The organism is Dyella sp. PARNA 12/25 (genome assembly GCF_055702865.1).
The window spans coordinates 1-230,686 of record NZ_JBVQCI010000001.1; the positions used below are offsets into that span (position 1 = coordinate 1).

The window sequence follows — 230,686 nt, forward strand, 5'->3', positions numbered from 1 at the left end:
GCCCTTCTCTTTGGTTACTTTCTCTTGGGCAAGCAAGAGAAAGTGACCCGGCCTCCGGCAGGAGGTCGGAAGCCCGCCGCGGGCGAGCCAGATCGCGGTATCGCTACATTGCGTCCGTCTTCAAACATCCCCATGCAACGCCTGTAGCGCCGCCAACGCCGCCAGCCCTGCCGTCTCGGTACGAAGAATCCGCGGCCCAAGACGCAACCCGATAAAGCCGGCATCCGTCAGCGCCGCCGTATCACGCAGCCCCAGTCCACCTTCCGGGCCGACTACCAGCACACCACCAGCAGCTGAGAAACGAAGCTCAGAAGGCCGCTGTGTACCCTCTGGCAGCAAAGCCAGACGCAGCGCGCCATCGCTCGACAAATCACGCAACCACTGCTCGAGCGGGATGGCCGGTGTCACCTCTGGCAGGCGGGCACGACCACTCTGCTCACACGCACTGGCCGCCACCGCACGCCAATGGGCCAGACGTTTTTCCGCCCGCGCAGCATCCAGCTTCACTTCCGAGCGCTCGGTAAGCAGCGGCACGATGCGGGTGACGCCTAGCTCGGTCGCCTTCTGCACGATCAGGTCCATCTTTTCGCCGCGCGCGACCCCCTGAGCGAGGGTCAGCGGCAAGGGCGATTCGTTGTCGACGGCCTGTGAAGACTGCACCTGCACCGTCACGTCACGCTTGCCGACGGCCTGGATCACGGCGGGGTAGTCGTAGCCGTCGCCGTTGAATAGGGTGATGCCGTCGCCCGCGACGAGCCTCAGTACGCGGGCCACATGTTCACCGGCCTGGGCGGGCAGGCCCAGTTCCTGGCCGGCGGCGAGTGGTTGGTCCACGTGTATGCGGATGGTGCGCATAAAGCGTTCTATACCTGTCGAAACGGAAAGCATAACGGACCCGCGCAGCGTCGTCCGGGCGCTTTGCGCGGCGATACCTGAACGAGTGATCGGCCTCGATTGCCTGTCGGCCGGCGTCGGCGCAGGATGTCTATGGTTCCCACTTATCCCCGGAGGTGGATCATGAACAAAACCACCAGCCTATCGCTCGCGCTGCTCATGGCATTCGGCGTGAGTTCGGTGGCGGCAGCTCAGAGTACGCAGGCACCGGCGGCCCCGGCTCCCGAGAGCCAGATGATGAAGGCCCTGCCGGATGGGCAGGTCAGTGCTAACGCGGCGACGCCCACTCAGCAGCAAAGGCCGCCGCGACCCGGTGACCGCGCGTGCCTGCAAAGCACGGGCAGCCTGATTCCGCCCAAGCCGGGTACGTGTCTGCCAAATCATGGCAATAGCTATAGCCGTCAGGACATCCTCAATACCGGACAGATCGATACAGGAAGGGCGCTACAGCAGCTCGACCCCAGCATCACCGTCAGCGGTCGCCATTAAGCGTCGTTGCGGCAACGCGGGTTCAGTACCTCATGCGGCCGTCGCCCGCTCGATGCCGGCGATGGCCGTGTCCACCAGATGGTCGATTTCCTGGGTGCTGATGACGTAGGGCGGCATGAAATAGATCACGTCGCCCAGCGGGCGCAGCAACGCGCCGTTGGCGAGTCCATGCAGGTAAACGCGTAGCCCGCGTCGTTCCCCAGCCGGGAACGGCGTGCGGCTGGTTTTGTCCGCGACCAGCTCAATCGCGGCGATCATGCCGGTCTGACGGACATCCGCCACGTGCGGATGATCCCGTAGCGGCGCAAGACGGCGAGACAAGTGCGCGGCCAGAACGCGGTTGCGCTCCAGCACAGGTTCGTCGTGGAAGATCCCCAGCGTCTCCAGCGCCACCCTGCATGCAAGGGGGTTGCCGGTATAGCTGTGCGAGTGCAGGAAAGCTTTGCCCGCGCTGTATTCGGCGTAGAACGCCTCGTAGACCTGGGTGGTGGTGAGCACGGCCGACAGCGGCAGGAAGCCGCCGGTAAGGCCCTTGGACAGACACATGAAATCAGGCGATACCTGCGCCTGCTCGCAAGCGAACAGCGTGCCGGTGCGGCCGAAGCCCACGGCAATTTCATCGGCGATGAAATGTACCTGGTATTCATCGCAAAGCACTCGCAAGCCCGCGAGGTAGTCGGGGTGATACATGCGCATGCCACCGGCGCATTGCACTAGCGGTTCCACGATCACGGCGCAAACTTCGTGTGCGTGCTGCTCCAGCACTTGCCGCAGTTGCGTCAGGCGACGCTGCGCCACCTCGGGGGGTGTTTCGCCTGGTAGCGCCTCATAGGTATCCGCGGATGGCGCAAGAATGGGTGTCAGCAGCAGCGGCGCATACGTCTTGCGGTAGAGCCCCACGTCGCTTACCGACAGCGCACCCAGCGTTTCACCGTGATAACTGCCGGTGAGCGCGATGAAGCGCGTCTTTTCACCGTGACCCTGGTTGAGCCAGTAGTGGAAGCTCATCTTGAGCGCTACTTCGATCGCCGCCGAGCCATTGTCCGCGTAAAACACCCGATCAAGGCCGGGCGGCGTGACGCGCACCAGTTCCTCGGCAAGAGCGACGGCGGGTTCGTGCGTGAAGCCGGCAAAAATCACGTGTTCCAGCGTGCGTGCCTGATCAGCGAGTGCAGCGGCGATGCGCGGATTGGCATGGCCGAACAGGTTGGTCCACCACGAGCTGATGCCATCGAGATAGCGCCGCCCATCGGTGCCAATCAGCCAGGCGCCCTCGCCACGGGCAATCGGCACCATCGGCACCGTCTGGTGGTCATGCATCTGCGTACAGGGATGCCACAGGCGGCTCAGGTCACGACGCACCAGCGCGTCGGCAGCAGGGAGAGTGTTCATCAGGCTATGATCGGGGTTTTAGGCGCTCCTGCTCAAGTTAAGGAATGCTGGTTTGAAGTATTGGCGTACTGCATGGTTCGGTCTGCTGGCTCTGGCGGCGATCGTCTTCGTACTGCTGTGGTATTTGCCCGCGAGCTGGGTGATGCCGCTGTTGGCGCCGCGCCTGAACGGCGTGCGCCTGGAGCAGGTGAGCGGCCAGCTGTGGGACGGCAGGGCGGGCCGGGTCATCTCTGCCAAGGGCACGGAGCTGGGGCAGGCCAGCTGGCAACTGTCGCGCCGCGCCTTGTTGGGCGACAACCGGCTGCACTTCGAACTGCATGGCCCCCGCATCGAATTCACCGGCAGCATGACCGGACCGAATGCTGCCGATGCACAGTGGACGGACGTCCATATGCGTTTTGATCTGGACATGCTGGCGGCCTCTCTCACGCTGCCGACGGGGCAGCCGGGCGGTACGCTCGACATGAGGGCAAGCAAGGTGCAGCTGCGCGGTGGTTGGCCGGTGACCCTCGATGCACGAGGGCAGTGGGAAGACGCTGTGGTACGTACACCCCGCCAGGGTGAGTTACCGTTAGGTGCGCTGCAGCTGTCGTTGCACGCCAGCAATGGCGTCATCGAAGGACATCTGAATGACAGTGGCCGAGGGCCATTGCGCATCGATGGACGTCTCCAACTCAGCCCGCTGGCGCGACGATTCACGGCAGTGGCCGCGCCGAGAGGTAACGTGCCCGCCTTGCAGCGCTGGTTGTCGGGCTTTGGCGCTACCGACGCCGATGGCGTCACGCATATCAACTACAGCGGTGGCCTCGCGGCCGCCTTGCCCGGGGGGAAGCGATGAGCGAACTGGATGTGCCCAAGGCCCTCGCGGCCGCCCGCGAAGCGGCGCAGGCGGCGGCCGACGTGCTGCTGCATTACTGGCGCCGTGGCGTGGATGTGGAGATCAAAAGCGACGATACGCCGGTTACCGTTGCAGATCGCGAGGCCGAGCTGGCCATCCGCAAGGTGCTGCAGCAGGCGTTGCCGCAGGCGTCCATCTATGGCGAGGAATTCGGTCGCGACGACAACAACCACGAACTGCTGTGGATGGTCGATCCACTCGACGGCACCAAAAGCTTCGTGCGGCGCACTCCCTTCTTCTCCACGCAGATTGCGCTTATGCATCGCGGCGAGCTGGTACTGGGCGTATCGAGTGCGCCCATCTATGGCGAAACCATGTGGGCCAGTGCCGGTGGCGGCACGTGGTTCGAGGGTGAGCGAGTTCATGTAGCCGCCACCATCGACATGGAGAAGGCATCCATCTCCACCGGCAACATCAAGACCCTGACGAAGGATGCCCGCTGGGACGCGCTGGGCGCGATGATTCGCGACAGCAACCGCATCCGTGGTTACGGCGATTTCTGCCACTACCACCTGCTTGCGCGGGGCGGCCTGGATCTTGTGATTGAATCGGACGTCAACATTCTCGACGTAGCCGCCCTTGCCGTCATCGTGCGGGAGGCGGGCGGTGTGTTCACCGACATTCACGGCAAGGCGCTCACCCTGGATACCGGTAGCGTGTTGGCCGGCACGCCGGCCATCCACGCACAGGCATTGGACCGGCTCTCGATCCACGGCTGAGGGACCCTCATGGAAGACCTGATTCCGATCTATTCGACTCTGCTTGGCAGTTCACCGTTGCTCACCGCAGCACTCGTCGGCGTGGTCATAGCGGCGCTGTACTGGTCCAGGGCTCGACGGTCTGCCGTGCTGGTGCTGGTGGCATGCGTGGTGGAAATGTTGCTGCTCTTCTCGTCCGCCCTGATGACAGGGTGGTATGTGCCGAACGCGATACGCGATGCCGGCATTTCCCGTGCCTCGCATGTTGCGGCGATCTGGGGAGCTGCGAACAGCCTGTTTCAGGCCATGGTGTTCGGACTGCTGGTCTGGGCCGCCTTTGCGCGCCGCGGGTACGCCCCGGCGGCACCCCGCTAAGCCGCGCTACAATCCACCGATGCGCAAACCACCGATCATCCATGCCACCCGCGATGTTCGCGACAGCAGTTTTCTGCGCGTCGAACAGCTTGATCTCGAGTTCTCCAACGGAGAGCGCCGTACTTATGAACGCTTGAAAGGCAGCGGCCTGGGTGCGGTCATCATGGTCCCCATGATCGATAACGAGACGGTACTGCTGGTGCGCGAGTACGGCGCGGGCGTGGGGCGCTATGAACTGAGCTTGCCCAAGGGCCGCCTGGATCGCGACGAAACGGTGGAGCAGGGCGCTGATCGCGAGCTCAAGGAAGAGATCGGTTATGGCGCGCGCAAGCTGAAGATATTGCACAACCTGTCGCTGTCGCCTTCCTACATGACCCATATGGCGCATGTGGTGCTGGCGCAGGACCTGTACCCCGAACGGCTGGAAGGCGATGAGCCCGAAGAGCTGGAAGTGGTTCCGTGGAAGATGGCTGACCTGCATACGTTGGTGGGCCGCGACGACGTCACCGAAGGCCGTTCCATCGCCGCCCTTTTCATGGCCCGCGAATATCTCGCCGGCCGGTTTTCTCCGACATGACCCATTCTTCTCTCCCTGCGCTGCTGCAACAGGTAGCAGCGATTGCCCGCGAAGCCGCCGAAGCCATCCTGGTGGTCTACGGCGATGAGTTCGAGGTGGAGCGCAAGCTCGATCATTCGCCAGTCACCGCCGCTGACCTTGCTGCGCAGCGTGTGATTACGGCCGGTTTGGTGTCACTTGAAGGCGACTTGCCGGTGATCTCGGAAGAGGCGCGTACCGCGCCCTGGTCGCAGCGTCGTGAGTGGCGCCGCTACTGGTTGGTGGATCCTCTCGACGGCACGCGCGAGTTCATCAAGCGCAACGGCGAGTTCACCGTCAACATCGCACTCATCGAAGATCATGAGCCGGTGCTTGGCGTGGTGTTGGCACCGGTAGCTGGCGTGTTGTATGCCGCCATGCGTGGTCACGGGGCGTGGATGCAGGCCGGCGCTGGCGAAGCCCTGACACGCATGGCCACACGCGCTTTGGGTGAGCCACCCATGGTCGCCGGCAGCCGCTCGCATGGTGGCTCCGGTACGGCACTGCTGCAGCAACTGATTGGTGACGGCTATGAGTCGAAGCCGCTGGGTTCGTCGCTGAAGTTCTGCCTGGTGGCCCAGGGTGCTGCGGACGTCTATTTGCGCCGAGGTGCTACCAGCGAGTGGGACACCGCCGCAGCGCAATGCGTGGTGGAAGAAGCCGGTGGCGCCGTGCTCAACCTGGCCGGTGAACCGCTTCGCTACAACTGCGGTGACTCGTTGATCAATCCCGAGTTCATCACGGTGGGCGATACCTCGGTGGACTGGAAATCGCGCTTGCTCGCCGCCGACCTGGACGTCGTATGAGTCACACTCAGCGGCACAGCCTCGACGATCTGCTCGCCATCATGGCGCGCTTGCGCGACCCGCAGAACGGTTGCCCGTGGGACGTGCAGCAAGATTTCTCTACCATTGCGCCCTACACCATCGAAGAAGCCTACGAGGTGGCTGACGCCATCGATCGTCAGGATTGGCACGATCTGCGCGACGAGCTGGGCGACCTGCTGCTGCAGGTGGTGTTCCACGCGCAGATGGCCAAGGAGTCCGGGCTGTTCGAGTTTGCCGATGTGGCGCATGCCATCAGCGACAAGATGGTGCGCCGACATCCTCACGTGTTCGGCGACGAGAGCGACGACAACCTCGATGCGCAAAAGCAGGGTTGGGAAGACATCAAGACTGCCGAGCGCGCAGCGAAGGGCGAACAACACGATGCCAGTGCGCTGGCCGGTGTATCGCGCGGACTGCCGGAATGGAAGCGCGCATTGAAGTTGCAGGAGCGTGCGGCCAAGGTGGGCTTTGACTGGCCCGACGAACAACCCGTGCTGGACAAGCTGTTGGAAGAGGTGGGCGAAGTACGCGCGGAATTTGCCAACGGTCGCGATCGCCAACGCCTGCAGGATGAGATTGGCGACGTGTTGTTTGTCGTGGTGAATCTGGCGCGACATGCCGGCGTGGATTTTTCACAGGCGCTACGCCACGCCAACGCCAAGTTCGAGCGACGCTTCCGTCACATGGAGCAGTTGGCGGCGGCTGAGGGCACGCCCTTGCCGGAACGCGATCTGGCGGGTCAGGAAGCGCTGTGGCAGCAGGCCAAGCGCACGGAAGACGCTGGCTGAGGCGTACGGCTGCGCAAAAAAGGAGGCACGGGCTCTGGGGTTCCCGTGCCTCAGGTCGGAGCGCTGCCCTGACAGCAGTGCCGTTTATTCTTGTTGTGATTATGGCTGGGCGGCAGCGGGCTTCGCCTGGCTCCGGCGTTGCTCCCGCTCGCTACGCATTTTTTCGAACTCGGCGCGCTGCCTGGCTTCGTTCGCCAAGTTCTCCTCGAGGCTCTTGCGCAGCGTCGCGATGGCCTGATCCGGGTTGGCAGGCAGGGCCTGGGCGCGGGCGAGGTGGTGATACACGTAAGTGCGCACACGCGGATCCTGCGATTTGGCCAGCACTTCGTTGTAAAGCGCCGGCAATTCCTTGGCGCGGCCGCTGATCAGGTACAACTTTTCAAGCGCATGCAGGTCCTCGATCACCGGTGACTGGCGGCCATCCATGCCCGGCCCACCGAAGTCGTGATGATCGAAGCCCAGCCCATCCATGGGGCCTGCCGCGTTACCCGGACCCATCATCGGTGGGGCTTTGCCTGCCGTTGGGGCCTTGGGCGCCGCTGGTGCGCTCGGAGCGCCGTCCTGGGCAAGGGTGAATGACGCCGCGCCGGCAAGCAGCAGGGCCAGGGCGGATACAAGCAGAGTCTTGCGTTGCATGGCGAGCGGCCTCCCAAATGGTATGGGATTTGAAACGCCGCTTGCCGGGCCGCGTTGACGGCAACGGCTGTAAACCTTTCGGCGACTTGCCGCATCTCATGCTGCATACGATCAACAAGGAGCCTGTTATGCGCCGTCTAGTCCTCGCTGCCCTGCTGTTTGCCCCGATGGCGTCGCACGCCGATGAGTGCAAGTACCAGGCACCTCGCAATCTCACCCTTGATCTCGCCGGGGTGCGTGAAGTGCAAGTGGATATCCGCAGCCACGACCTTCACCTCAACGGCGATGGTGCGGCCAAGGGAGGCACGGTCACCGGACGCGCCTGCGCATCGGATCCCAAGTTGCTAGACGACTTGGTGGTGACGCAACGGCGCGAAGGCGACCGGCTGATCGTGGAGGCCGGCTCGGATCACCATATGAGCATCAGCCTGTTCGGGCACAGCTATAGCAGCCTGAAGCTGGACATGCAGTTGCCGGCACAGATGCCGGTAGTACTCAACGTGGGCTCTGGCGATGCCTCGGTGAACGGAGTTCAGAGCCTGCGGACCAAGGTGGGTTCGGGCGATCTACACGTCAGCAAGATCCCGGGTCCGTTTGCGATGAGCGTGGGCTCGGGTGAGGTGGAAGCGAAGGATGTGGGCAGTGTCGATGCCGGCTCGGTGGGGTCGGGTGATCTGAAGATCAACGGTGTACGTGGTGATGTCCGCGTCGGCAGCATCGGTTCTGGCAGTGTCGCCATTCGTTCGGTGAGTGGTGGTGTCAGGGTTGATACGTTGGGTTCGGGGGATTTGCGCGTGTACGACGTGCGAGGGGATTTCTCGCTTGGCGCGAAGGGGAGTGGGGACGTTAGCCACTCTGGTGTGGTGGGGAAGGTGAGTGTGCCGCGTGATCGAGGGGATGATTGAGGGTTGCTTGTGTGATCCCGGTTTTTCTCAGTGTTTTGGCGAGTGCGTACCTACAGCCTTTGCTCCCTCTCCCCATCGGGGAGAGGGTTGGGGTGAGGGCCGGGTGCTTGCGATTGCCTGTGTTCCCCTCATCGCCATCCCCGCAAGGCGCTCTTCAACAGCCGAAGGCTGGTCAAGCAGGGATCCAGTGACTTTCGTTCCCGATCTAGCGTCTCCGCCAGCGTGCCGCCTACGCGGCGGGCGTTTCGATCGTCTGCCGACGCTCGAGTCACTTTTCTTTTGCTGGCCCAAAAGAAAAGTAACCCAAAGAAAATGGCCTCAAGAGCGGGGTTGTCGCAGCGTCGTGATTAATACGAGCCTTGTCGTCTGCGAAGCCCGGATCGTCACGATCGCACGACACGCGATACGGCTACACCGCAACGCGCCATAGCGGAGAGGACTTAAAGCGTCGGGTCGCCGCTTCTCGCGCCGCTAGGAAGGCCAGCGCCACACCAAATACACCAGTGGCGCACACACAAGCAGAAACGGAACCGACACCAGGTGCAGCAGCCGTGCCCCGCGAGGCTGCCCGGCCAAGCGCAGCGCTATGAGGTTGGCCATCGAACCAATGGCCAAGCCGAAACCGCCCACATTCACCGCCACCGCCAAGGTCATCGCATCCGGTGCGTGCCGAAGCAACAACACGGTGGCAGGCACATTGCTGATCGCTTGCGAGGTGACGATGCCGCTGATGTAGAGCGTGAGCGGGTTGTCGAGATTGAGGCTGTCCAGTGCGTGCTGCACCAGGCCTAGTTCCGCAAAGTGACCGAGTGCGAGAAAAATCGCGGCGAAGGTTGCCAGCAGAAACCAATCCACGCGGGCCAAGGTGCTTCGCTCCAACAGCGCGAACGGCACCAGCAGCAATATCGCACCGAGCAGTGCGTGGTTGTGTTCCATCATCAAAACCATGCTGGCCAGCGCTATCACAGAGAGGATGGCTTGCGAGGCGGAGATGGGATGGCCGTCTATATCCTCGGCGTGCAGCACCACGCGCCCGCGCGGCATCCATACCCATGTGAGCAGCAGCAACAGGGCGAACATGACGCCGAACACCGGCAGCATGGTGCGCACAAAGGCCAGGAATGGCAGGTGCGTGTACTGCCATAGCAGCAGGTTTTGTGGATTGCCGATGGGGCTAAGGGTCGATCCGGCATTGACGGCTAGCGCCTCCAGCACCACCACGCGCATCACCGGCAGGTTGGAGATGCGACCGATGGCGAGTGTCATCGGCACCACCAGGAACAGGCTGACGTCATTGGTCAGCACCATGGAAAGGACGGTGGCCATGCAGACCAACAACAACCCAAGTGCGCGCAGTGAGTGCGTACGCGCAACCAGCACTGCCGCTGCGTGTTGCACCAGTCCGCTGTCGCGGATGCCCTGGATGCAGATCAACAGGCCAAGCAGGCCCGCCAGGGTGGGGATCTGCAGCCAGCGTTGGTAATCCGCCAGTGGCCGGGGGTCGACGGCGGCCAGCAAGGCCGCCACCAAAGCGAAGCAGAGCAGCAGGTGCTCCTCTGCCAGGCGCGCCATCCATGAAGGCATGCGCAAGGCTCAGGCCTGCCGCAGCAGGCGCATCGGCGGTGTGCGGCTGACCCGTGACGTGCCTGCCAGCCCCAACATCATCACCACCACGGCGGCGGCAAGCGCAGCCAGCAACAACGAGCCCATGGGTGGCACGAAGTGCTCAATGTGGAAGATGGCATGCCCCAGCCACAGTCCGGTACCAGCCGCACCGAACGCCGACGTGAGGCCGGCCACCAGACCGAGCAAGGCGAATTCACACGCTGCAGCGGCGCGCAGTTGACTGCGGCGGGCACCCAGCGTGCGTAGCAGTGCGGCTTCGTGACGGCGCTCTTGTGCACTGGCTGCCAACGCAGCGGCGAGCACCAGTGCACCGGCCAACAGGCTGAAGCCCAGCACCCAGCGCACGGCGCCACTCACCTGCGCCACGATTTCGCGCACGCGATCGAGCATGGCGTCGACATCGATCAGGCTGAGGTTGCTGTAGTCGCGCGAGAGTTTCGCCAGGGCATCGGTGTGCCCTCGTGGCAGGTAGAAACTGGCGATCCAGGTGTGTGGCAGCGTGCTGGCGTGGGCGGGATCGAACAGCAAGAAGAAATTCACCCTGAACGAGGTCCAGTCGACCTTGCGGATGCTGCCCACGCGGGCATCGATACTGCCTTCGCCCACGTTGAAGCTCATGGTGTCGCCCACTTTCAATGCAAACAGGTCACGCCACATGGTGTCGATGGAGACCTCCGCTTGCGCCGGGTGGTCGCCAGGCCACTGGCCGGCGATGACTTCGTTGCTGGGCGGCAGATCGGTCGCCCACGACAGGCGCAGCTGGCGATCTACCCAGTCTTTCGCACGTGGGTCCTTGAAGGTGAGTTGGTCGATGGGGCGTCCGTTGATGGCGGTCAGCTTGCCGACCGCCAGCGGCAGCATGTTGAGCTTTTGGCCGCCGATGCTGGCAAGAGTTTGTTCGAAGCCGTCGCGTTGATCCGTTTGTAGGTTGAGCACGAACCAATTGGGCGTGTCGGCGGGCAGTTCGCTGCGCCAGCCTTCCAGCAGGGCTGGCGCGACGATGGCAAGCAGCAACAGCGCCACCAAGCCAAGGCTCAGCGCGGTGGCCTGCAGCAGGCTCATGCTGCGCCGGCGTGCGAGCGCAGCCAGGCCCAGGCGTAGCGCGGGGTGTGCGCCCGGCGCGACGCGTCGGGCGATCCACAGCAGCAGGGCAGAGAGCAGGGCGGCGACCACCGCAACACCCAGCAGGCTCGCCGCAAGCACACCCGCCAGCTTGGCCGAGCCGCTCTGACTCCAGATCAACAGCAATGCCACCAACGCAGGCACGAGATAGAGCGCATCGAAACGACGCACACGTCGCGCGGCGCTTTCGCGGAATACCGCCACCGGCGGCACCTCGGCAAGTCGAGCCAGCGGCGGCAAGGAGAAGCCGGCCAGCACGGCCAGCCCCATCACGGCGGCGGCGACGGCGGGGCCGAGCGGCATGGGGGTGGGTATGGTGGAGAACAACTGGCTGGCGAAGCCCCAGGTGATCTGCGCAAGGATCAGTGCCACCAGTGCGCCAAGCGTGACCGCCGGTACGGCGAGCAAGCCCAGCGTGCCAACCAGCAGGCCAAGCACCCGTCGGCGCGGCGTGCCCAGGGCACGCAGCAGGGCGACCTCGTTGGTCTTGCGGCGCGCGTAGCGCTGTGCGGCCATGGCGATGGCGACGCCGGCCAACAGGGCGGACAGCAGCGCCGTGAGCCGCAGGAAGGCGCTGGCGCGGTCGAAGGCGCTACGCATGCGCTCCTGTGTCTGTTCGGGCGTAATCAGCTCGGCGCCCTGCGGCAGCGTTTGCGCTTGTACCCAGTCGCGCCACTCCTGCACTGCTGCGGGCGAGCCCGCCACGAGCAGGCGGTGACGGGCACGGCTGCCGGTGCCCAGCAGGCCTGCTTGTTCGGCGTCGCTGATATTCATGAGCGCGCGTGGCGCCATCGCGACCAGCTCGCCGCCATCCGGTTGGCGGATCAGTTCGGCGGCGATGCGCAGGTCACGGCCACCCAGTTGTACGGTGTCACCGAGCTTCAAGTTCAGGGCCACCAGGGCGCGGTGGTCCAGGTAGACCGTGCCGGGCGCGGGGCCATGGCCGATCACGTTGCTGCCTTGCATCTGGCGCAACTCCATGGTGCCGCGCAGCGGATACGAGCCATCGGTGGCCAGGACATCCAGCAATTGACTCTGCTCGTGTGCAAAGGCCACGCTGGGGAAAACTGCACCGCGGGTCACCTGTATTCCGCCGTGCGCCGCCTTCTCGGCGAACGTGGCTGGCAGCGCTTGCGGCGCGCTGATGCCCACGTCGCCACCAATGAGCTCGGCGGCGCTGGCGAGCACACCACGTTCCATGCGGGTCGACAACGTGGCGACCACGCCCAGCGCCACCACGGCGAGCACCAGCGAGGCGCCGAGGGTGCGAAGTTCAGGCAGATGCCATTCACGGCGCAAGCTGCGCAGAGATAGCGCGAGCAGCTTCATGGCGCGACCGCCGCGGACGAACGGGACGGCACGAGCACATGCCCGTTATCGAGCGTGACCTGGCGGGCGCAGCGCGCGGCCAGCTTCTGATCGTGCGTCACCAGTACCAGGGTGGTGCGGTGATCGTGGTTGAGCGCAAACATCAGGTCGCTGACATGCTGACCGGTGCGCTGGTCCAGGTTGCCGGTGGGCTCATCGGCAAACAGCAGGCGAGGGCCGTGCACGAAGGCGCGGGCAATCGCGACGCGTTGCTGCTCGCCGCCGGACAGTTGCGCAGGGTAGTGGCGGCGGCGTGCGGTGAGCTCCACGGCTTCCAGCGCCTCGCGAGCGCGGGTTCGTGCGTCGTCGCGGCCCTCCAGCTCCAGCGGCAGCATCACGTTTTCTTCGGCCGTGAGCGCCGGCAGCAGATGGAACGATTGGAATACGAAGCCCACCAGACGCCGGCGCAGATCGGCTCGGGCTTCTTCGTCCATCTTCTCGAGGGGGTGGCCATCGAGCGCGATATGGCCGCTGCTGGGCACATCCAATCCAGCCAACAAACCCAGCAAGGTGGTTTTGCCCGAGCCAGAGGCGCCGACAATGGCGAAGCTCTCGCCCTCGCGCACCTGCAACGACACGCCGGAAAGGATGTCCAGCCGGCCTTCGGGGCCTTGAACCGACTTGCTAACATCGACCGCGTCCAAGAGGACGTTGTTGGTCAGAACAGAGGCACTGCCACTCATGCGTCGTTTCCTTTGCTTGCTGGTCTTGTTGGGCACCCTCGCGGGGGCTGCTAACGCGGCCACGCCCAAAACTGTGCTTGTGCTGGGCGACTCCTTGTCCGCCGCGCACAACATTCCGGTCGAGTCTGGCTGGGTGCATTTGCTGGGTGACCGTCTAGCCAAGATGGAGCCGGGCTGGACGGTGGTCAATGCCAGCATCAGCGGAGAAACGTCGCTCAGCGGCCGCAACCGGCTGCCCGCGCTGCTGGAGAAGTCGCACCCCTCGGTGCTGGTGATCGAACTGGGCGCCAACGACGGCCTGCGCGGCCTGCCCTTGGCGAAGCTGCGCGAAAACCTGGCGGCCATGGTCGAGGCCGGCCAACAGGCCAAGGCGCGCGTGGTGCTGGTGGGCATCGAGCTGCCGGTGAACTATGGGCCCCAGTACCGGGATGGCCTGCGGGCCGTGTACGCCGACCTGTCTCGCGAGAAAAAGACCGCGCTGGTACCGTTTCTGCTCGACGGCGTCGCACTTCAGCCCGAGTTGATGCAGGAGGATGGTCTGCACCCGGTGGCGTCGGCCCAGCCCCTGGTGTTGGACAACGTGTGGAAGGCGTTGCAACCGCTGTTGCGCTAACGTGAATACGATCACAACCTCATGTGAACCGGTAAGCCGAATTTCACATGCTCCTCACGATGCCAGTCGTTAGCTGTTCACCTTTGTGAAATCAGTTTCAGGAGGTAGGGATGAGCTCGCGCGACGAACAATCGGGACTGATTCTTCTGGTGGAAGACAACCGCCAGATTGCCGAGATGGTGGGCGAGTTTCTGGAGCGCCGTGGCTACTCGGTCGACTACGCCGCCGACGGTGTGAGCGGGCTGCATCTGGCTGTGTCCAACAGCTATGACGTGGTGGTGCTCGACCTGATGCTTCCGGGCATGGATGGTCTGGATGTATGCCGCAAGCTGCGGCGCGACGCCAAGAAATCCACGCCAGTACTGATGCTTACTGCCCGCGACACGCTGGAAGACAAGCTAGTGGGTCTGGAAGCGGGCGCGGACGACTACCTCGTCAAGCCATTCGAAGTCCGCGAGCTGGAAGCACGCTTGCGTGCACTGATTCGTCGCGACCGTCGCCAGGTGTCTACCGAAATACTCACCGTGGGCGACATGACCCTGGATACCGCCACGCTGCGTCTGGTGCGCGGTGGTCAGGAGCTCACCGTTTCGCCGATCGGCCTGAAGCTATTGGCCATTCTGATGCGCGAATCGCCTCGCGTGGTGAGTCGTCGCGACATCGAGCGCGAGATCTGGGGCGACACGCTGCCGGATTCGGATACGCTGCGTTCTCACCTCTACAACCTGCGCCGGGTCATCGATAAACCGTTCGAGCGACCACTGCTGCATACCATCCACTCCGCTGGTTACCGCCTCGCCGATCTTGAATCGGAGGTAGCGTCCGTTTCGCAGCCGGCATGATGACGTCCGCATGAATTGATTATGGGTAGCAGGCGCAACACGCAGTCCGCGCGGGTCTTCCGGCGCGGGCTGTTTCATCGGCGCATGTCGATCATTTTTGGCCTGCAAATGCTGGCTATCGTGATCGTGTGCCTGATGGGCTTTTATGACCTGGCGCCGGTGGGCGCTGTGTTGGCGTTGATCGTGATCATCAGCGTGCTGACCTGGCTCGCAGCACGCCGTGCATGGGTGCCGGTGAGTCGGCTTGCCAAAGCGGTCAGCCGCTGGGACGAACAGTCACTGGATCTGGATGGCTGGCGTCCTGACCAGTTACCACGCCGTACTGACGCCGACGTCGCCACCTTGGCCAGCAGCCTGTATGGATTCGCCAACCGCATCGTTGGCTACAACCAGCGTGAGCGCAACTTCACGCGTGATGCCAGCCATGAGCTGCGTAGCCCGCTTACGGTGATCAAGATGTCGGCCGATATGCTGGCGGATGACCCGTCGCTGGGTGAGTTCGGTCAGCGCTCCGTACAGCGCATCAAGCGTTCAACGCGAGAGATGGAAGCGCTGGTCGAAGCCTTGCTCATTCTTGCGCGCGAATCCGACAACGGGCTCACCGAAGAAGATTTCGTGGTGAATGATGTGATTCGCCACGAGTTGCCCGATGTGCTGGAAATGCTGGAGGGGCGGCCGATTACGCTGGAGCTGGAAGAGCCGGCCCGCTTCGCGCTGCATGGCTCGCCGCGCGTGTTCGCGGTGCTTTGCTGGCAACTGATACGCAACGCGTGTCAGCAGGCGGAGGGCGGCACGGTGGTGATCACTGTGATGCCGGGTGTGGTGACGGTGACGCATCGTGGCGATATGTCGTCGTCGATGGCGGCTGATCGGCACGGTTTTGAGTTGGCTATTGCCGAGCGCATCAGCGAGCGTTTTCACTGGCCGCTGGAACTGCAGACGCGCGAAGGGCGGCGTTACATTGCGCGTATACGTTTCCCGGAGCCGTTGCCGGTGGCGGGCTAACTTTGCGGCTGTCCTTCTCGCTCGTCTTCCCGGCGTACGCCGGGATCCAGTGACTTTGCTCTTGGCTCTGATTGAGCGATCTCGCCAGCGTGCCGCCTACGCGGCGGGCGTTTCGATCGTCTGCCGACGACGCAAAGCTAGTCCCCGTGGGACGCTCGAGTCACTTTTCTTTTGCTGGCCCAAAAGAAAAGTAACCCAAAGAAAACGGCCTCCAGAGCGGGGTCGTCGTAGCGTCGTGATTAATACAAGCCTTGACGGTCGCGAAGCCCGGAACGTCACGATCGCACGACACGCGGTACGGCTACACCGCAACGCGCCATCGCGAAGAGGACTTAAAGCGAAGCGACGCTGCGGTCCTTCGGCACTGCTCGGAAATTCGCGATGCACCGCACTTCTCCCTCTCCCCGTCGGGGAGAGGGTTGGGGTGAGGGGCCAATCTTGCCAAACCGCCTCATAAACAGCGTCATCCCGGCCTGCGCCGGGATGACGGGCGAAACAGACGCGTCTGCTTACGCCTTCAGCGAAGCACTCACCGCAAACGCGCAACCCGTCTTCGCCTTGACGTCGTCCACCGTCACGCCATCCTGCAACTCGATCAGCGTCAGGCCCTTGCCTTTTTCCACCGAGAACACGCACAGGTCGGTGATGATCAGGTCCACGCATTCCTTGCCGGTGATGGGCAGGTCGCACTGGTCCTTGATCTTCGGGGAGCCGTCCTTTGCGGTGTGCTCCATCAGCACCACCACGCGCTTCACGCCGCTGACCAAATCCATTGCGCCGCCCGGGCCCTTCACCATCTTGCCGGGCACCATCCAGTTGGCGAGGTCGCCGGTGCTGGACACTTCCAGGCCGCCGAGAATCGACAGATCGATATGGCCGCCGCGGATCATCGCGAACGATTCGGCGCTGGAGAAGAAGCTGGAGCCGGGCAGGGTGGTGATGGTCTGCTTGCCTGCGTTGATCAGGTCCGGATCGACATGCGCATCATCCGGGAACGGGCCGATGCCGAGCAGGCCATTTTCCGACTGCAAGGTGACGTCCATGCCCGGCGGAATGTAATTGGCTACCAGGGTCGGAATGCCAATCCCTAGGTTGACGTAGAAGCCGTCCTGCAGCTCCTTCGCGGCGCGCTGCGCCATGGCCGTGCGGATCGGGCTTTCCTTGCCTGTATTGGCGCCGGCGACGGTGCGGAACTCGATACGTTTCTCGTACGACGGGCCCTTGATGATGCGGTCGACGTAGATGCCAGGCACATGGATGCTGTCCGGCTCGAGCGTGCCGACCTCCACCAGTTCTTCCACCTCGGCAACGCAGACCTTGCCGCAGGTGGCAATCATCGGGTTGAAGTTGCGCGCGGTCTTGCGGAACACCAGGTTACCCAGGCGATCACCCTTCCATGCCTTGATGATCGAGACGTCGGCATGGATTGCTTCTTCCAGCACGTATTCCTTGCCGTCGAATACCTTGGTTTCCTTGCCCTCGGCCAGCTTGGTGCCGAACGCCGTGCGCGTGTAGAAACCGGGGATGCCAGCGCCACCGGCGCGCAGCTTTTCGGCCAGCGTGCCTTGCGGCACCAGATGCAGCTCCAGTTCGCCTGCCAGCACCTGACGTTCGAATTCCTTGTTCTCGCCCACATACGAGGCGTACACGCGCTTCACCTGGCGCGTCTTGAGCAGCGGACCCATGCCGAAATCGTCGACACCGGCGTTGTTGCCCACGATGGTGAGTCCCGTGGTGCCGGCGGCCAGCAGCGCCGCGATCAGGTTCTCGGGAATGCCACACAGGCCGAAGCCGCCGGCGGCGATGGTCATGTCGTCGAACAGCAGCCCGTCGAGGGCCTGCGTCGCGCTTGCATAAACCTTGTCCATTGCGATGCCTTCTTGCAGGGGAGAGCCAGCTGCCAAGGATACGACGGATTGATGACCAGGCATGCCTCGTCCGGGTCCACGACTTGTGAGGGGCACCATCCGGATGAGCATGGACGGGCGGCTGGCTATACTCGGCCCCAAGATCAAGGGAGTTAAGTCAGTGAAGTCCAGTCGTCTTGTCGCGGCCATCGCGGCACTGGGGATGGCGTCCGTGAGCCATGCTGCATCGCCTGTGCTGGTGATCCATGGTGGCGCAGGGGTCATCAAGCGCGAAATGAGTCCGGCTAAGGAAAAGGCGGTGCGAGCCGCGCTGACGCTGGCACTCAAGAACGGCTACGCCCAGCTGAAGGATGGCAAGACCGCCATTGACGTGGTGGCCGCTGCCATCACCGTGCTTGAGGACGACCCGAACTTCAACGCCGGCAAGGGCTCGGTGTTCACCCATGACGGCAAAAACGAGCTGGACGCGGCGATCATGGACGGCAACACCTTGGAGGCAGGTTCGATCGCCGGGGTTCACCGCGTGAAGAATCCGATCCTGCTGGCGCGCGCCGTGATGGAAAAATCCCAGCACGTGATGCTGGTGGGCGATGGTGCGGAGGAGTTTGCCAAGCAGGTGGGCATCGAACTGGTTGATCCTGCTTACTTCCGTACCGAAGAGCGCTGGCAGCAATTGCAGCGGGCACTGAAGGAAGATGCCGAGCACGCCAAGCACTCGGACGTCGAGACGGCCAAACATTTCGGTACCGTCGGTGCGGTGGCGCTGGATACACAGGGGCATCTCGCCGCGGGCACATCCACCGGCGGCATGAACGACAAGCGCTGGGGCAGGGTGGGCGACTCGGCGATTATCGGGGCGGGAACCTACGCCAATTCCGGATGCGCCGTATCAGGCACCGGCTGGGGCGAGTACTACATGCGCACGGTAGCGGCACACGAGATCTGCATGCGCGTCACACAGATGCGTGTGCCGCTGCGTCGCGCAGTCGCCGAGGTGATCAATCAGGAAATTCCGTCCATGGGCGGAAACGGTGGCGCCATCGCGGTGGACGCGAATGGCACCGTCGCCATGCCGTTCAACACCGACGGCATGTATCGCGGCTGGATAGGTGCCGACGGTGTGCCGCATGTTGCCCTGTATGGAGACGAGGATGACGGCACCGCTGAGCCGCTGCCCGCAGATGCAAACAGCAGCGGGCAATAAGTTTGTTGCTGCAGGCGGTGAGGGATATGCAAGGGCGTCGATCATTCATGACCTTGCTTATCGCCAATGACCGTCAGGTCATACACGCTCAGGCTTCCGGTTCGATAGCCGGATAAGCCTGAGCGTGCAGCGGCAGACGCCGCTCTCTTACTTGACGCCTTCCTGATACCAATACGTGCGCTTGCGGGTATGGAAGCTGGGTGGCGATATCTGCTGCGCGCCCAGGGCGGAGGAGCCGTCCTGCGTGCTCGAGGAGAGCTGGTTGCCGCCGCCGATCAGCACGCCCACGGTCTGCATCGACGAGCCACTGCCGATCTGCACAAAGCCGAATACAGGCGAGGGCGGCATGCCGCCGCCGGTAAAAGGCACAAAGCCGTACTGATTCAGGCCAAGTCCGGTGAGGAAGCTGACGGCATAACCGCGAGCGATACCCAGGTTGGCCTGACAGACCGGCGCCGAACTCGGCTGGGTGGGTGTGTTGGTGCCGAAATAGGTATACCCGGACACGATAAGCGGCGCGTTGACGCCCTTTTCGCTGGCCTGGTAGTTGATGAAGAAACCCTGGCTGGTGCCACCCGAGGTGGACTTGGTGGTCGAGCTGTACGCCACCGGCGTCTGTCCACTGGTGTACAGCAAGGCCAGGTTGGATTCGGTGATGGGCGTCCAGCTGGAAGGCACACTAGTGCCAATGTTGGGATCCTGGATCGAGAAGAACGCGTTCTGCACTTGGCTGGCCGTGCCCGCGGATGCCGTGTAAAGCGGATGCTCGCGGTCTCCCGACGAAGCGACGACCACGTCATAGCCCAGCGAAGTCGTCTCCACATCGGGCGGATAGAAGAATTTGCGCGCATTGTTGCCCGTGCCACCCAGGCTGGCCAATTGGCTCACCGACCATGCGCTCACACCACCGGTCAACGGCAGGTCGACGCGCCAGATGTTGCCGCCAACGTCAGTGGCGTACAGGCGATCCGTATAGCCATCGCCATTGCGATCGAGCAGGGTGATGGTGGAGGGAATCGCGCGTGTCATGCCGGTAACGGCCACACATGTTCCGGTTTTAGGAGCATTGGAGCAGCTCTGCTGCGCTGCCCACAGCGGCTTGCCGGTAACGGCGTCGAGCACATAAATGGCGCGCCCCATGCTGTCGCTAGCGGGGGGCGGGTCGCTGTCTTCTGCCGGGTCATAGCCACCACCCATGATCAGCACGGGGTTGGTCTGGCCGGGCACAGACACCTGGGTAATGATCGGTTGCGACCACGCTTGGCCCAGCTCCGGCAGGTCGGCCTTGGTTTTTTCCCAAAGGAACTTGGGGGCCAGCGGATTGGTGACGTCGAAGGCGTAGATGAAAGAACCGCCACGGCGGGGCGTGAGGTAGATGTATTTGGAGCCATAGGTGGTACTGGCCGGGCGGTTATCAATGAACACCGCGGACGACCCATCAAAAAAATAATCCTTCGGCGTGGACCCGCTGGGTGGATTGGCGCCGAACTTGGCCGAGGGGCTGTTGCTATACAGGCGAGCAAGTCGCGGGAAGAACTCGGGTGCCACGAAGGACCACAGTTCGCCACCTGCGGGCACCGTCACCGTGCCACTGGTGATGCTCGCCGTCTCGTTGCCGTTGATGGCGTGAAACATGCCGTCATTGGAACCGTAATAAACCACCACACCGGTGGTGCCGCCGTAGTTGATGACGGCGGGCTGGGAGTGCAGAACGTCGCCGTGGATGGAAGGGCGCGCCGTGGATGTGTAACTGTTGGGCAGGGTGGGAGAGAGCCCGTACGGGCCCGGTTCGGTTTCGTTACCGGCCAGATCTTCGCCACGCACCCAGTTGATCAGTGTGCTGGTGCTGGGCACCGTGCTGCTCGAGGTGCCGAAGGCCGTATTGGTGTTGGCCGTTAGCGTTGAGTTGCTGATGGCAAACTTGTCCAGGGCGGAAGTGCTGCAGGCGTTGGTGCTATTGCTGCACGTGTAGACCGTGCGAACGTCGCTTGCCAGATTCATTCCGCGAAGCACTTCCGCCACGGCACCTTTCTCTACCTTCTCGCCATCAGGTGAGTCGAAAGCACCGCCCGCACCAAAGCTCTGCGCATTGGCTTGCCATGTGTTGTACCAGTAGCCCGTGCTTGGCCACTGTGCCGTGCCTACGGCATTGGTCGTGGTAGTCCAGAAGCTCACCGCGCTCTGGGTAATAAAGCCCGTGTTGTTGTTGATCGCCAGATTGCCGGCAGAGTCCACCAGCGCTACACCGCCGTTGTAGAGGCCAGCCTGATACTGCTTGAGGTTGCCCCACCAGCGCGGCAAGAAACTGCTCTCCGGGCGGAACATGCCGTAGAAGAACTGGTTCTGGTAGGTGCCTTGGTTGTTCACGCTGAGCGGCAAGCTCACCGAGGAGAACACGCTGTTGACGGCTTCAACCTCGCCAAAGATCTGTAGCAACGCGTTGACCAGCTCCTGCAGGGGATTGGCATCCGTGACGTTGACGATGAAGGCCTTGCCGCCACCATTGGAGGCCATCGCCTGCATGTACGCGACCAGGTTGGGATTGCTGCCATCCGTCACGACGATGGTGTAAGTGACGATGTTTTCAATGCCACTGGGATCTTGCCCGCCCGACAGATCGTTCTGGAACATAAAGCGCGCCCACTCGGGGCCACCGCCTTGGCCTTGGTACTTGTTATTGGGTGCTGGAATGGCGACAACTGCTTGTTGAGCGGACGTGGCGCCTGCTGCCTGCAAAGGCGCCTGCCAGTTCACGTTGGCGCCTGCCTTGGTATTGGTGAATGCACCGGCGATGAAAACGTGGAAGTTCTTCCGGCAAACGTTGCTGTTGACCAGGCCGGTGTAACTCTCATTGGATTGGCCCACCTGGGCGGCGAAGTAAGCCCAGACTTCCTGCAAGGCCGTGCCCATGTTCTCGTTATTGGAGCCGTCCCCGGTACGGTCCAGCGCCTGAATGGTCGTCAGTAGTGAATTGAGGTTCGATACACCAGTGGAGGTGGGGCCACCGATCAGCGGAAGTGGCTGGGGCGCCGGCCCCGGCGAGCCCATTACCGAAGGCGATTTGAGCGTTGCGCCATTGCCGGAAAAGGTCTGGCCCGTGTTGGCTACACCATCCTTCTTGATGTTGTAGCGCATCAGACCGACATTGATGTTGCCTGACAGCGAAGTGCTTTGGCCGAGATCGTACACCGCCTGGTACAACGCACATTGTACAAAGCCGGCATCTTTGCCGGCATTGTTTGATGAGGTGGGCTGTACGCCGTTGACGGTTGGACAGGTGAACGAAACAGCACCGTTCCATGCGCTGGCGGTGTCCAGCAAAATCATCAGGTCAGGTGTGCCGCCCGGCTGCGCATTGATAGCCGGTGCGTAGATGTCGATATCTTCCGCGCAGGCAAGCGGTGACAGCACAGTGGCCATCGCTAGAAAAAGTGCTGCCGGTGCGACGCGAAGCAAGGTACGACGCTGCATGCTCATGGCACGATCCCAGGAAAAAGGTGGACGAGGGAATTCAATGGCATTCCGCCTGCGCGGCGGGTGAGAACATGCGCGCTGAAATGCCCTGGTGAACAACGACGGCCGAACCCGACACACTCGCGTCGGTCACCGAGGACTGCACATCCCATTGCGTGTCTGAACAAGGCGTATTGGTGTTCCCTCCGGAACTGATCATGCCGTAAGAGGATTGTTTGGAAGACATCTCGCACGCCACGTCCGTCGCGACGTTTGGATTCAGTGAGGAGCCGAGCACCGGCGTGATCGCATCGCACACTGGTGCCGCGACCTGCGCGGTATAGGTGGCGGCGGTAGCGCTATAGAGCTTTACCGGGACGCTGGTGGTGCTTGTAATCAAGGTCTGCGTGAACGGTTGGCTCACCACATACTCGATACCCTGCTGAGCTACCGACTGCGCCTCAAACTGAAACTGTTCGTTGTTGGCGACTTTGACGTCGGAAAGGCTGACGCCGACCATGGAGATCGCCGAGATCATGAAGATCATCAGGAAGATCAAGGTCGTGACCAGTGTGAAACCGCGCTGCAAGCGCCGGCTGGCATGCATGCTTTTCATCAGTGGATCTCCCTTATGCCGCCCGTGTTCCACACCCGCGCAAGCGAGGTGTAGTCGTGGCGCTTGTATTTGTCGTTGAAGGGGCCATCCGTGGTCTGTCCGCCATCGACCGCAGTGCGACCGAGGTTGTAGGTGCGGCTATCAGTCCATCCATTGGTGAAGTCGGTATTCCTCGACAGCACGCTGACGCGCACGGCGGTCACGTTGGACCAGTTGGTCACGGCGCTGGCCCAGCTGTAAGCGGGTATCGAGGTGCAGGTTGCCGAGTTGTCGATTGCCGGATCATCCACATAGCAATCCGGCGAGCCGTTGCCGTCCTGATCCACGCCGTAGCTGTAATGGATGTCCTGGATGCCCTCGACCAGGGACGATACCGATACGGCGCCAGCGCTCAGTTCGGCCACCTTGAGCGTTGGAATGTTGTCGCTCGGCGAGCAGTTGTCGCAGGTCGAGAGGAAGTATGTGCGCACTACATACTGACGGAGCTCGGCCGCTTTGCCGTTGCAGGTCAGCGTCTGAAGACTGAAGACAGTACTTGTTTTGCTGAATACCAAGGGCACTGGGTCAGTGGCGCATTGTGAAAGTTGCAGGAAGTAGTTGGTGCCATCCACCGCTGCGGAAACGTCGCCAGATACATAGCGGACCGTGAGCATTTCCGAGTTGGGAACCACGTTGTAGGTCGACAGGCAAGCAGGCGTCGCGGCATTGATGGCCCGCCCGACAATGCCGTTTGGCAAGGTCAATCCACCTGTCGTGCCAATGCCGAGGGTGGCTGGTGTCGTGGCACAAAGGTCCGGGTTTCCATACGTGGGTGAAGACGGCAACAGGCTGGCGCGACCAAAGAAGCCCGACATGGCGACGTCACGTTCAATGGATTGAGTGGCGAAGCGGCCGTTCTCCACCTGAGCGGACGTTTTGCTGAACTCGTTGTGGTTTTGGCTGTTGGCCACGTACAGCGTGCTCAGCGCCGCCAATAGCACCAAGCCAATGGCCATCGCGATCATCACCTCGATCAGCGAAACGCCCCGTTGAGGACGATGCGCGCTCGATGCCCGATGGCGATGCATGCAAGTGCTTGCAAGTAGGCGTGTCATGACAGGAGGTTGCCGATCTGGATTTTGACGCTAATGGCGCGGCGCAAAGCATCGTTGCCAAAGTTGCCTTTGCCGCAGGTAGGCGAGGGCGCAGCGGTGGGAGTCAGGCCTTGCCACGCCACGGTGATGCGGTAGACGTTATTGACGGGGTCGGTGAGTGCGATGCATCCGACTGCACCGATCATGGCGCCGACATTGGTGGTGCCATTGACCTCGCTTGCACCTTGCAGCTCGCTTTGCCACGCAGCCAGGTCGGCGTTGACCATCGCCTGTTGTGCTGCCGTGCTGGTCGCAACGATGCTGACCGTGCATGAAGGTAGCGCTGACGTGGTGACAGTGCCGGTGGAGCCATTGGAGTAACACGCGGCCACCTGGCGGTTGGCGTTCATGCGCGACACCATGTCTTGCACCAGCGTCAGTGCCTGCACGCGCTGGTACGACTCCATCTGGTTGTGTGACGACTTCATCGACAGACCGATGGTGCCGAGCAATGCGATCGCTGCGATGAGAATCGAGATCAGCACCTCGATCAGCAACATGCCTCGCTGATGCTTCATGAGCAGGCTCCCGTCAGGATCTGGGCACGCCCGGTGGCGCCGACTTTGACGCAGACGGGCTGCACGCTGGTGGTGGTCGTCGTGGGCTTGATGGTGAAGGCCACGTTGAGTGGCTGTTGCATGCGCCCGTTGCCACCGAACTGGAACTGGGTGTTGGCATTGGCTTCGGTGATGGTGATCCCGCTCAGCGCACTTTCACTGCGGATGGCGGCAGCAGTTCCCGGCGCAACTGACCAGCCGGCATTCCAACCCGACGCGTTCGCCGACACGTTGACCACGGTGTTTCGCTTGATGGCCTCGCTGCGGGCAAGGGAGACCGATGCGACGATATCCATCGAGGCATTCTTGATGCGCTGCTTGTTCAGCATCGGAGCAAAATTGGGCACGGCGAGCAGCGCCAAAATGACAATAATTGTCACAGTGACGATCAGCTCGATCAGTGTGAAACCACCTTCGGTGCGGGCGCGCATGGGTTCACTGCCAACATTGGGTAGGAGACCCGCTGGCCGACTGGACACCTTTGGTGCCGTCGCTGGCCAGGGTGAGAATGTTGCAGAGTGAATCGCTGGCCTGCGGGCCATTCGCCACGGGTGTGGCGGTGATGGTGTAACCCGGCGGCGGACCAGCCGTGGGCGCGACCACAATCGAGTAGTTGGCTCCGTTGTTATCCGGTAGCGAGGCATAGCCAAGCTGCGTCGCACTGGTGGCGTACGCGCGGTTGTCGATGAGGAACCGCTCTTGCGCTGCCGCCATGTCGAGCATCACGCCCTCGGCAGCATTACGGTTAGCGTGCATCACGTGGTTGTGATAGCTGGGCAGCGCGATGGCGGCCAGGATCGCAACGATGGCAACGGCGATGATGAGTTCGATCAGAGTGAAGCCGCGCGCCAGTACGGCACCGCTGCTTTGCACGCACTGCGAATCGAGTAATACCCGAGAGTCGTCTCTCTTCATTCGTCCCCCCCTAAAAGGACTCCTGAATGGATGAGTTGACGATCCTCCTTGATCCCCCTGTGGCGTTTAATGCGCGCCGCATTGGCATCCCTTTTCTAGAAGGGAGCCGATGCGGTGCAGTGTGTCACAGTTGATACACTTTTGGCACTTGACTAAAGCTTACGAGTGACTTGCGGATTCGACATTAGGCCGGTTGGCGTAGATCACCGCCGTGCCGAATGTCTTGCACTCAATGTGCCAATGAAGCGTCAATTTTTCGTCACCACGGCCTCGTTGTCTCAGGGGCGAGGCCGGGGTGATCGATGCGGTGGGCTTAGTCTTCGCTATCCGGCCGCTCGCGCACCGGGTGCTTGCTGAGCTTGCGCTGCAGCGTGCGGCGGTGCATGCCGAGACGGCGGGCGGTTTCGGAGATATTGCCGTCGCATTCGGTGAGCACGCGCTGGATGTGTTCCCACTCCAGGCGGCGGAGCGCGAGCGGTGCTTCCGGGGCGTCGATCAATTCGTCGTCGGGAGACTGGGTGTCGCCGTCGAGCAGGGCACGAACCACCGCATCGGCGTCTACCGGCTTGGCCAGGTAATCATGTGCGCCGCGCTTGATGGCTTCGACGGCAGTGGCAATCGACGCGTAGCCGGTGAGAAGCAGTACGCGAATCTCCGGTACCAGCGCCTGGAGTTCCGGAATCAGGCGCAGGCCGTTTTCATCGCCGAGCTTCAGGTCGAGCACGCAATAACGCGGCTGGTGGCGACGGGTAAGTGCGCGGGCCTCGTCGGCGTTGCTGGCGGTGATGACCTCAAAGCCGCGCGAGCTCATGGCACGTGCCAGAACTCGGGCGAAAGTGGCGTCGTCATCGATGATAAGAAGTTGCTGGTCACTCATGGTCGTCTCCGCGGCTCAGGGCCGGTCGCGCCTATTTTCGTCGCTGCGACAAAGCATTCACATGTGGCCATGTGCCACTGTGACTATCCGCCGCATTGATTATGACGCGGCGATCACTGACAGGGGCAGGCGCAGGTGCATCTGGGCGCCGCTGCCGGTATTGGTCGCGATCAGCTCGCCCTCGAGGCGCTCGGCGGTGGCCTCTGCCAATGCCAGGCCAATGCCCAGCCCGGTCTGTTTCTGCGACTGGCCGAGTACGGAAAGCTCATCGGTATCGGAGAAGCCGGGGCCATGGTCGGTCACGATGAGCTCCAGCCAGCCACTGTCACGCCTTACGGTCAGCGCGACGGCCTGGGATTGCCTGAGAGCCGAGGCATCTGCCGCGTTGTTCAGCAGGTTGAGCAGGGCGTGGCGCAGGCCGGGGGGCGTGCGAAGGACGGTGCGTCCGGCTTCCTGGTCCAGCGCGAGGGCCAGGTCGGCTTCGGGCCGCAGCAGTTGGAAGCGTTCCAGGCAGCCGTGAATGAAGTTGTCGACGGTGAGCTGCTCGGGTTCCTGGGACAGCTGTTGCTTACCGAAGGCGACCATCTCGCGAAGAATGGTACGGCATCGATCCACCTGGCCTTCGAGCAGGGTCAGGTCGTCTGACAGTGCGGTATCGGTGGCGTGTTCGCGGCGCAGCTCCGGCAAAAGCGTGCGCATGGTTGCCAAAGGGGTGTTCAGCTCGTGGGCCGCGCCGGCTGCCTGCGTGGCGATGGCGAGAATGCCTTCATCGCGTAGTGCGCGTTCGCGGACGCGCTGCACTTCCAGTTGCTGCAGGCGAACGGCGCGCGCGAGCCGGTTGATAAAGAAGCCCAGCAGCACGGCCATGATGACGAAGTTCACGCCCATGCCAAGCACGTGCAAGGAAACGCCGGCCGTGGAATGCATGGACACCGGTAGTGGCACATACCAGAACAACAGCACGGCATAGGCCACACCCACGAGGGCAGCAACGGCCAGCACAGCATTCACCGACAGTGCGGCGGCGCTCAGCGCAATGGGAACCAACAACAGCGTGATGAAGGGATTGCTGGCGCCGCCGGTGAAATGCAGCAAGGAGCCAAGCACCAGCGTGTCCACACCCACATGCAGAATCGTTTCCCATTGGCGAATCGGCCAGGGCTGAGCGAGGCGCCACGCGGCGAATACGGCAAAGACGGCCAGCCAGCCGATGCCGACCATCAAGGGCAGCAGCGGGATATCCAGCTTCATCCAAAAGGCGCACACCAGAACTGCGGTGCTTTGACCGGCGATGGCGCAGATGCGTAGCCAGGCGAGGCTACGGAAAAGGGTGCGGGGGCCGATGCGTTGCTGGGAGGTGGGGCGTTTCATGGCCGGGATACTAGCCGGTTTGTGCCGCTGCCCCCGAGCCCGCACAGGTTGGTGCGTCACTATGGACGCTGCAGGGCCCCAAAAGAACTCGCCCCGACGAGCGGGGCGAGTGGATAGCGATCAGACTTCTTCGCTGTGTACGGCCGGCAGCGGCGTATGTGCTTCTGCGTGGCTGCGTGACAGACGATTCATCAGGGGCAGCATGGCCACGGCGATCACCGTGCAAGCCACACCCACAAAGCCGAGCTTGTTGAACAGGCTGACGTAGATGTTCAAGGACTCGACCGGGCTGCTGATGTTTTCCGGCATGGCGGCAAGGTTGGCCACCACGCTGCCCAGGTACTGCGAAATGCCTACGGCCACGTAGTAAGCGCCCATCATGAAACCACCCATGCGAGCGGGCACATAACGGGCAATCATCGCCAGGCCCAGGCCGCTCACCAGCAGCTCACCCAGCGAATACAGGCCGTAGCCCCAGACCATTGTCCAGGAGGACACCTGGCCGTCGACCGCGTTCAGTGCGCCGAAGCCGTACATAAAGAAGCCCAGCGCCACGGCGGCAAAACCAAGCGCGAACTTGAACGCCACCGATGGGTCTTTGCCGACGCGGCCCAGCGTGTTGTACATGAACACCAGTACCGGGCTCAGGATCACGATCCAGATCGCGTTGAGGTTCTGGTACTGCTCCGGAATCCAGTTGAACAGGTGGACGCCAAACGCGTCGAAAGAGAGGTTCACGTTCTTCTGCGCAAACAGGTTCAGCGAGGTCGCCATCTGTGCGTAGAAGATGAAGAAGAAGATCGTTTGCACGGTGAGCACCAGTGCAGCGATCAGGCCCGCGCGCTCGCTCTTCTCGGCGCCGTTGATTAGTCGCGCGAAGATGCCAAGGATCACGATGCCGGCCAGGTACACGCAGATTTTCGCCGCGAGCAAGCTCTGCAGAATGAAGGCAGCAACGAACACCAGAGCGAGCGATGCGAAGAACAAGGCCAGGACGCGCTTGAACTGCACGGGTTGATCGTCTGCTGGCGAGCCGATGTGGGCCAGCGTGCGATGCATCAGCGAGTAGTTGACCAGGCCAAGCGCAAGGCCGACAGCGCACGCGCCGAAGGCGGTGTGCCAACCCATCGCATCGCCATAAAGCTCGCCGATGTAATTGCGGATCCAGGGCGTGGCCGTCATCGAGACCATCGAGCCGATGTTCACCGCCATGTAGTAGATGGTGAAGGCGCTGTCGATGCGCACGTCATCACCTTCGTAGATCTTGCGCACCAGGTTGCCGGCATTCGGTTTGAAGAAACCATTGCCGACGATGATCACACCCAGAGCGGTATACAGCAGGGTTGGATTGTTGGAGGGAATCCACAACATGGCGTAGCCAAGCGTCAGCACCACGGCACCGGTGAGCATGGTGCGACGCGTACCAATGAGCTTGTCGCCCACCCAGCCACCGATGGCAGGGGTCGCGTAGATCAATGCAGCGGCTGCACCCCAGACGAGGTTGGCTTTGGTGTCGACAAAGCCGAGTTTCTTCATCATGTAGGTGACCATGAGCACCTGCATGCCGTAGAAGCCGAAGCGCTCCCACATCTCGATCAGAAACACGGTGCTGAACGAGCGGGTCTGGGAGACCGGTGGATTCTGGATTGCCATTCAATTGTCCGTACTGCAGTTCATACAACGGCCGCAGGGCAGCCGGCTTGCGCGACCCGGAAAGGGGTCACAAAGTGGGCAAGAGTAACGCATCTGTCATTCAGGTGACGTTGCACTGCCGCACGCAGAAACCTGCGTTTCAGGCCCCTCTGAGAAGCGCGCTGTGGCATCATTGCCGGCTTGTGCCCGCCGCCAGTGGGCGCGGCCGTGCCGCATGCTTGAGAGGAAGAAACATCATGGCCGCCAGCGGCTTTCGCGGACCCCGGCAAATCTGGAACGCTTTCAAGTGGTCCATGAAAGGGCTACGCGCCGGCTGGCGCCACGAGGCCTCGTTTCGGCTGGAGGTGTGCCTGGCGGTGGTGCTGGTGCCGCTGGGCTTGTGGGTAGGTAACGGTCCCTTGGAAAAGATCGCCTTGGTGCTGCCGCCCATTCTGGTGCTATCGGCCGAGCTGCTGAATTCCGCGGTAGAGGCCGTGGTGGACAAGGTGAGCCCGGAGTTTCATGAGCTGGCTGGGCGCGCCAAGGACATGGGCTCGGCGGCCGTGTTCCTCCTGCTGATGCTGACGGCATTGAGCTGGGGGCTGATCCTCTGGCCCCGCTGGTTCTGACCATCCATTCCGCTTAGATAGACCGTCGCAAGATTGCGCCGGTCACAGCGGAATGCTGCAATGGTGGCTCCACCGGATTGGAGTACCCCCATGAAACTTCTTCGTGTCCTTGCTTTGCTTCTGGTCGTCGCCGGCCTTTCGGGCTGTGGCTACAACGCCATCCAGCGCCAGGACGAAGCGGTCAAGGCCGCATGGTCCGAGGTGCTCAACCAATACCAGCGCCGCGCCGACCTGGTGCCCAACCTGGTGAATACGGTGAAGGGCTATGCCCAGCATGAAGAAAAGGTGCTCACCGAGGTGACCAACGCGCGCGCCAGGGTGGGCAGCATGCAGTTGTCGACCGACGATCTGAATGATCCTCAGAAGCTCAAGCAGTTCCAGGCCGCCCAGGGCGAACTGTCCAGCGCGCTCTCGCGCCTGATGGTAGTCAGCGAGAACTACCCGCAGCTCAAGGCGGACGGTTTGTTCCAGAACCTGCAGGCACAGCTGGAGGGCACCGAGAACCGCATCACCGTGGCACGCAATCGCTACGTGAAGGCGGTGCAGGAATACAACTCGATGATCCGTACCTTCCCCAACAATCTCACGGCGAAGATGTTCGGTTATCAGGTCAAGCCGAATTTCTCGGTCGACAACGAGAAGGCCATCTCCACTGCGCCGACCGTCGATTTCGGCAACACGCCGGCGCCTGCTGCCACGGCACACTGACATGATGCGGCGCATGGCGCGCCTGCTGGCTCTATTGGCGATAGCGCTGCTATCGCCGGTGGTGCTGCATGCCGAAGACACTCCCAGCGTGCCCGCGTTGACCCGGCACGTCACCGACCTGACGGGCACGCTGACACCACAGCAGATCGATCAGCTCGACGCCAAGCTGGTATCGCTGGAGAAAACCAAGGGTGCGCAGCTGGTGGTGCTGATGGTGCCTTCCACGCAGCCGCAGGACATTGCCGAGTATTCCCTGGCCGTCGCCGAGGCTAACAAGATTGGTCGCAAGGGCACGGATGATGGTCTGCTGCTGTTGGTAGCCAAGAATGATCGCCGCGTACGCATGGAAGTGGGTTACGGCCTGGAAGGCGCCGTGCCCGATGCCGCAACGGCACGCATCATCCGTGAGTACATCGCGCCCAAATTCCGCATCAATGACTACTTTGGCGGCATCAGTGATGCGGTGGGCGCCTTGACTCAGTTGGTCAATGGTGAGGCTTTGCCGCCGCCAGTGGAGAGTGGCAATCGCGAACGTCATGGCTCCCATTTCGGCAACGTGCTCTTGATCGGCGTGTTCGCGGCGTTCTTCCTGCGAGGCATCTTCGGGCGCTCTGCTGTGTGGTTCCGCACGCCGCTGGGTGCGGCGATTACGGGTGGCCTGGTCTGGCTGCTCGCCTCGTCCATTGGCGCCGGCATCATGGGCGCGCTGATCGGTGGTGTGCTGATGTTGCTGCCAGCAGGATCCGGTCGGTCCATCGGCGGCGGTGGCTGGGGCGGTTTCGGTGGCGGCGGCTTCGGCGGCGGAAGCGGTGGCGGTTTCGGTGGCGGTGGATTCAGCGGTGGCGGCGGCAGTTTTGGCGGTGGCGGTTCGTCAGGGAGCTGGTGACATGGCACGCATGCAACGTCTGCTGATGAATCTGTTCGACGGCTGGTTCCAGCTACGCCAGCGCTTCCCCAAGAGTCTGCTGGATGACATGACGGCCGCCATTGCCGAAGGCGAGCGGGAGCATGGTGGTGAGATCTGCTTTGCCCTTGAATCGCGGCTCGCGCCGGTGGCGGTGCTTGAGGGCCTGGATGCCTATCAACGCGCGCAACAAGTGTTTGCGCAACTGCGTGTGTGGGATACCGAACACAACAGCGGCGTGTTGTTCTACGTGCTGATGGCCGAACACCGTGTTGTGATTGTGGCCGATCGCGGTGTCGCTGCGGCGGTTACTCAGGCTGAGTGGGACAGCATTCGCGATCACATGCTTGCGCGATTTGCCAAGGGCGCATGGCGTGAAGGATGCCTCGATGGCATCGACGAAGCGCACGCCTTGCTGAAGCGGCATTTTCCCGGGAATGATAAAGCGAAGCCGGATGAGCTGCCTGATCGACCGGTGTTGCTTTGATACTTTGAGTTAGCACGGTTTGAGCGTGACCCCTCATAAGAAAAAGGCGGGCCAATGGCCCGCCTTTTCTTTTGAAGATCTCGACTCTTTCGAGTTTAGAACTTCTGGTTGTACGACACATACCAGAAACGGTCGATGTCGAATGCCGGGTTGTACGGCGGGCTGCCGGTACCGGCCGTCGGCACGCTGTAGTAGTACGGTGCCTTCTTGTTGAAGATATTGTTCACGCCCACGGTGAACACACCCTTCCACGGAGCCGTGTAGCGGAACTGCGCGTCGTTGAACGCCACCGAACCCTTCTGGCTCATGCCTACCGTGCCCCACCAGGGATTGGTGTAGTTCGGCGAGCTGCACTCGACGTAGGCCCCGGGGGTGTTGTCGTAACACTGATCCTTCAGGCCCGAGTAGTAGCGGATCGTCCAGCTGGCACCGAACTCCTTGAAGTCCCAGTCCACCTGCAGGTTGGAGCGTAGGCGGTAAATCGCTTGTGCACCGTTGTCGGCAGCAAAGAAGCCGACCTGGTTCTTGGGCGTCGCCCCTGGGCTGCTGACCGTTTCGTACTTGGTCAGGTAGGTGCTGTCCGAAGCGATGCGGAAGCGGCCGATTGCGGTTTCCGGGAGCTTGTAGTGAATGCCGATGTCGTAGCCCTCGGTCTTCAGCGTGCCCAGATTGGACAGGCTCTCGTTGAGCGAGGCAACCGAGCCCACAACCAGGCCGGTGGTCGGATCGGCCACCGGTGAACGCGTAAAGCGGCCGCAATAGGTCGGGTCGTTCTGCACGTAGCAGAGGTTGAGAAGCTCGCTGGCGTTGACCGACGAGATAATGTTTTTCACGTAGATGTTGTAGTAATCGATCGTGAAGTCCAGCCCTTCGACCTGATGCGGGCTGTAGACCAGGCCCAGGGTGCGGGTGGTCGATTGTTCCGGCTTCAGATTCGGGTTGGAGCCTGACACGAACGGCACCGGGGTTTGCGTGCCCGTATTGTTCTTGATGGGTGTACCGGATGCGTCTGTTTGGCGATACGTGGCCGGCACTCCGGCAGCGGCGCAACGTGCACGCACGTCCGCGTTGCTGGCGGCAGCACCGAACTGGTTATCGCACGGATCCAGAAAGGTTTCGAAACTCTGCCCGGGGCCACCGTACAAGTCACTGATGGTCGGCGCACGGAAGCCCTTGGCGAAGGTGCCGCGAAGCAACAGATCTTCGATCGGACGCCAGCGGAAGCTGTACTTGTTGTTGGTGGTGCTGCCGAAGTTGCTGTAATGGGAGTAGCGGCTGGCGACGTTGATGCCCAGCTCCTGGGCGCCCGGCAGGTCGCGCAGCAGCGGCGCGTCGAGCTCGGCGTACGCTTCGTTGGTGAAGTACTTGCCGGAGGTCGCATTGGCGGCCAGATCGGTGGTGTTGCCTGCGGCAACGTAGGCATCGGGGCGGTAGCTACCCTTCACGCCGCGGTGCTCCACGCCCACGGCCAAGTTCACCGTGCCAGCGTTGAGTGGCATGTCGAACAGGCCGCCGGAGACGTTGGCGGTGTAGTCGTCGGTGGAACTGACCTGACGAGCCGACTCGTGGTAGTTCACGTAGTTCCACACAGCCGAAGGCGTGGCGCCAGGGCCCGCGAGGATGTTCCACGGCACGCAGCCCTGGGCGCGATCGGACGCGTTGGCACAAGCCGGCAGGCTGTCGATGAAAGTGGTTGGGCCAAGCGCAGCCTGGGCCCTGTTCAGATCCAAGTTGCCGGTGGTGCTCAGGTGGATCTTGTTTTGCGAGTAGCTGTAGTCCGCGTCCCAGCTCCAGTCATGACCGAGAAACTGGAAGTAGCCCTGCGCGCCAACATCGATGTTGTAGATCTTAGAGTGAGTATCGGTCACGCGCGGAAGCTCCACCGTGCGGCGATAAAACGACAGATCCTGACCGGGGAACGGGTTAAAGGCATTGTCGCCGCTGATGACCACACCATTATTGCCGGTCGAGAACGGATAACCGGCGAGCTGATTGGAGGAATCGCGCACGCTGGCAGCACCCATGCCGTGCAGCGTGATGTTGTCGGTGAGTTTGTACTTGTCCTGGATAAACAGGTTCTTGAGCTTGGTGCCGGCGCGGAACGTCATGTCCTGCGTGCTGTTGTAGCGGTCGGCGTTGCTGCTGCCGTCGAACAAGTGGTAGTTGGCGAGATTCGCCGAGTTCGTCGCACCGTGGTTTATGACGTACTGGTTCGGAGTCCACTTGCCGGTGCCTGGGGCGTACGCACCCGCACCCGGCGTGCCGGCTGCGCGCGGATCGATGATGCGGCCGTACGGGCCGGTAGCGCTCCAGCTGTCGTCGGGGTGGCGAGCTCCATTGGCGTAACGTGTTTCCGGACGCTCGTTATCCCACATGGTCTTGGTCTGTTCCCAGGCACCGCCGATCACGATGGCATTCTTTTCACCGCTATGACCCCAGGTGAAGCTGTAGTTCTGAGTCTGGCCATCGCCCTTGCCGTTCTGGCCGTAGTAGACGTTGGCTTCGGCGCCGTCGAACTTTTCCTTGGTGATGATGTTCACCACGCCACCGATGGCGTCGGAGCCGTAAATGGAAGAGGCACCATCCTTGAGAATGTCGATGCGCTCGATCATCGAGACCGGAATGGTCGACACGTCGGTTAGGCCGGTCAGGCTGGTGCTCCAGCGACGGCCATTGACCAACACCAGGGTGCGTTGCGAACCTAAGTTGCGCAGGTTTACATAACGACCACCGACGTCAGCGCCGGAGGACAGGGTGTCCTGCGGAGTGATGCTGGGGGTGCCCATGGACGGCATGCGGGAAAGGATGTCATTCACATTGGTCAAGCCCGTGGCCTGGATCGCCGCCTTGTCCATGGTGAAGACCGGCTGTGACGTTTCCACGTCCACGCTACGAATGCGCGAACCTGTCACCGTGATGGTGTCGAGGCTCTTGGCCTTGGATTGATCCGCTTGAGCGGGGGCAGCGTCCTGTGCAGTGACCGACCATGCCTGCAGTATTAGTGCAGCGGTAATGGCCGTAGCCAGCAGTGTTTTTTGCTTCATGCCTAACTCCGAACAAAAGTAACCAGCTGTCGGCGCATGGGCTCGACATTGGGTGCCTGGGGTTTGGCGTGTGTCCGTGGGGCGGGGCACAACGCCTCGACATCGCTTGTCCATGTTCGGCAGCGATGTGAATTCGAAGTTAAGCAGGCGCGGCCATGCTCACAAACCAGCGATTGCTGTCGGTGTGCGTGGGCGCAAGGCGCCCTTGCCTGGTGGTCTCGACCTACGTGTATTAGCGGACTCGGTTTGGGAACAAAAAAAAGCGGGCCCGAAGGCCCGCCCTTTTCGAAGATCTCGACTCTTTCGAGCTTAGAACTTCTGGTTGTACGACACGTACCAGTAACGGTCGATGTCGAACGCGGGGTTGTACGGCGGAGAGCCGGTACCCGAGGTCGGCACGCTGTAGTAGTACGGGCCCTTCTTGTTGAAGATGTTGTTCACGCCAACGGTGAACACACCCTTCCACGGCGCGGTGTAGCGGAACTGTGCGTCGTTGAACGCCACCGAGCCCTTCTGGCTCATACCCACCGTGCCCCACCAGGGGTTGGTGTAGTTCGGCGAGCTGCACTCGACGGTGGCGGTGTAGCACTGGTCCTTCAGGCCCGAGTAGTAACGGACCGTCCAGCTGGCGCCGAACTCCTTGAAGTCCCAATCCACCTGCAGGTTCGAACGCAGACGGTAGATCGCGTCCTGGCCGTTGGCGAAGAAGCCGACCTGATCCTGCGGCGTGGCGCCCGGGCCGCTGACCGTCTCGTACTTGGTCAGGTAGGTGCTGTCCGAAGCGATGCGGAAGCGGCCGAACGAGGTTTCCGGCAAACGGTAGTGGATACCGAGGTCGTAACCCGAGGTCTTCAGCGTACCGAGGTTGGCTTCGCTTTCGTTGAGCTGGTTGACCGAGCCCGGTACCAGACCGGTGGACGCATCAGCCGTGGTGCCACGGGTGAAGCGACCGCAGTACGACGGATCGTTCTGCACGTAGCACAGGTTCAGGATTTCGCTGGCGTTGACCGACGAGATCAGGTTCTTCACGTAGATGTTGTAGTAGTCAACCGTGAAGTCCAGGCCTTCCACGTAGTGCGGGCTGTAGACCAGGCCCAGCGTACGGGTGATCGACTGTTCCGGCTGCAGGTTCGGGTTGGAGCCCGAGACGAACGGCACCGGGGTCTGCGTACCCGTGTTGCTCTTGATCGGCGTGCCGGCGCCGTCTACCTGGCGGTAGCCGGCCGGGACGCCAGCGGCTGCGCAACGGGCCTGAACGGTCGAGCTGGTCGCTGCGGCACCGAAAGCGGTATCGCACGGATCGATGAAGGTCTCGAAGCTCTGGCCCGGGCCGCCGTACAGGTCGTTGATGGTCGGCGCACGGAAGCCATGGGCGAACGTGCCGCGAACCAGCAAGTCTTCGATCGGACGGTAGCGGAAGCTGTACTTGTTATTGGTGGTGCTGCCGAAGTTGCTGTAGTTCGAGTAGCGGCTGGCGATGTTGATGCCCAGTTCCTGGGCACCCGGCAGGTCACGCAGCAGCGGCACGTCGAGTTCGGCGTACGCTTCGTTGGTGAAGTACTTGCCGGAGGTCGCATTGGCGGCCAGGTCGGTGGTGTAGCCCTGGGCAACGTAGGCGTCCGGGCGGTAGCTGCCCTTCAGGCCACGATGCTCCACGCCCACGGCCAGGTTGACGGTGCCGGCGCTGAGCGGCATGTCGAACAGGCCGCCGGACACGTTGGCGGTGTAGTCATCGGTGGAGCTGACCTGGCGTGCGGATTCGTGATAGCCCACGTAGTCCCACACGGCCTGCGGCGTAGCGCCCGGGCCTGCCAGGATGTTCCACGGCACGCAGCCAGTTGCACGATCGGCAGCGTTGGCGCAAGCCAGCTGACCATTGACGACGGTGGTCGGGCCCAGTGCTGCCTGCGCCTTGGTCAGGTCCAGGTTGCCGGTGGTCGACAGATGGATTTTGTTCTGCGAGTAGCTGTAGTCCGCATCCCAGCTCCAGTCATGACCGAGGAACTGGAAGTAGCCCTGCGCACCCACGTTGATGTTGTAGATCTTGGAGTGCGTGTCGGTGACGCGCGGCATTTCCACCGTGCGACGGAAGAACGACACATTTTCGCCCGGGAACGGGTTGTAGGCGTTCTGGCCGCTGATCTGCACGCCGTGCGGGAACAGGTCACCCACCGTGTTACCGGTGGAGAACGGGTAGCCGGCCAACTGCGTGGACGAGTCACGCACGCTGGCATCGGCCATGCCGTGCAGCGTGATGTTGTCGGTCAGCTTGTAGTTGTCCTGCAGGAACAGGTTCTTCAGCTTGGTGCCGGCACGGAACGTCATGTCCTGCGAGCTGTTGTAGCGGTCGGCGTTGGTGCTGCCATCGAACGGATGGTAGTTGGCGAGGTTGGCGGAATCCGTGGCGCCGTGATTGATCGCGTACTGGTTCGGAACCCACTTGCCAGCCGAGTTGTAGGCGCCGGCGCCCGGCGTGCCCGCGGCGCTCGGATCGAGAATGCGGCCGTACGGACCAGTCGAGCTCCAGCCGTCGTTCGGGTGACGGCCACCGTCGGCGTAGCGGGTCTCATCGCGCTTGTTGTCCCACATCGGGTCGGTCTGCTGGTAGGCAGCGCCGATGATGATGGAGTTCTTTTCGCCGGAGTGACCCCAGGTGAAGGCGTAATTCTGGGTCTCGCCGTCGCCCTTGCCGTTCTGGCCGTAGTAGACGCTGGCTTCGGCGCCGTCGAACTTCTCCTTGGTGATGATGTTCACCACGCCGCCGATGGCGTCGGAGCCGTAGATGGAGGAGGCGCCATCCTTGAGGATGTCGATGCGCTCGATCATCGAGACCGGGATGGTCGACACGTCGGTCAGGCCATTGAGGCTGGTGCTCCAGCGACGGCCATTGACCAGCACCAGGGTACGAGCCGAACCCAGGTTGCGGAGATTCACATAACGACCGCCAACGTCAGCGCCGGAGGACAAGGTGTCCTGCGGGGTGATGTCGGGAGTGCCCATGGACGGCATGCGGGCGAGGATGTCGTTGACATTGGTCAGACCGGTGGCCTGGATGGCCGCCCTGTCCATGGTGAAGACCGGCTGTGAGGTTTCCACGTCCACGCTACGAATGCGCGAACCGGTCACCGTGACGGTTTCGAGGCTCTTGGCCGAACCCTGATCAGCCTTAGCGGGGGCAGCATCCTGTGCGGCCACCGACCACGTCTGCAGCACGAGCGCTGCGGCGATGGCAGTAGCCAGCAGTGTCTTTTGCTTCATTGTTGGAACTCCGAACAAAAAATAGCCGTCAGCCAGCGCACGAGGGCTGGTCATCAGGTCCTTGGGATGAGACGCGGAACCCTGGGGAGGGGTCGCCACGCCGTGGCATCGCCGGGCTTGGGGGACAGGCGATGTAATCCCGACGTTAAAACAAAGTGACGTGCAGGTGCAAGCCTACTGAAACAGTCAGCTGATAGATGGCTTTGTGTAAGGACTTAGCGTGTTTTTGTCGTAAGGGTGTACGAAATGCCCGCTTACCGTGGCATGTGTGGTGCCATCACGGTGGCGATGGCAACCCCCTGTCTTGTTGGGGTGAGATCGCTACACTTGCGCTTTGCCACCGCCCTGTTTGCACATGACGCAGCCTTTCACCGTAGCCTTCGACCCGGTTGCCTTTCACCTCGGGCCGCTACAGATTCACTGGTATGGCCTTATGTATCTGGGGGGCTTCGCGGGCGCATGGTTGCTGGCCGAATACCGCCGTCGCCAGGGCCGATTGCCGGTGACGCGCGATGCGCTGGGCGATCTGGTGTTCTACATGATGATGGGTGTCATCGCCGGTGGCCGCGTGTGGTACATGCTGTTCTACGCGGACATCGACTGGATCTGGAAAGACCCGCTGGCGCTGTTCCGCGTCTGGGATGGCGGCATGAGTTTTCATGGTGGCTTGTTGGGCGTGTTGACGGCCGGTTTGTGGTGGTCGCGCCGGCACGCCATGCATTTCCTCGACACCGTGGATTTCATCGCGCCGGTGGTGCCCATAGGTCTGGGGCTGGGGCGCCTGGGCAACTTCATCAACGGTGAACTGTGGGGTAAGCCCAGCGATGTGTCGTGGGCGATGCTCTTTCCCAATGCCCACAGCGCCGATGTCGATTGGGCCGCGTCACATCCGCAATGGCAGGCCGCCCTCGCGCAGTTCGGTGGATTGCCGCGACACCCTTCACAGCTCTATGAAATGCTGCTCGAAGGTGTGGTGATGTTCACCGTGCTGTTCCTGGTGTCGTTGAAGCCCAGGCCGCGTTATCTGGTGTCCGGCTTGTTTGCGCTGATGTATGGCTGCTTCCGCTTCGGTGTGGAGTTTGTGCGCGTGCCCGATCCGCAGCTTGGTTATCTGGCGTGGGGCTGGTTGACCATGGGTCAGATCCAGTCGTTGCCGCTGATCCTTATCGGTGTGGTGCTGCTGGTGATGGCGCGCAAGGCGCCGGTCTTGCGCCTCTACACCGTTTCCATGCCTGGCAAGGAGTAACCCATGCGCGCGTATCTGGATCTGTTGCAGCACGTACTGGATCACGGTACGGAAAAGGGTGATCGCACGGGCACCGGCACGCGTAGCGTGTTTGGTTGGCAGATGCGTTTCGACCTCGCGCAGGGGTTCCCGCTGGTCACCACCAAAAAGCTTCATTTGAAGTCGATCATCCATGAGCTGATCTGGTTCCTGCAGGGCGACACCAACATCGCCTACCTCAAGGAAAACGGCGTCAGCATCTGGGACGAATGGGCGGATGAGCACGGCGAGCTTGGCCCTGTCTATGGCCAGCAATGGCGGGCCTGGCCTACGGCGGATGGGGGCACGGTCGATCAAATCCGCTGGGTGGTGGACGAGATCAAGCGCAACCCCAATTCGCGTCGGCTGGTGGTCAGCGCGTGGAATGTGGGCGAGCTGCCGAAAATGGCGCTCATGCCGTGCCACGCGTTGTTCCAGTTCTACGTGGCGGACGGCAAGCTGAGTTGCCAGCTGTATCAGCGCTCGGCCGACATCTTCCTCGGCGTGCCCTTCAACATTGCCAGCTACGCGCTGCTGACCCACATGATCGCGCAAGTGTGCGGCCTGGGCGTGGGTGATTTCGTGCACACGCTGGGCGACGCGCACCTCTACAACAACCACGTGGAGCAGGCACGCCTGCAATTGTCGAGGGAGCCGCGACCGTTGCCGCAGCTCAAGCTCAACCCCGACGTGCCATCGTTGTTCGACTTCCGTTTCGAGGATGTCGCCATCGTCGGCTATGAGCCGCATGGGGCGATCAAGGCGCCGGTTGCGGTGTAACCGGGTCAGGGCCGCATCCTGTTAAGATCGGCCCCGCGCGGCACCACCGGCCGGTGCAGTGAGCTGTCTCTTCTGTCGATGACTCAAGGATTTCCATGGCTATTTCGCTGATTGCCGCGCTGGACGAGAATTTCGCCATTGGCCGTAAGGGGCAGCTCCCTTGGCACCTGCCGGACGATTTGCGCTGGTTCAAGCAGCTCACGCAAGGCAAGTACGTGCTGATGGGCTACAACACGGCCGTTGCCATTGGTCGCGCATTGCCTGATCGCCCGAACCTGGTGCTGAGCCGCAAGCATGAAGCGCCATTCCCGGGTCAGATCACGGTGCGTTCTCTGCCGGAAGGGCTGGCTCGGGCCGGTGGTACCGGCCTGATGGTGATCGGAGGCGGAGCGGTGTACGCCGAAGCGCTGCCGCAGGCCAAGCGCCTATATCTGACCTGGGTAAACGCCGCCGTGGACGGTGCAGACACCTTTTTCCCGGGTGTGCATTTCAGCGACTGGACCGAAGTCTCGCGCGTGCATCACAAGAAGGATGCCGAACACGCCTACGACTTCGATATGGTCGAGTACATCCGTAACGACTGATCGGATACCGCGCGTTGGCTTCCTCCGAAACCCGGGCCATGCATGTCATGGCGGGTGTGATGATCGACGCGCAAGGTCGCGTATTGCTGGCGCAGCGGCCGCAGGGAAAACACCTGGCGGGCATGTGGGAGTTCCCGGGCGGGAAGCTGGAAGACGGTGAATCGCCCGAAGCCGGCCTGATTCGAGAGTTGCGCGAAGAACTGGGTATTGATGCGTCTTTGACGACCCCCCTCATCCACATTCCCTGGCGTTATGGCGAGCGCTCATTGCTGCTCGATGCCTGGACCGTTCGTGCGTGGCAGGGCGAGCTCGAGTCACTCGAGCATCAGGCTTTGCAATGGTGTCAGCCGGCGCAGGTCGACCTGTCCATCCTGGCGCCCGCCGATCGACCGATTCTCAGGGCGCTGCAGTTACCCGCTCGCTATCCCATGACGCCCGCCGACGTGCCTCCCGAGGCGTTCAGCGACTGGCTGATGCGCATTGCTGGGGCGATCGAGCAGGGCGAGCGTCTGATCCTGCTGCGTCTCCCGTTCTGGACACCTGAGCGCGTGCGTGAGTTGGCGGCAGCGTTGCTACCCGTCGCTCGTGCCCGAGGGGCGCAACTCATTCTGAGTGGTGACGTGGAAGGTGCGCTGGCATTGGGCGAAGGTGTCGGTGTTCAGCTGAAGGCGCAGCAATTGGCAGATCTTGGCGAACGCCCACTACCACTTCGCCAGTGGGTGGGGGCAAGTTGCCATGCCGTCGAAGAGCTGACGCGCGCGCTGCTGCTGGCTGATTTCGCCACGCTGTCGCCAGTCGCTACCACCGCCTCACACCCGGGCACGGCACCCATGGGCTGGCCTGCGTTTGCGAGCATGGTTGAGCAGGCCGCCGTACCGGTTTACGCGCTGGGTGGCATGACCGAGGCTGACCTGGCGACAGCCAGGCAGTTGGGCGGGCAGGGTGTCGCTGGTATTCGTGGATTCTGGTGAGCTGCGCTCAGCGCGTCGCGTGAGCTAGTGTCAGATAGCGTTCATGCAGTTGTGACACCGCGTGATCCAGCGTGGCCTCGTCGCCGCTGTTTTCGATGACATCGTGCGCCAGCGTGAGGCGCTCGGTACGTGACGCCTGGCGTTCGATCATGCGGCGTGCCAGCGCTTCGTCGATGCCGTCGCGTTGAATCAGTCGATCGAGCTGCACCGCTTCGGGTGCATCGACGACCAGCACGCGATCGACCCAGCGATAGTGCTCCAGATTCTCAGCGAGCAAGGGGATGGCGAGCAGGCAGTAGGGGCCAAGATCCGCCAAGGCGTACTCGTGCATCCAGGCGCGCACGCGCGGATGAATGATGGCCTCCAGCGCGCGTCGCTCCGTATCGTTGCCGAAAACGCGTTGGCGCATGGCGGCGCGGTCAAGTTGTCCGCTGGCGTCCAATACGTCGCTGCCGAAATGCTCAACGACGGCACGCAGGCCATCCGTGCCGCGGGCGATCACTTCGCGCGAAGCGATGTCCGCATCGTAGACGTGGATACCGAGCGCTTCAAAACGATGAGAGACCGCGCTCTTGCCAGCGGCGATGCCACCGGTGAGTGCCACCACGTAGCTACGGGAGGGGGTGCTCATCGCATGCCGGTCAGCTGCATGTAGTGCTGCAGCAGCCAATCTCCCGCGACAAACCACACCCAACCTGCCGCGGCGATAAAGGGACCGAACGGCATGGGGATGTCACGGCCATGCTTGCGCAACGCAATCAGCGTGCCACCCACCAGGGCGCCGATCAGCGAGGACAGCAGCACCACGGGCAGCAGAGCGGTAGGACCCATCCACGCACCGAGCGCCGCCAGCAACTTGAAGTCGCCGTAGCCCATACCCTCCTTGCCGGTGAGCAGCTTGAACAACCAATAGACGCTCCACAGGCTGAGGTAACCAATGGCCGCTCCGAGGATGGCCGTGTGCGGCGCTACAAACACCGTGGCCAGACTCAGCAGCAATCCAAGCCACAACAGCGGATAGTTCAGCTGATCGGGAAGGTACTGCGTACGAAAGTCGATGCCGGCGAGCGCAATCAGCGTCCAGGTGAATACCAGACCGGCCAGGGCCGGCCATTGAGGGCCGAGCTTCCAGACGATGGCGGCGCTGAGTACGCCGCTCAGCAGCTCAACCAACGGGTACTGGATGGAAATGCGAGTCTTGCAGTACCTGCAACGTCCACCCAGCAGCAACCAGCCGAACACCGGGATATTGTCCCTCGCCGCCAACGCATGGTGGCAGTGTGGACAGTGCGATGGCTCGCGCACGATGCCCGGCGGCAAAGGCTTGCCATCGGGCTCCAATTCGAGTGCGTCAAACGCATCCAGCCGCCACTCGGCTTTCATCCGCTCCGGCAGGCGCAGGATCACAACGTTGAGAAAGCTGCCAACCAGGAGGCCGAGCACACCTGCGGCCAAGATCCAGGCCCAAAGGGGAAGGTCGAGCATGCGTTGTTCCTGAAACGATAAAAGCCCCTCTCCCGGCGGGAGAGGGGCTTGATGATCCAACCATTACATGGTGGCGCCAAGCTTGAAGATAGGCAGGTAGAGCGAAATCACCATGCCACCCACCAAGACGCCGAGAATCACCATGATCATGGGTTCGAGTAGCGTCGACAAGGTATCGACGGCGTTGCTGACTTCTTCCTCGTAGAACTCTGCCACCTTGAACAGCATGTGGTCGAGCGCGCCGGACTCCTCGCCGATGGCGGTCATCTGCACCACCATGTTGGGAAACAGAGCCGTCTGGCGCATGGCCAGCTGGAGCTGGTGACCCACCGCGACGTCGTCGCGCATTTGCTTCACCGCATCCCCGTAGACGATGCTGCCGGTAGCACCAGCGACGGCGTCCATGGCTTCTACCAGCGGCACGCCAGCCTTGAAGGTGACGCCCAGCGTGCGAGCAAAGCGTGCAATAGCCGACAAGCGCAGGATGTTACCGATCACGGGTAACTTCAGCATCATGCGGTCCAGGAAGTGCGCAAACTTGGCTGATCGCCTATTCGCCATCACCATTGCCACGACGCTACCGACAATGGTGCCGATTACTACCCACCAATAGGACTTCATGAACTCCGAGGCAGCGATTACGAACTGCGTCGGGGCAGGGAGTTCGGCACCAGCGTCCTTGAAGACCTGGGCGAACACCGGGACGACGAAGAGCAGCAGGATCATGCTGACCAGCAACGCCACCACAAGCACCATGACCGGATAGAACAAGGCCTTTTTGATCTTGGCCTTCAGGCTCTCCGTGCGTTCCTTGTACGTCGCGACCGTATCGAGCACGGTATCGAGCACACCCGCCGATTCACCCGCGTGTACGAGGTTGCGATAGAGCTCATCGAACTGGACCGGATATTTGCCCAGCGCTTCATGCAGAGCCGAGCCACCTTCGATGCTCTGCTTGACATCGACCAGCATGTTCTTGAAGCGAACATTTTTCTGGCCGTCGGCGATGATCTCGAAGGCCTGTACCATGGGTACGCCCGACGCCATCATGGTGGCGATCTGGCGGCTGAAGATCGCCACGTCGCGCGGTTTGACGGCGCTGCCCGACGCGCCAAACAAGGGCTTGCCCCGTTCGCGCACCGTCTGGGGGTTCATGCCCTGGCGTCGCAGCTCGGCTTTGACAAGCGTGGCATTCTTGGCCGACATCTCGCCCTTCATGCGCTTGCCGCGCTTGTCCAGGGCGATCCAGTCGTACATGGTCAACTTGCTGATCTCGGCGCGCTGGGCTCCGAGTGTGCGGGTGTTCTTGGCGGTGGCGGTGGCGGTGGCCATTGCTTTTTCCCCCTGCTGTACGGTCGATCGCCTCAGGATGGCGACCGCCTGATCTCTTGCAGCTTAAACGATTCCATCAAGCCAATTCGTGGCACTGGACGCAACTTCCATGTGACGAATCGCCCCTTATGGTCCAGTCGTGCCTCAATCCTTGGTGACTCGGTCGATTTCCGCCAGGCTGGTCACACCCTTCTTGGCCTTCAGCAGCGCCGAGGCGCGCAGGTCGTTCACGCCCGCCTTGCGGGCGACTTCAGCGATCTGAAGCGCATTGCCACCCTGCAAGATGATCTTTTGGATGTCCTCCAGCATGGGCATCACCTGGTAGATACCCACGCGCCCCTTGTAGCCTTCGTTGCAGCTTTCGCAACCGACGGCCTCATACAAAGTGAGGCCTGCGTCGATGTCTTCCTGGCTAAAGCCTGCATCCAGTAGCGCCTGAGGCGGCAACTCCATGGGTTTCTTGCACTCGTGGAGGCGACGCGCGAGGCGCTGGGCGATAATCAGGCTTACTGACGAGGTGATGTTGTAGGGCGCAATGCCCATGTTCATCAGACGGGAGATGGTTTGAGGGGCGTCGTTGGTGTGCAGCGTCGACAACACCATGTGGCCCGTCTGTGCGGCCTTGATGGCAATTTCGGCCGTTTCCAGGTCGCGGATCTCGCCCACCATGATCACGTCCGGGTCCTGGCGCAGGAATGAGCGCAAGGCGGCGGCGAAGGTCATGCCACGCTTGACGTTCTGCTGCACCTGGTTGATGCCCTCGACGCGGATTTCCACCGGGTCTTCAACCGTCGAGATATTGCGCTCGGCGGTGTTGAGGATATTCAGTGCCGTATAGAGCGATACCGTTTTACCCGAGCCGGTGGGGCCGGTAACCAGCACCATGCCGTAGGGCTTGTGGATCGCATCCAGATAAAGCGCCTTCTGCACGTCCTCGTAGCCCAGCGCGTCGATGCCCAGCTTGGCGGCAGAGCCGTCCAGAATACGCAGCACGATCTTCTCGCCAAACAGTGTTGGCAGCGTGCTGACGCGGAAGTCCACCGCGCGGCTCTTGGACAAGTTCAGCTTGATGCGGCCGTCCTGCGGTACGCGGCGCTCGGCAATGTCGAGGCCGGCCATCACTTTGATACGCGATGAAATGCGTGAGGCCAGCTTCATTGGCGGGCTGGCTACGGCGCGAAGCATGCCGTCCATGCGCAGGCGCACGCGGTACTGCGTCTCGAACGGCTCGAAATGGATATCCGAGGCGCCACGCCTGATCGCGTCCACGAGAATCTTGTTCACGAACTTGACCACCGGGGCGTCTTCGTTCGCATTGGCGTCGATGCCGGTGGACTCGGCCTCGTCGTCGTTGCCGCTGTCCAGCACCAGATCGTCGAGGTCGCCGCCACCCAAGTCCGGGACGGACGTGCTCATCGAATTGAGCGTACTTTCAATCGTACGCATCAACTGGCTACGCTCGACAAGGATCGGTTCCACCATGCAGTTCGAGTGGAACTTGATCTCGTCCAGCGCGTGCGACTGCATCGGATCGGCGATGCCCACGAACAAGCGCTTGCCGCGCTTGAAGAGCGGCAGTGCGTGGTGTTTGTTGATCAGCGCCTCGCTGATCAGATTCACGGGCATGCTGCCTGGAGCGAGAGCGCTCACATCCATCATCGGCATGCCGAATTCATCGGAGGCGATGCGGGTGAGGCGGCCGCTGTCTACCAGGTTGTGGTCGAGCAGCCACGGTATGAGGGTGGTCTTGTTCTGCAGCGAGTCCGCCACTGCTTTGCGCACATCGGCCTCGGGAAGAACATCTTCCGACACCAACCTGCGCGCCATGCCCGTCAGGCCCGCGAGCGAAGGTTGCATTAGCGTTGACATAGCGATACTGGCTCAGCCCCCTGATTGGACGGGAATTTACCCCAGTTGAACGGGTTGGTCACGCTGCGGCGGCAGGTGAGGTGCCCAGGGGTGACGAGGTGCACACATCTTGCCCTGCCGCCGACTGTGCAGAATGGCATGCAACAGCCGTGCCCTTGATGCCCTGAAGCATGGACGCCGTGTTCAGGTTGGGATAGAAAGGCCTGCCCTCATGGGAAATCCCGGTCTCGTGTCCCACTCCGAAACCCCAGCACCCTTTGTGGTCTTTGGCGCCCCTCGCATCGAAGAGGCCGAGATTGCGGAGGTCGAAGCCTGCCTGCGCTCCGGCTGGCTGGGTACTGGGCCGCGAGTGGCCCAGTTCGAGCGAGACTTTGCAGTATGGCGAGGCGTGACGCCCTCACAGGTCGCGGCGGTTAATTCCTGCACGGCGGCTTTGCATGTAAGCATGGTGGCGGCAGGCCTCGAGCCGAGTAGTGAGGTCATCACCAGCCCCCTGACCTTCTGTGCCACGGTCAACGCCATCATGCATGCCGGGCTGACGCCGGTGTTGGCTGACGTGGACCCGGTCACCCAGAACATCGACCCGGCGACTATCGAGGCGGCGATTACCCCTAGGACGCGGGCCATCCTGCCGGTGCACTTCGCCGGACGCCCCTGTGCCATGGACAAGATCATGGCCATGGCGCAACGGCATGGCCTGATGGTGATCGAAGATTGCGCCCATGCCATCGAGACTGACTTCCACGGCAAACCTGCCGGTACTTTCGGCGATTTTGGTTGCTACAGCTTTTATGTCACCAAGAATGTCGTGACGGGCGAGGGCGGCATGATCGTTGGACGCGACGAGGAACATATCGCGCGGGCCCGCATGCTGGCCCTGCACGGCATGAGCAAGGACGCCTGGCACCGCTTCAGCGATCAGGGCTACCGGCACTACCAGGTGGTCGAATGCGGCTTCAAATACAACATGATGGATCTGCAGGCAGCCATCGGCATTCACCAGCTGGCCCGCGTCGAACAGAACTGGCTGCGTCGCCGGGCGCTTTGGCGCCAGTATGATCAGGCGTTCGAGGCGCTGCCGTTGACCCTTCCGGCGCCCCCCGAAGCGAATACGCGTCACGGCCACCACCTCTATACGGTACTGGTTGACCCCTCGCGCTGCGGTATCGGTCGGGACGACTTCCTGGAGGCGATGACCGCTGCACGCATTGGGGTGGGCGTGCACTATCTGTCCGTTCCGGAACATCCTTTCTACCAGCAGCGTTTTGGCTGGCAGCCGGAGCACTGGCCCAACGCTATGAAGCTGGGTCGACAGACGGTCAGCCTTCCGCTATCGCCGGCCATGTCCGATGGCGATGCCGAGCGAGTGATCGAAGCTGTGCGGTCGATCATTCTTCGCTGATCGATCAGCTCGGATGAAGGCGCCCGGCAGGTTATGATGCCCCGTCATTTTATGGGGAACGCGCTTGAATCGCCTCAGTATTATCTTGCCTGCCAAGAATGAAGGGGCGGCTTTGAAGGACCTGCTGCCACGGCTGCGTGCGGCTCAGCCGGACGCGGAGATCATCGTCGTCGATGATGGTTCGACCGACGACACGCCTGGTATCTGCGCCAGCAATCACATCCACTGCCTGTCCTCGCCTTATTCCATGGGCAATGGCGCTGCCGTCAAACGCGGCGCACGTGCCGCCACTGGCGAATTTCTAGTCTTCATGGATGGCGATGGCCAGCATGATCCGGCGGATATCGCCCGCCTGCTCGAAAAGCTGGAGCAGGGTTACGACATGGTGGTCGGAGCACGTGACTGGGGCAGCCAGGCGGGTGTCGGTCGCGGGCTGGCCAACACCCTTTACAACTGGTTGGCCACACGCATGACTGGACATGTCGTGGAAGACCTCACCTCCGGCTTTCGAGCCGTCCGGGCTGAAAAGTTTTGCGAATTCCTGCATCTGCTACCGAATGGCTTTTCCTACCCCACGACGAGCACCATGGCATTCTTTCGAAGTGCGTATGCTGTCGCGTACGTGCCGATCAAAGCGTCGCAACGCGTCGGCAAGAGTCACATCAAGCCTCTTCGCGATGGCATTCGCTTTCTCCTCATCATCTTCAAGATCGCCACGCTCTATTCGCCGCTGAAGCTGTTTGTTCCGGCGAGCGCGTTTTTCTTTGCGTGCGGGTTGGCCAATTACCTATGGACCTTTATCCATGAGGGGCGTCTGACCAACATGAGCACGCTGCTTTGGAGCGCTTCGGTCATTGTGTTTCTGATCGGATTGATTTCCGAGCAGATCACGGGTCTGACCTATCGTCGGGACCGCTGACAGCAGCATTGCGGACCTTCGGTCGCGGGACGCTTATGCGTCGTTGAAACACATGCGCTGAGTCAGCAACCGGCTGATACGAAGCGCGCTTGATGCAAAGGCAAGGGGCAGTGCACAGCATGCGGGTGTTATTGATCAGCACGTCCTATCCGCGGGACCTGTCGGATTGGCGGGGAGTATTCATGCGCCATCTGGTCGGCGCGCTCGCTCGTGCATCGTCCGTCAGCCTCGCAGTCTGGGCGCCGCCTGGTCAGCTTCCAATGAAGGCCCGTGATGCGACCTCTGCCGCCGAGTCGCACTGGCTCGGCAAGCTGATGGCCGCGGGTGGCATTTCCCACCTGATGCGGCAAGGAGGCTGGAGGGCGTGGCTGGCCCCCGTGCAGTTGTTACGGATGCTCGGCGCAGCCTATCGGCGTCACACGGAAATCGATCTGTACCATATCAACTGGTTGCAGTGCGCGCTGCCGCTCCCGGCCAATGGGAAGCCGGCATTGATCACCGTGTTGGGCAACGACATGAAGTTGTTGCGACTCCCCATGGTGCAAAGCCTTCTGCGCCGGGTCATGAAACGGCGCAAAGTGGCCATTTGCCCGAACGCCGATTGGATGCATGCGCCCCTTCAGTCGGCGTTTGGCGATGTGGCGGAGATCTGCCCGGTTTCTTTCGGCATCGACCCCTGCTGGTACGCCATCGAGCGGAGCTTCGAAACCAGCCAGCCCAGGCGCTGGCTGGTCGTGACTCGCCTGACCGCCGACAAGTTGGGGCCACTGTTCGACTGGTCCGAGCAACTATTCAGCGAAAGCAAGCGCGAACTTCATCTTTTCGGCCCCATGCAGGAAGGGATCAGCGTGCCGCCATGGGTTCACTACCATGGCTCTGCATCGCCTGAACAGCTTGCCGGCGAGTGGTTTCCGAGCGCGTGTGGTCTGATCACCTTGAGCCGACACGCGGAAGGGCGGCCGCAGGTGATGCTTGAAGCCATGGCTGCGGGACTGCCTATCATCGCGTCGCGGATGCCTGCACACGCCAGCATTGTCTTTGACGGGGAAACCGGGGCACTCTGTGATTCCGTTGAAGACTATGCCGCGGCGCTGGCCGACATCGAAGATTCATCGACCAATGACCGGTTGGGGCGGGCGGCGAGATCTTGGGTTAACCATGAAGTGGGAACCTGGGACGATTGCGCCAATCGCTACGTAAAGGTTTACCGCCGATTGCTGGGGGATGAATGAGTGACGGCGTACTCGTTGTAGGCGCGGGTGGCTTCATTGGCCAACATGTCGTGCGCGCACTGACATTGCAGGGACGGCGCGTCATAGCGGCCGGCCGCCATGGCGGAGTTGGCGTGGCGGCAAACCTGGAATTTCGGGAAGGTGAGCTGGGTGAGCCTGATGAATTCTCGCGTCTGCTCTCCGGGTGCCGCTCCGTCGTCTATCTGGCGTCTGCCTCCACTCCAGGCAGCTCGGCTGCACGCCCCGTGCAGGAGGTGCTCTGCAATCTGCGACCATTGACGGCGCTGCTTGAGGCCCTGCAGGACCGACCTGAGGTGGAGCTGCTTTACATGTCCTCGGGCGGTTCGCTGTATGCGCCTAACAACGGCGCGCCTTCCGATGAAGCGGCACCGATCCGGCCCAAGTCATATCACGGCGCGGGCAAGGTGGCTGCCGAGTCCTTCATTGCGGCATGGTGTACACAGTTCGGCGGCAGGGCGACCATGCTTCGCCCATCCAATGTTTACGGGCCAGGACAGGGTGAGCGTGCGGGATTCGGCATCGTTCCGGCAGCGTTGTCAGCGATGTTGCGGAATGAAGTGCTGCATGTATGGGGCGATGGATCGGTGATCCGCGATTACCTGTACATCGATGATCTGATTGACCTCGTCGTGGCCATTCTCGACCGACCTTGGGTCCAGGCAAGCCGCCTGGTTAATGCATGCAGCGGTGTGGGTGTCAGCCTCAATGAGCTTTTTTCCGAGATGGAGCGTGTGACGGGTTTGCCTTTGCAACGCCGATACGAGGAGAACCGCGCGGTTGACGCTACCAAGGTGCTGATGGATGCAAGCTTGGCCCTGCGTGACTACGGTTGGGCCTCCAAGGTTTCTCTGCATGACGGTCTGGAGCGCACATGGGCCTGGTTGAACACCACGCGGTAAATCGCCCCGATCGTCCGATTTGCTCCATCTGCATCGCCAATTACAACGGCGTTGCGCTATTGGATGCCTGCCTGAGCTCCGTTCTTGATCAGCAGGGCAGTATCGAGCTTGAGATCATCGTCCACGATGATGCTTCCACGGATGGCTCCGTGTCTTTTCTTCTCGATCGGTACCCACAGGTCGAGTTGCTCGCCAGCGAAGAGAATGCTGGGTTCTGCGTTGCCAACAATCGCATGGTTGCGCGCGCCCGCGGCGAATTCGTGCTGCTGCTCAACAATGATGCAGCCCTGTATCCGGATGCCATCGCCAGCTTGCTGGAGGCCGCACGGAACAAGTCCGTCGATCGCATCCTGACGTTGCCACAGTACGACTGGGAAAGCGGAGAGCTGGTCGATCGTGGCTGTTTACTGGATATCTTTTATAACCCCGTACCAAATACCGACCCGGGCCGCTCTATCGTGGCCATGAGCATCGGAGCGTGTCTGTGGCTGCCGCGCGAACTCTGGGAAAAGCTGGGCGGGTTCCCGGAGTGGATGGAATCCATCGGGGAGGATCTTTATCTTTGTGGTTTGGCCCGCTTGCATGGCGCTGAGGTTGAGGCGCTTTCCGTCAGCGGCTATCGCCATCGCCAGGGGCAGAGCTTCGGTGGTAATCGGGCTGTAAGCGGCAAGTTGCAAACCAGTGTTCGTCGTCGCCGATTAAGCGAGCGCAACAAGACATATGCCATGATCCTGCTCACTCCGACTTACCTCATGTGGCCTCTGCTTTCGCTGCATCTGGGGTTACTGGTCTTCGAGGGCGCGCTGATGGCGCTGTTTCAATGGAATCTTGAAATGGCGTTTGAAATTTACGCCGGTGTTTTTGTTTCTGTCGGAAAAGAAATGAAACGCTTGCGTGAGGCTCGGCGAAAGGCTATGCAGGCCAGGGCAATCACCCTTCGAGAATATCTGTGTGTATTCACCATTTGGCCACGAAAGCTGAGCATGCTCATACGCTACGGCATACCATCAGTACGATCGTAATAAGAGCTTGCACTTTGTGCGTCCGCGTACAGCGCCTCATTGGACTCGCTGGTAAAGGAATAGCGGCTCTTTAGGGTTGACGCCATTTTTCGTGGGATCAATGTCGCCAAGGATGCTGGCGTGTTCCACTACGCGCGGCGCCAATCCAGTGGACGCGAATCTGTCGAAGATATCCCTGCCGTAAAGTCGGACATGATCTTCCTGTCCGTAGGCTTCAAGGCGGGACTTCTCGTCAGTGATGCCGACGTCTTGCCAAGTCTGATGCAGCTTTCCGCAAAAGGGTGTCTGCAGGATGGCGTGACCGCCAATGCGCAACACCCGGTGGATTTCAGCTATCGCCATCAGGTCGTCATCGACGTGCTCAAGTACGTGATTGGCGATAATCAAATCGAAGGATGCGTCCGGGAAGGGCATGGCAAGCATGTCAACGCGAACCATGTCCACCTCGCGCGGATGCAAATCGCACTTCACGTAATGTGCTGGAGCGGCATCGAGGATTTTTCCAGGTAGCCGCCCTTCTGGCGCGAAATGCAAAATGTCCTTTCCACGAAGGCCGGACAGCAGTCCGGTGGTCTGCAAGTAAAGCAACAAGTGCCTTTCACGGTCATGTGCGCCACAACTGGGACATTCGAAGTTCTGAACGTCGCTGCCGATGATGTCGAGCTCGCGCATCAATCTGGGCAGCTCGCCCCACCCACCTCGGTATGGCAAGAAGCGCGCGACGCGGGTGCCGCATAACACGCAATACCCGCGCTTGGGCCACGAGTGAGTGGCAGTCATTCTGTGCAGGCGCCTAACGATTCTCATGGTTTTTGTCATGGGTTGCGTGTGCCATCGCTTAGGCTCTCCGGGGCAAGAGGGCCCGCTCGCCCCTTCAACCCGTCTATCAGGCCGCGCCCGATATACCTCGAATTCTGTCTACGATTTGGCGAAAACAGGAGGTACGCGTAGGCATTGCCAAGCCAATACCATCCCGCGCGAATCTTCCAGAGTGTCGGCACATATTCGCTGCGAAGTAGCAGTACAAAATTTCGGAAGCGGTAATACAGCCTCTGCGGAGAGTAGCTGCTGAACTGACGCCAGCGCAGGTACCACACCTTGAACGTAGCATCACCCAGACGATGCGCCATCGTCGCCAGGGTTGTTCCGTAGAGCTTGTAGCCCTTGTGGCGGGCTCGGTGGAACCACTCCGTGTCCACGTAATCGATGAAGTAGTCCTCACGCATAAGGCCGACGTCCGCAAATGTGCTGCAGGGACTAAGGGAGCCCGACGTGATTCCGGTGATCACCTCGACGTAGGAGGGGGCTCGATCACTCGGCAAGGTGCTGTAGAACAGCTTGCCAGGCTCTTGAACTTGAAATCCGAACGCATCGCCTGTGACGCGGTCCACATAAGACGCGCCAACGTATCCGACGCGGATTCCCTGAGCCTGGAGCGATGTTGCGACAAAGAGCAATTGCGCAACCATGTCCTCGCTTGGAAGACTGTCTTGGTCGCTAAGCAGAACATAGTCGTAACCCTCAGCAATCGCAGCCTCGATTCCAATATTGAGGGCACTGGCAATGCCACGGTTCTCGCCCAGCCTAAACAGGCAGGGCAAGGGCTGCGGCAGGTGAGTATCGGATATGGCCTGCCAAACGCCATCGTCGTGAGCCGGAGTGTTGTCGACGATGAATACTTTCTCCACCTGTTTCTGCAATGAACGCAACAGGTCCTGGAGTGCAAGTTTTTCCGGCAAGTACGTGACGACAATGGCCATCACACGGCGATATTGATTGGTCATTGAGGTGGATTTTGGCCTGGTCTGGGGGCGCTTTCGTTTATTTGTAATCGCGAATGGATCGAATACGGTCGCGCATGACGTCTATGAAGGTGAGTGCATTGCGGGCCAAGGGCCATTTTGCCAAGTGAGGCAGCAATCGTCTTCGCCAAGGGCGCAGGTACTCTGAGTCGTGGGCGCCCAGCCATTCCCACGTCTCAACGAAGAGCAAAGAATCATTGGAGAAGATCGCATTGGAAAGTTGTGCCTGATAAATCCGTGAAAGTGCGCGCTGACGAACCGAATCAGGGGCGGCGAAGTGATCGCAGATGTCGCGAATCATTGGAATGTAGCGTGCCACGGTGCGTGCGCGGGCGACATAACCGGAATTCATGGCTGAGCCGGGCACCCTTCGGTATACGGCCGTGGCATGCGGTAAGTAGGCGATCTTGCTATGCCCGGCGACAAATAGGCACAAAGGCCAGTCGCCGACAGGGTAGGAGCCCACCGGCAAACCACTGGCCAGGTATTGCCGGTTGAGGCTTGTTCGCACGCACAGGGTACAGGTCTGAATGAAGTTGCCTTCCAGCAGCGCCGCAAGGACCTCCCCTGAGGGTGGCTGATCCAACTTGTGCTGCACAAATCTGGAGAGGGTTCGCCAGCGTCCAGAGCGGAGCAGAATATGGTCGAAGTCGGTGTGTACGGCACCCACACCGTGGTTTGCTCGAAGGTGGTCAACCTGTTCTTGAAGCTTTGTGAGGCTGGTCCAGTAGTCGTCTCCATCGCAGAAGGCGGTGAACTCGCCTCGGGCTAGCGCAAGCAGTCGCAAATGATTGCGTTGGAGGCCCACGTTCGAATCACTCGTGATGATGCGAATGATGCCGGGATGCGCTTTCTGGTAGCGAAGAGCGATGTCTCTGGTGTTGTCCGTGGAGCAATCCTCCCCGATGAGCAGCTCAAAGGGAAACTCCGTGCGCTGAGATAACACGCTTTCAATGGCTTCAGCGAGGTAGGGGGAGTGGTTGTAGGCAAGCATCAACACGCTCACCACCGGGGTGCCGGGAAGGCGTGACGGGTCGCTGATTTCGGTGGTGGACTCAACCACGTTGCGGTCCATGACCATGATCAGGAGGCATCCAGGGCATCTGTCGGCTTCGCTATGGAGTGTTTGATGAGGACGGCAATATCGTGCACGGCCTCCAGCCGAAACCCTGACGCCATCGCAAGAAACAGGATCGCCCCGGCCCCGCCATACGTCATAAGCGCGAGTAACGGTTTGGGCTGCCAATAGTGCGATGCAATCAGTATGCCAGCAGCAACGAGGACAGCGATGCCAAGTACGGGCATAAAATCGCGCAATTGCGCGAGGGCACCATAATTGAGCAGTCTCTTTGTGTAGTGAGTATTGAGGCCGAATGCCAGTACCGAAAAGGCGACCTGGCTCCAGGCAATGCCCGCGGTACCGAAGAACGCGCCAGCGCAGATCAGCAGGACGCCCACCAGCTTTTTGATAACCTCAAGCCGAAACATCAGTCTCGAATGCCCCTGCGCCATCAGTGCCTGCACATTGATGACGTGCATCGGCAGCAGCAACCCAGCCAGGCAAAGAATCCGAAGCAGCGGCACTGCGGGAAGCCACGCCCGCCCGAGCAGGACGCTGACCAATGGTTCAGCCAGTGTCGCCACGCCGAGCATGATCGGCACGTTGGCGAGCATCATTCCACGTATAGCCAACTGGATCCCTCGATGCAGCTTCTCCCGGTCGGTTGCCACCGTGGAGAGCATGGGAAAGGCGACGCGGGAGATGATGCTGGTCAGGAAGTTGGCGGGCATCTGTTGCACGGCATCGGCATTGTTGTAGAAGCCCAGCTCCTTGGCGCCGTAGAGTTTGCCGACCAGCAGGGTATACAGCCTGCTATAGGTGATTTCCAACAAGCTGGAGGCCAGATGGTAGCCGCCGAATCCAAACAGTTTATGGATGGATGGACGGCTCAATTGCCAGGCAGGCCGCCAAGGGTGGAACAGCCACAACAAAGCACTGGTGAGACCAGTCATGGTGACGGCCTGAGCGGCAAGAGCCCACACCCCCCATCCGTGCCATGCCAGCGAAATGGCAACGATGCCGGATGCCAGCGTGGCGAGCACGCCAGCCTTCATCTGCGTGCGAAAATCGAGGTGCTTGCTCAGCAGCGTGCTGTGTATGGCCCCCAACGCGCCGAAGAGTACCGTGAATGCCATGACGGACATCAGCGGCTTCAAGATGGGCAGTGCATAGAAATCAGCGACAGCTGGCGCGATGGCGCACAGGCCGAGGGTGGTCAGGGTGCCGATGGCAAGATTGAGCCAGAAAACCGTGGATTCGTCGGTATGGGTCACATCCTGACGTTGTACCAGGGCTGCCGAAAACCCACCGTCAGCAAAGACCGTGGCGATACCAATGAGTAGCGACAGCAACGCGATCGTGCCGAACTCGCTGGGGGTAAGCAGCCGTGCAAGCACCATGGTCACGACGAACCTGAGCGCCTGACGCAGAAAAATGTCGGCGCCGCTCCATAGCGTGGCTGCAAAGGCGTGCTTCTTATACATGGCTCAGCGCTTTCGCATGGCCGGTACGCCAGCCACCATGCTGCCTGCATCGACGCTGCGGGTGACGCAGGCACCTGCAGCCACGACGGCGTCGTCGCCAATAATCAGCGGGGCAGACGCGGATCCGTTGATGATGTTGGCGCCCGTGCCGATGAATGCGCGGCGGCCTATATGAACATAGCCGGAGACATGTACCCCTGGGGAGAGTGTAGCGAAATCGCCCAGCTCCACATCGTGACCGATGGTGCAGTCCAGGTTGACGTGCACGTGCTGTCCTATCCGAATGTTTGTTGTCAGGACCGATTCAGCGCAGACAACGCAACCAACGCCGAGATCAATCCATGGAGATAGTTCTACTCGCGGATGGATCAGCGTCACCGGATGCATGCCCATCGCCGAACATGCCATCGCCACCCGTTCGCGAACATGGGGGTTCCCAACGGCGACGATATAGGCGCTAGCTGGAAAGTGCTTTACATAATTGTGGATCAACATGATCTTGATGCCGTTGACATCAGGGCCCAAGTATTCGGGCTGATCGACAAGGAAGGTCAGGTTGACCGCGTTTCCCCAGATCTGTCTTGCCAGCCAGGCAAGCTCCCTTCCAAAGCCACCGGCTCCGACTATGGCTAGTCGGCCATCCATGGGAACCGCAGCAGGCTTCTGACTGAACATGGATCACACTCCCTGGGAAGCCAGTGCCGCAATGACAGCAGCGACCACTTGCGCCGCGGATTCGGGCAGATTCAGGCCGTTAGGGAGAATGATGACTCGCTCGGCCACTCGCACCGTGTTCGGCAAGAGCATCTGTGCATGGGGGAACAGATCCCTATAAGGCCGCATGTTGTGACAGCCTGGCCAGAAATACTTGCGGGCCAGGATGCCCTCCGCATGCAACGCGAGAACGACCTGATCGCGATCGACAGGGAAGTGCTCGCTGACTTCGACAACCACATAGTGATAGCTGTTGCGCTCATCCGGGTCATAGCCGAGCACGGAAATACCAGGTATCCCGGATAACGCTTTCACATAAGCGTCGTGGTTGCGCCGGTTCGCGGTGAAAACCTCATCCAGCATGTCGAGATTGACCAGTCCGAACGCTGCGCACACCTCGATCATTTTTCCGTTGGTACCGGGGTGGATGACATTGTCGTAGCCGGCGAAACCGAAGTTGCGCATCAACCGCATTTTCTCGGCAAGGGCATCGTCATTGGTGAGGACCGCGCCACCCTCCATGGTGCTGAATGCCTTCGTCGCATGGAAGCTCAGCACCTCGCAGGAGCCAAAACGCCCGATGGTCTCCCCCTGATGAGTGCAGCCGAACGCATGCGCGGCATCGAACAAGAGCTTCAGATCGTGCTCGTCGGCGATGGCTTGAAGTTCGGCGACGGGTGCCGCGCGTCCCCACACATGCACGCCGATGATGCCACTCGTGCGTGGCGTGATCATGCGCTTCACCGCCGCAGGGTCGAGGTTATGGGTGGCCGGATCGATATCTGCAAATACGGGAGTAATGCCTTGCCAGTACAAAGCATGTGCCGTGGCAATGAACGTCCACGACGGCACGATCACCTCACCCTCCAGGCCGAGCGCGCGTATGGCGATCTCCAGCGCGATGGTGCCATTGCACATGGCCACGCAGTGTTTGACGCCGAGCTCGCTGGCTACGCGCTGCTCAAACTCTTGCACCATGGGGCCATTGTTGGTGAGCCATTGATTGTCGAGGATCTGGCCAACCCTTTCGAGGAAATCCGCGCGATGACCGATATTGGGGCGGCCCACATGCAAGGGTTCGTCAAAAGCGGGCGATGCACCGTTGATGGCCAGGTCGGCTTTGCTACGGATGGTCTTGAGCTGCACTTGAAAGATTCCCGGACATCGGTGGGAGGAGATGGGTGGGCCTGGATGGGAGCTAGCCCCCGCACAGGCCTTCCAGGGCGCCATTGCGCCATTTCGGGTTGCGCGATTCAAGCCCGGCCACGGCGGGCTGTGGGGCGCTCCCTCCTTGCCTTAGTGATGCACGAGGCTGCGCAGCTCGATCAGGGTGGCATCGAGACGTCCCGCGAAGTTCAATGATTCCAGCTGCTGGAGCGCCTGGCTGGCTTGATCCATTTGCCCTTGCGCGATCAGCATGCGGATCTGCGTGATCCGATACGCAGATTCACCTGGCTGGGTTTCAATGGCCTGCTGGATCGCCTGCTCGGCCAGTGATCGGTCGCCCAGCACATTCCACGCATATTCCGAGTAGGTAGCCAGCAACCGCGCGCTGGGCCTGGGGTGAGACAGCGCCGCCTGGAATGCCTGTTTCATGCGGTCTTCTGGCAGGTCGCAGCGGTGGTCGTACGCGCATTGGGACAGGGCCGCCAGGGAGCTTTCATCCTGGACGCCCGGCTTCCGGGCCCTGAGTTTGGCGGTCATCGAGTCCCACCAGGCGTCCTCCAGAGGCAGGCCCATGCGTGCATTCATGAAGATCAGGGCCTGCTGAGGCAGAATCGAGGACGCCGGTAGCGCCGCCGCCCTTTCCAGGGGGGCATAAGCCAACTGCGTATACGGCGACGTGCGGTCGTACTTGGAATAGATGATGTAGCTGCGCCCGAGTTCGTATTGCGCGCGCGGTGATTCGGGGGCACGCTCCGCAAGCTCACTGGCCAACCTCAATGGACTGCTCCAGGCCAGTGCGGTCATGGCGGTCCCTGCCGTCCACCAGAGCAGCAGGCAGGCCAACACGCCGCGCCGAAGTGCCGTGTGGCGTCGAGTGCCTAGTCCACTCCCCAGTGCCGTGAGGTAGGGCACGATGGCCAGCAGCAGCCCGAAGCTGGCGAAATAGTTGCGGTGCTCGTAGATGAGCTCCAGGGGAAGCACGGTGCCTGTGAGCAAATGGCAGCTGAAATAGAGAGCGATGCCCAACGCCACCAGGGGCTGCGTTCGCCTGACCCGGATCATCACCGCGCCCAACAGCGCCAGTGCTACCAGACTGGCCAAGGTCGTCCATGGTGCGAGCAGTCCAGACGAAACCACGAAGTCATCGTGATAGAACGACAAGGTCCGGGGCGTTGGAAATACGGTCCAGACGATGTAATCAACGAGGATGCGGGCCTCGCTGAGCAACCGGGTGTACAGGGTGAAATCACGCGTCACCCAGGCTTCGGGGCTGAGCAGCCCAGGCATCAGATGCGCCAATCCTGCACTCATGGGCAACAGGAGTACCGCGATGAAGAGCAGCACGAGGCGCCCATCGCGACCGTCCTTGTCGCCTACAGTGGTCGATGCCGTTTCCCGCACTGCACGAAACTGGAACAAGGCCCATTCGGTTGCGACGGCGTACAGCGGCAGCATCACCGCTGTCTCCTTGGCCAGAACCCCAAGCGTTGTAGGCAAGCTCAGGCTGACGACGCAGAGCAGGAAATGGCGGTCCAGCAGCGAGCGCCAGCCGCGCTGGACGTGTTCGGGGGCGGTTCTGGCTGCCTGGGTGTCCAGCATGCGCAGGCGGCCGCTGACGTAACCGATGAGCCCCATCAGGACAAACAGGTTTGCCATGCTTTCCATGCGCTGCACGATGTAAAGCACGGCCGTGACATTGATCGGTAGCAGCATCCAGCTGGCAGCCAACACGATGGCAGTCAGATCGGCATGGCTTTCAGTGGAGGCGGGGGCAGCGGCCCTTATCAGCCTTCGCGAAAGCGCGTAGACCAACAAGCCATTCAGCAGATGGATGCACAGGTTGGTCAGCTTCATCCAGAACGGATCAAGCCCGGTTATGAGGTAATTCGCTGCAAAGCTCAGCGATGCCAGGGGGCGTTTGAACTCGCTGGCTGGCGACGACAGCGCAACATTCACCAGGGAGGGCAGGTTGACCGTTGCCGGCTGCACTCCCTTGTTGTCCACAATGTTGGGGTAGTCATCGAACAGCCAACCACCAGTGAGCCCCGGCCAGTAGCAGGCTGCGGTGATCAACAAGGCAAGCGCGAGCCACCATCGGTTTGGAATTTGCGAAAGACCGTGTTGGCTCATTGCGTGCTGGAGACCCCGCCTGGAAATCACACGCCAAGTGCGTGCGATCGTGGGTGGATTGTACGAGGCGGGCGGACGCGCCGCTCGGCCCGGTCATCCTGATGATGCCAAGGGGATGTTGGCGGCGATACGTTATGGCATCGCCGCCGGCCGAAAATCCATGAGGTGTGCCCAGCGCTCCGTGTGGCTGCTCCCATGGAGAGGCTTGCCGCTAACGATCAATCAATGCTTCAAGGCAGCCAATTGCTGGGTCAGGTCGGCTATCTCCTGATCGTACGCGCCGGCCTTATTGAGTCGCGCCGCCAGGGTCAGATGAGTGATCGCTTGCTGGGGTTCGCCCAGTGCCAATGCCAGCTTGGCCAAATTGATCTGAAAATAAGGATTCTGCGGATCCTGTGCAGCGGCAGCCAGGGTGAGGTTGATGGCGGCTTGCGAATCATGGGCCACGTTGAACAAGTAGGCCCCATAGTTGTTGAGAATCATCGCGCGGATCGGTGCGGTGAAACGAGGGTTCTCAAGCGCTGCGTCGACCAGATTCGAAAAATCCTGAGGTGTCAGCGACAGCTTTCGCTCACTGGCCGCGACCAGCATGTCGAGAAATGGGTTGGCTTGCACATACGTTGGGGTCCGCTGCAGCCGTTGCGCGAGGTCATCGAGCGTGGCGGCCGGCACGGGTCCCGTGCTTGCCAGGATGAGAATCAGGTTGGTGAGAGGGTAGACCTGATTGCGGTCAAGCTTGGCGGATCGTTCGAAATAGGGAATCGCCAATTGCTCGGCGGCGTCTCGAGCGCCTTTCGTAGCACCATCAATAATGATGGCGCGGCCGGCCTCAAACTGGGCACGGGAAGATGCGGGGTGGTTTGCTGCTTCTGCAAGAGCGAAGTTCAGCGGGCTGGCTCCCCAATGCACTGCGCGCAGCGCAGTGAGGCTGGCGAATAAAAGCACCGTTGCGCAGCCAGCAATGGCTAAAGGCTTTGCCCATTTCCCCCGAGCCAGTTGGGCCGCCGTGTAGACAACGCCGATCCACAGGCCGGCCATGGGCAGGTAATTGCGGTGTTCAAACACCAGCTCCAGCGGCAGGACGGTCGACTCCATCGCATGCCCTACCAGGAACCAGGCGATACCAAACGTTATTCCGGGGCTACGATGCCGCAGTTTCCACGCCACGCCGATCAGGGCTGCCAGAAAAGCAATGGCGAAGACGGTGGTGATCGGCTGGAGCAGGCTCGTAGACGTTGCGATATCGTCATGAAACAAGCCAAGCCACGACGGGGCTGGGACAAAGATCCACAGCAGGTAGTCGCACAGGATGCGTGCTTCGCTGAGTAGCCGCTGGGGGAGTGTGAAATCCCGTACGACATAGCTGCCCGTAAGCCATTGAGGGTGCATAAGCAGAAAGACAGCAAATGCAGCGATCGGCATCAACACGCTTAACCCAAAGAATGCCTTGAGCACATGTTGCTGGTTTCGTGATGGCGCCTGAAAGCGATAGCAGGTGGCTTCGATCACCAGGGCATAGGCAAAGGTGAGCGCGCCGTTCTCCTTGCTCAGTAGTGCCAGCAGGCTAAATCCGGCCAGTCCAACCAGTGCCAGGGGCAACCCTCGTTCTCCGCGCTGCATGCGCGCACGGCCTTCGGCGTACGCCTGCAGGCCGGCCAAAGAGAAGAGTGCCGAGAGCTCGTTCATGCGCTGCACGACATAACTGACACTGCTGACGTGCAATGGGTGCAGCAGCCATAGTGCGGTGGCGAAGAGCGCCAGCAGCTCCGGTTGGGTGGATGGCTGCCCACTTTCCGCGCCATCCAGTGATTTGACGATGCGCCGCGCCAGGGCAAATAACAGCACGCCGTTGATGAGATGGATCAACAGATTGGTGACTTTGAATGCCAATGGACTAAGGCCAAACCAGTCCGCATTCAGGCCGAGCGACAGCATGCTGAGGGGGCGTCGTAGTGCGCCCGAGCCGGACGACAGCGCAATGGCAAACCAATCCGGGTTGCCGTGTGCAGCGGCGTTGAGCCAGGGATTGCTGACGATATTAGGGTAGTCGTCGAACAGGAAGCCGCCGGCAAGCCCCGGAACGTAGATGGCGACACACAGCACAAGGATGGCTGCGCAACTCAACATGATGTGATCGGGGCGCTTCGACATGTAGTGAGATCTCTGCTCGATCGATAGCTAGTGCTAAATTGGCTCTCTGAAAAGGAAGACGCCGCCCGTAGGCGGCGTCTTTGGCTAGACACCAAGCTTTCGCTTAGCGGCAGATAGCCGGCAGGTACTTCTTGTCGATGCTCGAAGCATGGCAATCCCACTGCAGGGGCTGGTCCGAGGTGGCGCCCGCAGTCGGGGTCAGAACGAAATTCTGACCCGCGGCCGTGGACAGGCCCTTGTCGGCGGATGCAACCACGGTGATGACGCCTGAGACGACATTGAGGGACGCAACATACTGCGTCTTGTGGGTGGCGCAACCGGAGCTCGTGATGTTGGACGGCAGGTTGCCCTGCGACTGATAGAACTCAGCCACCGAGGTCTTGCACGCGTCGGCGGCGACGACGAGCTCGGACACCTTGGAGCGCACGGTGTAGTCCTGGTAGGCCGGCAGAGCGATGGCGGCGAGGATCGCGATGATCGCAATGACGATCATCAATTCGATCAGGGTAAAGCCCTTCTGGACAGTCTTCTTCATGATAGTTCCTCAGTTGATTAGCTAACCGGTAATGCCCCCTGAGCCCCGGTCCCGGTCCCCCTAGGCAGGAACGGTCCCCAATACTTCGGTCTGGAACGACCAGGAAGCTCATGACACGGCAGCATGTTGTATGCCACGACTGCCGTTGACAGGTACCCGCAGCCTTGCGGGTGCGAAGATTGTGCATAGGGTCACGAAGGGGGGCAAGCAACTCCGTCAGGCCAGTACTCGGTACTGTGGATCGCGTCGCGGGTTGCCTTGAAGTTATGCCGCGACAGGGCATGAAGTGACGTGGGTGGTCACTTTTTGTCATGTCACTCGGGCACTTTCATCGAGCCACTGGGCTGGTTGCCTGCCAGGGATCAGTCGCAAGGATGGCCACCGGCCGCTTGCTCTGCTTACTCAAGACCGCGGCGAAGTCGACTTTGCGCGATTGAAGTGGGACATAAAACAGCGTGTCACCGTCTGCTTCCGCGTTGGCTGTCAGTTGTCGCACGCGCGCCTGTTGTGCGGGTAGGGTTACCTTGAGTTCCGACAGTGGCCGAGCGCGCTGAAACAGGCCAGAGCTGGCCTCGTCATAGGAAACATAGAACTCGGGCTGCTGGTCGATATCCCTGCCTCCCAGCGCAGCCTGAAACATAAGGTCGGATGCGTTGGCATGCTTAGGGTCGGCGCCCACCAGCCTTGGGCCACGCCATGATCGCTGCTGGAATTCCGGTGACAAGCCTTTGGCGAGGTCAGCATCGGAAAGCTCGTCAGCCGCGATGATCTTCAGACGATCCACCACCGCGACCACAAACACAGGTCGCGCCTGGCAGATCACATATAGCCCATAGGCAAATGCCGCAGCCTGCAGCAGGGCGATGACGGAGAGATCCAGCCTGAGCAAGCGCTTCGGTTTGGTCGGATTGAATACCAGCAAGGTAAGCAGAGGGCCAATCGCCACATCCACGCCGATGATCAGCAGCATCAGACCCAGCGCGCCGGTGGCCACAAAGTATGGCGATGGGAACCACAGAAAATAAATCAGGGCAGAAATGCCCAGGGCCAAGGCGATGCTGAGGGCGAGGTGGACGCTGGCGGCTTTCCATCGGGACATGGTCACGTGACTCATCGGTGTCGTGTGGGTGGCAACTATTTGGACTGCGATTGAACCAGAATGTCCGGGCTCAAAGATGGGCTGGAAGTCGGAATTTGGGTGGTCAGCGCGCAGCACCACCAGGCGTGCCCTGCATCCACCGCTTCATGACCGGTGCCAGCAGCAGCGCTGCGGCACCCGCGGCCAACCCGAGCCAGATCATGTGCTGGAACAATACGCCGTACTTGGCTGTGGCCTGCGCCACGTCGATCTTGCCGTCGGCGGGGATATCCAGTGCCGCGAACTTGCCGAAGATGGCGGCAAGCTGTTCGGAGAAGGAGGTGCCCAGCCACCAGGCGCCCATCATCACGCCGGCGACTTGTGGCACCGAGAGCTGCGTGACGGCAGAGAGACCGATCGGTGCCAGCGCCACTTCGCCGATCTCGATCAGCAGATAAGCGAGCACGATCCACCACACGCTGCCCAGCGCATCCGCGGTCACCGTGCTGTTGGCGATCAGCAGTGGCAGGAAGGCGAGGCCGGCGAACGCGAGGCCGATCGCACTCTTTACCGGAGTGGAAGGGTTGAGACCGTAGCGGTCGAGGAACGGCCACAGCCAGGCCATCAGTGGCGACAGCAGCACGATGAAGAGTGCGCCCAGATAGGTGAGTGAGCTGGCAGTCTGCGGTAGCACGATGCAGTCGCGCACGATCAGCACCAGGCCCATCACGGTAAGTCCGCCCAGCAGCAAGGCGGGCAGGCGTTGGCCACGCAGGCGCAAAGCCAAGGCGATAACGAAAGGACACAGGATCAATGGAATGGTCGACCATGGCACCGGATGCCCCTCACGGATGACCAGTGAGGGAAAGAGATCCTTGGTCAGCATGCGATCGTTGAACAGCACCCACGAACCGTAGGTTTGTTCGTACAGCGAAAAGAACAGCAAACAGATGGCCGTGAAGAATACGCAAGCCAGCATCTGTTTGCGTTGCACCGGCGTGCATCGCACGGTGACATACCAGCCGAGCCAGCCCAGCCACGAAGCGAGGGCGAGCGTTTGCAGCCACAGCACGGCATCGCCCAGTTGCATCAAGGCCCAGAGTATCGGCAGCGTCAGTGCGGCGCCGAGGTAGATGGCCCATTCCACATTGATAGGGCCGAGCACGCGACGACGCAGTGCTTCCGGGCTCGGCGGTTCCGCATGCCCTTGCAGGTATTTCTGCCCTGTCAAAAAGACGGCCAAACCGGCGAGCATACCGATGCCTGCTGCACCAAACCCGTAACCCCAGCCATAGGTATCACCCAGATAACCGCAGATAAGCGCGGAGAACAGGGCGCCTACATTGATGCCGGCATAGAACAGGGTGAAGCCGGAATCGAGACGCGGATCGTTCTCCGGATAAAGCTTGCCAACTACGGTGGAAATGTTCGGCTTGAGAAAACCCACGCCGCTGATGATCAGCGCCAGCGAAAGATAGAACACGCTCAACGCGAACAGGTCGCGATGCACCACGCCATCGGCGCCGACCGTGGCCGTGTGCCCCTCTACCGCCATCCCCAGATGCCCCAGGCAAAGCAAGATGCCGCCCAGTGCGACCGCCTTGCGCATGCCCAGATAACGGTCGGCGAGCAGGCCGCCCAGCAGGGGCGTGGCGTAGACCAGTCCACCATAGGCGCCGAGCACGGAAAGGCTCTCAGCGTCAGAAAAACCGTGATGCTTGATCAGGTAAAGCGCCAGTAGCGCCTTCATGCCGTAGAAAGAGAAGCGTTCCCACATCTCAGTGAAAAAGCATACGTACAGGCCCTTGGGGTGGCCGAACAGCTCGTCGTGTTCTGCAGTAAAGGCTGGCGTAGCGGCCAGGGTGGTGGCGTCGGTCATGCGGGGCGGGCTTGCTGGCACAAAGGGGCCGAGTATAGCGAGCCCGTTTCAGCGCTTTTGGTGTGGTGCAGCATGGGTAATGCGCTGTGTCGCAAGCGTTCTGCGATATGTCGCCACGGCTTGCGCTAAGCCCCGAGGCCACTTACCGTCAGAGACTTTCGTGGCACCCTCAGGACCCTCTTTTGATGAAACCGTTGTTTGTCGCGCTGGCCCTCGCGCTGGCCACGACTTCCGCCGTGGCGGCCGAAGTCGAAAATCATGGCCCACACCCTTTCACTATTCGCGACCTGGTGATGATGGATCGCGTCAGCGATCCGCAGCTGTCACCGGATGGCCGCTACGCGCTCTATAGCGTGCGCGCCACCGATTACGCAGCCAACAAGGGCGTGACTGCCATCTACCTGCTCGACCTGGACAAGGGCGGTCAGCCGGTCAAGCTAGTCGACAAGGCGTCGTCGGCACGCTGGGCGCCGGACGGCAAGGCGTTCTATTACGTGGCAGACAAGGATGGGGTGTCGCAGTTGTGGCGTCGCCCGCTTGGCCCGTCCGCGCAGGCGGTGCAGGTAACTCATGCACCTCTCGATGTGGACGGCTACAAGCTTTCTCCCGATGGCAAGAAGGCGCTGCTGACCTTTGGCGTATTCACCGATTGCGCTGACCTGGCCTGCACCAAGGAGCGTTTGGATGGCCGCGCTGCCGACAAGGCATCGGGCACGGTCTACGACAAACTCTTCGTGCGTCACTGGGATACCTGGGCGGACGGTCGTCGCGCACAGCTGTTTATCACCGACCTGGACAACGCCAATGAACAGCCGCTGTTGCTGACGCGCGGCATCGACGGCGATGTGCCGAGCAAGCCGTTTGGTGACGATGGTGAATTCAGCTTCTCGCCGGATGGCAAGACGGTGTATTTCGACGTGCGCATCGCGGGCAAGACCGAGCCGTGGTCGACCAACTTCGACGTCTATAGCGTGCCAGCCGATGGCTCGGCAGCGCCGCGTAACCTCACGGCCGCGAATCTCGCGTGGGATGCGGCTCCGGTGCCGTCGCCGGATGGCAAGACGCTTTATTACCTCGCCATGAAGACGCCCGTATCGGAAGCGGATCGCTTCGGCATCATGGCGCTGGATCTGGCCTCCGGACAGAAGCGCGAAGTGGCGCCCGAGTGGGATCGCTCCGCCGGCAGCCTGCAGATTTCCGATGACGGCAAGACGCTCTACGCCGCTGCCGATGACAATGGTCAGCATCCGCTGTTTGCGATTGATGTCGCCACCGGCAAGGTCACGACGCTGGTGACGGATGGCGACGTGGGTGGCTACGCGCTGGGCAAGTCCAGGCTGCTGGTGCAGCGCGATGACCTCAAGCATTCGGCCGACCTGTATGTGGCCGACTTGCAGGGCAAAGGCCTCAAGCAGGTCACGCACTACAACGCCGCGCGTCTGAAGAACACGCAGATGGGCGATCCGGAGTTCTTCACCTTCAAGGGTTGGAACAACGAAACCGTGCAGGGCTACGTGGTGAAACCGGCCAACTACAAGGCCGGCAAGAAGTACCCGGTGGCCTTCATCATTCATGGTGGCCCGCAGGGCGCGATGAGCAATGGATGGAGCTATCGCTGGAACCCGCAGACCTACGCGGGTCAGGGTTTTGCAGTGGTCACCATCAACTTCCACGGCTCGACCGGTTACGGCAAGGCCTTCACCGATTCCATCTCGGGTGACTGGGGTGGCAAGCCGCTGGAAGACCTCAAGAAGGGCTGGAGCGCCGCGCTGTCCAAGTACAGCTTCCTCGATGCTGATCGCGCGTGTGCATTGGGTGCCAGCTACGGTGGCTACATGACCTACTGGATCGCCGGCGTGTGGAACGAGCCGTGGAAGTGTCTGGTGGATCATGACGGTGTGTTCGATACGCGCGCGATGTATTACGACACCGAAGAGCTGTGGTTCGAAGAGCGCGAGAACGGCGGTACGCAGTTCGAGCATCCGGAGAACTACGAGAAGTTCAACCCGCTCAACCACGTCAAGGATTGGCATGTGCCGATGCTGGTGATCCATTCGGCCAAGGATTACCGCATTCCGGATACGCAGGGCCTTGGCGCGTTCACCGCGCTGCAGCGTCGCGGCATTCCCAGCAAGCTGCTGCACTTCCCGGATGAGAACCATTGGGTGCTCAAGCCGCAGAACAGCGTGCAGTGGCATGAGGCGGTCAATGCCTGGTTGAAGCAGTGGACCTCCACGGACGCGACCAAGACGCCTGAGAAGTAAGCGATATGAAAATGGCGGCCTGCGGGCCGCCATTTTTTTGCGCGTCATTCCGGCGCAGGCCGGAATCCAGTAGCGAGAGCACTCGGTTTTCGCGGAACGCCAGAGCGCGAGTTCTCGCCGCAAAACTTGCGCGTCACCATTACCGGACTCCGGCCTGCGCCGGAATGACGAGCAATGAGCGGTCGCGAAGTGGCTATGCCTGCGACTCTTACAACCACTTCGACCGCTTGAGGAAGTAGTAAATGCTGCCGACCAGCGTGCCTACCGCACCAATGATCACCGGGTAAGCCCACGGCTGGTTGAGCTCCGGCATGTGCGTGAAGTTCATGCCGTACCAGCTGGTGATAAGCGTCGGCGCGGCCAGCATGGCTGCATAACCAGCCAGTCGTTTCATGACTTCGTTCTGCCCGAAGGTCACCAGCGACAAGTTCACGTTGATCGCGGCAGCCAGCATTTCGCGCATTGCGCTGATCGACTCGTTGACGCGGAATACGTGGTCGTAGACGTCGCGGAAATAGGCGCGCAGCTCATCGGGAATCAGCTGCGGATGCAGGCGCACCAGTTGGCTGATGATGTCCTGCAGCGGTGCTGCCGCCAGCCGCAAAGTCATCAGGTCACGCTGCATGTCGTAGAGGCGACGAACCGTGCTGCGTTTAAACGTGTCGGAGAAGATGTCCTTCTCCAGGTCCTGCAGCTCTTCACGGAAGTCGCGCACGATCGGCAACAGGTTGTCGACGATGAAGTCGAGAACACCGTAAAGCCCGTAGCTGGGACCGAGCGCAAGCAGCTCGGGCGAATGCTCGCAGGTGCGTCGTGCAGGAGCGTATGACAGCGAAGCGCCGTGGCGCACGGTGACCAGATAACGGGCGCCCAGAAAAATGTGCGTCTCACCAAAGGCGATATGTCCGCCTACCAGCTGGGCCGTCTGCACCACGATGAAGAGCGAATCGCCGTAGGTTTCGATCTTGGTGCGCTGGTGAGCGTGCTGCGCATCCTCGATGGCGAGATCGTGCAGGTCGAACTCTTCCTGGATCTTGTCGAGCAGAGGCGCATCCGGTTCATGCAACCCGACCCATACGAAGGTATCCGGCTGCTTCAGCACCTCGCTGATGTCGTCGAGGCTGATATCCCCTATGCGCTGCCCATCGAAACGGTAGGCAACGCAGTTGATCACCATGGGTGTAGCTGAAGCAGCGGCGGTGTGGGGCGAAGTGGTCATCTGCATGTTCAAATGATGCGCGCCGGCAAGTGGCAGGGCAACGACAGCACGCTAGTGAGTCGCGGCCCGCACGACCGGAGAGCGCCTCAATGTCCACGCCAGTGCCAGCCAGCACGGCAGTGCGAACAATAGCCAAGGCTGGTTCTGCTGTACGACGCCGGGCAGCAGGTGCAGCAGCATGGCGGCGAGCAGGGCCAGCAGTTGCACCACGATCAGTATGTCGACTCGGCGAGAGGCGGTTGCGCCTCGCCGGGCGCGCCACACGGCGCCGATCATCAGGAACGCCAGCGGGTTAAACAGCAGCAGGTTGGCGTTGGCCCAGGCGGAGTGATGGGTGGTCAGTACCCACAACACCAGCAAGGCGATACCGACGAAGCCTGCGAGCACGAGATAGAGCGAGCCGAGCAGCGCATAGAGGGTTCGCGCGTAACGGTGCGTCATTACCAGCAAAGCAGCGAAGATCCATCCAGCCAGCGCCAATGGCAGGCGAAGATCCGGTGCTTGCGAGGGAGGTGCGTCGAGGCGATTGGGCGAGGCCAGTTGCTCGTCCTGCACCAGCGGATGCGCGTTACCTTGCGCATCGGTCACGGTGACGTGGCTGATTTCCGACTGCAACACCATGGGCAGAAAACTCTCCTGCCAGGCATTGAGCGGCTGGTCTGCGTACGGACCGAGGCCCAGGTCGAGTATCAGCATCAGCCAGGCTTGCTGGCTCATCAGGCGCGCGGTCTGCTGGCGGAAGGTCATGCCACCTGGGCGACTTTCCAGCTGCTGCTTCAGGACGCCGCCCAAGGCCTTGTCCAGCGCGTCGCGAACGCGCGTGGCGCAGTTCTTTTCGTAGTAGTCGTAGTCGTAGCGGACATTCTCGGGCTGTAGGTTCCACAGCAGGAAGTCGCGCAAATCAGACGCCTGCGCCGGTGTGAACTCCAGGCGCTGGCGGGTCACGGAGCGGCCGACATCCATGTAGTACTTCTGGTCCACCTCGGTGGGTGCGGCATCCATCAGGTAATGCATGCGCCCTGCAGCGAAGTGCAGCAGAAAACCTTCTTCGTCGAAGTCGAACACGCCGTAGTTGAAGGTGATGGCTTCACCGCTGACCGCGTCGCGCAATTCGATGGCATCGTGCCCGAAGCGTTCCCAATAGGTGTCGCCGGGGCCGTAGGTGACCAGCGACACTTCCAAGTTGGCGCCCGGCGCATTGGCGACGCCGGCTTGCGCACGTGGCGACCAACCCAGCGCGCAGCACAGCAGGATCAGGGCGAAACCGGCCAGCGTCCGCCGGAACCATGAAGAAACAGCCGGCAACGGCTTCCTGCCCTGATAGTGCACGTTCAGTCTTCCTGCAAACGGGTGACGCGGAATGCCTGTACGCGGCGGTCGTCGGCTTCGGTGACATGGAACAGATAGTCACCGATGGCGATTTCTTCGCCCACTTCGGGCAGATGGCCAAACTCGGAGGTGCACATGCCGCCGACGGTGTCGAACTCTTCGTCGGAGAAATGCGCGCCGGCTTGCTCATTGAAATCGGCAATCGGGGTGAGGGCGCTGACCACCCAACCGCCGCCCGACTGTTCATGCATGAGCTGGGGTTCTTCCTCGTCGTCGTGCTCGTCGTCGATCTCGCCGACGATCTGCTCCAGCACGTCTTCGATGGTGATGAGGCCGGCCACGCCACCGTATTCGTCCACCACCAGCGCCATGTGATTGCGTGTGTGGCGGAACTCGGCCAGTAGCACGTTCAGGCGCATGGCTTCGGGAATGAGCACGGCTGGGCGCAGCACGGTGCTGATATCGAAATGGTTGCCGTCGCCGACGAACTTCAGCAGATCCTTGGCGAGCAGGATGCCGAGAATGTCGTCCTTGTCTTCGCCGTGTACGGGGAAGCGCGAATGGCCGGATTCGACCACGGTGTCCAGGATCTCGCGCAGTGGCGCGTCGGCGGAGAGCATCACGATCTGGGCGCGCGGCACCATCACATCGTCTACGCTCAGCTCGGTAACCTTGATCGCACCCTCCACCATGGTGAGGGTGTCATTGGACATCAGGCCATTGGCCTGGGCGGTGCGCAGCTCGTCGATGAGCTCCTTCCGGTTGCGCGGCTCGCCGGAAAACATGTGGCCCAGTCGATCCCACCATTTGCGATGGGCTGGGCCGCTGGTACTGCCAGGGTCCTCGTTCATTACTCGTGTGAATGCAGCCCGATACCGGGCGGAAAGGCCAGTCTAGCGGAAAATTCGTGACGATTCAGGAACAAGGGCGCAACGCACCCCCTTCCGGCCCTGCCGGGTCACCCCTGAGAAGGGTAGGGAGGGCTCAGGCTTCGTAGGGGTCGGAAATGCCCAGCCCAGCCAGAATCCGGGTCTCCAGGGCCTCCATGGCCTCGGCTTCCGCGTCCTCTATGTGGTCGTAACCGAGCAGGTGCAGCACGCCGTGCACGGTCATGTGCGCCCAGTGATCGCGCGGGTTCTTGCCTTGCTCCTTCGCCTCGCGGGCGACCACGGGCGCACAAATCGCCAGGTCGCCGATCAAGGGCAGTGCGATGCCTGGCGGCAATTCCACCGGAAACGACAACACGTTGGTGGCGTAGTCCTTGCCTCGGTAGTCGCGATTGAGCGCGCGTCCCTCATCCGTGTCGACGATGCGGATGGACAGCTCCGTCGCCTTGCGACGCCTGGCGCCGCGCAAGGCCGCCTCGGCCCATGCACGGAAGCTGGCCGCCGACGGCACGCCTTTGCGTGGCACGGCATAGCCGACAGATAGCGTCAGGGGTGTGCTCACTTGGACTGGTCCTCGGAGGCCTGTTCGAACGCTTCATACGCCCGCACGATCTTGGCCACCAGCGGATGGCGCACCACGTCGCGCGAGGTGAAGAACGTAAAACTGATGCCTTCCACGCCGCGCAACACCTCAATGGCATGGCGAAGACCCGAGCGCACATTGCGCGGCAGGTCGATCTGGCTGACATCGCCGGTGATCACCGCCACCGAGCCGAAGCCGATGCGCGTAAGGAACATCTTCATCTGCTCAACGGTGGTGTTCTGTGCTTCGTCGAGGATGACGTAGGAGTCGTTAAGCGTACGGCCGCGCATATACGCCAGCGGCGCAATCTCGATCACGTTACGCTCGATCAGCTTGGCAACCTTTTCAAAGCCGAGCATTTCATAGAGCGCGTCGTACAGCGGGCGCAGATAGGGGTCTACCTTCTGGCTCAGGTCACCCGGCAGAAAGCCCAGCTTCTCGCCGGCTTCGACCGCAGGGCGAACCAGCAGCAAGCGCTGCACACGGTTGGCCTCAAGCGCTTCGACGGCGCTGGCGACGGCCAGATAGGTTTTGCCGGTGCCTGCCGGACCGACACCGAAGCTGATGTCATGCGTGGTGATAGCGTGCAGGTAACGCGCCTGGTTCGGGCCGCGACCCTTGATCACGCCGCGCTTCACCTTGATGGCGACTTCCTGTGCGCTCTCGGCGGCATCGTTGACGATGGCGTCGATGCCCGAATCGGCCAGGTGCAGGTTGATCTTGGCGCCGTTGAGCGACTCGTTCGCAGTCACATTGTAGAGCGCGCGCAGCACCTTCTCCGCGACGTGCGATGCGCCTTCGTCGCCGATCACCTGGAACAAGCCGCCGCGGTGGTTGATCTCCACGCCCAGACGCAGCTCAATCTGGCGCAGGTGTTCGTCAAAGGGGCCGCAAAGGTTGGACAGCCGGGCGTTGTCTTCCGGCTCGAGGGAAAAGTCGCGTTGGTTCAGGCCGTTGGTCATGGGTCGTGTCAAAGATGCCGATGCATCACATAGACGTCGGTGGCGCCGTGTGCCGTATGGCGGAACGCGCCAGGCACCTTGCCGACAATGTGGAAACCGTGGCGCTCCCACAGGCGCACCGCGGTGGTATTGGTCGAGACAACAAAGTTGAACTGCATGGCGGTGAAGCCCGCGTTGCGAGCCTCCGCCATCGAGTGCTCGCACATCAGCGAGGCGACACCCTGGCCACGTGCGGTAGGCGACACCATGTAACCCGCGTTGGCGACATGGTCGCCCAACCCTGGCTGGTTGGGGCGAAGCATATAGCAGCCCAGCACCCGATTTTCCCGCTCAGCGACGAAACAGCGCGTGGGTGGCGCCGTCCACCAGTCACGGGCCTGCTCGAAACTCAGATCCGGCGGGTAGCTGTAGGTGTCGCCAGCGGCGACCACGCTACGGAACAGCGGCCACGCCAGTGCGAATTCATCCGCACCGATTTCCCTGATCGTGAGCAGTGCGATCACGAGGCCAGTGCGACGTCGTCTTCTGCCAGTTTCACGCGGCCGCGCAACGAGTTGCTCATGGCCTCCGTGATCACCACGTCGATGAACTGGCCGATCATGCGGGCGTCGCCGGGGAAGTTCACAAAGCGCATGTTCTCAGTGCGGCCGGTGAACTCGTGAGGGCTCTTCTTGCTGGGCTTTTCCACCAGCACACGCTGCACGGTGCCCACCATCGCCTCGTTGATGAGGCGCGCGTTCTCGTTGAGCTTGGCCTGCAGGCGGGCCAGGCGTGCGTGCTTCACATCCGACGACGTGTCATCGGCGAGGTTGGCCGCAGGCGTGCCCGGGCGTGCCGAGAAGATGAAGGAGAAGCTCTGGTCGAAGCCGACGTCTTCGATCAGCTTCATGGTCTTTTCGAAGTCCTCGTCCGTTTCGCCTGGGAAGCCAACGATGAAGTCCGACGAGAGGCAGATGTCAGGACGCACGGCGCGCAGCTTGCGAATCTTCTGCTTGAATTCCAAAGCGGTGTAGCCGCGCTTCATCGCGGTGAGGATGCGATCGGATCCGGCTTGCACCGGTAGATGCAGGAAGTTGCACAGCTGCGGCACGTTGGCGTACGCCTCGATCAGCGAGTCGGAGAACTCGAGCGGATGCGAGGTGGTGAAGCGGATGCGTCCAACGCCTTCAATCTGCGCGATGGCGTGGATCAGCACGGCGAGATCGGCAGTGCCACCATCGTGCGTGGGGCCGCGATACGCATTGACGTTCTGGCCCAGCAAAGTCACTTCACGCACGCCTTGTTCGGCCAGCTGTGCGATTTCGACGATTACGTCGTCGAACGGACGGCTGATTTCCTCGCCGCGGGTGTAGGGCACCACGCAGTAGGAGCAGTACTTGGAGCAGCCTTCCATGATCGACACAAAGGCGGTGGGGCCTTCGGCGCGCGGTTCGGGCAGGCGGTCGAACTTCTCGATCTCCGGGAAGCTGATGTCCACCTGTGGCTTGCCGGAGGCGCGCTGCGCCTCGATCAGCTCGGGCAGGCGGTGCAGCGTCTGCGGGCCGAACACCAGGTCCACGTACGGCGCGCGCTTGATGATGTCCTGGCCTTCCTGCGAGGCCACGCAGCCGCCCACGCCGATCAGTACCGGCTTGCCGCCCTGCTTGTGTTCCTTCCAGCGGCCGAGCTGGCTGAACACCTTCTCCTGGGCCTTCTCGCGGATCGAACAGGTGTTGATCAGGATGACGTCCGCTTCGGATTCGTCCTGGGTCAGTTCCAGCCCGTGCGAGGCCTTGAGCACGTCCGCCATCTTGGCCGAGTCGTACTCGTTCATCTGGCAGCCGTGGGTTTTGATGAAAAGCTTGCCGGTCATGGATTCAGACACCGTAGTTCAAGGGGCGGTGGGTCGGCCGCCGAACCGCACAGTTTACGCGCCCCAGGCCGTTGCTGCCACTCGAACGGCCGTGCTGGATCAATCACTTGCATGAAGATAGGGGTGAGCTGGCAACCCAAACCGGCACTGCCGCACGAAACAGCCTGGCGCCGCTTGGCGTGGGCCCTCACGCAGCGCACACTCCCGCCAGGCCGGGTGCCTTGCAATAAGGCGCCCGGGGAGTGAAGGAAGGGGGATGCATGTCGATGTTCGACCGCGCAATGGCTGCCGCCTTGGCGGGGTGGCCGAAGGGGAGCTCGTGATAGGGCTGCCCCGTACGCGGCTGGGCATGTCGGCCCTTTGGCGGCTGGCGGCTGGCGGTGTGTTGGCCGTTGGGCTGCTGGGAACACCTCTGCGTGCCCACGCTGGTGCGCTTTACCGTTGCGAAGGTGCATCGGGCGAAGTCGTGTTTAGCAGCAGCACAGCAGGTTACTCAGGGTGTAGCCGTGTTGCTGGCGCGCCGGAGCCGGTGCGACGCAAGCCTGCTGCCCCCAAGGTTCCGGCCGCTTCGCTGGGTGCCGTGCAGGGTTCGGCAGCGACGACGGCTGGCAAGGTTGCAGCCGTGCCGCCTCCGCAGCCGCCTTCACTTGCCTGGGTCACCGACTCGGTCAAGACGACTGCACGCGAGGTCCCGGCCCCCGCGCCAAGCCAGCCGGCTGGCAAGCCAGGGCAGTGGAGCTATAGCGAGGCAGGTCCGGCACGGGCGACGTCGGTGCCGGACAAGCCGGTGGCCAATGTGTCGACGGATGGCGACCGGGTGTTGCGCGGCGCGGTGTATCGGGTGGTGCGCAAGGACGGCAGTATCGAGTACACCAACCTGAAGCCGGCAGGGCAGCAGGGGCATGCGGTGACCATGCTGTTCAGCTATATCGCCACCTGCATGGCCTGCAATCTGCACTCCACCATCCGCTGGGACTCGGTGACGCTCAACCTCTCCGCGTACGCCGACGTCATTCAACTGGCCAGCCAGGAATCGGGCGTGAATGAGGCGTTCCTGCGCGCCATCATCCATGCAGAGAGCGCGTTCAATCCCCGCGCCATGTCGATCAAGGGTGCCCAGGGGCTGATGCAGCTGATGCCGGGTACAGCATTGGATATGGGGGTGAGGGACGCCTTCGACACTGCGCAGAACATTCGTGGCGGCGCCCGCTATCTCGGTTTGTTGCTGCGTACCTTCAATGGCAACGAGCGTCTGGCGGCTGCGGCGTACAACGCGGGCCCTGGGGCAGTGCAGCGCTACAACGGCGTGCCGCCTTATGCCGAAACGCAGGTTTACGTCGAGCGCGTAGGTACGTTGCGTCGACGCTATGGGCAGGCTATTGGACCGGTGGGCGGGCATGCACCGGTGGCCGCTGCGGGTATCTCAACTATCCAGTGAGGCCGTCGGTCTCGGCGGCGGGCGTTGCGCGAGGATCACTTCGGTGTGGAACGGCGTGCCGTTGCGCAGGCCCGACACTTCCACCTTGCTGCCCGGCTTGAGTGCTGCCTCGTGGCGGCGCAGGTCGGCCGGGTCGACGATGTCGTCCGAACCGATGCGCAACAGAATGTCATGTGGCTGGATGCCCGCCTGGGCTGCCGGTCCACCGGGGTAAATGTCGGTGACCTGGGCGCCGCGCGCCGCCGCGGGCAAACCACTATCTGCAGCCACTGGCACAAAAGTGTAGTCCGCGCCCATCCATCCGCGTACCACGTGGCCAGTGTCGATGATCTGGTCCAGCACGCGCTTGGCGCTGCTCACCGGAATGGCAAAGCTGATGCCCTCGGCATTGGCGGCCTTGCCGATCAGCAAGGTATTGATGCCCACCAACTCGCCATCAGTGTTGACCAGCGCGCCACCCGAGTTACCCAGGTTGATGGCGGCGTCGGTCTGGATGAAGTCTTCCGGGCTGGCGCCGTTGAGCTGTCGGCCAATGGCGCTGACGATGCCCATGGTGACCGTCTGGTTGAGGCCCAGCGGGTTGCCGATCGCGAGCACGACATCGCCGGTGCGCACCGGCGTGTGGTCGGCGATCTGGATCACCGGCAAATTGCTGGCATCGATCTTCAAAACCGCCAGATCGGTTTCCGAGTCCGCACCGACCACTTTCGCCTTGGCGACGCGACCGTCGTAGAGCAGGATCTGGATGTCGTCCGCGTTGGCGATCACGTGGTTATTGGTGAGCACGTAGCCCTGGCTGCTCACGATGACGCCCGAGCCGAGGCTCTGTTCACGCCGCTTGTAAGCCGGGCCTGCGGGGCGACCACCAAACAGGCGCTGCAGCACTGGATCGGTGTACATCTGCACGGCTTGCTCGGTGACCATCTTGTTTGCATAGATGTTCACCACCGACGGTGCCGCTTTGGCGACGGCATCGGCATAAGAGGTCGGACCACTGATGCGTCCGGTCTGCGTCGGTACGGTTGGCGCGACGCCCCCTGTCTGGGGGAAGCCAAATGATTGTCGCAGGTGGTTACCTACACCCGGCCACACGAGTCCGATGACGAAGGCAACCGCCAGCCCCAGGACGACGAAGCGGGCGATAAAAGCGAGCGTGCCTGCGGCATGTTTCATGTCGTTATGCGTTTCGTGGCAAGGCGTTAGGACAGATGGAACGTTAAAGCGGCAGACGCAGCGCGTTGATTGTACGGGCCATGCCCTGACGCTACACTAACAGTGTTTGCGGGAGCCAAATTCTGCTGGCGCTTGCGAAGCGGGTTGTCCCGGGAGATTCCCGGTACGCCAGGTACCGGGGGGAGTGATGCCATGCAGCACACGCTGCGTGATCATCGTGCTGGTGCTATGCGTGCCTGCTGTCGTTTCAGGGGAGTCTTTAGGGTTTTTCGGATTGCGAGTGGCGGTGTTTTGCCGCGCTACGCATCGACACGCTTGGCAAGTACCTGTGGAACTCATTAAGTTCCGCGTCTCAATGGCATGTCAGTTCCGGAGAGCCTGATGGCGAACGAAGTCGTCGATCATGGCCGCCGCCGCTTCCTCACAGCGACCACCGTAGTGGTCGGTGGTGTGGGAGTCGTCGCGGCAGCCGTGCCTTTCATCAAGTCGTGGGAGCCTAGCGCCCGAGCGAAATCTGCGGGTGCGCCGGTCACGGTCGACATCAGCAAGATCGAGTCGGGCCAGAAGGTGACCTTTCCCTGGCGCGGTCTTCCCGTCTTTGTCGTCTACCGCACGCAGGCCCAGCTGGATGCGCTGCCCAGCCAGGACAGCCGTCTGGTCGACGCGAAGTCCAATCAGGGCTCAGCCGAACAGCAGCCGAAGTACGCGCAGAACGAAGTGCGTTCCATCAAGCCGGAATGGCTGGTGCTGGTGGGCCTGTGCACCCACCTCGGTTGCGTGCCTGACTTCGTCCCGGTGATGAAGCCCGAGCCGTTCGATCCGGAGTGGAAGGGCGGCTTCTACTGCCCCTGCCACAAGTCGCGCTACGACATGGCCGGTCGCGTTTACGCGGGCGTGCCGGCACCGAAGAACCTGGAAGTTCCGCCGTATCACTTTGTCGACGATACGCACATCCAGATTGGCGTGGATCCGAAGGAGGCCGGCTAATGGCCAACGTAGTCACGCGTATCGGCGATTGGGTCAACGAGCGTGCGCCGGGCATGATGCCCGCGTACCGCAAGCACATGACCGAGTATTACGCGCCGAAGAACTTCAATCTTTGGTATTACTTCGGTTCGCTCGCTCTGCTGGTGCTGGTCAATCAGATCGTCACCGGCATCTTCCTCACCATGAACTACAAGACGAGTGCGGCGGAAGCCTTCAACTCGGTCGAGTACATCATGCGTGACGTGGAGTGGGGCTGGCTGATCCGCTACATGCACTCCACCGGCGCCTCGCTGTTCTTCGTGGTGGTGTTCCTGCACATGTTTCGCGGCCTGATGTACGGCTCGTACCACAAGCCGCGCGAGCTCGTGTGGCTGCTGGGCATGCTGATCTTCCTTGCGCTGATGGCCGAGGCCTTCATGGGCTACGTGCTGCCTTGGGGCAACATGTCGTTCTGGGGCGCCAAGGTGATCATCTCGCTGTTCGGCACCATCCCGGTGATTGGTGGTGGCCTGGTCGAGTGGATCATGGGTGACTACCTGCCGGCAGACGCAACGCTCAACCGCTTCTTCGCACTGCACGTGATCGCGTTGCCGATCGTGCTGTTGCTGCTGGTCGTGCTGCACCTGGCCGCGCTGCATGAAGTGGGCTCGAATAACCCGGACGGCGTGGACGTCAAGCACGGCCCGAAAGGCAACCGCTGGGATCCCAAGGCACCGACGGATGGCATTCCGTTCCACCCGTACTACACGCTGAAGGATCTGGTGGGCGTCGGCTTCTTCTTGCTCATCGCCGCGTTCATCATCTTCTTTGCGCCGACCTTCGGCGGTTGGTTCCTGGAGCACGACAACTTCTTGCCCGCGAACAACCTGGTGACGCCGACGCACATCAAGCCGTCGTGGTACTTCACCCCGTTCTACGCGATTCTGCGCATGATCCCGTCGTTCTTCGGCACAGCCTTCTGGGGTGTGCTGGGCATGTTCGGTGCCATTGCGCTGCTGTTCCTGCTGCCGTGGATCGATGCGGGCAAGGTGCGCTCCATTCGCTATCGTGGCACGGGCTTCAAGGTGGCGCTGATGACGTTCGCCGGCTCGTTCATCGGACTGGCCATGGTGGGCGCTGGCGTGATTGGTGAGCTGGCTCTCAGCTGGTTCCCCGATAGCGCGACGTTTGCAGAGAACGCTTTCGGCCGCGTGATGACTTTCATCTACTTCGGGTTCTTCGTGTTCCTGTGGTGTTACACGCACTTTGGTTGGGAAAAGACCAAGCCGGTGCCGGAGCGGGTGGTGTTTGACCATGACTAAGCGACAGACCCCGATGAAGAAAGCCATCTACTCGTTTGCGCTTGCCGTGGGCCTGCTGGTCGGCGTCACCTCGACGGCATCCGCCGAAGAGGGGCTGCCGTCCGCCGGTACCAACATCCGCGATCAGGCCTCGCTGCAGCGTGGCGCCAAGTTGTTCTTCAACTACTGCGTCGGCTGCCACTCGCTGAAGTATGTGCGTTACTCGCGTCTCGCCGAGGATCTGGGCCTGACTGAAGACGAGGTCATGAAGAACCTCAACTTCACCGGTGCCAAGTTCGGTGACCCGGTGATGTCGCACATGCCGGACGAGCTTGCCCAGCAGTACTTCGGCAAGGCGCCGCCGGATCTCTCGCTGGAAGTGCGTTCCAAGGAGCAGGGCCCCGACTGGGTGTTCGGCTACCTCAACTCCTTCTATCTGGACCCGTCCCGCCCGGTGGGTTGGAACAATGCGGTGTTCCCGAACGCCTCCATGCCCAACCCGCTGTGGGAGCTGCAGGGCCTGCAGACGGCCGTGAAGAAGGAAGGTTCCGAAGACGTGGAGAAGTTGGAGCTTTCGCAGCCGGGCAAGCTCACGCCGGCGCAGTTCCAGCAGGCCACCCGTGACCTGACGGCTTTCCTCGAATACGCCTCCGAGCCGGCCGCGCTGCAGCGTCAGCACTACGGCATCTGGGTGCTGCTGTTCCTGGCGGGCTTCACTTTCCTGGCATATCTGCTAAAGAAGGAGTACTGGAAGGACGTCCACTAAGGCGTCACTTTCCAGCGACTACGGTACGGCGGCAACAAGCCTTCGAAAGGCTGGGCCGCCGTACCGGTTTCAAGCCGATGGGGAGATCGCGCATGGTCCAAAGCGCTCGTTCGCGTACCGCACTCACCCTGTACACCACCGCAGATGGCATCCAGTGCCACCGCACGCGTCTGGTGCTCGCCGCCAAGGGCGTCAGCTACGAAAGGGTCATGGTGGACCCGGCCAAGCCCCCGGAAGACCTGCTCGATCTGAATCCCTACGGCACCACGCCGACCTTGGTCGATCGCGACCTGACGCTCTACAACACGGCGGTCGTTTGTGAGTATCTCGACGAGCGCTATCCCCACCCGCCTTTGATGCCCATCGATCCCCTGTCCAGGGCACGTTTGCGCCTGGCCACTGTGCGAATCGAGCTGGACTGGCTGCCTGAAATCGACACCATCCGGGCAGGCGGACGCCCAGCTGATGCGGCCCGCAAGCGCATGCGCGAACACCTTCTGTCCTCCCTGCCGCTATTCAAGGCGTCACGCTTCTTCCTGAACCCTGAGATGAGTCTTACCGACTGCCTGGTGGCACCGGTGATCTGGCGGTTGCCGTGGCTGGGGGTGGACCTGGGGCGCGAAGGCAAGCCGATCCTGGACTATGGCGAACGCCTGTTTGCCAGTCAGGGCTATGTGCGCAGCATGACCCCCGACGAAAAGGCCATGCGGCCATAGTTCGTCGCGCGCCTGATTTCAGGTGGAGAAAGAGGGAAGTAACCCCAAGTGAGCCCGGGTGGCAGCTCAGGGCGGCCGCATGACTACCATCGTGCGACAAGCCGCCTCGGCTGGCATTACACTTTGCGCATCTACCCGGCGTGACTCCTGACGACCCTCGCGGAGCCGGCCATCCACAGGCTTTTGAATGACCGACGACAAGCTCCCGCCGATGACCTCCAATCGTCCCTACTTGCTAAGGGCGATTTATGACTGGATCACCGACAACAATCTCACCCCCTATGTGCTGGTGGATGCCGGGCGCGAGGGGGTGCGGGTGCCGCCTCAGGTCGTCAAGAACGGACAGGTGGTGCTGAACCTGGCCATGCGGGCCGTGGCCAACCTGGATCTGGGCAACGATTGGATCAGTTTCCAGGCCCGCTTTTCCGGTGTCAGCCACAACATTCACATCCCGATGCAGGCCGTGCTCGCGCTTTATGCCCAGGAAAACGGGCAGGGCATGATGTTCCCGGTGGAAGAGGGTGGTGACCAGCCCCCGCCGTCGTCCCCCGACCCCGAGGACACACCGACCCCGCCCGAAGGCGACCAGGCTGGTGAGAAGCCCAAGCGCAGCGCGCCTTTCCTGCGCGTGGTGAAGTAATCGGGCTGTTCGCCCGACGCCTTGTCGGACCGGCGTGCATCGGCTCCCGATGGAGCTCGATGCCATGAAGTCCGACTTAGTGAAGCTTGTTGTCGTTGCGTACCCGGGGGCGCAACGGCACCACGTTATCCGATGCCGGTGCCGAGGCGTGATCGTCCTTCATACCCGGCAGGTGGCTCTGGATTGTGGGCAGGCTCAAGCCCGTGAGGGTGCGTCCGACCAGCCATAGCCGTCCAGGCTCGCGATCGTTGCCGTCAATGCTCACTTCGAAGGTGTAGCAGCGTTCCAGTAGCCAAGGGCCACGCTGCCGGACCAGGTGCAGAGCACGCAGTCCCACGGTCTCATCGAGCAATTGCAGGCCGTGCTGACGGCATTGCAGGCGGGCTTCTGCGATAGCCTGCTCGCGGCCGCGGCTAGCCTTCAGCCATAGGCCGATGATGGCCAGCAGCACCAATAGCACGATCAGGTCCGGGATTTCGCTCATGAGGCGAGAGTGTAGTCGCCTTGGACGGCTTGCAAGAGCGGACTCCCGAAGTAAATGGCGGGAGCCTGCCTCTTGCGTATCCGGTCTCAGTCGAGCTGCAGTCGCAGCGACAGATCCACCGCGCGAACGTGCTTGGTCAGCGCCCCGACCGAGATGAAATCGACCCCGGTCTGCGCGTAGTCGCCGATGGTGGAAAGGTCCACATTGCCGGAAATCTCCAGCTGCGCCCGCCCGTTGGTGATGGCTACGGCTTCGCGCATCAACGGCAGCGTGAAGTTATCCAGCATGATGCGGTCCGCTCCGGCGGCCAGTGCCTGCTGCAGCTCGTCGAGGCTTTCCACCTCGATCTCCAGCAGCAGGGACGGGTGCAGGCGTCGCGCCGCTTCGGCGGCCGCCGCGATGCCACCGGCGGCAATGATGTGGTTTTCCTTCACCAGGATGGCGTCGTACAGACCGACACGGTGATTGTGGCCACCGCCGCAACGCACAGCGTATTTCTGCGCAAGTCGCAGCCCGGGCACCGTCTTGCGGGTGTCGAGCACACGCACGCCAGTACCCGCCACCGCAGCCACATAGGCAGCGGTGATGGTGGCCGTGCCCGACAGCAACTGCAGGAAATTGAGCGCAGAGCGCTCGGCGGTCACCATGGCGCGCGCATTGCCTTGAATGCTGCAGATCACCGAGCCGGCTGCTGCGCGGTCACCATCACCCAGGGCCCAGTTGATCTGTACCTTTGGGTCGAGCTTTCGGAAGCAGGCGTTGAACCAGTCGATGCCCGACATCACCGCATCCTCGCGGCAGGTCAGCGTGGCGCTGGCCTTGGCATCGGCTAGCAAGAGGTCGGCAGTGGCGTCGCCGGTGCCGATGTCTTCGGCAAAAGCGCGCTCGACATCCGCCCGAATCAGCTCAGGCGAAAACGGGGCAAGGTTGTTTGAGGTCATTCGGAGGCTGATGGGTTCGCCGAGGCCGGTTGGCTGAGACGACCGACAATGGCATCCAATGCACGATCGAACAAGGCGGTGGATTCAAGCACGCGGGCCGTGCCGCTGGAGAGCGCGGTAGCCAGTTCGTGCGGTGAGTAGTCGGCCACCTTGAGGCCGCGGCGGTTCACGAACAGATAGCGTCCGCTCATCGGGCTGATCCACGAGAGCTTGGCACGCTCGAGGGTGTCCGGGCCCGACGCGAATTCGAGCCAGGTGCCCGCTTTGAGCTCCGCCACCAAACGCATTTCCGCCGTATCGAGTGGCGGTTCCTGCGCCGGTTCGGAGCGGGCCAGCTCTGCCTCGGACTCGGCAATGGGCTGGATGCTCTCGGGGATCGGTAGGGCGGTGGGTTCTTCCACGGCCTGCACATCCGCCTCCGGCAAGGATTCGCCGAGCTGGTGGCGGTAGTAGGTATGCAGCTGGGCCAGCAGACGATCGATGTCGCTTTCCTGGAAGGCGACATTGGCCAAGCCGCGGCGCAGCGCGCGCTCGATACCCGGCAGCATCTGGCGCAGGGCGCGACGCTCGTCGAGCGTACGTGCCGGCTTGGTGCTATCGATGAAGTCGTTGGCAAAGCGCAGGGCATCGCGGAATTCGCTGGATTCCTCGCCCTGACGCAAGATCGTCAGCACCAGATAGTTGGCCCAGGCGCGCGACAGGATGCCATGCACCAGCGGCGGCAGGTTGCGACCGTCTATACGGCTGAGGATCTCGCGGGCGGCGCGGCGACGCGCCTGCTCCAGCTTCTCGCGGCCCCGGGTAGATTCGGCCACACGCTGCTCCGCCAGTTCGGCGCGGCGGCGGCTGATGTCCTGGAACTCCTGCAGCTCGGTGCACAGGCGTTCGAATATGGTCAGGTCGTCATCGAAGTCCTGCAGCAGGCGGTCGACGATGGACTTGATCTTGTCGTGCAGGCGATGGTCGCGGTCTGACTCGGCCGACCAGCCCTTGGCCGAGTCCGCCAGGCTGTCCAGCAGGCGGCGCGCCGGGTGCTGGCGGTGGGCGAACAGCTTGCGGTCGAGAATGGCGACCTTGAGATACGGAATCTGCAGGCGTGCCAGCAGTACCTGCATTTCAGTCGGCAGGTTGCGGTCTTCGAGGATGAACTCGAACATCATGCCGACGAGGTCGATGGTGTCCTCGTCGATGGTCGATACCTGGCTCGGCTTCTCACCGCGCAGCGAACCGATCTGGGCCAGCAAGTGCTCTTTGAGCTGCTGCACTTCGCCGGTCAGCTCCAGGGCATTGCCCCCGTGTAAAGGCAGTTGCTGGCTGATCGCGGCCTGACTCTGCAGCACGCTCAGCGCACCGATAAGCTCATTGGCGCTGGGCAGCTGCAAGGCGCCGGCCGGGACACGCATGGCCGTTTCCGGTCCGCCACGTCGCGCGCTGAACAGGGTGCGCAGGGTCTGAAGCAGTTCGTTTGACGCGCCGCCGTCGTCCTCGCCGAGGAAGGGGCCGGCCTCAGCTTGTGCGGCTCCGCCCGCAGAAGCGCCCGCTGCGGCGCCGCCCGCACGCTGGCCGCCCGCGCGAGCCACTTCGTGGCGCAGCTGCGGCAGCACGCCTGCGCGCACCAGCTCGGCGTTGATTTCCTGGTAAAGCTCGTCCAGCGAGGACAACACGTAGCGATCGAACAGCTTGTAGATGATCAGCTTGACGCGCATTTCGGCGTTGAGCTCACGCATGGCCTGGCGAAATGCCTGGGACAGCGCAGCCGGGCCCACCGGGTTGGTCGCGTCTTCGATCTTGATGCCGCCATAAATGACGGACAGGCGCTGATTCACGGCGAACAGTTCGCGCGTCAGGCGCGTTTCGTTCTTGCCGATCATGCTGGTGATGGCCAGCGATTCTTCCAGCTCGTTGTCGGCCACCAGCGACAGCTCTGCCGAGCCGACGGGCAAGGAGACACCGTTGCTCGGAGTGTTGCGGTAGTTGGAGGCGAATTCACTCAGTCCGCGAGCGGTCTGCGCGAGAAAGGCTCGTTCGACCATCGGGCGAAGCTTGCGCACCTCGCGCATGCCGTCGAAGTAGTGCATCTGCGCGGCATTGTTCTCGGCCTTCTCCGCCAGGTCGAACAAGGCGTCGTCAACATGCTCGAACATGCCGTTGATCAGAACCTGCAGACGGCGGCCGGCGATATCCCGGACGGTGTTCAAAAGGGCGCCTCCGCGCTCGCTGGACGGGTCCAGGCGCTGGCTCAGGCTGACGATATTGGAAGGTTCACTGGCGTCTTTCATCGCCACACCCCTGAAGTGATGCCGACGTGCGTCAAGCCCTTTCCGACAATACGCATACCTACAATAAGGTAAACGCAGGCGTGCTGTCATTGGGCGCGTCGATATATGTCGACGCGATCACACAGCACGTGGGTTCTTGCGGTGTCGGGGCCGTTCCGAGGCTCAGGCTGCAGCCGGGAAATGGGTCAGCTGGAGGGTGCCGATACCCTCCTCCGGCAGCATCACGGGGATACCGTCGGCAACCCGGTAGATCACCTTGCGATCGGTCGTGATCAGGCCTTCCGACAGCGGGTCACTCACGGCGACGCCGCCGACGTTCTGGACCTGCCCAGCACCGATGGCGCTGTTGAGGGCGTCCAGCTCAGGCCGCTGAAGGAGGCGAACGGGGACTTTGCTGACCGGGCAGCAAAGGATATCGAGCAGGCGTTTGTCCATAGGAGCGGGATCGTGCCGAGACGCGGAAAGTCCGTACAATAACCCTTTTGGATGGCTTGGGTCATGACCTCGACTTCCCTCCCGCCGCGTGTGGGTGTTGTGATGGGCTCCCGTTCGGACTGGGAAACCATGGAGCATGCGTCCAGCGTGCTGACCGAGCTCGGCGTCGCGCACGAGGTGCGTGTGGTCTCCGCGCATCGCACCCCTGACCTGTTGTTCCAGTACGCTGAAGAAGCTGTCGGTCGCGGCATTCAAGTGATCGTGGCCGGTGCCGGTGGCGCGGCTCATTTGCCGGGCATGTTGGCGGCCAAGACACGCCTGCCGGTGTTTGGCGTGCCGGTGCAGTCCAAGGCCCTCAATGGGATGGATTCGCTGCTCTCCATTGCGCAGATGCCGGCCGGCATTCCGGTGGGTACGCTGGCCATTGGTCGTGCCGGTGCAGTGAACGCGGGGCTGCTGGCCGCTTCGGTGCTGGCGCTGCATGACCCGGCTCTGGCCACCGCTTTGGATGCGTACCGCACCCGGCAGACGCAGAGCGTGCTGGATCATCCGGACCCGCGCTCGTGACCGCCCGTCGTCAACCCGTACTTGGCATTCTGGGTGGTGGACAGCTCGCCCGTATGCTCGCATTGGCCGGTGCGCCGCTGGGCGTGAAGAGCCTGGTGGTCGACAGCGCCGCCGATGCCTGTGCCGGGCAAGTCGCCCCGCTGGTTGTGGCTGACTGGACTGACTACGACGCGTTGGACCATTTCGCGCGTCAGGTCGACGTGGTCACCTTCGACTTCGAGAACGTACCGGCCGAAACTGCGCATTGGCTTGCCAAGCGCGTGGCGGTGTTCCCGGCTCCGCGTGCGTTGGCGGTGGCGCAGGATCGCCTGGCCGAGAAAACCCTGTTCCGCGAATGCGGCCTGATGACGCCGGAATTCAAAGCAGTCGATACCCGCGAGGAACTGGACAAGGCGCTGGCTATCGTTGGTGCGCCAGCCATCCTCAAGACCCGTCGCCTGGGCTATGACGGCAAGGGTCAGTTCCGGATCAAGACCTTGGCCGACGCAGATGCTGCCTGGGCTGCGCTCGGTGCGCAGGCTACGGCACACGGGCTGATCCTTGAAGCCTTCGTGCCGTTCGATCGCGAGCTGTCAGTGGTGGCAGTGCGTGGGCGCCAGGGGGAATTTCGCACCTGGCCGCTTACCCAGAACTGGCATACCGACGGCGTGCTGTCGCTGAGCCTGGCACCCGCGCCGGACATCACGGCGCTGCAGGAACGCGCCACCGAACTGGCCCGCACGCTGGCCGAGCAGCTGGATTATGTGGGCGTGTTCGCGCTGGAGTTGTTCGTGAAGGACGGCGAGTTGCTCGGCAACGAGATGGCGCCGCGCGTGCACAACTCCGGTCACTGGACCATCGAAGGCGCGCTCACCAGTCAGTTCGAAAACCACGTGCGCGCCGTACTTGGATTGCCGTTGGGTGATACCTCGGCGCGAGGATTGTCGGCGATGTTCAACTGGATCGGCGAGCTACCCGATGCCGCGCCGGTATTGGAAGCCGTGGATGCGCATTGGCATGACTACGGCAAGCAGCCACGTGTCGGGCGCAAAGTGGGGCATGCCACCGTGTGTGCGCCCAATAGTGGCCAATTGGTAGAACGGCTTTCTGGTATCGCGCATGCGCTTGGTCGTGACCAGCAAGCGGGGCCGGCCGTCGGCAAGCTGATGGAGAGCAAATAAGCACCGTCACTGTAGGAGCGCACTTGTGCGCGACCGCAGCGCGTTGGTGTATCGCTTGGTAGGCTTGTCGCGCACAAGTGCGCTCCTACAGTAGAAGCAAAAGAAAACGGGGCCGCCGGCCCCGTTTTCTTTATTGGAATGACCAGAACAATCAGGCCAGATTCTTGGCTGCAAAGTCCCAGTTCACCAGGTTCCAGAACGCCTCGATGTACTTCGGACGGGCGTTGCGGTAGTCGATGTAGTACGCGTGTTCCCACACATCGCAGGTCAGCAGCGGCTTGTCGCTGCCGGTGATCGGCGTGGCGGCGTTGGAGGTGTTGACGATGCCGAGCGAACCGTCCGGACGCTGCACCAGCCAGGTCCAGCCCGAACCGAAGTTGCCGACGGCGGACTTGGTGAACTCTTCCTTGAACTTCTCGACCGAGCCGAACGCCTTGGTGATGGCGTCGGCCAGCTTGCCGGTCGGCTCCTTGCCGCCGTTCGGGCTGAGCGAGTGCCAGTAGAAGGTGTGGTTCCAGATCTGGGCGGCATTGTTGAACACGCCACCGGAGGACTTCTTGATGATGTCTTCCAGCGCGGCGTTCTCGAACTCGGTGCCCTTGATCAGGTTGTTGAGGTTGGTCACGTAGGCCTGGTGATGCTTGCCATAGTGATATTCCAGCGTCTCCGCGGAGATGTGCGGTTCGAGCGCGTTCTTTTCATACGGCAAGGGGGGGAGTTCGATCGCCATGGGTGGCTCCTGGGCGTTGGCTGAGGAAAGGAATCGGGCTTAAGGCAACACTGATCAAGTATCACCGTCGTCATGATGTCTGGAAGGCCCGCAGGCTATGCCGCGCGGCGCCGGGAAGACTGGCCGTCTTGCCAAACCGTGCGGTATAGCCTGCGGGCCTTCCAGGCATCACCCACCATCATCTCAAAATTTATAGGTTGGGCCAGCCCTGTCTGTCCGCATGCCTTCGGTCCCTTGGCTCGGCAGACGGCCAGTCTGCTTTCGCCAATGGCCCTGTGGCCTGCGAACAGACAGGGCTGGTGACGACGGTGATACTTGATCAGTGTTGCCTTAAACGGCCGCAGATGGGGCGACCACTGAGGTACGACTGATACACTATCGATCTAAGCGCATTATGAATGACAAACCTATGGACGTTAACGAGCGAATCAAGGCCGTCTTGGCCGAACACGCCATCGTGCTCTTCATGAAGGGCACGCCGCAGTTCCCCATGTGCGGGTTTTCCAGTCGCGCAGCGCAAGCGCTGAAGGAAGCGGGGGCCGAGTTCCATGCCGTCAACGTGCTGGCTGACCCCGAGGTACGGGCCGCATTGCCGCATTACGCCAACTGGCCGACGTTTCCGCAGCTCTTCATCCAGGGCGAGCTGATTGGCGGCTGCGACATCATCGAGGATCTGAAAGCCTCCGGTGAGCTGGCGCGCATGGCTGCGGACGTGGCAGGGACCGACTCCTGATGACGCTTCCGTTTGCACAATTGCCGAAGGATTGGGCACCGGCTGAGGGTTCGTTGGCCGGTCGCGTGGTGTTAGTGACTGGCGCCTACGGCGGACTCGGTGCGGCGGTTGCGCGCGCCGCTTCGCGTGCCGGCGCCACGGTGGTGATTACCGGCCGGCGCAAGCGCCAGCTGGAACAGCTCTACGACGCCATGGTGAGCGAAGGTTTGCCAGAGCCCGTGATCCATCCGCTGGATTTGGAAGCGGCCACACCGAAGGATTACGAAGCGTTGGCTGATGGACTCGAGCGCGATTTCGGTCGCCTGGACGGCATCGTGCACGCTGCTGCCAGTTTCAATGGGCTCACGCCGCTGGCGGTGCACAAGCCAGATGATTGGCTGCGCGCATTGCATGTGAATGTGTCGGCACCTTTTGCGCTCACTCAGGCCTGCACATCGTTGCTGGCTCAGGCGCAGGACAGCGCTGTGGTGTTCGTGCTGGACAACCCTGAGCTGATGCAGCGTGCACATTGGGGTGGCTATGGCGTGTCTAAGGCCGCGCTGGAGCGTTACGTCGAAATCCTGCATCAGGAAACCGAAAAGACGCCGCTGCGCGTACACGCATTGCTGCCGGGACCGATGCGCACCACGCTGCGTCGAGCCGCCTATTTCGGCGAGGACACCACCATTCAACCGCTTCCGTATGCCACCGCCGAAGCGGTGGTGTACTTGCTTGGCACGCAGGGCGCAGTAGCCCGTGGCGCAGCGCTCGATCTGCGAGCGCAAGCATGATCGCGCCACAGGGGCAGTACTGAGATGGAAGCGCAGATGACCACGCTCTCAGCGGCGATCCTGCTGTTTTTGATCATGGATCCGCTTGGCAATATCCCGATCTTCCTCAGCCTGCTGAAGGATGTGGCACCGAAGCGCCGTCGACGCGTGATGATTCGCGAGCTGCTGATCGCCCTCGGCGTGCTGCTCGGCTTTCTTATCGGTGGCCAACATATTCTCAAGCTGCTGCAGCTGAGGCAGGAGTCCATCAGCATCGCCGGTGGCATCGTGTTGTTTCTGATCGGTATCCGCATGGTGTTTCCGCCGGCGGATGGTGGTGGCATTTTCGGCAAGCCGGGTGAGGGCGAGCCCTTTATCGTGCCGATGGCGATTCCCGGTGTGGCGGGTCCTTCCGCGATGGCTGCTTTGTTGCTGTTGACCAACACGCAACCGGGGCGCACCGCTGACTGGGCTATCGCCTTGCTTGGCGCGTGGTTGGCTACAGCAGTCATTTTGTTGTTTTCCACCTATCTGTTCCGCTGGTTGGGTGAGAGCGTGCTCACGGCGCTCGAGCGTGTGATGGGCATGTTGCTGATCGCGTTGTCCGTTCAGATGTTCCTGGGTGGTGTGGCGGCGTATTTGCATTTGGCCGTTTGAAACGCGACCCAAAGTCGCTTACGTGATCTTTCGGTCCTTTCCGCATAACCTTGCTGTCATAATCCGGGGCCAGCATTTGGGGTAAATCCCAGGAGGCGGTCATGCTCAGCGTTGAACAGACCCTCACCGAACGTCTGCCATGGTTGGCGCAACATCCCATGATCCGTCGGCCTGTGGCCGGCATGCTGGGCCGGCTGGCCGATGAGGATGGCTTCAATCGGGTGCTGACGGCCCTTGGTGAGGCCGAAGGCTTCGATTTCGTCGAGCGCGCGCTCGATCTGCTTGGCGTTAGCTACTACGTCAATCCCCGCGAGCGCGAAAACATCCCTGTGGAAGGTGGCGTGTTGATCGTCGCCAATCATCCGCTGGGGATGATGGATGCCTTGACCCTGCTGCAGATGGTCGGCTCGGTGCGCAGCGATGTGCGCATCCTCGCCAATGATTGGCTGATGTCGATCGAGCAACTGCACAAGCTGTTGTTGCCGGTGGATGTGTTTGGCAAGGGTGCGGCCTCCAAGATGCGCGACATCTATCGCGCGCTGGACAACGGCGAAGCGCTGATCGTTTTCCCTGCTGGCGAAGTGTCGCGCGTCGGTGCGTCAGGCGTCAGCGATGGTCGTTGGTCCGATGGCTTTGTTCGTCTCGCACAGCGCAGTCGCGTGCCGGTGCTGCCGATCCATATTTCGGCGCGCAACTCGGCGATGTTCTATGGCTTGTCGATGTTGGCCAAGCCGCTCAGCACGGCCATGTTGCCGCGCGAGGCGATTTCACCGACGAGTCGTCGCGTCGGCTTCAGCGTGGGGCAGCTGGTTTCGGCGGACGAGCTTGAGCAGCGCAGCGGCGGTTCGACCAAGCGCGCCGCCAAACTCATGCGTCGGCATGTTTATCGCGTGGGTCGTCATCGCGGCCTGATCTTCGGTGGTCAGGCGCCGCTGGCGCATCCCGAACCGACAGAACGCGTGGTGGCCGAGCTTCAATCGCAGGCCGAGAAGTTTGCGGATCTCAACGATGGCAAGCAGATCTGGCTGTTCAAGGGCGCTTCCGATAGCGCGGTGCTGCGCGAGATCGGGCGCCTGCGCGAGCTTACGTTCCGCAAGGTAGGCGAGGGCACCGGTGCACGCCGTGACCTCGATGCCTACGATCCGCACTACGAGCATCTGGTGTTGTGGGATCCGAAGGCGCTGCGCATCGTCGGCTCCTATCGTTTCGGACACGGCGCCCGCTTGATTACCGAACGCGGCATGTCGGCGCTGTACACCTCCAGCTTGTTCAATTACTCACCCGCACTTGAGTCGCGTCTGGCGCAGGGCCTGGAGCTGGGACGTAGTTTTATTGCGCCGGCCTATTGGCGTTCGCGTGCGCTGGATCAGCTGTGGCAGGGCATTGGCCTTTACCTGCAGCGTCATCCGGAGCTGCGTTACTTGTTTGGCCCAGTCAGCATGTCGGTGAGCCTGCCGCGCGAAGCACGTGAATGGATTGCCGCGGCTCATCAGCACTACTTCGGCGCCCCTGGCATGGCGTCGGCGCGGCAGCCCTTTGTGGTATCCCCGGCCGTGATCGACATGGTGCGCGACACGCTCGCCGGGCTGGATCCGGCGGCGGGCCTGGGCAAGCTCAAGCATCATCTGGACGCCCTCGGCGTCAGCTTGCCGGTGCTGTATCGCCAGTATGTGGATCTGGTGGAGCCGGAAGGCGTGCAGTTCTTCGATTTCGGCGAGGATCCGGGTTTCTCCGGCTGCGTTGACGGCTTGGTCATGCTTGACCTGGCCAACCTCAAGCCTGCCAAGCGCGCCCGTTATCTCAGCAAGTAGGGCGATGCCGTGATGCTTGCGGGCTGCTCGCAAGCATCACGGCTCAGCGCGCCATTTATTTCGGGACCGACAACTTTTTTCGATCACCTTGTGATCGAACGGTAAATTCTTTGTAAAATACTTATGTGAACCTTAGCCTCGCTGGTTAAAGCCCAAGGGGGCAATGCTTGCATTAGCCAGCGGGGTTCAATGGATTTTGTGATTTCTGCCCGACCTTTCACGGTCGGGCTTTTTTACGCCCTGAGAAAACGTTTAAATTTACGTTAAGTGACATGATTTTACGTTTACGGACAAACGTTTGCGCTATTTCTTTCGATTATTCGAAAGAAACTGCACGCGCCATGTCAATTTCCTTTTCTCCTTGCTGCTAGCTGGCTCCCCTTTGCGCCGGCTGCTTCCCCCATCCCCGTAAATCTGGAATCGACGAATAATGAAACGTAACCACCTTTCCACGGCGATCGCTGTCGTGTTTTGTATGGCTGCAGGTTCTGCTGTGGCGCAGGACGCCAGTGGCCCGACCGATCAGCCGAGCGCCAGCAAAGAGGCGGCCAGCCAGCGCAATAACGCGTCGAGTACCTCCAACACCACCACGTCCAACGACACCAAGCGCGTTCAGCAGCTGAACACGGTGACGGTGCAGGCTGACAGCCTGTCGTTGGGCGGTGGCCTGATGTCGGTGCAGACCGCGCCGAAGTCGGTTTCGACGATTACCCGCGACGCCATCATGAAGGCTTCGCCGGGCTCCAACTTCACCCAGATGATCGCGACCATCCCGGGCGTCAATGCCGCCACGGACGACGTCACTGGTCTGGCCAACGGTCACTACAGCATCCGCGGCTTCGACTCCTCGGACATCGGCATGACGATCAATGGTGCGCCGATCACCGACACCGGTAGCTATTCGGTGTACGCCACGGAATACGGCGACTCCGAAAACATGGGTGATATCACCGTGCTGCAGGGCATTCCGGACGTGGACATGCCGGACTCCGGCGCTTCCGGCGGTCACATCGGCTGGGCCACCATCGATCCATCGCACCAGGCTGGCGTCGATTTCACGCAGACCTTCGGCAACAACGACTACCGCCGCACTTTCATCCGCCTCAACACGGGCGATACCGGTCCGGTGCGCTCCTGGCTGTCGTACTCCAACAACAGCGCCGACAAGTGGCGCGGCCCGGGCGACATGAACGTGACCAAGGTCGACGGCAAGTCGATCTGGACGATCGACAGTGACAACTCCGTCAGCGCCTCGCTGCAGTACAACCGCGAAAACAATATCAACTATCGCTCGCTCACCAAGGCGCAGGTGGCGCAGAACGGCTACAACTACGACTACTCGCCGACCTGGATGCCGGGTTCCTCGCCGGCCGCCATCAGCAACAACACGTACTACTACGGCCTGCGCACCAATCCATTCCGCAGCTACCTGTTCAGCCTGGATGGCGAATTCAAGCTGGCTGACAGCCTGCGCCTGTCGGTGGTGCCGTACTTCTGGTACGGCAACGGCGGTGGCGGCGCCGGTGCCACGGTGACCGAGAGCACGTCGCCTCTGGACCGCTTTGGCTACGCCGATCAGGACGTCAATGGCGACGGCAAGGTGATCAACAACACCAAGGGCGTGGTCTATTCGTACTCGGCGGCTACCACTTACCGCCCGGGCGTGATCGCCAAGTTCAATCAGGACTTCGGCCTCAACAACAGCCTCGAATACGGCGTGTGGTACGAGCGCTCGCGCAAGAGCCAGGAAAATGTCTACGGCGCGGTCGACAACGAAGGTAACCCGGGTGACCTGTGGGGCCGTTCCAACTTCATCACCTTCCCGACCAGCGGCCTGCCGCAGAAGGTGTACGACGAGTACACCACGACGGAAATCAAGAAGGGCTTCGTCACCGACAACTGGACCCCGAACGACCAGTGGACCTTCACCGCTGGCCTGAGCTACCTGTGGGAGAACCGCAGCGGCTACGTGTGGGAGTATCCGGGCTCAATCGCAGGGGCCGTCTCCAAGCAGCAGAACTACAGCAACCTGGACAAGGGCTGGAACAAGTTCCTGCCTGCAGCTGGCATCAAGTTCCAGCTGGATGAACGTAACCAGTTCTTCATCGGCAGCGGCAAGACCTTCCGCGCGCCCACCAACACGGTGGCCTTGCTCAACACGCTGGACAACAAGGAGCAGGCCAACGCGCCGGAAACCTCCTGGAACACGGATCTCGGCTACCGTTACTACGGTGATGTGCTGTCGGTCAACGCGGATATCTACCACAGCAACTACAACAACAAGCAGCAAAGCGCCTACGACCAGGCGACCGGCTACACCTTCTACACCTCCGTGCACCGCATGCACATGGACGGTTTCAACGGTGAGTTGAGCTACAAGTTGGCGCAGCAGTGGACGGCTTACACCTCCTACACCTACACCCGCGCCAAGATCGTCGGCAGCATCGACGGCGGCAGCGGCGACGGCGTGTATCCGACCGACGGCAAGATGATGCCGGACACCGCCCGCCACATCGGCAACGTCAGCATTGGCTATGACGACGGTAGCCATCTGTGGGCCACCTTGTCGGCGCGTGTCACCAGTTCGCTTTACGGCGACTACATGAACACGGAGCGGGTGGGTGGCTTCACCACCTTCAACCTGGGTGCTGGGTACCGCTTCGACAGCTGGGATTGGCTGAAGAACCCGTACATCAAGTTGAACGTGACCAACCTCACCGACCGCAAGGCGTTCTCGTACGTGAGCTCTGCACAGTTCCTGGCCGTGGCCAGCGGCTCGCTGTACACCAGCTCGCCGACCTACGGACTGCTGCAGCCGCGTGCGTACATGGTGACCTTCGGTACCTCGCTCTTCTAAGTAGCAGCACCGCTGGAAGAACAGGCCGGCCCCGTAAGGGGCCGGCTTTTTTTTGGCCGCGCGATGGCATCGCCAGCATGGTTGAAAGCCCTCTGGGCCGAGGAGGGCCGACTGCATCCAAGGTCCCCGTTGGTGCTGTCGGGCAGGCCGTTCCTGATCGCAAGAAGGCGCATTCCGGTGTCAGGGAAAAGCGTAAGAACTGTGAGATTTACGTCAAGAAGTTACGAATTTGTAATATAATGCGACTACATTCGTCGTGATGAGTCCTGGCCGGCTGCATGGCCGAGCACCCCAGGAGCATCAAAATATATCTAGGGAATCAGTCACTTAAGACGGTGGCGGAGAGACATGGGATCTCTCTGTGCTGGTCCCATGCTTTTTCTTGCGAATCTCTTAGGGGTCGAATCTCGATGAACAACGCTTTGCGCACCAAGCTTCTGCCGGTGACCATTGCGGCGCTGCTCGCGGCGTCGCCGGTTCTGGCACAGGACACCTCCTCGTCGATCAGCGGTCGCGTGCTGGACGCCAGCGGCCAGCCGGTTTCCGGCGCCACCGTGCAGATCCTGCACGAGCCGACCGGCACCACCAAGACCACCACCACCGACGCCAGCGGCCGTTACTCGGCTCAGGGTCTGCGTGTGGGCGGTCCGTTCGACGTGAAGGTTTCCAAGGACGGCACCCAGTCGGAACAGGACAACGTTTACCTGCAGCTCTCGCAGGACACCGCAGTCAACTTGACCATTGGCGCCTCCCAGGCTGCTGCGCAGAACCTCGGTGGCGTGACGGTGTCGGCGACTACGCTGTCGCAGACCTTCAACTCCGATAACAAGGGTCTGTCGACCAACGTGTCGCGTCGTGAGCTCGAAGCCACGCCGACCCCGAACCGCTCCATCCAGGACGTGGTTCGCCTCGATCCGCGCGTGACCATTTCCGATCGCGACCGCGGCCAGATCTCCGCGCTGGGCCAGAACTTCCGCTACAACAACGTCACCATCGACACGGTGAGCGCAGGCGACCCGTTTGGTCTGGAAGACAACGGCCTGGCCAGCGTCGGCACCCCGATCTCGCAGGACACGATCGAGGAATACAACATCTCGACCGCGAACTATGACGTTTCCGCCCGTCGTGGCGTGGGCGCCAACATCAACGCGGTGACCAAGAGCGGTACCAACAATTTCCACGGCTCGGTCTACTACACCTACCAGAACACCAACAAGATGGTGGGTGAGCTCAACAACGCCAACGGCCAGAGCTCCAAGTACACCGGTTTCGACCGCAACTGGACTTCCGGTTTCACCGCGGGCGGCCCCATCCTCAAGGACAAGCTGTTCTTCTTCGCTTCGTACGAGCAGTCGAAGAAGGAAGGTGTGGGCTCCAGCTATGGCCCGATGGATTCCAACTACACCAACACTGTGCAGGGTCTGACCCAGGCGCAGGTTGATCAGGTGATCAGCCAGGCCAAGGCGCTGGGTCTGAACCCGGGCAACTACACCGACAAGTTCGATCTGAGCGACAAGCGCTACCTGGTCAAGCTGGACTGGAACATCAGCGCCAACCATCGCGCCAGCTTCCGCTACAACCAGACCAAGGAAGTGCAGCCGATCGCCACGGCCAGCGCCGCCGGTTATCTCAACCTGAGCAGCAACTGGTACTCGAAGAACCGCGACAGCAAGAGCTACACGCTGAACCTGTTCGACGACTGGAACGACAAGTTCTCCACTGAGTCGGCCATCTCGTATGCCACCTACGACCAGAGCCGCGCGGCGCTGGTGGGCGGCGATCAGCCGTACCTCCAGATCTACCCGAACAACGACGTGGGCAACAACAGCGCAACCAACGTGGCGCTGGGCACCGAGCCGAACAGCCACGTCAATGCGCTGGGCGTGAAGTCGTGGAACGCTTATTTCGCCGGTACTTTGTACATGGGCGAGCACACCCTGAAGGGCGGTGTGGATTACGAGCGCGACCAGTACTACAACGCCTACCTGCCGCGTTACTTCGGTTCGTACCAGTTCAACCTGGCCGCCTGGCCGAAGGGTGCCTGGTACAACTACCAGATGAAGCGTCCGGTCAACGGCTACTCGCTGGATGACGTCGCCGCTCGCTACACGCTCAACCAGTACGGCATCTTCCTGCAGGACACCTGGCAGGCAACCGACCGTCTGTCCCTGCAGTACGGCGTGCGCGTGGATATTCCGATCACCCACGACCAGCCGCTGCTGAACCCCTGCTTCGCGGCCGCTCCGGGCAAGTCCTTCACTGCCTATCAGGCTGATGGCAAGACCCCGGCCTGCGTCGCGTCCAAGGGCGGCTTCGGTTATCCGAACAACACCCGCGTCAGTGGCAACCGCGTGGTGCAGCCGCGTATCTCCTTCAACTATCAATTCGACACCGATCGCATGACCCAGCTGCGCGGTGGTGCGGGCCTGTTCATCGCGAACAACCCGAGCGTGTGGCTCTCCAACGCTTACGCCAACACCGGTTACAACGTCGGCACCTGGAACATCACGGACGCCAAGAGCGGCCTGCCGGGCGTTGCGTTGCCCAATAACCTCGGCCCGAAACCGGCACCGTCGTACGATCCGAACAACCCGATCATCCCGGGCAATTCGACCACACTCGGTTCGTCGGCCGCCAAGATGGCGGTGGACACGGTCGATCCTGACTTCAAGCAGCCGACCGTTTGGAAGATGAACCTCGCCGTCGATCACGAGCTGCCCTGGATGGGCATTGTCGGATCGCTGGAGTGGGTGCACCTGCAGGTGCGTGACGGCATCTTCTATAAGAACATCAACATCGGTGCACCGACGGGCATTGCCCAGGACGGCCGCAACCTGTACTGGAACGCCAACGTCAAGGGCACGCCGGGCACCGCCAGCGCCAATGGCATCTCCTCGGGCAATGAGCGCGCCAACCAGAACCCGGCGTTCGATCGTGCGACCACACTGCTCACCAACACCCACAAGGGCAGCTCGGACAACATCACGCTGTCGTTCAAGAAGGGCTTTGCGGACGATTGGTACGGCATGGTGGGCTTCAGCTACAACCGTGCCACGGATGTGAATCCGGGCTCGTCGAGCGTGGCCAACTCCAACTACAACAACAACGTCTGGGTTAACCCGAACGAAGATCGCGCCACCACCTCGGCTTACTCGGTGCCATACCGCGTGATCGCCTCGCTGACCTGGCAGCATCGCTTCTTCGGCGACTACGCCACCACTGTGAGTGCGATGTATGACGGCCACTCCGGCTCGCCGTACAGCTGGACCTTCGGCAACGACATGAACGGCGACGGTTACGCCCGCGATCTGGTCTACATTCCGAAGTCAGTGGACGACGTGAAGTGGGCTTCGGCGGTGACTGCCCAGATGAAGCAGCAGTTCATGGACTACGTGAACAGCAACGACTACCTGAGCAAGCACAAGGGTGAGATTGCTGGTCGCAACGCCGACCGCGCACCGTGGATCAGCCAGCTTGACCTGTCGTTCCGCCAGGAAATCCCGGGTCTGTTCGACGGCAACAAGGGCATCATCTCGCTGGACATCTACAACTTCACCAACATGCTCAACAAGCGTTGGGGTGTGGAGCGTCGCGCCAGCTTCCCGGGCGTGCGCAACCTGGCTGACGTGAGCGGTGTCGACGCCAACGGCAACTACTACTACGACATCTCCGGCAAGAACTATAAGGACAAGAACGGCAACTACGCGCCGAATGCGTCCCCGCTGCCGGTGAACGAGTCGCTGAGCCCGTCTCAGCGCTGGTCCGCCATGCTGAGCCTGAAGTACACGTTCTAATCGGGTCGAAAGATCTGACGAGACGAGCCGGCGCCCGCAAGGGCGCCGGTTTTTTATGGGTGAAAGGGTGATGAAAAACCGCCTTAAACTTGACCCTGCCATGCCTGGCGCGGGAAGCTACGCGGTCCGCCGCGTTTTGCCCGGACGTACGAGCCGCGAGGGCGCGGCTAGGAGAATGCTTCAATGAACGACACCCAAGCCGGCAAGTCCGGCCGAGCCGCCACCGTCAGCGCGCGTATTTCCCCCGCTGGTGGCCTGGACATCCTTTCCCGAAACGAAGTGGCGCGCCTGCGCGACGCCAGCGGATCGGGCCTGCACGCCTTGCTGCGCCGTTGCGCGCTGGCGGTGCTGACCTCTGGCAACTTGAGTGACGACCCTCGTGGCATGCTCGAGCAGTACCCGGATTTCGATATTCAAGTGCTACAGCAAGATCGTGGCATCAAGATCGAGCTGACCCACGCACCGGCCCAGGCCTTCGTGGACGGCCAGATCATTCGCGGCATCAACGAGCTATTGGTCGCCGTGATGCGCGACATCGTCTACGTGTCGACGCAGTTGGAGCAAGGCAGTTTCGACCTTGACGACAGCGTGGGCCTCACCCATGCGGTATTCGAGATCCTGCGCAACGCGCGCATTCTCAAGCCGCAGGTCGACCCGAACCTGGTGGTGTGCTGGGGCGGTCACTCCATCTCGCGCGACGAGTACGAATACACCAAGCAGGTGGGTTATCAGCTTGGCCTGCGCGGCATGGATATCTGCACGGGTTGCGGCCCCGGTGCCATGAAGGGCCCGATGAAGGGCGCCACCATCGCGCATGCGAAGCAGCGTCATCGCAACAATCGTTACATCGGCATCACCGAGCCGGGCATCATTGCCGCCGAATCGCCGAATCCCATTGTGAATCACCTGGTGATCATGCCGGACATCGAGAAGCGTCTCGAAGCTTTCGTGCGCATGGGCCACGGCATCATCGTGTTTCCGGGCGGCGTAGGCACGGCAGAGGAAATCCTCTATCTGCTGGGCATTTTGATGCACCCGGATAATGCCGGCATGCCGTTCCCGCTCATCCTCACCGGTCCCAAAAAGTCGGCGGCTTACTTCGAGCAGATTGATCGCTTCCTGCGCCTCACCCTGGGTGACAGCGTGGCGCAGCACTACCAGATCATCGTGGACGACCCGGCCGCTGTGGCACGCGCGATGATTCGCGGCATCGAGAAGGTGCGCAACTATCGTCTGGACAACAAGGACGCGTTCTTCTTCAACTGGTCACTGAACATTCCGTACGCGTTCCAGCTGCCGTTCCGCCCCACCCATGAGGCGATGCGCAGTCTCGCCATCCACCGGGATCGCCCGCGCCACGAACTGGCAGCGGACCTTCGTCGCGCGTTCTCCGGCATCGTGGCCGGCAACGTGAAGGAAGAGGGCATGCGCGCCATCGAGAAGGAGGGCCCGTTCGCCATCGACGGCGACGCCGACATCATGCATTCGCTTGACGAATTGCTGCAGGCGTTCGTGGCCCAGGACCGCATGAAGCTCCCTGGCGGCACCGCCTATGTGCCGTGCTATCGGGTGCTGACGGGCAAGGCAGCCTGATGGTCAGTGGATTCTCAAGGCGATTTGATGGTTAAAACGTCTTGACAGTCCGGGGCTGGGTATTCAAACTACCGAGCTCACCCCGCCCGAATAGCTCAGCCGGTTAGAGCACTTGACTGTTAATCAGGGGGTCGTTGGTTCGAGTCCAACTTCGGGCGCCAAAATTCAAGGGCTTACCTTCGGGTAGGCCCTTTTTGTTTTCCAAAGAAATTTTCCAACGGCGGCCATCGTTCATGTCGCCCAGCTGCGCTTTAGCTGGATGGCGCTTGGGAAAGCTACGGGATGGTGGCCGCTGTTGGCGCAGACAACCGGTCCCGCGCCCCTTCACACGACAGGTATCGCAAGTTCGATGCGTGCATCGCCTATCGTCGGCGTTTGAGCGAAAAGCCACCCCAGTGGGGAGGCTTTTTAAACTTCTTTTCGGCCCCGCTTACCTTTTGCGTGACCAATGCCAGTGCGATGGCACGGAGACGGCTCCCGTCCTTGTGACGATGGCATTGGGCCGCTTGGTGCGCGCAAAGCCCAGGCGTTTAAGTAGACGCTGCATTCCCCGGGATTCCGGTGTGCACTCACACTCCACGCCACCCTCAGGGGCGTGTCGCTGTGCATACTCCACGAGGCTCTTGCCGAGGCCGTGTCGGCGCGCAGCGGGAGTCACTGCCAGGAATTCGATCAGCAGTACCTTTGCCCCATCTGCTCTGGTTATCTCGCGCAATAGCGCGCCAGCGGAAGCCTGTCCTGCAACGCGGGCCACGATGAATCGGGTGTTATCCGCACCCCTAGGTAATCCTAATCGCTGCCTGCAAACTGCTTTGGCGCAAGCGAAGCCCAGTTCGCGATACGCATACAGTAAAGAGCCAAACGCTTCATTGAAGTGTCTCTTGCCAGCGGCCGTTGATACCTCAGATACAAAAAAGAAGATATCCCAGGGCAGCCCTAGGCCGATGGTAATCGTGCGATTACGTTCCACTGCGAGACACCCGAGCCCCATGGACTTCCTCAGGAATGGCTAACGGAAACGCGTGGCTCCTTCACGACGCTGCGCTTCTAATGATTTGAGACGTGCAGTTCCTCGTGCACGGCTTAGTCATGCGACTGATGGCGGGTGAAGCATACGGAGTGCCGAACGTAATGAGTTACGCACTCGGCCCCCTTTTTCTTTCGGCCCGCTTTTTGCGGAAGTCGTCGCAGATTCGATCCCTGCGTTTAGCGCCATCGAATGCAAGTTCGATTGCCATATCCGACAGAGCTGCGCAGTCGTGTGCGGCGTTGTTTACTTATGTTCTTCATGGCGAAAAACAGCTGTCTAGCCACCGCTGGCGCATTGCTTTGCCTGATCTGCGGATGCCTTGGCGCCGTAAATCCTGCCGGCATTGGAGGCGACTACCGTCAAGGCGTCCTCAGCTTGGCCGCGTACGCAGACGGTGAAGGTCACGTTGCTGCCGCCGGCGGTGCCGTCGCTCTGGTAACGCACGCGTTTGCGGCCCATCGTGCTGACGATGGTCAGATGACTGTCGCCGGGAACGACCAAGCGCGGTTCGCCATCCACTTGATCGGCCTGGGTGCTGCGGTAGTGGCCAACCAGCCAGCCACCTTCCCAGTGCAGCCCATCGTCGCATCGTCGCCCCTCGCGGGAAGGGCAGAGCAGTGTGCGACGCCCGCTGGTCACGGCCAGTCCACGTGCGTGATTAAGTGATGAAATCAGCTCCATCTGAGCCGCCTGCAGTCGGCTGCGCCTCGCCAGGCGGCTCAGGGCGGGTGCAGCCACGCAGGCCAGCGTGATGACGACGACCAGGGTCACCATCTGCTCGATGAGCGTGAAGCCCATGGGTGGCCGTCGCAGTCCGTTTCCCTGGTTAGCTCCCATGCATCGCCTCCTGCGCTGCCTCAGGAGGCTCAAGCTACGGCGCCGGGTGAAGCGGTGGCAGTCGTCGGCCTGGCCTGCTGCGTGTCATTGCCTGCTGACAGGCTTTGTCAGCAGGGGCAATTTAGAATGGCTTCACGCGACCCCATATGGCTTGCCATGACTGACCGTTTCGAACTCGTCTCCCCCTATAAGCCCTCGGGTGACCAGCCTGGGGCGATCCGTGCGTTGACCGAAGGCTTCGAGGCCGGCCTTGCCGCGCAGACTTTGCTTGGCGTCACTGGGTCGGGCAAAACCTTCACCATCGCCAACGTGATCGAGAAGGTGCAGCGGCCCACCATTGTGCTCGCGCCCAACAAGACACTGGCGGCGCAGTTGTATGGCGAGTTCAAGGAGTTCTTTCCGCATAACGCGGTGGAGTACTTCGTCAGCTACTACGACTACTACCAGCCCGAAGCCTATGTGGCAGCGTCCGACACCTATATCGAGAAGGACGCGTCGATCAATGATCACATTGAGCAGATGCGTCTGGCGGCGACCAAGGCGCTGCTGTCGCGCAAGGATTCCTTGATCGTTGCGACCGTGTCGGCGATTTACGGTTTGGGTGATCCGGAAGATTATCTGTCGCTGCGCTTGATCCTCGCCAAGGGCGAACATATTGACCAGCGCCAGCTCATTCGCCAGCTCACCGAATTGCAATACACGCGCAACGAGATGGAGTTGAAGCGCGGTACGTATCGTGTGCGTGGTGAAGTGATCGACGTCTTTCCCGCCGAATCGGAAACCGAAGCGCTGCGCATCGAGCTGTTCGATGGCGAGATCGAGAACATGTCGCTGTTCGATCCGCTCACGGGCGAAACCCTTCGCAAGGTGCCGCGCTACACGGTGTACCCGCGTACGCACTACGCCAGTACACGCGAGAGCGTGCTCAATGCCATTGAGACCGTCAAGGTCGAGCTGAAGGAACGCCTGGAGCAGCTGTACAAAGACAATAAGCTGGTCGAGGCGCAGCGCCTGGATCAGCGTACGCGCTTCGACATCGAGATGATGGCCGAAGTGGGCTATTGCCAAGGCATCGAGAACTACTCGCGCCATCTCACGCGCCGCGGTGCTGGCGAGCCACCGCCGACGTTGTTCGATTATCTGCCGGCCGACGCTTTGCTGGTGGTCGACGAGTCGCACGTGACCATTCCGCAGCTGGGCGCCATGTACAAGGGTGACCGCTCGCGCAAGGAAACACTGGTGGAGTTCGGCTTCCGATTGCCTTCGGCGATGGATAATCGTCCGCTGCGCTTTGAGGAGTGGGAGCAGCGTGCGCCCCGTTCCATTTACGTATCGGCGACACCGCGCGACTACGAGCTGCAGAAATCCGGCGATGCCATTGTGGAACTGGTGGTGCGCCCCACCGGCCTGATCGATCCGGAAGTCGAAGTTCGTCCCGTGCGTACCCAGGTGGACGACCTGTTGGGTGAAGTGCACAAGCGCGTCGCCATGGGCGATCGCGTGCTGGTCACCACCTTGACCAAGCGCATGGCCGAGAACCTCACCGAATACCTGGGCGAGCATGGCGTCAAGGTGCGCTATCTGCACTCGGATATCGAGACGGTGGAGCGCGTGGAAATCATCCGCGACCTGCGCCTGGGCGAATTCGACGTGCTGGTGGGCATCAACCTGCTGCGCGAAGGCCTGGATATGCCCGAGGTGTCGCTGGTGGCGATTCTCGATGCGGACAAGGAGGGCTTCCTGCGTTCGACCGGATCCCTGATCCAGACCATTGGCCGCGCGGCGCGCAATGTGCGTGGCAAGGCGATTCTCTACGCCGACAAGGTCACTCGCTCCATGCAGGCTGCGATGGATGAAACGGCTCGTCGTCGCGAGAAACAGCAGGCCTACAACGCCGCGCATGGCATCACACCGCAATCGGTGGTCCGGCGGATTGCCGACATCATGGAAGGTGCCCGCAGCGAGGCGTCATCTCGTGGCCGTGGTCGACGTGGTGAGCGCCAGGGTGCGGCAGCCGTGGCGGACGAATACGCTGCGCTTAGCGCTGATCAGGCCTCGACCATGATCAAGAAGCTGGAGGCGCAGATGTACAAACACGCAGAAAACCTGGAATTCGAAGAGGCGGCCCGCATCCGTGATCAGATCCACCAATTGCGCGAACGGGCCGTGCGTTGACGCGGATTTACCGGGGCAGTTGTCGAGAGCGGCGGGACCCCGTATACTGCGCGGCTCGCACGGCATGCCGGGCGAGCTCCGGGCGGTTAGCTCAGCGGTAGAGCACTACCTTGACATGGTAGGGGTCACAAGTTCGATCCTTGTACCGCCCACCAATACCGACGAAACGGCGCGGCCCTTGGGTTCGCGCCGTTTCTTTTTGCGCGCGGGCCTTCCAGGCATCACCCATCATGCGATTTATGCGTTGGGCCGTCCCTGTCTGCCTGCATCTCTTCAGAGCGCCGACTCGACAGACGTCCAGTCTGCCTTCGCCGACGCTTCTGTGATCTGCAGGCAGACAGGGACGGTGACGGCGGCGATACTTAGTCACTGTTGCCCCAAGGAGCCAGTTGATGACGTATCTGTGGATCAAGAGCCTCCATCTGTTGTTCGTCATGGCCTGGATGGCCACCGTGTTTTACCTGCCACGCATCCTGGTGAATATCGCCGAGGCCGGCGACGAGCCTGCGGTGAAGGCGCGGCTGATTCTGATGGGGAGGCGGCTCTATCGCTTCGGCCACAACATGTTCGGCGTCGCGTTTCTGTTTGGCCTGACCTTGTGGCAGGGTTGGCGCTTGTTTCCGCAGACCCTGCCAAACGTCGTCGCGTCGCTGCACTGGATCGACGCCAAGCTCACTTTGATCGTGCTGCTGCTGGTGTATTTCAGCTGGACCGGTCGCCTGCTCAAGCGTAGCGAGCAGGGCGGTGCGCTACCGTCCGGCAAGGTGCTGCGCATCATGAATGAGCTGCCTGTGCTGGTGCTGCTCGGTGTGATTTTCCTGGTCATCGCCAAGCCATTCTGATGGCCGGAGTTCTTGTGCAGGAGCGCACTTGTGCGCGACCGGCGTTCGGCGACACCCATGTGCTCCCGCGTCGCCGGTCGCGCACAAGTGCGCTCCTACAGGAGGGCGATTATTCGCCGCGCTGGAAGTATTCCTTGTACCAGGCCACGAAGCGCTCAACGCCTGTTTCGATCGACGTATTCGGCGCATAGCCCACATCGCGACGCAACGCCGAAACATCAGCCCAGGTGTCGGGTACGTCTCCCGGCTGCATCGGCAGCAGGCGCTTTTCCACCGTGCGGCCGAGGTGCTGCTCCATTAATTCGATGAAGCGCAGCAGCTGCACGGGCTGATCGTTGCCGATGTTGTAGACGCGATAGGGCGCGCTGGATGTGCCAGGGCTGGGTTGCGAGGCGTCGTATGCCGGGTCGGGCAGGGCAACATGGTCGAGCGTGCGGATGACGCCCTCGACGATGTCGTCAACGAAGGTGAAATCGCGGCTGTGGTTACCGTAGTTGAATACATCAATGGGCTCGCCGCGGCTGATGCGGTCGGCGAACAGCATGGGCGACATGTCGGGACGGCCCCAAGGCCCGTACACCGTGAAAAAGCGCAGGCCTGTCGTCGGCAGGTTGTACAGATGGCTGTACGTGTGCGCCATCAACTCATTGGCCTTCTTGCTCGCGGCGTACAGGCTTACCGGGTGATCAACGGCGTCTTCGATGGCAAACGGCAGCTTTCGATTGGCGCCGTAGACGGAGCTGGATGACGCATAGACCAGGTGTTCGACCTTTCCGTGGCGGCAGGCCTCCAGCACATTCACGAAGCCCACCAGATTGCTCTGCACATAGGCCTGAGGGTTCTTCAGTGAATAGCGCACGCCAGCCTGTGCGGCCAGATTGACCACGCGTTGCGGCCGAAAGTCGCCGAAGGCCCGATTCACTGCATTCGCGTCGGCCAGATCGGCCCGCAGGTGCGTGTAGTTGGGGTGGCTGGAAAAGCGCGCCAGGCGTGCTTCCTTGAGCGACGGATCGTAATAGTCGTTGTGGTTGTCGATGCCGTAGACCTCGTCGCCGCGTGCCAACAGGCGCTCGGCCAGGGCGGAGCCGATAAATCCGGCTGTGCCGGTGACGAGAGTGCGCATCGAGAAACCTCCGGGGTAAGGGGGCGCATTCTATCGCTGTCAGTCCTGAGACTGAGGGTGCGATGGTGCTGAATTGACAGCCCGTAGTGGGCTAAACTAGCGTCTCGATGGCGTCCATCCGGAGACAAGGTGGCCCGCGCTTCCCGCGCCGGCCGAGTGTGTGACATGGCAACTACGACCTTCCAATGGTGAGCTGAGCCACGCCTTGTTTTACGAGAGGGCGCGTGGCGTCCTTTTTTTATGGTTTTTTTTTAGGAGTGCCGGGCATCTCGTTTTTCGCCCGTCATTCCCGCGAAAGCGGGAATCCAGTGCCTTCGCTTTGCAGGTTGAAAGTCGCTGGATTCCCGCTTTCGCGGGAATGACGAGCAAAGAGACCAGATGTCGGTGCTCCCCTAATGCAAGCGAGCACGCCTTGGTTGGCGGCTCGATTCAGGTGCGAACATGATTGAAATCACGCTACCCGACGGCAGCAAGCGCCCGTTTGATCATCCGGTGACGGTGCAGGATGTGGCTGCCTCCATTGGCGCCGGTCTTGCCAAGGCCACCCTGGCAGGCAAGGTGGACGGCAAGCTGGTGGATGCCAGCTTCCCCATCGATCGCAACGCCAGCCTCGAAATCGTCACGGAGAAAAGCCCGGAGGCGCTGGAGATCCTGCGTCACTCCACAGCGCATCTGCTGGCGCAGGCTGTGCAGCGGCTGTATCCCGGCGCGCAGGTCACCATCGGCCCGGTGATCGACAGCGGCTTCTACTACGACTTCGCCTATGAGCGCCCGTTTACGCCGGACGATCTCGTGAAGATCGAGGCGGAGATGGAAAAGATAGTCAAGGAAGGCCTGCCGGTAACGCGCACCGTGAAGTCACGCGACGATGCCGTGTCCTTCTTCCGCGGCCTTGGCGAGGAATACAAGGCCGAGATCATCGAGAGCATTCCGGCGAACGAAGACCTTTCGCTCTACTCGCAGGGTGAATTCACCGATCTGTGCCGTGGTCCGCACGTGCCCAACACGGGCAAGCTGCGCGCGTTCAAGTTGATGAAGGTGGCCGGCGCCTATTGGCGCGGCGATTCCAACAACGCGATGCTCACGCGCATCTACGGTACGGCCTGGCTCAACGACAAGGATCTCAAGGCTTACCTGCATCAGCTGGAAGAAGCCGAGAAGCGCGATCACCGCAAAATCGGCAAGGCGCTCGACCTGTTCCATCAGCAGGAAGAAGGCCCTGGCATGGTGTTCTGGCACCCGAAGGGCTGGGCCATCTGGCAGCAGGTGGAGCAGTACATGCGCCGGGTGTACCGCAACAGCGGCTACCAGGAAGTACGCTGCCCGCAGGTGTTGGATGTGTCGCTGTGGAAGAAGTCCGGCCACTGGGACAACTACCAGGAAAACATGTTCTTCACCGAGTCGGAGAAGCACACGTATGCCCTGAAGCCGATGAACTGCCCGGGTCATGTGCAGATCTTCAACACCGACCTGCACAGCTACCGCGAGCTGCCGATTCGCTACGGCGAGTTCGGTGCCTGCCATCGCAACGAGCCTTCGGGCGCGCTGCACGGCATCATGCGCGTGCGCGCCTTCACGCAGGACGATGGTCATATCTTCTGCACGGAAGAGCAGATCGAGTCCGAGGTAACAGCGTTCCACCAGCAGGCGATGAGGGTTTACGGCGACTTCGGTTTCGAAGATATCGCGCTGAAGATCGCATTGCGTCCGGACAAGCGTATCGGCAGCGATGACGTGTGGGATCGCGCCGAGAATGCGCTGCGTGCCGCGCTGGGCGCCGCCGGCGTAAAGTGGGAAGAGCTGCCGGGCGAGGGCGCCTTCTACGGCCCGAAGATCGAGTACCACATGAAGGATTCCATCGGCCGCGCCTGGCAGGTCGGCACGATGCAGGTGGACTTCATGATGCCCGAACGCCTGGGTGCCGAGTACGTGGACGAGAATTCACAGCGTCGTCACCCGGTGATGCTGCATCGTGCCATCGTGGGCTCGATGGAGCGTTTCATCGGTATCCTGATCGAGCATCACGCCGGTCTGCTGCCCACGTGGCTGGCGCCGCTGCAGGCTGCGGTGTTCAGCATTACCGACGCCCAGGCCGACTACGTCCGTGAAGTGACGCAAACCCTTGTCGACAAAGGTTTCCGCGTACATGCGGATTTGCGCAATGAGAAGGTCGGCTATAAAATCCGCGAACATACGTTGCAGAAAGTCCCCTACCTGCTGGTCGTTGGAGATCGCGAGAAGGAATCGGGGGCCGTTTCTGTGCGTACACGTTCCGGCGAAGACCTGGGCAGCATGCCGCTGGCCGCATTCGTCGAACGCCTGGAAGCCGAAACCCGCCGCTAAGCGGCTGGGTCGGCATATTTAAGAACTCTTCTGGAGGATAGTGGTATCGCTACCACCGACACTAAGGGCAATCGCCGTAACCTGGAAATCCGCGTACCGCGGGTCCGCGTGATTGGCGCTGATTCGGAACAGCTTGGCATCCTTACCCGTGACGAGGCGCTGTCTCTGGCGCAAGAGGCGGGCATGGATCTGGTCGAGATCCAGCCGAACGGCGATCCGCCGGTCTGCCGCATCATGGACTACGGCAAGTTCAAGTTCGAAGCCCAGAAGAAGGCCCAGGCGGCCAAGAAGAAGCAGAAGCAGGTCGAAATCAAGGAAGTTAAGTTCCGTCCGGTCACGGATGTGGGCGACTACCAGATCAAGCTGCGCAACATGCTTCGCTTCCTCGAGGAAGGCGACAAGGTCAAGGTCACCATCCGCTTCCGCGGTCGCGAAATGTCTCACCAGGATTTGGGCCAGAATCTGGCCAAGAAGATTCAGGAAGACGTTGGCGAGAACGGCGTGGTGGAGTCCTTTCCCCGCCTGGAAGGCCGCCAGATGGTCATGATGATCGGGCCGAAGAAGAAGTAAGTTTCGGTAAATCAAGGAGAAAGCGGCCCGGGGCCGCTTTTTCTTTTGAGCGCCTCAAGGCCCTGCTGCCTTCCCCTCCTCGACCCTCAGGGGAGAGGGTTGGAGTGAGCGGAGGGTGCTCGCTGAGACCTTTCCTGATCATCATTCCGGCCTGCGCCGGAATGACGGTGCGCCAGGTCGCCCCTTTCCCGCAAGGGGAGAGGAGCTTTGATGGCTCCGGCGCTAGCAAAACCCTGATTTGCTCCGTATAATCGCCGGTTCGACCCACCAGGACGGGTCGTGAACCGATGCTGGCAGGACGGAAAGAGTGCCTTTGGCGCCGCCAGATCAGTCAGAAACCGGGCTGCTCTCCTAAAGAGTGGGCCCCATCAAGGAGCATTTTCATGCCCAAGATCAAGACCAACCGGGCGGCTGCGAAGCGTTTTCGCAAAACCGCATCGGGTAAGTTCAAGGCAGGTCACGCCTTCAAGTCGCACATCCTGACCAAGAAGTCGACCAAGCGTAAGCGCGGTCTGCGTGCGACCAACCACGTCAAGGCATGCGACACCAAGGGTGTAGCACGCATGTTGCCGTATCTCTAAGGCGGAGGACTGAACCATGGCTCGTGTTAAGCGTGGCGTTACCGCCCGTCGTCGTCACAAGAAGATCATTGGCCGCGCGAAGGGTTACTACAACGCCCGTCGCAAAGTCTTCCGCGTAGCTAACCAGGCCGTCATCAAGGCCGGTCAGTACGCCTACATCGGCCGCAAGCAGCGCAAGCGTCAGTTCCGCGCTCTGTGGATCGTGCGTATCAACGCTGCTGCCCGTCAGTTCGGTCTGTCGTACAGCCGTCTGATCAATGGCCTCGCCAAGGCCGGCATCACCGTCGACCGCAAGGTGCTGGCTGACATCGCCGTGCACGACATCAAGGCGTTTGGCGCGATCGCAGAGAAGGCGAAGGCCAGTCTGGCAGCGTAATTTGTGCGCTCATCCTTGATCGCGAAGATCAAGAAGCGGCCATCCATGGCCGCACTCTTCAAAGGATGCGCGTAACGCTCGCGGGGAGGAGGCCTAAAGCCTCCTCCCCGTTTTTGTTTCTGACTTTCCCACCGGAATCGCATCGATGGACGATCTGGATAGCCGCGCCTCGCTGGCGCTGGCCGATATCGACAAAGCCGACACGCTCGAGTCGCTCGACGCCTTGCGCGTCAGTCTGCTGGGCAAAAGCGGCATCGTCACCGCCGCACTGAAAGCGCTGGGCGCGTTGTCGCCTGATGAGCGCAAGGCGCGTGGCGCGGAGGTCAACCGCATCAAGGACCGTCTTGCCGACGCGCTGGCCGCGCGTAAGCAGGTGCTTGAGCAGGCGGAGCTGAATCACCGCCTGGCTTCCGAAACCATCGATATCACGCTGCCGGGCCGCAACGGCGAACGCGGCGGTATCCACCCGATCACGCGTGCACTCGAACGCATCAGCGCGATTTTTGCGCGCTTGGGTTACCAGCGCGCTGACGGTCCGGAGATCGAGGACGACTGGCACAACTTCGAGGCGCTGAACTTCCCGCCGCACCATCCGGCGCGCGCCATGCACGACACCTTCTACTTCGGTGACGGTCGTCTGCTGCGCACGCATACCTCGCCGGTGCAGGTGCGCTCGATGCAGGGTCGTCAGCCGCCCATCCGCATCATTGCGCCGGGCAAGGTCTACCGCAGCGATTCGGATCAGACGCACTCGCCGATGTTCCACCAGATCGAAGGCCTGCTGGTCGACGAGACCTCGAGCTTCGCCGACCTGAAGGGCACATTGGCCGAGTTCATTCGCGCATTCTTCGAGCGCGATTTCGAAATGCGCTTCCGCCCCAGCTACTTTCCCTTCACCGAACCCTCGGCCGAAGTGGACATCCGCTGGGATGCCGAAGACGGCAGCACCCGTTGGCTCGAGGTGCTGGGCTGCGGCATGGTGCATCCCAACGTGCTGAAGAACTGTGGCATCGATCCGGAGCGATACACCGGCTTTGCGTTTGGCCTGGGCGTGGAGCGCTTTGCGATGCTTCGCTATGGCGTCTCCGATCTGCGCGCGTTCTTCGAGAACGATCTGCGCTTCCTTAAGCAGTTCGCGTAAACGCAGCAGGAACTCACACGCATGAAATTCTCCGAGAACTGGCTGCGCGAACTGGTCGAGATCCAGGCTGACCGCGCGGCGCTGGCCCACGCGCTGACCATGGCCGGCCTGGAAGTGGAAGAACTCACCCCGCTGGGCGAAGGCCTGGATGGTGTGGTGGTGGCCGAGATCATTGGCGCCGAAAAGCATCCCGAGGCGGATCGCCTGCAGGTGTGCAAGGTTGACGCGGGGCAGGGCGAGCCGCTGCAGATCGTCTGCGGTGCGCCGAATGCGCGCGTCGGCATCAAGGTGCCACTTGCCATGGTGGGTGCGAGCCTGCCGGGCGGCATCAACATCAAGGCTGCCAAGCTGCGCGGCGTGGAATCCTTCGGCATGCTGTGCTCGGCCAAGGAGCTGGGCGTCGACGCCGATGCTTCTGGTCTGCTCGAGCTATCGGCCGATGCACCGGTCGGCAAGCCGCTCGCTGCGTATCTCGGCCTGCCGGATGCGAGCTTCGAGTTGAAGCTGACCCCGAATCGCCCGGATTGCCTGGGCCTCTACGGCCTCGCGCACGACGTGGCAGCGCTGTTTGGTAGCCATGTGAAGACCGGCGAACAGGCACCTGCCGCTGTGACCGGCAGCGCACGCCGCGGTATCCGTCTGGAAGCGGGCGCCGATGCGCCGCGCTACCTCGGCCGCATCATTGAAGGCATCGACCCCAAGGCGCGTACGCCGCTATGGCTCGCGGAGCGCCTGCGTCGTGCCGGCCTGCGTCCGATCAGTGCCGTAGTCGACATCACCAACTACGTGATGCTTGAGCTCGGCCAACCGCTGCATGCGTTTGATAACGACAAATTGCAGGGCGATATCGTCGTGCGTCACGCACGTGATGGCGAAACGCTGAAGCTGCTTGACGCTTCCGAGGCGAAACTCGAGAAAAGTTTCGTGCTGATCGCCGATGAGCAGAACGCGCTCGCCGTGGCCGGTGTCATGGGCGGTTTCGATTCGCGCGTCACCGACGATACGCACAACGTGTTCCTTGAGTCGGCGCACTTCGCGCCGGCGGCCATCATGGGCCGTGCCCGCAAGCTGGGCATGCACACCGACGCGTCGCATCGTTTCGAGCGCGGCGTGGATCCTGCGTTGCCGCAGCGTGCGCTCGAGCGCGCCACCGAATTGCTGCTTTCGATTGCGGGCGGCAAGGCTGGCCCGGTGCTGGTGGCTGAAAATCTTGCCGATCTGCCGAAGGCGGCAACTGTGGTGCTGCGCCGTGCACGCCTCAAGCGTGTGCTTGGCATCGAAGTGGCCGACGCAGAAGTCGCTCGCATTTTCACCGCGCTGGGTATGAAGGTGGAAGCGCAGGCCGATGGCTGGAAGGTCATCGCGCCAAGTAGCCGTTTCGACATCGAGCGCGAAGAAGACCTGATCGAAGAGGTCGCGCGCATCCATGGTTACGACAACATCCCCACCAGCACACCGGCCGGCGCATTGACGCTGGCGGTGGAGCCGGAAGCTCGCCTCAATGAGCTGGCCGTGCGCGAGCAGCTGGCTGCGCGTGGCTACTACGAAGCTGTGAACCTCGCCTTCATCGGCAATGACGTGCTCCAGCGCTGGGGCATGACCGAGCAGCTGGTGGCCTTGGCCAACCCGCTGTCCGCCGACCTCGCCGTGATGCGCCCTTCGTTGTTGCCGGGCTTGATCGCGGCTCTGTCGCACAATCGCGCCCGTCAGCAGGAACGTGTGCGTCTGTTCGAGCTGGGCCGTACCTTCCGCATTGATGCCGAGGCGTCGGCCCGCAAGGATGCGCCGACCGAAACGCCGACGCTCGCGGTCGTGGCTTCCGGCGCGGCTCATGCCGAGCAGTGGGGCGAAGCCTCGCGCACGCTTGAGTTCCATGACCTCAAAGGCGACCTCGATGCCCTGATCGCCTGGGGCGGTGAGCCCCACCGTTGGGCAGTGCATGCCGACGGCCTGCCGGGCTGGCTGCACCCTGGCCGCGGTGCTCGCGTCACCCGTGACGACGTCACCGTGGGCTACCTGGGTGCGCTGCATCCCCAGCTAGCCAAAGCCTTGGACCTCGGTGCCGACGTGCACGTACTGGAGCTGGAGCTGGAGCCGGTGCTGGCCCGTCGCCTGCCCAAGGCGCATGCCGTGCCTCGCTTCCCGTCCGTCCGTCGTGACATTGCGGTTGACGTGCCGGAATCGGTGAGTTGGTCACAGATTGAGCAGGTGGTCCGGACGACTCTGGGCGCCCAGCTCAAGGAGCTGCGCCTGTTTGACCGTTACAGCGGCAAGGGGGTCGAAGCGGGCCGAAAGAGTCTCGCTATGGGCTTGATTTTACAGGACGCTTCACGCACCCTTACCGACGAAGACGCGGACCGTAACATACGTGAAGCGGTCGCGGCGTTGGAGTTGGCATGCAAGGCGAAGTTGCGAGGTTAAGATGGCGCTGACCAAAGCGGAAATGGCCGAGCGCCTCTTTCTTGAGGTGGGCCTCAACAAGCGTGAGGCGAAAGAGTTCGTAGACGCCTATTTCGAGGTCGTCCGAGAGGCGTTGGAAAAAGGCGAGCAGGTGAAGTTGTCCGGTTTCGGCAATTTCGACCTGCGTGAGAAGAACCAGCGACCGGGGCGTAACCCCAAGACGGGTGAGGAGATTCCCATCTCCGCACGTCGAGTGGTGACGTTCCGACCGGGTCAGAAACTCAAGGTGCGAGTCGAGGGCTATGCTGGACCAAGGGAATAACACCGAGCTCCCCGCCATTCCGGCGAAGCGCTACTTCACCATCGGTGAGGTCAGCGAACTGTGTGGCGTGAAGCCGCACGTGCTGCGGTATTGGGAGCAGGAATTTCCTGCGCTCAACCCTGTCAAACGTCGCGGCAACCGCCGCTACTACCAGCGTCACGACGTGCTGATGATTCGTCAGATTCGTGGCCTGCTGTACGACGAAGGCTTCACCATCACCGGCGCTCGCGCCCGGTTGGAAGGCCCGCAGGCGCGCATGGAGTCGAGCATTTCCCACCAGATCGTGCGCCAGGTGCGCATGGAGCTGGAAGAAGTGCTGGCGCTGCTGCGTCGCTGAGTTTTCATTCGAGGCTTCCGGTACTACCAGCCGAGCTGGTAGACTTGCCCACTTGCCGTATCGTCGGGGCGTAGCGCAGCCTGGTAGCGCATCTGCCTGGGGGGCAGAGGGTCGTGGGTTCGAATCCCGCCGTCCCGACCAATTCGGCAAAGCGGTTCAAGGGGTTAGTAAGCACCAACCCCGCACTTTTCGAGAGTGCTACATCGAACTGCTACATCGGGGTGCTACGTCAGCTACCTGATGCCCACAGGATCTCCACCCAGGAGATCTGTCTGTGTCTTACGAAACCCATCTATTCCTTCGCGGCCGTATCTTCTACGTGCGGCTGACGCGTCCTGCCGAACTTCAGCGACTGCGACGAGCTAAAGGGCTGCCCCTCAAGCGAGATACTTGGTCTTCGCTCTCTACAGGCGACCTGTGGGAGGCCCGGAGGCGCGCAGCTGAGGCAAAAGCGCGTTGGCTCAGCGACGTCGAGGCCGAATGGCAGGCACTGAACTCCGGAGTGCCGGTCGACACACGATCTTGCCCCACTGTCGCGATGTCACATCATCTCTTGCCGCGCGTTCTGAGTGGCTCGCCCGCATTGAGCACCGCGGTTGCGTCGACGAATGCGGAGCCGCTGAGAAGCGCGCTGGAGACGTCTGGTGTCGTGTTGACGAAGCCCCCGAGGCCCGCACGTGGGCATCGTCTGATCGATCACTTCGATCGCTATTTGGAGGAGCAGCACGGGGCCGCTGCGTTACGGAGTTGCTCCGACAAGCGCGCGACCGTCCGACGCTTTGTCGAGTCTGCGGGTGACTTGCCGGTGCAGGCCTATACTGCGGAGCACATCGCGGCCTTTAAGCGGTCTTTGCGCGGCTATCCGAAGAACGCCGAACACTTGTATCCGGGCATGGCCTTCGCCAAGGTTATTCAACAGGCTAAGGACGATCAGGCGGAGCTGATCTCGCCCAAAACCATCAACAACAAGCTCTCCACGCTGTCGGCCTTCGGTGCCTGGCTGGAGCTCAATACTGTGGGCATCAAGGCGGAAAGCTTCCGCACAACGCCGGTGAAAGATCATCGGCCGGACCAGCGGATGCCACCGTTCTCCGACGCGGAGGTGAAGGGAATTCTGCAGGCCCCGTGCTTTACGGGCTGCGAATCCGAACGCAATCAGACCAAGCCTGGCTCGTTCGTGATCCGCGACTGGCGCTACTGGATTCCACTGATCTGCGCTTATTCCGGGGCGCGTTTGGGGGAGGTGGCTCAGCTGCGGTGTGCGGACCTTCGGCAAGTTGAAGGGCGCTGGGTCTTCGACATCACGGATGAGGGTGACGGCCAGTCATTGAAGACACATACGTCTCGGCGCCTCGTGCCTATGCACAGGCAGTTGCAGGCCTTGGGATTGCTGGCTTACGTCGAGCAGGCACGGGCTCGGGGCCACGATTGGCTGTTCCAAGCGGTCGAGCCCGACGAGGATGGGCGACGGGCCCCGCAAGTTGGCAAGTGGTTTAGGAAGTTTCTGGCGCGTCGTGGCATCTCGCAGGACGTGCGCGGCGCCATGCACCGGTTTCGTCATACAGTCGTGACCAAGCTTCGCGCAGCGGGGTATCCGGATCACGAGATCGCGCCTCTGGTGGGGCACGGTCTCGATATCGCGCGAATGACAGCCGGGTATGGGGTTGGACAGAGTGTCGGAATGGAGCGGCGGACCCAGATGATCGCGTCGCTCAGCTTCGGTTGACGTACTCCGGCCGATTTTGATTATGTATAACTTGTTGATTATAAAGGATGTGAGTCCTTGATGATCTGGGCAAGGCGCAAACACCCCTAAGCGTTTGATCCTGTGGGCGTCGGTCGTGGGTTCGAATCCCGCCGTCCCGACCAATTCGGCAACAGATATGAAAACGGCGCCCTTGGGCGCCGTTTTTCTTTATGTCGCGGTCGCCATTCTCAATAAAGCACGCGACTGCGCAGCGTGCCCGGAATAGCGGCGAGCTGATCTTTGAGTGCCGCGGACTGCTTCTCGTCGGCAGCCACATCGATCACCACGTAACCCACTTCGCTATCCGTCTGCAGGAACTGCGCGTCGATGTTGATGTTGCCTGCGGAGAACAGCTCGTTGATGCGCGAAAGCACGCCCGGCACGTTGCGATGAATGTGCAGCAGACGACGGCTGCGCGGATGTTCCGGCAGTGAGACCTCGGGGAAATTCACCGCCGAGAGCGTGGAGCCGTTGTCGCTGTAGCGCACGAGCTTGCTCGCCACTTCGATGCCGATGTTGTCCTGTGCTTCCAGCGTGCTGCCGCCGATGTGCGGCGTGAGGATCACGTTGTCCATGCCGACCAGCGGCGACACAAAAGCGTCGTCGTTGCCCTTGGGCTCTACCGGAAATACGTCGACCGCAGCGCCGGAGAGATGGTTGGAACGGAGAGAGGCCGCCAGGGCGTCGATATCCACCACCGTGCCGCGCGAGGCATTGATCAGCACCGAGCCTGTACGCATGCGAGAAAGCTCCGTCGCACCGATCATCAGCCGTGTGGAGGGCGTTTCCGGTACGTGCAGGGTCACGACGTCGGCGCGTTCGAGCAGGTCTTCCAGGCTAGCGGCGGCGCGTGCATTGCCCAGCGACAGCTTCGACTCGATGTCGTGGAAGATCACTCGCATGCCCAGGCTCTCGGCCAGCACGCCCACCTGGGTGCCAATATGGCCGTAGCCGACGATGCCCAGCACCTTGTCGCGCACCTCAAAGCTGCCGGCTGCCGACTTGGTCCAGCCGCCGCGGTGACACAGCGCGTTCTTCTGCGGGATACCGCGCAGCAGCATGATGGTTTCAGCGATAACCAATTCGGCCACGCTGCGCGTGTTGGAGTACGGTGCGTTGAACACCGGGACGCCCAGCCGACGGGCCGAATCCAGGTCCACTTGATTGGTGCCAATGCAGAAGCAGCCAACGGCAATTAGCCGTTTAGCCTGCTGAAGCACTTCATCGGTGAGATGGGTGCGGGAGCGAATGCCGACGATGTGGGCGTCCGCAATGCGGGCCCTGAGTTCGGCCTCCGGCAGCGCCTTCTCGTGGTACTCGATCTGGCTGTAGCCAGCGCGGTGGAAGCTGTCGAGGGCACTGCGGCTGACGCCTTCCAGCAGGAGCACCTTGATGTCTTGTTTCGGGAACGAGGTCTTCATGGGCCGTTGCGCGATGGATAACGCCCTCACTATGCCAGACCTTGAAGCGAAATTGCGGCATTGCAGCACTAGACGTTGCCTGCCAGCGCTGGCACGCTGGCTGCCATCCTTTGGAACCTCATCATGACTGACGCTCGTCTGGCCGAGTTGGCCGCCCGGCTGCCCCATCTGCGACTGCTGACCGATGCTGCCGACCTGGAGCACTACGGCCGGGACTGGACGCGCCGGTGGACGCCCGCGCCATTGGCCATTGCCTTGCCCAGCGAAGTGACGGACGTCCAAACGATCGTGCGTTGGGCCAACGAGCATGGGGTTGCCATCGTTCCGTCGGGTGGCCGGACGGGTTTGTCGGGTGGCGCCGTGGCAGCCAACGGCGAGCTGGTGCTGAGTATGGAGCGCATGAATCGCGCGCTCGGCTTCGATGCGGTCGATCGCACCTTGAGCGTGCAGGCTGGTATGACCTTGCACGCCGTGCACGAGGCAGCCAGGGAGCACGGTCTGATCTATCCGGTGGATTTCGCCGCGCGCGGCTCGTGTTCCATCGGCGGCAATATCGCCACCAATGCCGGCGGCATCCGCGTGATCCGATACGGCAATACCCGCGATTGGATCGCGGGGCTCACCGTGGTGGCGGGCAATGGCGAGTTGCTGCAACTCAATCGCGGGCTGATCAAGAACTCCAGCGGCTACGACTTGCGCCAGCTGTTGATCGGTTCGGAAGGCACGCTAGGGATCGTCGTAGAGGCGACGCTGCGCCTCACTGATCCGCCACCGCCATCGCAGGTGATGTTGCTGGCGTTGCCGAGCATGGGTGCCTTGATGGAGGTGTTCGCACTGTTCCGCTCACGCCTTGCTTTGCAGGCCTTCGAGTTCTTCACGGATGTGGCGCTGCGCCATGTGTTGGCACATGGCTCGCAACGAGCGATAGACGGCGAGCACCCGTACTATGTGGTGACCGAATTTGACGCCGACGAATCTGCACAGGATGCGGCGCTGGCGGCGTTCGAGCTTGGCACGGAGCGGGGCTGGATCAGCGACGGCGTCATCGCGCAGAGCGAGGCGCAGGCGGCGGCGTTGTGGCGCTTGCGAGAGGGCATCACCGAAAGCCTCGCGCCGCATCGTCCGTACAAGAATGACATCTCGCTGCGCATCAGCGCGCTGCCAGTGTTCCTGCACGAGATCCAGGCATTGCTTGGCGCTGAGTATCCGCACTTCGACGTGGTCTGGTTTGGCCACATCGGCGACGGCAACTTGCATATCAACGTGCTGCGCCCGGCGGATCTGTCCGAAGGCGACTTCATCGCCCAGTGCGAGCACGTGACCAAGCTGCTGGCCGAGACGCTGCAGCGCCACGGCGGCAGCATTTCTGCCGAGCACGGCATCGGGTTGGTCAAGCGGGCGTATCTCGGTAGTACTCGTAGCGAGGCAGAGATTGCGTTGATGCGGGGCGTGCGCCAGGTGTTTGATCCCAAGAGGGTGCTTAATCCGGGCAAGCTGTTTGATTGACGCTACGCACGGTCCGGTCATTGCCTCACCGTCATCCCCGCTTTCGCGGGGATGACGGTGAGGGCAGGTGCGACGGGTGGAACTGATAAGGGCCGTGCCAAGACCCCCCGAATTCCGCCTTCGTCTTCATCCGGGCCACAAGGACGCCACCTAAGCCAGTCCTAAGCCCCGCGGCGCATGCTCTGGGGACCTATCCATCGACGGATCTACCCATGCAGCGACATCTTCCCACCGTTCTGGCCGCCGCATTGCTGGCGCTTTGTTCCGCCCACGCCACCGCGGCACCGCAGGCGACCGACTTCAAAGTGCTCTCGCGTCTTGCCATGGGTGGTCCAGGTGGTTGGGACTACCTAAGCTTCGACGCGCAGCGTCGGCATCTGTTCGTCACTCGTGGTGACCGCGTCGAAGTAGTCGACGTGGACCAGAACAAACGCATCGGCACCATCGCCGGTACCGCGGGCGTGCATGGTGTCGCCATCAATCAGGACATGCATCGCGGCTACACCAGCAACGGCCAGACTGCCTCGGTGACCGTGTTCGATCTGGATACGCTGGCGGTGGTTGGTACCGTCAATGGTACCGGCGAAAAGCCGGATGCGATTCTCTATGACGCGGCCTCGAAGCATGTGCTCACGTTCAACGGCAAGGGCCAGTCGGTCAGCGTGATCGACCCTGCAAACAACACCGTGGTGGCCACCATCCCGGTGGGCGACAAGCCCGAGTTCGCCGTCTCGGACGGCAAGGGCCATGTCTATGTGAATCTCGAAGGGACGGCCAAGCTCGCCAGGATCGATACGCAAACCAACAAGGTTGTTGCCACCTGGTCGCTGAGTTCGTGCGAATCGCCAAGCGGCCTCGCCATGGACATGAAGCATCGCCGCCTGTTCTCGGTCTGCGACAACAAGCAGATGGCCGTGGTCGACGCCGACAGCGGCAAAGTGGTGGCCAACGTCGCAATCGGCGAAGGTCCGGATGCCGTGGTGTTCGACGAGGACACCGGTATGGCCTACAGCTCCAATGGCGAAAGCGGTGACATCACCGCCGTGCATCAGGACGACGCGGACCACTACAGAGTCGCCGCAACCATTCCCACCCAGCCCAGCGCCCGCACCATGACGCTCGACCCCAAGCTGCACCGGCTGTACCTGTCGGCAGCGAAGTGGGCTGCACCGCCGGTGGAAGGCAAGCGTCCGAGCATTGTGCCGGATAGTTTCACCTTGCTCACGGTGGGGCGCCCGTAAGCGGCTCCCGAGACGGGGCCGTGATAGCCTAATCGGCCCCCGTTTCGCTCCAGGAGCACGAGCATGTCGCAGGAACTTCGCACCCTGTATCCCGAGATTGAGCCGTACGACAGCGGCATGCTCAAGGTTTCGGACCTGCACACGCTGTATTACGAGCAGAGCGGCAACCCGAACGGCAAGCCGGTGGTGTTTCTGCACGGCGGCCCCGGTGGCGGCACCAATCCCAAGTGTCGTCGTTTCTTCGACCCTGCCGTGTATCGCATCGTGCTGTTCGACCAGCGCGGTTGCGGCAAGTCCACGCCGCATGCCGAACTGAAAGACAACACCACCTGGCACCTGGTCAACGACATCGAGCGCATCCGTACGCACCTGGGCATCGATCGCTGGCAGGTGTTCGGTGGTTCGTGGGGTTCCACGCTGGCGCTCGCTTATGCGCAGACGCATGCCGATCGCGTTACCGAACTGGTGCTGCGCGGTATCTTCATGCTGCGTCGCTGGGAGCTGGAGTGGTTCTACCAGAAGGGTTGCGATGCGCTATACCCCGATGCATGGGAAACGTATCTGCAGGCGATCCCCGAGGTCGAGCGCGGCGATCTGATGAGCGCCTACTACCGCCGCCTCACCAGCACCGACCCGGAAGTGCGCGTGAAGGCTGCGCGTGCGTGGTCCGTCTGGGAAGGCGCCACCAGCTATTTGTGGCAGGACACGGCACATATCGCATCGAGCGGCGAAGACGAGTTCGCGCTGGCGTTTGCACGTATCGAATGCCACTACTTCGTGCACGGTGGCTTCTTCGAGCATGACGATCAATTGCTGCGTAACGTCGAGCGCATCCGCAAGATTCCCGCCGTGATCGTGCAGGGCCGCTACGATGTGGTATGCCCGATGCGCAGCGCGTGGGATCTGCACCGCGCATGGCCGGAGGCCGATCTGCGCATCGTGCAGGATGCCGGCCACTCGGCGTTCGAGCCCGGCAACATCGCAGAACTGGTGCAGGCTACGGATCGCTTCCGCCGCTGACCGTCCACCGGTAGTCCATGACAAAGCCCTGCCTGGCGACGGGCGGGGCTTTCGTTTAACCGGCGATTTCAGCCGCGCGCAAGGTGACGTGCAAGCCGACGTTGGCGCGCTTGGCGCGGCGTTTGGCGCGTGCGGCCAGCATGGCAATGGACTGCACGCGTTGCGGCAGTGGCGGCGACAGTTCCACCGCGCCCATCACCACGGTGGTGAATGGAAAGAGTTGTGGTTCGCCGCGCCTGTCCTTGCCGCGCAGGCCACCTTGGGCGATGTCTTCTTCATCGAACAAGTGCGGTGAGCGCGCGTTGAAGGCGTCGATGACGCGCGTGCAACGCGCCTCCCAGTCGGTACTCTGGAACAACACCACGAAATCGTCGCCGCCAATATGCCCCACGAAATCCAGTGACGGATCCACGTGTTCGGTAAGCAAGCCGGAGAGCAGGCGAATCATCTCGTCGCCGCGCGAGTAGCCGTAGTGATCGTTGAACGGCTTGAAGTCGGTGAGATCCACATGCACCACCGCAAAACGTTCTGCACCTTCCAACAGGCGTTCCAGGTGCTCGGTGGTGGGCATGTTGCCGGGCAGGAAGGTCAGCGGGTTGGCATGGCGGGCGGCGTCGATGCGTAGCTCGCTGACACGCCGCACCAGCGCCTCGCCGGTGCCCAGGCCGCGATAGTGGCCGCTGCTGGTGACAATGAATCCATCGGCAAGGTAACGCTGGTCCTCGCCGCGCAACACGTCGGCCAGACTTTGCAGGCTGCGCTGCTCATCGCACACCAGCGGCGCGCTGTTCATCAGCGCGGTGCACGACTTGCGTGCCAGCAGTTCGCGGGCAAACGGCTGGGCCATGCGTTCGTTCATCAGTCGGCGATTGATCAGCCCGATGGGGTGGCCATCTTTCACCACCGCGATGGCGTGCAGCTCGGGGTGATCCACGAACAGCGCCATGACTTCTTCGTTGGTCTGGCGTGGATGTACCGAAGGCGCTTCGAGCAGCAGGTGGCTGACCTGGGTCGGTCGTTGCGTTACTGGCCCGCGCGGACGAGGCAGCACGGAAACCGACGGCGTGCGCAGCAACAGTTGCGCCTCGGCACTGGCTTCTCGCGCCGGCTCATTCGCTGGGCGGCCGATGAGAAAGCCTTGGACATAGGGCACCCCCAGATCGCGCAACACACGAAGGTCTGCCGGATCTTCCACGCCTTCACCGACCAGATCGGTGCCGAGGGTTTCGGCGACCTGGCACAGCGAGCGCACGATGGCCAGTCGCCCGGCACTGCGCGAGATACCGTGAATCAGGTAGCGGTCGATCTTCACCACGTCAGGGTGAATCTCGTTCCACAGCTCGAAGTTGGAGTGACCGTTGCCGAAATCATCCAGCGCAATGCGTATGCCATGGGCGCGCAGGTAGCCGAGCGCATGGGCGAGGCGCGCCGGATTCTCCACCACGTCGCGCTCGGTCACTTCAATGGTGACGCGCGCGGGGTCCAGGCCGCTGTCGGTTAGTGCGGCAAGCACATCACCCGGTCGCAGCGTGTCTTGCAGAATGGCGTGCGCGCTCAGGTTCACCAGCAGTCGGCCATCGTCCTGGTAATTGCCGAAGGCGCGGCAGATCGTGCGGGCGGCATGCAGTTCCACATCCACCAGGCGGCCTTCCATCCTCGCCAGCTCGAGCAGGTCGAGAATGGAGAAGTTGCCTGGCATGAAGGCGCAACGGCTCAAACCCTCGTGCGCGACGACTTCCAGCGTGTCGACGCGCACCACGGGCTGGAAGACTGGTGTCAGGCTTCCTGCAGCGAGTGCGCGCTCGAGCATGGCATGTCGGGAGTTGTCGTAGGCGAGGGTGGGGAACATGCCTCAGATCAGTTCAGGCCGCGGCGGCGGCCTGAGGTGCGGGCGTCATGGCCGGTGAGGGTCTCGCATCATGCGTTGACCCGTGAATACTCCCCCGCTCGGAAGGAAGACGGAAGAAGGCAACCTGACGCATCAGCGCCTCGGCGTCGGTGCTCAGTGCGCGCCCCGTGACATTGATGTCCTCCACCAGGCCGGCGTTGGCTTGGGTGATACGGTCCATGTCCATCACGGTGCGGTTGATCTGGGTGATGCCCGTGACCTGGGTCTGGCCTGCTTCAGAGATCTGGGAAACCAGCCCCGATACGCGCGTGACGCTCTGCACGATGCCGTCGAACGCCTGGCCCGACAACGTCACGCGGGCACGTGCTTCGTCCACGGCCTCGGTGCTGCTGGTCACCAGACGACGGATCTCCTTGCCAGCGTCCACGCAGCGCTTCGCTAGCTGACGCACTTCGGCCGCCACCACGGCAAAACCGCGTCCGCGTTCGCCGGCTTGTGCTGCTTCAATGGCTGCGTTGAGTGACAGCAGGTTGGTCTGGAAGGCGATGCTGTCGACCAGGTCGACGATCTCCGCAATGCCACGGCCAGCTTGCTGAATGGCAAGCATGGCGTCGATGGCTTCGTTGGCCACGTGGCGACCTTGCTCCACGTGACTCATCGCTTCACGTGCCGCGTTGGCGGCACCGTCGGCGTGGCCTGCGCCTTGTACGGCACTGGAGGCCATGTGCTCCATCGAAGCGGCAGTCTCTTCAAGACCTGCGGCCTGTGACTGTGTGCGATGGCTCAGTGCTTCGTTGTCGCGGGTGAGGCGATGCGCGCGTTCATCCACGGAGAGAGCGCTGGCGCGCACCTGGGTGAGCACGTTGGTGAGCTGGGCATCCATAGATGACAGCGCACGCAGCAGCTTGCCGAGTTCATCCTCCACGCCGGCTTGAATGGGCTCACCGAGAGCGCCGGAAGCGATACGTTGCGCCACCTGCGTGGCGAGGTTCAGGCGCTGCATCAGCGATCGCATCAGCGCACCATCGAGCACGATGGTCGTGAGTAGTGCAGCCGCCAGCAAGGCGAGCAGCAGCATGATGCCTTCGCTATTGGCCTGATGCTGCGTCTGCACCTGCTGGTTGCCCTTGGCCAGCGCAGCCTGGAACAGGTTGGCGAAATCGCTCTGCAGCGGCTCGTAGGCGGGTTGTACTTCGGTGCTGAGCTTGAGGCCGCCCAGGTCGAACTGTCCGGCATCGAGCAGCGCCAGTGTTTCGTCGATGGTGCGGTCAGCCTCGGCGCGATGCACGGCCGCAATCTTCAGCGACGACGCTTGTTCCTGTGCAAGCTCACTGCCGAGCAAGGCTTTCCAGTGGCGCTCGGCGTCCACGCGGTCGGTGTGAATGCGCGTGTGTGCGTCTTCGACCGCCGAGGGCAACTGCGACAGCACGGCATGCACCAGCGCCTGCAGGCTGCTGTTGTAGTCATTCTGCACGCGGCCCACATCGGCAACCGGGCTGAGCGAACCTTGCACCAGATCTTGGATGCGTATGTCGGCTCGATGTAGCTGGATAAGGCCCGCCGCGCACATCACAGCCAGCAATCCAAGGATGGACAGCAGGCGCAGCAGGAGTCGCTTGCGCAGCGTCAGTCCGGGAATCCATTTCGGTAGTTTCGACATGGGGGAATCTGCGTGAGGGGACTGCAAGAGCTGTCGGCTCACTGCGCGGCAACTTTAGCCAAATGATCAAAAAAAGATGTGTTCAATCAGCCTGTTATGTCGAAATCGAACGGGCGGAAAAGCGCGGGAAAGATGACACGGAGAGATGTCGTTTTCGTGACTTTCGTGCTGCGGTTCTCACAATGCGTGCGCCAAGAAAAAGGCCCCGCCGTGTGGCGAGGCCTGATCACGTTGTCAAAGCGGAAGGTGAATCAGCCTGCAGGCAATTGCTTGGTGCCGAAGATCTTGTCGCCGGCATCGCCGAGGCCCGGCAGGATGTAGCCATGCTCGTTGAGTCGCTCGTCGATGGAGGCGGTGTAGATCTCCACATCCGGATGCGCGGCTTCCATGCGCTTGAGCCCTTCCGGCGCGGCGACCAGAAACAGGCCCTTGATGCGCTTGCATCCTGCGGCCTTGAGCATGTCCACTGTGGCGACCAGCGTGCCGGCGGTGGCCAGCATCGGGTCGACAATCAGCGCGATGCGCTCATCCATCCGCCCGGTGAGCTTCTCGTAGTAGGTGATGGGCTGCAGCGTTTCCTCGTCGCGCTGCAAACCCACCACGCTGACCTTTGCAGCGGGGATCAGGTCGAGGACGCCGGGCAGCATGCCCAGGCCAGCGCGGAGGATGGGCACGATGGTGACTTTCTTGCCCTTGATCTGATGCACGGTGAGCGGGCCGGCCCAGCCGTCGATCGCCTGCTCGACGGTTTCGAGATCCTTGGTGGCCTCATAGGTCAGCAGTGCGGCAACCTCGGAAGCCAGCTCGCGGAATTCCTTGGTACTGATGCCGGCGCGGCGCATCAGGCCAAGCTTGTGCTGGATAAGGGGGTGGCGTACTTCAACGATCTTCATGGGGCGGGCCTGGCAACAAAGTCGAGGGATTGTCACTCACCCAGGGTGACGAGGGCGAGTGGATGGTGCAGCTGAAGCACGTGGTCGATGCGCGCATGGGCCACGAGGTCAGGGTCATGGCTGACCAGAATCAGCGAGCCGCGGTAAGTTGCCAGTGCCAGTTCGAGCAGGTGACGGCTCTCCAGATCGAGGTGACTGTCCGGCTCATCGAGCAACAGCAGATCGTATGGCTCGGTGGCGCTGTCCACCGCGAGCAAGGCCAGCTTCACGCGTTCGCCACCGCTCAGGAGACTTGCCGGCACGTCGATGCGTTCGCGGCGCAGGCCGATGCCGGCGAGGAATTCGCGATAACGCGTTGGCGTATGCCCGGGTGAAAGCCTTTGCAAGTTCTCCAGCGCGCTCTGGTCGTCATGAAGCAGGCTGTAGTGCTGGTCGATCAGCAGCTGTCGTTCGCCCTTGCGGATCCGTCCCGCACGCAAGAGCGCATCGCCCGCGATGGCCGCGAGCAGGCTCGACTTGCCGCTACCATTGTCGCCGCTCACATGCAGTCGCTCGCCGGGAGCGAGATAGCAGTCGATGGGCTGCGCATGCCCGTGGGGTGGAATGACACCTTCCAGTTGAAGCGCTGCATGAGTCGCTGGAAGTCCGCCAAGGTCGAAGCGCTGTGCACGATGCGTGTCCATGCGTGCGCGGGCCTGGTCTAGTTCTTCGCGTTGCCGTGCCTGTTGCCCCAGCTGCGATGTGCGCAGGCGTGCCGAGGTGTCTTCCGAACGCTGCTTTTGGCGGTCCATCAGGATAGTCGGCATGTTGGCGTTCGCGCGTTCGCGATTTGCCTTGTGCTGGCGTTGCTCGAGGCGAAGGCGTTCTTCCTGATGTCGCCGATCCAGCGCCTTTTGCTCGCGACGCGCCTGATCCAGTTGCCGCTCGGCTGCTTGCGCTTCTGCGTCGCGGCGCGTGGCGTAGCTTGAGTAATTTCCACCATATCGACACAGCCCCGGCGTCGACAATTCATCGATGCTTTCCACATCGGCGAGCAGACGGCGGTCGTGGCTGATCAACAGATAGCCGCCCGCATGCGCCGCCAGACGCTCGCGCAACCAGTCGCGGCGACGGCCATCCAGATGATTGCCGGGCTCATCCAGTATCAGAAAGTGATCGGGTTGCTCGAACATCTGCGTCAATTGCAGGCGCACACGTTCACCACCACTGAGGCTTGCCCAGGGGCGTGCGGGATCGTTGGGCAATCCAACGCCAGACAGCCAGCGGCTGAAGCGCTCGCGCACACTCCAGTCATCGGCAAGCGTCTGGAAATCCGTCGGGTCGACACTGCCTGCCTCAATGCGCTGCAACGCATCGAGTTTGTGCTGGACGCCAAGCGCGCCTGCCATGGTCTCGCCGGCTGCAGACAAGTGTTGTGGCAGATAAGCGACATCGGCATAGCGAGTCACGCTGCCATAGGATGGCGCGAGCTGGCCCGCCAGGATGCGGCCCAGCAGTGATTTGCCGCTGCCATTGCGCCCAATCAAGGCATGTCGGCTGACGGCGAAGGACGCGTCCACATCGTGGAATACGGGATCGTGCCCGGGCGGGGTAAAACCCAATTGATGGGCGAGTATGGCTATGGCTGTCATAGACCCTCCAGCAAGGAGTGGTGTACGACAGGGGGCCGGCGCAAAACGCGCTAAGGGATGTCGACCGCCCTGTCACTCGTGGCCATACGTGACGCGCCCTAGAAAGGCGGCAGTCAGTTGGCAGGCGAGTGGCTTAGAGGCGCATGTCGGCGGTGAATCCCGGAGAGAAGTGAAAACGCAGAATAACAGACAAGTCTTAAGCGCAAATAAAAAAGGGCGCCGGCCATCACCGGCGCCCTTGGTGCTGCTGCGCGATCAGTGCGCGGCAGCCGGGGCGGAATCACCCTTCAGGCAGGTGCTCATGAACTGCTTGCGGGCATCGCCCTTCAGCGACTTGGCCTGCGGATCGGCATTACAGGCTTTCATCTTTTCCTGCTGGGTCTGCTTGGTCGGTGCGGCGGCCGGGGCCTCGCCTTTCAGGCAGCTGCTCATGAAGGCCTTGCGGTCGTCGCCGGTTTTGCCTGTCGCCTGCTTGTTGCAGTCGGTCATACGCTGCTGCTGCGAGTTCTTGGCGGGTGCGCTGCTGCCCGCGTCCTGCGGCGCGGCAAAAGCGGTAGAGGCGGCAAACGCCAGCGCGACGCTGGCAACCATCAGGCTCAAACGCGAAGACATGCGGGTACCCTCCTGGATGACCGGCGAGTGCCGGTGGCGCAAGTCTATGACTGCCGGCGGGGCGCAGGGGAGGGGTGTCGAGGCCTGTCGAGCGCGCCGTTCAGCAACGCCGCAGGTCGCTGACCGCCACCTCAACGATTCCAAATGAAAAGGGCCGCGCCCGTTGCCGGGGCGGCCCTCCTGTGGTGCGGAGCGTGCGCTCAGTGGCTCAGGCGGCTTCGGCCTTGAGCTTGCGTGGGCCCTGCAACAGAGCCTGGCGAACATGCGAGACCACCAGATCCACCTCGGCGCTGGTTACCAGGAAGTGCGGGGTGAAGCGCAGCGAGTTGGTGCCGCCATGGATCACTCCGATGCCGCGTTCGCGCATGTACTCCTCGATGGAGTTGGCGCCGTAGCACTTGAACTCCGGCGACAACTCACACGAGAACAACAGGCCGGTGCCCTGCACCTTGGTGATCAGGCCGCCCAGCTCGTTCTTCAGCGTGCTGAGCTTGTCGACGAATTCCTTGCCGCGCACCCGGATGTTGTTGCGCACGTCATCGGTAAGCTCGTTGAGCGTGGCCAACGCCACGTCGAGTGCGCGCGGGTTGGTCGTCATGGTGTTGCCGTAGATGCCCTTGCGATACAGCTCCGCGGTGTGCTCGTTCACGGCGAGCACGGACAGCGGATACTGGCCGGCGTTCAGTGCCTTGGAAAAGGTCTCCATGTCCGGCGGCGCCAGCTTCTCGAAGCCAGGGTAGTCGGTGATCGACAGCACGCCATGCGCGCGCAGGCCGGCCTGGATGGAGTCGACCAGCAGCAGCGAACCGTGCGCTTCCGTGAGCGCGCGAGCCTTCTGGTAGAACTCCGGCGTGACTGCGCGACCCGGGTCGCCTTCACCCATCACCGGCTCGAGGAACATGGCCTCGATGAACCAGCCGTGCTTGTCCGCTTCGGCAAACACGGCTTCCAGCTGCGCGACGTCGTACGGCTGCACCGTAAGCAGCGTGTCTTCGTGGCGATAGCTGGCCAGATGCTGCAAATAGGTCTTGCGGGTGGAATCGGAATACAGCGCCGGTTTGTCGGTGCGGCCGTGGAAAGCACCCTTCACCGCCACGCGCTTGATGGTGCGGCCGGCGTGGCGTGCACCGGCATCGGTCATCAGCTTGGCGTTGACGTCAGCAATACGACAGGCAAGGCCCACCGCCTCGGAACCGGAGTTGAGGCACAGGTAACGCGAGTACGGGTTGCTGCCGCGGTGGCGGCCGAGCTCACGATCCATCGCCTTGGTGAACTGCATCTGCGAGACGCTGGGCGTCATCACATTGGCCATCACTTGCGGGCGCGCCAGCGCCGCGTCGATAGGCGCATGGTTGTGGCCGAAGCCGAGCATGCCGTAGCCGCCGTTGTCGTGGATCACCGCGCCCTTCAGGCTCACCACCCACGGGCCGCGCGCGGCGGCCGGCAGGTACGGGTTGATCGCATCGTCCGGATAGAAGTTGACGTATTCGGTCTGCACTTTCGCCAGCTGCACGGACTCGTCCAGCTTGAGGAAATCACCCATCTCACTGCGCAGCTCGCGATGGCGCGCAACCGCTTCCTCGATCGCCTGCGCCAGCGCAGGGTGGCTCGCGGCAAAGCGTTCGATGGTGGCATCGTCGAGGCCGGTGGTCTGCGGTGCGCCGCCGAATTCGCGCATTTCGCGCAGCTGATCAATCACGCCCATGGGTTCCTCCTTCAAGGTCGACTTGCCTGCCGTCCCGATGGCATGCGCATCGATGTGTCTAATGAATGCGTGGTGGAAACGCGTGATTGTTCAGCGCTTCCTGCCCTGTGGGGGCATGTCGCAGTGCAATCCTTCACGGATGTGGCAATGCAACGACTTGCCGAGCATAGCGCGGCAAAGTCGCCGCCGGTACCCCGTGTGACGCTTGTCATCCGCGTATGCTGACGCTGGCAACTGCGGGCAAACCCATGCCACGTCTAGCATGGCAGGCAAGGAGGAGGAGCCATGGAAAAGCCTCATACAGCCGTCGCCAGCCTGGCTGGTGCAGTGAAACGTTACGGCGCTTTAACAGCGTTGGACGGACTGGACCTCATGCTGCACCGCGGCGAATTGCTTGCTTTGCTGGGACCCAACGGAGCCGGCAAAAGCACTGCCATTGGTTTGTTGCTGGGGCTGGTGCGTGCGGATGCCGGTCACGTCGAACTGTTCGGCAGGGACCCGCAAGATATTGACGCACGCCGTCGCATCGGCGTGATGCTGCAATCGGCCGTGCTGCCGGCCACGTTGACCGTCGCCGAACTGCTTCGCCTCACCATGAGTTACTACCCGGTGCCTCGCACGCTGGACGAAACCGTGCAGCTTGCCGGCATCGCCGACCTGATGCGGCGACGTTACGACAAGCTGTCGGGCGGCCAACAACGCCATGTGCAATTCGCCATCGCCCTGTGCGGACGACCCGAATTGCTGTTTCTCGACGAGCCGACCGTCGGCATGGACATCGAAGCGCGGCAAAAACTGTGGGCTGCTATCCGTCGCCTGGTGAACGAGGGCTGCGCCGTCGTGCTCACCACGCACTATCTGGAGGAAGCCGAAGCCTTGGCGCAGCGCGTGGTGGTGCTGGCAAAAGGGCGGGTGCTGAGTGAAGGCAGCGTGGACACGTTGCGGTCGCGCGTTTCGCTCACTCGCATTCGCTGCATCAGTGATCTTGATCCAGATGCGCTGGCGCAATGGCCTCACGTCCGCCGTGCCGAGCGGGAAGGTGAGCGCCTGCTTTTGCACAGTGACGCGCCGGAGAAAGTACTGCGCCGCTTGCTCGATGCCGATCCCGCCTTGTCTGAACTAGAAGTGCGCCGGGCCGGATTGGCCGAGGCCTTCACCGAACTCACGCGCGAATCCGACAGCGAGAAGGAGGTAGCGTGATGTCCACCGTTGCGATGGAAGTAACCCAGACATCCGGCATGACGCCGCGCCGCATACTCGGTGCGTACCTTGAAGAAGCGCGCAGCGAATGCCTGCGCTATCTGCGCGCACCCAGCTTCATGCTGCCGGTGATGCTGTTCCCAAGCATGTTCTATTTGCTGTTCGGCATCGTGATGAATCAGCACGCCGGTGGTGACGCAGCACGCTACATGCTGGCGAGCTACGGCATGTTCGGTGTGATGAGTCCAGGCCTCTTTGGTTTCGGCGTGTCACTGGCGACGGAACGCGACAACGGCCTGCTGACGCTCAAGCGTGCGCTGCCGATGCCACCCGGTGCCTACCTGTTAGGCAAGATGCTGATGGCGATGCTCGCGGCGGGCGGGGTGATCGTGTTGTTGCTGGTCATGGCGACAGTATGGGCGCATGTTCAGTTGAGCTTGGGGCAAGCATCGATGTTGCTGCTTACCGGCATGCTCGGCGTGCTGCCGTTCTGTGCCATGGGCATGCTGGTCGGCACACTGGTGAAAGGGCAGGGCGCAGCTGGCATGCTCAACCTGATCTATCTGCCGATGTCGTTCTTGTCCGGCCTGTGGATTCCGCTGCCGATGATGCCGGTCGCGTTGCAGCACATCGCACCGATCTGGCCCAGCACCCACCTTCAGCCACTGGCGCTTGGCGCACTGGGTATGGGGCACACATCGCCTTGGGGGCATGTGCTGGTACTGGCCGTCTATGGCGCAGTGTTTTTCATGCTCGCAGTACGCCGCCTGCGCCGCGTGGGTTGAAGTAGCATGCTCGCGATGCGGCAAACCGACGGGGAGGCAGGTGTTTTGCGCAAGTGGATACTGACCTGGTTTACCCCGGCACCGGACTCGTTGGTGGCCATGAGCATACGCAAGGGCAAATCGCCCTGGGCGGATGCCGTGCATCTGGCGTGGTCCATATGGGTGTTCATCACACCGATCTTCGACCACTACACGCTTCGTTGGGCGCTGCTGACGGCAGTGACCTACCCCTTGTTCCTGTTTCTGTACGCCAGCTGTTGTGTGGCGCCGCGGCGACACACCTATCGCTATGCGTTGGCGATGCTGGCGATGGCATTGGGACTACTGCCCTGGTATGCGAGCGGTCTGACCTATTTCATCTACGGCACCATCATGCTGCGCAGCAACCGCATGAGCTTCCGCCGGTACATGGGGATACTGCTGGTACTCAACGTCATCTGCATGTTCGAGGTGTGGCGACTGCATTACGTGTGGCAGGCGGTGATCTGGATTCCGTTCACGTCGGTCATCATCGGCCTGGCCGTATATGTCGAGCGATTGAATGACGAAAAGGAAGCGGAACTTCGGCTGTCGCATGACGAAGTACGTCGCCTTGCCGCGCTGGCCGAGCGCGAACGCATCGGGCGCGACCTGCACGATCTTCTCGGCCACACTTTGTCGCTGATCACCCTGAAGCTGGAGCTTTCGCGCAAGCTGTTTGACCGCGACAGCGAAGCGGCCCGGCGCGAAGTGGAAGAAGCCGAGCGGGTGGCCCGACACGCCCTGCAAGAAGTGCGTGCGGCCGTCAGCGGCATTCGCGCGACCGATTTTGCCGCCGAGTTGGCCTCGGCGAGGTTGATGTTGGAGTCGTCAGGCGTGGTTTTTGAATGCGGGGAGTTGCCGCCTTCGCTGCCGCTGGAGGTGGAGCGTGGCCTGGCGCTGGTGCTACGCGAAGCGGCAACGAACATCGCAAGGCATGCGCGCGCCACGCAGGCGAAGGTGACCACCGTGGTCAACAATCAAACGCTGAAGCTCTGTGTCGAAGACAACGGACGCGGCGGCATTGCTGGGCACGGCAATGGATTGAAAGGTATGCACGAGCGCGTCGGTGCGCTCGGTGGCGTACTAGAGGTGGCCTCGCCGCGTGGGCAGGGAACGCGTTTGCTTATCAGTGTGCCGTTGCGGCTCCGCGCCTTTCAGCGCGAGAACGGCGATGTCAGTGAGCCGATCACGCCCTTAGGCGGAACGCTGCAAGAGCGTCAAGCGACATGATGGCCGAGCCTTGCCTATGGCCGTCATTCCCGCGAAAGCGGGAATCCAGTGCCTTGGCTCTTCAGGCAATTAAAGGCGCTGGATGACCAGCTTCGCTGTTTTGATGCGCCTCCCGCTTTCGCGGGAATGACGCTTCGTTCTTTTGATTATTTTCAATATTGAAGTGGGCCTTAAGTAGATGTCGCGTTTTTCCACAGGGAGTACCCCATGATTCGTGTGTTGTTGGCCGAAGATCAGGCGATGGTGCGCGGTGCACTCTCCGCTCTGTTGAACCTTGAGTCGGATATCGAAGTGCTGGGTTCCGCGGCTGATGGCGAAGCGGCGTGGCGCGAGATGCAGCGCCTGAAACCCGACGTATTGGTGACTGACATCGAGATGCCCGGATTGACCGGACTGGAACTGGCGCAGCGCATTCAGCGGCACGAGTTGCCCATGAAGGTGATCATTGTGACCACCTTCGCCCGGGCAGGTTTTCTGCGCCGTGCGCTGGACGCGGGCGTATCCGGTTACCTCTTGAAGGATGCCCCGGCAGAGAATCTGGCCGAAGCGCTGCGCACGGTGCATCGCGGTGGCCGCGCCATCGATCCTCAATTGGCACTGGAAGCCTGGTCGGAGGCAGACCCACTCAATGACCGCGAGCGGCAGGTGCTGCGGCTTGCGGGCGAGGGCCAGTCGGCCAACGACATCGCCACCCAGCTCAATCTCTCTCACGGCACCGTTCGCAACTATCTATCCGAGGCCATCGGCAAGCTGGGCGCCGCCAATCGTATCGAGGCGTATCGGCTGGCGCGGCAGAAGGGTTGGCTCTGAGCCAGCCCTGGCTGGTCACGGCGGCAACATTGAGGTGCAATAAGCGCTGCGGGTTCTTCATGCGAGCGCTTCCTTGCCTGTTCCGATGTCACGACTGCTTATCTGTTGCGCCTGGCTGATCGCTGCGCTGGGCCTGTCGGCTTGTGCGCGTCGCTCGGTATCGCTCCCCAATGATGCATACATCTGGCAGCGGCAATGGACGCCGGTGCTGGCGAAAGCGGTTGGCCGCGATGCCGACAGCGTGCGCACATGGCGCGTGCTCGCAGCGGAGCTGGATGGGCGAGGGCAGTGGCGCGACTTCACACCGGACTGGCAGGCATTAGCGGCTAGCCACAAGCCGGTAGTGGTCGTGGTGCGTATCGAAGGGCAGTTGGCGCAATGGGATGAGGCGACGTTGCTCGATCAGGTGCAGTCGGTACTCGATACCTGGCGCCAGAGCGGCCTGACCTTGGCCGGCGTCGAGATCGATCACGATTGCGCCACTGCTCGCTTGCCGGCCTACACCCATTTCCTCAAGGCATTGCGAAGCAGGCTTTTGGCGGATGAACGCTTGTCGATCACCGCCCTGCCCACCTGGCTGGGCAGCGCTGCACTCGATACGTTGTTGGCACAAGCCGACGAAGCGGTGCTTCAGGTTCATGCAGTGCAGTCGCCCCGCGCGGGACTGTTCAATCCGGCCCAGGCGCAGGCATGGCTGGCGTCGTTCGCCGGCCATACGCATAAGCCGTGGCGTGTGGCGCTACCAGCCTACGGCACGCGCGTCAGCTGGGATGAGCAAGGCCGAGTCGCTTCCGTCGAGAGCGAGCACCCCACCCTGGTGGGTGGGGAAGATGCCAGCGAACTGTTTGCCGATCCGCAAACCATGCAGCGCTTTGTTGCCGCGCTCGAAGCCGATGCACCGCAGGGGTTGGCGGGACTCGTCTGGTTTCGTCTACCGACGGGCGATGACGAGAGGGCCTGGAGTGTCGCGAGCTGGCAGGCCGTGTTGACGCGCACGCCGTTGCAGCCTTCGCTGAAGGCGCAGGCGCGTCGCATGGCTGACGTCAGCTTGTATGACTTGCGACTGATCAACGACGGCAATGCGGATGTGTCGCTGCCCGCGCTGGTGCGCATCGATTCACGCTGCGATGTCGCCGACGGCATTCAAGGCTATTCCTTGCAGCGTACGCCGCAGGGCTTGTATCTGCAGCGTGTTCGCGTGGGTTCGCTGCGCGCCGGACGCGAAACACGTATCGGCTGGCTACGTTGCACGCAGGGGCCGGTCGCGCTGCAACTTCCATCACCGTGAATCGTCGATGCAGGCATAACCTCGAACCATTCCGTCATACTTGGGCTTTCAGGGCGCGGAGCGCCCTTACCACAGGTGAAACCATGTACAAGCGCCCATGGATTGTCGCTGCAGTGGTGGCCGGCCTTGCTGGCGCCGTTGCCTGGGCTTGCGGCCCGATGTTTCCCAACCAGTTGCTCGATCAGCGTGCCGGCACGCTGAAGGCCACGCCGCAGAACAGCTTCGCTTTCGAAGCGATGCATCTGCTGGTGGCTACCGACAAGCTGACCTCCAGCGAGACGCAACTGTACGAACCCGAGAAGGATAGGGACGCGCAGGCCAAGGCCCTTGGTTTGACGGCGGCGCAGTTCGATCGCATCGCGACATTGCGGCAAGCAGGCGATGGCGATGCGGCTTTCGAGCAAAGCCAGGATTTGCCTGCGGATTTGCGCGCCTACTCTGCGGGGGCCGTGGATTTTGCCAAGAATGAGCTGGATCGCGCTGCGACCCGTTTCGAGCAGGTGCTGGCGCTGCCCCCCGATCAGGCGAAGCTTCGTTCGGTATGGGCGGCGTATATGTTGGGTCGCATCCACGCTGCCAAGGCCAACGAAGCCACATCGGATGCCACCACGTTTCAGCGCGAGCGCGCTGCCGCAGCCAAGGCGTTCCAGCAGGCGCGCGCGCTCGCCGTGGACGGCGGCTCCGATCCGCAGGGCCTGGCCGTGGCCAGCTTCGGTGAAGAGGCGCGCCTCTACCTGTACAGCCATGGCAAGCAATGCACGTGGGGCGACTTACTGGGTTCGGAAGGGTATGACGGCGATAACGAAAAGCTCGACAAGACCTGCGCCGATGGAATTGCCACCGCGGATTTGAAGCGTGCGATCACGCTGTATGCCGCACAGGCCGGGCACGACTCGAACAGTGGCGTGCAATCGTTAGTGGCCCTGGCTGAAAACGCGATGCGCAGCGAGCAGCGCGTGGCCGAGCTGATCGATAGTCCGGTACCGCAGCGCTTGCTGGTGACTTATGCGTTGGCACGCATGAGTGGTAGTTCGGAGGAAACGTCGACCGGCGGCGCGGCAAACAAGCCCGATCCTCGATTGCAAGCTCTGGTGCACGCCATCGAGCAACGCGGATTGGACAAGGTGGCTGGTGCCGACCAGCTGGCTGCGCTGGCTTATCAGCTGGGCAATTACGAGTTGGCGGGCAAGCTGGCCGACAAGGCCTCTGGTCCTTTGGCTGACTGGGTGCACGCCAAGCTGGCCTTGCAGAAGGGTGACATGGCGGCCGCAAGCGCGGCTTATGCCGCGGCCGCCAAGGCTTTCCCCAAGGTGGACGACGCACAACCCGCAATCGAACCGGCCAACGTCCATCTGCTGACTGGCGAACGCGGTGTGCTGGCGCTGGCGCGCGGCGAATATATCGAGGCGATGGGCCATCTCTACGACGCGGCATCGGGTGTCGGCGGCGATGGCAACGTCTACGACGAAGAGATGGAAATGGCGGGCATGGGCTATGGCAATGACGCTGCCTATGTGGCCGAGCGCGTATTGACGGTCGATGAGCTCAAGGCCTTTGTGGACGCGCATGCACGGGCTACGCCGATACCCGCAAAGGGCACCGACGAGAACAGCTACTACCGCAACCTGCGTCCGATCGGCGACAACCTGCGCTGGTTGCTGGCCCGCCGCCTGATGCGCGCCGGACGTTACGATGAAGCGCAGGCTTACTTCCCGGTGGATGGTGATCCTCGCTTCGGCACCTACGACGATGAAGGCAAACTGCAGGTGTCCAGTCTCCGCAACAAGGCGAGGGATTACGCCAAGGCCCTGCACGACAGCGAGCATGCATGGACCGATATCGGCAAGGCGCAGGCGCTGTATGCCGCCGCCGTCATCGCCCGCGAAAGCGGTATGGAAATCCTCGGTTATGAACAGGGCCCGGATTACAACGACAACGGCGGCAGCTACCAGGGTGGCAGCGGGCAAGAGCCTGGCTCGCTGAAGCAGGCCTACGTCACCGATGGCGAGCGCCAGCGCTACGCAGAAAGCGTCGCCAAGCCCGACTTTCGTTTCCACTATCGCTATCTCGCGGCTGACCATGCCGTGCGTGCGGCGGATCTGCTGCCGCCGCGCTCGCAGGCCTACGCGGCCGTGATGTGCCAGGCGACTGGCTGGATGCTCGAAGGCCCGCCCGACTACAACGACCACCATCAGGGCTACGGCGAGCCGGTTCCCAGCGAGCCCCCGGAGCGCCTGCGCCGCGCGACGACCTATTACCAGCGCTACGTGAAGCAGGGGCCCTATGTGGCATGGGCTGACAATTTCGGCCGGAACTGCGAAGAGCCGGATTTTGGTGGTGCGCGGCAACTCAAGCGCACCCAGCAGGTGGCTGCCGTCAGGCATGCGATACGTCGATACTTCCCGTTTGAGCTGGCGGGCTTCATCGTGCTGATCGGCGGCATGGCAGCCTGGATCGTGTTGCGCCGGCGCCGCCCAAAAGCCGACTGAAGCAGGCTTGGGCGTCGAATCAGGGTTTTGCGCGATAATGACCCATTCGACACCCAAGCCCCGCCGTGAAGAAGACTGACTTCGATTTTGAACTCCCGCCCGAGCTGATTGCCCAGGCGCCGCTGGCCGAGCGTTCGGCCAGCCGTCTGCTGGTGCTCGACGTGGATGCGCAGACGCGGCAGGACCGCATGTTCCGCGACCTGCCGTCGTACCTGCGCGAGGGCGACTTGCTCGTGTTCAACGACACGCGCGTGCTTCCTGCTCGCCTTTACGGCCGCAAGGACACCGGCGGCGCGGTGGAGATTCTGATCGAGCGCGTCACCGGAGCCCACGAAGCCACGGTGCAGCTGGGCGTGAGCAAGAAGCCGAAAGAGGGCGGGCGCATCGAGCTGGCTGATGGTAGCCACGCGGTGGTGCTGGGGCGTGATGAGTCGTTTTTCCGCCTGCGCTTCGAATCGCCTGAACCGCTGGAGCGGCTGCTGCTGAAGCTCGGCGAGATGCCGTTGCCGCCCTATATCGAGCGTCATGCGGACGCCAGCGATATGGAGCGCTACCAGACCGTGTTCGCCCGTGAACCCGGTGCGGTTGCAGCGCCTACGGCGGGCCTGCATTTTGACGAAGCCACGTTGTCGTTGCTGCACGAGCGCGGCATCCAGTTCGGTTATGTGACCCTGCATGTCGGCGCAGGCACCTTCCAGCCGGTGCGCGCGGATGATCTCAAGGATCATCAGATGCACCGCGAATGGCTCAACGTGGGTGCTAGCCTGGTGGAGCAGATTCGCCGCACGCGAGCTGCTGGCCATCGCGTCATTGCCGTGGGCACTACCGTGGTGCGTGCGCTGGAAAGTGCCGTGCGCGACGGTGAACTGCAGCCGTTTGCCGGCGAAACGCAGATCTTTATCTTCCCCGGCTACAAGTTCAGCAGCATCGATGGCCTGCTGACCAACTTCCATTTGCCGCAATCGACGTTATTGATGCTGGTGTCGGCGCTGGCGGGGCGCGATTTCATGCTGGCCTCGTACCGGCATGCGGTGGAGCAGAAGTACCGCTTTTTCTCGTATGGCGATGCCATGCTGATCCTGCCCAGGGGCTGAGATTCCCTGGCTTTCTGTAGGAGCGCACTTGTGCGCGACCGCATCGTTTCGGCGCCATCGCTCGGCTGGCTTGTCGCGCACAAGTGCGCTCCTACAGGGTGATTCCCGGCCCTCTGGAGCAGGAAATCGCCGGACACGCGATAATGCCGCTATGACTTCCATGACTTTTGAACTTCAGGCCACCGACGGCGCGGCCCGCCGAGGCCGTCTCACCTTTGACCGCGGCACGGTGGAAACGCCGGCTTTCATGCCGGTGGGCACCTATGGCTCGGTCAAGGCGATGACGCCGCGGGATATCCGCGAGGTCGGCGCCGAGATCATCCTGGGCAACACCTTCCATCTGTACCTGCGCCCCGGTCTTGAGGTGGTCGAGCAGTTCGGCGGCCTGCACAAGTTCATCGGATGGGAGAAGCCCATCCTTACCGATTCGGGCGGCTTCCAGGTTTTCTCGCTTGCGCACAAGCGCAAGATCACTGAGGAGGGCGTGTCGTTTGCCTCGCCCGTGGATGGCTCCAAGGTGTTCCTGTCGCCCGAAGAATCGATGCGCATCCAGAAGGTGCTCGATTCCGACATCGCGATGATCTTCGACGAGTGCACGCCGTATCCGGCTACGGAGAACGTGGCGTCCACGTCGATGGAACTGAGCCTGCGCTGGGCGGAACGTTCGCGCCGTGCGTTCAACGATCTGAAGAATCCCAATGCGTTATTCGGCATCGTGCAGGGCAGCGTGTACGAAAACCTGCGTCGCCGATCCGCCGAGGGTCTGGTGAACATTGGTTTTGACGGCTACGCCGTGGGCGGTCTTGCCGTGGGCGAGCCAGAAGCCGAGCGCAACCACACGCTGGATTTCACCGTGCCGCTGCTGCCTGCCGACAAGCCGCGTTACCTGATGGGTGTGGGCCGCCCGGAAGACATCGTGGAAGCGGTGCGCCGCGGCATCGACATGTTCGACTGCGTGATGCCCACCCGCAATGCGCGCAACGGTTTTCTGTTCACCGCCGAGGGCACGCTGCGCATTCGCAACGCCAAGTACGCCCTGGACACCCGGGTGATCGAAGAGGGCTGCGACTGCTATGCCTGCAGCAACGGCTTCAGCCGGGCCTACCTGCGACATCTTGACCGTTGCAACGAGATTCTCGGCAGCCAGCTGGCCACCATGCACAACCTGCGTCACTACCAGCGCCTGATGGCCGGCCTGCGCCAGGCCATTGCTGCCGGGCAGTTGGACGACTTTGTGGCCGAGTTCTACGCCCGCCGGCAGGGTGGCGTGGCGGCCTGACCGCCTTTGCCGTCATTCCGGCGCAGGCCGGAAGCCAGTGGCGACAGTGCAGGGTTATCGCCCGAAAGGCCATCCATGCTCCCGCGACGACCGCGCCTTGCTGCTACTGGATTCCGGCCTGCGCCGGAATGACGAAGTTGGGAGCCTGAGGGAACCTTCAGGTCCCCGCTCCGGTCCAGCCCCTTGGAATCCGCCATCCCCGACGCCAAAACCCTTGGCGGGCGGGCCTTGTGACGCATGCAGGGGCCGGGGGCGCGTGGCATAATCCACGATCTTTTATCAGGTGCCGACAGAAAACCCTGTAGGTACCGCAACTTGCGAGACAAGCTGATGAACCTTCCGATGTCTTTCGTGATCGCCCAGGCCGCTCCGGCAGCCGGTGCCCCTGCGACAAACCCGATCATGACCTTCTTGCCGCTGATTCTGCTGTTCGTGGTGTTCTACTTCCTGATGATCCGCCCGCAGATGAAGCGCCAGAAGGAGCACCGCAACATGGTGGCCGCTCTGTCCAAGGGTGACGAAGTGGTCACCAATGGCGGCATCGCCGGCAAGGTGGATGAAGTAGGTGAGAGCTTCATCACGGTCGAAATCGCACCGAACGTGAAGATCAAGCTGCAGAAGGGCGCCGTGCAGCAGGTGCTGCCGAAGGGCACGCTGAAGTCGTCCTGACGACTTGCCGGGGTAGAGGGGCCCCGGTTCCCACGACGCATTGCTCGCCGCGGCCGGCCTCAGGTCGCGGCTTTTGACGGATTCAAGGCATGAGTGATTTTCCACGCTGGAAATATGCGCTGGTCGCCATCGTATTGGTGCTCGGCATTGTCTATGCGTTGCCCAATGTGTTCCTGCCGGTGCCCGCCGTGCAGATCACGGCCAACCGCAATGGCACGGTCGACCAGGCGCTTCAACAGAAGGTGTCCGATGCCCTGAAGCAGGCGAACATCGCCAGCACCGGCATCACGCTGTCGAACGACCATCTGTTGGCCAGCTTCGCCAACCCGGACGTGCAGAAGTCCGCCTCCGACGCCATCAAGGCGGTGCTGGGCGACGACTACACGGTGGCCTTCAACCTGAAGTCCACCGTGCCGAACTGGCTCACCGCCATTGGCGCCAGGTCGATGCCGCTGGGCCTGGACTTGCAGGGTGGTGTGCACTTTCTCATGCAGGTCGATCAGGACGACGTGATCGACAAGCAGGAAACGCGCTATGCGGACGACATCCGCAGCCTGCTGCGCGAAAAGAACATTCGCTATGAGTCGGTGACGCGCAACTCGCAGCGTGGCCAGGGCGTGTCGGTGGTGCTCAAGTCCGCTGAGGACCGCATCGCTGCCACCAATGCCATCGCCGCCGAGTACCCCGACCTGGCGCTGCGTGAAGCCACCGAAACCGGTGATCGCTTTCCGCTCAGTGCAACGGTGCGCCCGGACAAGCTGCGTGAGCTGTCACTCAATACCATTCGCCAGAACCTAGCCACGCTGCGCAACCGTATCAATGCGCTGGGCGTGTCCGAACCGGTCATCCAGCAGCAGGGCGACAGCCGCATCGTGGTCGAGCTGGCTGGCGTGCAGGACACGGCCGAAGCCAAGAAGATCATCGGTGCCACCGCCACGCTGGAATACCGTGCGGGTTACGGCACGCCGCAGCAGGCGGTCGACGCCGCGCGCAGCGGCATCGTTCCGCCGGATGCGCGCCTCTACAAGGATCGCGACGGCCGTCCGTATCTGCTGAGCAAGAACATCATCGTCACTGGCGACCAGCTGGTGGATGCTTCCTCCAGCTTCGATCAGCAGAGCGGTACGCCGGCCGTGTCGGTGACGCTCAACGCCGCCGGTGCCAAGAAGATGCTCGACTTCACCACCGGCAGCGTCGGCAAGCCGATGGGTGTGGTGTATGTGGAGCGCGTGGTCGACACCAAGGTCGTCGACGGCAAGGAAGTGCGCACGCCGAAGATCACCGAAGAGGTGATCAACTACGCCACCATCAATGGTGTGTTTGGCAAGAACTTCCAGACCACCGGTCTGCGCAGCCCGAAGGAAGCCTCAGAGCTGGCGCTGCTGCTCAAGGGCGGTTCGCTGGCGGCGCCGGTGGATATCGTCGAAGAGCGCGTGATCGGCCCTAGCCTGGGTCAGGACAACATCCAGAAGGGTCTGCGTGCCGTGACGCTCGGTCTCGCGCTGGTGCTGCTGGCCGCGGCCATCTACTACAAGCTCTTCGGTCTGGTGGCCGACGTAGCGCTGGTCTTCAACCTGGTGATTCTGGTGGCCGTGATGTCGGCTGTCGGCGTCACGCTGACCATGCCGGGCATCGCGGGTATCGTGCTCACCTTGGGTATGGCCATCGACGCGAACGTGCTGATCTGCGAACGCATACGCGAAGAGTTGCGTAACGGTTCCACGCCGCATGCCGCCATTCGCGCCGGTTACGACAAGGCATGGGCCACCATTCTCGACGCTAACGTCACCCACCTGATCGCCGCGCTGGCGCTGACCACGATGGGCTCGGGCCCGATCAAGGGCTTCGGCGTGACGCTGCTGATCGGTATTCTGACCTCGATGTTCACCTCGGTGACCGTCACGCACGCCATCACCGCGTTGATCCACGGTCATCGCAAGCTCAAGACGCTGTCGGTCTGAAGAGGAACAGGCACTCATGGAAATCTTCAACCACAACAGCAACATCAACTTCCTCGGCATGAGGAAGTTCAGCGTCGCCATCGCCGCCCTGCTGATGCTCGCCTCCATTGCGCTCATCGCCGTGAAGGGCCTCAACTACGGCCTCGACTTCACCGGTGGCGTGTCGCTGGTGATCAACTTCGACAAGCCGGTTGAGGTTGGCGAAGTACGCGAAGCGCTGGAGAAGGGCGGCATGGAGCACGCCGTGGTGCAGAGCCTCGGCGGCACCAAGGAAATCTCCATCCGCCTGCAGCCGAAGGACGATCCGAACTCCGGCATCGGCTCTACGGGCAAGGTGAATCTGGACAAGATTGCCGACGACGTCATCAAGACGCTGCAGGCAGCCCGTCCTGACGCCAAGCTCAAGAGCCGCGACTACGTGGGTTCGGCCGTCGGTGAAGAGCTGCGCAGCGATGGCATCGTCGCTGCCATCGTGGTGGTGCTCGGCATCGGCCTGTACCTGGGTATTCGCTTCGAATGGCGTTTTGCCGTGGCGGCCATCCTCACCGAGTTCCACGACGCCCTGATCACCGTGGGTGTGTTCGCGCTGGTACAGCGCGAATTCGACCTGACCGTGCTGGCCTCGGTGCTGGCGGTGATCGGTTACTCCATCAACGACAAGGTGGTGGTGTTCGACCGTGTGCGCGAACTGTTCCGCCTGGCCCGCAAGGCCGAGCCGGAAGAGATCCTCAACCGCTCGATCAACAACACGCTGTCGCGAACCATCATCACCGCGCTGTTCACTGCCATCACCATGGCGGCGCTGTATTTCTTTGGTGGCCCGGTGGTGCATGGCTTCGCCATCACCATGCTGATCGGCATCCTGGTGGGTACGCTGTCCTCGATCTTCGTGGCCAGCCCCATCCTGCTGTGGCTGGGCGTGTCCAAGCAGGACCTGATGCCCAAGACCAAGGAAAACCCGGAGCTGGCGCGTCGCCCGTAAGCGACAAGCGGTTTGTAGGAAGCGAAAAGGCCCGGGTTCCCCGGGCCTTTTTTGTTGGCACGCTGAGGTTGGGCGCCGGCCTTGATCGCCCGTCATCGGGCGATGGTTACGAGGACATGGTTCCCCAGGCGCACCTAGCCCTGGCGGATTGCCTTGGGCCTGTCCGTATCGAGGGAGAGCGATGGGACGGTGGGAATACGCTGCTCACGGGCAGATTGGCTTCGGTTTTCACATCTCACGTAAGTCCGAGATTTATGGTGAGAAATTGCGATGAAGCTGTCTTAAAACTGTCTTTTATCGATGAGATTCGCTAAATTCGGTTGACACGTCGTAAGAAATCGCTTTATTTTCGCTGACAGCTTCTCTATTCGTCAGCTTGTCGTCAGCTTCTGGATGAGCCTGCCGCAAGCCTGTGTTGTGTCGTAAAGAGGAGCTTGTCAGCGGCGCCGCAGGGGGGACCTCCGGGCCGCATCAGCCAGTAACGCGAACTACCGGCCCGTAAGGGATGGCTGGTCGGGACCTTTTTGCCCTTTTCCAGGGCTGCTCGGGGAGATCCAACAAGATGAAGGTTTGTCGTTTCAATCGCCGTGTCCTGCTGCGCCGGTCGTCGTTGGCGGCTGCGTTGACCATGGGCCTGGCCGGCGTCGCCATGGCGCAGTCCACCACCGGTACCATCTTTGGCCAGGCTGAAGCCGGCGAGACGGTCACCGTCACCGGTTCCACCGGCATCTCGCGCTCGGCTGCGGTCGACAGCTCGGGCCGTTACCGCATCAGCAGCCTGCCGCTGGGTACCTATTCGGTGACCCTGCAGAAAGATGGCGCCACCGTCGACACCCGCAACAACGTAAACATCACGGTGAATGCGGGCACAGAGGTGTCCTTCGCCAGCGCAGCCAGTGCAGCCAGTGCAACAGCACTGTCGTCGGTGATGGTGACTGCCAATTCGCTGCCGCCGATCGATGTGTCGTCAGTGGATTCCCGCACCGTGATCAATTCGCAGACGCTTGAGCGCCTGCCACTTGGACGCAGCGCTGAGTCGATCGCATTGCTGGCGCCGGGTGTGGTGCAGGGCAGTGACTACTTCGCGGGTCAGAAGGCCGGTTCGTCAGTGATTTCGTTCGGCGGTTCGTCGGTCAGCGAGAACGCCTATTACATCAATGGCTACAACACCACCGATCCGCTGAACAACCTGGGTGGCATTGGCCTGCCGTATGGCGCCATCGATCAGCAGGAAATCTACACGGGCGGTTACAGCGCCATGTACGGCCGTTCCGATGGTGGTGTGATGAGCCAGGTCGGCAAGCGTGGTACCAACGAATGGCACTTCGGCGGCCAGGTGTTGTGGTCGCCCAGGTTCCTTGCTTCCGATCCCAAGACCATCATGTACCCGAACAACCAGCTGCCGGACGGTTACGGATACGCCGACGACTCGCTGCCGGGCACGCAGTACCGCAACCGCAGAAACAATACCAAGTGGACCACCACGTATAGCGCTTATGTGGGCGGCCCACTGATCAAAGACAAGTTGTACTTCTTCGTCTCCGCTGAAGCCGAGAAGCAGGAGGGCAAAGACACATCGAGCGCTTCGGTCGGTCAGCCAAACAACACGTACTACACCTACAACATTCCTAAGTACTACGTGAAGCTGGACTGGAATATCAACGACAGCAACATCGTCGAGTTGACCGGTATCTCGAACAAGACGTCGTACGAAGGCACGCAGTACGTGTACGACTACGACACGAACACGCAGGGTGACTTTCTCGGCTACGACACCCACACCAAGACCGGTTCGGACATCTGGGTGGGCAAGTACACCAGCTACATCACCGACAACCTGACCTTTGCGGCTACCTATGGCCAAAACCGTGCGATCGATTATTCGAACGTGCCGGGTCTGGATCCGAACCTGGCTTATCTGACTGGTGTGACCGTCCAGGACCCGGCCATCACCGGCGGCAATCCGATTCGCAACGGCAACACGATTCTGTACATCAAGAACCCGAACGCCAAGAACAAGACGCACGGCCTGCGCCTCGATCTCGAGTACAGGCTGGGCGATCACACGCTGGCAGCGGGTATCGACAACATGCACTTCACGGCAACCGATGAAGGCCAGCAGACCAGCGGCCCGGGGTACTGGTGGCGCTACGGTAAGTCGAGCGACCCGAGCGTGGCGCTGGTGCCGGGCCTTGGCGTGGGTGCGCCCGGTGGCGATGGTTACTACGTGCGCAAGTACATCTTCATGACCACCACCAGCATGTCGGTGGACCAGAAGGCGCAGTACATCGAAGACCGCTGGCAGATCAACGACAAGTTTCTGTTGAACATGGGTCTGCGCAACGATCAGTTCACCAACTACAACGCGTTGGGCGAGGTGTACGTAAGGAACAAGAACCAGTGGGCGCCGCGTATTGGCTTCAGCTGGGATGTGCTGGGGGACTCTACCTTCAAGGTGTTCGGCAATCTCGGTCGCTACTACCTCGCGTTGCCCAACAGCGTGGCGATCCGTGGCGCATCGCCGTCGACGTACACGAACGAGTACTTCACCTATACCGGTATCGATGCGAACGGCAATCCGACCGGTCTTTCGCCGATTGGCCCTGGCCCGGTCTCATCCAATGGCGAGTACGGCCAGGCGCCGGACGCGAAGACGGTGACGGCATCCAACCTCAAGTCGCAGTATCAGGACGAAGCCATCCTGGGCTTCAGCAAGATGCTGAATCCGAATTGGGTGTTTGGTGCCAAGGGCACCCTGCGAAAGTTGCAGGCTGCCATCGATGACGTGTGCGATATCGATCGCCTCGTGGACAAAGCGACTGCGCAGGGCATCGACCCCGACTCGGTCAACTGGACCAGTGGCTGCCTGATCTTCAACCCCGGCAAGACCAACACCTTCCTTCTTTCCAAGGTGGACGGCAGCGGTTACGAGAAGGTGGCCATGTCCACCAGCGACTGGGGCTTCACCTCCGGCGCCAAGCGCAAGTACTACTCGCTGGATCTGTTCCTTGAGCACCCGTTTGACGGCAAGTGGCAGGCGCGCGTGGACTACACCTTCTCGCGCAGCTACGGCAACACCGAAGGTCAGGTGCTGTCGACCATCGGTCAGGACGACGTCTCCAAGACGCAGGACTGGGATGCGGCCGCCATCATGGTCAACAGCAATGGCGTGTTGTCCAATGACCGCACGCACCAACTGAAGGCCTACGGCAGCTATATGGTCACGCCGGAATGGATGGTGTCCGGTGCGCTGCGCATCATGTCCGGTGCACCCAAGGCCTGCCTGGGCTACTACGGCAGCGATGAGGGCGATCCGATCAGCTACGGCTCTTCGTATCACTTCTGTGGTGGCAAGCCGACGCCACTGGGCAGCATCGGTCACCTGCCGTGGCAGAAGATCGTGGACCTCGGCGTCACCTATCGCCCGGCATTCGCTGGCAGCAAGCTTGCGTTCAATTTCAGCGTGTTCAACGTGTTCAACGAACGCAAGCCGACGGTGCTGGACGCCACCTACGAGACAGATCCGTACACGATATCCAACCGATATGGTGCGGCGCTGTATCAGACCACCCCACGCTATGGCCGCATCGCGGTGACCTACGACTTCTAACCAGCTGTTTAGGCCGAATTCGGTCAACCCCGCGTGGCACGGCCCTCCCCATGACGCGCGGGTTTTTGGGCAAGCACAACCGTACCTGTTGCTCACCCGCCGCCGGTTCCCCACCGGCGGCTTTTTTGTGAGGGCCGACGTCAGGCGGTGGTGGCAGGCTCAACCGCTTCGGCCGGCTTGGTGCCGGGTTGAATCGGGTTGCCGTTAGCGGATTGCAGTACGTGATGCCCCAGTGCATGCAAATCCAGCTGATCCACCGGAATCGGTTCGTAATTGGGGCCAAAGGCTACTTCACCAAACTTCCAGCCCGCCGGACGACGCACCGCGCCCCAGAAGCGCTTGAACGCGTTCCAGTGCAGGCCGATCAGGTTGTGGTTGTTGTCATCGTCCACCATCGGATCTCCCACGCCCGTGGGGCGCAGCGGCTCGTTGTAGAGCGCGGTGCCGAACACCACATCCCAGATCGAAAGCACCTGACCGAAATTGCAGTTATGCAGCTTGGGACGAGTCGGATCGACCAGCATGTGGTGCAGGCGGTGGAATTTCGGCGCCACAAACAGACGGCCAAACACTGGCCCGAAGCCGATGCGCACATTGGCATGCGAGAAGTTCTGCACCAGTTCGCCGATCAAGACCAGCCATGCGAACTGCTCAGGCTCCACGCCCATCACAATGCCGACGCTGGCGAGAATCATCGATTGCAGGAAGCCATCAATGAGACTGCCGCGGTCGTTGGTCCAGCAGCTCATCTGGCGCGTGCTGTGGTGCATGCTGTGCAGCGCCCACCACCAGGGCAGCGCGTGCTGCAGGCGGTGCATCCAGTAGTACACCAGGTCGTAGACGAGGTAGTAGCAGGCGAACAACAACCACGGATGCTCCTTCAGCCAAGGCACCCAGTGAGTGAGGGCGAGCGGCGAGGCGCTGGCGTCACTGGGGCCGGTGTCCGGACCGGCAAAATACATGGCGATCGGCGAGAGCATCAGATAGCTGAAGATGGGGAAAATGCCCACCAGCATCAGCACCGTGTATTGGAAGTCGACCTTGGTCAGCTTGCGATCGGCCCATTTCTCCGCAGGCACGATGCTTTCCAGCGGGCGGAAAATGAGACCGATGATGCACAGCTGCAGCGCGGCGATCAGCAACGCGCCCGAGATGTCGTTGGGGTCACCGGCTAACCCTTCCAGGTGCAGAAACTGCAGCACGGGAAGTACGCCATGGCTGGCGAACCAGCTGACCAGATGGGACCACAACTCAGACATCATCGACACCTTGCAAGGGAACAAGTCAGCCCTGCAGATGGAAAATTCAGCGCGATGCGCTCTACAGAACTGGGCGGTTTAGGATACCGCCGATGTGATGGGTGTCTCAATCCGGGAGGATTTTGCGTTGTGCCAGCGCACAGCCGCCAACAGAACTGTAGGTGCGCACTTGTGCGCGACCGCCGCACCACATTGTTACGATTCGCTCGGCTGTAACGCTGCGGTCGCGCACAAGTGCGCTCCTACGAGGGTGCCTTCAGGGTTTGATTCAGTTGGGCCAGTCGCTCGGGTGTACCTACATCCGTCCAGGCGCCGCGGTGGTGGCTGCCACGTAGCTGGCCGTGGGCCATAGCCCTTTCCAGCAGTGGCCTCAGTTTGAAGCGGGGCGGCTTCTGCTGCGCGCCTTCTTCGTGAATGACTTCCTGCCAGTCATTGAGCAGTTCACGGCGAAACACGCCGATGCCGCTGTAAGTGAGGCCCGGTGACGCGCCATCGTCGTGAAGTACACCTTGTTCATCCAGCCTGAAATCTCCGCTCGGGTGATGGGCCGGGTTATCCACCATCAACAGATGAGCGAGGCCGCGTGGTTCCGCGGGCAGGGTGGCGAAGTCCGCATCGGTCCAGACATCGCCGCTGATTACCATGAACGGCTCGGGTCCGAGCAGATTCAGCGCATTGAGCATGCCGCCGCCGGTTTCCAGCGGTGTCGGGCCTTCATACGCATAGCGAATGCGCAGCCTCCAGCGTGAACCATCGCCAAGCACTTCGGGAAACTGATCGGCGAGGTGTGAGGTGTTGATCACCACGTAATGCACGTCGATGGCGGCCAGCTTTTCCAGATGCCACACGATCAACGGTTTGCCACCGACTTCAAGCAGGGGCTTCGGCGTGTGGTTGGTGAGCGGGCGCATGCGTTCGCCCAGGCCGGCGGCGAAAATCAGCGCGTGCCTCATGCGGCGGCCACCTGCGTCAGATCGCGCCCTTCCGCATGTTGTTTCAGAAGTGCCACGAAATCGGCCAACTCCGGATAGGCGCCCGCAACGGTGATGACGTAGTGATAGACGCGCGGCACATCGGTCAGATAACCGGGCTTGCCATCGCGATACCACAATCGATAGAACTGGCCGAGCACGCGGATATGGCGGTGCATCCCGGTGAGGTCGAACCACCGTTGGAAACGCTCGCGGCTGATCGTCTCGTTGATCACACCCGCATCGATCAACCGTAGTCGATACGACGCCACCCAAGCCTCGACGCGCTCGCGCGGCCAAACGATGTAGGCATCGCGCAGCAGCGAGGCAAGGTCATAGGTGATGGGGCCGGCCAGCGCGCCTTGGAAATCGATGATGCCGGGATTGTTGTCGTCGACAATGAGCAGGTTGCGGCTGTGGTAATCGCGATGCACGAAGCAGCGCGGCTGTTCGAGCGCATTGCGGATGATCACGCCGAACGCCGCTTCCAACACATCCCATTCGTCGCAGCTTGGCGTGTGGCCCAGATGGCGCTGGAGAAACCACTCCGGCATCACCTCGAGACCACTGGCCAATAGCGTGTGATCGAAAGATGGCAGATGGGCGTAATCCATGCGCGTCTGCATGCGCAGCAACGCATCCATCGCATCGCTGTAGAGATGGTCGGCAGTGTTGTCGTTCAGTGCTGGCAGGTAGAGGCGGTTGCCAAGGTCTTCGATCAGCAGGAAACCTTGCTCAAGGTCTTTGGCGTGTACCGCAGGCACGTGCAGGCCTGCTGCGGCAAGGCGCTCGCCGATGGCCAACCAGGGACGCGGATCCTCTTTCGCTGGCGGCGAATCCATCACGATCCAGCTCTTGCCGTCATGGTGCGTGCGCCAGTAGCTACGGAAGCTGGCGTCGGAGGAGGCGGGTTCGAGGGTGAGGGTGGCGTCGCCGAGGGATGCGCGGGTCCAGGACAGGCGGGCGGCGGCGCGGGCGGAAGAGTCGGTCATGATGTGCTGCGGGTGGTGATGTAGGCAGCTTAGCTGGTTTTGGCGCCCTCTCCCCTCTGGGGAGAGGGCTGGGGTGAGGGGTGGATGCTCGCGATAACGCGTGTTTCCCTCACCGTCACCCCGGCGCAGGCCGGGGTCCAGTGACTTTGCCCTTGGCTTTGAATTTGGCGATCCCGCCAGCGTGCCGCCTACGCGGCGGGCGTTTCGATCGTCTGCCGACGCTCGAGTCACTTTTCTTTTGCTGGCCCAAAAGAAAAGTAACCCAAAGAAAACGGCCTCAAGAGCGGGGTTGCCGTAGCGTCGTGATTAATACGAGCCTTGCCGTCCCCGAAGCCTTGATCGTCACGATCGCCCGACATGCAGTACGGCTACACCGCAACGCGCCATCGCGAAGAGGACTTAAAGCGATGCGCCGTGCGCGCTTGCTCCCGCTGCCTACTGGAGTGAGGGAGCAGTGCTTCATCACGACAAGTTGTATGCCTTCTCCTCATGCAACGCGAGATCAAGCCCAATCAACTCCTGCTCATCATCCACACGCAACCCCAGCGTCCAGTCAATCAACTTGAGAATCACCAAGCTGAGCACAGCGCTCCACACCACCGTGAAGCCCACACCTTTCGCCTGAATCCACAACTGTCCCCACAAAGATTCGACCGTGCCGAAGCCACCCAGCTTTGGCGAGGCCAACGGGCCCGTAAGCAGAGCCCCAACAATGCCGGCAACTGCGTGCACGCCGAACACATCGAGCGAATCGTCATAGCCGAGTTTGTGTTTGAGGCGCGTCGCGCTGAAGAAGCAGACGACGCCAGCGATCAATCCAAGCACCAACGCGCCACCAGGGCCCGCGGTGCCAGCAGCGGGCGTGACGGCAACTAGCCCGGCAACTGCACCGGAGACGATGCCCAGCACGCTAGCCCGGCGATGCGTAATCCATTCCACGGCAAGCCAGCCCAGGGCAGCGGCAGCAGTGGCAACCTGCGTTGCCAACATCGCCATGCCAGCGCTGCCGTTAGCGGCAACGGCGGAGCCGGCGTTGAAGCCGAACCAGCCCAGCCACAGCAGGCTGGCGCCCATCACGGTGTAGCCGAGGTTGTGTGGTGGCATCGGTACATTGGGATAGCCGCGGCGTTTGCCGATGACCAGACACGCGATAAGTCCGGCAATGCCCGCGTTGATGTGCACCACCGTGCCGCCGGCGAAATCAAGCACGCCCAGATCGCCGAGCAGGGAGCCCGGGCCACTCCACACCATATGTGCCACCGGCAAATAGACGATGGTCAGCCATAGCCCGCTGAACCAGAGCAGTGCGCTGAACTTCATGCGTTCGGCGAATGCACCGATGATGAGCGCGGGTGTGATGATGGCGAAGGTGAGTTGGAACATGACATACACGCTTTCAGGCACCGTCTGGTAGCGCGAATCCGGCTTGAGCCCGTGCAGCAGTACGCGATCCAGTCCGCCGATGAACGAGTGCAGGTTGGTGACGCCGGCATGCATGCCTTCGGTGCTGAAGGCCAGCGAGTAGCCGTAGAGCATCCACAGTATCGTCACTAGCGCCGTGATGGCGAAGCACTGCATCAGGATCGAAAGCAGGTTTTTCGCGCGCACCATGCCGCCGTAGAACAGCGCCAATCCAGGAATGGTCATGAGCAGCACCAGTGCTGTAGCCGTAAGCATCCACGCGGTGTCGCCGCTGTCGATACGAGTTGGCGCTGCCGCTTGCGCCCAAGTGGGTGATGAAGCGAACAGGGCGGTTGCCGCGAGCAGTGATTTGGACGTCTTTCGGTCAAAGCGCATCGACATCGACCTCCTGCGTGCGAATGCGGATGGCCTGTTCCAGTTCACTGACAAAAATCTTTCCGTCACCGATCTTGCCGGTGCGCGCCGCGCCGACAATGGCTTCGATGGCCTGTTCCAACCGCTCGTCGGCCACCGCGACTTCAAGCTTCAGCTTGGGCAGAAAATCCACCACATACTCAGCGCCGCGATATAGCTCGGTGTGCCCGTGCTGGCGGCCAAACCCCTTTACCTCGGTGACGGTCATGCCCGTCACTCCTGCCTCGGTCAGTGCCTGACGCACGTCGTCCAACGTGAACGGTTTGATGATGGCCGTGATCCACTTCATCCCCAACGCTCCCCGTGCGGTGTCTATGTCGCGGTGCAGCAGGATGCGTGCCACAAGGGTGCCCGAGCCTGCACCGCCCCTCACCGTCATTCCTGCGAAAGCAGGAATCCAGTGACTTCAACGGGTTGCGAAAGGCACTGGATCCCGGCTTTCGCCGGGATGACGGTGAGGACGTCGTTTGGGATGAGGAGAAACCGGCCGGTTTGCCCGAAGATAGAGCGTTTGTGGGGATCATCGCCCCCGTTTGGTGCACCGCCGCGGTTTGACCGCTCAGGCATTAATCAGTACCATTTTAGTCCCAATTCACGCAGTCTCCGGTCGCATTCCCATGCTCCGCGTCAGCCGACTCACCGACTACGCCACCGCGGTGATGACCTGCATCGCCGCTCATCCTGACGACGTGCTCAGCACGGCGGAGATTGCTGATGAGGCGCATCTGGAGCTGCCCACCGTAAGCAAATTGCTGAAGCTGCTCGGCCATGCCGGGCTGGTGGAATCGTTCCGTGGCGTTAACGGCGGTTACCGCCTGGCGCGTCCGGCGGGGGAGATCACCCTCGCGCAGATCGTGGAAGCGCTGGAAGGCCCCATCGGCATGACCGAATGCAGTCTGGCCGAAGGCCAATGCGACCGTGAATCGCAATGTGGCGTGCGCACCAATTGGCAGAACGTCAACAACATCGTCGGCAACGCGCTGCGCGCCGTCAGCCTGTCCGACATGCTCAAACCCCCTAGTCGTCGCATCGACGCCCACCTGATCGGATGACCCCCACTCATCCCGCGACCGCTTTCGACGACACGATGACCAACATGACTACCGAAACCACCGACCGCAGCGATACCTCCGCCACACTTCGCGACAACGCCGAAGTCGCCGCCGCGCTGGGCCGCCGCTATGAAGCCGGTTTCGTCACCGACATTGAAACCGACAGCCTGCCGCCTGGCTTGTCCGAAGACATCATTCGCCAGCTCTCCGCGCTCAAGCACGAGCCGGAGTGGATGACCGAATGGCGCCTGCAGGCGTATCGCCATTGGCTGACCATGCCGACGCCGCATTGGGCCAAGCTCAATATTGGTCCGATCGATTTCCAGGCCATCAGCTACTACGCCTCGCCGAAGAATCGTCCGAAATCGCTGGATGAGGTCGACCCCAAGCTGCTCGAAACCTACGACAAACTCGGCGTACCGCTGCACGAGCGGGCCAAGCTCGCCGGCGTGGCGGTGGATGCGGTGTTCGACTCCGTGTCGGTGGGCACCACTTTCCGCAAGGAGTTGGCCGACGTCGGTGTGATCTTCTGCTCGATGAGCGAAGCCATTCGCGAATACCCCGAGCTGGTGAAGAAGTACCTTGGCAGCGTGGTGCCGACGGGCGACAACTACTTCGCGGCGCTCAACTCCGCGGTGTTCTCGGACGGCTCATTCGTGTTCATTCCCAAGGGCGTGCGTTGCCCGATGGAACTGTCCACCTACTTCCGCATCAACGCTGGCCACACCGGCCAGTTCGAGCGCACCATGATCATCGCGGAAGAGGGCGCTTACGTCTCTTACCTCGAAGGCTGCACCGCGCCGATGCGTGATGAAAACCAGCTGCACGCCGCAGTGGTCGAACTGGTGGCGCTGGAGAAGGCGCAGATCAAGTATTCGACGGTGCAGAACTGGTACCCCGGCGACGAGAATGGTGTCGGCGGCATCTACAACTTCGTGACCAAGCGCGGCGACTGCCGTGGCGATGATTCGAAGATTTCGTGGACGCAGGTGGAGACCGGTTCCGCCATCACCTGGAAGTACCCCAGCTGCGTGCTGCGCGGCGATCGCTCGGTGGGCGAGTTCTATTCGGTGGCATTGACACACCATCGCCAGCAGGCCGACACCGGCACCAAGATGATCCATATCGGCAAGGGCACCAAGTCCAAGATCGTGTCCAAGGGCATCAGTGCCGGCCGCAGCAACAACAGCTATCGCGGCCTGGTGAAGGTGGAGAAAGGCGCCGAGGGCGCGCGCAACTACACCCAGTGCGATTCGCTGCTGATCGGCAAGAAGTGCGGCGCGCACACCTTCCCGTATATGGAAGTGAAGAACCCCTCAGCCATCGTCGAACACGAAGCGACTACCTCCAAGATTTCCGACGATCAGCTGTTCTATTGCCGCAGTCGCGGTATCGGCGAGGAAGACGCCGTGTCGATGATCGTCGACGGCTTCTGCAAGCAGGTGTTCCGCGAATTGCCGATGGAGTTCGCCGTGGAAGCCAAGAAGCTGCTGGAAGTGTCGCTGGAAGGCGCGGTCGGCTGATCCCGTTTCGCGCCGCCACACCGAATCAAAACCAATCATTGAATATGCGACGCCACCGCGTCGCCAGACGAAGAAACCGCCATGCTGAAGATCGAAAACCTGCACGCCCGCGTCGAGGGCAAGGACATCCTCAAGGGCCTCACGCTCACCGTGAATGCGGGTGAGGTGCACGCGATCATGGGTCCGAACGGCGCGGGCAAGTCCACGCTGGGCAATGTGCTGTCCGGTCGTGACGGCTACGAAGTGACCGAAGGCACCGTGACCTTTAATGGCGTCGATCTGCTGGCGCTGGAGCCCGAGGCGCGCGCCGCCGCTGGCGTGTTCCTGGCGTTCCAGTACCCGGTGGAAATTCCCGGCGTGAACAACACCTACTTCCTGCGTGCCGCGCTCAATGCACAGCGTAAGCAGCGTGGTGAGAAGGAGCTGGATTCCATGCAGTTCCTCAAGCTGGTGCGCGAGAAGCTGAAGATTATGCAGATCTCCGACGAGCTGCTGCATCGCGCGGTGAACGAAGGGTTCTCCGGTGGCGAGAAGAAGCGCAACGAGATCTTCCAGATGGCCGTGCTGGAGCCCAGGCTGGCGATTCTCGATGAGACCGATTCCGGCCTCGACATCGATGCACTCAAGCAGGTGGCGCAGGGCGTGAACGCGTTGCGCTCGGCCGAGCGTGGCTTCCTCGTTATCACCCACTACCAGCGTCTGCTTGATTACATCGAGCCGGATTTCGTGCATGTGCTGGCTGACGGCCGGATTGTGGAGAGCGGCGACAAGACGCTGGCGTTGAAGCTGGAAGAACACGGCTACGCCTGGGTGGCAGACAAGGATCCCGCACTGACCGGAGCTTCGGCATGAGCGAGCCGCAGCGCACGCCTTTCGTCGATTCGCTGCTGGAAGCGGCAGCGCAGACGCGCTTGCCCGGTAGTGCCATCGGCTGGCTCGACGCGGCACGTCGCGAAAACCTCGAAGCTTTCGCTGCCGCGGGCCTGCCGGATACGCGCATGGAGGCCTGGAAGTACACCGCGCTACGCGCGCTGGGACAGCGCCGCTTTGCGCCGGGCGATACGCAGGCCGTTACTCGTGAGGTGGATGCCGCTGCATTTGCCTTGCCGGGCATCGACGGCCCGGCCCTGGTCTTCGTCAATGGCGTGTTCCGTGCAGATCTGTCGCGCACGGATTCGTTGCCTGCCGGCCTGAGCCTGCAGCCGCTGTCGCAGGCGCTGCAGGGTGATGCGGAGCCGCTGCGCTTTGCTCTGTCGCGCCACTATCGCGAGGGCGGTGACGTGTTTGCCCGCCTCAACGCAGGATTGGCTGGCGATGGCGTGGTGTTGCGTGTGGCTGCTGGCGCGAAGATCGCGCAGGCGGTGCATCTCCTCTTTGTTGGTACGTCCGCCGAAAGCGATCTCGCCTGGCATGTGCGCCACGTGATCGAACTCGGCGAGAGTGCCGAGTTGTCGGTGGTTGAGCATCACGCCACCAGCGGCGAGCAGCAACATCTCGGCACGCAGGTGGCTGATGTCGTGCTGCGCGAAGGTGCGAAGCTGCGCCATGTCACGCTGCAGGAATCCGCTGCCGGCAGCACGCTGGTGCGCAACGCCAACCTTCAGCTGGACGCCCGTGCCCAAGCGTCGCTCTATGTGCTGGAGCTGGGTGGTGCACTGGTGCGTCACGATCTTCATGCGACATTGGCTGGCGATGAGTCGCGACTGGAAACGCGCGGCGTGTTCGTGCTCAACGGTCGTCAACATGTGGACACCCAGATGGCCATTTGCCATCAGGGTCTCAATACGACTTCTGATTCGGTGTGGCGCGGTGTGGCCGACCAGCGTTCGCGCGGCGTGTTCCGCGGCGCCATCGTGGTGGCGCAGGGCGCCGATGGCAGCGATGCCAGCCTGAGCAGCAAGAACCTTTTGCTGTCCGGGCAAGCCGAGATCGATACCAAGCCCGAGCTGGAAATCTACGCAGACGAAGTGAAGGCAGCCCACGGCGCGACGGTCGGTCAGCTCGACGAACGCTCGCTGTTTTACCTGCGCTCGCGAGGCATTCCGCTGACCGATGCGCGGGCCATGCTTACGGCAGCGTTCTGCCGTGCCGTGTTCGAGTCGATTCCCGATGAGCCCCTGCGCGAGCACCTCAATCATCAGTTGATGGCCCATCTGCCTTCCGCATAAGGCGGGGCAGTAGGCAATAAGGCGAAACGAAACCGATGAACGCACAGACCAAACCGAGCCCGACCGTTTTCGACGTGCAGAGTATCCGCGCCGATTTCCCCTTGCTGTCGCGCACCGTGCACGACAAGCCGCTGATCTATTTCGACAACGCCAATACCAGCCAAAAGCCGCAGAGCGTGATCGAGGCGGTGGATGACCACTACCGCATGCACAACGCCAACGTGTCGCGTTCTGTGCATCAGATTGGCGAGGAAGCCACGGCGGCTTACGAAGGCGCTCGCGACAAGCTGGCGCGTTTCATCAATGCCGGCTCCCGCAATGAGCTGGTGCTGACCTCGGGTACCACCCAGTCGATCAACCTTGTGGCCTACAGCTATGCGTTGCCGCGACTGAAGGCGGGTGATGCCATTCTCACCACGCAGATGGAGCACCACGCCAACATCGTGCCGTGGCAGCTGGTGGCTGAACGAGCGGGCGCGACGGTGAAGCCGGCACCGATCAATGAGCAAGGCGAGCTGATCGTCGAGAAGTTCATCGAGATGCTCACGCCCGACGTGAAGCTGGCCTGTGTGACGCATGTATCCAACGTGCTCGGCACGGTGAACCCCGTGCGCGAGATCGCCAAAGAGTGCCGCAAGCGTGGCATCCCCTTGCTGGTGGACGGTTCGCAGGCCGTGCCGCATCGACCGGTCGACGTGCAGTCGCTGGGTTGCGATTTCTATGCGCTGACCGGCCACAAGATGCTGGCACCCACCGGCACGGGTGCACTGTGGGCGCGCAAGGAGCATCTCGAAGCGATGCCACCGTTCTTCGGTGGCGGTGAAATGATTCGCGAAGTGCGTTTCGACGGCACCACGTTTGCGGAGCCGCCGCACAAGTTCGAGGCCGGTACGCCGAACATTGCCGGATTCGTAGGCTTGGGCGCGGCCATCGACTACTACGAGTCCGTTGGCTTCGAAGCCATCCACGCGTGGGAGCAGCAGTTGCTGGCCTATGCCACGGAACGTCTGCGTGCCATTCCCGGCTTGCGCATCTTCGGCGAGGCCAAGGAGAAGGAGCCGGTGATCTCGTTCCTGATCGAAGGAGCACAGGCCACCGACCTTGCCACGCTGCTGGACCTGCAGGGCGTGGCCGTGCGCTCGGGCCACCATTGCGCTCATCCTTTGATGCAGTTCTACGGTGTGCCCGCCACGCTGCGTGCCTCGCTGGCGTTCTACAACACCCGCGAAGAGATTGATGCCTTCGTCACCGCCTTGCTCAAGGTTCGCAAGCTGTTGATGTGACAGCCGGAGCGGGCCTGTTTGCAGCAGGTCCGTTGAGAAGGTCCATTGCCGCCCCCACGGAGTTCTTCACATCCCCGGGAGGCAGGCTATGGACGGTACCTGGCAGTTGGCTCAGATGAACGTTGGCACCCTGGTCGCGGATGCGGATGATCCGGTGGTGCAGCCCTTCATGAATGCACTGGCGGAGATCAATGCATTGGCCGAGTCCAGCCCTGGTTTCGCGTGGCGTCTGAAGGACGATGTTTCGGGTGGTGCTACCAGCATTGCCGTCGCCGCCGATCCACGATTCATCGTCAACATGTCGGTGTGGGAAAGCGTCGAGGCGCTGTTCGAATTCGTCTATCGCAGCGCGCACACCTCGATCATGGCGCGCCGACGCGAGTTCTTCACCAAGCCACTGGAAGGTCGCGCCTATCAGGTGCTGTGGTGGGTGCCTGCTGGCGAGGAGCCCACCATTGCCGATGGCCTTGCCAAGTTATGGCATCTCGACCGCTTTGGGCCGACACCGTTGGCCTTTACGTTTAAGCAACGCTTTGCTCCGCCAGGTGATGTGACGATTGCCATCGAAGGGGAGCAGCGTCTTGTCAGCGAGACGTAAATTCCACCCCGCCGCCTAGTTGCCTCACGACTTGCTGTCTTTGCTCGCCTTTGCGGGCATGGGCACGCATTTATGGTCGCGAAACAGTGCCCATTCCTCGCACTCGCGCCCGTCAGGGAAGATGCAGAGGCCGCCGGCATTGGCGTTGGCGTCCTTGCGCAGATCCAGATTGCCGCCCAGCTTTTCGCAGTTGACCGACGCTGGGTTCGGCATGCCCACCGAAGCAGATGATGTTGATGAGGTGGCCGGTGCGGTGGTCTGCTGGGTGCTGCAAGCAGCGAGCAGGATCACGGAGAGGGCGATCAGGGCAGCTTTCATGACACTTCCTTGAGACGAGTGCTTCACTATAGCCAGCCGTGCGTCATGAAGCTGTCGGGGTTTTCCGTTGCACGCAGGCGGCAAGCTTGCCGTGGTTACCGTCGTGCAGAGAGATGGGCGACGGATTGTTGCTGGCGTATAAAAAAAGGCCCGTGCTTGTGCACGGGCCTCTTATTGCGAGCGATGACCATGCTGCCAAAGCGGCAGCGCGTCTTACCAGATCTTCACCTGCTTCTCGCCCTCACGCACCATCTTGTCGCCCGCCTTGCACTGGAATGCCTGTGCAAAGGCCGGCATGTTCGACGGCGCGCCGATGGCACGGAACTGCGCCGGCGCGTGCGGATCGGTGTTGAGCAGGGTGAGCTGCGCTTCCGGACGGATGCTGCCGCGCCACACGCGCGCCCAGTTGAGGAAGAAGCGCTGATCCTGCGTGTAGCCGTCGATCTTGCTCTTGGCTTCCGCCGGATTGCGGGCCAGTGCCATCTGCAACGCATCGTACGCCGCATTGAGGCCACCGAGGTCGCCGATGTTCTCGCCCATCGTCAGCTTGCCGTTGACGAACTTGCCCGGCAGCGCTTCGTAGCCGTTGAACTGGTCGGCCAGCTTGTCGGTGCGCGCGTCGAAGGCCTTGCGGTCGTCGTCAGTCCACCAGTTGCTGTTGTTGCCCTGTGCGTCGAACTTGCTGCCCTGGTCGTCGTAGCCGTGACCCATCTCGTGGCCGATCACCGCGCCGATACCGCCATAGTTGAGCGCGTCATCCGCCTTGGCCGAGAAGAACGGCGGCTGCAGGATGGCGGCAGGGAACACGATTTCGTTCTTCTGCGGGCTGTAATAGGCGTTCACCGTCTGCGGTGTCATGCCCCATTCGGTGCGATCCACCGGCTTGCCGATCTTGCCCACCATGTAGTCGTAGTTGAACTTGTCGGCGGCCTGCACGTTCTCGAAGTAGCTGGCGGCCGGCTTGATGGTGAGGCCTGCCCAGTCACGCCATTGGTCGGGGTAGCCGATCTTCGGTGTGAACGAGGCCCACTTTTCCAGCGCCTTCTGCTTGGTGGCGTCGCTCATCCACGGCAGGTTTTCGATGCGCGTCTTGTAGGCGGCGCGAAGGTCGGCCACCAGCTGCTGCGCCCGCACCTTGGATGCCGGAGAGAATGTCTGCGCCACGTAAAGCTGGCCAAGCGCCATGCCCATGCCGCCTTCTACGGAGTCGAGCGTGCGCTTCCAGCGCGACTTCATTTCCTTCTGGCCGTTGAGCGTCTTTGCGTTGAACGCAAAGTCCTCCTGCTGGAACGGCGTGGAGAGGTAGGGCGCGGCGGCGTCAATGGCGTGGAAGCGCAGGTAGGCCTGCCAATCGCTCACCGACACATCGGCCAACATCTTGTCGAACTCAGCGAAAAACTTTGGCTGCGACAGGGAGAAGCCATCCTTCACTTCAGCACCCTGGGCCTTGAAGAACGCGGCCCATTCGAAGTGCGGCGTTACCTTGTTGGCATCGGCGAGGCTGACGTAGTGGTAGCGGTTCTCCGGCTGGCGCAGTTCGGTGGGCACCAGCGAGGCCGACGCCAGGCGCGTTTCCAGCGCCATCACTGCCTTGGCCTGCACCTGCGCATCGGTGTCACTGACGCCCACCAGCTGCAGCGTGCGCGCGATATGCGCGACATAGGCAGTGCGGATCTTTTCGAAATCCGGCTTGCTGTAATAGTCCGCGGTGGGCAGGCCCAGGCCGCCCTGGCCTGCGTAGGCGATTTGGCGGCTGGAGTCCTTGAAGTCCGGGCTGCCGTAGAAGCGGAAAGCGGCAGGGTGCCCCTGTGCGTAGCTATCGGTGATGTAGGCGACGATATCGCTGGTGTTCTTCAGCGCATTGATACGCGCCAGCTCCGGCTTCATCGGGTCATAGCCCACTTTCTCGATGGCGGCTTCGTTCATGCCCGAGGCATAGAAGTAGCCGATCTTCTGTTCGATGGAGCCCGGCTTGGCTTGGGCTGCGCTCTTCGCGGCCTTTTCAACGATGCCGTGCTGCACATTCAGGCTGTCTTCGCGCAGCGAATCAAACGAACCCCAGCGCGTGCGGTCGTCAGGAATCGGGTTGGCGGCAAGCCATTTCGCATTGACGAAGCCGTTGAAGTCGTTGCAGACATCCTTTTGGGCATCCAACTCCTTCACATCGAACGAGCCGTTGGGGGCGGCCAGTGCACCCATGCACATGGCCATGCCGACCGCCAGCGCGAGCGGTTTCATAATGCGGTTCTTCATGCGGATCGTCTCTCCCTCTGTATGAGCCGCGCGACCGGGTCATCCGGCCGGCTGGCTTTGGTGCATCAATAGCCGAGGCTAGTCACCGCAGCAGATTTCGGCCCAGTGTCGAAGGTCATGTTGGCGTAAGGTTCGCCGTTTTTTAGGCAGCGAGGGGGAAACTCAGCTGCACCATCAAGCCCGGTCGCGCGTCGCCCAGCGAAAGCTGTATGCCGTGCAGGTCCGCCACGGCGCTGACCAGGGCCAGGCCCAGCCCGCTGCCTGGCGAGCTGCGGCTGCTGTCCAGGCGCACGAAGCGACGAAGCACGCGTTCGCGGTCTTCCTCAGGTATGCCGGGGCCGGAGTCGGTGACGCGGCCGATAAGGTGGTCGGCGGTGCTGCGCAGATCCAGGTGGATGCAAGAGCCCACCGGCGTGTGGTGCAGGGCGTTCTCGATCAGGTTGGCCAGCATCTGGGTAAGCAGCACCTGGTCCCCGCGCAGGTGACGACCCGCCTCGATGTCCGCGGAGAGTTGCTGGCCAAGGTCCTCGGCCACCGGACGATAGGTTTCGGCCAGCGTGTCGAACAGCGCCGATAGATCCAGCTGCTCGAACCCCGAACGGCGTTGCCGCGACTCCACACTGGCGATGCGCAGCAGGGCGCGGAAGGTGGCCAACAGATCGTCGACTTCGGTCAGGGCGCGTTGCACGCTGTCACGCAATTCGGCTTCGTTCGTGCGGGGATCGGTGCCCGCTTCGAGGCGCTGGCGCATGCGCATCAGGGGCGTTCGCAGATCGTGGGCAATGTCGTTGGACACCTGACGCATGCCGTCCATCAGCACGTGCATGCGTGTGAGCATGCGATGGAATCGGTTGGCGAGGCGATCGAACTCGTCGTCCTTGCCGGAACGGGTGACGACGAAATCCGCTTCGCCTTCCAGTGCCCGCTCGGCGAGCTCGCCCAACGCATCGATGCGCCGCATGTACAGCCAGCCGCCGATGCCGCCCGTCAAAAGCACGAGCAGCAGCGCGGAGAGCCCTATCTCCAGAAAGCGCCGGCTCAGCAGCTCACTCAGTTCCACCACGCTGCGGTTGTCGCTGCCGGCGATGAGCCAGCGGCCGTCCGGCAAGCGAGTGGCATACAGGTGCACCTCATCCGCATCACTGTTGTCTTCGCCCAGCGCGCCCTGCAGCGGCACGGTTTGCCAGCCCGCAGCGGTGGGGTGATAGCTGAGATTGCCGGCGATGCGGCGACCGCTGGCGTCCGCAAGCAGGTAGTAGTCCGGCCCCAACGGCATGACGGCGACACGCTGACGAATCTGCATATCCAGGGTGCCGTCCTCCGCGGCCTGGAGCAGGCTGGCCATATCGGTCTTCACGTTGGCGCGCAGCTGGGCTTCGGCGTACTCGCCAACACTCCACCATGCGATGCCGAGCAACGCCGCTACCAGCACCGCGAACAGCGACGCCTGGATCAGCGTCATGCGGAATGCAGCGCTGCGTAGCGGATTAATCCTCGACACGAAGGCAGTATCCGGCGCCGCGCACGGTATGCAGCAATTCCTGCGCAAATCCACGATCGATTTTGTTGCGCAGTCGGCTGATGTGCGTTTCGATCACGCTGGTTTGCGGATCAAAGTGGAATTCCCACACGTGCTCGAGCAGCATGCTGCGGGTCACCACGCGGCCCTGATGCGTCATCAGGTATTCCAGCAAGCGGAACTCCCGGGGTTGCAGTTCCACGAGCTGGCCGGCGCGTCGCACTTCGCGCGTGATGCGGTCAAGTTCAAGGTCCGCGACGCGCAGCAAGGTCGTGTGCTCCGCCATGTGCGGACGGCGTGACAGGGCGGCAAAGCGCGCGCGCAGTTCGATCATGGCGAATGGTTTTGTCAGGTAGTCGTCAGCGCCGGCATTGAGCCCTTCGACGCGATCGTTCACCTCGCCAAGCGCAGACACCATCAGCACCGGCGTCTCGCGACCGGCATTGCGCAACTCGCGCACCATGGATACGCCGTCCAGGTGAGGCAGCATGCGGTCGACGATGATCACGTCGTAGCGCTCGCGTGCGGCCATGGTCAGCCCGGCATAGCCATCGTGCGCATTGTCGATATGTGTGGTGTTCGCGTGGAGGCCGGCCGCAATGTGCGCGGCGGTATCGCGATCATCCTCCACGATAAGGACTCTCATGGGTGGTACTCCAATGTCTTGCCTGTGAACAGGCCCTGGCTTCCTTACCGATAGGTAAGGCCTCTGCATCCTGCTAGTCATAGCAGTTCCCTAATGTCGGTTGGATGACAGCGCACGCCGGTTGCTCAACGGCGTGACGCAAGACCGTATCCGCGTTCATTCACCGAAGGGTTTTTCCATGGCAGCAATACGTGCAGGCAGCATTCTCGTGGGCGTCGCTGCGTTGACAGGTGCAAGCCTGGCACACGCCGCCGGCTCCGCTTCGCTCAAGGGCGTGGTCGAAAGTGATCACCATCCGGTAGCCGGCGCACAGGTGGCGCTGACCGAACTGAACCGCAGCGTGGTGACCGGCAACGACGGCAGCTATCAGCTGGAGGGCATCGAGCCCGGCAACTACAACTTGGTGGTGAGCGCCGATGGACAGGCGCCGGTGCAGCGCCAGGTGGCACTGCGTCGCGACCAGACCATCGAGCAGGACGTGGAATTTGCGGGCGCGGCGAAGACCCTGCAGGCACTCAGGGTGACAGCGCAGACCACCCCGCTGGAGATGGCGCGCAGCATCCAGCAGGATGCGCCGAACATCGTGAACGTGCAGCCCGCGACCGAAATCCGCAAGCTGCCCGACGTGAACGCCGCTGAGGCGGTGCGCCGCATTCCTGGCATTTCTCTGGAGAGCGACACGGGCGAAGGTCGCTTCATCAATATTCGTGGCCTGGACGCCGATCTCAACGGCGCAACGTTCGACGGCGTACGTTTGCCGCCCACCAATCTCGCCTCGCCGATGGGTGGTGGCCGCGCGGTGGCGTTCGACTCGATTCCCACCGGCCTGATCGGCGCCATCACGGTGACCAAGACCAATACGCCAGATCAGGACGCCGAGGCTCTCGGTGGTGCTATTGAAATCACACCCAAGCAGGTGCCGCCCGGCAAAGACAAGTTCCTCGAAGTGGAGGTGGGCACTGGTCTAGAAAACCTGCGCGATACGCCGATCAAGGACTACCAGCTGAGCGGCGGCGGTCGCTTTGGTCCGAGCAACGCCTTCAGCTTCATCGGCACCATCGCGTATTACGAAGACAAGCGCGGCGTCGACGATATCGAAGGCTCCTATGCGGACGACCAGGCCAACGGCACGCCCGACAAGGTGATGAACGACTTCGAGCAGCGCTACTACCAGTACCACCGCCGTCGTCTGGGTTATGGCGGCGAGCTGGACTATCAGCCCGACGACGACAATCGCTGGTACGTGCGTTACTTCAAGGCGGGCTACACCGAGTCGGTGAGCCGTCAGCGCCTCACCTACAACATGTTCGGTGGCGGCACGGGTTCGGTCACGTTCGATCCGTCTAACCCAAAGGGTTTCATCGACCCCAATGTCACCTTCGACAAGACACTGCGCGATGAGCAGGAAACCATCGCGACGCGCGTGGCCAGCATCGGTGGGGAGAACCACTTCCAAAGCTTCAAGATCGACTACCTGCTGGCGGCGACCTACGGCTCGTACAACAAGCCGTACGACTACAACAGCACGTTCGCCAACGCCAACACCTACACGGTGGCGTACGACAACATCAGCGATCCGCGCTACCCGCGCTTCAATCCGCTCAATGGCAATCCGCTGGATCCGACGGCGTACACATTCTCGGATTTCCAGAACAGCACCGAGCACGACCACGACCAGGAATACACCGGCGCGTTCAACGTCACCATTCCCACCAACTGGTTCGAAGGCAGCGACGAAAACGTCAAGTTCGGCGTCAGCGCACGCAAGCGTGACCGCCATGGGGAGATCACCCGCTTCGACGGCGCACCGCCGGCCTTGCCGATGACGCAGTTCATTTCCGGCAAGCCAATCACGTACTACGACAATCACTACCAGAACGGCTACAACCTCTACGGGCCGGGGTTGCGCAGCTACTACATCAACAACCAGGGCCTGTTCCCGGAAGTGAATCCACTGGCTGACCAGCAGGCGGAAGCGCAGGGCGCATCGAACGGCAAGGAAAACGTCTACGCCGTGTATGGCCAGTATCAGTTCAAGCCCGTCGAAAAGCTGGACGTGCTGACCGGCGTGCGCTGGGAGCGCACGGTGGCCACTTACGGCGGCAACCAGGTGCTGCTGGATCCGAACACGGGTGCGTTTGCCGGTTCCACGCCGATTGCAATCAATCACAACTACAACAATTTCTTCCCGACGGTGCAGCTGCGCTATGAGTTCCAGGAGCAGTTGATCGGCCGCGCGGTCTACTCCAAGACCATCGCTCGCCCCGGCTTCAACCAGGCCACCGCCTCGACGCTGATCGATCCGGCGGCCGACAACGTGACGCAAGGCAACCCCAACCTCAAGCCGACCACCAGCGACAACTTCGACTTCTCGCTGGAGTACTACCTCGACAACGGCGGCATTGCGTCGGTGGGTCTGTTCGACAAGGAATTGAGCAACTACATCGTCAACAAGGAAGAAAGCGGCGTGACGTTCCCGAACAACGGGTTGTTCGCCGGCTTCACCGGGGCGGCCAAGGTCTACACTTTTGCCAACCTCAATAGTGCCCACGCGCGTGGCATCGAGCTGAACTATCAGCAGAAGTTCACCACGCTGCCGGGTTGGCTGGCTGGTTTCGGCCTCGGCGCCAACTACACCTATGTGGACTCCAGCGGCGAGATCCGCCCGGGCCAGCACGAGCAACTGCCGTCCACGTCGCGCAACACCGGCAACTTCATGGTCTTCTACGACCTGGGTGGTTTCAGCGCGAATCTCGGCGCGTACTACGTCAGCAAGAACATCTTCGGTGTCGGCAGCTCGTCGGCCACGGATGTCTGGTCGCAGCCGCGCTTCTCGCTGGATCTGGGTGCGACCTATACCTTCGACGATCAGTGGTCGGTGTTCTTCAACGCCAAGAACCTCACAAATACGCGTCTGAAGTTCACCGAAGGCCCGGCCAGCGATCGCCCGATCCAGCGCGAGTTCTACGGCCAGACGTTCATCGCCGGCGTTCGTTTCAAGCTCTGATCCCCTTTTGATCCGCAGGAAATACACATGAACAAATCTTTTCTCCGTTGCATGCCTCTCGCGCTTTGCCTGGCCGCCGCACTGGCCGCTCCTTCCATGGCCGCTGCACCTGAGATGCCGTATGCCGTAACCCAGCACTACACGTTGGGTGGTCCGGGCGGCTGGGATTACCTGAGCCTCGATGCGGCCGCGCATCGCCTGTTCATCGCCCGCGATGACCGCGTGATGGTGGTGGATGCGGCGTCGGGCAAGTTGCAGGGTGAGGTGCCGGGCATGCAGCACGCGCATGGTGTCGCTCTGTTGCCGGCGAAGCATCAGGCGTTCGTGAGCAACGGCCACGGTGACAACGTCACGGTGGTGGATACGGACGCGCTCAAGGTCACCGGTCATATCGCCATCAGCGGCAAGGATCCGGACGCCATCGTGTTCGATGAGGCCTCCGGTCATCTGCTGACCATGAATGGCCATAGCAGCAACATCAGCGTCATCGATGCGCAGGCCGGCAAGGAACTAGCGACGATCGCGGTGCCGGGCCGCCCGGAATTCGCGGTGAGCGATGGCACCGGCCAAGTGTTCCTCAATCTCGAAGACAAGAGCCAGCTGGTGCGGGTGGATCTTGCCAACAAGAAAGTGCTGAACGTGTGGCCGCTGTCACCGTGCGACGGCCCGACCGGCCTCGCCCTGGATAAGGCCAATCATCGACTGTTCTCGGTGTGCGCCAACGGCTGGATGATCGTGACCGATGCCAACGATGGCCATCAGGTAGCCAAGATTGCGATCAGCAAGGATCCGGACGCCGTGGTGTTCGACGCACAGCGCAAGGTCATTCTGAGCCCGGGTGAAGAGGGCAAGCTCAGCGTGGTGGCCCAGGATGATGCGGATCACTATCACCTGGTGGGCAACCTGCCGACCCAGCCGAGCGCGCGCACACTGGCGCTTGATCCGCAGACGCACACGGTTTATCTCGCCGCTGCCACGGCGGCGACCAAGGGCAAGCCGGTGGAAGGTTTTGGCTTGCTGGTGGTGAGCCCGCGTTGAGCTAGTGCTCCGGCGGCGGGTGCAAGGCTTGCCGCCGGGCAATGCAAACGTGTGAGGTGCGTCGGTTATTTTCCGTCATTCCGGTGCAGACCGGAATCCAGCGGCGGCTGTGCTGGGTTGTCGCGACCGCATGTAGATCGATGATCGACAACGCGACAATCGAGCCTGACGTCACTGGATTCCGGCCTGCGCCGGAATGACAGCTCCTCTGAAATGGCAGGGCTAGATTGACTCCTCACCCAGCCCTCTCCCCGGAGGGGAGAGGGCTGGGGTGCATCGCGATTTCGCGAATGCGCAACCAAGCTATCGGCAGCTTTAAGTCCTCTTCGCGATGGCGCGTTGCGATGTAGCCGCGAGGCGTGTCGTGCGATCGTGGCGATCCGAGCTTCGCAGTCGCCAAAGCTGGTATTCAACACGACGCTACGACAACCTCGCTTTTGAGGCCGTTTTCTTTGGGTTACTTTTCTTTTGGGCCAGCAAAAGAAAAGTGACTCGAGCGCCGGCAGGCGATCGAAACGCCCGCCGCGCAGGCGGCACGCTGGCGATAGCGCAACAACCAAGCGCAAAGCCCATGAACCCCGGCCTGCGCCGGAATGACAACTTTTGCGGGCGAGAGGGGAGATACCGCCTTCCAAGGGTGTCCGAGGCCAACTCACCCGCTATCATTAGCAAATGCCCAGCCCCACCCATCTCACCTTCCGCACCGCGGGCAGCGAAGACATCGCCGCCATCGTCCCCCTGGTCGAATCCGCCTACCGCGGCGAATCCGGCCAACGTGGCTGGACCACCGAAACGCACCTGCTCGACGGCCAGCGCACCGATACCGAAAGCGTCGCCGAGCTGATCGTCCGCGAGGGCAGCATCGTGCTGCTGGCCGAGCAGAACGGCGAGTTGGTGGCGTGCTGCCATATCGAACGACAGGACATAGCCGGTTACTTTGGCATGTTTGCCGTCAATCCCAGCTTGCAGTGCGCAGGCCTCGGCCGTGCCGTGCTGGCGGAAGCCGAACGCGTGGCAAAGAAGGAATGGCAGGCGACCGCCATGCGCATGTCGGTGATCGAGCAGCGTAATGAGTTGATTGCCTGGTACGAGCGCCGCGGTTACCAGCTCACCGGGGAGACGCGTGCGTTTCCTTACGGCCAACCGCGCTTTGGCATTCCGCTGCGCGACGATCTGCGCTTTGTATGGATGAGCAAGCCTCTGCAAGAGGTCACGGCATGAATCTGGCCGACTGGATTTTCGTGGGCACCCGCAGCGAGCTGCTACCGGGCGAATTCAAGGTCGTGTGGGACGGAGACACCGCCATTGCCGTGTACAACATCGACGGCGATCTCTATGCCATCGAAGACGTATGCAGCCACGACGGCGGTGAACTTGCCGGCGGTGATCTGCATGGCTTCGAGGTGGAATGCCCGCGACATGGCGCTCGCTTCGACGTGCGCAGCGGTGCCGTCACCTGTCCACCTGCGTACGAACCGATCGCCAGTTTTCCCGTGCACGAAGTAGACAATCAGATCTGGACGCGCGACGACCGGTAGAAGAGAAGTGAGTGGAGCGAGAGACGAGAGAAAGCGTTTCTTCTCACCAGAACCTATCTCAAATTCGGTAAACCTTGCCTATGGCCCGTCATTCCCGCGAAGGCGGGAATGACATTTGGCTTTTTTTGGCAACTTTCAATTTTGAGAGAGGTTCTACTCGCTGCTGCGCTAAAGCCTGTAAACGAACGCCAGCGTCGTCGTTAACTGGTTGCGCGAACCGTACTCTCGTACCAGCGGACTCGCTGCCGCCTGGCCAAGCAAGCGCGTGTAGTTGATGGCGAAGGCGAACCCCGTGTGCAGACTGGTGGGCATGTAGGCGTCGTATTCGAAGCCAATCTGCTGGCTGCCTGCGCCTGGCGACCACGGCACGGTGTCCAGTTGCATGGCCTGTGTTGGCGTCACGCCGAAAAAGCGACGCATGGCGGGGCCGTTCATCGCCTGCCACTGCACCTGCAGGCTATGGTTGAGATAGCCGATCGCCGGCAGGTCGTAGTCGGCGTACAGGTTGAGATAGGCACCTTCACCCTGTAGGTCATGGCTGAGCGTGCTGCCTAGATTGAGTTGCGCCGTCGCCTGGTACTCAAGGTAGCCGCCCGCGTTGATGCGCGGACCTAGCGACTTGATGACGCCGCCGAGTTTCGACCCTAGCTCTTCGCGATCGCGGCCCCACATGTAGTTGCCGTACAGGCCGCCGCGCCACTTGTCGCCGTGGATGAAATCGACGGTAAGACCGTCGAGTGTCGACAGGGTGATGTGCCACGGCAGCTCGGCCTGGATATAGGGAATCGGCTGATTGCGATGGTCTTTCGATCCCAGCCAGGCGGGTATGCGTTGCATGCCCACGCCGAACAGGTCATTGGGGCCGTCGGTCGGGTTGTCCGCCACAGCGCTTGCTGATGCCGTCAACGCCAGCAGCAGGGCGGTGACGCGCATCAGTGATGCGGGCAGGGAACGACGACGGCTCATTGCAGGTACGACGACTCAGCTGCCGGGTTTGGCGGGCGTTGCAGCGTTGCTGGCGGTGAATTGGACGATGACCCGCTGGCCAATGCGCAGCGACGTCGGCGGCGGCTGATCAAACGCCAGCACGCATTCCACCGTACGTGTGTTGGCGCGGATCAGCGGATCTTCTTCCAGCGCACTGGGACCAAATACGGTGCCGATGCGCTGCACATGCGCGCTCAGCGTGGGCGCGCCACTGCCGCTGTCATCGACCACCTGCGCCGGCATGCCTTCATGCACGGCACTCACGAACGACTCGTTGAGTTCGGCGCGCACGATGCGCGCCTGTTCCGGCAGCAAGACGAAGGCGGGGCCACCCTGCGGTGACACAGCAGCGCCCGGTTGAATGTCGCGCTCCACGATCTGCCCGTCGAACGGCGCCACCAGGGTGCGCTGCGCCAGTTCATAGCGAGCGGCATCGAGCTTCTGCCTGGCCATGGCTTCCGAGGCGCGCGCGTTATCAAGCTCGCCCTGCAGCTGCTGCGCGGCATCCTTCGCGTCATCCGCGCTCTGGCCGTCGCCGGCGCCCGCGGCTGCCGCTGCGGCAAGGCGCGACGCGCGCTGCTGGGATGCCTTGAGGCGAACATCGAGCAGCCGGCCTTGTGCCTGTGCCTGCTTGAGCTCGGCTTCAGCGCCACTTACGGTCAGCTGGGCCGTCTTGGTGTCGAGCACCGCCAACACCTGGCCTTTGTGCACATGGTCGCCTTCACGCACTTTGATCTCGGCCACGATGCCATCGCGCGGCATGCTCAGCTTGAGCAAGCCACCCTCGATATCGATGCGCCCGCGCGCCACCGCGGCGAAGGTAGGGGCCGATGCCGCCGTCGCGGCATTCTTGCTGTTGTCGTTCTGCGAGCAAGCGGCCAGCAACGACGAGGCAAGGGTCAGGGCGAGTAGGGGGTAGAACGGACGCAAAGTCATGCGGAAGATCCCTCGAGGCCTGACGTTGGCGTCGAAATCGGAGATGGCACACGGTCGCTAAGGATACGGCCATCTTCCATGGCCAGCACGCGGTCCGCGTGCCCGACGAGTCGTGGGTCATGGCTGACGCACAGCACGGTGGTGCCGTGCGTGCGCGCAATGCGATGGAGAATATCGATGATGATCTGGCCGTTGGCGGCATCGAGCGCGCTGGTCGGTTCGTCGGCGAATAGCAGATCGGGCTCTTTGGCCAAGGCGCGGGCAATGGCGACGCGCTGCTTTTCGCCGCCGGAAAGCTCGGACGGGCGAAGACTCATGCGCGGCCCCAGGCCCACTTCTTCCAACGAGGCCATGGCGCGGCGGCGCGCTTCTGTGGGTGATAGGCCCAGGTAGCTCAGCGGTAGTTCAACCTGTTCCAGCGCGTTGAGCGCAGGGAACAGGTTGAAGCCTTGAAAGACGAAGCCGGTGTGCAGCAGGCGAAAGCGTTCGACGGCGCGCGTGTCGAGCTGATTCAGATCCTGGCCGAGCGCCAGCACATGTCCGCCGTCCGGGCGCTGCAAGCCGCTGAGAATCGCCAACAGCGTGCTCTTGCCGCAACCGGAGGGGCCGGAGATGAGGGTGAGTTCGCCCGCGCGCACATCCAGCGTGAGGTCGTGCAGCACCGTGCTGGTGATATCGCCGGACGTAAACGACTTGCTGACGTTGCGCGCCTGCAACGACACCGAGGGCTTGGGTTGAGGGACAGCTGACGCGTGATTCATGGCTTACCTCAACAACGTGGCCGGATCGGCGCGGCGCAGACTGCGCATGGCCGCCAGCCCCGACACGATGGCCAGGCCCATGCACAATGACAGGCACGCCACGGTGGCCCACGGCCCCAACGCCACTGGCACATTGCGGCTGCGCGCAAGCACCAGGGCCAGGGCGCCAAGCACAGCGCTGCCCAGCAGCCCCAGTGCGCCAACCCAGAACGCCTGCTCCATCACGACCTTGCGCAGCGCGCCCACACCCACGCCGAGGGCGTTAAGCGTGGCGTACTCGCGAATCGAGCCAATCACAGCGGCGACCAGGGTCTGGCTGGTGATCACCACGCCGACCAGAAACACGATGCCAGCAAGGAACAGCACACCCGCGCCAGCGCCGGTATCGAATATCCAGTAGAGCTGTGAACGACGGGCGAAATCCTTGGCGGTCCACACGTCGTAACTGCCGAACGCCGTGTTGCCGCGCAGGCGCGCAGCCACGTCATCGGCATTGGACGGGTCGCGGACTCTGGCCACGAAGTAGGTCATGCGATTGGAGTTGGATGGGTCGGTATCCAGCGATGCCGCGGTGGCGAGTGATGCCACCACGTTGACGCCGCCCAGCGCCCGCAAGCCGTTGCTCACACCCACCACGCGCACGCGATGGCCATTGATCACCGCGCTGTCACCCACGCGAACGCCCAGGTTGTCCAGGTCGGCACGATCGACGATGACCGCATCGGGTTCGTTGAGGCGCGCCCGCAGTGCAAGGGGCAGCGCGCGAGCGAACATCATGCCGTCCGGTCGCGCGTTGATGCCGGAGACGAATACCGACACGCCGCCGGTGTCACTGGGGCCACGCCAGTCGGCGTCCACCCAATGGAACGGTTCGACCGCCGTCACATCCGGGTCCATGCGCAGTCGCATCTCCACGCCCGCGTCGATGGATCGACCGAGATTGACGCTCTGCGTGCCGGGATAGCCGGCCCAAAGGTCAGCCGACGAGCCGGTGATATACACCGCGGCGCTGCCGAAAATGCCGAGTACCAGCGCGACCTGCAGCAGCTGCAGCAGGCCGGCAAAACCTACCGCCACAACGGCAGGGAGAAAGCGGCGCCATTCATAGATAAGCGTTTTGCGTGCGAGCGCGACCATCAGTCGACGCTCCGGGGAAGCGGCGGATTCGGCATGGCGGCGCCGCCCAGCGCCTTGTACAGAGAAACATAGGCGAGGTCGCGTGCTGCGATGGCACTCACCAGTTCCAGCTGAGCACGATGGTTTTCGATCAGCCCGTCCTGCACGTCGAGGTTGCTGCCTAAATTGAGCTCCGCGCGCTTGTTGAGCGCAGCCATGCTGGTGCCCAGCGCCTCGGTCGCGCGCTGCGAAGCTTCTTCGCGCGTGCGCAGTTGCTCCAGGTCGCCCATCGCGGTTTCCGCCTCGGCGACACCCTGCAGCACCGCCTGGCGATAGGCGAGTACAGCGGCTTTGAGCTCGTGATCCTTGGCGTGCGCCGCGGCCACGCGCTGACCCCAATCGAACAAGGGCATATCAATAATGGGGCCGTACGAGAAAATGCCCTCACCCGTATGCACCCGGTAGTTGGAGGCGATGTTGGCCGACCACTGCAGCGATGCGCCGAGGCCAATGTGCGGGTAGATATCTGCGCGGCTCATGCCGAGGTCACCAGCAGCGCGCAGCACGTCAGCTTCGGCGCTGGCGATTTCCGGGCGGGCACGCAGCATGTCGGCAGGTGCCGTAGTCAATTGCCACTGACCAAGGCGCGGCTGTGGGCCAGGCGTCAGCCAGGCCGGATCCGGTTCGGGCTGCCCCAGCAGCACGGCCAGTTGCTGCGCACTGGCATTGATCGCCTGCTGCGGCTCGGACAGCGCGGCTTCGGCATGGGCCAGCTCGGCCTGGGTTTTGGCAACTTCTGCAGGTGGGGCGAGCCTCAGCTGTTCACGCACCTGCACCAGCCGAAGTTTTTCCTGCAGGGCATCGCGGATCGCTGTCAGCAGGCGGGCCTGTTCCTGGGCGGAGCGCAGCTCAATCCAACGGCGGCTGACTTCGGCCACCAGTGACACCTGAGCCCCGCGAAGCGCGGCGTTCGCGCCGTCTAGCTGCCCCTGGGCCTGGCGCTTGGAGCTTTGCCAGGCACCGAACAAAGGCAGTTCCCACAATGCATCGAAGCCGACCACGAAATACGAGGCCGTGGTGTCAGGATCAATGATGTCGTTGGTGCGTCCGTGCAGCGAGGGCAGATACGGGTCATGAGCGTGGCGGCTCAGCAGGCGGGCGGCGCGCATGCGCTCGGCGGCCTGAGCCACATCTAGATTGCCCTTCAGGGCGCGGTCGATGAGGGCATCCAGTTCAGGGTCCCCCAGCGCCTGCCACCAGCCGCGCAGGTCGGCCGTTGGCGGCGCCACGCCCGCCGGCGCATTGCGCCAGGTGTCGGGAACCTGCGGCTTGAGCTCCGGCAGCGGGGCTACGGAACAGCCAGCCAGGACCACGAGCCCCCATGCCAGCAGTCCGCTGGCAAGCAGGTGACGAGGCCGGGAACGTTCAGCTTCCATGTGCGACTGATCCGGTGTGTATTGACGCTGAAACACGAATTTCCTGGATGTTCAGGTGACAAGTGGGGTTTTGCTTGTGACCGGCTGCAGCGCCAACAAGTGCCCAAGCATACCGGAGCCGGCCTCAAACTGGCTTATACGTATCCTTAAAGAGGGGTCGGGACGGGGTGGGGCGCGCAGTATCTTTCGGAAAGAAAGGAGACCGAAAGGGGTGGGTACCTATCGTGTACCCATCCTGCAATACGGAGCTTCACCCTGTGACTGGTTGGACCATTCTCTGCGACTTCGACGGCACCATCTCTGTCGAGGACGTCATCGACTCTCTGCTCGACCGTTTCGGCCGCCCTGGCTGGGAAACGCTGGAGCAGGATTGGCGCGCCGGCCGTATCGGTTCGCGCGAGTGCATGACCGGTCAGGTCAGCCTGCTGGACATGGATCAGAACGAGCTGGACAAGCACCTGTCCTCGTTGTGGATCGATCACCACTTCCCTGATTTCGTGAAGATGGCTCGCTCCACCGGCACGCCCATCCGCGTGGTGAGCGACGGCTTGGACTATGCCATCCGCAAGATTCTCGGCCGCTACGGCCTGGATGACCTGCCGCTGGCCGCCAACCACCTTGCCCCGGCCACGCCGCCGCAGAAGTGGCAGCTCACCTCGCCGTTCCAGGCTGAGGGTTGCCGCAGTGGTACGTGCAAGTGCGCCGTGGCTGCGCAGGCCAGCAAGGGTGGCATGAAGACCCTGCTGATCGGCGATGGCGCTTCGGACTTCTGCGCTGCCGACCGCGTCGATTTCGTTTTCGCCAAGCATCGCCTGATTGAGCATTGCCGCGCTGCGGGCATCCCCTATGTGCCGATTACCGGCTTTGAGGATGCACTGGAGATGTTGCCGCGCTTGCTCGATGGCAGCTTGCTTGCCGAGCATGCGACAGCGACCCCCGCACTTGCCATGGCTTCCTGATCAGTCCCCACCTGATCTCCCCCTTCAAAACGTTTCTGGATTTTCCTGATGAACGCTTACGACAAGAACGCTGGCGTCGTGATTCCCGACGCACAGCTGCTCGCCGATGAGGCTGAGTGGAGCTCCTTTGGCGACACCGTGCACTACGTCGACCCGCCGAAGATCTTCCGCCACGCCGAAGGTAGCTGGATTTACGACACGGCCGAAACGCCGTTCCTCGACCTGCAGATGTGGTACTCGGCGGTCAACTTCGGCTACGGCAACAAGCGTCTGAACGATACGCTGAAGCGCCAGATCGACGTGCTGCCGCAGGTCGCCAGCCAGTACCTGCACCAGACCCGCATCGAGCTGGCCAAGACCATCGCGGTCGACGCGCAGCAGAAGTTTGGCCTGAAGGGTCGCGTGCACTTCAATGTCGGCGGTGCGCAGGCGGTGGAAGACTCGCTGAAGCTCGTGCGTAACTTCAAGAATGGCAAGAGCCTGATGTTCGCCTTCGAAGGCGGCTATCACGGCCGTACGCTGGGCGCGTCGTCCATCACCTCCAGCTACCGCTACCGTCGTCGCTTCGGCCACTTCGGCGAGCGCGCGATGTTCATTCCGTTCCCGTATCCGTTCCGTCGCCCGAAGGGCATGACGCCGGAAGAGTACTCGGACGCTTGCGTGCGCCAGTTCGCCCGCCTGTTCGAAACCGAATACAACGGCGTGTGGGATCCCAAGGTCAATCAGGCTGAGTACGCCGCGTTCTACGTCGAGCCGATCCAGGGTACGGGTGGCTACGTCATCCCGCCGATGAACTTCTTCAAGGACCTGAAGAAGGTGCTGGACCAGTACGGCATCCTGATGGTCGCCGACGAAATCCAGATGGGCTTCTGGCGCACCGGCAAGCTGTGGTCGATCGAGCACTTCGGCGTGACGCCGGACATCATTGTGTTCGGCAAGGCGCTGACCAACGGCCTGAACCCGCTGTCCGGCCTGTGGGCGCGCGAAGAGATGATCAACCCGACCATCTTCCCGCCGGGCTCCACGCACTCCACCTTCAACTCCAACCCGCTGGGCACCTCGTTGGGTCTGGAAGTGATCAAGATGGGTTACGAGCTGGACTACGAGACCACCGTGCCGAAGAAGGGTGCGCACTTCCTCGAAGGTCTGCGCGACCTGCAGAAGCGCCACAAGGAAATCGGCGACGTCGACGGCCTGGGCCTGGCGCTGCGCGCCGAGATCTGTACCGAAGACGGCTTCACGCCGAACAAGGCGCTGCTCGACAAGATGGTGGACATCGGCCTCGCTGGCGACCTGGAGCACAACGGCAAGAAGATCGGCCTCGTGCTCGACGTGGGTGGCTGGTACAAGAACGTCATCACCTTCGCGCCGTCGCTCGACATCACGCACGAAGAGATTGATCTGGCCATCGCGCTGCTCGACCAGCTGCTGACCAAGGCCAAGAAGGCGATGTAATGACGACGACGCGGGGCTACGGCCCCGCGTCGTTTGTTGGAAGTTTGTCTCAAGTAGTTCCCATGCAGGGGATGTGTGACGACGGCGGCTCTTTGGTGTCGCCGTTTTTTTATGCCCGCAAGCGAGCGAGCGCAGGCCCTGCGCCCTAGAAACCTACGACGCGGCTACGGGGGGCATGGCGTGCGCTCCCACAAATGGGGCCTCTCCGTTTGCATTGGCTCCCGTCTTCTGTAGGAGCGCACTTATGCGCGACAAACCAGCGGAGCGGTGCCGATGAAACGTTGCAGTCGCGCACAAGTGCGCTCCTACAAAGGTCAGCTTGACGTTTTGGATGTGCGTGCCGGCGGAAATACCACTTCCACGCGAAGGCCGCCACCGGTGCCGCTGAGGAAACGTACTAGCGCATGATGGCGTTCGGCGATGCGCTGCACGATGGCCAGACCGAGGCCTGTGCCTTCTTCTGTGACGCCGGGTACGCGGAAGAAACGCTCGCCAAGGCGCTCGAGGAAAGCGGGGGGTACGCCCGGGCCGTTGTCTTCCACGCTGAGGCAGACGCCGTTTGCCAGCGCTGCAACTCCCACAGTGACGATGCTGTTGCGGCCGGCATAACGCAGGCTGTTGTCGATGAGGTTGTCGAGCATCTCTTGCAGCGAGATGCGGTCGCCGTCGATCCACAACGGTCCTGATGGGCCCTCATAGCCAAGGTCCACGCCAGCCGCGATGGCATCGTGCACGCGCAAGCTCAATAGTTCCGGGATCAGCTGCGCGAGATCAAGCAGGCACGGGGGAGCGCTCTCGCTCAGCTCGGGTGACTGCGCGCGGGTTAGAGCGAGCAACTGGCTGGAAGCACGGCTGGCGCGCTGGGTCAGGCGCAGGATGTGCTGCAGAGCATCGTTGACCGTTTCCGGGCTGGGGTCAGCCTGTGCGCGCTCCACGTGCACACGCAATCCCGCGAGCGGCGTCTTGAGCTGGTGCGCGGCGTCGGCAATGAAGCGCTCCTGCAAGGCCAGCATGCCGCGCTGGCGCGCGAACAAGCCGTCGATGGTTCGCGTCAGCGGCAGAATTTCCACCGGTACGTCCGCATCGCCGATGGGGGCGAGATCGTGCTCGCGTGCGGCCAGTCGTGCCGTGAGCGGGTCGAGCTGGCGCAGGCCCACGCGCACGCCGTAAAGCACGAGGAAGAACACGCTGGCAATCAACAGTGCCTGCGCGGGGATGGTAAGCAGCAGAATTTCACGCGCTCGCTGGCGACGGTCGTGAAACGTCTCCGCCATGGTCACCGTCAGCTGATCCTGCGGATCGTGCAGATTGGGAATGCGCACGGTGGCGGCCCGCACTTCGCGTACCCTCTGCCGGTTGGTGCGCAGTGAGGTGGTGGTGAGTACTGGTTCACCGTCGACGCTTGGTGCCACCGGTGCTGCCTGCAATTCAGGCGAGCCGGCGAGCAGGCCATGCTTCTGGCTGGTGACGCTGAAGTAGTTGTGACCTTCGGGTGCGTACTCGAGCAGGAAGCGCGCCTGCGGCGAAATCTGCCCGCCGAGATCTTCCTGGCTCAGCATTTGCGCTAGCGTCATGGCGTCGTCGCCAAGGTCGCGGTCGTGCACGTGGTTGGAGTAGATCAGCGCGCCGCTGTAAGTGATCAGGCTTTCGACGATCAACAACAGCATCAACGGCACCAGCAGCGAGGACAGCAGGCGCCGACGCAGGCTTGGCCGGCCATCGGGCTCGATCAAGCGGTAAAGCCACGACTGCTCCTGCTTCGGTGCCGCTTGATTCATGCGTTGGATTCCTTGTCTTCCTTGGCTTCTTCCAACAAATAGCCCAGGCCGCGGATGGTGCGCACCTGCGTGCCGGAATCGGCAAGCTTGCGGCGCAGGCGATAGATGGCGATGTCCAGCCCGTTGTCGGTGAGTTCTTCATCCCAACTGCACAGCGCTTCGACCAGTTGTGCGCGGCTGGTGACGCGGTCTGGGCGTGCGGCAAGCGCTTCGAGCAGGCCGAATTCGCGGGCGGTGAGTTCGAGCGGCGTGTCATCGATCCACGCGCGATGCCCTGGCAGGTCCATGCGCAGGCGGCCGATGGTGAGCTCCGGGGCACCCTGCGAGGTATAGCGGCGCAGCAGGGCGCGCACGCGCGCTTCGAACTCGGCAAGCGCGAACGGTTTCACCAGGTAGTCGTCGGCGCCGAGATCCAGCACGCGCACGCGCTCACGCAGGCCTTCGCGCGCAGTGATAACCAGCACCGGCAGACCCGTGCCGCGCTTGCGCAGCCGCTGCAGCACGTCGGCGCCGTCGAGGTTGGGCAGGCCAAGGTCGAGGATCAGCAGGTCATACGGCGTGTCACGTAGCGCGGCGTCGGCCTTGGCGCCGTCGGTCACGCAGTCCACCGCGTGGCCGCCCTGGCGCAGTGACGCGCTGACACCGGCAGCAATGGAAGGGTCGTCCTCGGCGATCAAAATACGCATATCAAGTTCCAGTAGGGCGGGGGACCGTGGTCGGGGGCACACGGTCGGCCTGGTTCAATGGCGGGTCATTCTCACTATTCCAGCGCCTTGGCTCGACGTCAGGCACCGGGCCACCCAGGTCGGCAGCTTAGCGCCCTGACGCGGCATTGAGACAGTTTGGGTGCGACTCAGTTGCATGGCCCGTGACGCAACATCACTTCAAGTGGAAGTGTGGGCCATCCATGACCTTTGGCCTATAGGAGCTCTGCTCGCCCATACCCCACGCTTCGTGCTCCTTCGGGGGAGGGGTTTTATGGGGAAGCTGTGGGGATGCGGGCTTGCCCGCACGCTGGTGCTGGTGTGGTGCATGGTGTTGCCGTGGGCGGCAAGCGCTCAGGACGCGTCCGCGCCGAGCGCGACGACGCCTGTGATTCCGGCCGTCATTCCGTTGGCGAGAGCGCATGCGTCCGCACCGCGCGAGCCGAGTTCGCCCGATGCTTGGGGTGGCGTGCGCACAGGTAGCGAACCGACGCTTTCCGACCGCGTGGCGAGCTATCGCATTGACGCCGAGCTGGACGCCGTCCGACATAGCGTCAAAGGCAGCGAACAGCTCACCTGGCGCAATCGCAGCGAGCAGCCGGTCAGCCGCATCTACCTTCACCTGTATCTCAACGCATTCCAGAACGAAGGCAGCACCTTCTTTACCGAGCGCAGCGTGTTCGGCGAATCCCGTGGTGCGCCTGCGCTGAAGAAAGGCGAGTGGGGCTGGATGGATCTCAAGAGCATCCAGCAGGGCAACGCGGTGCTGAAATGGGGATACGTGCATCCTGACGACGGTCCGGCGACGGATCAGACGGTCGCCTATGTTGATCTCGCCGAACCGGTGCCGGCAGGCGGCACACTCAAGCTCGATATCGACTTCATCAGTCAGCTGCCGCGCGTGGTAGCGCGCACCGGCTGGTGGGGCAACTTCAATCTGGTGGCGCAATGGTTCCCCAAGATCGGTGTGCTTGAACTACCGGGGGAGCGTGGTGCGACACACGCGCAGTGGAACGTGCACGAGTTCCATTTCAACAGCGAGTTCTACGCCGACTTCGGCAGCTACGACGTGCGCCTTACCGTGCCTTCCGATTACACGGTGGGTGCCGTCGGTGCGCTGCAGGACGAGCCGGAAGATGCCGACGGCAAGACCACGTATCACTTCGTGCAAGACGACGTACACGATTTCGCGTGGGTGGCCGCCAAAGACTACGAGACCTTGAACGGCAGCTGGCAGGGGCCGGGCAGCCCGCGCGTGGCGGTGCGCGTCATCTATCCGCCGGAGTACGCGGCCAGTGCGCCGCCCGTGCTCAAGGCAACGCTCGACTCGCTCAGCTATTTCTCCAACACGTTGGGGCCGTACCCGTATCGCACGGTGACTGCGGTGGTGCCGCCGTTCAATGCGGATGACGCCGGTGGCATGGAGTACCCGACGTTCTTTACTGCCGAGGGTTACGCCAAGATCGATCAAGGCACCATGGATCAGTGGGAGATCGACTTCGTGACCATTCACGAATTTGGTCACGGCTACTTCTACGGCCTGCTCGCCTCGAACGAATTCGAGGAGCCGATGCTTGATGAGGGCATGAACGAATACTGGGACGAGCGCATGCTGCGCGAACGTCATCAGCGCGTGCTGGTGCCCAGTTCATGGGCACGGCGCGCAGGCATCACGCCGTCGGCAGAGGTGTTTGCGCTTGAACGGTATTGGGCAGGGTTGTCGCGGCCTCACGACGCGCTGGGGGAAAACAGTTGGGATCGTTATTCCAGCTCCAGCTACGGCACCGTGTATTCACGCACGGCGACCGCTATGCACGATCTGGAAGAGCGCCTCGGCAAGCCGGTGATGGAACGTGCGTTTCGCGAGTACTACCGTCGCTGGCGCTTCCGCCATCCGTCCGTGGCCGATCTGCGGTCAGCGTTGATCGATGTCTCGGGCAATGCTCGCGCCGTCAATGAGGTCTTCGATCAGTTTGTCTACGGCACGGCACGTATCGATGATCGCGTAGACACTATCTCCAATCAGGAAGTGCTGCCGCAGGCTGGCAGTTGGGCAAAGCACGGCGAACGCAAAGAGCTGTCCGGTGATGATCGCGATGAGCAAGTTATCAAGCAGCGCAATGCCTGGCGTCAATCGCATCCGGATGCGACAGCAAGCAGTGCTGGGCCGTACCTCTGGCGAGGCACGGTAAGCGTGGTGCGTGAGGGGGCGGCGGTGCCACAGCTGCTGCGTGTCACCTTCGCCGATGGCAGCCACGAAGATGTGCATTGGGACGACGATCGCCGCTGGGCGCGATTCGTGTTCACGCGACCGACCAAGGTGGTGGCTGCCGAGCTCGATCCCGAGCAGAAGATGCTGCTCGATGCGAACAAACTCAACGACAGCCGCACAGTGAAGTCAGACCCTTCCGCTTCGCGCCGCTGGACTGCCGATGTGGCAGCCGTGCTGCAAGCCTTCTACGCTTTTCTGGTGACGCTGTGATGGCCTACAAGAGTTCCCGACGTGTGGATGTGAGTGCGGTGGCGATGGCACCGTTTGCAGCGTTGCAATGGCGCCTGCTGTTGCTTTGGATGCTGGCTTTGCTTCTGCCGACAGTCATCGCTGCGTTGCCGTTGCTGCAGGTGCTGGGTGGGTTGCTCGATCACTCCGTGCATGCGCGCCACTGGGCGATGCAGTTTGATGGTTTGATGTTCAGCGATGTGGCGCCTTCGCTGATGCACCAACAAGGTGTGCTGCATGGCGCAGCAGTAGCGAGTTTGTTGCTGACCGTGCTGCTGCTGCCGTGGCTCAACGGCATGGTAGTGGCCAGTGGGCGGGCCGGGCGTGCCTTGGGCTTCGGTGCGCTGCTGCAAGGTGGCCTGACCGAGTACGGCCGCATGTTCCGCCTGCTGCTGTGGTCGTTGCTGCCTTACGCTGTTGCCGGCTATCTGATGCAAATGGGCTGGGACCACGCCGACGATCGCTCCGATGCTGCCGTGCTGGAATCGCAGGCCACGGGGGCGCAACACATTGCGTGGTGGCTATCGGGTGTGGCGCTGGTGATGGCACAGGCATGGGTGGAATCTGCGCGCGCTGCGTTCATCGCCGATGTCGGCTTGCGCTCCGCAACGGTGGCGATGCTGCGCGGTCTGGTGCAGCTGGTGCGCCGGCCGTTTTCGACCTTGCTCACCTATGTACTGGTGACCGCCATCGGCTTTGCGCTTGCGATGGCGCTGGGTCTGGCGCGCGTGCGCATGCTGGCGGTAGGCACCGACGGCTTGCTGTTTGGATTCCTGCTGAGCCAGCTGATCGTCGTCGTGCTGGGGTGGATGCGCATCGCGCGCCTGTTTGCGCTGGCCGATGTGGCTCGTTCGCTGGGTGGGGTGCGGCGATCCAGTCTGTTGTGACCTAAACCTGACTTCGCCGCGCTCAGTGCGCGGGCAGGCGGGCCAGCACGATTTCGCCGCCGCCTTCGATGCGCACCGGATGACCTGGAATAGGGTCGATCCACATCATGTCGTTCGGTGCCATTTCCTGCGAGCGGTGGTCGGCGATGACTTTGGCGTGTCCGGTCATAAGCATCAGCAGCCAACGCCAGCCATTCGGTGCCAGCAAGACCATGGCGCCATTGAGCGGACGGGCGATCAGTTCGCCTTGCGTGTCGCCGCGCAGTTTGAGATTGAGCGTGCGTGTGGGGCTTTCCGGTACGCAGGTGTCCGGGTCGTTCACCTGATCAAAGCGGACAACCTGGAACCGGTCCAGGTGTTGCTTGCGACCATCGGGAAAAAGGATGTCCGCGGCGGCATCCAGCGCCACAAACTGCCGGCGAAGGTCAGCATGTGCCGGAAAATCCACGTCCTGTGCCATCAGGATCAGGGTGAGTTGCCACGTCCACGCGTCGCCATCAGGTCCACGGGCAATTTCGGTGATGATGGCGCTGCCGTCGGAGCATGGCTCACCACTCAGCCCTTCGACGGGTAGGCGACTTAGCTGGCTCATGCCGAGGCACGGCGCCGTTCGGGGCACGGCGGGTAGTACGCGAAAACGTGGTTATGGGCGCCGAAGAAATCCATGTCTTCGATGTGCTCGCCGCCCAGTCGCTCGGCGACGCGGTCGGACGCGTCGTTACCGATCTTCACCAGGCTGATCACCCGCGGTGCATTCAACGTGTGCCAGGCGAACGCCAGAATGGCGTCGCCGGCTTCCGTCGCGTAGCCGTGGTGGCGAAACTCCGGCTTGAGCATCCAGCCGAGCTCGAGGTCGGGCCAGCCTTCTGGCCGCATCAGGCCAGCACGCCCGATGAATTCGCCGGTGTCCTTCAGCTCCAGCGCCCACATGCCGTAGCCTCGCAGCTGCCAATGGCCAATCAGCATGGCGAGCGAACGCCAGGCGTTGGTGCGGTCCAGCGGCTGGCCATCGCCGACCCAGCGGGTGCTGGCGGGGTCGGCCAGCATGGCCGCGTAATCGTTGAAATGGCGCTCGGCGAGAGCGGTAAGGCGCAGGCGCGCTGTTTCAATGACGGGTATGGCGATCATGGGTTTCAACAAGCAAGCCGGGTGCCATCAAGCAGGGCAGCCAGCGCACGGGTGCTGATGCCAAGACTCTCGACCCAGGGCAGGCCGATGATCTTGCGACCGGTGGCGGTGTCGACGAAGGCTTCTTCTTCGCCGGGTGGCAGCAGGTGGCGATAGTCCACCGTGATCTCGGTGCCGGCGGGCAGGTCACGCGAGGCGAACACGAAGCCCAGGTGCCACAGGCCGGTCGGTTCGAAGCTGTGGTTGATGTAGCACTCGTCGGGCCAGTCCGGCGACACGGTGTAACGGTCTTCAAACCAGCGGGCACTTGCGTACAGCTGCGCAGACAGCTCTGGCGAGCCGACGAGCTCGTCATACCGGTAGGTGCGGTCAATGGCGTCCGGCGCGGTGACGATGTGTCCGGCCGCGACATCTTGTTCCAGAAACAGCCCCTGACCTGCGCCAGCAATGAGCGACGCAGCAATGCGATAACGCGGAACGATCATGGCGGCCCTTACAGGCTCTTGAGGTTGCACGGCGGGCGAGTGTAGGCCGAACCGGCCGGGGTTGCCAGACCCGGCCGGTGAGTGGTTACTGAACGCAAGTTACTGAACGGTTTGGTTAATCGCCCGAGGCCTTGGTGGACTTGCTTGCCTTGGTGCTCGCCTTGGCGGGCGCGGGCGTTGGAGTTGCCGCTTTAGCGTCTCCCGATGCGTCGGTCAGCAGGATGGCGCTGCGGTTGCGGTCCAGCGTGGCCGGGCCGATGCCCTTGACCTGTGAAAGGTCATCGACGCTCTTGAACGGCCCGTGTGCTTCGCGATACGCCACGATGGCCGCCGCTTTCGACGGGCCGATGCCATCGAGCGAGTGGGCGAGCGTGGTGGCATCGGCCGTGTTGACGTTGACGGGCGTGGATGCAAACGCTGGCCAGGCCAGTGCAAAGGTCAACAATGCGGCAGCGATGTGTTTGATCATGACTTCCTCCCTTGGGTGAATGCGGCCTCCAGTGACCGCCCGGTAACTCTGCCTAGTCGCGCTGCCTCTGACCTGTCGGCAGGGCAGACGTCGTGATGGCGATTTGTGCGCGGCTTCTTGTGGGCTTGGGCGCGCTCACGGGTGTCCACGCCCAGGCTGATACAATCGCGCTCTTTCCCCACGCTGCAGGAGTCGCTCATGGATACCGCCCGCCTCAACCGTTTCATCAGCGGACTTTGGGACGAGGAGATCGTGCCGCAGCTGGTGGAATACATCCGCATACCCAACAAGTCGCCGATGTTCGATCCCAAGTGGGTGGAGCACGGTTATATGGATGCGGCGGTGAAGCTGATGGAGACCTGGGCGCACAGCAAGCTGTCCTCACTGCCTGGCGCCAAGCTGGAAGTGGTGCGCCTCGAGGGCCGCACGCCGCTGATCTATATCGAGGTGCCGGGTTCGGGCGACGACACCGTGGTGCTCTACGGTCACCTCGACAAGCAACCGGAAATGACCGGTTGGGCCGAAGGCCTCGGCCCGTGGACGCCGGTGATCAAGGGCGACAAGCTTTATGGTCGCGGCGGTGCGGACGACGGCTACGCCATCTTCGGTTCGCTCGCTGCACTGCTGGCGCTGCATGAACAGGGCGTGCCGCACGCGCGTTGCGTCATCCTGATCGAAGCCTGCGAAGAATCCGGCAGCTATGACCTGCCGTACTACGTCGATCATCTGGCCGATCGCATTGGCAACCCCTCGCTGGTGGTGTGCCTCGACTCTGGTTGCGGCAACTACGACCAGCTGTGGCTCACCACCTCGCTGCGCGGCATGACCGGCGGCGAGCTCACCGTGCAGGTGCTGGAAGAGGGCGTGCACTCGGGTGACGCTTCCGGCGTGGTGCCGTCGAGCTTCCGCATCCTGCGCGATCTGTTGAGCCGCCTGGAAGACCAGGAAACCGGCACCATCAAGCCGAAGGAGCTCTACGTCGAGATTCCGCCGCAGCGCATCGAGCAGGCGAAGAAGTCCGCGGAAGTGCTGGGCACGGCGGTCTACGACAAGTTCCCGTTCGTGGAAGGCATGCACCCGGTCACAGAGGACCTCACCGAGCTGGTGCTCAACCGTACCTGGCGCCCGCAGTTGGCTGTGACTGGCGTGGATGGCATGCCGCCGCTGGACAGCGCCGGCAACGTGCTGCGCCCGAAAACCTCGGTAAAGCTCAGCCTGCGTGTGCCGCCGACGCTCAATGGCGCCAAGGCCGGCCAGTTCCTCAAGCAGCTGCTGGAGAAGGATCCGCCGTACGGCGCCAAGGTCACCTTCAAGCTGGAGAAGGACGGCAGCGGCTGGAATGCACCGCAGCTGTCGTCGTGGCTGGAGCAGGCCGTGGCCAAGGCCTCGGAAACCTACTTCGGCGCACCGGCGGCTTACATGGGCGAGGGTGGCAGCATTCCCTTCATGGGCATGCTGGGCGAGAAGTTCCCCAAGGCGCAGTTCCTTATCACCGGCGTGCTGGGCCCGCACTCCAATGCGCACGGTCCGAACGAGTTCCTGCACATTCCCACCGGCAAGAAGGTGTCGATGGTGGTTGCCGATGTGGTGGCGCGCCATTACGAGCAGGGCGCCAAGGCCTGACCATGACCGTCGCCCCGGCTCCTGCCGGGGCGCACCCATGGCCCGCCACGGATAGTGCGCGGGCCTCGCAGGGTTATCCGCGATGATCGACTCCGACTACTCCTACCTCGCCGAGAACTGGGCGTCCGTGCGCGAGCGGGTCGACGCCGCCTGCCATGCGGTGGGGCGCGATCCGGCCGAGGTATCGATCCTGCCGGTCAGCAAGACCTTTGGCCCCGACGTGGTGCGTGCTGCCATGGCGCTGGGCCTGAACCGGTTCGGCGAGAACAAGGTGCAGGAGATCCGCAGCAAGGCCGAGGCCTTGGCGGGCAGTGGCATTGACTGGGTAGTGATTGGTCACCTGCAGACCAACAAAGCCAAGGATGTGGCTCGACTGGCCAGCGAGGTGCAGTCGCTGGACCGGCTGGAGCTGGCCGAAGCGCTGGATCGCCGGCTGCAACTCGAAGGGCGCACCATCGATGTGCTTGTCGAGGTGAAGACCTCACCCGAGGAGAGCAAGCATGGCCTGCCGCCGGACCAACTGCCCGGCTTCCTCGACGCCTTGCGTGCCTATCCCAGCCTACGCGTGCAGGGCCTGATGACCCTGGCCGTACAGTCGGAAGACCCTGAGGCGGTACGTGCCTGCTTCCGCCAATTGCGTCAGCTGCGTACCGCAGCCCAAGCACAAGGCCATGATCTGACTAGGCTTTCCATGGGCATGAGCGGTGATTTTCCGCTAGCCATCGCCGAAGGGGCTACCGAGGTACGGGTCGGAACGGCCATCTTCGGAAAAAGAGTGAGACACGTCTGAAAAGTACGGTACCGAATGGATCAATTAGTTTACTAATTGATCAAGAAATAAACATTTCATACATATTTCGCGTTTAAAAACAATCGGTTGAGCGTAAAGCATCGGCCGTGCCAAATTTTGAAACGACAGGGTTTAGTTAACCCCGATCGAACAAACGGCCTATATCCCTTTGCTAAGTTCACACCTTCATCACGGCCCGCCGGTCGTAACGACGGCGTAACTCCACGAACTGCAAAGGGATTTGTCCCACATGCCAACGAAGCGATTGATCGCCGCTGCTGCGCTTGCTGGTGCACTGCTTACGTCCCTCCCGCTCTTCGCTGAACCGCTTACCGCCACCACCCCGGCTGCTGCGCCGACCGCTACGTCGACCACCACTTCCAACGTTGCTCCCAACCTGATGGGCTCCCTCTCGGTGTTCGCACCGGCCGCGATGCTCGCGCAGTCGGCCATGCCGGCCCGCGCTGCCCAGGCTGCCAAGCCGTCGGGCTGGGGTGGTGAAGAAGACGATATGGACGCCGACGGCATGCCGACCAGCGGCGTCGCCAACGGTGCCGTCGCCGCGCTGGCCAACGACACCTCTGATCTGCGCAAGACCCTGATCAGCCTGGCCATGCAGCTGCGTGACATCCGCTATGTGCGCGGTGGACGTGACCCGTCCACCGGCTTCGATTGCAGCGGCTTCGTTCGCTACGTGTTTGCGCATTCGGTGGGCCTCGAATTGCCGACCAATTCCGCTTCCCAGTTCCTGGCTGGCCTCAAGGTCAACCGCGAGGAAATGAAGCCGGGCGATCTCGTGTTCTTCCGCACCGCCGGCAAGCGTGGTCAGGGCCGCATCTCGCACGTGGGTATCTACATCGCCAACGGCCAGTTCATTCATTCGCCCTCGCGCGGCAAGACCGTTCGCGTGGACAGCCTGGAAGAATCGTATTGGGCTCAGCGTTTCGCCGGCGCCAAGCGCCCGGGTGCGCTGGTTCGCAGCTGATAGCCATCGCTTCGACAGTCAAAGGCCGTCCCTATGGACGGCCTTTTTTTGTGTCCGTGGAAAGCTGATCAAACCAAAGCAGTTCAACTACCCAGTTGCTGCAACTCGTCCGACTCGGCAATACGCAAGCCGTCGCCCGGTATCTTTGCCAGTCGCCACATCGCTCGCGCCACCGTACCGGCGCTGATACCACGCCAGCGACCCGGCAGCAGGTGAGAGAAGGGTGCGGCAAGCACTTCACCCATGCGGGGCTTGTGGCGCGCGCCAAGCAGCAGGGAGGGACGCACGATGGTCAGCCGCGGCCACTCCTGTTTCTGCAGTGCCAATTCCAGCTCGCCTTTGGTGCGGTTGTAGAACAGGCGGGAAGACGGGTCTGCGCCCAGTGCGCTGATCACTACATAGTGCGTAGCGCCCAGGGCGAGTGCGTGCCGACCCAGTGAGAGCGGTAGGTCGTAGTCCACCATGCGAAACGCTTCGCGTGATCCGGCCTGGCGAATGGTCGTGCCCAGGCAACAGAACACGGTGTCGACCGGGCCGTGCAACTGTGTGGCCAGGTGGCTCACCATGCCCACCGGATTTTCCAGCCTGGGATGCGCCGGCAAGGCATGGCGTGTCGGCGCGAGCACGTGCGCCACGCTGGTGTCTTCCAGCAGCAGGGTCAGCAGCTCGCGGCCGGTGAGGCCGGTGGCGCCTGCAATCAACACGTGGTTCATGGACATGCCCATGGAGCCATTCTACGGCGAGTGCGACAGGCTGCATGGGCCGGTGTGAATAGGCCGTCCAGCCGGGATGAGCATGGGCTGGATAGGGCGCTTAGAGCCCTTGCATGCTTTCCGGGCGGCGGTAGTCGCTGCCGGGTTTCCACTGCGGGTAGCTGTCTTCCATCGACAGCCGGCTGCCGACCATGAACAGGGCGCGCACATCCTCCACCATGCCGCTGAGGTTCCAGCGCGGGTCAAACGCATCGCTCGGGGCGGACGTATCGCCCCCGGTGGGCGCTGCGTCGGGCTGGGTGGCGGCCGAGCGCGCATAGAGCACGGGGACGCCGGCTCGCGCAAAGCTCAGCTGATCCGAACGGAAAAAGAAGCCTTTCTCCGGCGCGATGTCGGGTGTCACGACGCGGCGTTGCGCATGTGCTGCATCGGCCAGGTAATCGTCGAGCTGCGACTGGCCAAAACCGATCACGGCGAGCGCGCTAGCCGGTCCGTTGACCGGCAGCATGTCGAGATTGATATCGGCAATCGTGCGCGCCAGCGGAACCAGTGGATTGGACACGTAATAGCGCGAGCCCAGTAATCCGTTTTCGTCCATGGTGGTGGCAATGAACAGGATAGAGCGGTGAGGCTTGGGTGCGCGATGCGCAAAAGCTTCGGCGATCTTCAACAGGCCGGCGACGCCGCTGGCGTTGTCTACCGTGCCGTGCGGTGCCTCGTCATTTGGCGTTACATGATCCCAGTGCGCGGAATACACGATCACTTCGTCCGCGCGCTTGGTGCCGTTGAGCCGCGCGACGACGTTTTGCGATTCGCCGTGGCTGATGGTGCTGTCGAACGACACACTCAGCGTGGCGTTCAATGGCACGGCGGTGAAACCGCGCAGTCCGGCGCGGTGTTTGAGCGCATCGAAATCGGCACCGGCATGCGCGAACAACTGGCGAGCCGCTTCAGTAGAAAGCCACCCAGCCACGGGCAGGCGGCGCGGATCACCCTCCGCCTTGGGCAGGTCGAGACGCGGCAGGCTCCAGCTACGTTGCACGGCTTCCCACGGGTAACCGGCAGCATCGGTGTCGTGCACGATGAAGGCAGCGGTCGCACCTTGGCGTGCGGCCTCTTCGAATTTGTAAGTCCAACGCCCGAAGTAGGTGTATTCGCGGCCTTTGAACAGCTTGGGATCCTGCGTGGCCCAACCGGGATCATTGACCAGAATGATGACGGTCTTGCCCTTCAGGTCGGGGGCACCCAGATAGTCGTTCCAGTGCTCGCCGGGGGCATCGACGCCATAGCCGAGGAACACGAGCGGTGATGCAGTCAGCGACGCGTGCGCCTGCTCATCGAGCGTGCCCACCACCATGTCCTTGCCGAAGCTCAGCGCGGTGGTGGCATCGCCGCTCGCGACGGTGAGCTTCACCTGGTCGCTATGCTGCAGCGTTGCGGCGACATAAGGCACCGACTGCAGCCAGCTACCTTGGTTGCCAGGCGTCAGTCCCATGCGTTCGAATTGCTGGATCAAATACTGCGTGGTGCGCTGTTCGGCTTCGCCGCCAATGGTGCGGCCAAGCAAACTGTCGGATGAAAGCGCCTTCATGTGCTGCGCGATGTCGTCCGCCACGATGCCGGGCGAGAAGGTGTAGTTCGACGCCGGGGTAGCGCTGGTCTCGCTGCGGTCGTTACCGACATTGGCTTGGTGATGCTGACAGGCGCAGAGCACAAGGCTCAGCATCGCAATGGACCACAGGTGACGCATATAGGCTCTATTGCGGAGCGGGGTCGCCAATGTAGCGCTTTTCAGGCGACAGGACGTGTACCGGATGGCATGCCATCCGGTACACGTTGACGCAAGAAACTACGTCAATCATCAGAACTTATAGTCGACGCCCAAGGATACGAAGCGGCCGCGCGGATCGGCCTGCGTGATGTCGAAGTACGGCGTGGAAGGGTCCCACGGCGGACGACGGTTCTGCAGGTTTTGCACGGCGAGCGTGATGGTGGTTTTCGCAAGCCCGGTGTAAGCCACCGACAAGTCGAACGTGCTCCAGCTCTTCACCCGCTCGGGGTAAGCCGGCGTCAGCAGGTTTTCGGGGTTCTGCTTGTAACCGCCCACGTAATACCAGGTAAGCGTGCTGGAGAAATCGCCCAGTGCCCAGTTGAGTCCGGTGGTGCCACGCCACTTAGGCAGCGAGCCGAAGATATTGGTGCCTGCGCCATTGATCGGCGCGTCACCAGCCACTAGCGGCTGACTGAACTTGAGCAAGCGCGTGATGGAGCTGTTGAGTGCAAAGTCGCCCCAGCCTTGCGTGTGCAGCGCCTGATGGAAATCGATATCGACGCCATCGGTGGTAAGGCTCTGCTGATTGAGATACTGGTTGTAAATAGTGACGATGCGTCCCTGCGCATCACGCTGCACGCGAGGGTCTTTGCGCTGCACCAATGCGGCATCGTTGTCCGGGCCGATAATGCCGTCCTGCACGATGTGGTAGTAGTCCATACCGATGCTGGTGTCACTGGTGGGCGACACGACGAAGCCGGCGTTGTAGTTGGTGGAGCGCTCCGGCCGCAGGTGCGGGTTGGCAATGAAGACGTCGGTGTACCCACGACGCTGTCCAGGCGTCACCGGATCGTACGGATCGATCACCGTGCTGTAGCTCACCGCCGTGCTGTTGGTGATCTCCGGCAGCGATGGCGCACGGAAGCCGCGCGAGTAGGAGCCACGCAACAGCAACCAGTCCAGCGGCTGATAGCGCAGGCTGAATTTCGGTGCGAAGGCATTGCCGAAATCGCTGTAATGATCCAGTCGTCCGGCAACGTTGGCTTCCAGCGTGCTTAGCACCGGCACGTTGAATTCGGCGTATGCCGCGTTCACATCACGCGAGCCCTGAATGATGTCGATGGCGGGTCGCAACTCGGTGCCCGACAACACTGCCTCTGAGGTGCGCGAATTCATGGCTTCGTGACGGAACTGGTAGCCCGTGGCGAAACCTACGGCACCCGCGGGCAGGTCAAACAGTTGCGTGCTGGCGGTAGCGTCCACTGTGGTAAGGCGCGATACCGCCGGGCGAACGGTGGAGAGTCGCAACGAATCGGTCGCGGCGGCCGGGTTGTCGTTGCTGGCGAAGTTGTAGTCGCCGCTGGCCAGCAGCGACTGGAACGCATAGCGATTGCCGAAGTTGGTGACGTATTCCTTCAGGCTGCTTTCCGAGTGCTGCGCAGACACGTCCCAGTCCCACGTTCCGGTATGGCCTTTCACACCGGCGAGGAAGCGAGTGAAGATGGTGCGGTCGCGCTTGTTGCGCTGGCCGACATCCCACAGGTTGGTGTTCATCGGCGTGGGCACGTTATGGGGATTGGCCGGATTGCCCACGGGTAGCGTGGTGTCGATATTCACCAGGCGTTGTTGCGCGTTGTCCCATGCCCGCAAGCCACTACCGATACCCAACGGCGGGGCGAAGATGAAGGACGCATGGCTGCGACTGTACAGCGCTTCGCCATAGCCGGTGATGTCATCCGTGAGCTTGATCGTGCCGCGCAAAACGGCGTGATAGCGCTCGACACCCGGTATCACCGAGTCGTACTGCGCGGGGTTGTAAGCCCATACTTCACCGGTCTTGCCTGGCGTGATGGCGCCATAGGGCACCTTCTGCACCGGCCCCACTGCGTTGGCAAAACCCTGGGTGGGATCGTTGTTGTAGTAGTTGGTCGGCACCCAGTTGAGCTGGCCGCCCGGCTTGTCGCGAAAGTCGCTGCTGCGCAGCCAGCTCACATCGCTGGCATTGAGCTGATTGCTGCGCGTGCCATCGAGCGCGAAGAACACGTTATAGCCGTCCTTCTTTACGTCGCCATGGCCCAGCAGCAAGTGGAAATTGTTCTGTGTTTGCCCGGTGCCTTCGGTGCTGCTGCCGAAACTCGCACCGGCTTCCGCACCTTGATAGTTCTGCTTGAGGATGATGTTGACCACGCCTGCGATGGCGTCAGAGCCATACACGGCAGATGCGCCATCCTTAAGCACTTCGATGCGTTCCACGGCGGCCAGCGGTAGTGAGTTCAGATCAACAAAGGTGTCCTGCAGTTCGTAGGCCGTGGCGTAGTTGGCGACGCGTTTGCCATCTACCAGCACCAGCGTGTTCTTCTGTCCGAGTCCCCGCAGCGAAATGCCTGCGGTACCTGCCGAGAAACTACCGGTGAGCTGTTCGTTGACGCTATTACCCGTATTGGCGGAGATGGCGCGAAGGAAATCGGGCAGGGTGGTTTTGCCGCTGACTTTGATCTGGTCGGCGGTGATCACCTGCACTGGGCTGGGGCCTTCCGTATCGGTGGTTTTGATGTTGGAGCCGGTGACGGTGACCGCTTCAAGTTGGGTCGGCTTGGCGTCAGTGGTGTCTTCAGCGTGCAGTGCAGAGGTCGCCAGCGCGGCAGCGATGGCGAAGGAGAGCAGGCTTGGCTTGAACATGGATCTTAGAGTCCTTGTACGCACGTCCGTCCCGGCGTCTGGCCAGGTGAGGGGTGCATGGGGAAACGGCGGGGGATTCGCCGGGAAATCGCCGCGGGGAACGGCGTTATTGCATGAGCGCGGGAGCGCTCAGAGCAGGCGTGTCAGCGGAAGCGACACATTCGACAGGGGCAACAACACGCGCCGCCGAAGGTGGGCGGCTTGATCGTGTGCGATGCGGAGTGGAGCGGGAGCAACATGTGAATATCCCGAAAGGCGAGGCCTTGCGTGGGCGGCTTGGGCCGCGTCAGGGTTTCTGCGTAAGGGCGACGATCAACAGCCGCAACACATCGCCATAAGGCAATGCGCGGTGTTGACGTCGGAGCAGAAACGCTGGGTATTCACGAAACGATGTGTCCTTGAAACAGCATGGATACCGCACTGGATGGCGGTATAGACGTCCATTTGTCCATCGATGCCTTCCGATGTCAACCGATTTTTCACATGAACGTGCCTGGCGCGGGCACCGTGCGGCGCCGTCACGGGCGAAATCCCTTGCGTTATTTGCCTTGCGCCGCAACAAAGTGCTTGATGTGGCAGATTGTCGCAGTTTGTCGATAAAGGCGCTGGCCAAGCGCTTGGAGCAGCCGTGGCGGTGCCGGGCCGGTCCGGTTACGCTTGGACGAATTGCCTCACGGAAATGCCCTCGACATGCCGTTCGACCTCCCCACGGTGACCCGTAACCTGTTGATTGCCAACGTGGCGGTGTTTCTGCTGCAGCAAGTGATGGGCGAGGCCCTGCTGACGCACTTCGCTCTGTGGCCCTGGGGCGCTGACCAGATGGCCCAAGGCGCCGACGGTGTGGTGTCGGTGGGTTTCCGCCCGTGGCAGCTGGTGACCTACGCCTTCATGCACGGCAGCACGCTGCACCTGTTCTCGAACATGCTGGCCTTGTTCATGTTTGGCGGACAGATCGAGCGCGTGTTTGGTCCGCGCAATTTCATCATCTATTACTTCGTCTGCCTGCTGGTGGCGGCGCTGGCTCAGCTGGTGGTGGTGAAGTGGTTCACCGGCGGGTTCTATCCCACCCTGGGTGCCTCGGGGGCGATCTTCGGCATCCTGCTGGCATTCGGCATGCTGTTTCCGCACGAGAAGATGATGCTGATCTTCCTGCCGATTCCCATTTCAGCCTGGTTGTTCGTCACGCTCTACGCGTTCGCCGAGCTCTATATGGGCGTCACCGGCACGCAGGCCGGTATTGCCCATTTCGCCCACCTGGGCGGCATGCTGGGCGGCTTCATCCTGATCCAGTACTGGCGCGGCAAGCTCCCCATCAAGCCGCAGCGGCGCCTGTGGCGCTGAGCGCCTGACTTTTCCACCTTTGGCGGTTTAATGACCCAGCATCTCCAGCGCCGGCTCACGCCGCGCCATATCACGTTCATGGCGCTTGGCATGGCCATCGGCGCCGGCCTGTTTCTCGGCTCGGCCGATGCCATCAAGCTGGCGGGCCCCTCGGTGTTGTTCGCCTATATGTTCGGCGGCGTGATGATCTTCATCATCATGCGTGCGCTGGGCGAGATGACCGTGCATGACCCGGTGGCCGGTTCCTTCAGCGTTTACGCGCAGCGTTACCTGGGCTCGTTCGCCGGCTATGTCACTGGCTGGAATTACTGGTTGTTGATGGTCGGTGTGGGTATGGCCGAGGCGACTGCCGTCGGTACCTACATGCACGAATGGTTTCCGGACTGGCCGCGCTGGATCTGGGTGCTGGGCAGCGTGTTGATGATCGGGGGACTCAACCTGCTCACCGTGAAGGTCTACGGCGAAATGGAGTTCTGGTTCACCCTGGTGAAGGTGTTGACGGTGCTGGCGATGATTGCCGGCGGCCTGGCGATTATCTTCCTGGGATGGGGCAATGGCGGGCATGCGACCGGTTTTTCCTTGCTCTGGTCGCAGGGTGGTTGGTTCCCGTATGGCCTGACCGGCATGGTGATGGCGCTGCCGGTGGTGGTGTTTTCATTCGGTGGCGTTGAAACGGTGGGTATTGCAGCCGGCGAGGCGGCCGAGCCGGAACGCACCATCCCACGAGCAGTGAATTCGGTGCTGTGGCGCATCCTGATCTTTTACGTGGGTGCGTTGCTGGTGATCATGGCGATCTACCCGTGGACCGGTCTGGGCACGCAGGGCAGTCCGTTCGTTACCACCTTCGCCAAGCTCGGTATTCCGCAGGCTGCGGGCCTGATCAACTTCGTGGTGATCACCGCCGCGCTATCGGGCTTCAACGCCACCACCTTCGCCGGCAGTCGCATGCTCTATAGCCTTGCGTGCAAGGGGCAGGCGCCGTCGGTGCTAAGCAAGGTGAACTCGCAGGGCGTGCCGATGCGCGCGATTCTGGCGACGCTGGCCGTGCTGCTGCTCGCCGTGCTGCTGAACTACCTGCTGCCGGCACGCGTGTTCGGCATGATGATGTCAATCCTGTCCTTCAACACGGTGTGGACGTGGACGATGGTGCTGCTGGCGCACTACAGCTTTCGTCGCCAGATGCGGTTGCGCGGCGAGACACCTGCGGGTTTCCGCCTGCGCTGGTGGCCATTCACCGGCGTTATCTGTCTCGCCTTTCTTGGCTTCGTGGTGGTGATGCTGGGCGTAAGCCCGGATACGCGCGTGGCGTTGTATGTCGGCGCAGCCTGGATTGCGCTGCTCACGGTGGCGTACAAGTTGTGCGGCATCAGGCAGCGCATGGCGCTGAGCGAAAAGCAGGTGCCCGAAGCGGCTTAAGCGCGAAAGCTCTGTGGGAGCGCACCCTGTGCGCGACGGTGGTGCTTCGAAAGCCCGTCGCGCACAGGGTGCGCTCCCACACAAAAAGCGTCAGGCGTGCAGTGGGCCGTCCCAGCCTTCCCAATACTTCGGAAGGTCATCGGCGATGTCGAAGTTGCGCGCCGCGTAGAACAAGTGCATGGTCGGCATAAGGCGTTCGGGTAGCCGGCCGCCGTGGTGCCGCGCGAACCGTGCATTGGGAATCACGATCATGCCGAGACGGTTGCGGCCGTGGACCAGTTCGCCGCAATGCCGGCAACTGAAGCGGCGCATGTCGCGTGCTGGGTGCGCATAGTCAAGCAACGCAGCGCTATCCCCCTGATGCGCTATCTGCTCGGGCATCCATGCCGTCGCCGCCAGCAGGTTCGAGCCGTAAAGATCCCGGCAGGCGTCGCAATGGCAGATGGCGCGCGCCTCCGGTTCACCCGATATGACCATGACGATGGCGCCGCAATCGCAGCGCAACGTTTCTTGATTCGTTGTCGGCATATATGTTTCCCGATCCGTGGAAGGGCGAGGCTGGATGTCCCTGGCAACCTCTATCGGAGCGCCAGGAAGTCGGGGCTCACCACAAAGCGCACGGCATCCAGACGAAGCCGCGACTCCGGCAGCGCCTTGAGCAAGTCAGTACGCTCACCTGCCACCGTGCCAATTTCTGCCTCGCTGATCGCAGGGTTCACCGCACGCAGCGCGAGCAAACGCGACAGTTCCGCATCGAGCGTTTCGGTGGCCTGTGCCACGGCATCGGCAATATGGGTCTGTGCACGCTCAGTGGCCAGTGTTTCTGCCTTCTCGAGCATCGGCGGCACCAGCTTGCCGAGGAATTTCCGATAGCGCGCCACTTCAATGGTGCGGTCGGCGGCTTTGCGCAGTCCGATATCGCTGGGGCGGAAATCCGCACGCTCCGCAAGGCGCGTGTCGACAGTGACGACGATCGGCTGCGTCGGCAGGAAGCGCTCGGCATCGAGCTTGCGATCGGCCACGCACTCCACCAGGAATACAGCCTGCAACAGCGCACTGCGCGGCGGCAGGGCGTCGTCGACCAGGAATGCGGCATTGCCTTGTTCATTTGATAGCGTGAGATCGAGCGCGCCCATCACCATCGGATGATCGAGGCGCAGCAGCGGCAATTCTTCGCGAGCCAGCGCGACCTCGCGTGCGAAGGTCACGGCCTGCGGACCCTCGGCAAAGCCGGGCAGGGCGTCGGTGGAGAGGTATTGCGGGTCGAGCAGCAACACCTTGCTGCCCAACTCTTCGGTGTGGATGCCGAAGCGCTCCAGCAACCCCTGGATGAAGGCATCGCGGCCTGGGTCGTGATCCTCGCGGGTGAACGCCTGCTGCAATGCATCGGCGTGCAGGTCGCGGCTGGCAGCCAATTCCAGCAAGTGATCGCGGCCATCGCGAATCAAGGCGGCCATTTCTTCATGGGCGCCGCGGGTTTCCGCCAGCAGCACTTCGAGCTCCTGATCGCGATTGTCGTCGTCGCGCGCATGCTCATCCGCCAGACGGGCCAGCGATTCGCCGAAGCGGCGGAGCAGCTCGCGACCATCCGCTGGGCTGGAGCAGAAGGCGTCCACGCCTTCGTTGTACCAGCGCGCCAGCACATGCTGCGCACTGTCGGCCACGGTCAGGATATGAATGCTGATGTCGTGCTTCTGGCCAATGCGGTCCAGACGGCCGATACGCTGCTCAAGCAGGTCCGGGTCGAGCGGCAGATCCCACAACACCAGCCGATGGGCGAACTGGAAGTTGCGACCTTCCGAGCCGATTTCCGAACACAGCAGCAGGCGCGCGCCATCCGGCTGCGCGAAATAGGCCGCGTTGCGGTCGCGCTGCACAATGCCGAGGCCCTCGTGAAAACGGGCCACGCCGACGCCGCTGCGGGTGCGCAGTGCCTCTTCGAGTGCCAACACCTTGGCCTGGCTGCGACAGATCAACAGGAACTTGTCCTGCGGATGTTCCTCCAGCAGCGTCACCAGCGCGTCCAGGCGCGGGTCCGCGCTGTAGTCGACCTCGATGGCCGGCGGCGGTTGCTGGATGTCCGAGTGGAACTCGGCCAGCAGCGCCTGGCGACCGTCCTCACTGAGCGTCGTGGCATCCAGCGTTTGCCATACCGGCAAGCGCTTGGGAAAGCCGCCGATGCTCACGCGGCGATTGCGGAACATCGCGCGGCCGGTGCCGTGGCGGTCGATCAGCGCAGCAATGATTTCGCGTGCGTTGTCTGGCTTGGTGGTGTCGGCCAGCCGTGCCTGCAGGCTTTCGTCTCCCGCGAATGCTTCGCGCAGAGTGGCGAGCTGCGCATCGTCCAGCGCCTGACTGTCGAGCAGGCGGTCGGCGATCCTCGACAAGTTGTGGAACCGGTCGGATTCGGACAGATAGACGTCCAGATCGTGGTAACGCTGCGGATCGAGCAGGCGCAGGCGGGCGAAATGACCGCTGCGGCCCAGTTGCTCTGGCGTGGCGGTAAGCAGGATCACGCCCGGCGTAGCTGCAGCCAGCTGATCCACCAGGGTGTAGCGCGGGCTGGCCGCTTCAGGTGTCCAGGCCAGGTGATGGGCTTCGTCCACCACCAGCAAATCCCATGGGGCATCCAGCAATTGCTGGGCACGCTTAGGGGCTTGTTCCAGGAAGCTGAAGTCGGCGATGACCAGCTGCTCATCTTCAAACGGATTGCGCCCGTCGCCTGACTGTTCCAGCGCTTCGCAGCGCTCCTCGTCGTAGATGGCGAAGCTGAGGTTGAAGCGGCGCAGCAATTCCACAAACCACTGGTACACCAAGGTGTCGGGAAGCAGCAGCAAGACGCGTTCAGCGCGGCCGGTGGCGAGTTGCCGCGCAATAATCATGCCGGCTTCGATGGTCTTGCCCAGACCCACCTCGTCCGCCAACAGCACGCGGGGAGGGCGACGAGCCGATGCAATGCCGGCCACGCGCAATTGGTGGGGCACCAGGCCAATGCGCGAGGCGCCAAGGCCCCAGGTGGGCGAGCGACGTGCGTCGGCGCGGCGCTTGAGGCCCTCCAGACGCAATTCGAAGTGGGAGACCGGGTCGGTGCGGCCGCCAATCAGCCGGTCATCGGCCTGGCTGACGCTCTGCTCGTCGTCCAGCTGGCCTTCTTCAAGCTCACGGCCTTCGCCGCGATAGATCAGCAAGTCCTCGCGGATTTCCACCCGTTCGACCAGGAACGCGATGCCCTTGCCGGCCACGCGCTGGCCTGGGCGGAACTCCGCACGCACCAGCGGCGCCGAGTCAATGGCGTAAGGGCGCAGCACGCCCGCCTTGGCGAACAGCACCTGTACGCCGCGTCCTTCGACGCGCAGTACGGTGCCGAGGCCGAGCTCGGGCTCGGCAGTGGAGATCCAACGTTGACCAGGTACGAACATCAGTAGGGGAGGCCGCAAGCTGCAAGGGTCGCCAATTATCCGCTCAGTAGCTGCCGGTGCCTAGGTTTGTGTGGTGCCGTGGACCCGCATGGAGGACCTCGGCAGCGATACCGGCCGCCCTGCCGGGCACCTGGTGAGGGCGTGACCGGCGTCATGCTTCCCTTGTTGCCGGCAACCGCTCGTCAGGAAAAAAACACACTCCGTCGGGTAGGGCCCCATGACGCCGAGGCGGGTAGGTAGAGTGCCGTCAGCAGAATAGGGGGAAAGCCATGCAGCTCTTGTCGCGCCAGCGAGGCGTTTCGTTGGGCGTGGTGCGGGATTCAACGTCCGCAGCCACCCGGTTGTCATGTCATGGCGGCGCAAGGCTTGCGGGTGCCAGGCGGTTGGGTGGCGGCTTCACCATCATCGAATTGATGGTGGCGATCGCCGTGGCAGGCGTGTTGCTTACCATCGCGGTGCCCAGCTTTCGAAGTCTGATGATCTCTAACCGGCTCACTACGGCAGCCAACGATATCGTCGCTGCCATCCATACGGCCCGTATGGAGGCGATCAAACGCAACGCCAGCAGTCAGTTCTGCAGCAATCTGACCGCCAGCAATCAAACCGACACGCTTGGCACGCAATGCAGCACGCCGGCCCAAATGGCGGGTGCGGTGGTTGTCACGACCGGTGCCACCGCCACCTCCGTTCTGAACGGTCCCACCAGCCTGGTGTCGCCTTTGCAGTTGAGCGGCAACGTGGTGGCATTGCGCTTCACGTCGCAGGGCATTGCTCAGCAGGCTGGCACCACCGCGCCGTATGGCAATACGGTCGCCGATATCTGTACGAGTCAGCTGGCCAGCAACAATCATCGTGTGATCAGGATGGTGGCCGGCTCCATTCTCGAGGTCACGCAATCGACGGGAGCCTGCCCATGACCAACAAGCGGATATCCAGCAAGTGTCTGGCTTCGGCAGGCTGCGGTCCTCTGGGCCGCCAGCGCCACCAGTCAGGTGTCGGCATGATCGAAGTGCTGATCGCCGTGCTGGTGCTGTCTATTGCATTCCTTGGCATGGCAGCACTCCAGGCGACGTCGCTGTCGACCAACAACAGCGCCATGTCGCGCAGCATGGCGACCATTGCGGTTCATTCCATCCAGGACGCCATGCGCGCGGACCTGGCCAACGCTACCGGTGGTGTCTACAACGGCTCCGTGAACGCCAGCGCATGCCCCGCCGCTGCCGCCTCGCTTGCCACTGTGCAGCTCAATGCGTGGTGCACCCAGATGGCCAGCAACCTCGGTACATCAGCCGTCGGCAACATCAACTGCACGACCACCGGCGACTGCACCATCACGGTCACTTTCGACGACAGCCACGCAGGCGTTGGCGGTAGCACCAATCAGCAAGTGACGACGCGAGGCATTCTATGAGCAATCGCCGTATGAACCATGATCGCGATGGCCGAAAACGATCCAGGCCATTCGCGTGGTCGCGTGGCTTTACGCTGATCGAACTGATGATCGCCATGCTGCTTGGCTTGATCGTTATCGGCGGCGTCATCAGCGTGTTTCTCGCCAACCAGCAAACGTACCGCACGGGCCAGGCGCTGAGCGATGTGCAGGATGGTTCGCGTGTGGCCGTTGAGCTGCTCGCGCACGATATCCGCAACGCGCAGCTCACCGGCTGCAACAACAATGTCCGCTTCTCCAATGTGCTCAAGAACAGCCCGGCGAACGGTGGCACCGACTGGTGGGCCAACTGGGGCAATGCCATTGCCGGCTATGGCGGCACGCAGAGCGACCCGGCAGTGACCACGGGGACGGCCATCGCGAACCGGGTGACCGGTACCGATTCCATCGAGCTGCTGGGTGTGACCGATACGAGCATGAGCGTGCAATCCCACACGCCGTCGACCTTGAGCTTTGTGGTGAACGGCACGGCGCCGGATCTGCAGAACGGCGACGTCGTCATCGTGTGTGATCCCGACCACGCGACCTTGATGAAGATCACCACCTATACGCCATCGACCAACACCATCGTTTACGACGCTACGAACAACTGCTCCAAGGATCTTGGCTATCCCGCCGTTTGCGTCACCAACGGAAATCCCTACACCTTCGGGCCCAATGGACAGATCGCCAAATTGGCGGCAGTCGACTGGTACGTTGGTAACTACACCGCTTCGGACGGCACCAAGGGTACGTCGCTGTATCGACAGACGTTGGTCAATACCACAGGTACGCCGACGACCAGTGCGCAGGAAATGGTGCGCGGTGTCACCGGCATGACCATTAACTATCTGCAGTCGGGTAGTACGAGTTACGCCGCGCCAGCGTCCATCACCAACTGGACGACGGTAACGGCCGTGCAGATAACGCTGAAGCTTCAGGGCGGAACCGCCCCTGCTGGCACCGACGGCAATCCGCTGTCGCGCAAGTTCACTACCACGGTCACGCTGCGCAATCGGGTGAATTGAGATGAGTGCCTTTTCTGTCAACCATCCGCGCGGCTTGCATGGCCGCACTCTGGGCCGAAAGAGCCAGCGTGGCGTAGCCCTCGTCGTGGCGCTGGTGTTGTTGGTCGTGGTCACCCTGGTCGGACTTGCCGCGGTGCGTGGCACGATCATGCAGCAGAAAATGACCTCCAACTTCTACGACCGGGAAATCGCCTTCCAGGCCGCGGAAGCGGCGCTGCGCCAGGGGCAGGTGGCTGTGCAGGCGGCAGCCTCGCCGTCGGTGTTTCGCGATTGCACGCCCACCAGTACCAACAAGTGCCTGCCTAATCCGTTCGCCGACACCACCTTGCCGGCCAGTTCGATCGTGAAGGTGCCTGCCACGGCATTTACCACGAGCAGCCTGTCGCCGGATCAGCCGCAGTACGTTGTCGAATACCTGGGCAACTTCACGATTCCGCCGCCGAATGTTCACCAGCTTTCCAATTGCTCCGGCTATTCGCCGTGCGGGGCAACCAACACGGCGGATTTCTATCGCATTACGGCGCGCAGTTCTGCGACGACGAGTGACCGTGCAACGGTCGTGCTGCAGTCGGTGTTTCGACGCTAATCAAGGTTAGTCGTGTTGCCGAACATTGATCGGCGCCCGCCAAAGAGAATGGGAAGGATCATGCCCTCCAAATACACAAAGCTGATGTTCGCTCTTGTTGGTCTGCTCACTATCGGTGGAGCGACGGCAGCCTCGTACACAGACAACTTCTCCGGCAAGACGTCCAGCTTGAAGTGGACGTCGCTCAATGACGCCTGCCTCACCGCCGGCGACCCGGCGACTTCGAGCACCGCATCGGGTTACATCCCCGCCTGCTCCTCCACGCTGGCGATGGGCAGCACAACCACGAAGGTCATTACCACGGCGGATGCTGATCAGCAGGGCGCGCTGCGCCTTACGCCGGGTCTGAACAACCAGACCGGCGCCATTCTGTCGAACTTTACGTTCAATCCAAGCAATGGCCTGCAGGTCACTTTCACCACCTATACCTACGGCGGCGACAGCGGCGGTAGCGCCAAGAATGGCGCCGACGGCATTTCATTCCTGCTCACGGATGGCACTGCCACCCAACCCACGGTTGCCGGTGGCCTGGGCGGCAGCATGGGTTACAGCTGTTCGAACAGCAACGGCACTTATGAGGGGTTGGCGAATGCCTATCTCGGCTTGGGTATCGATGAGTTTGGCAACTTTCTGAATTCCGGCGACAACACCAATACCGGCATCTACAACACAGCCAACACCACGTACGGCTCCACGGCCAATGGCTCGAACAGTTTCGCAAACAACCCCAACGCATCCATCGCTGCCGGCTCGGGCGGGCAGTATCAGCCAGAGCGCATTGGCTTGCGTGGGGCAGGTAATACCACCTGGGCCTGGCTGCAAAGCAAAACTCCAACCTACTACAAGGGTAGTGTGGATAAGACCAAGGTCACGACAGCCTGTAGTACCGGCAAATACGTGTCCGCAATTGACGGCAACGGCAACCCTACCGCATACACCGCTATCCCGTACAACTACGGGGCTGTCGCCGGTGGGTACGCCGTGTTGCCTGGTGGTTTTAAAAGTGGGGGTTCCACCTACACCGCCGGCACGCAGCTGATTGCCAACAATGCGGCAAAAACCCGCTTCAACGCGGATGGCACGCAGAATGCGTGGCCCATCACCTACAAGCTGACCATTTCATCCACCGGGTTGCTCAACTTTTCCTACAGCTACAACAACGGCGCGTATACGCCAGTGCTGACCAACGCTGACATTACGAAAAGCAGCGGCGCGGTACCCAAGTTGTTCCGCTTTGGTTTCTCTGCGGGTACCGGTGGCAGCAACAACGTTCACGAAATCACCTGCTTCCAGGCGACGCCACTGCAATCGAACAGCAGTGCGGCGGCCAACACGGTGCAGTCGGGCCAGGTGCGAACGAATACGCAGGTCTATCTTGCATCCTATTCCGGGGACAACTGGTGGGGTTCGCTGGTATCGGAGCAGGTGGTGACGACCGGTGGCACCGTCAGTGTGGCTACCACGGCCAACTGGGACTCGAATTGCGTACTCACCGGTGGCGGTTGCGTCAACATGGGAACCGATACGAGCGGCAACCCGACGAACACGATCACCGTGCAGGGGCCGACTGCGCGCACGCTGCTGACCGCGGATGACAGTACCGGGGCGGGTCTGGCACTGCAGTGGACTTCGCTCAATACCAACCAGACCACCATCTTGAACGGCACGGATAGCGCCGGCCAATCGCGCCTGACGTGGTTGCGTGGCGATCGCACGAATGAACAGCTGCAGTCGTCGACGGGTACCCTGCGTGCACGCACGGGAGTGCTGGGCGACATCATCAATTCGAGCCCCACGTGGGTCGGACCGCCGACATCCGGCAATTACCCCAACGCGTTCAGCGACTTCCTTTACGGTAACCCGTCAACGCAGGCGGAGAATGCCACGGGCGCGCAGTCGTACAGTGCGTTTGTGAGCGCCTACGCGACTCGCCAGCACGTGGTTTACGTGGGCTCCAACGATGGCTTCATGCATGGTTTCCGTTCCGGGTCCTACAAGTCCGACGGCACCTATGACAGTTCCACCAATGACGGCCGGGAAGTGATTGGGTTCATGCCCTCGGGCCAGCTGGACCAGTACGCGACCGATTTGTCCAACCCCAAATATATCCACGACTTTGTGGTGGATGCCACGCCAGCAGTGGGTGACCTGTTCTACGGCGGCAAGTGGCATACCTGGCTGGTGAGCGGCGTCGGCTCGGGCGGCGCCGAGATCTTCGCGCTCGACATCACTGATCCGACGACGTTCAGTGAAACCACGCCTGCCGTCACCGTGAAGGGCGACTGGATCAGCTCAAGCACCGTGCTGCCGAACCTTGGGCAGACGGTTGGCACGCCGCTGATCGTCAGGCTGCACAACGGGCAGTGGGCGATCATCTTCGGCAACGGTATCAATCCTGCCGGCGGCACTCAGACGGCGGGCATCTATGTCGGCCTGGTCAATTCGACCTCCGGCGCGGTGACTTTCCAGTACATCAATACGGGGGCTGGCTCGAGCACCAGTCCTAACGGCATCGCTTATGTGGCCTCTGCGGATCTCGATGGCGACCACATCACGGACTATGTGTATGGCGGCGACACGCAGGGCAATATGTGGCGCTTCGACTTGACCAGCAGCGATCCGACCAAGTGGGCCGTCTCCACGTTTGGCAATACGACGGCAACGCCGCTTTATGTCGCCAAAGACAGCAGCGGGACTCGCCAGCCGATCACGACGGCTCCGGTGATCGCATCGGTGCAGGCCGGCACGGTCAACCGCGTCATGGTGTTGTTCGGTACGGGACAGAAGACGCCATTCACCGGTAGCGGCGGCGATGTCTACGCAAAGGGTACGCAGACGTTCTACGGCATCTGGGACTGGGACATGACGGCATGGAACAAGTCTTCGTCGGTCGCCTACGCCCCCTTGGTTGCCCCTCAGGCCTTCACCCGCACCAGTCTGCTTAAACAGGCGAATGTGTCGCAGTCGAGTGTCGGCGATGGCAAACAAGTGCTCGGCTATCGCACCCTCAGCACGGGCACTCAGGTGTGTTGGCAGGGCAGCACTGTCTGCACCGCCCCTGCGACCAACAATCAGTACGGTTGGTACTACGATTTCCCCGATAGCCAGGAGCAGGTGATCTACAGCCCGGCGATTATCGGTGGTGCGGTCGTGGTGAGTACCGCTGAGCCACCGGTGATTTCGGCGCTGAAGTGCAACCCGGGCTTGCAGTCTGGCTGGACGATGGCTTTCGATCCCGCTTCGGGTGGCGGTCTGCAGACGGGCTTCTTCCCCTACGCCAATGGTAGCTACGGCTCGGGCTCCGATCCGGCGACGGTGGGCGGCATTCGCCTCGACGCCGTGGGTACGCCGACGGTCGTGACTTACGGTGGGCAGACCTACATCGTTACGCAGACCATCAAGGGCACACCGTCGTTGAGCAAGGTGAACCCGGCGAACGGCGCCAGCCCGGCGCGTGTGTCGTGGCGAGAAGTGAAGCTTTGAGCACAAGCTCATCAGGGGGATGCCAGTGGCCTTGCACGAGGCCGCTGGCGCACGTAAATACATCATCGTCACCAACCAGCTCGCGAGCTCCGGTGCGATGCGATGAAGGGAACATCATGAACGCACTTCTGCAAATCCAGACGACCTATCGCCGCTTCGAGCGTGGCTTCACCCTGGTCGAGTTGATGATTGTGACGGCCATTGTCGCAATCCTGGCGGCCATCGCCGTTCCCACGTATTCCAACTACATCATCAAAACCCATCGCGTCGCGGCGGAGGGTTGTATGTCGGCATACGCGAATTATCTGGAACGGTTCTACACCACCAATATGAGTTACAGCTCGACCCCGGGCGGCACGGCGCCGGTGGCCGCCAGCACGTTTGACTGCGCGTCGGCCGGGCAGACGGGAAAGTTTTACACTTACGCGCTTACGGCGACTGCCAGCACTTATTCGATTCAGGCGACTCCCGTAGCGGGCAGTGTGCAGGCGAACGACACGAAGTGCGCCGCCCTGACCCTGGATCAGTCAGGTGCCCGCAACATCGTCGGCGGTACGGGCGCGGTGAGCGACTGCTGGTAAGCACGTTGACCGACATGGCTGCAGAATCGCCTGCCCGTCGCACGGGCGGGTGTCGCCACGCTTAGGCATACTCAGGCGTGTGGGGCATGGCCCCGATGAGCTACAGAGAGACCTGAGTCATGCGAATTCTGGTGATTGGTGCCGGCGCCACGGGCGGCTATTTTGGCGGTCGCCTGCTGGAAAGCGGGCAGGACGTGACTTTCCTGGTGCGTGCAGCGCGCGCTGCTCAGCTGGCTGAGCACGGCCTGGTGATACGCAGCAGCCTGGGTGATGCCTCTTTGCCATCGCCACCGACCATTCAGGCCAGTGAGCTGCGCGAGCCATTCGACTTGGTGCTGCTCAGCTGTAAGGCTTATCACCTGCCGCAGGTGATGGACGATATGGCGCGGGCGATTGGGCCGCAGACCATCATCCTGCCGATTCTCAATGGCATGCAGCATCTGGATTTGCTGGACGCGCGATTCGGTGCGCCGCGCGTGCTGGGTGGTCAGTGCGTGATTGCGGCGACGCTCGATGCACAGGGTGCGGTGCGTCATCTCAACCAGTCGCACATCCTCACCTTTGGTGAACGGGATGGATCGCGCTCGGCTCGTGTCGAAGGTGTGCTCGAGGCGATGGCGAATGCGCGTTTCGAACCACGCCTGAGCACGACGATCCTGCAGGACATGTGGGACAAGTGGGTGTTTCTTGCTTCTCTGGCAGGCATCACTTGCCTGATGCGCGCCCCGGTGGGCGACATCATGGCGGCGACGGGTGGCGAACAATCCATCGTGCATCTGCTCGACGATTGCCGCCGGGCTTCAGAGCGCAATGGGCATATGCCGAGTGAAGCCGTGCTTGTTAAAGCGCGTAGCGTGCTGACCGAAGCAGGGTCTTCGCTAAGTGCGTCGATGATGCGCGACCTGGAGCAGGGCAGTCCGATCGAGGCGGATCATGTGGTGGGCGATCTGCTGGCACGTGCGGGTACGTTGGCGCCGGAGCTGAGCATGCTGCGCACGGCGTATGCGCACCTCAAGGCTTATGAGGCCAGGCGCGCACGCAAGAGCTGATCAGGGCTTCGCCGGTGTCATGGCGGGATCATCCCGCGGGCAGGCGGGTGGTCCCGATGGCGGCAAGCGATTCGCCATCAAGTTGCGTCGCAGGCCTTGTTCGGGTGTGACCCAGAGATGACCGCGTTCCGCACAGTCGGCGGCGTAGTTGAACAGTGATCGAAGACTTTTCGCATCAAAGTCGATGAAGCTGGTCATGGGAAAATCCGCTGGAATCGACGTCAGCTGGAAATGGATACCCAGTCGCGCGGAAAGACCGGCTGTGTCGGCAATGGCTTCACGGCTTTTGTAGACCAGCCCGGCACCGAAACTGGTGGTCAGTATAGTGAGCGTTCTCACCGGTGTCGTTTTGGGGAAGCGGTGCAGCTGCCCGTTCACGATCATGTAGAGGTTGGCGCCCCGTAGGTTGGATAACGGCTCAGGGTGCAGCATGGCGACCAAGGGCAGAACGAAGACGGGCGCGGTGACGCTGCCGTCGACGTGCAGTTCGTCGTAGTGATGTTCACCGTCCTGCACGTGGATCAGCATCGGCGGAAACATGCCCGGTACGCTGGCCGAGGCAATCAGCACGTCACGGAAGGTCTCGCGCGCCGTTTCGCCGCCGCGGGCCGCGATGCCGCCGAGATTCCAGATCACCGTTTCCTGCTTGTCGAGGTCGGTAGTGGCGACGACCAGTCGTCGCCCTTTGGCGTCTTCACGAGCCGCCGCTTCGATCATCGCGGGCGTCACGAAACTATCCACCAGCTTGAACAGCTTGCTGTGGCGATAACCCAGCGGAAACAGCACGCGGGAGAACAGGGTGATCGGCGGTGGCCCCAGTAGATTTGCCGTGTGGTCTTCGCCCAATGCCTGGAGCATGGCATCGTCCCAATCCGGGCCGAGGTAAGCGAAAGGTGCCAGCAGTGCACCGACGCTCACGCCGGTCACCAGTTCGTATTGCGGACGGTTGTGCGCGCGACTGAGGCCGGTCAGTGCACCGACACCAAAGGCGCCACCCGCGCCGCCGCCGGATAGCGCAAGAATATCGATGGTGCCGTCGGTGGCAGAGTCGCGAATGCCTTTGAAGAACGCTGGTGAGCGCTTGTCGAACAGCTCCACGTCGGTGGCGAGCAGGCGTACCTGAGTGGTGTATCCCTCCGGCATGGCTCCGGAGATCAGGCGGGGTGGCGCGGGTTTGCGCTCCGCAATACCGCAGCCGGTGAGGGCAGCCATCAACAACAGCAGTAGCGCTGCTTGCCGCATCGCTGATCCCTCAGAGGTGGACGCGAATGGAACTTTATTCCATGTCGATGGCCTGTGTGGGAGTGCACTTTCGCCAGCAAGGCTGACGCAAGAAAAAAGGGCGCCGTGCTTGCGCACGACGCCCTTTTACTCTCTACAGGTTCAGCGCTGGCTTACCAGATCTTCACCTGCTTCTCGCCCTCGCGGACCATGGTGTCGCCCGGCTTGCACTGGTACGCGGCAGCGAACGCTTCCATGTTGGACGGAGCGCCGATGGCGCGCAGCGATGCCGGTGCGTGCGGATCGGTGTTGAGGCGCAGCAGAGCCTCCTTCTCGCGGATGCTGCCACGCCACACGCGTGCCCAGTTCATGAAGAAGCGCTGGTCCTGCGTGTAGCCATCGATCTTCTCAGCGGCTTCCTGCGGGTTCTTCTTCAGGGCCACCTGCAGCGCGTCGAACGCCACGTTGATGCCGCCCAGGTCGGCGATGTTCTCGCCCAGGGTCAGCTTGCCGTTGACGTGCGCATCCGGCTTGTCCTTGATCGGCGCGTAGTCGTTGAACTGCTGCACCAGCTTGTCGGTGCGTGCGTCGAACTTGGCGCGATCGTCCTTGGTCCACCAGTTGGCGTTGTTGCCGTCACCGTCGAACTGGCTGCCTTCGTCGTCGAAGCCGTGGCTGGCTTCGTGGCCGATCACCGCGCCGATGCCGCCGTAGTTGATCGCGTCGTCACCGGTGGCATAGAAGAACGGCGGCTGCAGGATCGCGGCCGGGAAGTTGATGGTGTTGTCGGTCGGGTTGTAATAGGCGTTGACCGTCTGCGGGGTCATGCCCCACTCCAGGCGATCGGTTGCCTTGCCGATCTTGTTGAGGTCGTACTGGTAGTTGAACTTGGCGGCGGCCATCACGTTGTCGTAGTAGTCGCCCTGCTTGATCTCCAGGCCCGACCAGTCACGCCACTTGTCCGGGTAACCGATCTTCGGCAGGAAGGTGTTCCACTTGGCGATGGCCTTTTCCTTGGTGGCGTCGCTCATCCAGTCGAGGTTCGTGATACGCACTTTCAGCGCGTCGCGCACGTTGTCCACCAGTTCCTTGGCGCGCTCCTTGGCTTCCGGCGTGAACACCTTGGCCACATACAGCTGGCCGAGTGCTTCGCCCATCGACTCGTTGACGCCGCCGAGCACGCGCTTCCAGCGCGGCTTCTGTTCCGGCTGGCCGGCGAGGGTCTTGCCGTAGAAGTCGAACTTGTTGTCCTGGAACGCCTTGCTGAGGAACGGCGAGGCATCGTCGATGGTGTGGTAACGCAGGTAGGCCTGCCACTGGTCGATCGGTGCGCTGGCCAGCAGCTTGTCGAACTCGGCCATGAACTTCGGCTGCGACAGCGAGAAGCCCTTGTCGATGGTCACGCCCTGCGCCTTGAAGAAATCGTCCCAGCTGAAGTGCGGGGTGATCTTGTCGGCTTCCTTCACGGTGACGAAGTGGTACTGGTTTTCCGGCGTGCGCATTTCCACCGGAGCCAGCGAGGCCTTGGCCAGTTCGGTTTCGAACGCCAGCACCTGCGCGGCCTGCTTCTTGGCGTCGGCGTCGGACACGCCGGTCAGCACGAGAGCCTTGGTGATGTGGTCGACATAGGCGTCGCGGATGTCCTTGTACTTCGCGTCGCTGTAGTAGTCCTTGGTCGGCAGACCCAGGCCCGCCTGCATCGTGAAGCCGATCTGCATCTTGGCGTCCTTGAAGTCGGCGCCGGAGCCGAACTGGAACACCTGCATATCACCGGTGGCGAAGCTCTGGGTGATGTAGTTGGCCACGTCCTTGCCGGTCTTCAGCGCCGCGATGGCGTCGAGCTTCGGCTTGATCGGCTCGAAGCCGGCCTTCTCCATGGCGGCATCGTCCATGCCCGAGGCGTACAGGTAGCCGATCTTCTGTTCGATCGAGCCGGCGTTGGCGTTGGCGGCATTCTTGGCCGCCGCGTCGACGATCTCGTGCTGGGTGTTGAGGCTGTCGTCAGCCAGCTTGTCGAAAGCGCCCCAACGGGTGCGGTCGCTCGGGATCGGGTTGGCAGCCACCCACTTGGCGTTGACGAAGGTATTGAAGTCCTTACAAGCCTCGTTGGCGTCGCCCAGTTCGCTCACATCGAACACGCTCTTGGGCGCGGCCGGTGCAGCGGCGGTGGTGCTGGCAGCCGCGGGTGCGGTGCTGCTGGCCGCCGGGGCCTTTTCGGCCTCTTCGTGCTTGCCGCAGGCGCTGAGCGACAGGGCGAGGCTCACGGCGAGCGCAATGGGCTTCAGATAAGGCTTGGTCATGGAACTCCCTCGGTTGGGTCAATACCCGGTTGGGCGGGCGATGGTGGTGGCGAACGACGGGCGTTTGAGCCACCCCGTATCGCATGGGCGACTCTTCAGGCTAGGCCCGAGATTATGGTGAAGATAGTGTCAAAGGTCAGGGGCGCAACGTCCATCGGGAATTGGCTTCAGCGATCACGAGGCTTTGCCGCCACCAGGTCCAGCCAGGCGCGGGCGGCGGGCGACAGCGCTGAACCGTGCCGCCAGGCCAGCACCATTTTCCAACGCAGGTCATGGGCGGCCAAGGGCAGGGCTGCCAAACCGGTGAGCGAGCGATCTTCGATGGTCAGTTGTGGCAGCAGGGCAATGCCACCGCCAGCGGCCACCAGGGCCAGGATGAAGTCGATTTGCGCGCTGCGAACGGTTTCGGTCGGCGCCACGCCACGGCGCGCGCAGGCTTCGCGAATCAGTCGATTCAACGCGAAGCCCTCCTCGAACAGGATCAGCGGCGTGTCGCTGAGCCAATTGAGACGAAACCGCCGCGCACCGGCCCGCGGGTGGGACTGGGGCAGCAGGGCGATCATGGGTTCGTCGCGCACAGGCTGGTAGTCGAGGCCTTCGCCCACTGGCTGCAGGGTGGCGGCAATGTCCAGCTCGCCAGACAGCACGGCCTGTTCCAGACGCCGGCTGCCGTGTTCGAGCAGGCGGATGTCGATCCTCGGGTATTGCTGTCGGTAGCGTGCGAGCAACGGCGCAAACAGCACGCTGCTACCGAGCGGCGGCAGGCCAAGGCGCAACTCGCCGCGTTGCAGGCCGCGCAGCGCATCGAGCTCTTCGCGCAGCCGGGACGATTCGGTCAGCATCGCCAGCGCGTGTCGATGCACTACGTCGCCGGCCGCTGTGAGACGCACGCCGCCGCGTCCTCGCTCCAGTAACCGCGTACCCAGTTCGTCTTCGAGTTGAGCAATGGCCTTGCTCAGCGTGGGCTGGCTGGCGTGGGCATGTTCCGCGGCGCGGGCAAAACCGCCGTGGCGCACCACTTCCACCAGATAACGCAGGCTGCGTAGATCCATACGTATTCCCAAATGGAATGGAGTCTATGGAGACAATTCATTTCCATCATAGGCTGGCGAGGACTAGCCTGCGCGCCATGAAAAACCTGCATAGCCGACTGCGTTGGTTCGCCTGGCATCGCCCGCAATGGGCGCGCGGGGTGCAGGTGCTATCCATCGTGGCGCTATGGTTTGTGTGCGATCAGGTGAGTCGCCGCTGGCATCTGCCCCTACCAGGGAGTGTGCTGGCCATGGCGTTGTTGCTGGCCCTGCTGCTGAGTGGCGCGGTGCCCGCGGCAGGCCTGCGTCGCGGTGCGGACTGGCTGCTCGCGGAAATGTTGTTGTTCTTCATCCCAGCGGTGATGGCGGTGTGGCAGCACCTGCCGTTGCTGCGCGAGGAAGGTGGACGCATTCTGCTGGTGATTCTGGTGGGTACGGTGCTGGTGATGGGCACCACGGCCTGTCTTGTGGATCTGGTGTTTCGCTGGAAGCAACGCCGTGCGCGCTGAACTGCTCTCGTTGCTGTGGTTTGTGATTACTGTAGGTGGCTATGTGGCGCTCAAGCCGCTCTATCGCCGTCACCCACGTTGGTGGACGTCGCCGCTGTTCACCGTGCCGCTGTTGCTGGCGGCTATGGGCTTGCTGCTCGGCATGAATTACCCCGTGTATATCCGCGACACGCATTGGCTGGTGGTGATGCTGGGGCCGGCAACTGCGGCGTTTGCGTTGCCCATCTACCGCTATCGCCGCTTGATTCGCATGCATTGGCAGGCGTTGTTGGTGGGCGTGATCGGTGGCAGCACCATGGCGATGGCCAGCGCGTGGGGGCTCGCTAGTGTGTGCGGCTTGGACGATACGGTTCGGCGCAGTTTGCTGGCGCGCTCCATCACCACGCCGCTGGCGATGCAGGTGTCGGCTGAGGTCGGTGGCGTGCCTGAACTCACCGCATTGTTCGTGGTGATCACCGGCGTCACTGGCATTGCACTGGGCGAGTGGCTGTTGCATTGCTTGCCATGGCGGTCGGCACTCGCGCGCGGCGCGCTGTTCGGCGTGGGTGCGCACGGCGCCGGCACCGCGAAAGCCTACGATATCGGCATGGAGGAAGGCAGCGTGGCGAGTCTCGTCATGGTGCTCGCCGGTCTGCTCAACGTGTTGTTGGCGCCGTTGCTGGCGCGTGCGCTGTCCATGTAACGCAAGCGACTTTTTCGCAGGAAAATGCGCTGCTTTATTGTTATTCGCCTGTCACCTTGACTGCCTATCGTCCGCGCATTCAGCGCTTGAGGGGAAGCGCTTCACCGCGACCGAAGGGAGTCTTCCATGCGAAACAAACTCGCAGTCTGTCTTGCCGCGTGCATTCTCAGTGCTTCTGCCATATCGCTTGCCCAGATTCCGGTTCATGCCGAAGACGCCGCTGATGGCCGGTGGCACCACGGCGCCCATACGGCGACGCCGATCAAGCACCTGGTGGTGATCTTTCAGGAGAACGTCTCCTTCGATCACTACTTCGGTACTTACCCGAATGCGGCGAACGCTCCGGGTGAACCGACTTTCTATGCGCGTCCGTTCACGCCCAAGGTCAATGGCCTGACCACGGCGCTGCTCACCAACAACCCGAACAAGAACAATAGTGCCAACGGCGCCGGTGCGATCAACCCGTTCCGTCTGTCGCGTGTGCAAGCCGCCACCGCGGATCAGGACCATGACTACGGCCCGGAACAGCAGGCGTTCAACGGCGGTGCGATGGATCTGTTCCCGCTGAACACCGGCACGGGCGAAACGCTGCCGGGTGCGCCTGCCGATGAGAACGGCACCGGGCAGGTGATGGGCTACTACGACGGCAACACTGTCACTGCGCTGTGGAACTATGCGCAGCGCTTCGCGATGAGCGACAACAGTTACAACACCACGTTTGGCCCCTCCACGCCTGGCGCTATCAATTTGATCTCTGGCCAGACCAACGGCGTGACGCAGACGCTCAACGGAACGGCCAACGAGATCGACGATGGCCAGGGTGGCCTTACGCTGATTAGCGATGCGGATCCGATTGGTGACGTGTGCTCTTCACCCACTGGCAACCAGGTGCAGCTCGGCGGCCCGAACGTGGGCGACCTGTTGAACAAGGCCAACATCACCTGGGGGTTCTTCGAAGGCGGTTTTGACTTGAGCCAGGTGAACGCCAACGGCAGCACAGGCTGCAAGCGCAGCACGCAGTCGGCGGTGACCCAGGTGAAAAAGGCGGACTACATTCCGCATCACCAACCGTTCCAGTACTACGCGTCCACCGCCAACCCGACCCACGTGCGTCCGACCTCGGTGGCGAACATTGGCCATCAGGGCGATGTGGCCAATCACCAGTACGACCTCAACGATTTCTACGCGGCCGTCGAAGCAGGCAACTTCCCGTCGGTGAGCTTCCTCAAGGCTGCTGGCTATCAGGATGGCCACGCTGGCTATTCCGATCCGCTGGACGAGCAGCAGTTTGTCGTGCACGTGCTCAATTTCCTGCAGCAGCGTCCGGAGTGGCGCGATACCGCCGTGGTGATCGCGTATGACGACTCCGATGGCTGGTACGACCATCAGGCTGCGCCGCGCGTGAATGCGTCGAAGACTGCGGCCGACGCGCTGGACGGTGCGGGCGTTTGCGAGGGGCACGGCACCTTGCCGGGCGTCAACAGCAAGGGCCAGCCGGTGCAGGGACGCTGCGGTTTCGGCCCGCGTCTGCCGTTCCTGGTGATTTCGCCGTGGGCCCGCAGCAATCACGTGGATCACACGCTGACCGATCAGTCGTCAGTGACGCGTTTTATCGAAGACAACTGGCTGCATGGTGAACGTCTCGGCGGCGGCTCGTTCGACGCGGTGGCTGGCACCTTGAACAATATGTTCGATTTCTATCAGCCGCACCCGGGCCATCGCCGGCTGTTCCTGGACGAACAGACGGGCGAGCCGGTGAAGAAGCATGGGTCACACGAGGGTGATCACGACTCGGACGACTGAGTCATCCTTAGCGACATCGAGCGCCCCGGACCGCCGTCCGGGGCGTTTCGTTTTGCCTGTTTCGTCGGTATAGGGAGGTGACTGGCTTTGCATCCTTCGCGTCGTCGTTTTCTTCAGGGCATAAGTCTGTTCGCGGGCGCAGGTACATTGCGCGCGCTGGGCGCACCCATGTCCATGCCCATGGCAGCGGCCAAGAGCAAGGGTCTTTGCCAGCACGCCATCGAGGATCAGGCCAGCATGCCGCGCTTGCTGGACCCGTCGCGTCTCGCCCCCTTCGTCGACCCTTTGCCGCTACCCGAAGTGCTGCGCCCCAAGGTGGGTGAAACGTTGCGCATCGCCATGCGCGAAAGCACGCAGCGTTTGCACCGTGATTTGCCGCTGACCCGCCTGTGGACGTATGGCCAGGCGATGCCGGGTCCCCTGATTGAAGCGCGTAGCGGCCAGGTGGCACGCGTCGAATGGATCAATCAACTGCCGCAACACCACTTTCTGCCCGTCGATCACCACATCTGTGGCGCCGAGGCAGACCAGCCGGAAGTTCGTGCCGTGGTGCATGTGCATGGTGCGCGCGTGCCGGCGGCGGACGACGGTTATCCCACCGACTGGTGTGTGCCCGGCCAGTCGCGTCGACAGACTTACCCCAACAAGCAGGATGCGGCGACGCTGTGGTACCACGACCACACCATGGGCATCGAGCGCCTGAACCTGTACGCCGGACTGTTCGGCATGTACCTACTGCGCGACGAGCACGAGCTATCGCTTGGCCTGCCCGATGGCGAGCACGAGCTGCCGCTGGTGTTGTGCGATCGCCTGCTGACCGAAGACGGTCAGCTCTATTACCCGGTATCTGGCGTCAGTGACGCGCCATGGGTGCCGGAAGTTTTTGGTAATGCGATGCTGGTCAACGGTGCGCTGTTGCCTCGACTCGAGGTGCAGGCTCGCCGTTATCGCTTTCGTGTGCTCAATGCAGCGAACGGGCGGTTTTTCCGCTTGAGTCTGCGTGGCCAGCGACCGTTCCTGCAGATCGGCAGTGATCAGGGCCTGCTGGCGGCGCCGGTGACACAGACGAGCTTGTTTCTCGCCCCTGGCGAACGGGCGGACCTGGTGATCGATTTTGCGGAGCTGGCTGGGAGCGAGATCGAGCTGTTCAACGATGTGTTACCGCTGATGCGCTTCAACGTCGCGGCGGGCAAAGTCAACGACACCAGTCGCGTGCCGATGGTGTTGCGTGATGTGCCGCGCGTGTCGGAGTCGAAGGCCACCCTTACGCGTGTGCTTTCCATCGACGAATACGCCGACTGTGTTCAACAGCCCATGCTCATGCTGCTGGACGGCAAGCATTGGCATGACCCGGTGAGCGAAAAGCCGCGACTGGGCAGCACTGAAATATGGAGCCTGGTGAATCTCACCGGTGACACGCACCCCATTCATCTGCATTTGGTGCGCTTCCAGATTCTCGACAGGCGTCCGTTCGATGTAGACGCGTACCTGGCGTCAAAGACCTTGCGATACACCGGTCCGGCGCAGCCGCCCGCACCACACGAAGCAGGGTGGAAAGACACGGCGCAGGTGTATCCCGGTATGGTGACGCGCTACATCATCACCTTTGAGGGCTACACCGGGCGTTATGTGTGGCACTGCCACCTGCTCGAGCATGCCTCGAATGAAATGATGCGGCCGTTCGAGGTGGTTTGAGAGCAGGAGTGAGAAGTGAGGAGTGAGAAGTGGGAGATCAAGCACAAGAATGTTCGCTCGCTCTCACTCCACACTCCTTTTTACTCACTTCTCACTCAGTACCGGCGAGCGCGGCAAGGTATCGGGCGCGACAGCACCACCGGAGATGATGAAAGCCATGGCTTGGTCCATCGTCCAGTCGGTGGGGGTGAGTTCCTCCACCGCCACGACTTCCAGGTAACCGCCCGTCGGGTTGGGTGTGGTGGGGATGTAGACAGCGGCCATCTCGCGGCCGGTGCCTTCTTCCGTCATCACGCGGGTGACAAAACCAACCACCTTCATGCCCCGGCGCGGAAAGTCGATAAGCACCACGCGCTGCACGCCCGACGGCTTCTGTTGCAGCACAGCCATCAGCTTCTTGGTGCCGCCATAGATGGTTTGCACCAGCGGGATGCGCGCAAGCAGGGCATCGAAACCATCGATCAGGCGCTGGCCAATCACTCGGTTGGCCAGCCATCCAAGCACATACAGAACGCCCAGCGTCAGCAGCAAGGCAAGTACGAAGATGACCCAGGCTTTGCTGAGTGCCGTGGTCGCCTCCGGGGAGGTTGACGACAACGCTGTCAGCAATGCCGATGCCAGCGGTGTGCCGATCTCGGCGAGCATGCTGAGCACAAATTTGAACACCACCCACGTTACCCAGAGCGGGATAAAGGTGAGCAGGCCGGTGAACAGATAACGCTTGATGCGCAGACGTTTCATCGAGAGGGGGCTATGGAGAGGACGGGGCATTGTCCCACGGGGACTAACGTTGCGTCGCAGGAGATGTGTCCTGTGCCACCTCTCTGGATGTGGTCACTCGATGTCTGTGTGGGTGAGGCGGGTTACGCGGCCTGTGCTTCGACCCTGTCCGCCTGCTCCAAGCGTGCCTTGGGCTTGAGCCGCACATACAACTGCTTGCGCACGCGGGCCACGACGTCGCCGCGGCGTGTGGTGATGTCTACTTCAAACCAGCGCAGCACCTTCTCGCCGCCAGCCGCCGCGGATCGTAGTTCGTCGGTCACCGCCGGCTCCAGCTTGAAGTGGGCGTAGACGTCCTCGCGCCCCGGCGAGACGAATTCGATCGCGCCCGCCTTGTCCCACACAAAGTAGTCGTCACCAAGCTGATGCATGGCCAGCAGCATCCAGAACGGGTCGGTCATGGCAAACAGATTGCCGCCGAACTGCGAGCGCACGTAGTTGCGGTTCCACGGACGCAAGCGCAGCACCACGCGCAGCTCGGTCCAGTCTTCGGACACATAGGAGACGTGGATGCTGTTGAACAGAAATGGAGGCCACAGGTTCATCAGGCGGCGGAAGGTGGATGCGCGCATCGGCAATCGGTTTGGCGTTTTGGAAACGACCGAAGTATAGCGCATACATACGTATGCGTATGGTTTCGTGGTCTGGGCGATTCCCGCCCCTTTAAGGACCCGAAACAGTGAGATTTAGGCCCCCTGATGGGCGCAGGTTCATGCCTATACTCTGCTTGCAGCGACGGTGCATGGGGCGCCTCGCTACAGGGGGAGGGGAGTGCATGGAAAAGCGATATCAGCGCGCCGTGTTTGGTGTGCTTTGTCTTTTGTCGTGGCCGCTATGGGCCGCCACCGTGCCGTTTGCCGACTTGGCGCGTCACGTGCAATACGACCAGGTGAAGATTTCCGGCGACGGGCATTACCTAGCTGCCACCACGGTGGTGAAGGGTAAGCCCATGCTGGCGCTGATCGATCTGGTCAATCACAACGGCAAGATGATCAAACCCAGGGAAGGCAACCAGGTCATCCATTTCTGGTGGGCCAACAATCACCGGGTGCTTTATACCGAAGGCACGCAGGTGAGCGGTTTTGATCGGCCCTTCTCGACCGGCGAAATTTTTGGCGTGAATGCGGATGGCACGGGTGGGCAGCTGCTGTTTGGTTACCGCGCGGGGGCACCATCGCGTACGGCCACGCACATCGAGCAACCCCAGCCGGAGCGCGCATCGGCAAAAATCGTTGACCTGATGCGCAATGGCGACGGTAACCATGTGCTGATTGCCGTCACACCGTGGGACAGCGGCCACGATGGCGCGTTCTCACAGCTTTACGTGATGGATGTGAACAATGGCACCAAACGACCCGCCGGAACGGCACCGGTACGCGACGCGCATATCGTTGCGGACAATCACGGAGTCGCGCGTATTGCCGCGGGTTGGGACAGCCATGCTTATCCGGTGGTGTACTACCGCACCGGAGAGGGGCAAACATGGGAGCTGCTTTTCCAGGGCTCCGGACAGCGCGCCATTCCCTGGCCGTTGACCTTCAGCCGCGATGACTCACTGGTTTACATGGAGTGCCAGGCGGACGGCGCAGTTGGAGCACTTTGTCCGTGGGATGTATCGACGCGGACCATGAAAGCGCCGGTGTGGACAAACGACACAACGACCGTTGAAGAGCTGATGCTCAGCCTCGATCAGCGTGATGTCGTCGGCGTGTATGCCATGCCCTCACATCCGTCGGCATCGGCTTTTGTGCCCGGCTCGGACACCATGCAGGCGATCACGACGCTAACCAAGGCACTGCCGGGTGAGAGCATTCGTATTGTCTCCAGTACGGATGATGGCTCGAAGGCCGTAGCGCTAGCCTCGTCGGATATGGATCCGGGTACTTACTACTTATGGGACAAGGCCAGTGGTAAGGCTGCAGCGCTGTTGCAGCGAGCGGACTGGATCAAGCCCGGCTTGATGGCGCAGATGAAGCCCGTCGAGTTCAAAGCGAGGGACGCGCTCACCATCCACGGTTACCTCAGCATGCCGCCCAACCGCGAACAGGCAAAGCATCTGCCGATGGTGGTGCTGGTGCACGGCGGCCCGATCGGTATCCGTGATTCCTGGGAATACGACCCGATGGTGCAGATGCTGGCTACGCGTGGCTATGCCGTGCTGCAGGTGAACTACCGTGGTTCCGGTGGTTATGGTGAGCAGTTCGAGAGGGCGGGTTATGAGCAGTGGGGCGGAAAAATGCAGGACGATGTCACCGATGCGACGCATTGGGCCATCGACCAGGGCATCACCACGGCCGGGCATGTCTGCATCTTCGGCGGCAGCTATGGTGGTTATGCGGCGCTGGAAGGTGCGGTGAAAGAGCCTGACCTCTATCGCTGCGCGATCGGCTACGTCGGCGTCTACGATCTGGCCAAGATGTACACCGACGGCGATATCTCCGACCGCACTTCAGGCAAGGCCTATCTGCGCTACGCGCTTGGCGCGGATCCGCAGGAACTGGCCGCGCATTCGCCGATTAATCAGCTGGACAAGCTCAAAGCCAGCGTCATGCTGATCGTGGGTGGGCAGGACGTGCGTGTGCCGCCGATACAGGGTCAATCGCTGCACGCGGCGTTGTCGAACCGTGGTATAGCGCACGAGTGGTTGTACAAGCCTGGCGAGGGCCATGGCTTCTACGACGAGCAGAACAACGCAGAGCTGTATGAGCGCGTCACCCGGTTCCTCGATCAGAACATTGGGGTCAGTGCAACGGTCGCCGGAACGCCCTGAAAAACACCAGGCCCATTCCCGTGAGGGAATGGGCCTGAGTGGAGATGCTCAGCTGAGGGTGAGCGCGCAGGAGATCAGAACAGCAGCGACGCCATGCGACGGCGGTAGCGGCCCACCAGCTCGGCATCGTCCAGCGTGGCGAATGCGGCGAGCAGGCGCTTCTTGGCCTGCCCGTCGTTCCAGTCGCGCGCTTTTTCCAGCGTGGCGAGAAACTGGTCGAGTCCAGCGGCGGCATCGCCCTCCAGCAACAGCCTCACGCCAAGCAGATCGCGCGCCGCCCAGTCGCTGCCATCGGCCTGGACGCGGTGCTGCAGCTCCTGCATCGACGGAGCGCCGTTCAGTGCGCGCGCCAGATCAAGCTGGCTGCGCAGTCGCACGGCCCGGGCATCGGTGGCCAGGTTGGCGGGGAGGGAGGTCAGCTCTGCTTCGGCGGCATCGGCCTGGCCGGCACGCATAAGCGCCAGCGCCAGATCCAACTTCAGTTCGGACCGCTCGGGTTCAGCCGCAATTGCTTGCTGGATGCGATTGATCGCCTCTTCCGGCGACTCGGGCGTGGCTTCCACGGCATCCTGCTCGGCGCCGTCCTGCGGCTGCACGTGGCGGGTGAGGAACTCGCGCAGCTGACCTTCCGGCAGCGCGCCGGCGAAACCGTCCACGATCTGCCCATCTTTCACCAGCATCACGGTGGGGATGCTGCGAATGCCAAACATCGCCGCCAGCTGCTGCGACTTGTCCACGTCCACCTTGGCCAGCCGGAACGCGCCATTGAACTCGCCGGCCAGCTTTTCCAGCATCGGACCCAGCGTCTTGCAGGGGCCGCACCAGGTTGCCCAGAAGTCCACCAGGATCGGGGTGGTCAGCGAGGCCTGCAGCACCTCGGCTTCGAAATTGTCCTCGCGCACGTCAAAGACATGCGTATCGGCGGTCGTGGCACTCACTAGGAACTCCCTTAGACGAATGGCCCTCACATCAGGGCAACGGGCAGCATATCAAGGTCTCATGGGCGTACAGCCGGACCGAATCCAGGATGTGTCCAAGGACCTATCGGCGTTTGCCTTCGATATTTGCGAAAATCCCCCAATGACCCTGCCAGCCCAAGGCATCAAACCCGGCATTGCCCCGCCCACTCTGTGGATCTGTGAGCATTGCGACACGGTATATCGTCGGCGCGTGCTTGCTTGCGGCGAGGTTGCGCGCTGCACGCGCTGCGGTGCGCTGTTGGCGCGCCACCACTATATGGGCGTGAGGGGCATGCTGGCGCTGGTGCTGACGGCGATGATCGCCTTCGTGCAGGCCAATATCTGGCCCATCGTGACCCTGGGGCTCAATGGCCAGATGATCAGCAGCACGTTGTGGGGCTGCATTGTCATGATGTGGCACGAGAACTCGCAACTGGTCGCGGTGATCGCGGCCTGCACGCTGTTCTTCTTCCCCATCGGCAAGATGCTTCTGCTGGGCTGGGTGCTGCTGTACGCCCGCAAGGGCCTGCGCGCGCCAGGCTTCCGTTGGGCCATGGTGACGCTGCACCAGATCGGTCCGTGGACGATGAGTGAGGTGTTTGTGCTCGGCACCCTGGTGGCCATCGTCAAGGCGCATATGTACTTCGACGTGATACCGAACGCAGGCGTGTTTGCCTACGGCGTGCTGATGTTGTGCATCACCGCCTTTGCCAGCATCGACGTGCGCGAGCTGTGGGACATCACCGTGGATCGACCCGCATGAGCGCCATGCCGCGTGCCAGGGACCTTGGCCTGATTGGTTGCCATGTCTGCGGCATGGTCTGCCGTGATGCGCGCGCGGCGGATGTCGCCTGTCCGCGTTGTGGCTCGGCATTGCACCATCGCAAAACGTCGAGCTACGTCCGATGCTGGGCACTGCTGATCGCGGCCTTTTTCTTCTACATACCAGCCAACGTGCTGCCGATCATGCGCACCGTGAGTGTGGGCGATGTGGATGACAACACCATACTCAGCGGCGTCATCGAGCTTTGGGTGAAGGGCTCGCCCGATCTCGCCGTCATCGTGTTCACGGCCAGCATTGTCGTGCCAGTGCTGAAGTTTTTCGCGCTGGGACTGTTGCTGATCAGCTCGCAGCGGCGCAGCGAGTGGGCGCAGCGTCAGCGCGCCAAGCTGTATCGGCTGGTCGAGTTCATCGGCTACTGGTCGATGCTGGACGTGTTTGTGGTGGCGCTATTGACCGCGCTGGTGCAATTTGGGTTTTTCAGCCAGGTGGAACCGCTGCCTGGCGTGATGTTCTTTGGTCTGACGGTGATCATCACCATGATGGCCTCGATATCATTCGATCCGCGATTGATCTGGGATGGCAGGGATTACGATGACTGAGGACAACAAGCCGACCCCGAACGACCTGCCGGAGCCGGTGGTCCAGCGGCCACGTCTCAATGTCTCTTTGGTCTGGCTGGTGCCGATCATCGCGGCGCTGGTAGGCCTGTCGCTGGTGATCCATGCGTGGGTTGCGGCGGGGCCCACCATTTCCATCAGCTTCCAGACGGCCGAGGGGCTGGAGCCGGGCAAGACCCCGGTGAAGTACAAGAACGTGATCATTGGTCGCGTCACCGCCGTGCGCCTTAGCCAGGACCGCGCTCGCGTCGTGGCCAAGGTCGCACTGGAAAAGAGTGCGCAGGGCTTTGCCACCGCCGATACGCGCTTCTGGGTAGTGCGGCCGCGCATCGGCCTGGGTGGTGTGTCGGGTATCGATACGTTGTTGTCTGGTGCTTTCATCGGCGCGGACGTAGGCCAGTCGCAGGAACCGCAGGATGATTTCGAGGGCCTGGAAAATCCGCCGTCAGTGACCCATGGCGCTCCGGGCAAAACCTTCGACCTGCACGCGGACGACCTGGGTTCACTCGATATCGGCTCGCCCATCTATTACCGCCGTATCCAGGTGGGTCGGGTGTCGTCCTACCATCTGGACCCGGACGGCAAGGGGGTTACGCTCGAAATCTTCATCGATGCGCCGAACGACCAGTTCGTCACCACCTCGTCGCGCTTCTGGAACGCCAGCGGCATCGATGTATCGCTGGGCGCCGACGGCTTGAAGGTAAGCACGCAATCGCTGGCCACCGTGCTGGCGGGTGGCGTGGCCTTTCAGGACCCACCTGGCCCGCATGACATTACGCCGGCCGCCCCGGATGCTGGGTTCCGCCTGTTCAGCGATCGCGCTACCGCCATGGCGCCGCCCGATGGCGAGCCCAAATACATCCGCATGCGCTTTGCACAATCGCTGCGCGGTTTGACGGTGGATGCGCCGGTGGAATTCCTCGGCGTGCCGTTCGGCCGCGTGGTGTCGGTGAACCTCGACTTCGATGAGAAGACACAGACGTTCCCGACCGTGGTGGGGGCCGTGATCTATCCGGCGCGCCTCGGCAAGGCACACGACAAGCTGGTAGCACTGGCCAAGGCGCGCGGTGATGACGAGCAGATGTCGCAGATGATGAGCCGCCTGGTCGAACATGGCCTGCGCGCGCAGGCGCGCACCGGCAACCTGCTGACCGGGCAGCTCTACATTGCGATGGACTTTCTGCCCAATGCACCCAAGGTGGCTTTCGATGGCACCGCTAAACCGCTGGAGATTCCCACCTCCCCGGGCGACTTCCAGAAGTTGCAGGAGCAGCTGGTGGATATCGTCGGCAAAATTCAGAAGATTCCGTTCGACAGCATCGGCAAGAACCTCGACCAGTCGCTGGCCGAGCTCAACCAGACGCTCAAGCAGGTCAACACGGGCGTGCTGCCTGAGGTGAAAACCACCTTGAAGGGGGCGCAGCAGACGCTGGGCAACGCCAACAACGCGCTGGCGCCGGACTCGCCACTGCAGCAGAACCTGGGCGGTACCCTGCAGGAGCTGCAGCGAGCCGCGCGCTCGCTGCGGGTGCTCACTGATTACCTGGGCGACCATCCGGACGCACTGCTGCGGGGTCGCCGCGCCGATGATAAGCCGGCGCAGACACCGCCGCTGCCGCCGCCGGGCGCACCGTCACAAGGGAGCAAGCCATGAGTCGCCTGGGAAATCAGAAACTGACCGTCGCCGTGCTGGCGTTCGTGCTGGGCGCCTGCAGCTCGGTGCCGACGATGCGCTACTACACGCTGGTACCGCCCGCGGGCGGCGAGGCCGCCGTGGCGCCGGCGGCGCAGCCTTTCCAGTTCGAGCTGTTGCCGGTGACCGTACCGGCCCAGGTGGATCAGCCGCAGCTGGTGGTTCGCCAAGGTGGGCAGGGCATAGCCGTCTTGCAGGGCGAACGCTGGGTGGCGCCGCTGGGTGATGAGTTACGCAGTGCCTTGTCGGCCGACCTGACCCGCGATTTCCGGGCGCAGGATGTCAGCGGACTGCCCGGCCAGGGCAATACCACGGTGAGAATCAAGCTGGATGTGCGTCGCTTCGATTCGGTGCCGGGCAGCTACGCTTATATCGATGCCGCCTGGAGCGTGCGTTCGTTGAAGGGTGGGGAGCCGCTGGCCTGCACCAGTCGCATCAGCGAAACGGTGGGAACCGGCTACGACGCGCTCGTGCAGGGGCACCAGCAAGCCGTTACTCGCCTGGCAGGCCAGATCGGTGCGGCTGCGGCCGCCATGGCGACCGGTCGTACCCCCTCCTGCCCCCAGAGCTGAAGCACTTCCTGTAGGAGCGCACTTGTGCGCGACCGCCACGTCACCGGGTACCTCGGGGCTGGCCGGTCGCGCACAAGTGCGCTCCTACAAGAAAGCGCCTACAACGGCGCCGTTTGAGGGCCATTTGGCGCTGAACAGCCCTCAATTCTGCTAGTCTGCCCCGTTCACATCAGTCAGTGCTGACTGAGCAAACAAACGGCGCCGGACACATGCAGGACATTCAGGATCAGGGTTCCCAGGATCAGGGCAACGAGCAGGGTTACCAGCCGCAAGCGGTGGAAACCGCCGCGCAGGCGTACTGGCGCGACCAGCGCGCGTACGAGGTAAAAGAGGACGCGTCGCGTCCCAAGTTCTACTGCCTCTCGATGCTGCCGTACCCGTCCGGCGCGCTGCATATGGGCCACGTGCGCAACTACACCATTGGCGACGTGATCAGTCGCTACCAGCGCATGCAGGGCAAGAACGTGCTACAGCCGATGGGCTGGGACGCTTTCGGTCTGCCTGCCGAAAACGCCGCGATCAAGAACAAGACCGCGCCGGCCAAGTGGACCTACCAGAACATCGAACACATGCGCGGCCAGCTGCAGCGCATGGGCTTCGCTTATGACTGGACCCGCGAGTTCGCCACCTGCCGTCCCGAGTACTACCGCTGGGAACAGTTGATGTTCACGCGGTTGATGAAGAAGGGCATGGCCTACCGCAAGAACGCGGTGGTGAACTGGGATCCGGTGGACCAGACCGTGCTGGCCAATGAGCAGGTGGTCGACGGTCGCGGCTGGCGCTCCGGCGCGCTGGTGGAAAAGCGCGAGATCCCGCAGTGGTTCCTCAAAATCACCGATTACGCGCAGCAGTTGCTGGACGGACTCGACACGCTACCCGGCTGGCCGGACGCCGTGAAGACCATGCAGCGCAACTGGATCGGGCGCAGCGAGGGCCTGGAAATCCACTTCGACGTGGAAGGCGAGGCCGAACCGCTGACCGTGTTCACCACGCGCCCCGATACGCTGATGGGCGTCACCTTTGTTTCCATTGCCGGCGAGCATCCGCTGGCGCTGAAGGCTGCCAAGGACAACGCGAAGCTCGCGGCTTTCCTGAAAGAACTCAAGCACGGCGGCGTATCCGAAGCCGAGCTAGAGACGCAGGAAAAGCGCGGCATGGATACCGGCATCGAAGCCATCCATCCGCTGACCGGCGAAAAGATTCCGGTGTTCGTGGCCAACTTCGTGCTGATGGGTTACGGCACCGGCGCGGTGATGGCCGTGCCGGGCCATGACCAGCGCGACTGGGAATTCGCCAAGCGCTACAGCCTGCCGATCAAGATGGTGGTGGTGGATCGCGCCGTGCTCGACGCCGTGGCGGAGATCAAGCACGACCTGTCCAAGGGTGTGGGTGCGGACCCGATTCGTGCCGCCTTGCACGGTAGCAGCGTCGATGCCTATGGCACCGCCGCCGCTGTTGAGCTGATCGAAGCGTTCGAGAACAGCATCCAGGAAGACAGCGCCTTTACTGAGCGCGGCTATCTGGTGAACTCCGGCGAGTTCGACGGGCTCGATTACGACCAGGCCTTCGACGCCATGGCCCTGCGCTTCGCGCGCGAAGGCAAGGGCGTGCGCCGCGTGAACTGGCGCCTGCGCGACTGGGGCGTGAGCCGCCAGCGTTACTGGGGCTGCCCGATTCCAGTCATCTACTGTCCGACCTGCGAAGCGGTGCCGGTGCCGGAAGACCAGCTGCCCGTGGTGCTGCCGGAGGACGTCGCATTTTCGGGCGTGCAGTCGCCGATCAAGGCCGACCCCGAGTGGCGCAAGACCACCTGCCCGCAGTGCGGTGGCCCGGCCGAGCGCGAAACTGACACCTTCGATACCTTCATGGAGTCGAGCTGGTATTACGCGCGCTACACCAGTCCGGGTGCCAAGGATCAGGTCGACGAGCGCGCCAATTACTGGTTGCCGGTGGACCAGTACATCGGTGGCATCGAGCACGCCATCCTGCACCTGCTGTACTTCCGCTTCTATCACAAGCTGATGCGCGACGCTGGCCTGGTGCAGGCGGACGAGCCGGCCACCAACCTGCTGTGCCAGGGCATGGTGATTGCCGAAACGTTCTATCGCGACAACGCCGATGGTTCGAAGGACTGGATTAATCCAGCCGACGTGGAGATCGAGCGCGACGAGAAGGCGCGCGTGATCGGTGCACGTTCGAAGCAGGACGGCAAGCCGGTGAAGATCGGCGGCACCGAGAAGATGTCCAAGTCCAAGAACAACGGCATCGACCCGCAGGCGATGGTGGACAAGTACGGCGCTGATACCGTGCGCCTGTTCTCCATGTTCGCCGCGCCGCCGGAACAGTCGTTGGAGTGGAGCGAAGCCGGTGTGGAAGGCATGGCCCGCTTCCTGCGTCGCTTCTGGCGCGAAGTGACCACGCATGCTTCGCAGCCGGATCATCCGGTGGTGGACCCGGCCCAGCTTGACGCGGGCCAGAAGGCACTGCGCCGCCATGTACACGAAACCATCCAGAAGGTCAGCGATGACCTGGGCCGTCGCCACTCCTTCAACACGGCCATTGCCGCGCTGATGGAGCTGCTCAACGCGTTGAACAAATTCAACGACATGAGCGACCAGGGCCGTGCCGTGCGCCACGAGGCGCTGGAGGTGATGGTGTTGCTGCTTAACCCGGTGGTACCGCACGTCAGCCACACGCTGTGGCAGGTACTGGGTCATGCGCAGTCTGTGCTGGAAGACCAGCCCTGGCCGCAGATCGACAGTGCCGCGCTGGTGCGCGACTCCCTCACCCTTGCAGTTCAGGTCAACGGTAAGTTGCGCGGTACTATCGAGGTCGCTGCCCATGCCTCGAAGGAAGAGGCCGAAGCGCTGGCCCGCGCCCATCCGCAGGTGGCTGCCTTCCTGGAAGGGCAGGCCGTGCGCAAGGTAATCGTGGTGCCGGGTAAGATCGTCAACATCGTCGCAGGATGAAATTCATGAGCCGTGTGTTCAAAGCTTCGCTGCTGTTGATGTCTACGCTTCTGCTCGCTGCGTGCGGATTTCATCTGCGCCAGAACGCGACATTGCCGCCCGCCATGCAGCGTGTGCACGTGACGGTGAACAATAATTTCCAACTGCAGCGTGATCTAGAGCGCGCGCTGGTGGCCTCAGGTATTAAGGTGGAAGACCACGCCGGTGCGGACGTCGCCGTGCTGAATGTGCCGGTGGCGCTGTTCAGCACCGATACGCTGACGGTGAGCGGCCAAGCACGCGTGACCGAATACACGGTGCGCTATCAGGTGCAATTCGACGTGCATGACGGTGCCGGCCAGCCGATGATGCCGCGTCAGCGCATCGATATGCAGCGTGAATTCAGTTACGACGCCACCAACACCGTCGGTACCACGGCGCAGGTGGACGCGATTCACAGCAGCCTCAATGACGACATGGTGCAGGCGATCCTGTTCCGCCTGCAGGCAGCCGGCAAACACCCGACCAAGACCGCTGAAGAGGCGGCTGCTCAGGACGCCGGGCCGGCCCCGGCTACCAGCACACACTAAGAGCCCCGCCATGCCGCTCAATGCTGCCCAATGGCAGAAGTCGCTGACGGCAGATCACCTCAAGCCGGTCTATCTGCTGGCGGGCGAGGAATTGCTGGTGCTGGAGGCGGCCGACGCCCTGCGCGCGCAGGCGCGCAAGCTCGGTTACGCCGAGCGCGAGGTCTTGGACGTCGGCAACCATTTCGACTGGGACGATCTGGCCCGCGCGGCCGCAGGCATGTCGTTGTTTGCCACGCGACGCCTGCTCGACCTACGCCTGCCGACCGGCCGCCCCGGCACGGAAGGCGCCAAGGCCATCAACGAATTTTGCGCCAACCCGCCGCCGGACGTGACGTTGCTGATCACCGCCACCGAGTGGAGCAGCAAGCACGAAGGTGCGTGGACCAAGAACCTCGATGCCGCCGGTGCGCTGGTCGTGTTCAATGCGCCACGCCCCAATGAATGGGCATCGTGGATCGGCGCACGCCTCGCTTCGCGTGGCCTTTCCGCGACACCGGATGCTGCCGCGCTGCTCGCTGAGCGCGTCGAGGGCAATTTGCTTGCTGCCGCGCAGGAGATCGACAAGCTCGTCGTGCTGCACGGGCAGGGCAAGATCGATGCGCAGGAAATGGAAAACCTTGTCGCCGACAGTGCCCGCTATGACGCCTTCAAGCTGACCGATGCCGCATTCGGCGGTGAAGGTGGCCGCGCACTGCGCATCCTGCATGGCCTGCACGCCGAAGGCGATGAGCTGATCGCCCTGATGGGTTGGCTGGTCAATCAACTGCAGCTTGCGCTGCGACTCGCCAATGCGCGCGATTTTGCTGCGCAGGCACGCGCCGAACGACTGTGGCCCGCGCGCGAGCAGCTGTTCCGGAAAGCCCTGCGCCGCGCGCCACGCGAACATTGGCTGCAATGCCTCGCACGTGCGGCGCGTATCGACCGCATGGCCAAGGGACGCGAACAAGGTGACCCCTGGCTTGAAGCCGAACGCCTTATCGCCGCCATTGCTGAGCCAAGGGCGGCCGGCGCGCTGACATGAAACCGCTGGCCCTCTTCGGCGGCACCTTCGATCCGGTGCACCTGGGACACCTCAGCGTGGCCTGGGAAGCGTCTGAGTTGCTTGACGCCGAAGTGCGGCTGATGCCCGCCAACGTGCCGCCGCATCGCAGTGCGCCCACCGCCACGCCAGTGCAGCGCGTGGCTATGTTGAAAGCAGCGCTGCAAGGACAGAGCCGCCTTACCCTGGATACGCGCGAGCTGCGACGGGAAGGGCCGTCCTACACCATCGACACCTTGCGTGAATTGCGCAGCGAGCTGGGTGAGCAGCCACTGATCCTGCTGCTTGGCGCGGATGCTTTCGCCGGTTTACCGAGCTGGCAGAACTGGCGCGAATTGTT

At 62.1% G+C, this 230,686-nt stretch carries 193 protein-coding genes and 3 tRNA genes (1 of these 196 cut by a window edge); 109 read left to right on the plus strand and 87 right to left on the minus strand.

Features of this window, described 5'->3' with window-relative positions; translation table 11 throughout:
• Window positions 1-120 precede the first annotated feature (120 nt).
• Window positions 121-855, minus strand: coding sequence for a 16S rRNA (uracil(1498)-N(3))-methyltransferase (locus AC0GUR_RS00005; protein WP_472875407.1), 735 nt, complete (start codon window positions 853-855; stop codon window positions 121-123).
• A gap of 162 nt (window positions 856-1,017) precedes the next feature.
• Between AC0GUR_RS00005 and AC0GUR_RS00010 the strand changes: the two genes are divergently transcribed.
• Window positions 1,018-1,383 carry a hypothetical protein gene (locus tag AC0GUR_RS00010; protein WP_472875408.1) on the plus strand — a complete coding sequence of 122 codons (366 nt, stop codon included), beginning with the start codon at window positions 1,018-1,020 and terminating at the stop codon, window positions 1,381-1,383.
• A 30-nt stretch (window positions 1,384-1,413) separates the two neighbouring features.
• Here the strand turns inward: AC0GUR_RS00010 and AC0GUR_RS00015 are convergent, their stop codons facing one another.
• A complete protein-coding gene (locus tag AC0GUR_RS00015; RefSeq protein ID WP_472875409.1) occupies window positions 1,414-2,775 on the minus strand; it encodes an adenosylmethionine--8-amino-7-oxononanoate transaminase in 1,362 nt (453 codons plus the stop codon).
• A gap of 52 nt (window positions 2,776-2,827) precedes the next feature.
• Here AC0GUR_RS00015 and gspN point away from each other — a divergent pair, with 52 nt between their 5' ends.
• Genes gspN through mazG form a run of 6 tightly spaced genes read left to right on the plus strand, consistent with a single transcriptional unit; the run spans window position 2,828 to window position 6,956 of the window.
• The gene (gspN, locus tag AC0GUR_RS00020; protein ID WP_472875410.1) at window positions 2,828-3,613 is read left to right on the plus strand and encodes a type II secretion system protein N; all 786 of its coding nucleotides are present in this window, start codon (window positions 2,828-2,830) and stop codon (window positions 3,611-3,613) included.
• Window positions 3,610-4,392, plus strand: coding sequence for an inositol monophosphatase family protein (locus AC0GUR_RS00025; RefSeq protein ID WP_472875411.1), 783 nt, complete (start codon window positions 3,610-3,612; stop codon window positions 4,390-4,392). The genes gspN and AC0GUR_RS00025 overlap by 4 nt, the downstream gene beginning before the upstream one ends.
• Window positions 4,393-4,401: 9 nt before the next feature.
• Window positions 4,402-4,746 carry a hypothetical protein gene (locus tag AC0GUR_RS00030; RefSeq protein WP_472875412.1) on the plus strand — a complete coding sequence of 115 codons (345 nt, stop codon included), beginning with the start codon at window positions 4,402-4,404 and terminating at the stop codon, window positions 4,744-4,746.
• Window positions 4,747-4,765: 19 nt separating this feature from the next.
• Window positions 4,766-5,323, plus strand: a complete 558-nt coding sequence (nudE, locus tag AC0GUR_RS00035; RefSeq protein ID WP_472875413.1) for an ADP compounds hydrolase NudE — start codon at window positions 4,766-4,768, stop codon at window positions 5,321-5,323.
• On the plus strand, window positions 5,320-6,147 hold the full coding sequence (gene cysQ, locus AC0GUR_RS00040; RefSeq protein WP_472875414.1) for a 3'(2'),5'-bisphosphate nucleotidase CysQ: 828 nt from the start codon (window positions 5,320-5,322) through the stop codon (window positions 6,145-6,147). The genes nudE and cysQ overlap by 4 nt, the downstream gene beginning before the upstream one ends.
• The gene (gene mazG / locus AC0GUR_RS00045; protein ID WP_472875415.1) at window positions 6,144-6,956 is read left to right on the plus strand and encodes a nucleoside triphosphate pyrophosphohydrolase; all 813 of its coding nucleotides are present in this window, start codon (window positions 6,144-6,146) and stop codon (window positions 6,954-6,956) included. Before cysQ ends, mazG begins: the two co-directional genes overlap by 4 nt.
• Before the next feature lie 99 nt (window positions 6,957-7,055).
• Here mazG and AC0GUR_RS00050 read toward each other — a convergent pair whose 3' ends face one another.
• The gene (locus tag AC0GUR_RS00050) at window positions 7,056-7,592 is read right to left on the minus strand and encodes a hypothetical protein (protein WP_472875416.1); all 537 of its coding nucleotides are present in this window, start codon (window positions 7,590-7,592) and stop codon (window positions 7,056-7,058) included.
• A gap of 128 nt (window positions 7,593-7,720) precedes the next feature.
• Between AC0GUR_RS00050 and AC0GUR_RS00055 the strand changes: the two genes are divergently transcribed.
• A complete protein-coding gene (locus AC0GUR_RS00055) occupies window positions 7,721-8,497 on the plus strand; it encodes a DUF4097 family beta strand repeat-containing protein (protein ID WP_472875417.1) in 777 nt (258 codons plus the stop codon).
• 471 nt (window positions 8,498-8,968) lie between these two features.
• Here AC0GUR_RS00055 and AC0GUR_RS00060 read toward each other — a convergent pair whose 3' ends face one another.
• From AC0GUR_RS00060 to AC0GUR_RS00070, 3 genes are read right to left on the minus strand one after another with little or no spacing between them, the layout of a single operon-like run.
• Window positions 8,969-10,081, minus strand: a complete 1,113-nt coding sequence (locus AC0GUR_RS00060; RefSeq protein WP_472875418.1) for an SLC13 family permease — start codon at window positions 10,079-10,081, stop codon at window positions 8,969-8,971.
• A 9-nt stretch (window positions 10,082-10,090) separates the two neighbouring features.
• A complete protein-coding gene (locus AC0GUR_RS00065; protein WP_472875419.1) occupies window positions 10,091-12,574 on the minus strand; it encodes an ABC transporter permease in 2,484 nt (827 codons plus the stop codon).
• Window positions 12,571-13,296: an ABC transporter ATP-binding protein gene (locus AC0GUR_RS00070; RefSeq protein ID WP_472875420.1), complete on the minus strand. Its 726-nt coding sequence runs from the start codon at window positions 13,294-13,296 to the stop codon at window positions 12,571-12,573. The genes AC0GUR_RS00065 and AC0GUR_RS00070 overlap by 4 nt, the downstream gene beginning before the upstream one ends.
• On the opposite strand from AC0GUR_RS00070, the gene AC0GUR_RS00075 reads away from it, so the two are divergent.
• The 3 genes from AC0GUR_RS00075 (at window position 13,295) to AC0GUR_RS00085 (ending at window position 15,756) form a co-directional block, all read left to right on the plus strand.
• Window positions 13,295-13,909: an arylesterase gene (locus AC0GUR_RS00075; RefSeq protein WP_472875421.1), complete on the plus strand. Its 615-nt coding sequence runs from the start codon at window positions 13,295-13,297 to the stop codon at window positions 13,907-13,909. The two genes, AC0GUR_RS00070 and AC0GUR_RS00075, sit on opposite strands and share 2 nt — an antisense overlap.
• 110 nt (window positions 13,910-14,019) lie before the next feature.
• Window positions 14,020-14,751 carry a response regulator transcription factor gene (locus AC0GUR_RS00080; RefSeq protein ID WP_472875422.1) on the plus strand — a complete coding sequence of 244 codons (732 nt, stop codon included), beginning with the start codon at window positions 14,020-14,022 and terminating at the stop codon, window positions 14,749-14,751.
• Window positions 14,752-14,835: 84 nt separating this feature from the next.
• Entirely contained in the window at window positions 14,836-15,756 is a 921-nt protein-coding gene (locus tag AC0GUR_RS00085; RefSeq protein ID WP_472875423.1) for a sensor histidine kinase, read from the plus strand.
• A 509-nt stretch (window positions 15,757-16,265) separates the two neighbouring features.
• On the opposite strand, the gene AC0GUR_RS00090 is transcribed toward AC0GUR_RS00085, so the two are convergent.
• Window positions 16,266-17,624: a 3-oxoacid CoA-transferase gene (locus AC0GUR_RS00090; protein ID WP_472875424.1), complete on the minus strand. Its 1,359-nt coding sequence runs from the start codon at window positions 17,622-17,624 to the stop codon at window positions 16,266-16,268.
• 160 nt (window positions 17,625-17,784) lie between these two features.
• Between AC0GUR_RS00090 and AC0GUR_RS00095 the strand changes: the two genes are divergently transcribed.
• The gene (locus AC0GUR_RS00095) at window positions 17,785-18,828 is read left to right on the plus strand and encodes an isoaspartyl peptidase/L-asparaginase family protein (RefSeq protein WP_472875425.1); all 1,044 of its coding nucleotides are present in this window, start codon (window positions 17,785-17,787) and stop codon (window positions 18,826-18,828) included.
• A 147-nt stretch (window positions 18,829-18,975) separates the two neighbouring features.
• Here AC0GUR_RS00095 and AC0GUR_RS00100 read toward each other — a convergent pair whose 3' ends face one another.
• The 9 genes from AC0GUR_RS00100 to AC0GUR_RS00140 all read right to left on the minus strand — a co-directional run bounded on the left by AC0GUR_RS00100 (window position 18,976) and on the right by AC0GUR_RS00140 (window position 29,403).
• On the minus strand, window positions 18,976-22,305 hold the full coding sequence (locus AC0GUR_RS00100; protein ID WP_472875426.1) for a pilus assembly protein: 3,330 nt from the start codon (window positions 22,303-22,305) through the stop codon (window positions 18,976-18,978).
• A 34-nt stretch (window positions 22,306-22,339) separates the two neighbouring features.
• Window positions 22,340-22,897, minus strand: a complete 558-nt coding sequence (locus AC0GUR_RS00105; RefSeq protein WP_472875427.1) for a pilus assembly PilX family protein — start codon at window positions 22,895-22,897, stop codon at window positions 22,340-22,342.
• Window positions 22,897-23,964 carry a PilW family protein gene (locus AC0GUR_RS00110; RefSeq protein ID WP_472875428.1) on the minus strand — a complete coding sequence of 356 codons (1,068 nt, stop codon included), beginning with the start codon at window positions 23,962-23,964 and terminating at the stop codon, window positions 22,897-22,899. Before AC0GUR_RS00110 ends, AC0GUR_RS00105 begins: the two co-directional genes overlap by 1 nt.
• Before the next feature lie 23 nt (window positions 23,965-23,987).
• The gene (pilV, locus tag AC0GUR_RS00115) at window positions 23,988-24,548 is read right to left on the minus strand and encodes a type IV pilus modification protein PilV (protein WP_472875429.1); all 561 of its coding nucleotides are present in this window, start codon (window positions 24,546-24,548) and stop codon (window positions 23,988-23,990) included.
• Window positions 24,545-25,018, minus strand: a complete 474-nt coding sequence (locus AC0GUR_RS00120; RefSeq protein WP_472875430.1) for a GspH/FimT family pseudopilin — start codon at window positions 25,016-25,018, stop codon at window positions 24,545-24,547. The genes pilV (AC0GUR_RS00115) and AC0GUR_RS00120 overlap by 4 nt, the downstream gene beginning before the upstream one ends.
• Before the next feature lie 4 nt (window positions 25,019-25,022).
• Complete coding sequence (locus tag AC0GUR_RS00125; protein ID WP_472875431.1) at window positions 25,023-25,502, minus strand: type IV pilin protein; 480 nt, start codon at window positions 25,500-25,502, stop codon at window positions 25,023-25,025.
• A 313-nt stretch (window positions 25,503-25,815) separates the two neighbouring features.
• A complete protein-coding gene (locus tag AC0GUR_RS00130; protein WP_472875432.1) occupies window positions 25,816-26,379 on the minus strand; it encodes a response regulator transcription factor in 564 nt (187 codons plus the stop codon).
• 99 nt (window positions 26,380-26,478) lie between these two features.
• Entirely contained in the window at window positions 26,479-27,750 is a 1,272-nt protein-coding gene (locus AC0GUR_RS00135; protein WP_472875433.1) for an ATP-binding protein, read from the minus strand.
• A 120-nt stretch (window positions 27,751-27,870) separates the two neighbouring features.
• Complete coding sequence (locus AC0GUR_RS00140; RefSeq protein ID WP_472875434.1) at window positions 27,871-29,403, minus strand: peptide MFS transporter; 1,533 nt, start codon at window positions 29,401-29,403, stop codon at window positions 27,871-27,873.
• A 236-nt stretch (window positions 29,404-29,639) separates the two neighbouring features.
• Between AC0GUR_RS00140 and AC0GUR_RS00145 the strand changes: the two genes are divergently transcribed.
• From AC0GUR_RS00145 to AC0GUR_RS00160, 4 genes are all read left to right on the plus strand, one after another.
• The gene (locus AC0GUR_RS00145) at window positions 29,640-30,011 is read left to right on the plus strand and encodes a diacylglycerol kinase (RefSeq protein WP_472875435.1); all 372 of its coding nucleotides are present in this window, start codon (window positions 29,640-29,642) and stop codon (window positions 30,009-30,011) included.
• A gap of 90 nt (window positions 30,012-30,101) precedes the next feature.
• A complete protein-coding gene (locus AC0GUR_RS00150) occupies window positions 30,102-30,719 on the plus strand; it encodes a LemA family protein (RefSeq protein ID WP_472875436.1) in 618 nt (205 codons plus the stop codon).
• Window positions 30,720-30,723: 4 nt separating this feature from the next.
• Window positions 30,724-31,605: a TPM domain-containing protein gene (locus tag AC0GUR_RS00155; RefSeq protein ID WP_472876274.1), complete on the plus strand. Its 882-nt coding sequence runs from the start codon at window positions 30,724-30,726 to the stop codon at window positions 31,603-31,605.
• Window position 31,606: 1 nt separating this feature from the next.
• Complete coding sequence (locus AC0GUR_RS00160; protein WP_472875437.1) at window positions 31,607-32,110, plus strand: TPM domain-containing protein; 504 nt, start codon at window positions 31,607-31,609, stop codon at window positions 32,108-32,110.
• Window positions 32,111-32,205: 95 nt separating this feature from the next.
• Here AC0GUR_RS00160 and AC0GUR_RS00165 read toward each other — a convergent pair whose 3' ends face one another.
• Together AC0GUR_RS00165 and AC0GUR_RS00170 are read right to left on the minus strand one after the other, a co-directional pair.
• A complete protein-coding gene (locus AC0GUR_RS00165) occupies window positions 32,206-35,154 on the minus strand; it encodes a TonB-dependent receptor domain-containing protein (protein WP_472875438.1) in 2,949 nt (982 codons plus the stop codon).
• 309 nt (window positions 35,155-35,463) lie between these two features.
• Window positions 35,464-38,412 carry a TonB-dependent receptor plug domain-containing protein gene (locus tag AC0GUR_RS00170; protein WP_472875439.1) on the minus strand — a complete coding sequence of 983 codons (2,949 nt, stop codon included), beginning with the start codon at window positions 38,410-38,412 and terminating at the stop codon, window positions 35,464-35,466.
• A gap of 355 nt (window positions 38,413-38,767) precedes the next feature.
• Here AC0GUR_RS00170 and lgt point away from each other — a divergent pair, with 355 nt between their 5' ends.
• The 4 genes from lgt to AC0GUR_RS00190 all read left to right on the plus strand — a co-directional run bounded on the left by lgt (window position 38,768) and on the right by AC0GUR_RS00190 (window position 42,011).
• Complete coding sequence (gene lgt / locus AC0GUR_RS00175; RefSeq protein ID WP_472875440.1) at window positions 38,768-39,658, plus strand: prolipoprotein diacylglyceryl transferase; 891 nt, start codon at window positions 38,768-38,770, stop codon at window positions 39,656-39,658.
• A gap of 3 nt (window positions 39,659-39,661) precedes the next feature.
• Window positions 39,662-40,456 carry a thymidylate synthase gene (locus AC0GUR_RS00180; RefSeq protein ID WP_472875441.1) on the plus strand — a complete coding sequence of 265 codons (795 nt, stop codon included), beginning with the start codon at window positions 39,662-39,664 and terminating at the stop codon, window positions 40,454-40,456.
• 95 nt (window positions 40,457-40,551) lie between these two features.
• On the plus strand, window positions 40,552-41,040 hold the full coding sequence (locus AC0GUR_RS00185; protein ID WP_472875442.1) for a dihydrofolate reductase: 489 nt from the start codon (window positions 40,552-40,554) through the stop codon (window positions 41,038-41,040).
• A gap of 14 nt (window positions 41,041-41,054) precedes the next feature.
• The gene (locus tag AC0GUR_RS00190; RefSeq protein WP_472875443.1) at window positions 41,055-42,011 is read left to right on the plus strand and encodes a Nudix family hydrolase; all 957 of its coding nucleotides are present in this window, start codon (window positions 41,055-41,057) and stop codon (window positions 42,009-42,011) included.
• Between the two features lie 7 nt (window positions 42,012-42,018).
• Here AC0GUR_RS00190 and coaE read toward each other — a convergent pair whose 3' ends face one another.
• From coaE to pilB, 4 genes are all read right to left on the minus strand, one after another.
• Complete coding sequence (gene coaE / locus AC0GUR_RS00195; protein ID WP_472875444.1) at window positions 42,019-42,642, minus strand: dephospho-CoA kinase; 624 nt, start codon at window positions 42,640-42,642, stop codon at window positions 42,019-42,021.
• Window positions 42,639-43,496: a prepilin peptidase gene (locus AC0GUR_RS00200; RefSeq protein WP_472875445.1), complete on the minus strand. Its 858-nt coding sequence runs from the start codon at window positions 43,494-43,496 to the stop codon at window positions 42,639-42,641. The genes coaE and AC0GUR_RS00200 overlap by 4 nt, the downstream gene beginning before the upstream one ends.
• Window positions 43,497-43,559: 63 nt before the next feature.
• Window positions 43,560-44,828 (minus strand): type II secretion system F family protein, encoded by a 1,269-nt coding sequence (locus AC0GUR_RS00205; RefSeq protein ID WP_472875446.1) that lies wholly within the window; start codon window positions 44,826-44,828, stop codon window positions 43,560-43,562.
• A 144-nt stretch (window positions 44,829-44,972) separates the two neighbouring features.
• Complete coding sequence (gene pilB / locus AC0GUR_RS00210) at window positions 44,973-46,697, minus strand: type IV-A pilus assembly ATPase PilB (RefSeq protein WP_472875447.1); 1,725 nt, start codon at window positions 46,695-46,697, stop codon at window positions 44,973-44,975.
• Window positions 46,698-46,926: 229 nt separating this feature from the next.
• On the opposite strand from pilB, the gene AC0GUR_RS00215 reads away from it, so the two are divergent.
• From AC0GUR_RS00215 to AC0GUR_RS00235, 5 genes are all read left to right on the plus strand, one after another.
• A complete protein-coding gene (locus tag AC0GUR_RS00215) occupies window positions 46,927-48,099 on the plus strand; it encodes a DegT/DnrJ/EryC1/StrS family aminotransferase (protein ID WP_472875448.1) in 1,173 nt (390 codons plus the stop codon).
• Window positions 48,100-48,163: 64 nt separating this feature from the next.
• Window positions 48,164-49,018 carry a glycosyltransferase family 2 protein gene (locus AC0GUR_RS00220; RefSeq protein ID WP_472875449.1) on the plus strand — a complete coding sequence of 285 codons (855 nt, stop codon included), beginning with the start codon at window positions 48,164-48,166 and terminating at the stop codon, window positions 49,016-49,018.
• A gap of 182 nt (window positions 49,019-49,200) precedes the next feature.
• Complete coding sequence (locus AC0GUR_RS00225; RefSeq protein ID WP_472875450.1) at window positions 49,201-50,250, plus strand: glycosyltransferase family 4 protein; 1,050 nt, start codon at window positions 49,201-49,203, stop codon at window positions 50,248-50,250.
• Window positions 50,247-51,170 (plus strand): NAD-dependent epimerase/dehydratase family protein, encoded by a 924-nt coding sequence (locus AC0GUR_RS00230; protein ID WP_472875451.1) that lies wholly within the window; start codon window positions 50,247-50,249, stop codon window positions 51,168-51,170. Before AC0GUR_RS00225 ends, AC0GUR_RS00230 begins: the two co-directional genes overlap by 4 nt.
• A complete protein-coding gene (locus tag AC0GUR_RS00235; RefSeq protein WP_472875452.1) occupies window positions 51,143-52,192 on the plus strand; it encodes a glycosyltransferase family 2 protein in 1,050 nt (349 codons plus the stop codon). Before AC0GUR_RS00230 ends, AC0GUR_RS00235 begins: the two co-directional genes overlap by 28 nt.
• Window positions 52,193-52,228: 36 nt before the next feature.
• On the opposite strand, the gene AC0GUR_RS00240 is transcribed toward AC0GUR_RS00235, so the two are convergent.
• The 11 genes from AC0GUR_RS00240 to AC0GUR_RS00290 form a co-directional block, all read right to left on the minus strand.
• Complete coding sequence (locus tag AC0GUR_RS00240; protein ID WP_472875453.1) at window positions 52,229-52,864, minus strand: class I SAM-dependent methyltransferase; 636 nt, start codon at window positions 52,862-52,864, stop codon at window positions 52,229-52,231.
• 143 nt (window positions 52,865-53,007) lie between these two features.
• A complete protein-coding gene (locus tag AC0GUR_RS00245; RefSeq protein ID WP_472875454.1) occupies window positions 53,008-53,976 on the minus strand; it encodes a glycosyltransferase family 2 protein in 969 nt (322 codons plus the stop codon).
• Window positions 53,977-54,013: 37 nt separating this feature from the next.
• Entirely contained in the window at window positions 54,014-55,069 is a 1,056-nt protein-coding gene (locus AC0GUR_RS00250) for a glycosyltransferase (protein WP_472875455.1), read from the minus strand.
• A gap of 8 nt (window positions 55,070-55,077) precedes the next feature.
• Window positions 55,078-56,538: a lipopolysaccharide biosynthesis protein gene (locus tag AC0GUR_RS00255; protein WP_472875456.1), complete on the minus strand. Its 1,461-nt coding sequence runs from the start codon at window positions 56,536-56,538 to the stop codon at window positions 55,078-55,080.
• 3 nt (window positions 56,539-56,541) lie between these two features.
• Window positions 56,542-57,213, minus strand: a complete 672-nt coding sequence (locus AC0GUR_RS00260) for an acetyltransferase (RefSeq protein ID WP_472875457.1) — start codon at window positions 57,211-57,213, stop codon at window positions 56,542-56,544.
• Between the two features lie 3 nt (window positions 57,214-57,216).
• Window positions 57,217-58,398 carry an aminotransferase class I/II-fold pyridoxal phosphate-dependent enzyme gene (locus tag AC0GUR_RS00265; protein ID WP_472875458.1) on the minus strand — a complete coding sequence of 394 codons (1,182 nt, stop codon included), beginning with the start codon at window positions 58,396-58,398 and terminating at the stop codon, window positions 57,217-57,219.
• Between the two features lie 150 nt (window positions 58,399-58,548).
• The gene (locus tag AC0GUR_RS00270; protein ID WP_472875459.1) at window positions 58,549-60,549 is read right to left on the minus strand and encodes a tetratricopeptide repeat protein; all 2,001 of its coding nucleotides are present in this window, start codon (window positions 60,547-60,549) and stop codon (window positions 58,549-58,551) included.
• Between the two features lie 222 nt (window positions 60,550-60,771).
• Window positions 60,772-62,700 carry a hypothetical protein gene (locus AC0GUR_RS00275; RefSeq protein ID WP_472875460.1) on the minus strand — a complete coding sequence of 643 codons (1,929 nt, stop codon included), beginning with the start codon at window positions 62,698-62,700 and terminating at the stop codon, window positions 60,772-60,774.
• 103 nt (window positions 62,701-62,803) lie between these two features.
• Window positions 62,804-63,235 carry a pilin gene (locus tag AC0GUR_RS00280; protein ID WP_472875461.1) on the minus strand — a complete coding sequence of 144 codons (432 nt, stop codon included), beginning with the start codon at window positions 63,233-63,235 and terminating at the stop codon, window positions 62,804-62,806.
• Between the two features lie 328 nt (window positions 63,236-63,563).
• On the minus strand, window positions 63,564-64,334 hold the full coding sequence (tfpZ, locus tag AC0GUR_RS00285) for a TfpX/TfpZ family type IV pilin accessory protein (RefSeq protein ID WP_472875462.1): 771 nt from the start codon (window positions 64,332-64,334) through the stop codon (window positions 63,564-63,566).
• Window positions 64,335-64,437: 103 nt separating this feature from the next.
• Window positions 64,438-66,192, minus strand: a complete 1,755-nt coding sequence (locus tag AC0GUR_RS00290) for a peptide MFS transporter (RefSeq protein WP_472875463.1) — start codon at window positions 66,190-66,192, stop codon at window positions 64,438-64,440.
• Window positions 66,193-66,377: 185 nt separating this feature from the next.
• On the opposite strand from AC0GUR_RS00290, the gene AC0GUR_RS00295 reads away from it, so the two are divergent.
• Window positions 66,378-68,456, plus strand: coding sequence for a dipeptidyl-peptidase 5 (locus AC0GUR_RS00295; RefSeq protein WP_472875464.1), 2,079 nt, complete (start codon window positions 66,378-66,380; stop codon window positions 68,454-68,456).
• Between the two features lie 208 nt (window positions 68,457-68,664).
• On the opposite strand, the gene AC0GUR_RS00300 is transcribed toward AC0GUR_RS00295, so the two are convergent.
• From AC0GUR_RS00300 to miaB, 7 genes are all read right to left on the minus strand, one after another.
• Complete coding sequence (locus tag AC0GUR_RS00300; protein WP_472875465.1) at window positions 68,665-69,675, minus strand: magnesium and cobalt transport protein CorA; 1,011 nt, start codon at window positions 69,673-69,675, stop codon at window positions 68,665-68,667.
• 51 nt (window positions 69,676-69,726) lie between these two features.
• Window positions 69,727-71,004, minus strand: a complete 1,278-nt coding sequence (locus AC0GUR_RS00305; protein ID WP_472875466.1) for a lipoprotein N-acyltransferase Lnb domain-containing protein — start codon at window positions 71,002-71,004, stop codon at window positions 69,727-69,729.
• A gap of 2 nt (window positions 71,005-71,006) precedes the next feature.
• The gene (locus AC0GUR_RS00310; protein ID WP_472875467.1) at window positions 71,007-71,855 is read right to left on the minus strand and encodes an HlyC/CorC family transporter; all 849 of its coding nucleotides are present in this window, start codon (window positions 71,853-71,855) and stop codon (window positions 71,007-71,009) included.
• 133 nt (window positions 71,856-71,988) lie between these two features.
• A complete protein-coding gene (gene ybeY, locus AC0GUR_RS00315; RefSeq protein ID WP_472875468.1) occupies window positions 71,989-72,453 on the minus strand; it encodes an rRNA maturation RNase YbeY in 465 nt (154 codons plus the stop codon).
• On the minus strand, window positions 72,450-73,436 hold the full coding sequence (locus AC0GUR_RS00320; protein WP_472875469.1) for a PhoH family protein: 987 nt from the start codon (window positions 73,434-73,436) through the stop codon (window positions 72,450-72,452). Before AC0GUR_RS00320 ends, ybeY begins: the two co-directional genes overlap by 4 nt.
• Window positions 73,437-73,444: 8 nt before the next feature.
• Window positions 73,445-73,939, minus strand: coding sequence for a GNAT family N-acetyltransferase (locus AC0GUR_RS00325; protein WP_472875470.1), 495 nt, complete (start codon window positions 73,937-73,939; stop codon window positions 73,445-73,447).
• Entirely contained in the window at window positions 73,936-75,288 is a 1,353-nt protein-coding gene (miaB, locus tag AC0GUR_RS00330) for a tRNA (N6-isopentenyl adenosine(37)-C2)-methylthiotransferase MiaB (protein ID WP_472875471.1), read from the minus strand. The genes AC0GUR_RS00325 and miaB overlap by 4 nt, the downstream gene beginning before the upstream one ends.
• Before the next feature lie 349 nt (window positions 75,289-75,637).
• Here miaB and AC0GUR_RS00335 point away from each other — a divergent pair, with 349 nt between their 5' ends.
• On the plus strand, window positions 75,638-76,726 hold the full coding sequence (locus AC0GUR_RS00335; RefSeq protein ID WP_472875472.1) for a lytic transglycosylase domain-containing protein: 1,089 nt from the start codon (window positions 75,638-75,640) through the stop codon (window positions 76,724-76,726).
• Here the strand turns inward: AC0GUR_RS00335 and AC0GUR_RS00340 are convergent.
• A complete protein-coding gene (locus AC0GUR_RS00340; protein ID WP_472875473.1) occupies window positions 76,712-77,899 on the minus strand; it encodes a S1C family serine protease in 1,188 nt (395 codons plus the stop codon). The two genes, AC0GUR_RS00335 and AC0GUR_RS00340, sit on opposite strands and share 15 nt — an antisense overlap.
• Before the next feature lie 381 nt (window positions 77,900-78,280).
• On the opposite strand from AC0GUR_RS00340, the gene petA reads away from it, so the two are divergent.
• From petA to AC0GUR_RS00365, 5 genes are all read left to right on the plus strand, one after another.
• Entirely contained in the window at window positions 78,281-78,886 is a 606-nt protein-coding gene (petA, locus tag AC0GUR_RS00345; RefSeq protein WP_472875474.1) for a ubiquinol-cytochrome c reductase iron-sulfur subunit, read from the plus strand.
• Window positions 78,886-80,187: a cytochrome b gene (locus tag AC0GUR_RS00350; protein WP_472875475.1), complete on the plus strand. Its 1,302-nt coding sequence runs from the start codon at window positions 78,886-78,888 to the stop codon at window positions 80,185-80,187. The genes petA and AC0GUR_RS00350 overlap by 1 nt, the downstream gene beginning before the upstream one ends.
• Window positions 80,188-80,200: 13 nt before the next feature.
• The gene (locus tag AC0GUR_RS00355; protein WP_472876275.1) at window positions 80,201-80,932 is read left to right on the plus strand and encodes a cytochrome c1; all 732 of its coding nucleotides are present in this window, start codon (window positions 80,201-80,203) and stop codon (window positions 80,930-80,932) included.
• Window positions 80,933-81,024: 92 nt separating this feature from the next.
• Window positions 81,025-81,648 carry a glutathione S-transferase N-terminal domain-containing protein gene (locus tag AC0GUR_RS00360; protein ID WP_472875476.1) on the plus strand — a complete coding sequence of 208 codons (624 nt, stop codon included), beginning with the start codon at window positions 81,025-81,027 and terminating at the stop codon, window positions 81,646-81,648.
• A gap of 187 nt (window positions 81,649-81,835) precedes the next feature.
• A complete protein-coding gene (locus tag AC0GUR_RS00365) occupies window positions 81,836-82,288 on the plus strand; it encodes a ClpXP protease specificity-enhancing factor (RefSeq protein ID WP_472875477.1) in 453 nt (150 codons plus the stop codon).
• A 76-nt stretch (window positions 82,289-82,364) separates the two neighbouring features.
• Here AC0GUR_RS00365 and AC0GUR_RS00370 read toward each other — a convergent pair whose 3' ends face one another.
• The 4 genes from AC0GUR_RS00370 to AC0GUR_RS00385 form a co-directional block, all read right to left on the minus strand.
• Window positions 82,365-82,772: a DUF3301 domain-containing protein gene (locus tag AC0GUR_RS00370; protein WP_472875478.1), complete on the minus strand. Its 408-nt coding sequence runs from the start codon at window positions 82,770-82,772 to the stop codon at window positions 82,365-82,367.
• A gap of 86 nt (window positions 82,773-82,858) precedes the next feature.
• Complete coding sequence (gene nadC / locus AC0GUR_RS00375) at window positions 82,859-83,713, minus strand: carboxylating nicotinate-nucleotide diphosphorylase (protein WP_472875479.1); 855 nt, start codon at window positions 83,711-83,713, stop codon at window positions 82,859-82,861.
• Complete coding sequence (locus AC0GUR_RS00380; protein WP_472875480.1) at window positions 83,710-85,992, minus strand: DUF1631 domain-containing protein; 2,283 nt, start codon at window positions 85,990-85,992, stop codon at window positions 83,710-83,712. The genes nadC and AC0GUR_RS00380 overlap by 4 nt, the downstream gene beginning before the upstream one ends.
• Before the next feature lie 162 nt (window positions 85,993-86,154).
• Window positions 86,155-86,427, minus strand: a complete 273-nt coding sequence (locus AC0GUR_RS00385) for a Trm112 family protein (RefSeq protein WP_472875481.1) — start codon at window positions 86,425-86,427, stop codon at window positions 86,155-86,157.
• Window positions 86,428-86,490: 63 nt separating this feature from the next.
• On the opposite strand from AC0GUR_RS00385, the gene purE reads away from it, so the two are divergent.
• Both purE and AC0GUR_RS00395 read left to right on the plus strand, forming a co-directional pair.
• On the plus strand, window positions 86,491-86,994 hold the full coding sequence (gene purE, locus AC0GUR_RS00390) for a 5-(carboxyamino)imidazole ribonucleotide mutase (protein WP_267222726.1): 504 nt from the start codon (window positions 86,491-86,493) through the stop codon (window positions 86,992-86,994).
• A complete protein-coding gene (locus AC0GUR_RS00395) occupies window positions 86,991-88,154 on the plus strand; it encodes a 5-(carboxyamino)imidazole ribonucleotide synthase (RefSeq protein WP_472875482.1) in 1,164 nt (387 codons plus the stop codon). The genes purE and AC0GUR_RS00395 overlap by 4 nt, the downstream gene beginning before the upstream one ends.
• Before the next feature lie 151 nt (window positions 88,155-88,305).
• On the opposite strand, the gene sodB is transcribed toward AC0GUR_RS00395, so the two are convergent.
• Window positions 88,306-88,884, minus strand: coding sequence for a superoxide dismutase [Fe] (sodB, locus tag AC0GUR_RS00400; protein ID WP_472875483.1), 579 nt, complete (start codon window positions 88,882-88,884; stop codon window positions 88,306-88,308).
• Between the two features lie 409 nt (window positions 88,885-89,293).
• Between sodB and grxD the strand changes: the two genes are divergently transcribed.
• The 8 genes from grxD to AC0GUR_RS00440 all read left to right on the plus strand — a co-directional run bounded on the left by grxD (window position 89,294) and on the right by AC0GUR_RS00440 (window position 101,239).
• Entirely contained in the window at window positions 89,294-89,617 is a 324-nt protein-coding gene (grxD, locus tag AC0GUR_RS00405; RefSeq protein WP_472875484.1) for a Grx4 family monothiol glutaredoxin, read from the plus strand.
• On the plus strand, window positions 89,617-90,387 hold the full coding sequence (locus AC0GUR_RS00410) for an SDR family NAD(P)-dependent oxidoreductase (RefSeq protein ID WP_472875485.1): 771 nt from the start codon (window positions 89,617-89,619) through the stop codon (window positions 90,385-90,387). The genes grxD and AC0GUR_RS00410 overlap by 1 nt, the downstream gene beginning before the upstream one ends.
• A 36-nt stretch (window positions 90,388-90,423) precedes the next feature.
• Window positions 90,424-91,023 (plus strand): YhgN family NAAT transporter, encoded by a 600-nt coding sequence (locus AC0GUR_RS00415; RefSeq protein ID WP_472875486.1) that lies wholly within the window; start codon window positions 90,424-90,426, stop codon window positions 91,021-91,023.
• 101 nt (window positions 91,024-91,124) lie between these two features.
• Window positions 91,125-92,834, plus strand: coding sequence for a bifunctional ornithine lipid synthase OlsF (gene olsF, locus AC0GUR_RS00420; RefSeq protein WP_472875487.1), 1,710 nt, complete (start codon window positions 91,125-91,127; stop codon window positions 92,832-92,834).
• Window positions 92,835-93,264: 430 nt separating this feature from the next.
• Window positions 93,265-95,691, plus strand: a complete 2,427-nt coding sequence (locus tag AC0GUR_RS00425; RefSeq protein WP_472875488.1) for a TonB-dependent receptor — start codon at window positions 93,265-93,267, stop codon at window positions 95,689-95,691.
• A 410-nt stretch (window positions 95,692-96,101) separates the two neighbouring features.
• A complete protein-coding gene (locus AC0GUR_RS00430; RefSeq protein WP_472875489.1) occupies window positions 96,102-99,485 on the plus strand; it encodes a TonB-dependent receptor in 3,384 nt (1,127 codons plus the stop codon).
• Between the two features lie 183 nt (window positions 99,486-99,668).
• A complete protein-coding gene (gene ppnN / locus AC0GUR_RS00435; RefSeq protein ID WP_472875490.1) occupies window positions 99,669-101,078 on the plus strand; it encodes a nucleotide 5'-monophosphate nucleosidase PpnN in 1,410 nt (469 codons plus the stop codon).
• 84 nt (window positions 101,079-101,162) lie between these two features.
• Window positions 101,163-101,239, plus strand: a tRNA-Asn gene (locus AC0GUR_RS00440).
• A gap of 269 nt (window positions 101,240-101,508) precedes the next feature.
• Here AC0GUR_RS00440 and AC0GUR_RS00445 read toward each other — a convergent pair.
• Window positions 101,509-102,069, minus strand: a complete 561-nt coding sequence (locus AC0GUR_RS00445) for a GNAT family N-acetyltransferase (protein WP_472875491.1) — start codon at window positions 102,067-102,069, stop codon at window positions 101,509-101,511.
• 315 nt (window positions 102,070-102,384) lie between these two features.
• Window positions 102,385-102,945, minus strand: coding sequence for a GspH/FimT family pseudopilin (locus AC0GUR_RS00450; protein ID WP_472875492.1), 561 nt, complete (start codon window positions 102,943-102,945; stop codon window positions 102,385-102,387).
• A 156-nt stretch (window positions 102,946-103,101) separates the two neighbouring features.
• On the opposite strand from AC0GUR_RS00450, the gene uvrB reads away from it, so the two are divergent.
• The 3 genes from uvrB (at window position 103,102) to AC0GUR_RS00465 (ending at window position 105,962) form a co-directional block, all read left to right on the plus strand.
• Window positions 103,102-105,120 (plus strand): excinuclease ABC subunit UvrB, encoded by a 2,019-nt coding sequence (gene uvrB, locus AC0GUR_RS00455; RefSeq protein ID WP_472875493.1) that lies wholly within the window; start codon window positions 103,102-103,104, stop codon window positions 105,118-105,120.
• A gap of 80 nt (window positions 105,121-105,200) precedes the next feature.
• Window positions 105,201-105,275: transfer RNA gene (locus tag AC0GUR_RS00460), tRNA-Val, on the plus strand.
• A 234-nt stretch (window positions 105,276-105,509) separates the two neighbouring features.
• The gene (locus tag AC0GUR_RS00465) at window positions 105,510-105,962 is read left to right on the plus strand and encodes a CopD family protein (RefSeq protein ID WP_472875494.1); all 453 of its coding nucleotides are present in this window, start codon (window positions 105,510-105,512) and stop codon (window positions 105,960-105,962) included.
• 109 nt (window positions 105,963-106,071) lie between these two features.
• Here AC0GUR_RS00465 and AC0GUR_RS00470 read toward each other — a convergent pair whose 3' ends face one another.
• Window positions 106,072-107,085: an NAD-dependent epimerase gene (locus AC0GUR_RS00470; RefSeq protein WP_472875495.1), complete on the minus strand. Its 1,014-nt coding sequence runs from the start codon at window positions 107,083-107,085 to the stop codon at window positions 106,072-106,074.
• Window positions 107,086-107,526: 441 nt separating this feature from the next.
• Between AC0GUR_RS00470 and thrS the strand changes: the two genes are divergently transcribed.
• The 10 genes from thrS (at window position 107,527) to AC0GUR_RS00520 (ending at window position 116,881) form a co-directional block, all read left to right on the plus strand.
• Window positions 107,527-109,428 carry a threonine--tRNA ligase gene (thrS, locus tag AC0GUR_RS00475; RefSeq protein ID WP_472875496.1) on the plus strand — a complete coding sequence of 634 codons (1,902 nt, stop codon included), beginning with the start codon at window positions 107,527-107,529 and terminating at the stop codon, window positions 109,426-109,428.
• Between the two features lie 45 nt (window positions 109,429-109,473).
• Complete coding sequence (infC, locus tag AC0GUR_RS00480; protein WP_472876276.1) at window positions 109,474-109,998, plus strand: translation initiation factor IF-3; 525 nt, start codon at window positions 109,474-109,476, stop codon at window positions 109,996-109,998.
• A 383-nt stretch (window positions 109,999-110,381) separates the two neighbouring features.
• Window positions 110,382-110,579, plus strand: coding sequence for a 50S ribosomal protein L35 (gene rpmI, locus AC0GUR_RS00485; protein WP_038615747.1), 198 nt, complete (start codon window positions 110,382-110,384; stop codon window positions 110,577-110,579).
• 16 nt (window positions 110,580-110,595) lie between these two features.
• The gene (rplT, locus tag AC0GUR_RS00490) at window positions 110,596-110,955 is read left to right on the plus strand and encodes a 50S ribosomal protein L20 (protein WP_017463630.1); all 360 of its coding nucleotides are present in this window, start codon (window positions 110,596-110,598) and stop codon (window positions 110,953-110,955) included.
• Between the two features lie 145 nt (window positions 110,956-111,100).
• Window positions 111,101-112,096, plus strand: a complete 996-nt coding sequence (gene pheS, locus AC0GUR_RS00495; RefSeq protein ID WP_472875497.1) for a phenylalanine--tRNA ligase subunit alpha — start codon at window positions 111,101-111,103, stop codon at window positions 112,094-112,096.
• A gap of 21 nt (window positions 112,097-112,117) precedes the next feature.
• Window positions 112,118-114,517 carry a phenylalanine--tRNA ligase subunit beta gene (gene pheT / locus AC0GUR_RS00500; protein ID WP_472875498.1) on the plus strand — a complete coding sequence of 800 codons (2,400 nt, stop codon included), beginning with the start codon at window positions 112,118-112,120 and terminating at the stop codon, window positions 114,515-114,517.
• A 1-nt stretch (window position 114,518) separates the two neighbouring features.
• The gene (ihfA, locus tag AC0GUR_RS00505; RefSeq protein WP_472875499.1) at window positions 114,519-114,818 is read left to right on the plus strand and encodes an integration host factor subunit alpha; all 300 of its coding nucleotides are present in this window, start codon (window positions 114,519-114,521) and stop codon (window positions 114,816-114,818) included.
• Entirely contained in the window at window positions 114,799-115,155 is a 357-nt protein-coding gene (locus AC0GUR_RS00510) for a MerR family transcriptional regulator (protein ID WP_019467383.1), read from the plus strand. The genes ihfA and AC0GUR_RS00510 overlap by 20 nt, the downstream gene beginning before the upstream one ends.
• Before the next feature lie 64 nt (window positions 115,156-115,219).
• Window positions 115,220-115,296 (plus strand) — tRNA-Pro (locus AC0GUR_RS00515).
• A gap of 133 nt (window positions 115,297-115,429) precedes the next feature.
• The gene (locus tag AC0GUR_RS00520) at window positions 115,430-116,881 is read left to right on the plus strand and encodes a site-specific integrase (RefSeq protein ID WP_472875500.1); all 1,452 of its coding nucleotides are present in this window, start codon (window positions 115,430-115,432) and stop codon (window positions 116,879-116,881) included.
• A gap of 209 nt (window positions 116,882-117,090) precedes the next feature.
• On the opposite strand, the gene serA is transcribed toward AC0GUR_RS00520, so the two are convergent.
• Window positions 117,091-118,323, minus strand: coding sequence for a phosphoglycerate dehydrogenase (serA, locus tag AC0GUR_RS00525; protein ID WP_472875501.1), 1,233 nt, complete (start codon window positions 118,321-118,323; stop codon window positions 117,091-117,093).
• A 123-nt stretch (window positions 118,324-118,446) separates the two neighbouring features.
• On the opposite strand from serA, the gene AC0GUR_RS00530 reads away from it, so the two are divergent.
• The 3 genes from AC0GUR_RS00530 (at window position 118,447) to pip (ending at window position 122,090) form a co-directional block, all read left to right on the plus strand.
• Window positions 118,447-119,829 (plus strand): FAD-binding oxidoreductase, encoded by a 1,383-nt coding sequence (locus AC0GUR_RS00530; RefSeq protein ID WP_472875502.1) that lies wholly within the window; start codon window positions 118,447-118,449, stop codon window positions 119,827-119,829.
• 212 nt (window positions 119,830-120,041) lie between these two features.
• The gene (locus AC0GUR_RS00535; RefSeq protein WP_472875503.1) at window positions 120,042-121,070 is read left to right on the plus strand and encodes a YncE family protein; all 1,029 of its coding nucleotides are present in this window, start codon (window positions 120,042-120,044) and stop codon (window positions 121,068-121,070) included.
• Between the two features lie 63 nt (window positions 121,071-121,133).
• Window positions 121,134-122,090 (plus strand): prolyl aminopeptidase, encoded by a 957-nt coding sequence (gene pip, locus AC0GUR_RS00540; protein WP_472875504.1) that lies wholly within the window; start codon window positions 121,134-121,136, stop codon window positions 122,088-122,090.
• A gap of 55 nt (window positions 122,091-122,145) precedes the next feature.
• On the opposite strand, the gene AC0GUR_RS00545 is transcribed toward pip, so the two are convergent.
• From AC0GUR_RS00545 to AC0GUR_RS00570, 6 genes are all read right to left on the minus strand, one after another.
• Window positions 122,146-123,939, minus strand: coding sequence for a GGDEF domain-containing protein (locus tag AC0GUR_RS00545; protein WP_472875505.1), 1,794 nt, complete (start codon window positions 123,937-123,939; stop codon window positions 122,146-122,148).
• A 13-nt stretch (window positions 123,940-123,952) separates the two neighbouring features.
• Entirely contained in the window at window positions 123,953-125,599 is a 1,647-nt protein-coding gene (locus AC0GUR_RS00550) for a methyl-accepting chemotaxis protein (protein WP_472875506.1), read from the minus strand.
• A 251-nt stretch (window positions 125,600-125,850) separates the two neighbouring features.
• Window positions 125,851-126,492, minus strand: a complete 642-nt coding sequence (upp, locus tag AC0GUR_RS00555; RefSeq protein ID WP_472875507.1) for a uracil phosphoribosyltransferase — start codon at window positions 126,490-126,492, stop codon at window positions 125,851-125,853.
• A gap of 32 nt (window positions 126,493-126,524) precedes the next feature.
• On the minus strand, window positions 126,525-128,123 hold the full coding sequence (locus tag AC0GUR_RS00560; protein WP_472875508.1) for an ATP-binding cassette domain-containing protein: 1,599 nt from the start codon (window positions 128,121-128,123) through the stop codon (window positions 126,525-126,527).
• A 255-nt stretch (window positions 128,124-128,378) separates the two neighbouring features.
• The gene (locus AC0GUR_RS00565; protein WP_472875509.1) at window positions 128,379-128,735 is read right to left on the minus strand and encodes a PsiF family protein; all 357 of its coding nucleotides are present in this window, start codon (window positions 128,733-128,735) and stop codon (window positions 128,379-128,381) included.
• A 208-nt stretch (window positions 128,736-128,943) separates the two neighbouring features.
• A complete protein-coding gene (locus AC0GUR_RS00570) occupies window positions 128,944-130,440 on the minus strand; it encodes an aminotransferase class III-fold pyridoxal phosphate-dependent enzyme (protein ID WP_472875510.1) in 1,497 nt (498 codons plus the stop codon).
• Window positions 130,441-130,725: 285 nt separating this feature from the next.
• On the opposite strand from AC0GUR_RS00570, the gene AC0GUR_RS00575 reads away from it, so the two are divergent.
• From AC0GUR_RS00575 to AC0GUR_RS00630, 12 genes are all read left to right on the plus strand, one after another.
• A complete protein-coding gene (locus AC0GUR_RS00575; RefSeq protein ID WP_472875511.1) occupies window positions 130,726-131,640 on the plus strand; it encodes an ABC transporter ATP-binding protein in 915 nt (304 codons plus the stop codon).
• A complete protein-coding gene (locus AC0GUR_RS00580) occupies window positions 131,640-132,425 on the plus strand; it encodes an ABC transporter permease (protein WP_472875512.1) in 786 nt (261 codons plus the stop codon). The genes AC0GUR_RS00575 and AC0GUR_RS00580 overlap by 1 nt, the downstream gene beginning before the upstream one ends.
• Before the next feature lie 15 nt (window positions 132,426-132,440).
• Window positions 132,441-133,676 (plus strand): sensor histidine kinase, encoded by a 1,236-nt coding sequence (locus AC0GUR_RS00585; RefSeq protein WP_472875513.1) that lies wholly within the window; start codon window positions 132,441-132,443, stop codon window positions 133,674-133,676.
• A gap of 207 nt (window positions 133,677-133,883) precedes the next feature.
• On the plus strand, window positions 133,884-134,486 hold the full coding sequence (locus AC0GUR_RS00590; RefSeq protein ID WP_472875514.1) for a response regulator: 603 nt from the start codon (window positions 133,884-133,886) through the stop codon (window positions 134,484-134,486).
• Between the two features lie 85 nt (window positions 134,487-134,571).
• Window positions 134,572-135,774, plus strand: a complete 1,203-nt coding sequence (locus tag AC0GUR_RS00595; protein ID WP_472875515.1) for a DUF3142 domain-containing protein — start codon at window positions 134,572-134,574, stop codon at window positions 135,772-135,774.
• 83 nt (window positions 135,775-135,857) lie between these two features.
• Window positions 135,858-138,263 (plus strand): hypothetical protein, encoded by a 2,406-nt coding sequence (locus AC0GUR_RS00600; protein ID WP_472875516.1) that lies wholly within the window; start codon window positions 135,858-135,860, stop codon window positions 138,261-138,263.
• 65 nt (window positions 138,264-138,328) lie between these two features.
• The gene (gene queA, locus AC0GUR_RS00605) at window positions 138,329-139,357 is read left to right on the plus strand and encodes a tRNA preQ1(34) S-adenosylmethionine ribosyltransferase-isomerase QueA (RefSeq protein WP_472875517.1); all 1,029 of its coding nucleotides are present in this window, start codon (window positions 138,329-138,331) and stop codon (window positions 139,355-139,357) included.
• A gap of 151 nt (window positions 139,358-139,508) precedes the next feature.
• Window positions 139,509-140,636, plus strand: coding sequence for a tRNA guanosine(34) transglycosylase Tgt (gene tgt, locus AC0GUR_RS00610; RefSeq protein ID WP_472875518.1), 1,128 nt, complete (start codon window positions 139,509-139,511; stop codon window positions 140,634-140,636).
• Between the two features lie 330 nt (window positions 140,637-140,966).
• Window positions 140,967-141,305 carry a preprotein translocase subunit YajC gene (yajC, locus tag AC0GUR_RS00615; RefSeq protein ID WP_472875519.1) on the plus strand — a complete coding sequence of 113 codons (339 nt, stop codon included), beginning with the start codon at window positions 140,967-140,969 and terminating at the stop codon, window positions 141,303-141,305.
• Window positions 141,306-141,394: 89 nt separating this feature from the next.
• Window positions 141,395-143,266, plus strand: coding sequence for a protein translocase subunit SecD (secD, locus tag AC0GUR_RS00620; protein WP_472875520.1), 1,872 nt, complete (start codon window positions 141,395-141,397; stop codon window positions 143,264-143,266).
• A 16-nt stretch (window positions 143,267-143,282) separates the two neighbouring features.
• Window positions 143,283-144,248, plus strand: a complete 966-nt coding sequence (secF, locus tag AC0GUR_RS00625; RefSeq protein WP_472875521.1) for a protein translocase subunit SecF — start codon at window positions 143,283-143,285, stop codon at window positions 144,246-144,248.
• Between the two features lie 562 nt (window positions 144,249-144,810).
• Window positions 144,811-147,858 (plus strand): outer membrane beta-barrel protein, encoded by a 3,048-nt coding sequence (locus tag AC0GUR_RS00630; protein WP_472875522.1) that lies wholly within the window; start codon window positions 144,811-144,813, stop codon window positions 147,856-147,858.
• Window positions 147,859-147,998: 140 nt separating this feature from the next.
• On the opposite strand, the gene AC0GUR_RS00635 is transcribed toward AC0GUR_RS00630, so the two are convergent.
• The 5 genes from AC0GUR_RS00635 to AC0GUR_RS00655 all read right to left on the minus strand — a co-directional run bounded on the left by AC0GUR_RS00635 (window position 147,999) and on the right by AC0GUR_RS00655 (window position 153,205).
• Window positions 147,999-149,120 (minus strand): sterol desaturase family protein, encoded by a 1,122-nt coding sequence (locus AC0GUR_RS00635; protein ID WP_472875523.1) that lies wholly within the window; start codon window positions 149,118-149,120, stop codon window positions 147,999-148,001.
• Window positions 149,121-149,359: 239 nt separating this feature from the next.
• Window positions 149,360-150,070 (minus strand): N-acetylmuramate alpha-1-phosphate uridylyltransferase MurU, encoded by a 711-nt coding sequence (gene murU / locus AC0GUR_RS00640; protein WP_472875524.1) that lies wholly within the window; start codon window positions 150,068-150,070, stop codon window positions 149,360-149,362.
• Entirely contained in the window at window positions 150,067-151,080 is a 1,014-nt protein-coding gene (locus AC0GUR_RS00645) for an aminoglycoside phosphotransferase family protein (protein WP_472875525.1), read from the minus strand. Before AC0GUR_RS00645 ends, murU begins: the two co-directional genes overlap by 4 nt.
• A gap of 462 nt (window positions 151,081-151,542) precedes the next feature.
• On the minus strand, window positions 151,543-152,877 hold the full coding sequence (locus AC0GUR_RS00650; protein WP_472875526.1) for an ammonium transporter: 1,335 nt from the start codon (window positions 152,875-152,877) through the stop codon (window positions 151,543-151,545).
• Window positions 152,867-153,205: a P-II family nitrogen regulator gene (locus AC0GUR_RS00655; protein WP_472875527.1), complete on the minus strand. Its 339-nt coding sequence runs from the start codon at window positions 153,203-153,205 to the stop codon at window positions 152,867-152,869. The genes AC0GUR_RS00650 and AC0GUR_RS00655 overlap by 11 nt, the downstream gene beginning before the upstream one ends.
• Before the next feature lie 328 nt (window positions 153,206-153,533).
• On the opposite strand from AC0GUR_RS00655, the gene AC0GUR_RS00660 reads away from it, so the two are divergent.
• The 6 genes from AC0GUR_RS00660 to AC0GUR_RS00685 all read left to right on the plus strand — a co-directional run bounded on the left by AC0GUR_RS00660 (window position 153,534) and on the right by AC0GUR_RS00685 (window position 159,540).
• Window positions 153,534-153,968 (plus strand): SUF system Fe-S cluster assembly regulator, encoded by a 435-nt coding sequence (locus AC0GUR_RS00660; protein ID WP_472875528.1) that lies wholly within the window; start codon window positions 153,534-153,536, stop codon window positions 153,966-153,968.
• A gap of 44 nt (window positions 153,969-154,012) precedes the next feature.
• On the plus strand, window positions 154,013-155,491 hold the full coding sequence (gene sufB, locus AC0GUR_RS00665) for a Fe-S cluster assembly protein SufB (protein ID WP_472875529.1): 1,479 nt from the start codon (window positions 154,013-154,015) through the stop codon (window positions 155,489-155,491).
• Window positions 155,492-155,572: 81 nt separating this feature from the next.
• Entirely contained in the window at window positions 155,573-156,343 is a 771-nt protein-coding gene (gene sufC, locus AC0GUR_RS00670) for a Fe-S cluster assembly ATPase SufC (RefSeq protein ID WP_472875530.1), read from the plus strand.
• A complete protein-coding gene (gene sufD / locus AC0GUR_RS00675; protein ID WP_472875531.1) occupies window positions 156,340-157,659 on the plus strand; it encodes a Fe-S cluster assembly protein SufD in 1,320 nt (439 codons plus the stop codon). Before sufC ends, sufD begins: the two co-directional genes overlap by 4 nt.
• Window positions 157,660-157,694: 35 nt before the next feature.
• Window positions 157,695-158,942, plus strand: coding sequence for an aminotransferase class V-fold PLP-dependent enzyme (locus AC0GUR_RS00680; RefSeq protein ID WP_472875532.1), 1,248 nt, complete (start codon window positions 157,695-157,697; stop codon window positions 158,940-158,942).
• Window positions 158,943-159,030: 88 nt separating this feature from the next.
• A complete protein-coding gene (locus AC0GUR_RS00685; RefSeq protein WP_472875533.1) occupies window positions 159,031-159,540 on the plus strand; it encodes a DUF3291 domain-containing protein in 510 nt (169 codons plus the stop codon).
• Between the two features lie 24 nt (window positions 159,541-159,564).
• On the opposite strand, the gene AC0GUR_RS00690 is transcribed toward AC0GUR_RS00685, so the two are convergent.
• The 4 genes from AC0GUR_RS00690 to AC0GUR_RS00705 all read right to left on the minus strand — a co-directional run bounded on the left by AC0GUR_RS00690 (window position 159,565) and on the right by AC0GUR_RS00705 (window position 164,276).
• A complete protein-coding gene (locus AC0GUR_RS00690) occupies window positions 159,565-159,858 on the minus strand; it encodes a putative hemolysin (protein ID WP_472875534.1) in 294 nt (97 codons plus the stop codon).
• A 213-nt stretch (window positions 159,859-160,071) separates the two neighbouring features.
• Window positions 160,072-162,111 carry a M13 family metallopeptidase gene (locus AC0GUR_RS00695; protein ID WP_472875535.1) on the minus strand — a complete coding sequence of 680 codons (2,040 nt, stop codon included), beginning with the start codon at window positions 162,109-162,111 and terminating at the stop codon, window positions 160,072-160,074.
• 142 nt (window positions 162,112-162,253) lie between these two features.
• A complete protein-coding gene (locus tag AC0GUR_RS00700; protein ID WP_472875536.1) occupies window positions 162,254-163,612 on the minus strand; it encodes a sensor histidine kinase in 1,359 nt (452 codons plus the stop codon).
• The gene (locus AC0GUR_RS00705) at window positions 163,599-164,276 is read right to left on the minus strand and encodes a response regulator transcription factor (RefSeq protein ID WP_472875537.1); all 678 of its coding nucleotides are present in this window, start codon (window positions 164,274-164,276) and stop codon (window positions 163,599-163,601) included. Before AC0GUR_RS00705 ends, AC0GUR_RS00700 begins: the two co-directional genes overlap by 14 nt.
• Before the next feature lie 178 nt (window positions 164,277-164,454).
• Here AC0GUR_RS00705 and AC0GUR_RS00710 point away from each other — a divergent pair, with 178 nt between their 5' ends.
• The 4 genes from AC0GUR_RS00710 to AC0GUR_RS00725 all read left to right on the plus strand — a co-directional run bounded on the left by AC0GUR_RS00710 (window position 164,455) and on the right by AC0GUR_RS00725 (window position 169,859).
• Window positions 164,455-167,283, plus strand: a complete 2,829-nt coding sequence (locus tag AC0GUR_RS00710; RefSeq protein WP_472875538.1) for a TonB-dependent receptor — start codon at window positions 164,455-164,457, stop codon at window positions 167,281-167,283.
• A gap of 27 nt (window positions 167,284-167,310) precedes the next feature.
• Window positions 167,311-168,321, plus strand: coding sequence for a YncE family protein (locus AC0GUR_RS00715; RefSeq protein WP_472875539.1), 1,011 nt, complete (start codon window positions 167,311-167,313; stop codon window positions 168,319-168,321).
• A gap of 672 nt (window positions 168,322-168,993) precedes the next feature.
• Window positions 168,994-169,542, plus strand: coding sequence for a GNAT family N-acetyltransferase (locus AC0GUR_RS00720; protein ID WP_472875540.1), 549 nt, complete (start codon window positions 168,994-168,996; stop codon window positions 169,540-169,542).
• Entirely contained in the window at window positions 169,539-169,859 is a 321-nt protein-coding gene (locus AC0GUR_RS00725; RefSeq protein ID WP_472875541.1) for a non-heme iron oxygenase ferredoxin subunit, read from the plus strand. Before AC0GUR_RS00720 ends, AC0GUR_RS00725 begins: the two co-directional genes overlap by 4 nt.
• A 168-nt stretch (window positions 169,860-170,027) precedes the next feature.
• Here AC0GUR_RS00725 and AC0GUR_RS00730 read toward each other — a convergent pair whose 3' ends face one another.
• From AC0GUR_RS00730 to AC0GUR_RS00750, 5 genes are read right to left on the minus strand one after another with little or no spacing between them, the layout of a single operon-like run.
• Window positions 170,028-170,825, minus strand: coding sequence for a MipA/OmpV family protein (locus AC0GUR_RS00730; RefSeq protein ID WP_472875542.1), 798 nt, complete (start codon window positions 170,823-170,825; stop codon window positions 170,028-170,030).
• Window positions 170,826-170,840: 15 nt separating this feature from the next.
• Window positions 170,841-171,782, minus strand: a complete 942-nt coding sequence (locus AC0GUR_RS00735; RefSeq protein ID WP_472875543.1) for an efflux RND transporter periplasmic adaptor subunit — start codon at window positions 171,780-171,782, stop codon at window positions 170,841-170,843.
• Window positions 171,779-172,543, minus strand: coding sequence for an ABC transporter ATP-binding protein (locus AC0GUR_RS00740; RefSeq protein ID WP_472875544.1), 765 nt, complete (start codon window positions 172,541-172,543; stop codon window positions 171,779-171,781). The genes AC0GUR_RS00735 and AC0GUR_RS00740 overlap by 4 nt, the downstream gene beginning before the upstream one ends.
• Before the next feature lie 3 nt (window positions 172,544-172,546).
• Complete coding sequence (locus AC0GUR_RS00745; protein WP_472875545.1) at window positions 172,547-173,680, minus strand: ABC transporter permease; 1,134 nt, start codon at window positions 173,678-173,680, stop codon at window positions 172,547-172,549.
• Window positions 173,680-175,095 carry a TolC family protein gene (locus tag AC0GUR_RS00750; RefSeq protein ID WP_472875546.1) on the minus strand — a complete coding sequence of 472 codons (1,416 nt, stop codon included), beginning with the start codon at window positions 175,093-175,095 and terminating at the stop codon, window positions 173,680-173,682. Before AC0GUR_RS00750 ends, AC0GUR_RS00745 begins: the two co-directional genes overlap by 1 nt.
• A gap of 257 nt (window positions 175,096-175,352) precedes the next feature.
• Here AC0GUR_RS00750 and AC0GUR_RS00755 point away from each other — a divergent pair, with 257 nt between their 5' ends.
• A complete protein-coding gene (locus tag AC0GUR_RS00755; protein WP_472875547.1) occupies window positions 175,353-176,054 on the plus strand; it encodes an MtnX-like HAD-IB family phosphatase in 702 nt (233 codons plus the stop codon).
• Window positions 176,055-176,102: 48 nt separating this feature from the next.
• Entirely contained in the window at window positions 176,103-177,509 is a 1,407-nt protein-coding gene (locus tag AC0GUR_RS00760; protein WP_472875548.1) for an aspartate aminotransferase family protein, read from the plus strand.
• A 314-nt stretch (window positions 177,510-177,823) separates the two neighbouring features.
• Here AC0GUR_RS00760 and AC0GUR_RS00765 read toward each other — a convergent pair whose 3' ends face one another.
• Complete coding sequence (locus AC0GUR_RS00765; RefSeq protein ID WP_472875549.1) at window positions 177,824-179,287, minus strand: sensor histidine kinase; 1,464 nt, start codon at window positions 179,285-179,287, stop codon at window positions 177,824-177,826.
• Window positions 179,284-179,973 (minus strand): response regulator, encoded by a 690-nt coding sequence (locus AC0GUR_RS00770; RefSeq protein ID WP_472875550.1) that lies wholly within the window; start codon window positions 179,971-179,973, stop codon window positions 179,284-179,286. Before AC0GUR_RS00770 ends, AC0GUR_RS00765 begins: the two co-directional genes overlap by 4 nt.
• A 292-nt stretch (window positions 179,974-180,265) precedes the next feature.
• On the opposite strand from AC0GUR_RS00770, the gene AC0GUR_RS00775 reads away from it, so the two are divergent.
• Window positions 180,266-182,473 (plus strand): M1 family metallopeptidase, encoded by a 2,208-nt coding sequence (locus AC0GUR_RS00775; RefSeq protein WP_472875551.1) that lies wholly within the window; start codon window positions 180,266-180,268, stop codon window positions 182,471-182,473.
• Window positions 182,473-183,378: a hypothetical protein gene (locus AC0GUR_RS00780; protein WP_472875552.1), complete on the plus strand. Its 906-nt coding sequence runs from the start codon at window positions 182,473-182,475 to the stop codon at window positions 183,376-183,378. Before AC0GUR_RS00775 ends, AC0GUR_RS00780 begins: the two co-directional genes overlap by 1 nt.
• Window positions 183,379-183,400: 22 nt before the next feature.
• Here AC0GUR_RS00780 and AC0GUR_RS00785 read toward each other — a convergent pair whose 3' ends face one another.
• The 4 genes from AC0GUR_RS00785 to AC0GUR_RS00800 all read right to left on the minus strand — a co-directional run bounded on the left by AC0GUR_RS00785 (window position 183,401) and on the right by AC0GUR_RS00800 (window position 185,460).
• Window positions 183,401-183,970: a HutD family protein gene (locus AC0GUR_RS00785; RefSeq protein ID WP_472875553.1), complete on the minus strand. Its 570-nt coding sequence runs from the start codon at window positions 183,968-183,970 to the stop codon at window positions 183,401-183,403.
• Window positions 183,967-184,506 carry a GNAT family N-acetyltransferase gene (locus tag AC0GUR_RS00790; protein WP_472875554.1) on the minus strand — a complete coding sequence of 180 codons (540 nt, stop codon included), beginning with the start codon at window positions 184,504-184,506 and terminating at the stop codon, window positions 183,967-183,969. The genes AC0GUR_RS00785 and AC0GUR_RS00790 overlap by 4 nt, the downstream gene beginning before the upstream one ends.
• Window positions 184,507-184,511: 5 nt before the next feature.
• Window positions 184,512-184,991, minus strand: coding sequence for an SET domain-containing protein-lysine N-methyltransferase (locus AC0GUR_RS00795; protein WP_472875555.1), 480 nt, complete (start codon window positions 184,989-184,991; stop codon window positions 184,512-184,514).
• A gap of 115 nt (window positions 184,992-185,106) precedes the next feature.
• On the minus strand, window positions 185,107-185,460 hold the full coding sequence (locus AC0GUR_RS00800; RefSeq protein WP_472875556.1) for a ComEA family DNA-binding protein: 354 nt from the start codon (window positions 185,458-185,460) through the stop codon (window positions 185,107-185,109).
• 198 nt (window positions 185,461-185,658) lie between these two features.
• On the opposite strand from AC0GUR_RS00800, the gene AC0GUR_RS00805 reads away from it, so the two are divergent.
• The 3 genes from AC0GUR_RS00805 (at window position 185,659) to AC0GUR_RS00815 (ending at window position 188,858) form a co-directional block, all read left to right on the plus strand.
• Window positions 185,659-187,083, plus strand: a complete 1,425-nt coding sequence (locus tag AC0GUR_RS00805) for a M20 family metallopeptidase (protein WP_472875557.1) — start codon at window positions 185,659-185,661, stop codon at window positions 187,081-187,083.
• Window positions 187,084-187,165: 82 nt separating this feature from the next.
• Window positions 187,166-187,873: a YggS family pyridoxal phosphate-dependent enzyme gene (locus AC0GUR_RS00810; protein ID WP_472875558.1), complete on the plus strand. Its 708-nt coding sequence runs from the start codon at window positions 187,166-187,168 to the stop codon at window positions 187,871-187,873.
• 250 nt (window positions 187,874-188,123) lie between these two features.
• On the plus strand, window positions 188,124-188,858 hold the full coding sequence (locus AC0GUR_RS00815) for a C40 family peptidase (RefSeq protein WP_472875559.1): 735 nt from the start codon (window positions 188,124-188,126) through the stop codon (window positions 188,856-188,858).
• Between the two features lie 83 nt (window positions 188,859-188,941).
• On the opposite strand, the gene AC0GUR_RS00820 is transcribed toward AC0GUR_RS00815, so the two are convergent.
• From AC0GUR_RS00820 to AC0GUR_RS00830, 3 genes are all read right to left on the minus strand, one after another.
• Complete coding sequence (locus tag AC0GUR_RS00820) at window positions 188,942-189,577, minus strand: Rossmann-fold NAD(P)-binding domain-containing protein (protein WP_472875560.1); 636 nt, start codon at window positions 189,575-189,577, stop codon at window positions 188,942-188,944.
• Window positions 189,578-189,671: 94 nt separating this feature from the next.
• Window positions 189,672-191,321: a M28 family peptidase gene (locus AC0GUR_RS00825; protein WP_472875561.1), complete on the minus strand. Its 1,650-nt coding sequence runs from the start codon at window positions 191,319-191,321 to the stop codon at window positions 189,672-189,674.
• A 111-nt stretch (window positions 191,322-191,432) separates the two neighbouring features.
• On the minus strand, window positions 191,433-194,021 hold the full coding sequence (locus tag AC0GUR_RS00830) for a TonB-dependent receptor plug domain-containing protein (RefSeq protein ID WP_472875562.1): 2,589 nt from the start codon (window positions 194,019-194,021) through the stop codon (window positions 191,433-191,435).
• A 690-nt stretch (window positions 194,022-194,711) separates the two neighbouring features.
• Between AC0GUR_RS00830 and AC0GUR_RS00835 the strand changes: the two genes are divergently transcribed.
• Together AC0GUR_RS00835 and AC0GUR_RS00840 are read left to right on the plus strand one after the other, a co-directional pair.
• Window positions 194,712-195,362: a rhomboid family intramembrane serine protease gene (locus AC0GUR_RS00835; RefSeq protein WP_472875563.1), complete on the plus strand. Its 651-nt coding sequence runs from the start codon at window positions 194,712-194,714 to the stop codon at window positions 195,360-195,362.
• 30 nt (window positions 195,363-195,392) lie between these two features.
• Window positions 195,393-196,778 carry an amino acid permease gene (locus tag AC0GUR_RS00840; RefSeq protein ID WP_472875564.1) on the plus strand — a complete coding sequence of 462 codons (1,386 nt, stop codon included), beginning with the start codon at window positions 195,393-195,395 and terminating at the stop codon, window positions 196,776-196,778.
• 90 nt (window positions 196,779-196,868) lie between these two features.
• On the opposite strand, the gene AC0GUR_RS00845 is transcribed toward AC0GUR_RS00840, so the two are convergent.
• Complete coding sequence (locus AC0GUR_RS00845) at window positions 196,869-197,306, minus strand: GFA family protein (protein WP_472875565.1); 438 nt, start codon at window positions 197,304-197,306, stop codon at window positions 196,869-196,871.
• A gap of 50 nt (window positions 197,307-197,356) precedes the next feature.
• Window positions 197,357-200,197 carry an RNA polymerase-associated protein RapA gene (gene rapA, locus AC0GUR_RS00850; RefSeq protein WP_472875566.1) on the minus strand — a complete coding sequence of 947 codons (2,841 nt, stop codon included), beginning with the start codon at window positions 200,195-200,197 and terminating at the stop codon, window positions 197,357-197,359.
• A gap of 269 nt (window positions 200,198-200,466) precedes the next feature.
• Between rapA and AC0GUR_RS00855 the strand changes: the two genes are divergently transcribed.
• The 7 genes from AC0GUR_RS00855 (at window position 200,467) to panE (ending at window position 208,353) form a co-directional block, all read left to right on the plus strand.
• Window positions 200,467-201,114, plus strand: coding sequence for a GspH/FimT family pseudopilin (locus AC0GUR_RS00855; RefSeq protein ID WP_472875567.1), 648 nt, complete (start codon window positions 200,467-200,469; stop codon window positions 201,112-201,114).
• On the plus strand, window positions 201,111-201,608 hold the full coding sequence (gene pilV / locus AC0GUR_RS00860) for a type IV pilus modification protein PilV (protein WP_472875568.1): 498 nt from the start codon (window positions 201,111-201,113) through the stop codon (window positions 201,606-201,608). The genes AC0GUR_RS00855 and pilV (AC0GUR_RS00860) overlap by 4 nt, the downstream gene beginning before the upstream one ends.
• Window positions 201,605-202,654 (plus strand): prepilin-type N-terminal cleavage/methylation domain-containing protein, encoded by a 1,050-nt coding sequence (locus tag AC0GUR_RS00865; protein WP_472875569.1) that lies wholly within the window; start codon window positions 201,605-201,607, stop codon window positions 202,652-202,654. The genes pilV (AC0GUR_RS00860) and AC0GUR_RS00865 overlap by 4 nt, the downstream gene beginning before the upstream one ends.
• A gap of 1 nt (window position 202,655) precedes the next feature.
• Window positions 202,656-203,240: a pilus assembly PilX family protein gene (locus AC0GUR_RS00870; protein WP_472875570.1), complete on the plus strand. Its 585-nt coding sequence runs from the start codon at window positions 202,656-202,658 to the stop codon at window positions 203,238-203,240.
• Between the two features lie 60 nt (window positions 203,241-203,300).
• Window positions 203,301-206,723: a PilC/PilY family type IV pilus protein gene (locus tag AC0GUR_RS00875; protein WP_472875571.1), complete on the plus strand. Its 3,423-nt coding sequence runs from the start codon at window positions 203,301-203,303 to the stop codon at window positions 206,721-206,723.
• Window positions 206,724-206,839: 116 nt separating this feature from the next.
• Window positions 206,840-207,304 (plus strand): type IV pilin protein, encoded by a 465-nt coding sequence (locus AC0GUR_RS00880; RefSeq protein WP_472875572.1) that lies wholly within the window; start codon window positions 206,840-206,842, stop codon window positions 207,302-207,304.
• A 119-nt stretch (window positions 207,305-207,423) separates the two neighbouring features.
• Complete coding sequence (panE, locus tag AC0GUR_RS00885) at window positions 207,424-208,353, plus strand: 2-dehydropantoate 2-reductase (protein ID WP_472875573.1); 930 nt, start codon at window positions 207,424-207,426, stop codon at window positions 208,351-208,353.
• Here the strand turns inward: panE and AC0GUR_RS00890 are convergent, their stop codons facing one another.
• The 3 genes from AC0GUR_RS00890 to AC0GUR_RS00900 all read right to left on the minus strand — a co-directional run bounded on the left by AC0GUR_RS00890 (window position 208,354) and on the right by AC0GUR_RS00900 (window position 212,926).
• A complete protein-coding gene (locus AC0GUR_RS00890; protein WP_472875574.1) occupies window positions 208,354-209,595 on the minus strand; it encodes a patatin-like phospholipase family protein in 1,242 nt (413 codons plus the stop codon).
• Window positions 209,596-209,747: 152 nt separating this feature from the next.
• A complete protein-coding gene (locus AC0GUR_RS00895; protein ID WP_472875575.1) occupies window positions 209,748-211,874 on the minus strand; it encodes a M13 family metallopeptidase in 2,127 nt (708 codons plus the stop codon).
• A 167-nt stretch (window positions 211,875-212,041) separates the two neighbouring features.
• Window positions 212,042-212,926: a LysR substrate-binding domain-containing protein gene (locus AC0GUR_RS00900; protein WP_472875576.1), complete on the minus strand. Its 885-nt coding sequence runs from the start codon at window positions 212,924-212,926 to the stop codon at window positions 212,042-212,044.
• Between the two features lie 77 nt (window positions 212,927-213,003).
• Here AC0GUR_RS00900 and AC0GUR_RS00905 point away from each other — a divergent pair, with 77 nt between their 5' ends.
• From AC0GUR_RS00905 to AC0GUR_RS00920, 4 genes are all read left to right on the plus strand, one after another.
• Window positions 213,004-213,414, plus strand: a complete 411-nt coding sequence (locus AC0GUR_RS00905; protein WP_472875577.1) for a CidA/LrgA family protein — start codon at window positions 213,004-213,006, stop codon at window positions 213,412-213,414.
• Complete coding sequence (locus AC0GUR_RS00910; RefSeq protein ID WP_472875578.1) at window positions 213,404-214,096, plus strand: LrgB family protein; 693 nt, start codon at window positions 213,404-213,406, stop codon at window positions 214,094-214,096. The genes AC0GUR_RS00905 and AC0GUR_RS00910 overlap by 11 nt, the downstream gene beginning before the upstream one ends.
• A gap of 126 nt (window positions 214,097-214,222) precedes the next feature.
• Complete coding sequence (locus AC0GUR_RS00915) at window positions 214,223-215,899, plus strand: phospholipase C (RefSeq protein ID WP_472875579.1); 1,677 nt, start codon at window positions 214,223-214,225, stop codon at window positions 215,897-215,899.
• A gap of 168 nt (window positions 215,900-216,067) precedes the next feature.
• Window positions 216,068-217,594 carry a multicopper oxidase family protein gene (locus AC0GUR_RS00920; protein WP_472875580.1) on the plus strand — a complete coding sequence of 509 codons (1,527 nt, stop codon included), beginning with the start codon at window positions 216,068-216,070 and terminating at the stop codon, window positions 217,592-217,594.
• A gap of 84 nt (window positions 217,595-217,678) precedes the next feature.
• On the opposite strand, the gene AC0GUR_RS00925 is transcribed toward AC0GUR_RS00920, so the two are convergent.
• Window positions 217,679-218,335, minus strand: a complete 657-nt coding sequence (locus AC0GUR_RS00925; protein ID WP_472875581.1) for a DUF502 domain-containing protein — start codon at window positions 218,333-218,335, stop codon at window positions 217,679-217,681.
• A 122-nt stretch (window positions 218,336-218,457) separates the two neighbouring features.
• A complete protein-coding gene (locus AC0GUR_RS00930; protein ID WP_472875582.1) occupies window positions 218,458-218,946 on the minus strand; it encodes a DUF4442 domain-containing protein in 489 nt (162 codons plus the stop codon).
• A gap of 203 nt (window positions 218,947-219,149) precedes the next feature.
• On the opposite strand from AC0GUR_RS00930, the gene AC0GUR_RS00935 reads away from it, so the two are divergent.
• Window positions 219,150-221,144 (plus strand): alpha/beta hydrolase family protein, encoded by a 1,995-nt coding sequence (locus AC0GUR_RS00935; RefSeq protein ID WP_472875583.1) that lies wholly within the window; start codon window positions 219,150-219,152, stop codon window positions 221,142-221,144.
• A 74-nt stretch (window positions 221,145-221,218) separates the two neighbouring features.
• Here the strand turns inward: AC0GUR_RS00935 and trxA are convergent, their stop codons facing one another.
• The gene (gene trxA, locus AC0GUR_RS00940; protein ID WP_472875584.1) at window positions 221,219-222,082 is read right to left on the minus strand and encodes a thioredoxin; all 864 of its coding nucleotides are present in this window, start codon (window positions 222,080-222,082) and stop codon (window positions 221,219-221,221) included.
• Window positions 222,083-222,224: 142 nt separating this feature from the next.
• On the opposite strand from trxA, the gene AC0GUR_RS00945 reads away from it, so the two are divergent.
• The 8 genes from AC0GUR_RS00945 to nadD form a co-directional block, all read left to right on the plus strand.
• Window positions 222,225-222,866: a paraquat-inducible protein A gene (locus tag AC0GUR_RS00945; protein ID WP_472875585.1), complete on the plus strand. Its 642-nt coding sequence runs from the start codon at window positions 222,225-222,227 to the stop codon at window positions 222,864-222,866.
• Window positions 222,863-223,486: a paraquat-inducible protein A gene (locus AC0GUR_RS00950; protein WP_472875586.1), complete on the plus strand. Its 624-nt coding sequence runs from the start codon at window positions 222,863-222,865 to the stop codon at window positions 223,484-223,486. The genes AC0GUR_RS00945 and AC0GUR_RS00950 overlap by 4 nt, the downstream gene beginning before the upstream one ends.
• Entirely contained in the window at window positions 223,479-225,158 is a 1,680-nt protein-coding gene (locus AC0GUR_RS00955) for a PqiB family protein (RefSeq protein WP_472875587.1), read from the plus strand. Before AC0GUR_RS00950 ends, AC0GUR_RS00955 begins: the two co-directional genes overlap by 8 nt.
• Window positions 225,155-225,769, plus strand: coding sequence for a PqiC family protein (locus AC0GUR_RS00960; RefSeq protein ID WP_472875588.1), 615 nt, complete (start codon window positions 225,155-225,157; stop codon window positions 225,767-225,769). Before AC0GUR_RS00955 ends, AC0GUR_RS00960 begins: the two co-directional genes overlap by 4 nt.
• A 209-nt stretch (window positions 225,770-225,978) precedes the next feature.
• Entirely contained in the window at window positions 225,979-228,738 is a 2,760-nt protein-coding gene (gene leuS, locus AC0GUR_RS00965) for a leucine--tRNA ligase (RefSeq protein WP_472875589.1), read from the plus strand.
• A gap of 5 nt (window positions 228,739-228,743) precedes the next feature.
• Window positions 228,744-229,307 carry an LPS-assembly lipoprotein LptE gene (locus AC0GUR_RS00970; protein WP_472875590.1) on the plus strand — a complete coding sequence of 188 codons (564 nt, stop codon included), beginning with the start codon at window positions 228,744-228,746 and terminating at the stop codon, window positions 229,305-229,307.
• 10 nt (window positions 229,308-229,317) lie between these two features.
• Window positions 229,318-230,328, plus strand: a complete 1,011-nt coding sequence (holA, locus tag AC0GUR_RS00975) for a DNA polymerase III subunit delta (protein ID WP_472875591.1) — start codon at window positions 229,318-229,320, stop codon at window positions 230,326-230,328.
• Window positions 230,325-230,686 carry the 5' portion of a nicotinate-nucleotide adenylyltransferase gene (nadD, locus tag AC0GUR_RS00980; RefSeq protein ID WP_472875592.1) on the plus strand. Its footprint extends 283 nt past the window's final position, so the window shows 362 of its 645 coding nt (coding positions 1-362); its start codon is at window positions 230,325-230,327; the stop codon falls past the right edge of the window. The genes holA and nadD overlap by 4 nt, the downstream gene beginning before the upstream one ends.

Coding starts and splice junctions, on each gene's coding strand:
- AC0GUR_RS00005 (WP_472875407.1), bottom strand. CDS start 855: ATGCGCACCATCCGCATACACGTGGACCAACCACTCGCCGCCGGCCAG.
- AC0GUR_RS00010 (WP_472875408.1), top strand. CDS start 1,018: ATGAACAAAACCACCAGCCTATCGCTCGCGCTGCTCATGGCATTCGGC.
- AC0GUR_RS00015 (WP_472875409.1), bottom strand. CDS start 2,775: ATGAACACTCTCCCTGCTGCCGACGCGCTGGTGCGTCGTGACCTGAGC.
- AC0GUR_RS00025 (WP_472875411.1), top strand. CDS start 3,610: ATGAGCGAACTGGATGTGCCCAAGGCCCTCGCGGCCGCCCGCGAAGCG.
- AC0GUR_RS00030 (WP_472875412.1), top strand. CDS start 4,402: ATGGAAGACCTGATTCCGATCTATTCGACTCTGCTTGGCAGTTCACCG.
- nudE (WP_472875413.1), top strand. CDS start 4,766: ATGCGCAAACCACCGATCATCCATGCCACCCGCGATGTTCGCGACAGC.
- cysQ (WP_472875414.1), top strand. CDS start 5,320: ATGACCCATTCTTCTCTCCCTGCGCTGCTGCAACAGGTAGCAGCGATT.
- mazG (WP_472875415.1), top strand. CDS start 6,144: ATGAGTCACACTCAGCGGCACAGCCTCGACGATCTGCTCGCCATCATG.
- AC0GUR_RS00050 (WP_472875416.1), bottom strand. CDS start 7,592: ATGCAACGCAAGACTCTGCTTGTATCCGCCCTGGCCCTGCTGCTTGCC.
- AC0GUR_RS00055 (WP_472875417.1), top strand. CDS start 7,721: ATGCGCCGTCTAGTCCTCGCTGCCCTGCTGTTTGCCCCGATGGCGTCG.
- AC0GUR_RS00060 (WP_472875418.1), bottom strand. CDS start 10,081: ATGCCTTCATGGATGGCGCGCCTGGCAGAGGAGCACCTGCTGCTCTGC.
- AC0GUR_RS00065 (WP_472875419.1), bottom strand. CDS start 12,574: ATGAAGCTGCTCGCGCTATCTCTGCGCAGCTTGCGCCGTGAATGGCAT.
- AC0GUR_RS00075 (WP_472875421.1), top strand. CDS start 13,295: ATGCGTCGTTTCCTTTGCTTGCTGGTCTTGTTGGGCACCCTCGCGGGG.
- AC0GUR_RS00070 (WP_472875420.1), bottom strand. CDS start 13,296: ATGAGTGGCAGTGCCTCTGTTCTGACCAACAACGTCCTCTTGGACGCG.
- AC0GUR_RS00080 (WP_472875422.1), top strand. CDS start 14,020: ATGAGCTCGCGCGACGAACAATCGGGACTGATTCTTCTGGTGGAAGAC.
- AC0GUR_RS00085 (WP_472875423.1), top strand. CDS start 14,836: ATGTCGATCATTTTTGGCCTGCAAATGCTGGCTATCGTGATCGTGTGC.
- AC0GUR_RS00090 (WP_472875424.1), bottom strand. CDS start 17,624: ATGGACAAGGTTTATGCAAGCGCGACGCAGGCCCTCGACGGGCTGCTG.
- AC0GUR_RS00100 (WP_472875426.1), bottom strand. CDS start 22,305: ATGAGCATGCAGCGTCGTACCTTGCTTCGCGTCGCACCGGCAGCACTT.
- AC0GUR_RS00105 (WP_472875427.1), bottom strand. CDS start 22,897: ATGAAAAGCATGCATGCCAGCCGGCGCTTGCAGCGCGGTTTCACACTG.
- AC0GUR_RS00110 (WP_472875428.1), bottom strand. CDS start 23,964: ATGCATCGCCATCGGGCATCGAGCGCGCATCGTCCTCAACGGGGCGTT.
- pilV (WP_472875429.1), bottom strand. CDS start 24,548: ATGAAGCATCAGCGAGGCATGTTGCTGATCGAGGTGCTGATCTCGATT.
- AC0GUR_RS00120 (WP_472875430.1), bottom strand. CDS start 25,018: ATGCGCGCCCGCACCGAAGGTGGTTTCACACTGATCGAGCTGATCGTC.
- AC0GUR_RS00125 (WP_472875431.1), bottom strand. CDS start 25,502: ATGAAGAGAGACGACTCTCGGGTATTACTCGATTCGCAGTGCGTGCAA.
- AC0GUR_RS00130 (WP_472875432.1), bottom strand. CDS start 26,379: ATGAGTGACCAGCAACTTCTTATCATCGATGACGACGCCACTTTCGCC.
- AC0GUR_RS00135 (WP_472875433.1), bottom strand. CDS start 27,750: ATGAAACGCCCCACCTCCCAGCAACGCATCGGCCCCCGCACCCTTTTC.
- AC0GUR_RS00140 (WP_472875434.1), bottom strand. CDS start 29,403: ATGGCAATCCAGAATCCACCGGTCTCCCAGACCCGCTCGTTCAGCACC.
- AC0GUR_RS00145 (WP_472875435.1), top strand. CDS start 29,640: ATGGCCGCCAGCGGCTTTCGCGGACCCCGGCAAATCTGGAACGCTTTC.
- AC0GUR_RS00150 (WP_472875436.1), top strand. CDS start 30,102: ATGAAACTTCTTCGTGTCCTTGCTTTGCTTCTGGTCGTCGCCGGCCTT.
- AC0GUR_RS00155 (WP_472876274.1), top strand. CDS start 30,724: ATGCGGCGCATGGCGCGCCTGCTGGCTCTATTGGCGATAGCGCTGCTA.
- AC0GUR_RS00160 (WP_472875437.1), top strand. CDS start 31,607: ATGGCACGCATGCAACGTCTGCTGATGAATCTGTTCGACGGCTGGTTC.
- AC0GUR_RS00165 (WP_472875438.1), bottom strand. CDS start 35,154: ATGAAGCAAAAAACACTGCTGGCTACGGCCATTACCGCTGCACTAATA.
- AC0GUR_RS00170 (WP_472875439.1), bottom strand. CDS start 38,412: ATGAAGCAAAAGACACTGCTGGCTACTGCCATCGCCGCAGCGCTCGTG.
- lgt (WP_472875440.1), top strand. CDS start 38,768: ATGACGCAGCCTTTCACCGTAGCCTTCGACCCGGTTGCCTTTCACCTC.
- AC0GUR_RS00180 (WP_472875441.1), top strand. CDS start 39,662: ATGCGCGCGTATCTGGATCTGTTGCAGCACGTACTGGATCACGGTACG.
- AC0GUR_RS00185 (WP_472875442.1), top strand. CDS start 40,552: ATGGCTATTTCGCTGATTGCCGCGCTGGACGAGAATTTCGCCATTGGC.
- coaE (WP_472875444.1), bottom strand. CDS start 42,642: ATGAGCACCCCCTCCCGTAGCTACGTGGTGGCACTCACCGGTGGCATC.
- AC0GUR_RS00200 (WP_472875445.1), bottom strand. CDS start 43,496: ATGCTCGACCTTCCCCTTTGGGCCTGGATCTTGGCCGCAGGTGTGCTC.
- AC0GUR_RS00205 (WP_472875446.1), bottom strand. CDS start 44,828: ATGGCCACCGCCACCGCCACCGCCAAGAACACCCGCACACTCGGAGCC.
- pilB (WP_472875447.1), bottom strand. CDS start 46,697: ATGTCAACGCTAATGCAACCTTCGCTCGCGGGCCTGACGGGCATGGCG.
- AC0GUR_RS00225 (WP_472875450.1), top strand. CDS start 49,201: ATGCGCCATCTGGTCGGCGCGCTCGCTCGTGCATCGTCCGTCAGCCTC.
- AC0GUR_RS00230 (WP_472875451.1), top strand. CDS start 50,247: ATGAGTGACGGCGTACTCGTTGTAGGCGCGGGTGGCTTCATTGGCCAA.
- AC0GUR_RS00235 (WP_472875452.1), top strand. CDS start 51,143: ATGGGCCTGGTTGAACACCACGCGGTAAATCGCCCCGATCGTCCGATT.
- AC0GUR_RS00240 (WP_472875453.1), bottom strand. CDS start 52,864: ATGCGCGAGCTCGACATCATCGGCAGCGACGTTCAGAACTTCGAATGT.
- AC0GUR_RS00245 (WP_472875454.1), bottom strand. CDS start 53,976: ATGACCAATCAATATCGCCGTGTGATGGCCATTGTCGTCACGTACTTG.
- AC0GUR_RS00250 (WP_472875455.1), bottom strand. CDS start 55,069: ATGGACCGCAACGTGGTTGAGTCCACCACCGAAATCAGCGACCCGTCA.
- AC0GUR_RS00255 (WP_472875456.1), bottom strand. CDS start 56,538: ATGTATAAGAAGCACGCCTTTGCAGCCACGCTATGGAGCGGCGCCGAC.
- AC0GUR_RS00260 (WP_472875457.1), bottom strand. CDS start 57,213: ATGTTCAGTCAGAAGCCTGCTGCGGTTCCCATGGATGGCCGACTAGCC.
- AC0GUR_RS00270 (WP_472875459.1), bottom strand. CDS start 60,549: ATGAGCCAACACGGTCTTTCGCAAATTCCAAACCGATGGTGGCTCGCG.
- AC0GUR_RS00275 (WP_472875460.1), bottom strand. CDS start 62,700: ATGTCGAAGCGCCCCGATCACATCATGTTGAGTTGCGCAGCCATCCTT.
- AC0GUR_RS00280 (WP_472875461.1), bottom strand. CDS start 63,235: ATGAAGAAGACTGTCCAGAAGGGCTTTACCCTGATCGAATTGATGATC.
- tfpZ (WP_472875462.1), bottom strand. CDS start 64,334: ATGTCCCGATGGAAAGCCGCCAGCGTCCACCTCGCCCTCAGCATCGCC.
- AC0GUR_RS00290 (WP_472875463.1), bottom strand. CDS start 66,192: ATGACCGACGCCACCACCCTGGCCGCTACGCCAGCCTTTACTGCAGAA.
- AC0GUR_RS00295 (WP_472875464.1), top strand. CDS start 66,378: ATGAAACCGTTGTTTGTCGCGCTGGCCCTCGCGCTGGCCACGACTTCC.
- AC0GUR_RS00300 (WP_472875465.1), bottom strand. CDS start 69,675: ATGACCACTTCGCCCCACACCGCCGCTGCTTCAGCTACACCCATGGTG.
- AC0GUR_RS00310 (WP_472875467.1), bottom strand. CDS start 71,855: ATGAACGAGGACCCTGGCAGTACCAGCGGCCCAGCCCATCGCAAATGG.
- AC0GUR_RS00320 (WP_472875469.1), bottom strand. CDS start 73,436: ATGACCAACGGCCTGAACCAACGCGACTTTTCCCTCGAGCCGGAAGAC.
- miaB (WP_472875471.1), bottom strand. CDS start 75,288: ATGACCGGCAAGCTTTTCATCAAAACCCACGGCTGCCAGATGAACGAG.
- AC0GUR_RS00335 (WP_472875472.1), top strand. CDS start 75,638: ATGTCGGCCCTTTGGCGGCTGGCGGCTGGCGGTGTGTTGGCCGTTGGG.
- AC0GUR_RS00340 (WP_472875473.1), bottom strand. CDS start 77,899: ATGAAACATGCCGCAGGCACGCTCGCTTTTATCGCCCGCTTCGTCGTC.
- petA (WP_472875474.1), top strand. CDS start 78,281: ATGGCGAACGAAGTCGTCGATCATGGCCGCCGCCGCTTCCTCACAGCG.
- AC0GUR_RS00350 (WP_472875475.1), top strand. CDS start 78,886: ATGGCCAACGTAGTCACGCGTATCGGCGATTGGGTCAACGAGCGTGCG.
- AC0GUR_RS00355 (WP_472876275.1), top strand. CDS start 80,201: ATGAAGAAAGCCATCTACTCGTTTGCGCTTGCCGTGGGCCTGCTGGTC.
- AC0GUR_RS00360 (WP_472875476.1), top strand. CDS start 81,025: ATGGTCCAAAGCGCTCGTTCGCGTACCGCACTCACCCTGTACACCACC.
- AC0GUR_RS00365 (WP_472875477.1), top strand. CDS start 81,836: ATGACCGACGACAAGCTCCCGCCGATGACCTCCAATCGTCCCTACTTG.
- AC0GUR_RS00370 (WP_472875478.1), bottom strand. CDS start 82,772: ATGAGCGAAATCCCGGACCTGATCGTGCTATTGGTGCTGCTGGCCATC.
- nadC (WP_472875479.1), bottom strand. CDS start 83,713: ATGACCTCAAACAACCTTGCCCCGTTTTCGCCTGAGCTGATTCGGGCG.
- AC0GUR_RS00380 (WP_472875480.1), bottom strand. CDS start 85,992: ATGAAAGACGCCAGTGAACCTTCCAATATCGTCAGCCTGAGCCAGCGC.
- AC0GUR_RS00385 (WP_472875481.1), bottom strand. CDS start 86,427: ATGGACAAACGCCTGCTCGATATCCTTTGCTGCCCGGTCAGCAAAGTC.
- purE (WP_267222726.1), top strand. CDS start 86,491: ATGACCTCGACTTCCCTCCCGCCGCGTGTGGGTGTTGTGATGGGCTCC.
- sodB (WP_472875483.1), bottom strand. CDS start 88,884: ATGGCGATCGAACTCCCCCCCTTGCCGTATGAAAAGAACGCGCTCGAA.
- grxD (WP_472875484.1), top strand. CDS start 89,294: ATGGACGTTAACGAGCGAATCAAGGCCGTCTTGGCCGAACACGCCATC.
- AC0GUR_RS00410 (WP_472875485.1), top strand. CDS start 89,617: ATGACGCTTCCGTTTGCACAATTGCCGAAGGATTGGGCACCGGCTGAG.
- AC0GUR_RS00415 (WP_472875486.1), top strand. CDS start 90,424: ATGACCACGCTCTCAGCGGCGATCCTGCTGTTTTTGATCATGGATCCG.
- olsF (WP_472875487.1), top strand. CDS start 91,125: ATGCTCAGCGTTGAACAGACCCTCACCGAACGTCTGCCATGGTTGGCG.
- AC0GUR_RS00425 (WP_472875488.1), top strand. CDS start 93,265: ATGAAACGTAACCACCTTTCCACGGCGATCGCTGTCGTGTTTTGTATG.
- AC0GUR_RS00430 (WP_472875489.1), top strand. CDS start 96,102: ATGAACAACGCTTTGCGCACCAAGCTTCTGCCGGTGACCATTGCGGCG.
- ppnN (WP_472875490.1), top strand. CDS start 99,669: ATGAACGACACCCAAGCCGGCAAGTCCGGCCGAGCCGCCACCGTCAGC.
- AC0GUR_RS00445 (WP_472875491.1), bottom strand. CDS start 102,069: ATGGGGCTCGGGTGTCTCGCAGTGGAACGTAATCGCACGATTACCATC.
- AC0GUR_RS00450 (WP_472875492.1), bottom strand. CDS start 102,945: ATGGGAGCTAACCAGGGAAACGGACTGCGACGGCCACCCATGGGCTTC.
- uvrB (WP_472875493.1), top strand. CDS start 103,102: ATGACTGACCGTTTCGAACTCGTCTCCCCCTATAAGCCCTCGGGTGAC.
- AC0GUR_RS00470 (WP_472875495.1), bottom strand. CDS start 107,085: ATGCGCACTCTCGTCACCGGCACAGCCGGATTTATCGGCTCCGCCCTG.
- thrS (WP_472875496.1), top strand. CDS start 107,527: ATGATTGAAATCACGCTACCCGACGGCAGCAAGCGCCCGTTTGATCAT.
- rpmI (WP_038615747.1), top strand. CDS start 110,382: ATGCCCAAGATCAAGACCAACCGGGCGGCTGCGAAGCGTTTTCGCAAA.
- rplT (WP_017463630.1), top strand. CDS start 110,596: ATGGCTCGTGTTAAGCGTGGCGTTACCGCCCGTCGTCGTCACAAGAAG.
- pheS (WP_472875497.1), top strand. CDS start 111,101: ATGGACGATCTGGATAGCCGCGCCTCGCTGGCGCTGGCCGATATCGAC.
- pheT (WP_472875498.1), top strand. CDS start 112,118: ATGAAATTCTCCGAGAACTGGCTGCGCGAACTGGTCGAGATCCAGGCT.
- ihfA (WP_472875499.1), top strand. CDS start 114,519: ATGGCGCTGACCAAAGCGGAAATGGCCGAGCGCCTCTTTCTTGAGGTG.
- AC0GUR_RS00510 (WP_019467383.1), top strand. CDS start 114,799: ATGCTGGACCAAGGGAATAACACCGAGCTCCCCGCCATTCCGGCGAAG.
- serA (WP_472875501.1), bottom strand. CDS start 118,323: ATGAAGACCTCGTTCCCGAAACAAGACATCAAGGTGCTCCTGCTGGAA.
- AC0GUR_RS00530 (WP_472875502.1), top strand. CDS start 118,447: ATGACTGACGCTCGTCTGGCCGAGTTGGCCGCCCGGCTGCCCCATCTG.
- AC0GUR_RS00535 (WP_472875503.1), top strand. CDS start 120,042: ATGCAGCGACATCTTCCCACCGTTCTGGCCGCCGCATTGCTGGCGCTT.
- pip (WP_472875504.1), top strand. CDS start 121,134: ATGTCGCAGGAACTTCGCACCCTGTATCCCGAGATTGAGCCGTACGAC.
- AC0GUR_RS00545 (WP_472875505.1), bottom strand. CDS start 123,939: ATGTTCCCCACCCTCGCCTACGACAACTCCCGACATGCCATGCTCGAG.
- AC0GUR_RS00550 (WP_472875506.1), bottom strand. CDS start 125,599: ATGTCGAAACTACCGAAATGGATTCCCGGACTGACGCTGCGCAAGCGA.
- upp (WP_472875507.1), bottom strand. CDS start 126,492: ATGAAGATCGTTGAAGTACGCCACCCCCTTATCCAGCACAAGCTTGGC.
- AC0GUR_RS00560 (WP_472875508.1), bottom strand. CDS start 128,123: ATGACAGCCATAGCCATACTCGCCCATCAATTGGGTTTTACCCCGCCC.
- AC0GUR_RS00565 (WP_472875509.1), bottom strand. CDS start 128,735: ATGTCTTCGCGTTTGAGCCTGATGGTTGCCAGCGTCGCGCTGGCGTTT.
- AC0GUR_RS00570 (WP_472875510.1), bottom strand. CDS start 130,440: ATGGGCGTGATTGATCAGCTGCGCGAAATGCGCGAATTCGGCGGCGCA.
- AC0GUR_RS00575 (WP_472875511.1), top strand. CDS start 130,726: ATGGAAAAGCCTCATACAGCCGTCGCCAGCCTGGCTGGTGCAGTGAAA.
- AC0GUR_RS00580 (WP_472875512.1), top strand. CDS start 131,640: ATGTCCACCGTTGCGATGGAAGTAACCCAGACATCCGGCATGACGCCG.
- AC0GUR_RS00585 (WP_472875513.1), top strand. CDS start 132,441: ATGCGGCAAACCGACGGGGAGGCAGGTGTTTTGCGCAAGTGGATACTG.
- AC0GUR_RS00590 (WP_472875514.1), top strand. CDS start 133,884: ATGATTCGTGTGTTGTTGGCCGAAGATCAGGCGATGGTGCGCGGTGCA.
- AC0GUR_RS00595 (WP_472875515.1), top strand. CDS start 134,572: ATGTCACGACTGCTTATCTGTTGCGCCTGGCTGATCGCTGCGCTGGGC.
- AC0GUR_RS00600 (WP_472875516.1), top strand. CDS start 135,858: ATGTACAAGCGCCCATGGATTGTCGCTGCAGTGGTGGCCGGCCTTGCT.
- tgt (WP_472875518.1), top strand. CDS start 139,509: ATGACTTCCATGACTTTTGAACTTCAGGCCACCGACGGCGCGGCCCGC.
- yajC (WP_472875519.1), top strand. CDS start 140,967: ATGAACCTTCCGATGTCTTTCGTGATCGCCCAGGCCGCTCCGGCAGCC.
- secD (WP_472875520.1), top strand. CDS start 141,395: ATGAGTGATTTTCCACGCTGGAAATATGCGCTGGTCGCCATCGTATTG.
- secF (WP_472875521.1), top strand. CDS start 143,283: ATGGAAATCTTCAACCACAACAGCAACATCAACTTCCTCGGCATGAGG.
- AC0GUR_RS00630 (WP_472875522.1), top strand. CDS start 144,811: ATGAAGGTTTGTCGTTTCAATCGCCGTGTCCTGCTGCGCCGGTCGTCG.
- AC0GUR_RS00635 (WP_472875523.1), bottom strand. CDS start 149,120: ATGATGTCTGAGTTGTGGTCCCATCTGGTCAGCTGGTTCGCCAGCCAT.
- murU (WP_472875524.1), bottom strand. CDS start 150,070: ATGAGGCACGCGCTGATTTTCGCCGCCGGCCTGGGCGAACGCATGCGC.
- AC0GUR_RS00645 (WP_472875525.1), bottom strand. CDS start 151,080: ATGACCGACTCTTCCGCCCGCGCCGCCGCCCGCCTGTCCTGGACCCGC.
- AC0GUR_RS00650 (WP_472875526.1), bottom strand. CDS start 152,877: ATGCGCTTTGACCGAAAGACGTCCAAATCACTGCTCGCGGCAACCGCC.
- AC0GUR_RS00655 (WP_472875527.1), bottom strand. CDS start 153,205: ATGAAGTGGATCACGGCCATCATCAAACCGTTCACGTTGGACGACGTG.
- AC0GUR_RS00660 (WP_472875528.1), top strand. CDS start 153,534: ATGCTCCGCGTCAGCCGACTCACCGACTACGCCACCGCGGTGATGACC.
- sufB (WP_472875529.1), top strand. CDS start 154,013: ATGACTACCGAAACCACCGACCGCAGCGATACCTCCGCCACACTTCGC.
- sufC (WP_472875530.1), top strand. CDS start 155,573: ATGCTGAAGATCGAAAACCTGCACGCCCGCGTCGAGGGCAAGGACATC.
- sufD (WP_472875531.1), top strand. CDS start 156,340: ATGAGCGAGCCGCAGCGCACGCCTTTCGTCGATTCGCTGCTGGAAGCG.
- AC0GUR_RS00680 (WP_472875532.1), top strand. CDS start 157,695: ATGAACGCACAGACCAAACCGAGCCCGACCGTTTTCGACGTGCAGAGT.
- AC0GUR_RS00685 (WP_472875533.1), top strand. CDS start 159,031: ATGGACGGTACCTGGCAGTTGGCTCAGATGAACGTTGGCACCCTGGTC.
- AC0GUR_RS00690 (WP_472875534.1), bottom strand. CDS start 159,858: ATGAAAGCTGCCCTGATCGCCCTCTCCGTGATCCTGCTCGCTGCTTGC.
- AC0GUR_RS00695 (WP_472875535.1), bottom strand. CDS start 162,111: ATGAAGAACCGCATTATGAAACCGCTCGCGCTGGCGGTCGGCATGGCC.
- AC0GUR_RS00705 (WP_472875537.1), bottom strand. CDS start 164,276: ATGAGAGTCCTTATCGTGGAGGATGATCGCGATACCGCCGCGCACATT.
- AC0GUR_RS00710 (WP_472875538.1), top strand. CDS start 164,455: ATGGCAGCAATACGTGCAGGCAGCATTCTCGTGGGCGTCGCTGCGTTG.
- AC0GUR_RS00715 (WP_472875539.1), top strand. CDS start 167,311: ATGAACAAATCTTTTCTCCGTTGCATGCCTCTCGCGCTTTGCCTGGCC.
- AC0GUR_RS00720 (WP_472875540.1), top strand. CDS start 168,994: ATGCCCAGCCCCACCCATCTCACCTTCCGCACCGCGGGCAGCGAAGAC.
- AC0GUR_RS00725 (WP_472875541.1), top strand. CDS start 169,539: ATGAATCTGGCCGACTGGATTTTCGTGGGCACCCGCAGCGAGCTGCTA.
- AC0GUR_RS00730 (WP_472875542.1), bottom strand. CDS start 170,825: ATGAGCCGTCGTCGTTCCCTGCCCGCATCACTGATGCGCGTCACCGCC.
- AC0GUR_RS00735 (WP_472875543.1), bottom strand. CDS start 171,782: ATGACTTTGCGTCCGTTCTACCCCCTACTCGCCCTGACCCTTGCCTCG.
- AC0GUR_RS00740 (WP_472875544.1), bottom strand. CDS start 172,543: ATGAATCACGCGTCAGCTGTCCCTCAACCCAAGCCCTCGGTGTCGTTG.
- AC0GUR_RS00745 (WP_472875545.1), bottom strand. CDS start 173,680: ATGGTCGCGCTCGCACGCAAAACGCTTATCTATGAATGGCGCCGCTTT.
- AC0GUR_RS00750 (WP_472875546.1), bottom strand. CDS start 175,095: ATGGAAGCTGAACGTTCCCGGCCTCGTCACCTGCTTGCCAGCGGACTG.
- AC0GUR_RS00760 (WP_472875548.1), top strand. CDS start 176,103: ATGAACGCTTACGACAAGAACGCTGGCGTCGTGATTCCCGACGCACAG.
- AC0GUR_RS00765 (WP_472875549.1), bottom strand. CDS start 179,287: ATGAATCAAGCGGCACCGAAGCAGGAGCAGTCGTGGCTTTACCGCTTG.
- AC0GUR_RS00770 (WP_472875550.1), bottom strand. CDS start 179,973: ATGCGTATTTTGATCGCCGAGGACGACCCTTCCATTGCTGCCGGTGTC.
- AC0GUR_RS00775 (WP_472875551.1), top strand. CDS start 180,266: ATGGGGAAGCTGTGGGGATGCGGGCTTGCCCGCACGCTGGTGCTGGTG.
- AC0GUR_RS00780 (WP_472875552.1), top strand. CDS start 182,473: ATGGCCTACAAGAGTTCCCGACGTGTGGATGTGAGTGCGGTGGCGATG.
- AC0GUR_RS00785 (WP_472875553.1), bottom strand. CDS start 183,970: ATGAGCCAGCTAAGTCGCCTACCCGTCGAAGGGCTGAGTGGTGAGCCA.
- AC0GUR_RS00790 (WP_472875554.1), bottom strand. CDS start 184,506: ATGATCGCCATACCCGTCATTGAAACAGCGCGCCTGCGCCTTACCGCT.
- AC0GUR_RS00795 (WP_472875555.1), bottom strand. CDS start 184,991: ATGATCGTTCCGCGTTATCGCATTGCTGCGTCGCTCATTGCTGGCGCA.
- AC0GUR_RS00800 (WP_472875556.1), bottom strand. CDS start 185,460: ATGATCAAACACATCGCTGCCGCATTGTTGACCTTTGCACTGGCCTGG.
- AC0GUR_RS00805 (WP_472875557.1), top strand. CDS start 185,659: ATGGATACCGCCCGCCTCAACCGTTTCATCAGCGGACTTTGGGACGAG.
- AC0GUR_RS00810 (WP_472875558.1), top strand. CDS start 187,166: ATGATCGACTCCGACTACTCCTACCTCGCCGAGAACTGGGCGTCCGTG.
- AC0GUR_RS00815 (WP_472875559.1), top strand. CDS start 188,124: ATGCCAACGAAGCGATTGATCGCCGCTGCTGCGCTTGCTGGTGCACTG.
- AC0GUR_RS00820 (WP_472875560.1), bottom strand. CDS start 189,577: ATGTCCATGAACCACGTGTTGATTGCAGGCGCCACCGGCCTCACCGGC.
- AC0GUR_RS00825 (WP_472875561.1), bottom strand. CDS start 191,321: ATGCGTCACCTGTGGTCCATTGCGATGCTGAGCCTTGTGCTCTGCGCC.
- AC0GUR_RS00830 (WP_472875562.1), bottom strand. CDS start 194,021: ATGTTCAAGCCAAGCCTGCTCTCCTTCGCCATCGCTGCCGCGCTGGCG.
- AC0GUR_RS00835 (WP_472875563.1), top strand. CDS start 194,712: ATGCCGTTCGACCTCCCCACGGTGACCCGTAACCTGTTGATTGCCAAC.
- AC0GUR_RS00840 (WP_472875564.1), top strand. CDS start 195,393: ATGACCCAGCATCTCCAGCGCCGGCTCACGCCGCGCCATATCACGTTC.
- AC0GUR_RS00845 (WP_472875565.1), bottom strand. CDS start 197,306: ATGCCGACAACGAATCAAGAAACGTTGCGCTGCGATTGCGGCGCCATC.
- rapA (WP_472875566.1), bottom strand. CDS start 200,197: ATGTTCGTACCTGGTCAACGTTGGATCTCCACTGCCGAGCCCGAGCTC.
- AC0GUR_RS00855 (WP_472875567.1), top strand. CDS start 200,467: ATGCAGCTCTTGTCGCGCCAGCGAGGCGTTTCGTTGGGCGTGGTGCGG.
- pilV (WP_472875568.1), top strand. CDS start 201,111: ATGACCAACAAGCGGATATCCAGCAAGTGTCTGGCTTCGGCAGGCTGC.
- AC0GUR_RS00865 (WP_472875569.1), top strand. CDS start 201,605: ATGAGCAATCGCCGTATGAACCATGATCGCGATGGCCGAAAACGATCC.
- AC0GUR_RS00870 (WP_472875570.1), top strand. CDS start 202,656: ATGAGTGCCTTTTCTGTCAACCATCCGCGCGGCTTGCATGGCCGCACT.
- AC0GUR_RS00875 (WP_472875571.1), top strand. CDS start 203,301: ATGCCCTCCAAATACACAAAGCTGATGTTCGCTCTTGTTGGTCTGCTC.
- AC0GUR_RS00880 (WP_472875572.1), top strand. CDS start 206,840: ATGAACGCACTTCTGCAAATCCAGACGACCTATCGCCGCTTCGAGCGT.
- panE (WP_472875573.1), top strand. CDS start 207,424: ATGCGAATTCTGGTGATTGGTGCCGGCGCCACGGGCGGCTATTTTGGC.
- AC0GUR_RS00890 (WP_472875574.1), bottom strand. CDS start 209,595: ATGCGGCAAGCAGCGCTACTGCTGTTGTTGATGGCTGCCCTCACCGGC.
- AC0GUR_RS00895 (WP_472875575.1), bottom strand. CDS start 211,874: ATGACCAAGCCTTATCTGAAGCCCATTGCGCTCGCCGTGAGCCTCGCC.
- AC0GUR_RS00900 (WP_472875576.1), bottom strand. CDS start 212,926: ATGGATCTACGCAGCCTGCGTTATCTGGTGGAAGTGGTGCGCCACGGC.
- AC0GUR_RS00905 (WP_472875577.1), top strand. CDS start 213,004: ATGAAAAACCTGCATAGCCGACTGCGTTGGTTCGCCTGGCATCGCCCG.
- AC0GUR_RS00915 (WP_472875579.1), top strand. CDS start 214,223: ATGCGAAACAAACTCGCAGTCTGTCTTGCCGCGTGCATTCTCAGTGCT.
- AC0GUR_RS00920 (WP_472875580.1), top strand. CDS start 216,068: ATGTCCATGCCCATGGCAGCGGCCAAGAGCAAGGGTCTTTGCCAGCAC.
- AC0GUR_RS00925 (WP_472875581.1), bottom strand. CDS start 218,335: ATGAAACGTCTGCGCATCAAGCGTTATCTGTTCACCGGCCTGCTCACC.
- AC0GUR_RS00930 (WP_472875582.1), bottom strand. CDS start 218,946: ATGCGCGCATCCACCTTCCGCCGCCTGATGAACCTGTGGCCTCCATTT.
- AC0GUR_RS00935 (WP_472875583.1), top strand. CDS start 219,150: ATGGAAAAGCGATATCAGCGCGCCGTGTTTGGTGTGCTTTGTCTTTTG.
- AC0GUR_RS00945 (WP_472875585.1), top strand. CDS start 222,225: ATGACCCTGCCAGCCCAAGGCATCAAACCCGGCATTGCCCCGCCCACT.
- AC0GUR_RS00950 (WP_472875586.1), top strand. CDS start 222,863: ATGAGCGCCATGCCGCGTGCCAGGGACCTTGGCCTGATTGGTTGCCAT.
- AC0GUR_RS00955 (WP_472875587.1), top strand. CDS start 223,479: ATGACTGAGGACAACAAGCCGACCCCGAACGACCTGCCGGAGCCGGTG.
- AC0GUR_RS00960 (WP_472875588.1), top strand. CDS start 225,155: ATGAGTCGCCTGGGAAATCAGAAACTGACCGTCGCCGTGCTGGCGTTC.
- leuS (WP_472875589.1), top strand. CDS start 225,979: ATGCAGGACATTCAGGATCAGGGTTCCCAGGATCAGGGCAACGAGCAG.
- AC0GUR_RS00970 (WP_472875590.1), top strand. CDS start 228,744: ATGAGCCGTGTGTTCAAAGCTTCGCTGCTGTTGATGTCTACGCTTCTG.
- holA (WP_472875591.1), top strand. CDS start 229,318: ATGCCGCTCAATGCTGCCCAATGGCAGAAGTCGCTGACGGCAGATCAC.